Below are 219,673 nucleotides of genomic sequence, written 5' to 3' on the forward strand. Positions count from 1 at the left end.
GATTCACCCGAATCGGAAGAATGCGCCGAATTCGTTTCAGATATCACCGACCGTCGGCTCGAAGTCGAGCTTCTCCCGCACCCCACAGTCGGGGCAGCACCAATCGTCCGGTACCGCCGACCAGGGCGTTCCCGCCGGGAAACCTTCGCGTGGCGCGCCGGCGGCCTCGTCGTAGACGTAGTCGCATACCGGGCAGCGATAGGCGCTCATGCGGCCTCCGCCGGCGTGGCGCCGTACCGGGCCAGAATCCGTTCCCGTTTGGACGGCTGAATATGGACACGGGTGATATCACCGCCGTAGTGCGCGAGCACGCGCTTGTCCATCACCCGCCGCCACAGCGGTGGGAAATAGGCGAGCAGGATCATGCTCGCGTACCCGCTGGGCAGTTCCGGTGCCTGCTCCCAACTGCGCAGGGTCTGGTATCGCCGGGTGGGATAGGCGTGATGGTCGCTGTGTCGCTGGAGGTGGTACAGGAAGATATTGGTGACCAGATGGTCGCTGTTCCAGCTGTGCGTCGGCGCGGGCCGCTCGTAGCGACCGCTCGCGGTGCGCTGCCGGAGCAGACCGTAGTGCTCCAGATAGTTCACCACCTCCAGCAGGCTGAACCCGATCACTGCCTGCAGCAGCAGATACGGCAGAACCTCGAGGCCGAAGATCGCGACCAATCCGGCGAACAGGACCACCGACAACAACCAGGCCGAGAGCACATCGTTGCGCAGTGTCCACGGCCCGGAGTCCAGGCGCCGCAATCGAGTGCGCTCCAGGTTCCACGCCGAGCGCAGCCCACCCCATACGGTCCGAGGCCAGAAGGCCCAGAAACTCTCGCCGAAGCGCGCGCTCGCCGGGTCCTCCGGGGTGGCGACGCGCACATGGTGGCCCCGGTTGTGCTCGATATAGAAGTGGCCGTAGCAGGTCTGGGCCAGCGCGATCCGTGACAGCCGGCGTTCCAATTCCACCTTCTTGTGGCCCAGCTCGTGCGCGGTATTGATACCGATGCCCCCGACGATACCGACGGTGAACGCCAGACCGATCTTGTCGACCGTGGCCAATCCACCGGACACCCCGAGCCACCCCAGATCGTCGGCGGAGATCAGATAACAGGCCAGGAGCAGGGTGGCGTATTGAAACGGCAGATACAGGTAGGTCAGGTAGCGGTAGTACCTGTCGTGTTCGAGGGCCTCCATCACCTCGTCGGGCGGATTGGAGCCATCGGGCCCGAAGGCCAGATCCGCGAGGGGGATGATCAGATACACCAGAATCGGCCCTACCCAGTACGCCACATGCGACAGCTCCGGCAGGCCGATCGCGTTCAGGCCCCAGATGAGCGGTAGCCCGATGGTGAACAATCCGGTCGGCGCGAACAGGCCCCACAGCCACATCCGCCGTTTGGGGTCTCGCCAGGTATGCGGAGTCTCCGGGGGTACCGACTCGGCCTTGGTAGACATCTTCGTCTCCGTTCTCACGCCTACGTCATGTGACGCGCCTAACAATCAACTTGGACAATAGACCTTCTTTCGTCCGTTTTCTAGACAAATCTTCTGATTTGTAAAGCATTCATTCGTAGATATGCATACAACCGGGCGCGCGGCGGCCCATACGCCCCGCTGCATATGCATCCGAAACCGGAACGTATGAGCGTTATGCCCCGGAAGACCTCGCCGAGCGCCACCCCGGCCGAACCATGTCGGCCGGGGCACGGCGAACCGGTCTCACCGGATCAGCACATCGGCGTTCGGGGGCAGCCCACCGACGGGCCACCAGCGCAGGTCGGTCGACTCCGCGCTGCGCACCGGCACCGCACCGGGCGGGGCGGTGATTCGGAACAGCAGGTCCAAGTGCCGCGTGGGGATACCGAGCGAGCAGGTGATCGGATGCGCCTGGGCTCCGTAGAGCTCCGGCTCCAACACCAAACCCGCGATACCGGACTCCTCGGTGGCCTCGCGCAATGCCGCGTCGGCCACCGTCGTATCGCTCTCCTCGCAGTGGCCGCCGAGCTGGATCCACCGCCCGACCCGCGGATGCAGGGTCAGCAACACCTCGCTGCCGTCGTGCGAGAACACCACCGCGGAAGCGGTGATATGACCGGCCGCGTTCTCGCGCAGACAGCCGCGCGGCGCCACACCCAGAAAGGCGAGCAGCGCCTCGCGCAACGAGGCGTCCGCCGAGTCGGCCGGGCGCCAGCGGTGCAACAGCTCGGTGGCCGAGGCATGCAGCGATTCGACGCTCACAGCTCCACCAGTCCCGGACCGTCGGTCCGCGGCGGTCGAGGCGTCAACTCCTCGAGAGGATGACCGACGGCGATGGCCCCCAAGGGATTCCACTCCGGATCCAGCCCCAGGACCTCGCGGGTCACCTCCGGCGCGAAGATCGTCGAACCGATCCAGCAACTGCCCAGCCCCTCGGTGGCCAGCGCGACCAGCAACCCTTGCACCGCGGCGCCGACCGCGACCGTGAACATGGTTCGTTCGGCGGCCTGTCGGCGCTCATCCGGATAGTCGTGGGCGCCGTCGGGAACACAGAACGGGATGATCACCTCGGGAGCGTCGAAGAGAATGCGGCCCCGGGCGATACGGCGTTTCACCCGTTCGGCGTCCAGACCGTCACCGAGGAGGTCGGCCCGCCATTTCTCGGCCATGGCCGTCAACAATCGCTTTCGCAGCGCCCGATCACGCACCCAGACGAACCGCACCGGCCGCGTGTGATGCGGCGCCGGAGCGGTGAGCGCCACCGCCACCGCCCTACGCACCACCTCGGGATCGACCGGGTCGGGAGCGAAGGAGCGAACCGAGCGACGCAGGAGTACGGCCTCGCCACGGCCCCGGGCGATGGCCTCGGCCGTGCCCAACCAGAACAGATCGTCGGGGGCACGGCGGATCAGGGCGGCGGCGGACGAACCGTCGTCGACAAGCCGCAATCCGCGCACCACCGCCACCGGAACACCGCCCAGTTTGCCCTTCACCAACTCGGCGGCCGCGGCCAGTTCGTCGGCAATTGCCACCTGGGTCACCTGCAGTTCGTTGCCCTGCCCGTCCACGGCGCCCGCGTAGTCGTACAGGACCGGCAGCCCCGCCGATCCGATGGCCACATCGGTCTGACCGTTACGCCAGGCACGACCCATGGTGTCGGTGATGACCACCGCCACGTCCACCCCGAGTCGGGCGGCCAATGCCGAACGCAGTCCCTTGGCACTGACATCGGGATCGTTCGGCAGCAGAACCAGTTCTGCCCGTTCGACATTCGAGCCGTCCACCCCTGCGGCGGCCTGCACGAGACCCAACCGGTTCTCGGTGATCAGGGTGCGCCCGCGCCGGGCCACCACCCGCACCGACTCTTGCTCCACCAAGGCCCGGCGAGCGGCATCGCGTTGCTCCGGATCCGTGGGAGCGGAGACGATTCGACCCTCCGCCTTGGAAACGACCTTGCTGGTGACCACCAGGATGTCCCCGTCGGCCAACCAGGGCGCGCAGGCGGCGATATGGTCGGCCAGATCGTCACCCGGACGGAATTCGGGCAGACCGGTGATCGGTAGGACACGCAGCTCTGCGGCGGCGTGATCGGTGGGACTCATGGCTTCACTCCGGCGAGTTCCAGTGCGGCACGTACCATTTCGGCGGTTGTCGGCGGATCGGTCATCAACAGGGGCACACTGCGCACCTCGACGCCGGGCACCTCGGCGGTATCGGTCGTATGGATCAACCAGCCGTCCAGAATGCCGGTGGCCGAACGGGCCCCGTAATGTCGCCCGACCGCCTCGGCCGTGCTCTCGACCCCGATTACCGACAGGCATTCGTCGGCCATACCGCGCAACGGTTTGCCATCGATCATCGGCGACACGCCGATAACCGGCGCCGAAGTGGTGCGCAGCGCGCCCCGAATTCCGGGTACGGCGAGAATCGCACCGATGCTCACCACCGGGTTCGACGGAGCCAACAGCACCACATCCGCGGAGCTTATGATTTCGATCACATCCGGCCCCGGTTTGGCTTCATCCGCCCCAATTGTGGCGAATCCGTGCGTACGAACTCGAGCGCGGTATCGGACCCACCACTCTTGGAAATGGATCGCGCGTCGTTCGCCAGGGTCGTCACCCTCGCTGATAACGACATGCGTTTCGCATCGGTCATCGGTTGCCGGGAGAAGTTTCACGCCCGGCTGCCAGCGTTTACAGAGCGCTTCGGTGACCGCCGAGAGCGGATAGCCGGCACGCAGCATTTCGGTCCGCAGCAGATGGGTGGCGATATCTCGATCACCCAGTCCGAACCAGTCGGGTTGCGCCCGGTATTTCGCCAACTCCTCCTTGGCGTGCCAGGTCTCCCCCACTCGACCCCAACCACGCTCCGGGTCTATTCCCCCACCCAGGGTATACATGCAGGTATCGAGGTCGGGGCAGATTCTGAGACCGTGCATCCACACGTCGTCGCCGACATTGACGATAGCCGTGATGTCGGATTCGGGGAGTAGTTCCCGCACGCCCAGCAGGAACCGCGCGCCCCCGACTCCGCCGACCAGAACGGCGACACGAGGCCCACCGGCGGGAGTGATGTCCGCTTGTTGTGAAGTCACATCCACACAGCCTAAGCGGAGCACGAAATTGTGTGCTTCTCGCTACATTTGCTGTTCATTTGCTATTGGCGATACAAGATCGGTGCGTAAAGCGCCGCCGGATAGTAACGGAATAGTGACGGCGGCTTGACCATCGATACGTGCGGCGTGTCTAATCACTGACATGTCATTCCGGATCGCGCGGAAGTACACGGCGCGTATGGAAGTTCGAACGAGTGTTCGCATCGGAATGACAAGCTCGGGGAAGTCCGCGAGACAACGTCGCGGAGTTGTGCCGTCGGTATGCGGTGTTGGTCCGACGGAAAGAATCATTCTGCGCTAACACACAGTGAGGAGGCGGAGCGATGGTCAATGAGCTGGCCCCGACCGGTATGCCGGGCGGCATATCGCAGACCGATTCCGCAGCAGGCGCAGCACGTGGCGTCCGTGCTGACGGCAGTTGGACCGATCACGAGTTGAGCGAACAGGATTCGACGCCCCGACTCAGCCTGATCGTGACCGACTTCGACGAGATGTTCGAGTCGATCGAAGAACAATGGCAGGAACGCGCGCTGTGCGCGCAAACCGATCCCGAGGCCTTTTTCCCCGAAAAAGGTGGCTCGACCCGCGAGGCCAAACGGATCTGCATGGGTTGTGAAGTTCGTACCGAGTGCCTGGAATATGCGCTCGCCAATGATGAACGCTTCGGTATCTGGGGCGGGCTGTCCGAACGGGAACGGCGTCGCCTGAAGCGGGGTATCGGCTGATGGTCGGGGCCCTCCGAGCGGCAGGGCCCCGACCGGTGTCGCCTTTGGCGACACCGTCCGAACACCGCTAACGTTCGAGTCATGGCACGTTCCCGCAATCGACGCCCACCGACCACCCGGTCGGTGACCCGCCGTGGACGCGGAGTACGCGGCCCCATGCTCCCGCCGACCGTGCCCGCTTGGCGCACCCGCGGTCAGAAGTTCGACCGCTTGGTGCTGGAAGCCTTCGCTCCACTGGACACCCGCTGGCACGACCGGCTCACCAAGCTCGATATCGCGGTCGACGACGTGCCGAAAATTCGTCCGCTGCACCCTGATTCGGTCACCTGGCCGGAAGAGGTGGTGGCCGACGGCCCCGTACCACTGTCCCGACTCATCCCGGCCGGAGTCGACCGACACGGCACCCCCATCCGCGCCCGAGTGGTGCTCTTCCGCAAACCACTGGAACTGCGGGCGGGTGATCCCGACGATCTGGTGGAACTACTGCGCGAGGTCCTGGTCCAGCAGATCGCCACCTATCTCGGCGTCGATCCCGACGTCATCGATCCCGAACCGGAGTAGCGGCCGGACCGCGACCGAACGCGGTCCGGCCGCTATCCGGGTTCCCACCCGAACACACCGCCCGGGGCCGCGCTCGCACCGGCCCGTCGACCCCGTCGTTCCCCGATTCGGAGCCGCCATATCACCGCTCCCGAGCGCCGCGGAAACCCTCCGGAGCACGAATGCGGTCCGAATCACACCGCGACGCGCCGAACATAACGGACTAGTTGTGCGTGTCCGGCACACTCCGGGCGGCCGATGAGGTTACGCTCATCGGCGTGCTTCCCATGCGTCGTTGCTGCCGTCCCGGCTGCAAGAATCCGGCCGTCGCGACGCTCACCTATGTCTACTCGGACTCGACCGCTGTGGTGGGCCCGCTGGCGACGGTGGCCGAACCACACTCCTGGGATCTGTGCGGAACCCACGCCTCCCGGATCACCGCCCCGAAGGGCTGGGACATGGTCCGGCACGAGGGTGGTTTCTCCTCCAATCCCGACGACGACGATCTGACCGCCCTCGCCGAAGCCGTTCGGGAGGCCGGGCTGCGCCGTAGGCCGCCGGAACACGATCAACGCGGCTACCGCGACCACCACTCACCGCCGCCCCCGCGCACCACCCGCACCGGGCGCACCGGGCGCACCGGGCGGCGTGGGCATCTGCGGGTGCTCCCGGACCCACCCGGCTGACGGCAGGGCGCAGTGCGCGGACAATCGGCTTCACCCCACCCGTGGGCGGTGGTGTCTCGACACCACCGCTCGAGCAACCGTACCCATCTCGGACACCCGGACACCGAGGATCGTGCGTGCACGGGCACCCGGCCCGAGGGCCTGTCGGCGCCCACATCCGGGGGCATTAGGGTGTGAACCATGACAGTCGCCCGTTCTGCCGATTTCGTCAACGCGGTGATCAAGGCCTATGACATCCGTGGCGTGGTCGGAGATCAGATCGACACCGAATTCGTCCGCGATGTGGGCGCGTCGTTCGCCCGGGCGATGCGAGCCGAGGACGCGAGCCGAATCGTCATCGGACACGATATGCGCACCTCGTCCCCGGAGCTGGCCGCCGCGTTCGCCGAGGGGGTACTGGCCCAGGGGCTGGACGTGGTGCATATCGGCCTTGCCTCCACCGACCAGCTGTACTTCGCCTCGGGTCGACTGAACTGCCCCGGCGCCATGTTCACCGCCAGCCACAACCCGGCCCGCTACAACGGCATCAAGCTCTGCCGCGCCGAGGCTCGGCCCGTCGGCCAGGAGACCGGCCTGGCCACCATCGCCGCCGAGGTGATCGGGGGTGTGCCGGAATACGACGGCCGACCCGGCACCGTCACCGAGCTCGATCTCCTCGACGAGTATGCAGGCTTCCTGCGTGAACTGGTCGACCTGAGCGAGATGCGACCGTTGACCATCGCGGTGGACGCGGGCAACGGTATGGGCGGCCACACCGTGCCGGCCGTACTCGGCACCCTCCCGCAGGTGAACCTGGTGCCGCTGTACTTCGAGCTGGACGGCAGCTTCCCCAATCACGAGGCCAACCCGCTGGATCCGAAGAACCTGGTGGATCTGCAACACCTGGTTCGCTCCTGTGGCGCCGATATCGGCCTGGCCTTCGACGGCGATGCCGACCGCTGCTTCGTGGTGGACGAACGCGGCGAGCCGGTCTCCCCCTCGGCCATCACCGCCCTGGTCGCCGCCCGGGAACTTGCCAAGGAACCGGGTGCGGTGATCATCCACAACCTGATCACCTCCCGCTCGGTACCGGAACTGGTGACCCAGCTCGGCGGCACCCCGGTGCGCACTCGGGTGGGACATTCGTTCATCAAACAGCAGATGGCCGCCACCGGCGCCATATTCGGCGGGGAGCATTCGGCGCACTACTACTTCCGCGATTTCTGGGGCGCCGACTCCGGTATGTTGGCCGCCCTCCACGTCTTGGCGGCGCTCGGCGAGACCGAGCAGCCGATCTCGGAACTGATGGCCTCCTACTCCGGTTACGCGGCCTCCGGAGAGATCAACTCGACCGTCGCCGACGCCACGGGTCGGACCGCCGCCGTATTGGACGCGTTCGGCGACCGGGCCGTCTCCGTGGACCGGCTGGACGGCGTAACGGTACAGCTGCCCGACCACGCCTGGTTCAATCTGCGCGCATCCAATACCGAACCGCTACTGCGACTCAACGTCGAAGCCCGCTCACCCGAGGAAGTAGACGCACTCGTGACCGAGATCCTGAGCATCGTCCGCGCCTGACTGGAATAGTGGAATCACAGACAGTGAGTTCGCCCGATCCAGGCTCGGTGTGGATACTCCGGGCGGCGGCGGGACGAGACCGAAAACAGCGCGATGAGGGGAGGTGGGACGCCCGATGATCGCTGGGACACCGGTGCTCGATCTGGACGATGCCGCATCGCTGGAGGCCGCGGACAGCGGAGGTGCCCTACGCTCGGCCGCGTCCGGCGGCGCTCAGGTACGGGCCACCGCCGCAACCGTCGCGGAGGAGGCGCTGGACCGCCTGACCGGACTGCGACCACGTAGCCTGCTCATGGTCTCCGGCGCGGGCCGCGCCCGACGTGCCGCGGCCCTGCTGATGGCCGCGCTGGGTGACCGCGCCGGGTTGCCCCTGGTTCCGGTCACCGCCATCCCGCCGTGGGCAGGACCCTTGGATGTGGTCCTGGTGGCGGGCGACGACGCGGGCGATCCACGGCTCATCGACGCCATCGACCGGGCCCAACGTCGCGGCGCCGAGGTCGTGGTGGCGGCGCCGGCGGAGGGACCCCTGCGCGCGGCGGCCGCCGGTCGGGCGGCGCTGCTGGAACCGCGGGTGCCGGTGATGGAGCACAACCGGATGCTGCGTTTCCTCGCCGTGGGAATTGCGGTCCTGCATGCCATCGACCCGAACCGCAGCGGCGCCCTACTGCCCGAACTGGACGCCTTGGCCGATGTCCTGGACGCCGAGGCGTTGCGCGACGGACCTCGATACGAGGTCTTTCACAATCCGGCCAAAACCTTGGCCGCCCGGATGCAGGAGCGGGAACTGGTGTTGGCCGGCGACACCGACGCCACGACCGAACTGGCCACCCATGCCGCCGAGGTATTACTGCAATCGGCGGGACGTATCGCGACCGCGGTGGACCTGACCGTCGCCGTGACCGCATTGCCTCGGTTCCGTTCCGCGGCGGCGAGCACACCCGACTACGACCCGCTCTTCCACGATGAAGAGCTCGATGGGCCGCCCCCGGTGAATCGGATGCGGGTATTCCTGTTCAGCGCCGATACGGACGAGATCACCGCCCGCCGCAAACTCGCTGTCTTCGGCGGCGCCGGGGCCGGTGTGGTGGACGCCGACCTCGTCACCGCCGACCTGGCCGAGGTCGATCCGGCCGGCCTGCCTCCGCAGCTGCCACCGCCGGGAGCTCCGACATCCGAGCGGGACCCCGCGGCGGCCCCGGCGAACGGACGACCCGGGAGCGAGTTGGAGCGACTCGCGGTGCTGGCATTGCGCGTGGAAATGGCGGCCGCCTACCTGCGGCTGATCGGCGGACAGGCGACCACGGGCGAGACGAACGGCTACGACGGGGGACGCTACTAGTGCACGAGCTCGTTGGTGCGCTGCGCTCATATGCCTGGGGCTCGCGCACCGCGCTGGCCGAACTGTGTGGCCGCCCCGTGCCGTCGGCCCATCCCGAAGCGGAACTATGGTTCGGGGCCCACCCGGCCGATCCCGCGCATATTCGCACCGACAACGGCACCCGCTCGCTGCTCGATGTGGTATCGGCCGACCCCGACCGCGAACTCGGCCGGGCCGCAACGGAGTTCGACGGTCGACTACCCTTCCTGCTGAAACTTCTCGCCGCCGAGGAACCGCTGTCGTTGCAGGCGCATCCGAGTCCGGAACAGGCGCGAGCCGGTTTCGAACGGGAGAACCGGGCCGGGGTGCCGCTGGATTCGCCGCTGCGCAACTATCGCGACGAGAACCACAAACCGGAACTGGTGGTGGCACTGGACCGTTTCGAAGCGCTGGCCGGTTTCCGAAACCCGCAACGCACCGTCGAACTACTGCGCGCATTGGCGGTGCCCGAGCTCGCCTCGTATGCGGATCTGTTGGCCGCCCAACCCGATTCGAATGGGCTGCGGACCCTGTTCACAACCTGGATCACCCTGCCGCAGAATGTGTTGTCCACCCTGCTGCCCTGCGTGTTGGACGGATGTGTGCGCTACCTGTCCGGGCCCGATCGCACCTTCGCCGCCGAGGCGCGCACCACACTGGAACTGGCCGAGGTCTATCCGGGGGACGCCGGGGTGTTGGCAGCGCTGCTGCTGAACCGGCTCACCCTGCAACCGGGGCAGGGCCTGTTCCTGGCGGCCGGAAATCTGCACGCCTATCTGCGTGGGCTGGCCGTGGAGATCATGGCCAATTCCGACAATGTGTTGCGCGGCGGACTCACCCCCAAACATGTCGATGTGCCGGAACTGTTGCGGGTACTCGATTTCGAACCGATCGATCTGCCGTTGGTACTGCCCGAACCCGCGGGCGACGGGTCGGTACGTTACCGCACATCCGCACCGGAATTCGCGCTGCGGCGCTTCGATCTGGTCGAGGGTTCGGGCCAGGTGCCGCTCACCGAGGCCGGTCCGGGTATCGTGCTCTGCTCATCCGGAACGGCGCGGCTGCGACACGACGGATCGGAGCTGGTGCTCGAACGGGGAGCCGCAGCCTGGATCTCGGCTGCCGATACCGATATTCGAGCACAATCGGTGGACGGGCCGGCTCAACTCTTCTGCGCCTGCGTAGGAGGCGATGCTTGACCGCACGGCCGGACGGCGGCGTATTCGGCGAGGCTCGAATAGTCTGTCTCGGGGCCGGCCCGGTTCGGCCGGGCACAGGACTTTCCGAGTACCGCGTACAGCGGGAGCACATCGGGTAGAGGAAGGTGGGCCGGATGTCGGCTGGTGGAGGTAAGAAGGCGATCCTCGCCGCATTGTCGGCGAATGCGGGGATCGCCGCGGCGAAGTTCGTGGGCGCGGCGATCACCGGCTCGGCGTCCATGCTGGCCGAGGGCGTGCACTCGGTGGCCGATACCGCCAATCAGGGACTCCTGCTGTTGGGGCAGAACCGCGCCGAGCGGGAGGCCACCGCGCTACACCCGTTCGGATACGGCCGCAGCCGGTATTTCTACTCGTTCGTGGTGGCGCTGGTGCTGTTCACCCTGGGGTCGGTGTACGCGGTGTACGAGGGCATCCACAAGATCCGGCATCCGGAGGATCTGTCCTCGCCGATCGTGGCCGTCGTCATTCTGGTCATCGCCGTCGGCCTGGAAACCTTCAGCTTCGTCACCGCGCTCGGAGAGTCGCGGCCGCTCAAGGGCCGGGCGAGCTGGTGGCGGTTCATTCGCAACTCGCGTAACCCGGAGCTGCCGGTGGTGCTGCTGGAGGACACCGGTGCGCTGATCGGTCTGGTTCTGGCCCTGATCGGGGTGGGGTTGACCACGATCACCGGTAACGCGATCTGGGACGGTATGGGCACCCTGGCCATCGGCATCCTGCTCGGGGTGATCGCCATCGTATTGATCGTCGAGATGCAGAGTCTGCTCATCGGTGAGGGCGCGACTCCCGAGGAGGACGAGACGATCCGCACGAACCTGGTGGACGGTAACCGGATCGACCGCGTCATCCACCTCAAAACCCAGTACCTCGGGCCGGAGGAACTACTCGTCGCGGCCAAGGTCGGGGTGGCGCCCGACCTCGATATCGCAACCATCGCCTCGGCCATCGACGAAGCGGAGAGCCGGATCCGGGCCGCAGTGCCCGCCGCCCGGATCATCTACCTGGAACCGGACCTGTATCGGGAACCCGCGCCTACGAGCTGATCGCGACCGGCACGCGTCGACCCGGCTCGGCCGGCATGTGCTGGTAACCGTGCAGGATGTAGGACCGACGCCGCCGTGGCGGTTCGACCAGTCGCAGCTCGGGGAACCGTTCGAACAGGGCGCGCAGGGCGTGCAGACCTTCCATCCGCGCCAGACTCGCCCCCAGACAGACGTGGATTCCGCTGCCGAAGGCCAGGTGATCCTTCGCATTCTCCCGGCCGATATCGAAGCGGTCGGGGTCGCGAAAAACCGCGGGGTCGCGATTGGCACCCGCCAGCGACAGGACGATCGTCGAGCCCTTGCGCAACCGCACACCGGCGACTTCCACATCGGTCAGGGCGATTCGGCCGGTGGCCTGCACCGGGGGGTCGAACCGAAGTATCTCCTCCACGGCATTCGGCCACCGCTCGGGTTCGGCGCGTAGCCGCTCCAACTGGTCGGGGTGGTTGAGCAGGGCGACAATGCCCTTGCCGATGAGGTTGACGGTCGTTTCGAAACCCGCACCCATCAGGAGGGTGGCACTGGCGAGCAGTTCCTCGGTGGTCAGATTACCGGCGGTGACCAGCCTGCTGAGAATGTCGTCGCCGGGTTCGACGCGCAATCGCTCGATATGGTCGAGCAGATAACCGTTCACCTGTTCCGAGGAACGCATGGCCCGCTGATGGGTGTGCCAGGGGATCCCGAAATCCAGCAGCGGGCTGATGTCGTCGCCCCAGTTCAAAAACATCTGCCGATCCCGGTCGGGGAGCCCGAGCATCTCGGAGATGATGGCAATCGGCACCTGGGCCGCGAAATCCGCGACCAGGTCCGCACGACCGTCCTCGGGCAGCGCGGCGAGCAGTTCGTCGGTGACCGTGACGACCCGATCCCGCAGCCTGCCGATGGCCCGGGGGGTGAAGGCCGAGGCGACCGGTTTGCGCAGCCGGGTGTGCTCGGGTGGATCGATCATCAACATCGAGGGCGGGTCGACCGGGTTCGGCGGAATCGGGAATCGACGGCCGAGCCGCCGCAGCCGCTCCGGAACCCGGAAGGTCGCCGGCATTCCCACCCCGAACCGGTTGTCGCGCAGTATTTCCCGACACAACGCGTGATCGAGGGTCACCCAGGTGGGAGTCATTCGATGTATCCCACCCTCACCGCGCAGCCGCTCGATCAATGGATACGGGTCGGCCACCCCCTCGGAGCCGGCGATGAGGCGGGCGAACGGATCACCTCGGCGGATCCGGGCGTTGAGCAGCACCCGAACGATGCCGTGATAATTGATCCAGCGAAACAGGTACTGCGGCTTCATATCTCACCACTCCGTTGTGTCACACCCGTCACATTCGCACGTCACCACCACGGTACGACCCCGCCCGGTTCGGGAAAACCTGCCCAGGGTGGAGCCACGAACCTACCGTGGTAGGAGAAAACCGTGGCGCCGGTCGCCGCTCATACGGCGGAATCGATCCGGTCGCGATCTTCGGGCCCCACCCGGTCGGCAGCGGGTCGCGGTTCGTGGTCGTCGATCATGGTCCGTTCGTCGAACGGCAGCCTGCGGGCCAGCACCTCGCGGGCCCGATGCCGGTCCAACGTTCCGGTCCAGGTGCCGATGAGCACGGCCGCCACCGCATTGCCCGAGAAATTGGTCAGCGCGCGGGCCTCGGACATGAATCGGTCGATCCCGACGATCAGGCCGACACCGTCGAGCAGTTCCGGCCGATGACTCTGCAAACCGCCGGCCAGGGTCGCCAACCCCGCGCCCGTCACCCCCGCCGCGCCCTTGGACGCCACGACCATGAACAGCAGCAAACCGGCCTGTTCGGCCAGGGAGAGCGGTCGATTCATGGCGTCGGCGATGAAAATCGAGGCCAAGGTCAGGTAGATGGCGGTGCCGTCCAGGTTGAAGGAGTAACCGGTCGGCACGACCACACCGACCGTGGTGCGCTCGACCCCCAGATGCTCCATTTTCGCGATCAACCGCGGCAGTGCCGACTCCGAGGAGGATGTGGCCACGATCAACAGGTACTCCCGCGCCAGGTAACGGCACAGCCTGAAGATCGATACCCGGGCCACCAGGCGCAGTAGCACGCCGAGCACACCGAAGACGAACAACAGGCAGGTCAGATAGAACGCGATCATCAGCGTCGCCAACTGCACCACGGCATCCAGGCCGGTCCGACCGACCACATTGGCGATGGCGCCGAACGCGCCCACCGGGGCCAGCCACAGGATCATCACCAGAATCCGGAAGACCAGTTTCTGCAGCAGCACCACACCGCGCAGGATCGGCTCACCGGCCGACCCCATCCCCTGCACCGCGAAGCCGACCAGCAATGCCACGAACAACGCCTGCAACACACTACCGCCGGTGAGAGCGGACACCAGGGTCGTCGGAATGATGCCGTGGACGACGTCCCAGGCGCCCCCGGCGCTGTGCGCCTCGTCCGCGTACCTGGCGCCCTGTCCCGCCGTATCGGCGATATCCATTCCCGTCCCGGGGTCGAGCAGATTGCCGACCAGCAGACCGATGCCGAGAGCGACCGTCGACATCGTCAGGAAATAGCCGACGGCCAATCCCCCGACCTTGCCCACGGTCGCGGCCGCGCGGACCGAGCCGATACCCGAGACGATCGTGCAGAAGATCACCGGCGCGATCATCATCTTGATCAGATCCACGAATATGGCGCCCAGTGGAGCCAGCGCCCGGCCCGCGGCCGGGGCCAACCAACCGACCAGCACCCCGGCCACGACGGCGACGACAACCGCCGCATACAGCCAGTGGGTGCGATCGCGCCGTGTCCGCGTCGAATCCGTCATGACGGTGCTCTCCTCCGAATCGTGCCGCACTGCCGGACGAGGTGGACCCGGCCACGACGCCCATGGAGAATCATGACCGTCCGCGTGATATCCGCCACGTTTCGGCGCGTTTTCTCCCCGCGGGGGTGGCGGGCCGCGTCTCAGACGTCGGTGGAGAAACGAATTCCGCCGTCGGGAAGCTCGACACCCGGCCAGACCCGGGCGCCGCGCAGCAACTCGCAGCGGGCGCCGACACTGGCCCCGTCACCGATCACGGCGTCTCGAACCAGGGCCCGGGGGCCGATTCGAGCCCCGAACCCGATGATCGAGCGTTCCACGGTGGCTCCGGCCTCCACCCGGGCGCCATCGAAGAGGACCGCCCCGTCCAGCCGTGCGCCGGCGCCGACCTCGGCGCCGCGGCCCACCACCGTGCCGCCGATCAACAGCGCGCCGGGCGCCACACCTGCGCCCTGATGCACCAGCGATTCCCCGCGCTGACCGGGCAGTGCCGGTGAAGGGGCGATACCGCGCACCAGGTCGGCGGAGCCCCGGACGAAATCCTCCGGGGTACCCATATCCCGCCAGTACGAGGTGTCGACATGCCCCTGGACCCGGGCGCCCTCGGTCAACAGGGCGGGGAAGACCTCGCGCTCCACCGAGACCGGCCGGCCGGCCGGGATCTTTTCGATGTACTCGCGTCGGAAGACATAGCATCCGGCGTTGATCTGATCGGTGGGTGGGTCCTGGGTCTTTTCCAGGAAGGCGGTGACCCGTCCCTCCTCGTCGGTGGGCACACAGCCGAATGCCCGCGGATCGCTCACCCGCACCAGATGCAGGGTGACATCGGCCTGGGTGCTCTCGTGAGTGGCCAGCACGGCGCGCAGATCGGTGCCACCGAGAACGTCGCCGTTGAACACCAGCACGGTGTCGGAGCGCAGTTTCGGCAGCACGTTGCGGATCCCGCCGCCGGTGCCCAGCGGCTCGGTCTCGGTGACGTATTCGATCTCCAGCCCCAGGTCGGCGCCGTCACCGAAATACTCCTCGAAGACCTCGGCCTTGTACGACGTACCGAGCACCACATGGGTGATCCCCGCCTCGGCGATCCGCGCCAGCAGATGGGTCAGGAACGGGAGCCCGGCGGTGGGCAGCATCGGCTTGGGGGCCGAAAGGGTGAGCGGCCGCAGCCGCGTCCCCTGGCCGCCGACCAGGATGACGGCGTCGGTGCCTGCTTGTCCTGCCATGGAGCTCCTCGTTCACTACATCGGTTCGGCCACGGGCCGCGTATCGGCTCGGCAGCCGGCTACGCGCGCGACGTCACGCGGCCTGTTCCCGCGCCTGGGCGCGCAGCGCAGATCGAACCGCAATTCGACAGCGCACCGCAAGTCCGAGCCGAAGCGCCCACCGCAGCGGCGCCTGCCACCAGTGCGGATGCCGGTCGGCCTGGAACCGGTAGGCGCTGGCATGATGGGCGGGCAGCATCTTCTCCGGGTTGCGACTCGCCGCGTGCCCCTTGGCGTGGGTGACCTCGGCGCTCGGCACGAAGACGTTGTGCCAGCCGGCCCGACCCATCCGGTCACCGAAGTCCACGTCCTCCATGTACATGAAGTACCGCGAGTCGAAGCCGTCGATCGCATCGAACGCATCCCGCCGCACCAGCAGGCAGGAACCGGACAGCCAGCCCACCGCGCGCTCGGAGATCTCTTCGTTCTCCTGGCGGTAGCGCCGAGTCCACGGGTTCGTCTTCCAGATGGTGCCGAGTATGGCGTGGCCGGCGCCGTCGAGCAGGCCGGGCACCGAGCGCGCGGACGGATACACGCTGCCGTCCGGCTCCCGGACCAGCGGTCCGAGCGCCCCGGCCCGCGGCCAACGCCGGGCGGCGGCGAGGAGTTCATCGATGGAATCGGCGCCCCAGCGGATATCCGGATTGGCGATCACCACGAACTCGAGCTCTGGATCCAATTCGGCGACGGCCCGGTTGATGGCCCCGCCGTAACCGATATTGCCGCCGGTGCGCAGCAGCCGGACATGGGAGTTGGCCTCGGCGATCATTTCCGGGACGCCGTCGACCGACCCGTTGTCGGCCAGAACGACCTGCGGTTTCTCCGTGGTCGCGGTGGCAAGTGTGCTGATGAAGTGCTCCAGGTGTTCACCCGGGGAATAGGTGACCGTGATCACGGCCAGGCTGGGGCGGGTACCGGTTGCGTCCATGGGATCGGTGGAGCTCACAGCCGACCACCATAGTGGACGCGGCGCAACGTCGTACGCCGATGGGCATTGCGCCGGCTACATTCCGGACAGCCGTGCCAATGCCGCCGCGAGCGCATGACGCCACGGGCGCAACGGGGTCAGTCCGCCCTGCTGCCACGATCGGGTGGACAACACCGAATAGGCGGGACGCGGTGCGGGGCGAGGAAACTCCGCGGAGGTGCACGGTCGCACCCGTCGCGGATCGGCGCCGATGCCCTCGAACACCGCCCGGGCCAGGTCGAACCAGCTTGCCTGTCCGCTGTTGGTGGCGTGCAACAACCGGGGCGCGTCCGGCCGGGCGGCCAGTTCGAGCAGACCGGCCGCGAGATCGGCGGCATAGGTGGGGGAACCGATCTGGTCGTCGACCACGGTCACCGTCTCACGTTCCCGCTCCAGACGCAGCATGGTCGCCACGAAATCGGTGCCTAGGCCGCGATACACCCAGGCGGTGCGGACGATCACCGCATCGGGGCACAGTTCGCGCACCGCCTGTTCCCCGGCGAGTTTGGAACGGCCGTAGACGGTGGTCGGACCGGTCGGGTCGGTCGTCTCGTACGGGGTTTCGCCGCTGCCGGGGAATACGTAGTCGGTGGACAGGTGGATCAACCGGGCACCCACCGCGGCACAGGCGGACGCGAGTCGCGCCGGACCGGTCTCGTTACCGGCGAAGGCCGCCTCCGGTTCGGATTCGGCGCGGTCGACGGCGGTGTAGGCGGCGCAGTTGAGCACCACGTCCGCGGGGCGCAGCACCTCCGTGAGAGCCACGGTGTCGGTGATGTCGAGTTCCCGGTGCGAGTAGCCGCGCGCGTTCGGCGCCAGCCGCAACAGCTCGCTACCGACCTGCCCGCCGGCCCCGAGCACGACGAGACGATTACCGATATCTGCTCCGGGTACTACGGCGGCACACACGCGAGTCAGTGTGGCACGCCGTAGAACCGGAAGTTCGGCGTGTTCGACGTTGCCGTTGGTTAGCCTTCGTGGCAAAGCGGATGCGGGACAGGAATGGCCAACTGGTAACCGGATCGGCGCGATCCGGATGCGGGAGAGGATATTCGGGTGGCGCAGCGCGGGGAGCGGACACCGTGGAGTCCGCTGCGAGTCGTCATCGCATCGCTGGCCCTGATCGTGCTCGTGGGTACGGGTTTCGCCTGGCGGGGCATCGATAATCTGGTGGCGGGTATCGAACGGATCCCCGATCTGGGTCTCGGTGGTTCTCGGGATGGCGCGGTGGACATCCTGCTGGTGGGGGTCGATTCTCGCACCGACGCGCACGGTAATCCCCTCACCGAGGCCGAACGCGAGCTACTGCACGCCGGGAACGAGATCGGTACCAATACCGACACCATCGTGCTGATGCGGGTGCCCAACGACGGCCGCTCGGCCACCGCGATCTCGATTCCGCGCGATGCCTATGTGGATATCCCCGGTCTGGGCAAGGGGAAGATCAACTCGGCCTACGGCACAACCAAACAGCGGACCTATCAGCAGCTGCTCGACCGGGGCGCCACGGAAGAGGAGGCGGAGGAGGAATCCACCCAGCGCGGTCGACAGGCGCTGATCAAGGCCATCGCGGGATTGACCGGTATCACCGTCGACCATTACGCCGAGGTCAGCCTGCTCGGGTTCGTCCTGCTCACCGATGCGGTGGGCGGTGTGGACGTATGCCTGCGACAGCCGGTCGACGAACCGCTGTCCGGTGCGGTTTTCCCGGCCGGTCGGCAACGACTGGACGGCCCACGGGCGCTGAGTTTCGTGCGACAACGGCACAATCTGGAACGCGGCGACCTGGACCGCATCGTGCGCCAACAGGTGTTCATGGCCCAGTTGGTGCAACAGGTGCTCAGCGCCCGCACCCTGAGCAACCCGGGCAAACTACAGGAGCTCAGCGACGCCGTCGGGCGCACCGTGGTCCTCGACGAGGACTGGGATGCGCTGTCGTTCCTCCAACAGCTACAGGATCTCAGCGCCGGACAGGTGACCTTCGAAACCATCCCGGTCGCCGACCTCAACGGAACGAGCCCGAACGGTGAATCGGTGGTCCGGGTGGATCCCGACGATGTCCGGGCGTATATCGCCTCGTTGGTGGGCGAGGAGCCGACGTCCGTCCCGAAGACCACGACCAAGGTCGCACCGCGAACGGTGACCGTGGACGTATACAACGCCGGCAGTATCTCCGGGCTGGCCGGTGAGGTCTCGCAGACCCTGGCCGAACAGGGTTACCGGACCGGGGACGTGGGTAATTATCCCGGCGGAGCCGTCCTCGGCAGCCGAGTGCTGGCGGCTTCCGAGGAGGACCCGCGGGCCGAGTCGGTCGCCGAGGCGCTGGGTGGGTTGCCGGTACTCGCCGATTCGTCGGTTCCGTTCGGCACGGTGAGCGTGGTGCTCGCCGACGACTACTCCGGGCCGCGATCGGAGGCACAGACCCTGTTCGACTTCGACGATCCGACAACCTCGGCCACCCCGGTTCCCCCCGCCCCGCCGATCGATGCCGGTCAGGACGGGCCGAAATGCGTGAACTAGGCGGCCCGCCGGCGGCGCCCCACCGGACCCGAGCTGTGGACGGACTCACCTCCGGCCGGGCATATTGGGCCGGACAACCGTGGACCCACCGAATCCGAGAGACGATGCGTGACTTCGACCAGGCACTGACCCTCACCGAGGCCGTGCTCGACCCGATCCTGACCCGCGACCCCACCGGCCCGCGTATCACTTGGTACGACGATGCCACCGGCGCGCGCGTCGAGCTGTCCGGGCTGACCCTGGCCAATTGGGCGGCCAAAACCGCCAATCTGATCCGCGACGAGTTCGGGTTGACCCCGGGTGCCCGGGTCGCGGTTCTGCTGCCCGCCCATTGGCAGACCGCGGCGGTGCTGCTCGGTTGCTGGTGGGCCGGCACCGAGGTGGTGCTGCACCCCGATCCGGACGCCGACCTGGCCCTGGCCACGGTGGACCGTTTGGACGAGACCGCCGACGCCGGCGAGGTGGCGGCTCTGTCGTTGGACGCGCTCGGCGCTCCGGTATCCGACCTACCGGTGGGGGTCACGGATTTCGCGACCGCGGTCCGCGTACACGGCGACCAGTTCCTGCCCGGCGGCGCCGGTGCGGCACTGGACGGGATGTCGGTGCCCGAGGTTTTGACGGCCGCCCGCACCTCGGCCCTCACCCGGGGGTTCGGCGAAGGCGACCGGGTGCTGTCCAGCACCCCGTGGGAGACCCCGACCGAACTGATCGACGGCTATATCGCGGTTTTGGCGGCGGGCGCTTCCCTGGTGCAGGTGGCGAATCCCGACCCCGCGCAACAGAAACGCCGGGTGGAGACCGAACGGGTGACCGTACAGCGAGTCTGAGCCGCCGGCGGCGCGGACGACACCGACCGAATACCCGGACCGGTCAAGCGAATCCGACGATCTGGTCTCCCCACGCGGAGCACAGATCCGCGTCGGGGTCGCACACCACCCGGTCGACGGTATCGATCAGCAGCGTCTCCCGGGTCTCCGGGTGATACGGCGGCCAGTGTTTGGATCCGTCCAGCGCGGCGGGCACACCGTGGGCGGCGAAGGCCAGCCATCGGCGCATCATCCGACCGGACACCTCCGCTGCCTGTTTGCGGCCGCCGAGCCAGAAGGTCGGATCGTGGTTGAAGGTGCCGAAATTACCGAATACATAGGGCAATTCGGTGGCATGCCCGGCGCCCACCCGCGCCGCTCGCAGCATCGGCGTCGCGTGGTCGAACCGGTACATCCAGGTGCGGGTGTGTCGGGCGTGAGCGTCGGCCACCCACCGCGCGGGCATCCGGAACGCCGCGTCCGTGGACATGGCCAGCGCCCCACGCGGTTTGCTCAGATCCGGGTAGGCGGAGGTGATTTCCGCGATCCGCTCCGCCGAGAGCCCGGGGTGGCTCTCCTGGACCGCGGTGAGCATGGCATTCACCGCCTCCGGGGTCACCGGCATGATCGGCGAGCGGAACAGGCGGAACAGCGAGGCCTCATCCTTGTTGGTCCCGATGATCAGCGGCACCCGATGCGACCGGCCCTGCTGGAAACGGTCGGTGGGATAGCCGGGCAGCAGCTCCCCGTCCACCACCGGCGCGGTGGCCAGAGTGCCGGGCGAGGTCAGTGGCACCTCATCGGTCAGCACGGCCACCGCTCGAACGATCCGTTCGAGGGGAAGCTCGAGCAGTTCGTGGACCTGTCGGGGCGGTAGTTCCACCAGTTCCATGAACCGCTCGGCCACCCGCGCGGCGCGCTCCGGTCCGTACACGGTGGTCGCCGGGGGGCTCTGCGCGATGGCGCGGTGGAACAGTCCCGCGGCGCGCGGGGCGGTGAGCAGCGCGGTAACACAGCCGGCGCCGGACGATTCACCGAACAGCGTCACATTGCCCGGATCACCGCCGAACGACGCGATATTGTCGCGCACCCATTCCAGAGCGGCCAGCTGATCGTGCAGGCCGAGGTTGGGTGCGAAGTCGGGCGAGAGCGAGGACAGATCCAGGAAACCGAACGCGCCGACCCGATAGTTCACCGTGACGACCACGACATCGCCGGTTTCGGCCAGGATCCGCCCGTTGTAGATCTCCTGGGCGGCGGTGCCGAGGCAGTAGGCGCCGCCGTGCAGCCACACCATGACCGGACGCGGCGCCTCGGCCGTTCCGGCCGGGGCCCACACATTGAGCCACAGACAGTCCTCGCCCATCCGCAGCGACCGGTCGACGGGCACCGTGTTGTCCATGTTCTGCGGGGCGATCTGCCCGACGGTGTGGCAGTCGCGCACACCGTCCCAGGGCTGCGGGGGCCGCGGCGGCCGGAACCGGTCCCGGCCGGCGGGGGCGGCGGCGTAGGGGATGCCGCGCCAGACGAACACCGATCCGTCCCGGGCGCCGCGCACCCGGCCGTATTCGGTCCATGCCACGGGTTCGAATTCCCCGAGGTCGGACGCCGCCTCGAAGATCTGCGTACTCATCTCGGACCTCCTCGTCCTTGTGATTTCGAGGGTACGACCAGCGCGGCGACCGGCCCGACAGCTCTAGAATCGTGGGCATGCCGAGTTACAGTTTTCGGTGCCGCAGCTGCGGCGACACGTTCGAAGTGAATCGTCCGATGGCGCAGTCGTCCGACCCTGCGATATGCCCCGCCGGCCACGACGACACGGTCAAACTGCTCACCACCTTCGCCACCGTGGGCCGGGCGAGCGGATCGAATCCGGCTCCGATATCGCCACCCGCCGCCGGCGGTGGGTGCTGCGGCGGAGGTTGCTGCGCCTGACCGGCGCGGCGCATACGAGGCGAAGACTATTCCGCAACGGTTCCGCGACGGGATTCGGCGTCCGCGTGGGCCCGGTCGACATGTCCGAGGTCGCGGTTCGGCGCCACCCGGTCACGGACCCGCTGTTTGAGGACGGCGATATCCGGGAAGCCGCCATCGGCCTTGCGTTCCCACACCTGGTCGCTGTCCACGGTTATGCGGAAGATCCCGCCCGTGCCAGGTATCAGCGCGACCTCGTCGAGTTCGGTGGCGAAGGTCTCCAGCAGTTCCTGCGCCATCCAGCTCGCCCGCGGCAGCCACCGGCATCGGGTGCAGTATTCGATCGCGACACGTGGCATGAGCCGACCCTACCGTCCGGAAGCGGGCCTGGGCGGTGCGTCGTCGATCACCCCGTCCAGATAGCGCCACGCGCCGTCCACTCGGACGAATCGACTGGTCTCGTGCAGGGCGCCCCGTCCGCCGGCATCCCGATAGTGGGCGATGAACTCGACGATCCCGCTGTCGTCGAAAGGCCCACCGCGCTCGGTCCGCAGGATCTCCAGGAAGAGCCAGCGCCGGTCGGGGGCGAGATCCAGTTCGCCGGGCCGGGTTCGCGGATGCCACGAACCGAGCAGATACTCCGTATCGCCGACGGCGAAGGCGGAGTAGCGCGAGCGCATCAGGGCTTCGGCGGTGGGAGCAGGGCACCGCCCGGCCAATAGCGGCGCACAGCAGGCGCCGAAGGTATCGCCCCGTCGGCAGGGACACGGATCGGACTCGTCCATCCCTCGATTCTGCGCGGGCCCGGCCGACGCGCTGCACGGGAGGTGGGCGCACGAACCTGTCCGCGGGGATGGATTCTGGCCATCGAAGCCCGGCCTGAGCGCCGATGTCCACCCCTCGCCGTCCCCGTGGACAGTTCGGCGGTGCATCACCCGAACGGGCGGCTCGGCCGGGCCGAACATCACAGAATGCCGGAGAGCCCTCCTTCGACGCAAGATATTCGTGCGCGCGAATGTGCTCGAATACCCCACCCGACCAAGGGTTTCCAGCGGATCGAACGTATCGAGGCGAATGTGTCGGTGGAGTTCGGTAGAAATCACTAGGGACCGACGAACGGGGGATACGATGCACAACCCGACCGGGGCCGCCGGGTGACCGAACGGTGGGCCGAGAACCAGGTGACCGCGCTCGCGCCGGACGCGAACTCGCTCATCGCCGCCCGCGAGCTCGCCGGCCGGTGGTCGAACACCGGATGGCAGGACAGTGCGCTGTGGGGATTGTGCACGGGTAGCGGGTCTCGGCCGTACCGGACGGTCGTCGACCTGACCGGCCCGGCGTATCACTGCTCGTGCCCCAGCCGCAAGCTCCCGTGCAAGCATGCGCTGTCCCTGCTGCTGCACTGGTCGGCCGGTGGGATCGACCCGGCGGCGCACCCGGCCGATTTCGCCGACGAATGGCTTCGGAGACGGGCCGGGAAAAACGCGCGATCCCCCCACCGACCACCCACCACGAACCCGGCGACCGTCGAACAGCGGCGGATGCGGGTCCGGGCGGGCCTGGACGAACTCGAGACCTGGATCACCGACTCGATCCGCACCGGCCTGGCCGATACGGATCGCTCGTACGTCGCGTTCGAGGCCGTGGCCGCACGTATGGTGGACGCCCAGGCGCCCGGTATCGCCGCCGATCTGCGTCGACTGCCCACGGCCGTAGTGGGTCGGACGGACTGGCCCGAGGTGGTGATGAGCCGATTCGCCCGGCTGCATCTGCTCATCACCGCGCATCGCCGACTCGACGAACTGCCCGAACCGCTCGCGGCGAGCGTCCGCGGGCATATCGGTTATCCCGTGCCGGTCGACGCGGTGTTACGGGAACCGGGGACCCCCGACCGCTGGCTGGCGGTGGGGGTTCGCATGAGCGAGGAAGGGGGGCTGCACACCCGCCGGACCTGGTTGTACGGGTGTCATACCGATCGCTGGGGGCTGATCGTCGAACATTCCTACGGCGCGCCCACCTTCTCACCGGAGGTGCCCCCACTCGGCGCCGCCACGGAGGCGAAACTGCATCACTATCCGGGTGCCGCGCCATTGCGGGCGGTGCTCGGCGAACGGTACGGCCCGCCGAAAACGGTTGCCGCGGGGTCCGCGGACCTCACCCGGCACACCGTGGCGGCGGCACTGGACCGATACGCCGCAGCGCTCGGCGCCGACCCCTGGCTGGATTCTTGGCCGGTCCTGCTGCACGAGGTGGTGCCCACACGCGGAGCGGACGGCTGGTATCTCGCCGAATCCGACGGTACGGCCCTACCGGTGGACCCCTCGGCGCAACAGTGGCGGCTGCCCGCGATATCCGGGGGATATCCGATCACTGTCTGCGCCGAGTGGAACGGGCGGTACCTGGCCCCGATCTCCGTCCTGGCCGAAGGCGAGATCCTGGACGCAGGCCCGGTGGTGCGCGCGGAACCACCCGCGGCCACCGCGACCGAACTGGTGTCCGCCGCGCTGCTCGGGACCGCTCGCTGCTCGTCGGCCGACCATGACCTACCCGAACCCGTGGCAACGACCGCCGCGGCATTGGCCGATCGCGAGGCGGCCGTCCGACTGCTCGAGATCACCGCCCTACAGAACGTGTACGCCCGCGCCGGCGCCACGGCCGCGGTTGTCGAGCCGGCCGGTGATATCGCGGCCACGGACCCTCGGCCGATCCTGCCCCGTCCGGCCGGCCGACGTCTGATGCGGCTACTGCGGCACGAACAGGAATATCTGCCGGAGTGGTTCGCCGCGGCGGAACGGCACGGTTACCGCGCACCCGACCGGCTGTGCGGAGACCTGCTCGACCATGCCCACGCCAGCGAGGAATTGCGTGAACCCGCGCTGCGCTTGGCGGGTGCGCGGGGACGGTGGTTGGCCGCGCGATTCCCGGAGTGGAAGGCCCTGGTCCGGCGCGACCCCACCGCCGACCCGATCATCGACGACGGCCGATGGCACGGTCTTCCCATCGAACGCCGCGAATGGCTGAGCGCGGCCCGCCGACGCGATCCCGATTTCGCGCGTTCGGTTCTGGAAGCGTCGTGGCCGCGGGAAGCGGGTCGGGAGAAGGCCGAACTCCTGGCCGTGCTCGGTGATGGGATCTCCCCCGCCGACGAGATCTTCCTCGAACGGGCCCTGGACGACCGCCGGTCGGATGTACGCCGGACGGCCGCGGCGCTGCTCGCCCGGCTCCCCGATTCGGGGTACTCCCGGCGGATGGCCGAGCGTGCCGCGTCCTGGATCGGCCGGGTGGGTGACCGCCCACCGTACGGGCTCGTCGTCGATATTCCGGAAGCACCGGACGAGGCGGCGATCCGCGACGGGATCACCGGTCGCACCGAGGAGTTCGGGTATCGCCGGCACGGAGCGCCGGATCTGCGAGCGGGTCGGCTGCGCCAATTGGTGGCCGCCCTCCCGCTCGATCATTGGATCGATCTGTTCGGCGATCCACGCACCGCCATCACGGCCGCCACCGACGACCGAATCCGGCAACCGCTGTTCGACGGTTGGATGGACGCCACCCTCACCCGGCGCGATCCGGTATGGGCGGCGGCGCTGTTCGACGCCGGTATGCCGTCCGACCTGGCCGTACTGCGGCGGCGGGAACTGTTCGCGCTACTGCCCGCCGAGGAACAGACCCGACGGTTGTTGCGGCTCGACGGTTCCTGGCTCTCCGAACTCGAGTCGTTGCTGCCGGCGGTGGCCCGCCCCTGGCCGCGGCGATTGGCCAACCATTTGTTGCTGCTGTTGTTCGAACGGGCCCGCGCCGCCGAACGTCGACCGGACGCCCGCGGCGTTTCTCCCGGCGCACACCGTTCCCTACTGCACACCGCCACTCTTCATCTGCCGCCCGCCGCCGCGGCCGAGGCCGCCGCATTGGCCCGCCGCTGCCAGGATCCGGCCTGGGAAGCGGTCTTCGACCGGCTCGCCCACGACCTCGAGCTCCGCTCGACCATGCTTCAGGAGTTGCAGTGACCACCACCGAAACCACAACCGAGACCACCTTCCCACGGCTGCTGCGTCCCCATGCCGAGCAGTCGTTCGCCGAGGAACTGCGAACACTGGCCGCCGTCGACGATCGACCTCGTCCCCCGTCCTGGCGGCTGTCGCCGTGGGCGGTGGTGACATATCTGCTCGGAGGCACACTGGCCGACGGCACCGTGATCAGCCCCAAATACGTCGGACCGCGCCGACTGATGGAGGTGGCGGTGGCCACCTTGGCGACCGACCGGGCACTCCTGCTGATCGGGGTGCCCGGTACCGCCAAGACCTGGGTGTCGGAACACCTCGCGGCCGCCATCAGCGGCTCCTCCACCCTGCTGGTACAGGGCACTTCCGGGACCGCAGAGGAAGCGATTCGCTACGGCTGGAACTACGCGCGGCTGTTGGCGGAGGGCCCCAGCGACGCGGCGCTGGTGCCGTCGCCGGTGCTGACCGCCATGCGCACCGGTGCGATCGCCCGGATCGAAGAGCTCACCCGTATCCCCTCCGATGTGCAGGACGCGCTGATCACGGTGCTGTCGGAGAAAACACTGCCCGTCCCCGAACTCGGTACAGAGGTTCAAGCCGCCAAGGGGTTCAATGTGATCGCCACCGCCAACGACCGCGATCGCGGTGTCAACGAGCTGTCCTCCGCGCTGCGACGACGCTTCAATACGGTGGTGCTGCCGTTGCCGGCAAGCGAGGCGGAAGAGGTGGAGATCGTCACCCGCCGTGTGGCACAACTGGGTAGGGCGCTGGAACTGCCCGAGATCCCCGCGGCGGCCGAGGAGGTGCGGCGGGTGGTGCGAATCTTCCGGGAACTACGCGCCGGGATAACCGCCGACGGCCGCACCAAACTCAAATCACCGTCCGGCACCCTCTCCACGGCCGAAGCCATTTCGGTGCTCACCGGCGGACTCGCACTCTCGGCGCATTTCGGCGACGGTGAGCTGCGGGCCGCCGATGTGGCGAGCGCGGTGGTGGGCGCGGTGATCAAGGACCCGGTCGCCGATTCGGTGGTGTGGACCGAATATCTGGAGGCGGTGGTGCGTGAACGCCCCGAATGGTCGGATTTCTATCGGGCCTGCCGAGAGATCGCCGGATGAATCCTGGCACGGACCGACACGACCGGGCATCGACCCGTCCTCGCGCCCTGCGCGGCCGACGCGAGTCCTCGCCCGGACGGCCCGCCGGACGCTCTACCGGCGAGACCCGGGTGTTCGGAATCCGGCATCACGGTCCGGGGTCGGCCCGGTCGCTGCGACTGGCCCTCGCGGAGTTCCGGCCGGACACCATCCTGATCGAAGGTCCCGCCGACGCCGATCCCCTGGTCACCTATGTGGCCACCGACGAGATGACGCCGCCGGTCGCCCTGCTGGCCTACGATCCCGAAACCCCGTCCCGGGCCGCGTTCTGGCCGTATGCGGTGTTCTCCCCGGAATGGCAGGCCCTTCGATACGCCGTCGAACGGGAGGTCCCGGTGCGGTTCTGCGATCTGCCCGCCGGGATCACGCTGGCCCTCGACGACGAACCCGCGCGCCACGATGCCCTGGCCGAGCTGGCCGCGGCCGCCGGTTACGAGGATGCCGAACGCTGGTGGGACGCGGTGGTCGAATCGAGTAGTGATACCGCCACGTTCGAGGCCATCACCAAGGCCATGAGCGCCCTGCGGGAGGCGACCGCCGCGCCCGATACCGCCGGCGGGGAAACCACCGCCCCCGAAGCATCTCCACCGGTCGTGGACGCGCACACACTACGCCGTGAGGCGTATATGCGTCAGGTGCTGCGGAAGGCTCGGAGAGAAGGCGCCGAACGAGTCGCCGTGGTGTGCGGGGCCTGGCATGCGCCCGCCCTGGCGGGCCCGCTCGGCCCGGCGGCGGCCGATGCCCGATTGCTGAAAAGGCTACCGAAGGTCAAGGCCGCCCTGACCTGGGTGCCGTGGACGCATTCCCGCTTGGCGACCGCGTCCGGGTACGGCGCCGGCGTGGCCTCCCCCGGCTGGTACCACCATCTGTTCACCGTGGCCGACCGTCCGATCGAGACCTGGTTGACCAAGGTGGCGGGTGCGCTGCGCGCCCACGATCTGCCGGTCTCCACCGCGCATGTCATCGAGGCGGTTCGCCTCGCCGACGCCCTCGCCACTCTCCGCGGCCGCCCCCTGGCGGGACTGTCGGAGGTCACCGAGGCCACCCGCGCGGTGCTGTGCGAGGGCGATGAGACCGTGCTGCGCCTCATCGGCGAGGAAATGGTGGTCGGCGAAGCATTGGGTACGGTCCCGCCGAACACCCCGACGGTCGCTCTGGAGGCGGATCTGCGCGCCCGGATCCGCACCCTGCGAATGAAGCGGCAGGCGGTGGCGACGACGATGGAACTGGATCTGCGCGCCGAACGAGACCTCGCGAAATCCCATCTACTGCACCGGTTACGCCTGCTCGGTGTCGAATGGGGCATCCGCACCACGAGCGAAACCCGGTCCACCGGCACCTTCCGGGAAACCTGGACGCTCGAATGGCGTCCCGAACTCGCCGTCTCGGTAATCGAGGCCGCTCGTTGGGGTACCACCGTGCAGGGCGCCGCCGAGGCCAAGGTGCTGGATATGGCCGCGCATGCCGACCACGGCGTCGGGGAGCTCATCGATACGTTGGAGCAGGCGCTGCTCGCCGATCTGCGTGGTGCCACCGCGGGCCTGATCGACCGGTTGGGTTCCGCCGCAGCGGTCGATCACGATGCCACCCAGCTGCTGCGCGCCCTGCCCACCGTGATCCGCACCCTGCGCTACGGCGATGTGCGCGGCACCGATACCGCGGCCCTCGCCGGCGTTGCCGACGGCATACTGGTGCGGATCTGTGCCGGGCTACCGGCGGTGGTCACCGGGCTGGGTGCCGAAGCGGCACTGGAGCTGCGGACCCTGCTCGAGACCGCCCACACCGCCATCCACACCTGGGACGACCCGCGAGCGACCGAGCTGTGGCCCGCCACACTCCTTCGGTTGGCCGACCGCGAGGATGTGCCCGGGGTCCTGATCGGCCGGGTGGTTCGGCTCTTGACCGACACCGGACGTATCGGTACCGACGAGGCCGCCCGCCGACTGTCGACGGCGCTGTCCACCGGCACCGGCGCCGCGGAGAAGGCGGGGTGGATAGACGGTTTCGTCGGGGGGCGGGGCCTGGTGTTGGCGCACGATCGGGCCCTGTTGCGGCTCGTCGACGACTGGCTCACGGGTTTGACCGACGAACACTTCCGCGAGGTGATACCGCTGCTACGCCGCACCTTCGGCGCCTTCGAATCGGGCGAACGCCGCGCCATAGGACAGGCGGTCCGCGGCGGGATATCGACTCCGGCATCCGAGACCGCCACCGCTGTCGACCCGCGCCGCGGTGCCCAGGCCATGCGCGTCGTCGCCGAGATAGTGGGGATTCCGATATGAACTTCGGCAACTACGGTGTCCCGGAGTCGTCGTCCAAGGATGCCGATACGCGTGCCCGGCGGTGGCGTCTGGTGTTGGGCGCCGCCGCCGAATCCGCCCTCGGCGGGCTCGCCGACTCCGACGACACCGCAATCGACCGGGCGCTGGCAACCCTCTACGACCGCGACGACCATGAATCGGGTGGAGCGCGCCGAGCCGGCGGCCTGGCGGGATCGGCCCCCAAGGTCGCCCGCTGGCTCGGCGATATCCGCACCTACTTCCCCTCGACCGTGGTGGAGGTGATGCAACGCGACGCCGTGGATCGACTCGGACTGACCCGGCTCCTGCTGGAACCGGAGCTGATGGAGGCGGTGGAGCCGGATGTCCACCTGGTCGGCACCCTGTTGAGCCTGAACCGGGTGATCCCGGAAACCACGAAATCGTCCGCCCGTGCTGTGGTCGCCAAGGTGGTGCGGGAAATCGAGGAACGTATCGCCGCCCGCACGATCGCCGCGGTGAACGGGGTGTTGCACCGTTCGGCCAAAACCTCCCGCCCCCGCGATATCGACTTCGACCGCACCATTCGCCGAAATCTCGCCAACTATCTTCCGGAGCGGCGCACCATTGTCGCCGAGCATCTGATCGGGTCCGGTCGCCGCGGTCGGGCGGTGCAGCGGGATGTGGTCATGGCGATCGATCAGTCCGGGTCGATGGCATCGAGTGTGGTGTACGCGTCGGTGTTCGGCGCGGTATTGGCGTCCATGCGCTCGTTGCGCACCTCGCTGGTAGTTTTCGACACCGAGGTCGTCGACCTGTCCGAATACCTGTCCGACCCGGTGGATGTGCTGTTCGGCACCCAGCTCGGCGGTGGAACCGATATCAATCGCGCCCTCGCCTACTGCCAGTCGCTGGTCACCCGGCCGGACGACACCCTGTTCTTCCTCGTCTCCGATCTGTACGAGGGCGGGATCCGCACGGAAATGCTGCGCCGGGTCAATGCCCTCACCGACTCCGGCGTCCAGGTGGTGGTCCTGCTCGCTCTCTCCGATGACGGCGCCCCCGCCTACGACCACGACAATGCCGCGGCCCTGGCCGCCCTCGGGGTGCCGGCCTTCGCCTGCACCCCGGACCTGTTCCCCGAACTCCTGGCCCGGGCACTGGCCCGCGCGGACCCGCGGTCTCTCCTACCGCCGGTTCAGGACGCGGGGGCGGCGCCCGGGGGTCACAGGTCGGCGATCGCGGCCAGGGGCGGGGTGCGGGCGGCCCGAACCGCCGGCCAGAGGGCAGCGAGGACCCCCACGATCCCCGATCCGATGAGCATGAGGACCAACTGATCCCAGGGCACGGCGATTCGGTCCAGGCCGAGATCACGGAGCGTACGCAGGAAACCGAGACCGAGACCGAGACCGAGCGCCGCGCCCACCAGAGCGCCGAAGATCGCGATGAGCACCGACTCCAGATAGATGGTGCGGCGGATCTGGGCTCGCTGGGTGCCCACCGCCCGCAACATGCCGATCTCGCGTCGCCGTTCCACCACCGAGAGCGCCAAGGTGTTGACGATGCCGAGGATGGCGATCACCACCGCCAATGCCAGCAGGCCGTACAGCACGGCCAGCAAGGTGTTGATCTGGCGGCCCTGCGCGCCCTTGAATTCCTCCCGGTCCTGTACCTGCACCACCACGAACCGCTCGGTCGCCCGTTCCAGTTCCCCCCGCATGGCGGCGAGGTCGGCACCCGGTCGCGCCGTGACCAGCACCACCGCGTCGGTGCGCAGCGAGACCGGCATCACCTGCTCGTAGATCGCCGAAGGCACCACCAGCGGACCGAGCAGCGGCGAGTTGGCGTAGATCCCCGCCACGGTGACCGGTATGTGCTTACCGTCCATACTGGTCAGTACGAGCCGCTCACCGGGCCGCACCCCGAAGTCGTCGGCCTCGTCCTCGCTGAGCAGGATCTCGTTGTCACCGAATCGGGCCGTTCCGCTGGTGATCTCGTAGTTGAGCACACTGTCCAGCGGACCGTCGGGGGAGGTGCCGTACTCGTCGTCACCCCTGATCTTCAGCCGCACTCCGCGCAGCGCGACCACATCCCGGGCGTCGGGCACCGTCTCGCGCACCGAGCGGGCGGCCCCCTGCGGGACACCGAGGAACTGCGGACCGGCGAGCACATAGTCGGCCCGAGCGCCCTTGTCGACCAGGACCGACACACTTTCCTTGGCCGACGCGCCCAGCATGCCGATGGCAGTGACCAGCATGAGTCCCAGAGTCAGCGCGAAGGCCGTCGCGGCGGTGCGCCGCGGATTGCGGACCGCGTTGTTGCGCGCCATCCGCCCGATCGGACCGAATGGGCGGAGCAACCCGCCGAGGGCGCCGATAACCGGACGGGAAAGGGCCGGCGAGGCGAGTAGTACCGCGAATACCAGCGCCAATGCCCCAACACCCACAACCGCGGCAGCCGTACCACCGGTATGGCGGGCGCCGAGCACCACGAGCACCACCCCGAGCCCGGCAAGCAACAGCCCGAACAAGGTCCGCGGCCGCAGCGACTCGGCGGGCGAGGAGAACTCCTCCCGCATGGCCTGCACCGGTGGGATGCGGGCCGCGCGCCGCGCCGGTGCGTAGGCGCTGACCACGGTGACCGACAATCCCACCAGGAAACCGACCAGCACGGTGCGCGGAAGTACCGTCATCTGCCCGATGGGCAGGCCGAAATCGAAGGCGTTCAATACGGCGGCCAACCCGAACGCGAGCCCGATTCCGGCCAGCAATCCCAGGGCGCTTCCGATTGCCCCGATGACCAGGGCCTCGGCCACCACCGAGCCGCCCACCTGCCGGCGACTCGCCCCGACCGCGCGGAGCAGCGCCAACTCCCGTAGCCGTTGGGCCACGATCATGGAGAAGGTGTTGTAGATGATGAAGGTGCCGACGATCAGGGCGATCGCCCCGAAGGCCAGCAGGAAATAGTTCAAGAAGTTGAGCGCTTCGGAGATCTGGGACCTCGCCTCGGCACGTACCTGCTCACCATTGAGAACCTTGTAGTCGGGGTAGATCATGGCGAGGCGGTTGCGCAGCTTGTCCCCCGGTATCCCCTCGGCCGCGATATCGACATAGGCGACATGGGTTCCGTCGCTGAACAGCTGCCGGGCCTGTGACTCCTCGAACAGCACCCCGATGAGACCGCCGGTATCTGTGGCATCGGAGTAGATACCGGTGAGCGTGACGTCGATCGGGTCGCTCTGCGCGGCGACCAGGATCTTCGTCCGATCGCCCACCCGCAGACCGGCTCGTTCGGCCCCATTCGTATTGAGCGCGACCTCCCCCGGCCGACTCGGCGGTGTCCCGGCCACGAACCGCGGTGGGTCGGCAACCGCCCGTTCCGGCGGCAGATAAAGCCGGCCCCAGCTGGGCGCGCCCCCGGTTTGCACGGCCTTCTTCCCCGCGGGATCGAGTAACACCACCGGTCCGTTGAAGCCCGGCGCGACCGCGCGCACCCCGTCCATGGTGGCGATTCGGTCCACTTCCTCCTGGGAGATGCCCAGCGACAGCTGTTCGGCCGGGCTCACCCGCACGTCCACACCCCTGGCCTCGTCGGCGAAAATGCCGTCGAAGGTGCGCTGCAGCGTATCGGTGAACACGAACGAGCCCGCGATGAACGCGGTCCCGAGAACCACCGACAACACCGTCAGGGCCAAGCGCACCCGGTGGGCGGCGAGATTGCGCAATGCCACCTTGCGCATCGGGTTGCCCGCCATCTACCGCACCTCCCCCGCGCAGTCGACGCTCACCGGTTCTCGAGCGCTTTCATCCGGTCCAGCACGGACTCCGCCGTCGGCTCACGCATTTCGTCGACGATCCGGCCGTCGGCGAGGAAGACCACCCGATCGGCATAGGCCGCAGCGTGCGGTTCGTGGGTGACGATCACAACCGTCTGCTCGAATTCGTCGACGGCGGCCCGCAGAATCGACAGCACCTCACCGGAAGAACGCGAATCCAGATTTCCGGTCGGTTCGTCGCCGAAGATGATCTCCGGTCGGCCCGCCAGCGCCCGGGCGCACGCCACCCGCTGCTGCTGGCCACCGGACAATTCGCTGGGCCGGTGGGTCAGCCGGTCGGCCAGCCCGAGTCGCTCGATCACCGTGTCGAGCCATTCCCGGTCGAGTTCGCGGCCGGCGATATCGAGCGGCAGGGTGATGTTCTCCAGTGCGGTGAGAGTCGGCACCAGGTTGAACGCCTGGAATACGAAACCCACCCGGTCGCGGCGCAGCGCGGTCATCTGCTTGTCCGTCAACTCGGTCAGCTCGGTGCCCCCGATGTGCACCGTGCCGGAATCGGCGGAGTCCAACCCCGCCAAACAATGCATGAGGGTGGATTTCCCCGAACCCGACGGGCCCATGATCGCGGTGAACTCACCACACGCGAACTCGATGGATACCGCGTCCAGCGCCACGACCCGGGTGTCCCCGGAGCCGTAGATCTTCGTCAGTTCGACCGCGCCGGCGGCCACGGTCGTGGTCGCCGACGCGGTCCCGGTCCTGTCCGCGCCGGTCGCGTCGAGGTCCTGCCCGTCCTGTAGGCCGGAGATCCCGGTCGCGCCGCTCACGCGACATCCTCGAACGCGGCGGTCTGCGCGCTACGTGTGCTGGTCATGGTGTCCAGTCTGTCGGGAGACGGTCCGCCGCGCCATCGGGGATCCCCCCGATCTACGGTGACCGGCCCCCGCCGGTGTGTCGCTCAGTTCAGCGGCGCCGAACGCCACCAGGTGAGCACCTCGTCGAGGCTTCCGACTATGCCGTCGGTGTACATCAGGAACTGCGCCCGATTCGGGTCCCCGGTGAACACCGTGACCAGCTGGGGGCCGTTCTTGTTGTCGATCCGGTAGTTGGTGTAGGTCTTACCGCCGTTGGTGTCGGTGGACTTCTCCGCCTCGGCGGGCAGGGATTGGATCACCGACTCGACATCGGCGGCCGATTCGTAGACGTAGATCCGATAGAACGGATCGTCGTTGTCGTTCCCGCCGAAGCAGCGCCACTGCCACTTCCACTTGCCGAAATCGGGCTCCCCGTCGTCCGGGTTCGGCGCATAGCTGGGCCCGGTATCCCAACAATCCGCATTGTTGTAGCCGACTTTCTCGGAGGTCGACGCGGGCACCAGGTTCGGGAATTCCTTGCTGATCGAGTCTGCGGTGGCCGGTACCGGAGCCGCGGTGCTCACCCGGCTGGTGCTGCTGCCGGACGCCGTGGAGCCGCCACCGGAGTCATTGCTTGCGACCGTCGCCACGATCCCGACGGCCACCACGAGGAGCACCACCACGGCCACGACGATGCCCACGATGAGACCCGTGTTCGACTTCCGCGGTCCACCCGGTCCCGGGGCCATGGCACCGGACGGCGCATAGCCCTGGTGCGGGTAGGAGCCGGACATCACGCCCGGTGGCTGCTGCGGTACCGCGGACGGACCGGACATCCCCTGATGGGTGTAGCCCTGGGTGCCGCCGGCGAACTGCTGCTGGTGCATATCGGTGCCGTAGGGCGGCGCCGGGGCGGGCTGGGGCTGTAGTCCACTGGCGTACGGTTGGGCCTGGCTCCCGCCGGTGAACGACTGCTGCTGGACACCGCTGCTGTAGCCGGCACCCATACTCGGGTACGGCGCCGCGGTCGTCGGGCCGGCGACGGGCATGGCGGGTGAACTCACCCCGCTGAGCGCCTGCCGGGCGGCGGTGGCGAAATCCGAGCAGGACGGGTAGCGGTCCTCCGGCCGTTTCGACATCGCCTTGGTCAGCACGCCGTCCAGGGCCTGGGGCAGACCGGGCCGGACGGTACTCACCGGTGGTGGCGGTGATTGCAGATGCCCCTGGATGACCGCGGCCGGATTGGCGGCCGCGAACGGACCGTTGCCGGTGAGCAGCCAGAACAGCGTGCACGCCAGCGAGTACTGGTCGGAGCGGCCGTCCAGCTGGGAACCGGTCAGCTGCTCCGGAGAGGCGTAGGCCAACGTGGCGGTGAAGGTACCGGTCTGGGTGAGGTGACCGGTGTCGTCCCGGAGCCGGGCGATACCGAAGTCGGTCAGATAGACCCGCTCCCCTTTACCACCGGTGGATCGGGCCAGCAGGATGTTCGCCGGTTTGACATCCCGATGCAGCACCCCCATACCGTGCGCGTAGTCCAGCGCGGACGCGGTTTCGGCGACGATCTGCACCGCCCGCTCGGGCGGCAGCTGAAGTGGGTCCACGGAAGCGGCATCGATACCGTCGATGTACTGCATCGAGATCCACAGCTGCTCGTCCTCGAGCCCGCGATCGTAGACGGTGACGATATTCGGGTGGTCCAGCTGGGCGACCAGATCGGCCTCCCTCTCGAACCGGGCCCGCACCTCCTTGTCGAAGAACATCTCGCGGTTCAGCAGCTTGAGCGCTGTCATTCGCGGCAGGCGCGGATGCTTCGCGAGATAGACCGAACCCATACCGCCCCGACCCAATTGCCGGTCGATGACGTAGCCGGCGAAAACATCGCCATTGGCCAGCATGTTTGCTCCACTTCCCGTCGTGGACGCCGGGACCCGCCGACGCACAGACGTAGACAAGAGCGCGGCCGGACCTTACCGAGACGACCACGCCAAATCACCGAAACCATAGCAGTACTCGCCGTCCCGCTCGTGCCCATAGCGTCGGCGGCGGTAGCGAGACGTCGCCGTTACGGCGGCTACGGCGGCCGCGGACCGTCCGGCGGCCGGGCCCGATACTCCGGCTGCGCTCCACCCGGCGCCCGACGGAAACCGGGCAGGTCGATCGCGGTCGGGGTGGACGCCGTTGCCCTCGGCGGCGGATACGGCCGTGGTGGCGGCGAATGCGGCGCCACCCGCGCACGACCGGCAGGCGGGTACGGGTGGGCGGGCGCGTAACCGCCCAGGGGTCCGTGGGCCCGCAGCGCGTGCCGGGCGGCCTGGGCGAATTCCGAGCAGCTGGAGTAGCGGTCCTCGCGGTCCTTGGCCAGGGCGCGGGCCAGCACATCGTCCAGTGCGGCCGGCAGCCCCGGACGCAATCGGCTGGGGCGCGGTATCGGGGAGCGCAGATGACCGTTGATGATCTCGACCGGATTCCTCCCCGGATAGGGCGGTCGGCCGGTCAACAGCCAAAACAGCGTGCAGGCCAGGGAATACTGATCGCCCCGGTGGTCCAGCGTGGTGCCGAGCAGTTGCTCCGGAGCGGCATAGGCCAGGGTCGCGGTAATGGTGCCAGGGGCCGCGAGCGTGGTTTCCGCGTCCCGCCGACCGGCAATGCCGAAGTCGGTGAGCAGCACCCGTTCCGGTTGCCCGATCGGGGCCTTGGCCAGCAGGATATTGGCCGGTTTCACATCTCGGTGCAGTACCTGGTTGGCGTGGGCGAAATCCAACGCCTCCGCGGTGTCGGCGATGATCTGCACGGCCCGATTCGGATCGAGCACTTTCACATCGATACTCGCGGCGTCCGCGCCGGCGACATACTGCATCGAGATCCACAACTGTTGGTTCTCGTCACCGCGGTCGTAGACGGTGACGATATTGGGGTGCTCCAACCGGGCGGCCAGTTCGGCCTCGCGGTCGAATCGACGGCGAATCTCGTTGTCGGTGTAGAGCCGTGGGTCGAGTAGTTTCAGGGCCACCAGACGAGGCAGCCGGGGATGACGGGCGAGGAAGACCATGGCCATCCCGCCCACTCCCAGCCGGCGCCGGATGACATAGCCCGCGAAGTTGTCACCACGCTCCAGCATCGGCGGAAACCCCCTAGTCGGGTCGAAAGCAGTGCTACTGGTGTATCTCTCCCCACGGCGTACACGCAAGGCGATCACCGTGGTGCGGACAACGGCCCCCACGATGCGATGGCATCGCGGGGACGCGCCGCCGATCGCGACCCGACACCCGGCCGGGCCGAACGAGAGCCCTTATAGGGTTGGCCCATGCGCATTGGAGCACATGTCCGCCTCGACAGCGACCCGATCGGTTTCGGCGAACGGCTCGGCGCCGATGTCATCCAACTCTTCGTGACCGATCCGCAGAGTTGGGACAAACCGCAACCCCATCCGCGGGCCACCGAGATCCTGGCCGCCCCGATCGATGTGGTGGTGCATTCGTCGTACCAGATCAATGTGGCGAGTGTGAACAACAGATTGCGCATGCCCTCGCGTAATGCGGTGGCACAGCAGGCCGAGGCCGCCGCGGAGATCGGCGCGTTCGGATTGGTCGTCCACGGCGGTCATGTTCGCTCCGACGACGAGATCGAGGCCGGGATCGTCAACTGGCGCAAATTGTTCGAACGACAGGAGGACAAGGGGGGTTTCGCGGTTCCCATTCTGATCGAGAACACCGCGGGGGGAAAACATGCCATGGCCCGGCATTTCGACACCATAGCCCGGCTGTGGGACGCGGTGGGCGACTACGGCGCCGGTTTCTGTCTGGACACCTGTCACGCCTGGGCGGGCGGGGAGGACCTGGTCGGGGTGGTGGAGCGAATTCGCGGCATCACCGGTCGCATCGATCTGGTGCATCTGAACTCCTCGCGTGACGAGTTCAACTCCGGCGCCGATCGGCATGCCAACTTCGCCGAGGGCACCATCGACCCACAGCTGCTGGTCGAGGTGTGCCGCACCGCGGACGCCCCCGTGGTCCTGGAGACCCCCGCCGAGGGGCTCGCCGACGATTTGGCCTACCTGCGCGAACACGTCGGCTGACGGCCGAGTTGGACGGTAGTTCACACTTGTCGACATGAGTATTCGGTCGTGGGACGGTTCAGGCGTCCCGGAGCTGGGCAATGATCCGATCGCACGACGCGCCGATGTGCGGTCGGATCGTCTGCTGTCCGGCCGGGGCGGGGCGAGACGATGAGGCGCCGTCGTATCGCCCGGCGGCCACGGAACCGCGCCGGAACGGAACTGCGCGCACCCGCCCACCGTCGACCTACGGTGCATCCGAACCCCGCCGGGATGAACGAGAAACCGTGCGGAGGTGTGATGTGCGTACGTCCCGCGCCCGGGGAAAGCCGGCCTGCGAATCGGGAGAACGGCTCGTGAACAGGGAGAACAAGGAGCAGCGATGACACCGACTCCGCCCGCGGACGACAGGAGCGAGCCGATTCTGCGTGATGTCACCCTGCGCGACGGCCTGCAGCTGACCGGCAAGATGCTACCGGTGGAGCGTAAGGCGGAGATCGTTCGTCGGCTGCTGGCGCTGGGGGTGCCGGCGCTGGAAATCGGTTCCATGGCGCGGCCGGATCTGGTCCCTCCGATGGCCAACAGTATGGAACTGGTCGAGATGCTCACCCCGGACGAACTCGAGCGGTGCTGGTTGTGGGTGGCCACCCCCCGGCACGTCGAACGAGCGGCGGACGCCGGGGTGCGCAATTTCCAGTACTGCTTCTCGGTGTCGGATGCCCACAACCGCGCCAATATCGGCCGCGACACCGAGGCCAGCCTGGCCGCCATGCCGGACGCGGTGGCGGCGAGCGCCACCGTCGACGGCAGCATCCAACTGTGTCTGGCGACGGCGTTCACCTGTCCGTTCGAGGGCACGATCGACCCCGAGCGGGTATTGGCCATCGCCGCTGATCCGCGTACCGCGGGCGCCGACGACATCGTGCTGGCCGATACTCTGGGTCAGGCGTATCCCGCGCAGGTCGCCGCCCTGGTGGCGGCGGTGCGCGAGGCGAACCCGAGTCGGCGGATCGTCTTCCACGGCCACGACACCTGGGGTATGGGAGTGGCCAATTCGTTGGCCGCGATCGAGGCCGGCGCCGCGGTGGTCGACGGTTCACTGGGTGGTCTGGGCGGTTGCCCTTTCGCGCCCGGCGCGAGCGGAAACACTCCCACCGAGGATCTGCTCTTCGCCACCCGCCCATCCTGGTTCACACCCGAGACCCTGGCGGGCCTGGTGGCGCTCACCGACGGTGTCCTCGACGAACTCGGCGAACCCAATCGCTCGCGCACCACCGAGGGCGCTCGGTCGAAGGCATCGGCGTTCGAATGGGTGGTCGCCGCGTCCTGACCACTAACGCCGGGGTACACCGGGCATACCGGCGAAGAGCAGTTCGAAGACCGTTGGATGGTTCGGGTAGATCTTCGTGGACGGTACGAAGGGGGTGATCTCGGCGGTATCGGTGACGGCGTAGTCGGCGTGGCTGCCGGGTGCGCGGTCGAGGATGCCCTTACAGTTCGGCCCACCGGTCGCATTGACCTTCGGCAGATCCTCCGGGTACGTGTAGGCCTCGGCGCCGTACATGAAACCGGCATTGAACGACGCACCCGGGTTGCGACCGCCGAACAGATCCTCGGCCAGCGGCATGGCTCGGGCCAGTCCCAGAATCACGCAGTTCGGCACCGGTTTGTACTCGTCGAGCAGATCGGCCGTCGGCCGCAGTAACTCCAGGGCGGTGCCCAGCGGTTGTTCGTTCTCCCGCAGCACCGCACCGATGGTGTCGGCCAGGCCGATGACGTTCAGCAGCAGGATGTCCGGATTCCCGGCGTTGTCGGCGATCGTCGTCCCGGTCGCCTGGGCATTTCGCAGGATGCGCAGCAGGTCGGGGGCGGTATCGGCATAGCTGCCCGCGACCGCGGCGGTGGCCTGGATATCGCGGCGCAGGGCGGGCAGGCTCGGGTCGATCTCCCGCAGATAGGCGTCGGCCCGCACCAGCAGGTCTCCCAATGCACGGCCTCTGCCCTGTAGTGCGGTGCCGAAAGCGGTGAGGGTGGCATTGAGCTCGGCCGGTTCGACCATGTCCAATACCTCGGCAAGCCGTTCGAAGAGAGTGTTGAACTCGACGGTTACCGAGTCACCACGCAGCACCGTGCCCGGCCGCAGCCGCCTGGAGGGCATCGCCGGTTCCACGAGGTGGACGTATTTGGCGCCGAACACGGTGGTGGAGCGAATATCGACCAGCACATTGGCCGGAACCAGCCGCATCATGGCCGGATCCAGCTCGAGTTCCAATCGCACCCCGTCCTGGGTCGTTTCGACGGCGCCGACCCGCCCGATGTGGACGCCGCGAAATTTCACCTCGGCGTCGGGGTCCAGCATCAGTCCGCTACGCGGCACCTCCACGGCCACCGGTTCGTGGGGAGTGAAACCACCGCCGAACATGATCAGCGCGACGGCCACGACCAGCGCGGCGACGAGCACCATGGCCAGGCCCGCGACCTTCGGCCGGACCACCGCCCACACCGCCCGCCACGGGGCGAACCTGCCGGCCGGGGTGCGCCGTAACGATCCCACCACTCACCTGCCTAGCAACGATTCGGTACCCCGGTGTACCGATCGACTATGCCGGATTTATGTCCAGACAGATGTCCATAATAGAGGGTGGGTACGCCCCAGGGTCGGTTTTCGCAGAGGTAGCACACCTTCCGCCCATACGCGCCGCAACCACTCCGAACGGCAACGAAAAAGCCCGCTCACCCATGGCGAGCGGGCTCGGAGGGAGTCCGGTCGGCCTCGTAACCGCGATAAACGCGGTCGTCAGGCGGCGCCGTCCACGGCGGACTCGATCGCCGATACCAGCGCGGGCGCATCGGGGGCGGTGGTCGGACGGAAGCGGGCGAGCACCGCGCCGTCCCTGCCGATCAGAAACTTTTCGAAGTTCCACTGCACATCCCCGGCGGCACCTTCGGCGTCGGCGGTTTCCACCAGCTCCCGATACAGCGGATGCCGATTGTCCCCATTGACGTCGGCCTTCTCCAGCAGCGGAAAATCCACTCCATAGGTGGTGGAACAGAACTGCTGGATCTCCTCGGCGCTACCGGGCTCCTGTCCCATGAACTGGTTGCACGGAAAACCGATCACACTGAAACCCCGTGCACCGTATTTCCGGTGCAACTCGACCAGACCCGAATACTGTGGGGTCAAACCACATTTGGATGCGACATTGACCAGCAGGATAACTTTGTCCGCGGCCAGGTCCGCCAGTGTCGACTCCGCACCGGACAGTGTCCGCACCGGGATATCTCGGACGTTCATTCGTATCGCACCTGTCATTCTCGATTTCGTAGATCCGGCCCGAGCGCAACCGTACCGGATCCGAGACCGACCGCACCGCCACTCGCCCCTGTGGTAACCGCCCCGCGAGGGTGATCGTGAGCGCTCTCGGATCACGCCGGGCCGGAGCCGAGGACAGCCCAGTTGCCGCGACGACACTGGCGACGCAGATTGAGGTTCAGTTGCCGCATCGGCTCGGGCACCATGGTCAGTTCGAGTTCCACTCGATACCCACAGTCGCGAAAAACGGCGGCGAAAGCTTCCGCGTGATCGGGCAGTTTCGTCCCGATCTCCAACACGACATCGCTGCCCGCCTCGATCACCGCATCAACCGCCAGCGCCGTCCAGCCGAGCGCGTCGGCCATCACCACCTCGGCGGCCGCCGTGTCCTCCGCCAACACCAGATCCCAACTACGCGGATGGTATACCTGCAACATCTCGGGATCGATGATCGCGGGTTCGGCCCCGGACCACGACTCCACCAAACCATGAACCGCGGTGGTCTTACCGGTCGCGGGCGGGCCTGCGACTATCACCGCGGCCGGGTTGCGGCTGCGGTGTAGTTCCCCGAGTATCTCCGGGCGTATCGAGTACTCGAATATCGCACCGTGCTCGTCCCGGTCGAGTCGGTAACTTTCCGGGTCCGACCGTATCGGCCCTCGATCCTCCGGCTCGGCGATCTTCTGAGCCAGAGCCGTTCCCCATTCTCTGATCTTCGCGGTGACCGTCGAGACCTCCGCCGGCTCGAGCGTCCGCAATTCGGCCAGATAGTCCCTGCGCAGAGCGGCCATATCCATTTCTGCCGTGACATCACCGCCCCGGACGGCTCGCAACTCGACCGCGGTGCATTGCGCCATCAAACCGCTACATATGTCGACAGCGCATTCGTAGTACAGCGCCTCGTCCCATTCGGTTTCCATACCGAATCGACATCTCCCTCTTCCCTCGGCCGCAGTATGCCCGGGAACCGCCACGAGGCGATGTGGGCAATCTTCGCTGCGGGTCAACGGCCGCCCGAAACGACAGCCCGGTCCGAACCCACAACCTACTGCAGAATCGCGTACTGCAGAATCGCGACGTGGGCTCGCCCCGACGCCGGCCTTTCCCCACCGATATGCCGTGTCCCACCCGACGATGAGTACCGTCTGTCGAGAAGCCGGTCATGACAGCTACGTGAAAAACCCATACTGTTGGCGGAAATCCAGGACCTCCTGGGCCACCGGCCCCCATCGTACGCGGTCCTGGAGCTCCGACATCACCGTCTCCACTGTTGCTTCCACGTCCCAGAGCCGACGCTCGATCGTGGCTCTCTCCTCTGTGGTGAGCGGTCGATCCCTTTCCCTGCTCAGCGTCTCCCACCCGTCCGGCGGTTCGCTCCACTGCCCATCATCGCCCCGATGGTTCTCGTAAAGGATTTCGGTCCGGTTGCGAACCCTGATGGTATCGGCCCAGCCCTCGGCCTCCGCGCGCCGGAGGAGCTCCTCTGTGCCTCGATAGGAAACATCATGGTCTTTGGCCGGCACCCTGCGCCCGAATCCATCTTCCAGCCGACCGTATACGAATCGTTCGATCATCGATAGCCGGCTCTGCACGGCGGGCACGGCAACCGCTTGGATTTCTACCTCATAGCCGGCGTCACGAAAACGTTTGATACGGGCCACCGTACTCGAAACATTCGTGGCGGCGGTCTCCAACACCACATTGTATTTCTTCGCAATAAGGTGATCCACCAACATATTGCGCCACTTTTTCGCTGTCGGCCGAATGAGATCATGCGCCGTGAGATCGTCTCGTAGATGCAGCTCCTTATATCTCGGATGGTATCGTTCCAGATCGTCAACCTGAACCAGAGCCGCACCACCTCGATCCTCGAGATCGTGATTTGCCCTGGATATCAGGTGGGTTTTCCCGGCACCGGTCGGACCTACGATCACAATGATCTTGGGCTTTTCCGCCGGTTGTATAGGACCGCTCGGCCCTCTGGCTCGAGAAACGAGGCGGTTGACCACGGATTTGATATCGCGTTCTTCGGGAGATCGGTCAGTGCGTATGCCGAGAACGTCAGGAAGAATTTCCCGTTTGAAGCGCCAGCGGATCTGAAAGGGGTCCAATTCGGCCCCTCGGTCGAATCGCCGGGCGCCGCTTACCACAAGGCCGGCGATTTCACGTGACGGCCGGCTCAGCTCACGCACGGAGTCCCAGGAGAGCGCCTCCAACAGCCGCTGAGCTGCCGCGACCATGGCCCGCTTCGGCCCACCAGGACCCTCGAAACCAGGTCCGTGGAAGGGATCATCAGGACCTGCCATTGCTCCGCGCCGATGTACGTCCTCTTGGACCTCGAACAACCTCTGTAGAGCGCGGCAACCGCCCGCCCACAGGAGAAGCATACGTTATTCCTGGACGAATGAGGCTCTCCAAGAGAGCAAAGCTATGCACACAGCACGGCCACTTTCGAGCAGAGTTGATAGTCGATCGACCACTCCCGGCCGGGCAGATACCCATTACCAACCAGTAATATAGGTTCTGTTGGAACGCTTTTCGGCTCGTCGTTGGTGGAAGTGCGCAGGATTCGCCGCCCGGAAATCCGGCGAGCGAACCGGTCACGAGAAGCTGTTCCGGATCTCCTTTCGCTGTCACCACACGATTGCCTTGCCGTTCCCATCAGGGGGAACCGCAGAAGCCACGGTCGCACCGAAGCCTGATGCACGCCGAACCCTTGCGAAGCACCAGGGTTCAGCGAAATCACTCGTATCGAACCTGCCAACTCTTGATTCCGTTGATCCAGCCCGAGCGCAGCCGCACCGGATCGGTGATCGATCGCAGATCAGGCATGGTGTCGGCGATCGCGTTGAACATAAGGTCGATTTCCAACCTGGCCAGATTGGCTCCGATACAGTAGTGTGCGCCGGTGCCGCCGAAACCGACATGCGGATTGGGATCGCGCAGGATATCGAAGGTAAACGGGTCATCGAACCCGTCCTCGTCGAAATTGGCCGAACCGTAGAACAACCCGAGCCGTTGTCCTCGTCGGATCTCCTGCCCGCCGAGCACGTGGTCGGCGGTGGCCGTGCGCTGGAAAGCGGTGACCGGGGTGGCCCACCGGACGATTTCGTCGGCTGCGGTGCGCGGGCGCTGCTCCTTGAACAGCTCCCACTGTTCGGGGTGGTCCACGAAGGCCTTCATCCCATGAGTGATGGCATTGCGGGTGGTCTCGTTGCCGGCGACGGCCAGCAGAATGACGAAGAAACCGAATTCGTCCGAGCCCAGCGCTTCCCCGTCGACATCGGCGTTCACCAATCGGGTGACGATATCGTCCACCGGACAGGCCCGGCGCCGCTCGGCCATATTCCACGCGTAGCCGAGGATTTCCGCCGAGGCCAGGGCCGGGTCCCCGTATTCGGGATCGTCGTAGTTGAGCATCTGGTTGGACCAGTCGAAAATCTTGCGCCGGTCCTCCTGCGGCACCCCGATCAGCTCGGCGATCGCCTGGAGCGGTAGTTCACAGGCGACCTGGGCGACGAAATCACCGCCACCGGTCTGCTTCGCCTCGTGCACGATCCGTTCGGCCCGTTCGGTGAGCGCGGCCCGCAGCCCCTCCACCGCGCGGGGCGTGAACCCTTTCGAGACGATCCGCCGCACCTTGGAGTGTTTGGGCGGATCCATGTTCACCAGCAGTGCACCGATGGAGTTCATCTGCTCGGGCGTGATATCGCCCGGTAGCCGGATGATGGCGCCTTTCTCCTGCGAGGAGTACAGCTCCGGGTTGCGGGAGATCTCCCGAATATCCTCCAGTTTGCTGACAACCCAGTACCCGCCGTCGTCGAAGCCGCCGGAGTTCTCATCGGACTGGGCGTTCCACCACACCGGCGCGGTACGCCGCAGCAGCGCGAATTCCTCCACCGGCCTGCGTTGTGCCCAGAGCGCCGGATCGGTGAAATCGAAACCCTCGGGTAATGCGGGTGCGGATTCGGCGCCCATTTACGAATCCTTTCCTTCCTCCGGTATCGGACGCAGCGGGGCCTCGGGCTGTACCTCGACCAACACCAGATGTGCGCCGCGCGGGGTGTTGACCATCGCCGATACGGCCGCCGCCAGATCACTGGCGCGCAGCATGTACGGATGTCGGGCGAAACCCCATTTCTGCCAGTCCTCCAGCAGTGGCCCCACCACCTCGGCGGGCGCATTCATGCCCATCCCGGTGACCGTGGGGCCGGGCCGTACCAGCGAGGCACGAATACCGGTGCCCTCCAGCTCCATTCGCAACTGATTCACCATGGCCTCCAACCCGGCCTTGGCCGCGCTGTAGGCGCCATTGCGCGGTCGCGGAACCGGGGCGCAATCGGAACTGATGAGCACCACATCGCCACGCCGGCGTTCCATCATGCCGGGCAGTACCCGATGCACCATGCGATGCGCGCCGACCAGATGGATCTGCACTTGGCTCAGGAACTGTTCGGGGTCCATCTCCTGGATGAGACCGAACTCGATATCCCCGGCGCCGGAGACCAGGATCTCGGTCGGACCGAGCGTCTCCTCGGCGGCCGCGACGAACTCATCGACCGATTGCCGATCGGTGACGTCGAGCCGGTGGGCGAAAGCGGTGCCACCGTCGGCCCGGATCTTGTCGGCCAGTTCCGCGCAGATCTGCACCCGCCGCGCGCCGAGCGCCACCGGATGTCCCTGCCGCGCCAACTCCACCGCGGTGGCCGCGCCGATTCCGGAGGAGGCCCCGGCCACGATTGTGGGCCGATGCTGCGGATGAGGATCGAACCTGGGCATTACCGCACCTCCACGGCGATCGGGAGCTTGGCGAAGCCCCGCACGTTGGTCGAATGCACACGTTCGATTCCCTCGTCGCGCACTCGGTACGAACGCACGCGACGGGCGAATTCCCGCAGGGCGATATTGGCTTCCAGTCGAGCCAGATGCGCGCCCAGACAAAAATGCACCCCGGCGCCGAAACTGGCGAGGTTGCCCTTGTCGGGGCGATCCAGCCGGTAGGAGTCGGCATCGTCGAACACCTCGGAATCGCGGTTGGCCGAGCCGATCAGCAGCAGAACCTTCGACCCGGCCGGGATCACCCGCCCGTGGTATTCCAGGTCGGTGGCCGCGGTGCGCGCAATCATTTGACTGGAGGTGTCGTAACGCAGGGTCTCCTCCACCCAGTCGGAGACGAGGTCGAGGTCGGCGGCAACCCGGGCATACTCTCCGGGATGGCGTCCCGCCCAGTACAGCGCGTTGCCCAGCAGTTTGGTGGTGGTCTCGTTACCGGCGACCACCATGAGGAACATGAAGCCGATGATCTCCTCGTCGGTGAGCACGTCCCCGTCGATTTCCGCGTCCAGTAGCGCGGAGGTCAGGTCCTCGGTGGGGCGGGCGCGCCGCTGCGCGACCATTTCGGAGTAGTAGACCACCAGATTCAGCGAGGCCTCGATGGCCGCGTGGGGAACGTCGAGGACACCGTCCTCCCGATGCACCACCAGGTCGGCCAGACGACGCACCTCGGCACGGTCCGCCGCCGGGACGCCCAGCAGTTCGGAGATCACGTCCATCGGCAGTTTGCCGGCGAACTCCTCGATCCAGTCGAATTCGCTCCTCGCGAGCGCGGATTCCAGGTATTGGAGGGTGATCTCCCGGATGCGGGTCTCCATTTCCGCGACCCGTTTGGGGGTGAAGCCCTTGTACACCAGACGCCGCATACGCATATGCCGTGGATCGTCCATGGCCAGGAAGGACATGGTCTTATGGGCGTGGGGCCCCCAGGCGGCCGGATCCAGCGAGACACCGTTGGCGCTGGACAGCCGGGTGCTGTCGCGGAAGGCCGCGGTGACGTCGGCGTGCCGGGACAGCGCGTAGAAGTCCAGATCCGGATTGTGGTACAGCGGCGCTTCCGCACGCAGTCGCGCATACGTCGGGTAGGGGTCTTCGTGGAATCCGTAGTCGTACGGGTCGAAGACCAATGGTTCCAACGAGGCGGCCGTCATCGGACCCACCTCTGTTTCGATAACGAGTTCTCGCCGGGAACGCCCGACCGACCGCCAGATGGAGACACGTAGCTGGACATGTGTCTGGACGGTACCAGCGGTGCGCCGCGCGGACAATGACAGACGGACAGTTCTCTGCTCGACCGACCAAAGCGAAGTGCCACCCGCGACGACACGACACTTCCTCAATCCACCGAACCAACGACTGGACACCTCGGCTTCGAGCCGAAAATATAGAACCTGTTATCGCGACCATCCTTGCACCCGCCGGAGTGGCCGGACTATATTCCATACACCTGTCCAGACAGTATTGGGGTCTTCCATGAACGGTCTCCTACCCGGCGACAGCTCGCGCCTGTTGATCGACGGCAAGCTCGTCACCGGCGGTAACGGCGTGTTCGACACCGTGAACCCGGCCACCGAGGAAGTTCTAGGCACGGCCGCCGACGCCGACGCCGACGATATGGACGCCGCGATCTCCGCCGCCCGCACCGCCTTCGACAAGACCGACTGGTCCCGCGATCACGCATTCCGCGTGCACTGTCTGGATCAGCTGCGCACCGCACTGCAATCGCAGGTGGAACAATTACGCGAGATCACCGTCGCCGAGGCGGGCTCACCCGTCATGTTCACCAGCGGCCCCCACCTGGAAGGACCGATCGCCGATCTGGAATTCGCCACCCGACTCGCCGAAACCTACGAATGGGAAACCGAACTGGGTGAGGCCGCGCCGATGGGAATCCGCACCCGGCGCGTGGTGCGCCGTGAGGCCATCGGGGTGGTCGGCGCCATCACCCCGTGGAACTTCCCACACCAGATCAACTTCGCCAAGATCGGGCCCGCGCTCGCCGCCGGTAACACCGTGGTGCTCAAACCGGCCCCCGACACCCCGTGGTGCGCGGCAGCGGTCGGCGCCATCATCGCCGAACAGACCGATATCCCACCCGGCGTGATCAATATCGTCACCTCGTCCGATCACTCGCTGGGCGGCCAACTCACCGGTGACCCGCGGGTCGATATGGTCTCCTTCACCGGTTCCACCGCCACCGGCCGGGCCGTAATGGCCAACGCCGCCACCACCGTGAAGAAGACCTTCCTCGAGCTCGGCGGTAAATCGGCCGCCATCGTCCTGGACGATATCGACCTCGGCAAGGCCGTGGGCTTCACCGCCTTCTCCCTCTGTGTGCACGCCGGACAGGGCTGTGCGCTGAGCACCCGACTGTTGGTGCCGCGCGCCTCCTACGAGCAGGCGGTGGAGATCGCGGCCGCCACCATGGGCGGTCTCGCGCCCGGCGACCCCACCGATCCCGGCACGGTCTGCGGACCGCTCATCTCCGGTCGACAGCGCGCCCGGGTGCTGCGCTATATCGATATCGCCCGCTCCGAAGGCGGACGGATCGCGGTCGGCGGCGGCCGGCCCGCCGACCGCGAACGCGGTTTCTTCGTGGAACCCACCGTGATCGCCGACCTCGACAACGGGTCGAAGGCCGCGCAGGAGGAGATCTTCGGCCCGGTGCTCGTGGTCCTGCCCTACGACAGCGACGACGACGCCATCCGAATCGCCAACGACTCTCCCTACGGTCTGTCCGGATCGGTATGGGGCACCGATCCGGCGCGCATCGACTACGTCACCGGCCGGGTGCGCACCGGAACCCTCGGTGTCAACGGCGGTATGTGGTACAGCGCCGACGCCCCGTTCGGCGGATACAAACAGTCCGGTATCGGCCGCGAGATGGGTGTGGCCGGGTTCGAGGAATATCTGGAAACCAAATTGGTCGCCACCGCGCGGTAACCCACCGTCCCAGCAGCTTTCATCGAGAACGAGGAGTGCGATCATGGCCCGTTTCACCGGTCGATCGGCCATTGTCACCGGCGCCGCGCGCGGTATCGGCGAGGTCTACGCGCAGGCGCTGGCCGCCGAGGGCGCGTCCGTCGTCGTGGCCGACCTGAACGCCGAGGGTGGCCGGGCCGTCGCGGAGAAGATCGTCGCCGACGGTGGGACCGCGTCGTTCCACCCGGTGGACGTCTCCGACCCCGATTCGGCCGCGGAGCTGGCCGCTTTCACCATCGAGCGGTACGGCAAGATCGACCACCTGGTCAACAACGCCGCAATCTACGGCGGAATGAAACTCGACCTGCTGCTCACCGTACCGTGGGACTACTACAAGAAGTTCATGTCGGTGAACCTCGACGGCGCGCTGGTGATGACCCGCGCGGTCTGGGAACACATGGCGGCAGGCGGTGGCGGCTCCATCGTCAATCAGTCCTCCACCGCGGCCTGGATGTACTCCGGCTTCTACGGACTGGCCAAGGTCGGTGTCAACGGTCTCACCCAACAGTTGGCGACCGAACTCGGCGGCTCCAATATTCGGGTGAACGCCATCGCGCCGGGCCCCACCGATACCGAGGCCACCAGGTCCACCACCCCGGCGAACATGGTCGAGGACATGGTGAAACGCCTGCCGCTCAAGCGCATGGGCACCCCGCAGGACATGGTCGGTGCCCTGCTCTATCTGCTCTCCGACGACGCGAGCTGGGTCACCGGCCAGATCTTCCGTGTCGACGGCGGCCAGGTGATCAGGTGATGAACGCGGACACGCACACCGCAGGGCGGGTCGGGTTCATCGGCCTGGGGTCCATGGGTGCTCCCATGGCCAAGAAGCTGTTGAAGTGGTCCGGCGGCCTCACCGTCTGCGATACCCGGCCCGAGGCGGTGCAACCGTTCGTCGAGGCGGGCGCCGAAACGGCCACCACCCCCGCCGAACTCGCCGCCACCTGCGCAATCGTCTCGATCGCGGTGGTCGACGATGCCCAGGTCCGCGCGGTGCTGACCGGTGAGAACGGGGTATTGCGCACCGCATCTCCCGGCACTGTGATCGCCGTGCACTCCACCATCGGCGACGGCACCGCCGAAGACCTGGCGCGGTTGTGCGCCGAGCACGAGGTGGAATTCGCGGACGCCCCGGTCTCCGGTGGGGCCGCCGGCGCCGACAGCGGACGGCTGGTGGTGATGATCGGCGGTAGCGATACCGCCGTGGCCGCCCTGCGCGAACCGTTCGGCTGCTTCTCCGACCGCATCGTGCACGCCGGCCCGGTAGGGGCGGGCACCCGTATGAAACTGGCCCGCAACCTCCTGCATTTCGTCTCGTTCACCGCGGCCGGTGAGGCCCAGCGACTGGCCGAGGCGGCCGGACTGGATCTCATCGCGCTCGGCAAGGTGGTGCGGCATTCCGATGCCGTCACCGGTGGGGCGGGATCGATCATGTTGCGGGACAGCACCGCGCCGATCGAAGACGGCGATTTCTGGTTGCCGATCCTCACCCATGTGCGGGATCTCGGCGAAAAGGATCTGAGTCTGGCCCTGGGTCTCGGCGAGCGGCTCGGTGTCGACCTACCGCTGGCCCGGCTCGCCCTCGGCCGGCTCGGTCCGGGACTCGGTGTCGGCATCGGCGCGCTCGGCGCCGCGAACAATAGGGAGGAAACCGAATAATGGCTGTAGCCACTACCCTTCGCCCCCTGTCCGCCGCCGAGGTCACCACCTGGGACCGCACCGCCGATGTGGTGATCGCCGGCTACGGTATCGCCGGCGTCTGCGCCGCCATCGAGGCCGCGCGGGCCGGGGCGCAGGTGCTGATTCTGGAACGCACCGGCGGTTGGGGCGGCGCCGCGGCACTCGCCGGCGGGTTCATCTACCTGGGCGGCGGAACTCCGCTGCAGCGGGCGCTCGGTTTCGAGGACAGCCCGGAGAACATGGAGAAGTTCATGGTCGCCGCGCTCGGACCGGGCGTGGACCGGGAGAAGGTCGCCGACTACTGCCGCGGCAGCGTCGAACACTACGAATGGCTGGTCGCCAACGGGGTACCTTTCAAGGCCGAATTCTGGGGGGAACCCGGTTGGGAACCACCGCACGACGAGGGCCTGATGTACTCCGGCGGGGAGAACGCCGCCCCCTTCAACGCCATCGCCACCCCGGCTCCACGCGGACATGTGCCGCAGATGCAGAACAAACGCACCGGGTCCAAGGGCGGCGGCTACATGTTGATGAAACCGCTGGCCGAAACCGCCGAGAGCCTCGGCGTCACGGCCGAATACGACACCCGTATCCAGCGGTTGATCGTCGATGGCGACCGCGTGGTCGGGGTGGTCGCCAAACAGTACGGGAAAGAACTCGCCGTCCGGGCCCGGCGCGGCGTCATCCTGGCCACCGGCAGTTTCGCCTACCACGACCGGATGATCGAGGGCTACGCCCCACGACTCATCGGCCGACCGGGTGCCGCCATCGAAGAGCACGACGGGATTGCCATCCGGCTCGCCCAGGCCCTCGGTGCCGACCTGGCCCATATGGACGCCACCGAGGTGGCGTTCTTCGGCGACCCGCAGATGATGGCGCGTGGCATCCTGGTGAACGGCCGCGGTCAGCGCTACATCCCCGAGGACACCTACCCGGGTCGTATCGGCCAGGCGACCCTCTTCCATCAGGAGAACCAGGCGTACCTGATCCTCGGCGAAACCGCCTACGAGGAGGCGCTCACCACCGAGACGTCCACCCCGTTCTTCCGGCAACCACCCACCTGGGCCGCCGAGACCATTGCCGAACTCGAATCCGATATGGGGCTACCCGAACTCGCCCTGCAGACGACAGTGGAGCTGTACAACCGCCACGCCGCCGACGGCAAGGACCCGCTGCTCGGTAAGAAACCCGAATGGGTCAAACCCCTCGAGGGCCCGTTTGCCGCTTTCGATATGCGCGGTTTCACGGCGGGCTTCACCCTGGGCGGGCTGCGCACCGACCTGGATTCCCGGGTGTTGCATGTGGACGGACACCCCATCCCCGGCCTGTTCGCCGCCGGACGCTGCACATCCGGAGTGTGTGCGGGTGGCTACGCCAGCGGCACCTCGTTGGGCGACGGTAGCTTCTACGGCCGCCGAGCCGGGATTGCGGCCGCGAAAAGCTGAACCGGTACATTCAGACACATGTCCGAACGTGAACCCGTCGTCGTGGAAGCGACCCGTCGCCGGCTGTCCGCGAAACAGGCCGACACGGTCGACAAGTTGACGAAAGCGGCGGTGGAGGTGCTGGCGCGCGAAGGGTTCGCGGGGATGACCATCCGGATGGTCGCCGCCGCGGCCGGCGTGGGCACCGCCACCGCCTACACCTATTTCTCGTCGAAAGAGCACCTGGTCGCCGAGATCTTCTGGCGGCGGCTGATGGCCGCGCCGTCCCCGGTCAGCGACGACCCGGACCCGGTCGTGCGGGTGGTGGCCGAATTGCGCGCCATCGCCATGCTGGTGGCCGACGAGCAGGCGGTGTCCGGCGCCGTCACCAGCGCCATGCTCGGCCGAGACCCCGATGTGGCGCATCTGCGCGCCCGCATCGGCAGCGAGATCCGCACCCGTATCGTGCGGGCGCTCGGCCCCGACCCCGACCCCGATGTGGTAACTGCACTCGAGCTGCTCTACGCGGGTGCGCTGGTGCGAGCCGGTATGGGTTATGCCTCCTATGCCGATATCGCCGACCTCATCGAGAAATCCGCGCTGATGATCCTGCGCTGACCCTCCCCACAGGAAAGACCGCATGCCGAACAACCGCCCCAAACAACTCGATTCGCCACTGGTGGCCACCGCCATCAAATACATGTCCAGGATCAATACCTGGGCCTATCGCCGCACCGGGGGACGGATCGGGGGAAAGTGGCGGATCGGCGCGGGTTTCCGCAAGCCGGTCCCCACTCTGCTGTTGGAGCATGTGGGCCGTAAATCGGGCAAGCAGTTCGTCGCACCACTGCTGTACCTGCGGGACGGCGAGAACATCGTGATCGTGGCATCGCAGGGCGGCCTGCCGAAGAACCCGCAGTGGTACCACAACCTGCTGGCCCGCCCGGACACCACCGTGCAGATCGGCAAGGAACGCCTACCGGTCCACGCCCGCCCGGCCGACGACGCCGAACGGGAACGGCTGTGGCCGAGGCTGGTCGAACTGTACGCCGATTTCGACACCTACCAGTCCTGGACCGAACGCCGCATTCCCGTCTTCATCCTGGAACCGCGAACTCCCTGACCGGGCCCACCACCGCCACTCGTAACGGCGCACCGCGCGTTTCCTCGCGGCGCGGGAGAATGCCCCCGGCGACCACGCTTCGCGGTGCGCCGAGGGCATTCGAATGTGTCGTCAGGCGGACTTTCCGAGGTTCACCGGGATCGACAGGGGTCCGATGGTGAAGAACGACGGAGTGTGCGGGATATCGTCCGGGTCGATGGTCAGGCTCAGGTCGGGGAAACGCCGGTACAGCGTCTCCAGCGCGAGCCGACCCTCCAGCCGGGCCAGCGGTGCGCCGATGCAGAACCGCGGTCCGTGCCCGAAGCCGAGGGTGCCGGCGTTCGGCCGGCTGATATCGAATTCGTACGCGGTGTCACCGTGCCGTTCGGAGTCGAGTCCGGCCGCCTGGTAGACCACCCCCACCGCGTTCCCCTTGGGAATCGGTACCCCGGCGATGGTCACGTCCTCGAGGGTGAACCGGAAGCTGGTCATCATCACGGAGTGGCGGTAGCGAAGGGTCTCTTCGACAACATCCGCCCAAAGGTCCTCCGCCTTGGCCCGCGCGAGCTGTTCGGGGTGGCGAGCCAACGCGATAATGGCATTTCCGAGCAGGTAGACCGTGGTCTCGTGACCGGCGATGAGCATGAGCCACAGGATGGCGACCAGTTCATCTGTGGTGAGCCGATCGCCTTCGTCACGCGCCCGCACCAGATCGGTGGTGAGGTCGTCGGTGGGCTCGTTCTGTTTGCGCTCGACCAGTTCGTAGAGGTAACCGCGCAGCTCGACCTGGGTCTGGAACGCCTGCTCGGGCGTCGCGGTCTGCGACAGGGAGTCCAGCGTCCACTTCCGGAGCTGAGCACGTTCCGACTCGGGCACGCCGAACAGCTCGCTGATCACGGCCATGGGCAGGGCGTCGCAGAAGGGAGGGACCAGATCGACGCCGTCGCCGGCCGCTTCCACCTTGTCGAGCAGTTCATCGATGAGCTGCTGGATCCGTGGTTCCAGTGCCTGCACACGCGACGGGGTGAAACCTTTGCTCACCAGACCGCGCAGCCGCCGGTGATCTTTTCCGTCCTTGGTGGACAGATGATCGCCCTGCACGATGGCCCGGAAGGGCCAATCCTCGGGGATCGACCCGTCGTACAAGGCGGGCCAGTGCTTGGGATCCCGGGCGAAGGTTTTGTTGTCGCCGGCCAGGATCTCCTGGGTGGCCTGGTGGGTCAACGCGAGATATGCCGGAACGCCACCGGGGAACTCTACTTCCACAACGGGGGCGATCTTCTGCAGCCGCATGCAGGTATCGAGCGGTCGCTCGTCGGCAGCGGGGAAGGAGGGAAGGCTCCTCATGGGGGGGTAACCCTTCGAGACAGTGCGGTCTTTCGGCGCAGAATGTATGAAAAAAGTTGCGCCGGAAATAGTCCCAGATTTTCCCGCTTTGTCGAGGCGAATCGACGAAATCCGCTTGCTGTCCGATAGCCGCCCGGGGGTCATAAGGATTTCCTCTGTCAGCGGCTGCCTCAACGGATTCCGTGCCACAGCTCATCGGCGGCGGCCGATTCGAACGCGGGGCACACGAGCACCCGCCCCGGGGCCGAACAGGACCTCGGAGGTCTATTGCCGGGACGACGACGTTACTCGGCCGAGACGGGAACGTTGGCCCGTTCGACCCCGATCGTGGTGTCGGGCCCGTGACCGGTGTGCACCACGGTGTCGTCGGGCAGCGCGAACAGACGTTTGTTGATGGAGGCGAGGATGGTGGGATAGTCCGAGTAGGAGCGGCCGGTGGCACCGGGCCCGCCCTCGAACAGGGTGTCACCGCTGAACACCGCACCGGAATCCGGCAGATACAGACAGCACGACCCCGGGGAGTGCCCGGGGGTGTGCAGTACCCGCAGTTCGGAACCGCCGACGGTGAAGACCTGACCATCGGCGAGGGGCCGGTAGTCGACACCCGGGTGGGTTTGCCGCCACAGCACATCGTCGTCGGGGTGCAGGTGGATGGGTCCGCCCGTGGCCGCGGACAGGGTGGGCGCGACGGTGATGTGGTCGTTGTGGGCATGGGTGCATACGATCGCGACCACCCGACGCCCCGCCACGGTCTCCAACACCGGTTGCGCGGTATGCGCGGCGTCGACGATCAGCACCTCCGAGTCGTCGCCGATCAACCAGATATTGTTCGCCACATCCCAACAGCCGCCGTCCAGGCAGAACTGTCCCTGGGTGACGACCCGCTCGATCCGCGCGCTCACAGCATCACCACCGACCGCAGCACCGCACCCTCGTGCATGGTGCGAAACGCCTGTTCCACCTCGTCGAGCCCGATCCGCTCGGTCACGAACTTGTCCAGCGGTAACCGACCCTGCCGGTACAGTTCGATCAGCATCGGGAAGTCGCGCTCCGGTAGACAGTCGCCGTACCAGGACGATTTCAACGAGCCGCCGTGGCTGAAGAAGTCGAGCAGCGGCATCTCCAGGGTCATATCCGGGGTCGGCACCCCCACCAGCACCACAGTCCCCGCGAGGTCGCGGGCGTAGAAGGCCTGTTTCCAGGTCTCCGGCCGACCCACGGCATCGATCACCACATCCGCGCCGAAACCGTTCGTCAGCTCCTGGATCGCGACGACGGGATCGGTCGCGAAGGCGTCGACGGTGTGGGTGGCGCCCAATTCCCGGGCCCATTCCAGTTTCCTGGTGTCCCGGTCCACCGCGATGATGGTGGTCGCACCGGCCAGACGGGCACCGGCGATGGCCGCATCCCCGACCCCGCCGCAGCCGATTACCGCCACCGAATCGCCGCGGCCTATATTGCCGGTGTTCATCGCCGCGCCCAGTCCGGCCATCACACCGCAGCCGAGGAGCCCGGCGACGGCGGGGTCGGTATCGGGATCGACCTTGGTACATTGCCCCTCGTGGACGAGGGTCTTGTCCGCGAACGCTCCGATACCGAGCGCGGGGGTGAGTTCGGTGCCGTCCTCCAATGTCATGGGCCGGTCGGCGTTGAAGGTATCGAAGCAGTACCAGGGGCGGCCCCGCTTGCAGGCACGACACTGTCCGCAGACCGCACGCCAGTTCAGCACCACGAAATCACCGACGGCCACGTGGGTGACCGCCTCGCCCACCGATTCCACCACGCCTGCGGCCTCGTGGCCGAGCAGGAAGGGGAATTCGTCGTTGATACCACCCTCGCGGTAGGTCAGATCGGTATGGCACACACCGCACGCCTGTATCCGGACGACCACATCGCGTGGACCGGGATCGGGGATGACGACGGTCACCATCTCCACCGGTGCGCCGGAGCTGCGGGCGATGACCCCTCGGACGTTCTGCGGCACGGCATCTCCTCTCGCGCGGAATCGACGCGGTCGACGATGACGCGTCGATGCGCCCAACGTTATCGCCCCGGACCCGCCCACGGACGCCTTCACACAAAACCGATACCCGGGCGGCCTCGGCCGTTCCGGGTGCTACCGCGAATGGGTCGGGCTCAGCCCGCCGAGGCGGGGTCCGGCCCGCCCGCACGCAGTTTGAGCAGGACCAGGCCGGCGGTACAGGCCAGGATGAGCCCGGCCACGGTGATCTCCACGTGCAGGCCCGCGATACCGAGAACCGCGCCGACCAGACCACCGACGAAGAACAGCCAACCGAATACCCGGGATACGACCCTGCCCGTCCCGTGTGGACCCGATTCGGCGCCCGCGCTCCGCGTCTCGGCGACCTCGGCGACCGCCTCGGAGCTCACGACCCGGGCTTCGAGATCCTCCGACTCCACGTCGGACGCCTCGCACACCTCGGATTCCTCGACCGCGTCGGGTAACCGGGTGGTCGTTTGGTCTCCCATCATCCACTCCTCGATGACGCCGTTCGTAACCCGATCCGCATGCGAACCGTTCGATATACGCTCATCCGGTCGTCCCGGCGTCCCTTGCGCAACTTCGGCCACATACGCTACGGCCACCGTTGGCCGATTGTGACCTGACACGTACCCCAAACACACCGGCGAGATCAATTCGATATCTGAACCAGAGATATTTCATTACCCATCGGTCCTGGTATCGCCGCTTTCGGCCCGATTCGTGACTGGTCGGTACCCACCGGCCTCGATTAAGGTGGGCCCACTGAGATCTCACAGGAGCGTCACCGATGGAGAGCAGCAGAACGAAGGTTGCCGGTCCGCTGGCCGCCGCAGGTGCAGTTTCCCTCGGCCTGGTACTCATCGGGGCATGCGGAATCGGCCAAGAGGACACCTATGTCGCCCCACCACCGATTCGATCGGCCCGGGAGTCGGCACCGGCTCCACGGCCCGCGGATACCACCACCGTGACGGTTGCGAAGGTGAACATCCCGCCATCCCCCACCTGGCAGATCGCTCCCGAGGTCACCGCGCCCCGGCGGACGCTTCCGACGCAGTACCTTCTGTCGACCACGCCGGCCGCCCGGGAAAGCGAGCCCGCCGACGAAACCACCTCCACACCGTCGTCGAGCGAATCCACCTCCGAGGACCGAGGCGATACCACGGAGCCGGATGGCACCGCCGAGACCACACCGACGGATGGCGGCGCACCCACCGAGGAGTGAACACGACCCCGCCCGGAAAACGCGGGGCCGGCGCCCGGCGGTGCGCACCACCCGACGCCGGCCCTCCCGGCAATGGACCCGATGTCCGAACCGCTACAGCTCGGGCAGGTCGTACTCCCCGACATTCCCGGCGAGAATCCGCAGATGCTCCAGGCCACCGCCGAGAGTCCGTTCGATCGCGGTCAACCGGGCCACATAGTGACTCACCGGGTATTCGGCGGTGACACCGATACCACCGTGCATCTGAATGGCCTCCTGCCCGACATGGCGGGCCGCGCGACCGACCTGCAACCGGGCCCGGGACACCTTCACCTGGTCCTCGTCTCCGTCGACCAGCGATGCGGTGAGGTAGTAGCTCATGCTGCGGGCCAATTCCAGCGAAACGTACATATTCGCGGCGCGCTGGGTGAGCGTCTGGAATTTCGACAGGGTGACCCCGAACTGTTTCCGGGTCTTCAGATAGTCGGTGGTCAACCGAAGCGCCTCCTCCATCGCCCCGATGGACTCCGCGCACAGCCCCGCCTGGGCATGGGCGAAAACCGAGTTCACCGCGGCGGAGGCATCGACGGCCGAGCCGAGCACCTCGGCCGGGGCAGAGTCGAACTCGAGTTGCGCACCGCGCTGTCCGTCGACGGTGGAGTACGGCCTACGGGTCACACCGGCGCCGTCGGCGGGCACCAGGAACAACCCGATACCGCCCTCCGGCAGGGCCGCGCTGACCACCAGTTCATCGGCGCAGTCCCCGTGCGGCACCGGATTCTTGACACCGGTGAGCACATATCCGTCGCCCTCGGCCGCCGCGGTGGTGGCGATCTCGTGGTCGGGCCAGCGCGACCCGGGTTCGGCGTGCGCGAAGGCGAGCAACCGAGCGCCGGAGGCCACCTCGGACAGAATCCGCTGCCGCTGCTGCGCGGTGCCCGCCCGGGCGACGAGCCCACCGGGCACCAGCACGGCGTCGAGTAGCGGTTCCGGTGCGAGCCGACGCCCGATCTCCTCGAGCACCAGCATGGTCTCCACCGGACCGGCACCCATACCGCCATCCTCTTCGGCGAAACTCAGCCCGAGCACACCCAGCTCGGCCAATTGACCCCAGACGTCGCGGCTCCAGCCGAGGTCGGTTTCGGTGACCTTCAGGCGGGATTCGGCGTCGTAGTTGCGCGCGAGCAGGTCACGCACGGTGTCGCGGAGTAGGACCTGTTCATCGGTGAGATCGAAATCCATGTCCGGGCCTCACAATCCGAGGATCGTGGAGGCGATGATGGTGCGCTGCACCTCGCTCGAGCCTCCGTAGATGGTTGTCTTGCGGTAGTTGAGGTAGCTCGGGCCGCTACGTTGCGCCCATTCGGGCGAGGCGATATCCGAGGCGCCGACCGGGAGTGCGTCGGGACCGGCGATATCCAGCAGCAGTTCGGTCGCGGCCTGCTGTAGTTCCGAGCCTCGCAGCTTCAGAACCGACGAGGCGGGGTTGGGTTTGCCGTCGGAGGAGTTCGACACCACCCGCAGCTGGGTGAGTTCCAGGGCGAGCAGTTCGTTCTCCAGTTCGGCCACCCGGGCGGCGAACAGCGGATCCTCGAGCAGGGTGCCCGACCCCGATTTGGTGGCCGCCGCGTATTCCTTGGCCAACCCCAGTCGCACCTTGGTACGGCCGACACCGGTGATTCCGGTGCGTTCGTTGCCGAGCAGGAACTTGGCGTAGGTCCAGCCCTTGTTCTCCTCACCGACCAACTGATCGGCAGGTACACGGACATTCTCGAAGAAGACCTCGTTCACCTCGTAGCCGCCGTCGATGAGCTTGATCGGGCGGATGGTGACACCGGGCGATTTCACATCGAACAGCAGGAAGGAGATACCGGCCTGTTTCTTCGGGGCGTTCGGGTCGGTACGGACCAGACAGAAGATCCAGTCGGCGTTCTGGGCCAGGGTGGTCCAGATCTTCTGGCCGTTGACGATATAGGAATCGCCGTCCCGGACCGCGGTGGTGCGCAGCGAGGCCAGGTCGGAACCGGCGTCGGGCTCGGAGAAGCCCTGGCACCACCAGATGTCCAAGGCGGCGGTCGGCGGGAGGAAACGCTTCTTGAGTTCCTCCGAACCGAAGTGCGCGATCACCGGACCGACCATCTGGGCGTTGAACGTCAGCGGCTCGGGCACGCAGGCCAGCTGCATCTCGTCCTGCCAGATATGGCGCTGCATCGGAGTCCAGTCCTTGCCGCCCCACTCCACCGGCCAGTTCGGCACGGCCAGACCATGATCGTTGAGGATCTTGTGCGTGGTGACGATGTCCTCGCGCGACAACTCCAGACCGTATTTGACGCGCTCACGAATCTCGGCGGGAATCTCGGTGCGATAGAACCGTCGCAGTTCGTCCCGGAATGCGACCTCATCGGGGGAAAGAGCTAGTTTCATACGCATCTCCCTGCGTGTCTCGAATATCCCGCCATCAACCTACCCTTCGGTAATCATGCTCTGTCGAGTGGATCACAGTCGAGAGGCGGCGAACCCCGGCGCGTGCCTCGGCCCGGAACGCGCGAATCCGGCCGTGACGGGTGTCGACAGCAGCCACCGCCAACGGCCCCGGCTCGGCTGTGGGCCCGATCGGCCCCGGGCACACTCCGCGTGATGACACCGACCGTCGGTATTCCGAATGTCCCGGCCGGAACTTCGACGCCCGCACCATCCGGCGGCCCGATATCCCCTTCGGCTCTCGGGCCCACCCCGAAAGGAACCGGATCCGCGCGACCGACCGGGCAAACCCGGACCGTCCACCGGACAACCGGCCCGAACACCCGGTCAGCCGTCGGCGTAGACCATGGTGCGGCGACCCGCCGCGACCATGGTGCGCAGGGCAGCGGCAAACCCGTCGGCGGTGACCGGCTCGATATCGACCTGTTTGCCGGTGCGCACCGTATAGCGCCCATCACCGGTCACATCGATCCAGCACAGCACCCCGAACGGCCGGGAGTGACCGCCCTGGTGCACCGACACCACGATCTGCCCCAGGCCATCCCGACGCCGGGCCAGCAGCCTGCGGATACGCGTGGACATGGCCGGCCCCTCCACCGGAACGGTCACCAGATCGCGGCCGTCCTCGACCACCCGGTCGAGCGGCGCGCCCAGCCGCGGACCACCACCCGCCGGCACCGGCGGTAGCGCCCGGATCACACGCGCGGCGAGCGAACCGACACCACCGACGGATATCCGCACCCGCGCTCCCCGGTCGGCGCTCTCCCCCGGTTCCTGGGCCACGACCACCGCGATATTTCCCGCCACGGCGCCGAGTACCCGTATCGGCTCCCCTCCCGAGAGCGCGCGGGCGCGCTCCGCCTCCGCGTCGGGGTGCCCGGGCCCGATCACCGCACCGAGCCGACCGGCCCCGTTCTCGTCATCTGCAAACCGGATGCGGTATCCGGACGCGCCGCGAGAGGGGGCCGTATCACTTCCCCCGCCCGCGCAACCCCCCTGTCCGAATACTTCGACACTTAGATCGGGGCGACCGATTATCCGCAGCGCCGCCTCCAGATCGGCGTCGAGAGCGCGGTCGCACCACGCGTTCAACTCGACCGCCTGCGCAGCGCGTTCGGCGCTGTCGCGGGCCGAGGGTCGAACCGCGAGCGGATAGGGTATCCGGTCCCCGTCGGTACGTGCCCAGACCAGGGCGAACTGGTCCGGGGTGAGCATCCAACTCACTCGGGTTCGGCCCACTCACCCAGAACGGGCGGCGTGGTCGGGTCCATGGCGCCGACGAGTTCCCCGGCCTCTTCGCCCGGCTCCAGGAAGGACAATTCCTCGTCGGGGAAGTGCAACAACTCGTCGTCCTCGTCGGATCGGGTTCGCGCCTGTGATGTGGCGGTGCCGGGCGCCCCCGTATTCGCTCGCACCGTATCGGAAGCGATGGCCCCGCCCATGAGGCCGCCGATCGCCCCCGCACCCATACCCGTGACCGTCTCGCTTCCCGTGTCGTTCCGGGACTCCTCGCGCTTACGCTGCTCCTGGGAGGCCGACGCCGGCGCGGTGACAGGCAGACCGGCCGATACGGTCGCCGGGGCCGTACCGGCGGCCCCCGGCGTTGTCGGAGCGGGCGGCACCGGCGGCACGCTCGGTGCACCGGATGCGGGAAGGGATGCGGCGGCCGCGGTGGTCGTGCCCTGCTCGGCGGCGCCCACGACCTCTGCGCCGGCCGATGCCGCGAGAACGGCGGACGGCCCGCCGTGCACCGCGGTGGCGGTGGCCGGCGCCGTGGCATCGTCGACATCGGATGCCGGGGACGAGATCGAAGCCGGGACGGGCCGGGACGGGGACTGCCCCGTCACTGTTTCCGGAGCCGCGCTCGATTCGGGCCGCACCGGAGCCGAGACCGGTGCGCCCGCGGCTTGCGTCCCTATCTCGGGCAACTCGGGAAAGGCCGGGACCTCGGATCCGGTCGGAATGAATACGCCCGCGTACACCGTCTCCATCACCCGCACCGCGTCCTGGCGGGCATCCTCGGCCCCGCGTTGCACGGCGATATTGTCGAGGGCCGCCGCCGGACTCAGCAGCGCGGCGGCGAGATCCGGTTCGGCGGTAGCGGGTTCGGCGATCCCCGCGCGCAATGTTTCGGCTGCCTCACCGGCCCGACCCAGCCGCTGTCCGACCGCCGCCAGAACATCGGCCAGATCCCGACCGACCTGTTCGAAATCGCGAACCGCCGCGGCGGCCTGGTCGGCCGCCGCGCCACGCCAGCCGTCGGCGACCGCGGCGCGGATTTCCGTATGCGCGGTGGCGACCGCGTCCGACAGACCGGTCGCCGCGTCCTGCCATGCCTGGTGACCGTTCTGCAATACCACCGGGTTCATCAGCGACACCCCGGCATGGATCTGTCGATGGGTGAGATTGTCGAAAACCTCCACCGTCGGCGCGTAGTCGGGATCGAGCCGATGGGCACCGCGATGGGTGGAACGGGGCAGCTCACGCATGGAAACCTCCCGCCGGTACGGCGCCGTCGCCGGATTCGCCCACCCGACCCAGCAGGGCCGCCGTATCGCCGTCGACCTCGTGATAGGCCGTGGCCGCCGCCCGGAAGATCCCGGCGAGCCGGCGTGCGGTGTCGGAATATCGGCGCAATGCGTCGATCGCCCCACCGGCCTTGTCCTCGAAACCTCGCCGGAGGGCCGCCCCGGAATCGAAACCACCGAAACCCGGTAGGGACAGTGCGGCGGTGAGGGTTTCGATCTGCGCGTCCACCTGATCGGCCAGTTGTTCGTAACGCTGGGCACAGCGTTCGTGGGCGCCGTCGGCGACCAACATCCCATCGATCCACAACTGTCCGTCCGCGACGGCCGAGTCGAGCGCGGCGATACTGTTCGACTGCACCCCGTCCCCCTTCCTGATCCGCTGTGCGCGACAGCTATCGGTGGCTGTACCCCGCCGCCACGACCACTTCTCGTATCCACCGCACGATATCGGCACCGACTCGCGCGTGTACCCGCTCGTGCAGCAGATCGTGTCCGGCATCGGAATACTCTCGTAAATCTACCGATTCGTGACGGCTCGTCCAGACCCGCACGGGATCTATCGGCGCGCGACGATCGTCGACCCCATGCACCGCCAATACCGGAAGCCGCTCCGGCAGCGGCGTTCCCGGCGCACCCGGCGCCCCACCGCCCAGCGCCCGCCGAGGAGTACCGCACAACACCAGACCGGCCAATACGTCGACATCCACGGCGGGGACCGACGGATAATTCACGGCGTCCGACGGCTGCTCCGCATCGGCCGGCACCGCCGCGCCCAGTATGGCCAGGACGGTGATCGCTCCGAGCGAATGCCCCATGAGAAACAGCGGTATATCGGGGCGATCCCGGCGCGCCAACTCCAGCAAGAGCACTGCGTCGGCCACGAGTTCGGGCAGCGAACCCGGCCGCTTCGGATCCCCTTCGCTGAGTCCGTGACCGGCCGTATCCAATGCCCACATATGGAATCCGGCGTCGTTCACCTGCCGGGCGAACCGGTGGTAGTGCCCGCTGTGCTGGCCCATTCCCGGCAACAACACCAGACCTGCCGACGCCTCGTCGACCGGCCACATCCGATGGTGCAACCGGCCGCGGGCACCCTCGAAAAAGCCCATGCCCCAGATTGTGGCAAAGAGTCGAAGTTTATCGGAGTTTATTGTCAGACAAGCATTCTCGACGAATTTGTACTAGATCCTGTACTAGGATCCGTCGCCCGATCCGAATGTTGTCGGTCCTCGGGAGCCGAGCAGTTCCGTCACCTCGTCGTCGTCGAGCTGATGAAAATCGAGGTAGGCTCCGCCGACCCCGCCCAGCGCCGCGGGCACCAGCGGACACACCAGCTCGTCGACCTCGGCCTCCACCCGACGCATCGCCTCGGGCGAGGCCACCGGAACCGCCACCACGAGCCGAGCGGGGCGCTGGGCCCGCGCCACCCGACAGGCCACCAACACCGTCGCACCGGTCGCCATCCCGTCGTCGACGATCACGACGGTGCGCCCGGTCAGCGGTATCGGGGCGGCATCCGCGCGCCAGACCGAGCGGCGCCGGCGCAGTTCGGCGCGTTCGACCCGCTCGATCTCGTCCAGTTCGCTCGGTTCGAGTCCGGTCTGGCGCAGAACCTCCCAGTTGATCACCCGAACGTCGCCCTCTCCGATCGCACCCGCCGCCAGTTCCGGTTGCCAGGGCACCCCGAGCTTGCGGACCAGCAGAATGTCCAGAGCGCCGCCGATCACCTCGCGGACCGCGGCGGCAACCGGGACCCCGCCGCGCGGCAGACCGAACACCAGCGGATTCGCCGCGCGCAGGTGTGTCAGATGGTGGCCCAGCACGCGTCCGGCATAGGTGCGATCGGGATAGGTCATCACCTCGAACGCTACTCCGTCGCGATGGTGTAGCGCCGTAGGGCGAAGCTCGGATTGACGGCTCGCACCCGCGCCAGCCGATCGGTGTCGATATGGGCGTAGGCCACTCCCGGTTCGTCGGCCAGCTCGCTCAGCACCATCCCGGTGGGGTCGATGATCATCGACGCGCCCGCCCCCCGAGGCGCGCACTGGTCCGCCGCCGCCACATAGACGGTGTTCTCGATGGCCCGGGCGCGTAGCAGCGTCGTCCACTGGTCGACCTTGCCCGGTCCGGGAATCCACTGGGCGGGTAGCAGCAGCACCTGCGCCCCCGCCGCGGCGAGGCGCCGAAATCCCTCCGGGAAACGCAGGTCGAAGCAGGTCTGTAGCCCGAAGACCACGCCGTCGGCGGTGAAGGTGGCAGGCTCGGCGAGCGGACCGGGCCGCACGATATCGGATTCCCGCTGCCCGAACGCGTCGTAGAGGTGCACCTTGCGGTAGGACGCGACGAGCGTTCCGTCCGGGGCGAGCGTGACCAGCGTGTTGTGGATCCGGCCGTCGCCCGCTTCCGTGGTCTCGACCACGCCGGCGACCAGGTACACCCCGGTCTGCGCGGCCAGTTCGGCGAGGCCGGTGACGAACGGACCGGTGAGTGGTTCGGCCGCATCGAGCACCCGTCGATCCAGCCGGGCGACCGCGAACATCGAATACTCCGGCGCGACCACCACCCGGGCGCCGTGGGCCGCCGCCGCCCGCACCTGTTCGGCGAGCGCCGCGAGATTCGCAGACCGGTCGATATGGGGCGCGAACTGCACCACGGCGATATCGGTCCGGGCGGCTTCCGGCGGCGCGGCGGTGGTCGAGGTATCGGCTTCCATGGCGCTCACCGTATTGGCCCGGTGGCCGGTACTACCAGGACCAGGCGGTAAACTACTGGTCAATGAGCACCAATCAGGACGCCGGCGCAACCGACGATATGGTTCGCGAGACCACCGAACCCGAAGCCGCCGGCCCGTCCTTCGCCGATCTCGGCATCGATGACCGAATCCTCGCGGCCATCGCCGATGTCGGTTACGAATCGCCCTCCCCCATCCAGGCGGCCACGATCCCGCCCCTACTGGACGGCGCCGATGTGGTCGGTCTGGCCCAGACCGGCACCGGTAAGACCGCCGCTTTCGCCATTCCCATCCTGATGGGCCTGCTGCGGCGGCGTCCCACCGGCAAACAACCCACCGCGTTGGTATTGGCCCCCACCCGCGAACTGGCCATCCAGGTCGCCGAGGCGTTCGGCCGCTACGCCACGCATATGCCGGAGGTACATGTCCTGCCCATTTACGGCGGGCAGAGCTACGGGGTGCAGCTGTCCGGTCTACGCCGAGGCGCGCAGGTGGTGGTGGGCACCCCGGGCCGAGTGATCGACCACCTGGAAAAAGGCACCCTGGATCTGACCCGGTTGCAGTACCTGGTGCTCGACGAGGCCGACGAAATGCTGAAGATGGGGTTCCAGGAGGATGTGGAACGCATCCTCGCCGATACCCCCGACGACAAACAGGTCGCGTTGTTCTCCGCGACCATGCCCGCGGCCATCCGCAAGATCGCCGAGAAGTACCTGCACAACCCGGTGGAGATCACGGTCGAGGCCAGGACCACCACCAACACCAATATCACCCAACGCTGGGTGCAGGTCTCCCACCAGCGCAAACTCGACGCGCTCACCCGGATTCTCGAGGTGGAGCCGTTCGAGGCCATGATCATCTTCGTCCGCACCAAACAGGCCACCGAGGAATTGGCCGAGAAACTGCGCGCCCGCGGTTTCTCCGCGGCGGCGATCAACGGCGATATCGTGCAGGCGCAGCGGGAACGCACCATCGGCCAACTCAAGACGGGCGCACTCGACATCTTGGTCGCCACCGATGTCGCCGCTCGTGGTCTGGACGTCGATCGCATCTCGCATGTGGTCAACTACGACATCCCACACGACACCGAGTCGTATGTGCACCGAATCGGTCGGACCGGTCGGGCGGGACGCAGCGGCCAGGCTCTGCTGTTCGTGGCGCCCCGGGAACGGCATCTGCTCAAGTCCATCGAACGGGCCACCCGGCATCCGCTGACCGAGATGCAGCTGCCCAGTGTGGACGATGTGAACGCGCAGCGGGTGGCCAAATTCGGCGACGCCATCACCGAAAGCCTCAACTCCGACAATCTGGCCCTGTTCCGCGGCCTGATCCAGGACTACGAACGCGAGCACGACATCCCGCTGGTCGATATTGCCGCGGCCCTGGCGGTGAGCGCGCAGGACGGCGACAATTTCTTCCTGGAACCCGAGCCGGAACCGGTGGAACGTCCCCGTCGGGAACGACCCCCGCGTGCCTTCGACAGCGAGCGGCGCGCGACCGGTCGCCATCGGGTGACCGGTGCCGAACTGGCCACCTACCGGATCAACGTCGGCAAACGACATCGGGTGGTTCCCGGCGCGATCGTCGGTGCCATCGCCAACGAGGGCGGTCTGCGGCGCAGTGATTTCGGACATATCAGCATTCGCCCCGACCACAGCCTGGTCGAACTGCCCGCCCATCTGCCGAAGGAGACCCTGGAGGCGCTTCGCGGAACCCGGATCAGCGGAGTGTTGATCCAGCTACAACCGGACCCCGGCCCGCCCGGACATCGCGGTGTCGGCCGTGGACCCCGGCGGGACGGCGGCAAACGACCGGATCGCCGCAAACCACGTTCCTGAGTCGCGTCCCGCGCGGCCATCCCTTCCGCCCGGTCTCGTACCGATCCGACCCGTGACCCGACCGACGGCGGCACTGGTTACAGTGTTGCCGGCCGGCGCGCGCCCTGGTTCGCACCGGCCGGTATCCCACCGAACGCGGGAGGGCCACGGTTGTTCATTGCCGGTGATCGGGTCATATGCGGTACCGCGGATCTCGTGCGCGCCGCACGATGCGAATTCGCGGTATTGCGCGCACTCGATGTCGCACTGGGCACCGTCGCCGCCGATCCGGCCCTCCCGGACGATCTCGACACGGTCCGGTATGCGGACGATCCCCTCGTCCCGCCGCCTCAGGACTCCACCGCCGGCCGACCCGGAACCGAACATCCACTCGCCGATGCGCGCCGGCGTCACGGTACGGACTCGACCGAAATCCATCCCCCCGTCCCCGACCTCACCCGGCCGGCCGAGTACCTCGCCGCCCTGTCCGCGGCATATGAACGCACCTTGGCCGTGGTGCGCGGCGGCGTCCCGACCGTCACCGGCGCGCTGTTCCTCGATGGCGATTTCGTCTCCCGCGCCGATACCCTGGTGCGCACCACACCTGGCGGCCGCTATCGCGTACTCGGTGAGGCCGCCGAACCGGACCATATCGTCATCACCGCCATCCGGGCCGCGGCCTGCGCCCATGCTCTGGAATGCGCCGGAGTATCGGTCGATCCGCTGGTGGAGGTTCGGGTCGACGACCGTACTCGCCCCATCGCGCTCACCGACGCCCTCCCGGTATACCGGGCCCGGCGGCGCCGGATGGAACGTATCGTCGCCGAACAGCTCGACGAGCTCCTGCCGGTGCAGTGGAGCGATCCGCGCTATCGGGCCTGCGGTCGCTGCCGCACCTGTACCGCGGCGCTGACCGAGTCCCGGGATCTGCTGCTGGTGGCGGGTATGGATTCGACCATTCGGGCCCGGCTGCGCGAGGCCGGTATCACGACCATCGACCGACTGGCCACCTCCCCCCTCGACCTGCCCTCGGCCGTCCACTCGGTCGTCCCGAACGGAATACCGACCCGCACCCTCGCCCGGCTTCGCCGCCAGGCCGAGATCCAACTCCGGCAGGAAGGTTCCGGTCGCCCGGAGCATATGCTCCTCGATCCGACCACTGTCGCCGCGCTCCCGTCGCCCTCCTCCGGCGATCTGGCCCTGACGGCGCGCCGCGTGGCGCCGCAACGGCTGCGGATCGAACTCGGCGACCGCACCACCACGCTGTTCTCCCACGTTATCGCCGACCCGACGAGTCCGTACCTTTCGCTCGAACGACACCACCGTTCCCACGTCGAGCAGCGGCGAATCCTCACCGAACTCTTCGATATCGTCGCCGACCGGCGCGACCATCATCCGGATCTGCGTATCTACCACTACGGCGCGACGGTACGGTCGGCGCTGCTGTCGGCGAGCGGACGCCTCGATACCGGTGAAGAAGCCCTCGACGAATTGCTCCGCGCGCATATCCTCATCGATCTGTACCCGTTTCTCCGCGGCGCGGTCCTGGTCGGTGTGCGCCGCTACGAACCGGACCGGTTACGCGTCCTCCTACCGGACTCCGGGTCCCCGAACGAACCGGACTCCCGTGTTCTATTGCGGCTGCGGGACTGGCTGAGCGCCCGGATCGCTCCGGCTCCGGCGGAAACCGGTGCGAGCACCGGCCCGTTCCATCCGAACCCCACCGCACCCCCGTCGTATCCGAGTTCGGTCGAGGCCGCGCTCGCCGAATACGCCGAGACCGCACGCACCTCCCCGACTCCCGCCGGACGGGCCTTTGGGGCGGCTCCCCCGCGCCCCGACGCCCCGCTCCCCTCCGATTCGGACCGCGCGTCGTTCGTGCCGGGACCGCCGCTCGACTCTCGACGGGTGGCCGCGCTCACCGCCGCGGCGCTCGGGTACCACCGACGCGAACGGCAAGCCGCTCGGTGGAATCATCTCGACCTGCTGAACCGCCCTTTCGAGGAATGGCCGGGCATATCCGAGGCGATGGTCGTCGAAGGAGGCACGGTCGATACGAAATGGCATCTCGGCCCGCGTGGTGACACCATGCGCCGGTTCTTGACCCTGACCGGCCGAATCGGTACCGGCGGGTTCGCCCCCGGCACCACGGTGTACACCTGCTACGACCGTCCCGCACCCGGTATGCGTACCACCGCCACCGCGCACGGACTCGCGACCGCCACCGTTCTCGGCTGTTCGGTCGACGCCGAATTCGCGGATACCGTACGGCTGGAGGAAGAACTCGCCCCCGGCTGCGCCCCCTATGAGGATCTCCCCGCCGCCATCGCGCCTCGACCGGCGGTCTATATCGACGCAATCGAGGCCGGGGTCGAATATCTCGGGGGGCAGCTGCTCATGGCGCTGCCCACCGTCCCGGAGACCGCGATCTTCGATATCCTCGCGCTCCGCGCGCCCCGCCTGCGCACCCGCGACGCGCTACCACCGGTATCCGGTGATCCCGTGGCTGCGATCACAGCGGCGCTGCATGATCTGGACCGTTCCTATCTGGCCGTCCAGGCCCCCACCGGCACCGGCAAAACCGCGATCGTCGCCACGGTCGTCGCCGAACTCGTCACCCGGCATCATTGGCGGGTCGGGATCGTCGCGCCCGCGCCCGTCGTGGTGGAGAATCTGCTGGACGCCGTGGTTCGCGCCGGGGTGCTACCGGAACTGGTGGCCAAGCAGGACGCGGTGACCGTGGCCCCCGAATGGACGGTCGTTCCGCCCGCCCGCTGGCCACGTTTCGTGGAGAACGCCATCCGAGGAGGTGTGCTCGGCGGGTCGGCCAAAGATTTCGCCGACCCGCGCCAGGTGCCCCTCGAGGCGCTCGACCTGCTGGTGATCGCGGACGCGGGCGTATTCGCCCTGGCGGATGCCGTCGGAGCGGCGGGAAGCGCCCGCAATCTCCTGGTTCTCGGCGATCCGGCCACCGGCCATGGCCGTCGGACGCGTTCGGCCGGAGCACATCCGGAGCCGGTGGACCTGCCCGTTCTCGAATGGCTCACCGAGGGACGCGACGTCCTACCCGCGCATCGGGGCTACTTCCTGGACCGCACACGCCGATTACACCCGAGCGTGAGCGAGCCGATCTCCCACCTCTACTACGACGGCAGGCTCCGGTCCGAGATCGCCGGCACCGCCACCGACGAGCCGGATGTGGCCGAACCCGGTATCAGCACGGTGCCGGTGCCCCATCACGGCAATTCCACCGTGTCCGACGCCGAGGCCCGCGAGGTGGTGCGGCAGGTGCGAATATTGCTCGGCCGCTCGTGGATATCGGGCGCGTCGAGCGAAAGGCTGCGCCCGCACGATATTTTCGTGGTGACGCCCTATCGGGCACAGGCCAACCGGGTTCGCACACTGTTGGCCCAGGCCAGAATCGAGGACGTCCTGGTCGGCACACCCGAGTTGTTCCGTGGGCGGGAGGCCGCGGTGGTGCTGTTATCGATGGCCACCTCCACCCCTGACGACGCCCCGGACGGGATGACCTCCCTGATATCACGCAGGCTGGTTCACGACGCCCTGTGCCGAGCCCGCTGGAAGGCGATCGTCATCCGCTCACCATTACTGACCGAATATCTGCCGGACACACCGGAAGGCCTCACCGAACTCGCCCGTTTCATCCGACTGGCCTGAGTTCATATCCGAACCGATCGCCCGCTCGAAACAGGTCTTACCCACCCGCCGATTAGACCGGTAGCGATACGATCAGCCGAAACACTGCCCCTCACCTCGATATGTCGGCACCGCCGTCCGGTTCCCGTGGCCGTCCACCAGATACAACCGGTCGAACCGTTCGCACAACTCACCCGCCTTCGCGTGCCGGAACCACACCCGGTCGCCGATGGCCGGCCCGGCCGCACCCGCCAACGGTGTCTGCACCTCCCCCGCGCCCTCGGTGCCGAGCAGACGTAATCCCTTGGGCCACACCGGTTTGGGGACCCGAGCAGCCCCGGGCGGACCGGACGCGATATAGCCGCCGGCGAAGACCGTCGTTATCCGAGGGGCCGGTTTGCGCAGTACCGGCAGGGCGAAATAGAGCGCGGGCCGTGCGGTGAAGGAGCGGTAATCATCGAACAGGGTCGGCACGTACAGCCCCGAGCCCGCGGTCACCTCGGTGACCCCTTCGGCGGCGGCAGACAGCTCCACCGACCCGGTGCCACCGCTGTTCACGATCTCCAGCGGCCCGATCACCGACACCACCGCGTCCAGGACCGCCGCGCGCCGCCGACCGATCTCGGCGGCGGAGACCTTCTTCATGAGGCGCACCGGCAACGAACTGTCCGGAAGGCCGGCGATCTGCGCCTCGTAGGTCATCACACCCACCACCTGGAAACCGCGTTCTCGTGCCTGCGTCGCCAACCGTGCCGCCTGGTCGGGGGTGCGAACGGGCGAGCGTCGCACCCCCAGATGTAGCGGACCGATCCGCAGTGAGGCATCCACGTCCAGACAGATCCGGGGACGCAATCGGTCGGAGCCGACGGCGGCACGGATCAGATCGAGTTGGGCGATATCGTCCACCATCAGGGTGATGGCCTCGGACAGCCGCGGATCGCCGGCGAATTCGGCCAACGCCGCCCGGTCGACGGTCGGATAGCCGAGCAGTACGTCACGCGCGCCGTGGCGAACCAGCCAGATGGCCTCGGCCAGGGAGTAGGACATGATGCCGGCGAACCCACCGGCGGCGGTCAGTTCGCTGCCGAGGACCAGTTCCAATACCGCACGACAGCGCACGGATTTGCTCGCCACCCGAATGGGTCGGCCCGCGGCCCGGCGCACCAGGTCGGCGACATTGGCGTTCATGGCGTCCAGATCGAGTACCACGAGCGGCGGGTCCAGCTCGGCGGTGGCCGCGTGCAGGGCGGCAAATGGCGAAGTCTCGCTCATTCCGCCCACTCAACCATTCAACTGGTCAAACGTCCAGTGTCGCGGACAGGCGATATCGCCCCTCCCAAGCGCGAAGGGGGAGAACTTCTACAGACACACTGCACGAGCGGACAGATTGGATACCAGATCGTCGAAGGCCACCAGAACCGCCTCGTCGTCACAATCGGCCAACCAGCGCAGCACCACACCCTGGACCACCGAGATGGCGCATGCGGCGATGGACTCCACCGGTTCCAGCCACTGGCAGCCGGATAGTTCGGCGCAGAGCGCGAGACCGGCGGCCACCTCGCTCTCGCGCCTGCGCACCCGCGCAGCGATCACGGGTTCGGGTGAATACTCGGATCGGTGATCCCAGTGCTCACGCAATTGCCGCACGGTCCGCTCGTAGGCAAGGGCCTGCTGAGCCGGGTCGGCCTTGATCGTCGGCCAGTACGCGCTCAGCCCGGCGTGCAGCAATGTTCGCAGCGCGCGCACCCCAGTGGTATCCAGAGAGGCCGCCACCGTACGGACGGCTTCCGTCACCTCGACCGCTATGCGGGCGCTTCGACGGCTTTCCAACGTTTCTCCACGTGCGCTCAACAACAGCTCCCTCGCAGATGGTTCCGCGCTCCGGGCCACACACGCGGCTCCGAGGCGACCGACTGGATCAGCGGCAGAAGTCGGGATGTTCGATTGATCCAGTCCAACCTTCACCGATATTAGAATGTTTGCAGAGTTCAGGAATGTTTTAGATAACGATTCTGTACTCGAAGATTGTTTTTCACCCCAAAGGGAACCCCACACCCTGTGAGCACCCGCACCTCGATGCGATCCCGGTCCGCACCAGGCCGGTCAGCGGGACTCTCCTCGCCCCTTCCCATCGACAGGCCTTCGACCACTGTACTTCTATCGGGACCCGCACCCGCTACGTGTGCTCCATCACACAGCCGGCTGCCACCGGGGCGCCGCTAGCCTGTGTCGGTGACCAGCTCCACACCCGGCGACCATCTCCACATCCGCGGCACCTTCAATTACCGCGACCTCGGCGGCCTCCGCACCATCGACGGGGCGAAGCTCCGCTCGGGAGTACTACTGCGTTCGGCCCAGCTCAGCCGAGTCGACGAAACCGGACACGCCACGCTGCGCGAGCTCGGCGTCCGCGCCGTCCACGACCTGCGCGGCCATCAAGAGATCGAACGCGCCGGACACGATCGCCTACCCCCGGATATCCGCCTCGTCGTCACCCCCTTCCACGACGATACGGTCGCCACACCGCCCCATGAGCAGACCGGGGAGGCCGCCGCGCTCTCCGCCCGCGACTACATGTTCCACACGTACCGCACCTTCCCGGCGCACCCTCGGGCACATGCGGCCATTGCGGCGATCGCCGAATCCATCCTCGCCACCGACGGCGCCGTTCTGGTGCACTGCGCGGCGGGTAAGGACCGCACCGGCTGGGCCGTCGCCACCCTGCTGCGGGCGGTGGGGGTCACCGAGGAGGACATCTTGGCCGACTACCTGCTCAGCAACCGCGCGGTATCGGAACTGCGCGCGGCCATGCGGGAGGAGTTCGGCGCAGACCGGGAACTGGCCGACGATCTGCTGGGAGTGCGGGAGGAGTACCTGCGGACGGCCTACGACGCGGTACGGGACCTACACGGCGAGTTCGAGACCTACATGGACGCCATCGGCCTGACCCCGGACCTGCGCACCCGTCTGCGCGCCCGCATGGTCGACTGACCGGGGACCCGCGCACGCATCCGGTTCGCGCCCGTCACCGACACCGCTACGCGCTGCGGCGCACCAGACCGTCGGTACCGATGGTGACCTGATGTCCGGTGTGGAACCACGTCCCGGTGAAGCGGGCGGCGGTGCTGCGCGGATCGTTCCAATACCTGCGGGTCACATTCGGCCCCCGGCACAGCAGCTCGCCGTGCCCGTCCGCGGCCCGCGGCCCACACAACGCGAGCTCGGTACCGCCGAAGGGGAGGCCGAGCACCCGACCGTTCTCGTCGTCGGCCGGACCCGCCGCGGGACCGATGGCCAGCCCGATTCCGCTCGTCTCCGTCGCACCCCACAGCGACCACTGCCGGGCGGCGGGAAACACCCGATGGAGCTTCTCGGCCGTCCCGATGGCCGACGACCGGGACGGTTCCGGGAGCTCTGTGGCGTGCCGACCGGCCGTGCTGATCCGCACCACCCGATCGGTGGGCAGCCCCTCCGCGTGCTGCCCGGCCAGGGTGGGCAGCATAGCGTCGAGGATCCCGGCATTCGCCGAGATCATATCGATTCGCTCGGTGACCAGGGCCTTCCGGAGGACTTCCAGCGGCCGATCGACGGTGGGCGCCAGCACCACCGTGCCCCCCACCGCGAAGGTCGGCAGCAGTTGATCGACACAACCGCCGGCATGCGCGAGCGGTAGCAGCACCAGATTGCGCAGCCCCTCCGGCGACAGCTCGAGCGCCACGACCATGGAGCGGATCGCCGAGAGCAGATTCTCGTTGGTGAGCTCGACACCCTTCGGCGGCGATACGGCCGAACCGGCACCACCGGTGTAGCAGAGCAGAGCCAGATCGCTCAGCGCCGCTCCGTCGTCGATGAAGGGCGCTCCGTCGGGTAGATCGGCCTCCCGGTGCGCCTCGGGCCGGGTGGCGCCGCAGCCGCGCTCACGCGAACCCAGCACATAGTCGGCCTCGCTGTCGGCGATCACCCGTTCGGCCACGGACTCGGGCAGTCCGTAATGGACCAGCACCGGCACGGCGCCGCTGAGCAGCGCACCGAGAAATGCCTGCACCCAGCGCACCCCCGGTGGCATGTGCACGGCGATCCGGTCGCCGTAGCCGATACCGTGCTCCTGTAGACCACCCGCCACCCGCGACGCCGAATGCCACAGCTGCCGGTAGGTGAGCCGAGGGCCGCCGATCTCGACCACGGCCTCCCGCTCGGCGAACGCGTGCACCTGCACATCGAGCAGTTCGGTGAGCGCGGGACTGAGATTGCCGTAGCGCAGCACCCCGTCCGCGCCTCGGGACAGGGGCGTATCGGACCGGATTCCCGAGGCGGGGTACTCGACCAGCCGCGACGACGAATCGCTCGCGCTGCTCGGGGGAGACAGTGGTCCGCGGGTTGCCGTAGTGCCGTCGTGCATCGGACCTCCGCGTGCTCGAAAAGTCGGGCACTGCGACTATATGATGCAGATCACACAAAGGGGGCCGAGTCGACGAAAGTAGCCGACTCGTGACCTCCCCGAAACACCACGACCATCGCATCCGGCCGCTCAGCGACCGGTGTAGGTCGCCTTCCCCGGTCCCACCGCCAGGAAGCTGCGCACGGCATTGCGCAGGTCCTCGGTGTCGAACAGTTCGGCCGACACCTGGGGAGTCACCGAGTCGGCGTGCGCCACCCCGCCGGAACGCCAGGCCGTGACGATCCGCTTGGTGGCCGCGTGTGCCCGGGTGGGTCCTTCGGCAAGCCGATGGGTCAGGGCCACGGCCGCAGCGTCGACATCCTCGTGCACCGCGTTCACCACGCCCCAATCGGCCATGGTCGCCGCGTCGTACAGATCACCGGTCATGACCAGTTCCCGGGCCCGCCCCGAACCGGCCCGCTCGGCCAATCGCTGCGGGCCGCCCATCGACGGGGTCAACCCGACCACGGTTTCCACCAGTCCGAATTTCGCCGTCGGCGCCGCCAGGATCAGATCACAGGCCAGGGCGATTTCGAAGGCCGCGGTGAGGGTGAGTCCGTGGGCGGCGAACACCACCGGGCACGGCAATGCCTCCACGGGATGACAGATCCGGGCGAACAGGTCCTGCCACAGCTCGGCGCCCTGTTCGGCGGTGAGCCCCTCGAAGGTGTGCACATCCACCCCGCCGGAGACGACCTTCCCCTCGGCCCGCAGCAGTGCGGCGCGGGGCGGATTCGCCGTCAGCTCCGCGATATCGGTGATCAGGGAATCGAACATGGCCCGGTCGAAGAGGTTCAACGGCGGATGGGCCAGGGTCAGGGTGGCCACTTCGGCTCCGCCATCGGTAACGGTCCGCTCCAGGCGAGTGGGTTTCGTTTCACTCATACCGGTCAGCCTATGGCCCGGATACCGGCACGGGGCCGCCCGAGTCTGCGAGACTGTCCCGTGTGAGCGAGTCGCAAGCCGAACAGGGCAGGTATGTCGAGAAAACCGAGTTCAAACGCGACACCAACTACATAACCACCCGCATCACGGCCGACGGACGCGACGGCTACCCGGTGGAACCGGGGCGCTACCGGCTGGTCGCCGCCCGAGCCTGTCCATGGGCCAACCGCACCCTGATCGTGCGCCGACTCCTGGGCCTGGAACAGGTGATCTCCCTGGGGCTGTGCGGTCCCACCCACGACAAGCTGAGCTGGACCTTCGACCTGGACCCCGGTGGGGTCGATCCGGTGCTCGGCATCCCGCGACTGCGCGACGCGTACCTGGCCCGCTTCCCGGACTACTCGCGCGGTATCACCGTGCCGGCCATCGTGGACATCCCGACCGGGCAAGTGGTCACCAACGACTACGCGCAGATAACCCTGGACTTCTCCACCGAATGGTCCGCCCACCACCGCGACGGAGCACCGGACCTGTATCCCGAACCCCTACGGGCGGAGATCGACGAGGTGAACGACCGGGTTTTCCGGGACGTGAACAACGGGGTCTACCGTTGCGGTTTCGCCGGCGCCCAATACGCCTACGAACAGGCCTACGACCGCCTGTTCGCCGCGCTGGACTGGCTGTCGGACCGACTGGCCGGCCGACGGTACCTCGTCGGCGACACCATCACCGAGGCCGATGTCCGGCTGTTCACCACCCTGGTCCGCTTCGATCCCGTGTACCACGGTCATTTCAAATGCAACCGGAGCAAACTGACCGAGATGCCGGTGTTGTGGGCCTACGCCCGCGATCTGTTCCAGACCCCCGGTTTCGGCGACACCATCGACTTCGCGCAGATCAAGACCCACTACTACGTGGTGCACACCGATATCAACCCCACCCGGGTGGTGCCCAAGGGCCCAGATCTGTCGAACTGGCTCACTCCGCACGGCCGCGAAGAACTCGGCGGACGTCCGTTCGGTGACGGCACCCCGCCGGGGCCCGTTCCCGAGGCCGAACGGGTCCCCGCAGATGCCAACCCACTGCGCTGACGAACCCGGTCCCACATGGAGACGCAGAACACACGACCGAACGACCTGGGGCGGATCGGGTAATCGACACCTACCCCGGGTATTCGGGAACCGGGCCCTCCGCTCGCGACGTTGTCGTCATGACGTACCGACCGGCTCGGTGCCCTACAGTCTCAGCAGAGGGCGAAGAGGAGGATGACGCCGTGTTCCAAGGGGCGTTCGAGAAAACCGTCATCGAACTGCTCGACAGCGGTTCTCGGTTACAGGCGCCCGCGGTGGCCGAATACGTCGCGCGGTTGCGTCGTTCCCACCCCGGTGAAACCCCCGCGCAGATCATCTCCCGGTTGGAGAAGCAGTATCTGCTCGCGGTGACCGGCAGCGGTGGCGCGGTCGGCGCGGTCGCGGCCCTGCCCGGCGTGGGCACCCTCGCCGCACTCGGCGCGGTCGGTGCGGAAACCACCCTTTTCCTGGAGGTATCGGCCCTGTTCACCCTCGCGGTAGCGGCCGTACACGGAGTCCGGCCCGAGGACTCCGAACAGCGGCGCGCACTGGTGCTGGCCGTGGTGCTGGGCGATGCCGGTATGCAGATCGTGCAGAAGGGCATCGGCAGCTCGGCCAAGAACTGGGGCACCGCCTTCGCCAATCGGATTCCCGGAATCGCCGGCATGAACGATTCGCTGCTCAAGCGGTTCGTCGTCCGGTTCCTCACCAAGCGAATGGCGTTGATGGCGGGCAAGGTGGTGCCCGCCGGGATCGGCGCCGTGATCGGCGGTGCGGGTAACCGGGCCCTCGGCAAGGCCACCGTCAACAATGCGCGCAAGGCGTTCGGACCCGCGCCGACCGCGTGGCCGGACGAGATCCGGATCGTGGACGCCGCGCCGCAGGCCGCCCTGGACAAGGCGGCGCCCGCTTCCTCGACCGCCCCGCGACCCCCGGCCGATCCGCAGTGAGCCCGACGCACCCACCGGCCATCACGGCCCAGGGACTGACCAAACGCTACAACGGTTTCCTCACCGCGGTGCAGGACGTGAGTTTCACCGTCCCCACCGGAACCTCCACCGCCCTGGTCGGGCCACCGGGCTCGGGGAAGACGACCGTCCTCCGCATTCTGCTCGGCCTGATGGAGCCCACCGTGGGGTCGGCCACCGTCGCGGGAACAAACCCGGTGCGCGCCGGTCGCAGCGCGACCGCGGGCGCCGCGCCCACCCGGGTGGGCGCGGTGCTCTCCCCGCGCGGACTGCACCCCCGTCGGACCGTTCGCGACCATCTGCGCGTATGCGCGGCGGCCGCGGGTCTACCGGACTCCCGGGTGCGCGCCGTGTTGGAACTGACCGGACTGGCCGAACGGTCCCGCGCCGAGGCGGGTGCCCTGAGTCCGGGCGAGGAAACCCGGGCCGCGCTGGCCACTGCGCTGCTCACCGACCCACCACTTCTGCTGCTCGACGACCCCCTCCCCGAACAGGACACCGACGAGACGACCTGGCTGCAGGAGTTCCTGCGCGCGCATATCCGTCGCGGCGGTACGGCGCTGTTCACCGCCCGGCGGCTGGCCCCGGTCCTACCGGCGGCCGATGGGCTGGTGGTGCTCGGTGAGGGCACGGTGGTGTACCGGGGCAGCCCGGCCCGGCTGCGACGCGGTAACCCCGACCGGCTTGTCGTCGCATCGTCCTCACCGATCGCCCTGGCGACCATGCTCGCCTCCCGGGGACTGACCGATGCCGTCATCCGCCCCGACGGCCGGCTCGCGGTGGCGGGGGCAACCGAAACGGAGATCGTGGCCGCCGCGCACGCCGCCGCCGTTCGCCTGGACGGTATCGTCGCCGACCCGATCCACCCGGATCGAGTGTTGGCGTCCCTGACCAAACCGACAGCGCGTCCCGCTCCGGCACCCGGCTACCGGATGCCGCAACCGTCCACTCCGATGCCGCACGGGGTTCCTCGATGATCGATGTCGTACCGGCGGATCTGCTTCCGCCGCTCCATGCCGAATACCGCAAGGTGGTCACGCTGCGGTATGCCCGGGTGCCGGCCGTACTGATCCCGGTCGTCGCGCTGTTGGCCGCGTCCACCACCGCCATCCTGGCCGGACCGCAGGATCCGCGCGGCGAACCGGCGACCGGCACCGCCACCGTGGGGTTGTATCTGGCGCTGGCGGTCGTGATTCTTGCGGTGGGTGCGTTCGCCGCCGCGAGCGCCGGGTCCGAACACCGCTACGACACGATCGCCGTGACGGCGTTGTTCACCCCCGACCGCGATCGACTGGCCGGAGCGAAGATGCTGGTCGCCGCCGGTGTGGCCTTGGTCGCCGCGCTCACCACGGAAGTGGTGGCGTTGGCGTGCCTGTTGGTGTTCGGCCGCGACAAATTCGAGTTCGGCGCCACGCTGTTCGGAGCGTTGGGCGGTGGACTGCTGACCGCGGTCTGTTGGGCGGTGATCGGGACCGGCCTCGGGCTGTGGCTGCGTTCCCCGCTCACCGCGGTGGGGGTGATGCTGGGCTGGCCGCTGTTCGCCGAACCGCTCGTCTGGGCGGTTACCAGCGGCCTCGGCCTGCCGGGCCTGGCGACCCTGCTGCCCACCTCGTCGACGGTGAGCACAATGGCCGTCGGTTCGTTCTCCGACAGCGATATCCTCGCCCCCACCCCGGCCGCGATGGTGGTTCTGCTCCTGTGGACCCTCGGCATCGGCGGTTTGGGCTGGTGGTCGGTGCGCACCGACGAGCTCTGAGCCCGGGACCGGGGAACAACGACCCGTCGGTGGGCGTCGTTATCGTGGATGGCACGAAACGACAGGGGAACGAGCATGAAGGCGGCCGAAGACGGCAGTCCGTCCGAGATGGGCTGGCTACGCCGGATCCGGTCGGAATGTCTGCGCCATCGCGGCACGGTGGCGGGTATCGCGGTAACACTGGTGGCGGGTGCGGCCGCTGAGATCGTGGCACCGCTGCTCACCAAACGGGCGGTCGACGCGGCCGGGGTCGGCGATACCCATGTGATCGGGATCGTCGCCGGTCTGCTGGTGCTGTCGGCCGCGGGCCGCTTCGTCGCGGCGTTCGGACGGCGGCTGTTGGCCGGCCGGCTCTCCTTGGATGTGCAGCACGCCCTGCGGGTGGCTCTGTTGGGGTCGTTGCAGCGCCTGGACGGCGCCGGACAGGATGCGCTGCGCACCGGACAGGTGGTTTCTCGATCCATCACCGATCTGCAATTGGTGCAGGGCCTGCTGGCCATGGCTCCACTGTCGGGTATGGCGTTGTTGCAGTTCCTGCTCGCCGCCGGGGTGATGCTGTGGCTGTCACCCTTACTGGCCGGGGTGGCGCTGCTGATGGTTCCCGCGGTCGCGGCGGTGGTGTACCGGTTGCGACCGCGGCTGCACGCGGCCACCTGGTCGGCCCAGCAGCGCGCCGCCGAACTCGCCCAGCACGTCGAGGAAACCGTGACGGGGGTGCGGGTGGTCAAGGGCTTCGGTCAGGAAGCCCGGATGGTCGACCGTCTGGAACGACACGGACGCACGCTGTTCGCGGAACGGATGCGGGCCGCCTCGATCAATTCCCGATTCGCGCCCACTCTGGCCGCGATCCCGCAGGCGGGTCTGGTCGCGGTGATCGCCTTCGGGGGAATTCTGGCCTTGCGCGGCGGTATCGGACTCGGCACATTCCTCGCGTTCACCGCCTATGTGACCACCATGACCACCACCGCCCGCGTCATGGCCTCGGTGGTGATCATGGCCCAGCTCACCCGGGCCGCCGCCGAGCGGGTGTACCAGGTGATCGACGCCGCGCCCACGATCGCCGACCCACCCCTGCCGGTCCCGCTGCCGGAGGGCCCGCTCGGCATCGAGATCGAGGGATTGACCTTCGGATTCGATCCCGACCAACCGGTGCTGCGCGATCTGGACCTGACGGTGCGCCCCGGCGAAACGGTGGCGGTCATCGGCCCATCCGGTTCCGGTAAGACCACACTGTCGCTGCTGCTGCCGCGCTTCTACCGTCCCGACTCCGGCCGTATCCGACTGTTCGTGGACCCGACCGAGGACACGACCGGCAACGGTCGGCGGCGGGTGGCCGTCGATATCGCCGATGTCCGCGCCGAGCAACTGCGGGAGGCCATCGGAGTCGTCCTCGACGACCCATTTCTCTTCAGCGACACCATTGCCGCGAATATCGCCCTCGGCCGCCCGGATGCCACCGACGCCGAGATCCGGCACGCGGCGAAGCTGGCCGTGGCCGACGAGTTCATCGAACGATTACCCGACGGCTATGACACCGTGGTCGGCGAACGCGGACTCACCCTGTCCGGCGGACAGCGGCAACGCGTCGCCCTGGCCCGGGCATTACTGGCCCGCCCTCGCATCCTGGTGCTGGACGACGCGACCTCGGCCGTGGACGCGGTGACCGAAGCGGCCATTTTCGGGGCGCTTCCCGACACCGGTACGCGCACCACCCTGATCCTGGCCCACCGGGAATCCACCCTCGCCCACGCCGACCGGGTCATCCGCCTCCCCGCCCCCGTCACAACCCCCACGTCCGGGGTCGATCCGACACCGGACCGGTCACCGACCGCGACGAGCGGCCGGGACCGGACCGCCCGCGTATCCGCCGATCTGGGCGAGACCCCCCAACTGCGTCGCGCCCTCGAGAAACTACCGCCGGCCACCGAGGAGCCCGGCCTCGACGACCGACGCCTGCGCGCACCCGATCCGGAATTCCGGCTGCTCCGGCTGTTGTGGCCGGTGCGCGGGCTGGTGTCGGCCGTTATGGTGTTGCTCGCGCTCGACGCGCTCATCGGCATCGGCTTCCCGCCGATCGTGCGGTACGCCATCGACACCGGCGTCACCGGCGCCGATCCGAACGCGCTGACCCGAGCGGCGCTGCTGGGTGCCTTGCTGGTCGCAGTGGGTTGGGTGGTGGCCGCATCCCTCACCGTCCTCACCGCCCGCACCGGCGAACGCGTCCTCTACGGCCTGCGCGTACGCAGTTACGCCCACCTACAGCGGCTCGGACTGGACTACTACGAACGGGAGATGTCCGGACGGATCATGACCCGGATGACGACCGACGTGGACGCGTTGAGCACCTTCCTGCAGACCGGGGTGTCGACCGCGCTGGTGAGCGCGCTGTCCCTGCTCGGTATCGCGGCCGCGTTGCTGGTGATCGATATCGACCTGGCGGCGGTGGTGCTGCTGGGCGTATTGCCGCCGCTGATCGTGGCCACGGTGATCTTCCGTCGGGTCTCCTCGGTGGCCTACAGCGTCTCCCGCGAGCACGTCGCCACCGTCAATGCCGATTTCCAGGAGAACATCGCCGGGTTACGAGCGGTCCAGGCTTATCGACACGAACGGCCCGCGGCGCAACGCTTCGCCGAATACTCACTGCGTTACCGACACAGCCGAATGCGGGCCCAGCGTGCCATCGCGCTGTATTTCGCCTTCGTGGTGGCGTGGTCGGATCTGGCGCTGGCCCTGGTGGTCTTCCTCGGCGCCCACGCAGTGGCCGCAGGCGGTATCAGCGCGGGTACCCTGGTCGCGTTCGTGCTGTATCTGGAGCTGCTGTTCGGCCCGATCCAACAACTGTCCCAGGTCTTCGACGGCTACCAGCAGGCCCGGGTGGGGTTGCGCCGGATCGGCGCCCTCCTGCGCACCCCGTCCTCGATCGCCGCCGACCGGGACGACGCGGTATCGATTCCCGACCGGTTGCGCGGCGAGGTCACCATGCGGAACCTGCGATTCCACTACCCGGGAAGCGAACGCCCCGCACTCGACGGAATCGATCTGGATATCCCGCCGGGAACGACATTGGCACTGGTCGGGGCCACCGGCGCAGGCAAATCGACCATCGTGAAGCTGTTGGCCCGCCTCTACGACCCCACGCCCACCGATACCGGGCGAATCCGGGTGGACGGAGTCGATATCCGGGACTATCGGCTGTCGGACTACCGCCGCAGGCTCGGCATCGTCCCGCAGGAAGCCCATCTGTTCACCGGCGATATCGCCGGCAATATCGCTTTCGGCAAACCTTCCGCAAGCGATGCCGCGATCGCCGAGGCCGCTCGGGCGGTGGGTGCGGACGAGATGATCGCCACCCTGCCGATGGGGATGCGGCAGCCGGTCGGTGAACGCGGTCGCGGCCTGTCGGCGGGCCAGCGACAGTTGATCGCATTGGCCCGGGCCCAGCTGGTGGATCCGGATCTCCTGCTCCTGGACGAGGCCACGGCCACCCTCGACCCGGAGACCGAGCAGAAGGTATTGGTCGCCACCGGTTCGCTGGCCCGGGATCGCACCACCATCGTGGTCGCGCATCGCTTGGCCACCGCCGCCCGCGCGGATCGGATCGCTGTGGTCGCCCACGGTCGAATCGTCGAAACCGGTACCCATGCCGAACTACTCGCCACCGGCGGTGAGTATGCCCGCCTGTGGGCAGCAGCGGGTAACGAAAAGGGCATATTCTCGATAGAGGACGAAGCACCAACAATGAAGTCGGGGCTGTCGGGTGGTGGGGTTGCGTGACCATCGGGCGCGTGGGCCTATCCTCTGAAAGGGCGCATCGGCATATCTCCGCCGATCCCCGGGCCGGGCACGTCACAAACGTCGCAGCGCGAAGAACGAAATGAGGCGAACACCTGCTGTGAGCAGCTCAACTTCCCAGTTCGGACAGAACCAGTGGCTGGTCGACGAGATGTATCAGAAGTTCCAGCAAGACCCATCGTCGGTCGACGAAAGCTGGCACGAGTTCCTCGCCGATTACAACCCCGAGACAGCCGGTGACGCGGGAGCCGACCAGGTCGCCTCCGCGCCGCAGACCCGACCCGCGCCGTCCACCAACAGCGCGCCCGCCCCGGCTGCCGCGCCGGCCACGAACAGCGCGGCCACCGCCCCGGCGAAATCGGCCGGAGCGGTTGCCGCGACCACCGCCACCACCTCCGCGGCCAAGAGCACCACGCCGCAGCAGGTGCGCAAACCGCAAACCACCCCGGCGCGTAACACCAACGCCGCGCCCACCTCGGGGGCCCCGAAACCGGCCGCGGCCGAAGATCAGTCCAAGGTCTTACGCGGGGCCGCCGCGGCGGTCGCCAAGAACATGTCGGCGTCGCTGTCCATCCCGACCGCGACCAGCGTCCGCGCCATACCGGCCAAGCTGATGATCGACAACCGTCTGGTCATCAACAACCATCTGGCCCGCACTCGCGGTGGCAAGATCTCCTTCACCCACCTACTGGGTTACGCCATCGTGCAGGCGGTCAAGTCCTTCCCGAACATGAACCGGCATTTCGCCGAGATCGACGGTAAGCCACACGCGGTCACCCCCGCGCACACCAACCTGGGCCTGGCCATCGACCTGCCGGGCAAGGACGGCAGCCGGTCGTTGGTCGTCGCCGCCATCAAGGGCGCCGAGGAGATGAGCTTCGGGCAGTTCCACAGCGCCTACGAGGACATCGTCCGCCGGGCACGCGAGGGCAAACTCACCACCGAGGACTTCTCCGGTGTCACCATCTCGCTGACCAACCCGGGCACCATCGGCACCGTGCACTCGGTGCCGCGGCTGATGCCCGGCCAGGGTGCAATCATCGGCGCGGGCGCCATGGAGTACCCGGCCGAGTTCCAGGGTATGAGCGAGGAACGCCTCGCCGAGATCGGTGTGGGCAAGCTGATGACGCTCACCTCCACCTACGACCACCGCATCATTCAGGGTGCGGAGTCGGGCGATTTCCTGCGCACCATCCACAACCTGCTGATCGCCGACGAGTTCTACGACGAGATCTTCCATGGTCTGGGTGTGCCGTACGAGCCGGTGCGCTGGCGCAAGGACGTCCGGGAACGCGGTATCGACAAGAGCACCCGCGTCCAGGAGCTGATCGCCGCCTACCGCAACCGCGGCCACCTGATGGCCGACACCGATCCACTGCGCCTGGTCAAGGACAAGTTCCGCAGCCACCCCGACCTGGACGTCACCCAGCACGGCCTGACCCTGTGGGACCTGGACCGCGAGTTCAACGTGGGCGGTTTCCACGGTCAGGAACGGATGAAGCTGCGCGATGTGCTGTCGGTGCTGCGTGACGCCTACTGTCGACACGTCGGTGTCGAATACACCCACATTCTGGATCCCGAACAGCGGAAATGGATTCAGGACCGGGCCGAGCAGAAGCACGTCAAACCGACCGTCGCCCAACAGAAGTACATTCTGAACCGGCTCAACGCGGCCGAGGCGTTCGAAACCTTCCTACAGACCAAGTACGTCGGGCAGAAGCGGTTCTCGTTGGAGGGCGCCGAATCGGTGATCCCGATGATGGACGCCGTGATCGACCAGTGCGCCGAGCACGCCCTCGACGAGGTCGTCATCGGTATGCCGCACCGCGGTCGGCTCAATGTGTTGGCCAATATCGTCGGCAAGCCGTACTCGAAGATATTCACCGAGTTCGAGGGCAATATGAACCCGGCCGCCACCCACGGCTCGGGCGATGTGAAGTACCACCTCGGCGCCGAGGGCAACTACCTGCAGATGTTCGGCGACAACGAGATCAAGGTCTCGCTCACCGCCAACCCCTCGCATCTGGAGGCGGTCGACCCGGTGCTGGAGGGCCTGGTCCGCGCCAAGCAGGACCTGTTGGACAAGGGCGACGGCCCCGAGGGCTTCTCGGTGGTGCCACTGCTGCTGCATGGTGACGCCGCGTTCGCCGGCCAGGGTGTGGTCGCCGAAACCCTGAACATGTCGGGTCTGCGCGGTTACCGGACCGGTGGCACCATCCACATCGTGGTGAACAACCAGATCGGTTTCACCACCGCGCCGGAGAACAGCCGCTCCACCGAATACTGCACCGATATCGCCAAGTTCATCGGCGCCCCGATCTTCCACGTCAACGGCGACGACCCGGAGGCGTGCGACTGGGTGGCCCGGTTGGCGGTCGATTTCCGGCAGAAGTTCCGCAAGGACGTCGTGATCGATCTGATCTGCTACCGTCGCCGCGGCCACAACGAGGGCGACGACCCGTCGATGACCCAGCCCTACATGTACGACGTCATCGACACCAAGCGCAGCGTCCGCAAGAGCTACACCGAAAGCCTGATCGGCCGTGGCGATATCTCGCTGAAAGAGGCCGAGGACGCCCTGCGCGACTACCAGGGCCAGTTGGAGCGGGTGTTCAACGAGGTCCGTGAGCTGGAGAAATACCCACCGGAGCCGAGCGCGTCCGTCGAGGAGGACCAGACCGTCCCCGGTACGGTGCACACCGCGGTGGACAAATCGGTGCTGCAGCGCATCGGTGACGCCTTCATCAATGTGCCCGAGGGCTTCAATGTCCACCCACGGGTCAAGCCGGTGCTGGAGAAGCGCCGCGAAATGGCCTACGAGGGCAAGATCGACTGGGCCTTCGCCGAGCTGCTGGCCTTCGGCACGCTCATCGACGAGGGCCGGGCGGTGCGCCTGACCGGTCAGGACTCCCGGCGCGGCACCTTCACCCAGCGGCATGCGGTGCTCATCGACCGCAAGACCGCCGAGGAGTACACACCGCTGCACAACCTCGGCAGCGCCAACCCCGGCTGGTTCGCCGTCCACGACTCGGCACTGAGCGAATTCGCCGCCGTCGGCTTCGAATACGGCTATTCGCTGGGCAACCCGGACGCGCTGGTGTTGTGGGAGGCGCAGTTCGGTGACTTCGTCAACGGCGCCCAGTCGATCATCGACGAGTTCATCTCCTCCGGTGAGGCCAAGTGGGGGCAGCTGTCGGAGGTCGTGTTGCTGTTGCCGCACGGTCACGAGGGTCAGGGCCCGGACCACACCTCCGGCCGGATCGAACGTTTCCTCCAGCTGTGCGCGGAGGGCTCGATGACGGTCGCGGTGCCGTCCACCCCGGCCAACTACTTCCACCTGCTGCGCCGGCACGTGCTCGATGGTATCCGCCGGCCGCTGATCGTCTTCACCCCGAAGTCGATGCTGCGCAACAAGGCGGTGGTCAGTGATCTGAAGGACTTCACCGAGAGCAAGTTCCGTTCGGTGTTCGACGAACCCGCCTACGAGCAGGGCGTCGGCGACCGCGAGAAGGTGAAGCGGATTCTGTTGACCAGCGGCAAGCTCTACTACGAGCTGGCGGCGACCAAGGCCAAGCAGAAGCGCGAGGACATCGCGATCGTGCGGATCGAGCAGCTGTACCCGATTCCGCAGTACCGCCTGAACGAGTCGCTGGCCGGTTACCCGAACGCCACCGATATCGCCTGGGTCCAGGAAGAGCCGGCCAACCAGGGCGCCTGGCCGTTCTTCGGTCTGCACCTGCCCGAGATTCTCCCGGATCGGCTGGGCAAACTGCGCCGTATCTCGCGGCGCGCCATGTCGGCCCCGTCCTCGGGTTCGAGCAAGGTACACGCGGTGGAGCAGGCCGAGATCATCGAAGAGGCCTTCGAACCGACCAACTGATCGACAGCATGTGAAGGGCCGAACCCCGGACGGGGTTCGGCCCTTTGCCGTACCGGCTCGACCGGTCCACTCGAACGGGTTGAGCGTTGCCACGCCACAGCGCTCGATATCTCGGACATTTCGCGTCATCAGTGTCCAGACGTACCCGGGTGCGGTCGCCGCGCAGTTCCCTATTCCGAAGGATCGGCCGTGGTCTTCGGTAGCGCGAGCATCACGAAGGCGGAGACCACATAGAGCGCAGCGGAAATGAGCAGGACCGTTGCCAGCGCCCGACCGTAGTCGGCCAGGGCCGGTGCGCCGGCGGCCGAGTCGGTGACAGCGGCGAAGAAGACCGTGCCGAGGGCTGCGATGCCCACGGCCCCGCCGATCTGATTGACGGTGGACAACACCCCACCCGCGGCGCCCGCGTTACGTGCCGAGACACCCGCGAGAACGACGTTGACGAGAATGGGTGCGGCAAGCCCCAGCCCGAGGCCGCCCACGAACAAGGAGAGGGCGAGCGCCCAATACCCGGGATTGGCACCGTCTTTCACAATGCCCCAGAGCAGGAGCTGGGACACCGCGATGATGAGTGACCCGGTGATCAGCAGGACCCGGCCCGCCTTGGCGGCCAGAGCGACACCGACACCGGAGGTGATGATCGAGCCGAGGGCATACGGCAGGATGACCAGCCCCGTTTCCCACGCGGTCCGGCCGGTGCCGTTCTGCAGATAAACCGACATCGTGAGGAAGAACGATCCGATAGCGCCGAAGAACAGCACCGAGGCGGCCAGGCCGACGGCGAAGGCCCTGATACCGAGCAGCGCCGGATCGAAGACGGGTTCGCCTCCTCGTCGAGCGAGGCGACGTTCATGGACGAGGAAGATCGTGAGCACGACGACACCGACGGTGAGCAGGACATAGCTGCCCCACGTCCATCCCCAGGTCTCGGTCTGGATGATCGGCAGCAGCAACAGCAGGATGCCCGCCGCCGCCAACAGCGCACCCATGAGATCCGAGCGCGCGGTCGAGGTCGAGCGGGACTCCGGCAGAATCCGAGCGCCGATGAGCAGCGCCAGGATCGAGACGGGAACATTGATCCAGAAGATGGTGCGCCAGCCCAGACCGAATACATCGGCCTCGACGAGCAATCCGCCCAGCAGCGGACCCGCGACCGAGGCGAGCCCCTGTACCGCCCCATAGGCGCCGAATGCCTTCGCGCGCTCCGCCGGCGCGAAGGAGGCCCGGATTATCCCGAATACCTGCGGAACCATCACTCCGGCGGCCAGCCCCTGCGCGGCCCGCATCCCGATGAGCATTCCCGCATCGATGGCGAGCGCACACAAGGCGGAGGTGGCCATGAACCCGGCCAGGCCGATCAGGAACAGCAGCTTGCGACCGAACTGGTCGCCGAGCCGGCCGCCGGTGATCAGGCCCGCCCCCAGGGTGAGGGTGTAGGCGGCGATCGTCCATTGGATCTGGGCATCGTTCGCCCCGAGGTCGCGGGTTATCGCCGGGGCCGCGACGGTGACGATCGTCGCATCCAGCAAATCCATGAACGAGCCGAACAACACGACGAGCAGTGCCGCGCTCGCGCCCGCGCCGGAAACAACCGCTGCGGGAGTGCCCGTGTGGGGCACGCCCTCCCGGTAATCCTGTGATGTGGTCATGGTCGGCAGGATGGCAGGCATAGTGGCCATCGAATGGCCACCTCATCGAAGAGAATCGGCCTATGGCCACAACCTCCGCCCGGGCCCTGAAACTCTTATCGATCTTCGGGATCGGCACCACCCTGACCGCCGCCGAACTCGCCACCAGACTCGGGGTATCCGTTCGGACCGTGCGCCGGGATATCGACACTCTCAGAGATCTCGGCTACGAGATAACGGCCGTACACGGGGCGGGCGGAGGGTATCGGCTCGGCCGCGCCACCCGCCTACCCCCGATCGTCTTCGACGAGGACCAGGCGACGGCCGCGGCCGTCGCACTGCAAACCGCTCCCGCGGTCCTGTCGGGCCTCCGCGAGAACTCCGCGCGGGCTCTCGCCACGTTGTACCAGGCGATGCCTGCCCGCAGCCGGGCTCGGGCCGAAGTGTTCACCGTTTCCGCGGCTCGCAACTACTGGGAGTTCCCCGCACCCCCGATCGACGCCGAGATCGTGCGCACCCTCGGCACCGCGATCAACCGGCGACACCTCGTCCGCGTGGACTACGGCGACGCCGAGCCGGCCACACTCACTCTGCAACCGCACGAGCTGGTGGTATGGGCGGCCCGGTGGTATCTGGTCGCCTTCGACATCGACGCGCGCCGCTGGCGGGTGATGCGAGTCGATCGCATCACCCCACGCCTGCCCACGCACATCCCTTTTCAGCGCCGCGAAGTCCCGCACGGCGGCCCCGTGGCCATGGTCATGAACACTTACGACCGCGGTGACGCCACGGCCGAATGGCCATGTCGCGGCTCGGCGATCATCGCCCTGCCCGCATCCGTCGTCGCCCGCTTCGCTCCTGGTGGATCGACGGTCGCCTACGACACCGAAACCAGCTGCCGACTCGCCCTCGGCGCCTGGTCATGGGCCGGCCTCGCAGGTCTGCTGCTCACCTTCGACGCCGATATCACCCGGATCGAACCGACAGAACTCCGGCAAGCGCTGCACGCCCTACGGGATCGGATCGACAGAGGACTCGAGCACGAGTGATCATCGAATTCGAATCGACAACGACCGTTTTGCGCAGTAGGTGCGCGGTACGGCACGGTAACGACCATGGTCGGCGAGCTGGATGCCGCGTGGCGGGCTGTGCGTGATGTGCTCGGCGCGGCCGCCAAGGACTACAGCGCCGCGGCCGCCGCGATACCCGCACACACCGCCCGCGACGTCACCGAGGTCGCCGCCCGGGCCGTGGACACCGACGCGTCAAGCGCACCGGCCTTGACGACCGCATCCCCCGATACACCCCGCGACACCACGAACACCGCGACATCCGCCACCTATGTACGCGGCCGCGATCTGATCGACGAGATCGACTACACCGCGCTCCAGCTTGCCAGAAGCAGATCCTCGAGTTCCCACCCGATGTTCGAGGAGATCCAGCGGCTACAGGGATTCGACGGTCCCCCCACCATCACCACCCCACACGAGGTCGACGCGGCGATCGCGGCGGGTGGGCAGGAGCTGTTCCGCGGGTTCGAGAAGGATCGCTACCGCGACGACTTCCTCACCGGCCCGGTGCGACCCGGCGGCGGCCCCACCGGAGCCGGGACGTACGCCACACCGCTGGAAGAGGTCGCCCTCCACTACGCCGATCCCACCCGTACCCAGGATCTCGCCACCCGACGGGCCCGGGTGCTGCGAATGGCACTACACCCCGAGGCCAGGACGATCACTCTGCGTGACCTCGAATCCGAACGCACCCGCACCTTGTCGCAAATCGAGCGAGAACTCGGGACGGTGCGCTATGCGACGAACCCCACGCCCGAGCAAACGGCTCGCCGTATCGAGCTACAGGCCAAACAGTTGGCGGTGGCCGATATCGGCCGATATGGTGCCCTGCGCGGCTGGGACGCCATCGACGGATCCGACACCTTCTCGAACAAGGAATGGGTCGTGCTCAACCCGACCGCCCTGTTGATCCAACGCTGAGCGCCCGCCGCCCATACGGGACTCCTCGCGCCCGTCAGGCGGTGTGCGCAGCGGCGGCTTCCAGATCGTCGATACTGCCCGACATGATCGTTCGCACATGCTCGGTGATATGCGCGAGCGGCCAGTCCCACCAGGCCACCGCCAGTAGCCGGGCGATATCCGCGTCATCGTAGCGAGTGCGGATGAGTCGGGCCGGGTTACCGCCGACGATGCCGTAATCGGGTACGTCCGCGGTGACCACGGAGCCGGTGCCGATGATCGCGCCGTGGCCGATCCGCACGCCGGACAGCACTGTCGTCCCATAACCGAACCAGACATCGTTGCCGACGACGGTGTCGCCTCGATCGGGCAGACCGGTGAGCAGATCGAAGTGTTGCGACCACGAACCGCCCATGGTGGGGAACGGGAAGGTCGAAGGACCATCCATCCGGTGGTTGGCGCCGTTCATGATGAACCGCACGCCGGTGCCCAGAGCACAGAACTTCCCGATGATCAGCTTTTCCGGTCCATAGTGGTACAGCACATTTCGGGTTTCGAACTCGGTCGCGTGGTCCGGATCGTCGTAGTAGGTGAACTCCCCGACCTCGATCAGCGGGGAGGTGATCAGAGGTTTCAACAGCACCACCCGTGGCTGCTCGGGCATGGGGTGCAAGACGGTGGGGTCCGCGGGCACGAGCACAGGTTTGTCGGGCATGACGAAGCTCCTTCGGAGATCAGGGACGCGGCCTGAGCACCGGTCCGACCGTACTCGACCGGCCGACAACCGAACCGCTGGGCGATCACCGCGCGCAGTGAGGCGGACCGGACGCGGTCAGGACGAGATGGCCACCACGGACCGATAGGTGCGCGGATCATCGATGGCGTCGAGGAGATAATCGGCGAGAACGGCCCGGGAGGTGCGGTGGCCCACCTTCGCGTTCGCGCCCGGTGAAATACGCGGCCCGCCGGTGGCGGGAGCATCGGTCAACCCGGTGGGACGGACCGCTGTCCAACACAGTTCACTCTGCGCGAGCAGATATTCCATCCGAGCCATATCGGAATAGGTGTGCCGCATGATTCGGCGTAGAACGACGGCGAGGAGCCTGGTGCCCGGTCCCGCATCCGCCGGAATGTCCAGGCCCGCCGAGGAGATCACCAATAATCGTCCGCCCGGGGGCATGGCGGTGATGATCTCGGCGGTGGCGGCGGAATAGACGCTGGTGGGACCGCGCCCGGTCGCGCCGAGAGCGGAGATCACCGCAGCGTGTCCGTCGAGCAGTCCGGTCAATGCTCCTGGCACGCCCGGATCGGCCGTGACCACGGTCGATCCGGGCACCGCGGCCGCGGTAGAGGTCGGACGGACTATCGCGGTGACCCGATGTCCTCGGGCCGATGCCCGGTCGACCACCAACCGTCCGGTGCGGCCGGTGGCGCCGAGAACGGCAATGTCTGCCATCAGCGCGCGACAGGACGAGCGGCGGGCCGGGACAGGAAGGTGAAGGCCTCCATGAGCGGCTTGCGCTGGGTTTTCTGCACGGCCGCGATACGCCACTGTCCCGCGGTGTCACGGACGACGGTGTAGGTGGCGAGTTTGCCCAGTTTCTTGGGCCGTCGTTTCGAGGTTTCCCCGCGCGTCACGACAATGGCGGTGTCGGCGCCGTAATAGCGGATATCGAGGATCTCGATCGTCAGACGGGTGTCTTTCAGGAAGCTGTCGAACAGGGCCTGATGGGCGCGACCGATTTCCGCGCCGCCGTGGTAGACGGTACCGACATAGGTGACGTCGGTGGCGTCGTCGGTGAAACAGGCGCCGTAGGCGGCGCCGTCACCACGGTCCCACGCCTGCCGGCTGCGGTCGATGAGGTCGTGAATGGCGGTGGTGTCGGTGGTCATTTCGTTTTCCTTCGATCGGACATCGCGGCCAGGGCGGCCCGACGGGGTAGTAGCCGTAAGACGGCGGTGAACAGCCGGTTGACCGGGCCGGTGAATACGACGGGACCTGTTCGGCCGGACAGGGCTTTCCGAGCGTGTTCCACCACCTGTTCGGGGGTCTGGACCAGCCATGGCGGTACATCGGTTGCGGTTTGGGATGCGGTGGCGGTAACACCCGGACACAGGGCGAACACCTGTATGCCGCGTGACCGCTGCTCGTGCCACAGCGTTTCGGAGAACGCCGTGACGAAGGCCTTGGTCGCGCTGTAGACGGCGAGTCCGGGTTTCGGGTTGTGTCCGAGCGTCGAGGACACGTTCACCACAGCGCTGCCGGGCGGGGCCACGCCGAGGAACGCGTAGGCCAGGGTGACCACCGCACGACAGTTCAAATCAATTGTGCCAAGCGATGATTCGAGTTCAACGGTGATGAAGTCGCCGTGCGTTGCGGTGCCGGCATTGTTGATCAGCAGCGTGTAGTTCCCGCTACGGAGTCGTTGTGCGACCACGCGCAGCCCTTCGTCGGAACCGAGATCGGCGGCGAGATAATCGTGTCCCGCACCGAGCTCGGCGATCAGCGACTCGAGACTCTCGGTTCCCCGGGCCACGGCGGTCACCGAACAACCCTGCGATGCAAGCGCTACCGCGAAGGCTCGTCCGATTCCGGCGCCGGCGCCGGTCACCATTGCCCTCATCGTTCGGCCTCCGGCTTCGTCGCCGAATCGAACAGGAACGAGATGCGCTCCATCACCGGTTGCCGCTGGGTGTTGTGGAAACTCGCGATCCGCCACTGTCCGTCGGTTTCCCGCACCAGGGTGTAGGTCTGCGTCTTGGACAGCTTCGCCGGACGTTCACCCTCGTAGCGGTCACCGCGGCTGGTGACGATCGCGACGTCGTGGCCGTGGAAACGCGCCCCGAGGAAGGAGTCGGCGAGTTTGGTGCCCTTCAGGAATCCCGAGAACAGGGCCCGATGCGCCTCGGTCAGATCACGACGGCCCACATAGTGGGTGCCCAGGAAGGTGGTGTAGGTGGCGTTCTCGGTGAAGGTCGCACCGAACGCGTCGGCGTCGTTGCGGCCCCAGGCCGCGGTCATGGTGGCGATGGTCGCGCACACCGCCCGCAGATCGTCGACACTGCCGGCGTCCGGGGTGACCTGCGTGCATTCGGCGACACCGGTATTGCGGACATCGGAGGTGCGATCCAGCCATACGTATCCGCCGGCGGTGACGACGCCGAGTGTCAGCACCGCGGCACCGAGGGCGCGCAGCGCGGTACGGCCGCGTGTCCTGCGCGGTGTGGTGGGTTCGGTCTCGACGGTGGCCGACGTCATGGCGGTAGCCCTTCTCATGCTATTCTCTTCTCGAAAGATTTAACTTCCTAGAAGATTTCTCTTCGTTTGAGAAGAGATTAGGAGAAAGGACTTCGCCGTGTCAACACGTCCACGAGAAGACGATCCCGGCCTGATCTTTCGCCGATACCTGAGTTCGGTGGTGCTCCACGCACAGGCCGGGGCGAAGGCGGTCGGACTCGGTGCGACGGATCTGTACGCGCTGAACATCCTGGAACTGAACGGGGCCATGACCCCCGGCGAACTCGGCGCCCGCGCCGGCCTGACCACGGGCCCCACCACCCGCCTCATCGACCGCCTGGAACAGGCCGGCTACGTGCGCCGCGCCGCCGCGCCGGGTGATCGCCGCAAGGTCATGGTCGAACCCGTCGACCGGCCGGCCGACCTCGATCGGGTCCTGTCGTCCGCCCGTCGCGAGATCGGCGCCATCATCGAGAGCTACCCGCCCGAACAGCGCGAGCTCCTCTTCGACTACTTCGCCCGCGCCGCCGACGCCTATCGGCGGGCCACGGCCGAGATCGCCGAACGGGACCCGTCCGGCGATTGACGTCCTCCTGGCCCGATATCACCGCCGGTCGTTTTCCAACAGCTCGAATAGACCGGAAAAGCCCTGATCACCGTGACCGTCGGCAACTCGTTTCTCCATCAGCCTCCATACCTCACGCATCCGCGTCGTATCCACACCGAGAGACTCCCGGTGCTCGACGAGGTCGCCCATCAGCGCGACCTGTACCGACAGCGGCCCGAGATCCGGCGGGTATGTACGGTCGCGGACGGCTTCCCCGATTGCCGTCAGCAATGGCGGATAGGCGGTAATGGAACCGGCGAGGCGCGCGGCGAACTCCCCGACGTCGACCCCCTCCTTGCGCACCAACCGGAGCGTATGCAGAAAACCGATGAGAATCTCGTACCCCATCGCCACCTGGGCCATGAACTCGACGGACGCCAGGCCGGCGTCGGCACCGTAATACGTGGGGGTGCCCAACTTCCGCAACATCGCCTCGTAGGTCTCGAACGCGGTCCGAGATCCGCTGTAGGAGAACATTACCCGGTCCGAACCCAGGTCCGGCGGATCTCCCATCACCCCGCCGTCCAGATATTCGGCGCCATACTCGGTGACCCACCGCTGGATCGCGCGGGCCCGACCCGGGGAACCGCTGGTGACGTTTACCAATGTCTTGCCCGATATGGCGTCACCGACGGCGGCCAGGACGTCCTCGACCGCATCGTAGTCGAGAACACAGAGCACGACCAGCGGTGCGGCGGCGACCGCTTCCGCGGCCGTCGCCGCCGTCGAGGCACCGGCCTCGACCAGCGGTTCACTCTTGTTTGCCGTGCGATTCCAGACCGTCGTGGGATGGCCGCGATCCAGGAAGACCCGCGCGATCGCGGATCCCATGGCACCGAGGCCGAGCACGGTTACAGGGGTCGATGCGGCGTCGGAGGCCGTCTCGGTACTCATGAAAAGGGACGATAGAACCTCGAGTAAAGTTGAGGTCAACTTACCGAATGCGGACTTCGTTCGCCCACCGGCACACCAGCACCGGAAACACCGCTCGAATCACATGGTCGCGAGCGTCACGCGGCCCTCTCCATTTCGAGACACAGGTCAGAGATTCACCGTTCACGCCGGCAGACGACCGCCGAGATATCCGGAACGAGTGTCGGTCAGGAGGGGGCCTCGTACATGTTGTCCCAACCGGCGTCTTCACGCGGGGGCCTGACCGGTGTCGGTTCGTATGGCTTGAACCCCGGGTTGGGGATAATCCCCTTGTCGGGATCACGCCGATCTATCAGCACTCCCTCGATCTTGTCGACCGGGATACCGCCATCGCCCCGGTCGAGGGCGTACCGCCTGCCGATCTCGTCGGGCTGCGGGCCTCGGTCTACCACCACACGCTGCTCAATTGCTCCTTTCGGATCCGCGTCTCGGTCGTGAGCGTTCAGCACGTCTCGCACCACGAACGTCTCACCGTCCCCCCCGGGGTATTCAGCGGCCACGGCCGGATCTCGTGAGGTGCATACCCAGTCGTCGGCACCGGGTCCGTCTTGATGGGTCCATGTGAACGTCGATCCGCTTATCGTGCTGCGGGGTAGGAAACCTTCGTCGTAGATCTTCTCCCTCGACCGCGAGTCTCCCCGGTAGAGCCTGCCCAGGTAGGGCTCGCGACCTCTGGTCTCGGGCGGAAATTCGAGCTTCCCGCCCAGCTCGCGCGCCTCGCGTTCCATATCGTGCTGCCATTTCCACAGGGCCTCGGCGAACTCCCGCCCCTCCACACCCTCTTGGTGGAGATGGTCACGCTTGACGGCCATCGCTCGCCCCCACGCGCGGTTGATGGCCCAATCCGCTCCCTCCTGCGACAGGGGAGAGATATGCTCGGGCAACTCGTTGCTCTCCACATACCTGTAGAAGTCACGGAACTTGATCCGGCCACTTTCCAGCCCCTCCCGCAACGTGTAGGGCTCGCTGCTTTCGTTCCAAGCGCGATAGCCGGCGAAGAAGTCGGTTTCGGCGGGGATCCCACCCAGCAGGTCCCCGCCTTGCCCCTCCGTGTGGGCCAGGCGGTTCGCCCCGTTCGTCGCATGGGCGCCGAAACCCTTGATATCGCTGTTCAAGCAGTCGCCGACCATCTTGCCCGAGACGGTTATTCGGCGTCCGAGACCGGCGAACATATCGACGATGTCACGAGACCATGCACTCATGACCACCCTCCATGACCTCCCGCCCTCGAAGCGAACACCACACGGCGACAAGCCTTCCGATATACGGTACCGCTCACGCAGGCAAGATCGTGCCCACAACTTCACCCTGGCCGGCAATATCGCCGGCCGGCCAAGGGGCTGTTCAGGAGCGCAATGCGGCGGCGAGGGCGGGGTTGATCGAAATGGTCAGGGACAGCAGCGATTCGACGAGCAGATCCAATAGTTCGGCCCGAGTGATGCTCTCCCCACGCAGCCAGGACAGGGTGATCTCCTCGGTGAAGGCGATCCAGCCGCGCACCGCGAGCGCGAGTCGGGGGTCGGCCTTGTCCTCGTCGGCTATGGGCGCCACATCGAGGATCAGGCGGACGATGGCATTGCGGGTCTCGTCGATCATGCCCGACAGTTCGGGGTTGACACTGGACGGACCGCGCAGCAGAGCGAGGTAGGTGGTGCGGTTCTCGGCTGCATAGTCCACATAGCGACCCACCGAATCGCGCAGCATTTCGAATGCCCCCGATTCGGGGTCGGGAGCTATTCGATGGAGCAGACCGGCGGCGGCCCGGCGCAGTACCGCCAACTGATAGTCCTGCTTGGTCGGGAAGTAGTGGAACAGCAGGCCGCGCGATATCCCGGCCCGGTTCGCTATCTCACTGATCGAGATGTCCTCGATGGCGCGATCGCCCAGCATTTCGAGGCCGAGTTCGATGAGCTGAGCCCGGCGCTCCTCGGGACTCAGACGGATTCGTTTCGCGGTTTCCTCCGGCCTCGTCGTGGTCACACCGTCATCTTACTGAACACGAGTCAATACTATTGACTCCTACTCAATAGGACCTTACGCTAAATATATGAGTCGCAAGGTTACAGACAATGCTGTCGCCAACCGAGCCCGCCACCTGCGGACCATCATCATCGGCAGCGGATTCTCCGGCCTCGGCATGGCCATTCGGCTGTCCCAGCAGGGAAGGCGCGATTTCCTCGTTCTGGAGCGCGGCAGCGATGTCGGCGGCACCTGGCGCGACAACACCTATCCGGGTGCGGCCTGCGATGTCCCCTCGCACCTGTACTCGTATTCGTTCGCCCTCAACCCGAACTGGTCACGCTCGTTCTCCCGCCAGGCCGAGATCCAGGCCTATATCCGCGATGTGGCCCGCCGCTACGACGTCCTGGACAACCACCTGTTCAACTGTGACGTCACCGCCGCACGGTGGGACGCCCCGAACGCGCGGTGGGAGATCAACACCAACCAGGGCCGTTTCACCGCCGATACGGTGGTCTCCGCGGTGGGCGCGCTGTGTGAGCCCAATCTGCCCGATATCAAGGGCATCGGCGAGTTCACCGGCGAGATCTTCCACTCCGCGCGCTGGAACCACGACGCGGACCTGACCGGCAAACGGGTGGCGGTGATCGGCACCGGCGCCTCGGCCATTCAGATCGTGCCCGCCATTGCCGGAAAGGTCGCCCACCTCGACGTCTACCAGCGCACCGCGCCTTGGTTGCTACCCCGATTGGACCGCCCCTACACCCTGCCCGAACGGCTGGCGTTCAAGTACGTCCCCGGTATGCAGCGACTCTCGCGCGCCGCCATCTACGCCGCCCGGGAGACCCAGGTCGTCGGTCTGGCCAAGTTCCCGCCGCTGATGCGCGGTTTCGAGGCCCTGGCCAAGGCCAAGCTGCACTGGGAGATCAGCGATCCCGAACTGCGGAAGAAGGTCACCCCGAACTTCCGGATCGGCTGCAAACGCATGCTGATCTCCAATGATTACTACCCCGCGCTCGACCGGGACAATGTCGACGTGGTGACCGACGGCATCGCCGAGATCCGGGAGAACTCCATCGTCACCGAGGATGGCACCGTCCGCGAGGTGGACGCCATCGTGGTGGCCACCGGATTCCACGTCACCGACTCCCCCACCTACGAAACCATCTACGGTCGCGACGGCCGTAGCCTGGCGGAGGTGTTCGACGAGATCGGGCAGCAGGGCTACAAGGGATCGACCATCGCCAACTTTCCGAATATGTTCTTCCTGCTCGGACCGAATGTCGGCCTCGGACACACCTCGATGGTGTACATGATCGAATCGCAGATCAACTACATCGCCGACGCGCTGGCGACCTTCGAACGCAAGAGGCTGCGCACCCTCGAGGTACGGCGCGAGGTGCAGGACGCCTTCAATGCCGAATTGCAGCGGAAACTCGGTAAAACCGTCTGGAACACCGGCGGTTGCGCCAGCTGGTATCTGGACAAGCACGGTAACAACACCACGCTATGGCCGGATTTCACCTTCGAATTCCGTAGGCTGACAAAGAAATTCGATCTCGAAGCCTATGAGACGACCACGGTCGACGACGACACGTCCGCTCGGCCCGATGTGAAAGTGGTGAACGCACAGTGAGTGACGAGTCCTACTTCCGCGGCAAGGTTTGCGTGATCACCGGAGCCGGTTCCGGTATCGGCCGCGCGCTCGCGGAGAACCTGGCGCGACGCGGCGCAAAACTGGCCCTGTCCGATATCGACACCGATGGCCTGGCCGAAACCGTGCGCCGCTGCGAACGACTGGGCGCGCAGGTGAAATCGGATCGACTCGACGTGGCCGAACGGGAAGCGGTCCTGCACTACGCCGACGCGGTGAAAGAGCATTTCGGCGTGGTGCACCAGGTCTACAACAACGCCGGTATCGCCCATCATGGTGACGTCGTCAAAACCGATTTCAAGAGCATCGAACGGATCATGGACGTCGACTTCTGGGGTGTCGTCAACGGCACCAAGGCGTTCCTGCCGTATCTGATCGAATCCGGCGACGGACATGTGGTGAACGTGTCCAGCCTGTTCGGGCTGATCGCCGTACCGGGGCAAAGTGCCTACAACTCGGCGAAATTCGCGGTCCGCGGCTTCACCGAGGCACTGCGTCAGGAGATGATCGTCGCCCGGCATCCCGTGCGGGTCACCTGCGTCCACCCCGGCGGTATCAAGACCGCGGTCGCGCGTAATGCGACCTACGTCGAGGGTATCGATGCGAAAAGCGCCAGTTCGATGTTCGACAGATACCTGGCCATCCACAGCCCGGAGATGGCCGCGCAGACCATTGTCGACGGAGTCCGCAAGGGTCGCGGTCGGGTGCTGATCGGCTGGGAGGCCAAACTACTCGACCTGTTCGTACGGGTCGCCGCCTCGGGCTACCAGCGCATCGCGGCCACCGTCGAACGGCGTTTTCTGCCCTGATCGGGGCCCGAACCGAAAGATTCCATGTCAGACCTTGCCCTACCGCTGCCCGTCGCACGCGCCGCACTCGGCGCCATGTATCGGGTAGCGCTGCACAACCGTCTCCCCTTTTCACTACAGCGGACCCTGATCGATATCGGATCCCGACTGCAGCCGGTGCCGTCCGACACCACGGTGCGGCGCCTGCGACTGGCCGGCCGCCCTGCCGAACGGCTCGATTCCGCCGGTGCGGACGGCCACCCTGCCGCCGTGCTCTACCTACACGGCGGCGGATACGCGGTGGGCTCGCTCGCCACCCACCGTTCCCTGGCCGCCCGCCTCGCGCGGGATACCGGCAGTCCGGTCTACGCGCTCGACTACCGCCTGGCCCCCGAACATCCCTTTCCGGCGGCCGTCGACGATGCCGTGGCGGCCTTCCGGGAGCTGGTCGGTAGGCACGGTTACCGTCCCGACCGCATCGCCATAGCGGGCGATTCGGCCGGCGGCGGATTGGCGCTGGCCACCGCCCAGCGCCTGATCGCCCACCATGGACACACCCCGGCCGCGCTCGGGTTGATCGCCCCTTGGGTCGACCCGAACCAGACCCCGAAGCGGAGGCGGGATCTGGTGGTCGACAGCTTGTGGTCGCGGGCCTGCGCCGCCGCCTATCTGGGCGACGGCGACCCCACCGACCCCGGCTACGCGCCACTGCACGGCGTCCTCTCCGGCCTGCCGCCGACCTGTATCCAGGTCGACACCGGGGAACTGCTGCATCCACAGTGCGTCGAACTGGCCGAAGCACTGCGGGCGGCCGGGGTGACCGTCCGGTTCACCGAGACCCACGGGCTGTGGCATGTGGCCCACCTCCAGGCCGCCCTGGTCCGGCCCGCCGCAGCAGTTTTGACCGAAATGGCCGAATTTCTCCGCGAAGGTCTGCGACCCGCACCACTGCGCGACCTAGGATGAATTGATCGGGTCGTTTCCTCCGGCCACTGCGTCGACCGGGCCTTTCGCGACGGGGTCGAGCTCACCGGCCCAATGCGGTGGCGTACATTACCGACGAGTTAACTACGTGGAAGGGCCATGATGCGAGAGTTCGAAGCTCCGGCTTCCTACACCATCCCGGAAGACGCCAACTGCTCCGACAGCGTGTTCCGCCATGCCCAGGAATCCCCGAGCGCGGTGCTGTTCACCGTGGCCGCCGATGGCGGCACCTGGCGGGAGGTGACGGCGACGGAGTTCGCCCGCACCGTCACCGATGTTGCCAAGGGCCTCATCGCCTCCGGAATCGACCTGGGCGATCGCGTGGCCATCATGGCTCCGACCCGTTACGAATGGGCCGTCCTCGATTTCGCCATCTGGGCCGCCGGCGCCTGTACCGTGGCCATCTACGACAGCTCGTCCGCCGAGCAGGCCAAGTGGATTCTGCAGGATTCCGGGACCAAACTGCTGGTCGTCGAGAACGACAAACACCGGAAGGTCATCGACGAGATCGCCCCCGACGATCTGCCCGAGCTGAAGGAACGGCTGCAAATCGATCAGGGCGCGGTCGACGACCTCATCGCGCGCGGTAAGGACCTGGACGACGAACAGGTGCATGCCCGCCGCAAGCAGGTCGACGCCGCCTCCCCGGCCACCCTGATCTACACCTCCGGCACCACCGGGCGCCCCAAGGGCGTCATGCTCACCCACGCCAACCTCTACGCCGAATCACGCTCCGACCGGATCGCGCTGGGCAAGTTCGTGGCCCCGGGCAAGAAGACGCTGATGTTCCTGCCTTTGGCGCACGTCTTCGCCCACGCCGTCGCCCTGGCCGCCTTCGACGCCAAGGTCACCGTCGCACACACCTCGGACTGGAGCACCCTGGTGGAACAGTTCGACTACCACAAGCCCCACTTCGTGCTCTCGGTGCCTCGGGTATTCGAAAAGGTGTACAACGCCGCCCGGCAGAAGGCACACGACGGGGGCAAGGGCAAGATCTTCGACGCGGCCGCCGATACCGCGATCGCCTACAGCGAGGCCCTGGAAACCGGTGGGCCGGGTCTGCTCCTGAAGGCCAAGCACGCGCTGTTCGACAAGCTGGTCTACGGCAAACTGCGCGCCGCTCTCGGCGGTAACTGCGAGGCCGCGGTGTCCGGCGGTGGTCCGCTGGGCGCGCGCCTGGGGCATTTCTTCCGCGGTGCCGGTGTGACCATCTACGAGGGTTACGGCCTCACCGAGACCACCGCGGCCATCGCGGTGAACACCCCCGAACACATTCGAGTGGGCAGCGTCGGCCGGCCGATCGAAGGCCAGGCGGTCCGGATCGCCGACGACGGCGAGCTGCTGGTGCGCGGTTCGGTGGTGTTCGACGGTTACTGGGGCAACTCCGAGGCCACCGCGGAGGCGTTCGAGGACGGCTGGTTCAAGACCGGCGACCTGGCAACCCTCGATGACGACGGGTTCATCACCATCACCGGCCGCAAGAAGGAAATCCTGGTCACCGCAGGTGGTAAGAACGTCTCGCCCGCCCTGCTCGAGGATCCGCTGCGGGCGCACCCGCTGATCGGCCAGGTCATGGTGGTGGGCGACGGGAAACCGTTCGTCGCCGCGTTGATCACCCTCGACTCGGAGGCGTTGCCGGGCTGGAAGGAACGCCACGGTGTAGCCGACGATCTGCCGATCGAGCAATTGGTGGAGCACACCGAACTCGTCGCCGAGGTGGAGGCCGCGGTTGCCGAGGCCAACAAGAGTGTCTCCCGTGCCGAGCAGATCAAGAAGATCCGCATCCTCGCCGCCGAATGGACCCAGGAAACCGGCGAGCTCACCCCCAAGATGTCGCTCAAGCGGGCGGTTGTCATGAAGAAATACGGCGACGAGGTCGAGAAGATCTACGGCTGATCGCCTCTCCTCGGTTCTCGATCCGTCCGGCCGGTGACGGTATGTTCCGGCCGGACGGATCGAACCCACCGTCGCGGCGGCTCGGACCCCTACGCGACCTCGACCGATTCCATTTCCTTCGGTTCGACTTCTTCCTTCGGTTCGACGGACGACGCCGAACGGAACAAGGTATTGCGGATGAACAAGGCCGAAGCCACCGTGCCGATCAGCAGAATCAACGCAGGCAGGTAGGTGGCGCCCCCGAGCGCCGAACTGAACGCCTGTTTCACCGGTTCCGGGATCGGACCGGTGCTCATCCCCTCACCGGCCGGAGCCTCGGCGAGCCCGCTCGCACTCATTCGGGCGGCGATCAGCGCGCTGATGCCGGCGCTACCCAGCACCGTCCCCACCTGTCGGGTGGTGTTGTAGATACCCGCGCCGGCACCCGCCTGCTGCAACGGCAGATTATGCGTGGCCGTGGCCGCCAACGGCCCCCAGATGCAGGCGTTCGCCAGACCCGCCAGTACCGAATTGACCAGGAACAGCGCGATCGAAGAATTCGGATCGCTCATCAACAGCGCGAACCACGCCACCGACAGCGCGAACAAGGCGAACCCGGAGGTGGGAGCGACCCGGGGGTGCAGCCGGCCGACGAACCTGCCGATCAGGGGCGCGCTGATCGCGGTGACAATCGCCATGGGAGCCAAGACCAGCGCGGATACGGTGGACGACATCTCTCGCACCGATTGCAGATAGAAGTAGGCGGGCACCATGGAGGCGGAGGTCGCCGCACCCATGGCCGCGATGGCCAGGTTCGCCAGGGCGAAATTACGGTCACGGAACAAGCCGAGCGGTACCAGTGGCTCACCGACGCCACGCGCCTGATAGAACACGAATACCGCGAGTACCAGCAGACCGGCCCCGATCAACAACCAGATGCGGGCGGACCAGTCGTAGCTGTTGCCCTCCTGAATACCGAACACCAGGCCGAACATGCCCAGCGCGCTGAGTACCACCCCGGGGATGTCGAACTTGTGCGCTTGGGTGGGCAGCGCCGGGACCAGCCAGGCGGCCAACGCGAAGGCGACAATGCCCACCGGGACGTTGACGATGAAGATCCACTCCCAGCCCAGACCGTCCACCAGGAAACCACCCAACAGCGGACCGATCAGCGTCGCCAGTCCGGCCACGCCGCCCCATACTCCCATCGCTGCACCGCGACGGTCCGGGGGGAAGGTACGGGTGATAACCGCCATGGTCTGCGGGGTCATGAGCGCTGCGCCCAAACCCTGAACGGCACGGGCGGCGATCAGCATGCCGATGGTGCCGGACAACCCGCACCACAGCGATGCGGCGGTGAAGACGCCCAGGCCGAGTAGATAGATGTTCTTCGGTCCGAAACGGTCACCGAGCCGACCGGTGATCGGCAACGGCACCGCGTAGGCCAGCAGATATGCGCTGGTGACCCAGACGACCTGCGGGATATCGGTGTGCAGACTCGTCATGATGGCGGGATTGGCGACGGCCACGATCGTCATGTCCAGCAAGATCATGAAGAAACCGACGACCAGCGCCACCAACGCCGGCCATGGGTTACGGGTGGGCATATTCGTTCCTATCCGAGCGGCGGCGAAGCGCCGTCTGATTGTCGGGTACGAGCCGGATCACCGTCCGGCATCCGTCCGCTGGTTATCGGCCGCGCTGCCGAAGCGGACACTATCCGTGCCAACCGACACGGGCCCACTCGTTATTTCGCAGCACGAGATATACACGGCCCGGAAGGTAGAGCCCGCCGGCGGAACGCGGCCTCAACGGTCTCCGCCATGGAACCGAGCCCTGTGTGTGGCCAGGTAGGCGGCGCGGTCGTGGTAGGAGGTGGCCAGAGCATCGCCATAAGCGATCAACTCGGAATGCATCGAACACCGGGGCCGGTATCGCTGCCGAACCGACCCCGCCAAATCACCACCGTTGCATGCCTCGGACAGGATCTCCGCCAGCACCGTCGCATCCTCCATGGTGTAACTCATCCCTTGTCCGGTCATCGGGTGTGGTGAGAACACGGCGCTGCCGAGAAGAACCACATTGCCATCATGGTAGGGAGTGCGATGATGGACGGACAGGGGCGCAGAGACGAACCGGCCCGGATCCAACAGCACGAGTGCGTCGTCGCTGTGCGTGACGAAAGTGGCCAACCGCGTGGTCAGGTCGATGTCGTGCTCGCGGAACACCGGTACGTCCAGAGCCTGTGGGAGACCGACGAACACCCTGGCCAGTTCAGCAGTCACCGGATAGAAGTAGGCGAACCAGCCGGACGAATCGAAGTAGAGCCGGTTTCGTGCGAGGATGCTGGGTGTGACCGGAACCGTGGCCATCCGCAGCACATGGTCGTACTCACAGACCATCCGGTTCTCCACGACGAGTTCACTCAATGACGAGGCAGCTCCACCGGCATCGACGTATACCTGTGCTCGTATCACAGCGCCGTTGTCCAGCACTACCTCGGCCACCTCGGCATCCACGGCATGCACATCGGCCGGCCGCCTACCGAATCGGATGTCGACATTCGGCAATTCATCACATGCCTCGAGGATGGTGCCCACTGTCACGTCGTACGGGGCGATCAGGAAATAGCCGAGTTCGGTGTGCTCGGTGAAGTCGTACGAGAACAGCGGGGATCCGTCATGGTGGAAGTCGATGACCTTGCGCCGCAAAGCCCCCCGTAGCATCAGTTCGCCGAGCAGACCGTGTTCGGCGAGGATACGGATGCCGCGCGGCTTGAGAATTTCGGCACCGCGCGAGGGAGTGTCGGGACGGGATTCGACCACCAGCACGCTATGGCCCCTACGACCCAACAGCAACGCCAGCAGCGCACCGCCCATCCCGGCACCGAAGATGACGCAGTCCACACTCTGTGAGCCCTCCACCTCGGTCCACGCGCCGGTCATCGTTCCGCCGCCAGGAATCGGCCCGGCGCGATGATCCCGGCCGGGTCGTAGACACGTTTGAGCGCATGTAGTGGCGTGTCCCGGTAGTCGGCCGCCCGATCGGCCAATTCCCACGGCTCGTGGTCGATATTGGAGCGGTAGGGCGGAAAGCCCGCGCGCAGAAAGGATTTACGCGCCGCCTGGCGCAACTCGTGTGCCCGTTCCATGCCATCGGAGTCCCGTACGAACGGAATCTGCGCCACCATATTGGTGGAGTGCCGGGAAACCACATTGAATTCGAGCATTCCCGCGGTGCCGTATCGTTCGGCCTCGACCTCGAAGAGTTCGACCGCCTTGCGCATGGCGGCCGCGCCGAATGGCACCACGGGTAGGAACATCAGCCAACCGACCGGCGACCGGTCGACCTGTGCGCAGGAATCGACCCCCATGGAACGCTGGATGTTCGCGCATGACGGGATTCCGCGCGCGAACAGCGTGCGAGGGTACAGCGGATCGTCGGGGGGCGTCTGCGAGGTGTCCAGTGCCCGGTAGGAAAGAAGCCCACGGACGCCCGAGAACGTCTCGCGGATGGCACGCTCGGTGAGCTCGACAACCGCGCGGTAACCGAGCAGGGGCACTTGAACCGTGACGGCGTCGAGGTCGGCCGTTGCGGGAACTGCGGCGCGACCGGCCTCGGGAACCACGAAAAGCTCCTTCAACCGCAACATGCCGTCGGTTGCGATCCGTGCCCGACCGACCCGGATCACCGCCTCGATCACCTCGGAGAGGGCGGCCTTGGCGAAAGTCGCGTGTACCAAGGTGATCGTTTCGGGGCGTGGGACGAGCCCGATCACCATCGCGGTGATCACCCCGAGATTGCTCTGTACGAAGACGCGGGTCGGATCCGGCCCGGCCACCGTACCCGGTCGACGACCGTTGCGGTCCAGACCGCCGGTGGTCATGACCTCTCCGGTACCGAGCACGACCTCGAGCCCGAGAAGGTCGTCGAGTCGTGGACGTATCGTGCCGTCTCCGCGCTCGAGTGTGTTCCCGATGAGGCCGGCGTCCGCGCAGCCGGCGGTCACGTTCAGCATCCACGGCGTGTCGGCGAGCATTTCCGCGAGTTGACGCTGGGTCACGCCCGGTTCGACCACGGCGTAGCCGATATCCAGATCCAGTGTTCGCACAGCAGTCATCCGACTCAGGTCGAGAACCTCGCAACCGTCGACCACCGGCAAACGTGAGCCCATTCCCCAGTTTCGGCCGGTACTCAGTGGGTAGATCGGGGTTTCCGCCCGCGCCGCCGAGATCACCTTCTGCCGCACCTCCTCGGTGGAGGTCGGAAAGTACGTCCCGGTGATTTCCCGTACCCGGTGCTCGCCCAGGTCCGCCGACTCGACTTCCCGCGCAGTCCGGTGCGGGACCGGATGCCCAGCGGTCATCGCTGCCCCACCCGGGACGACCCCCGATTTCCGGTCTCCGCGTGGTACCACGGTATCCACCGATTTTCCATGGCAGCGTCGACAACGCCGGGATAGTGATGAAGCATATTTCTGCCTGCGTCCTGATATCCGAATTCGATACTTGCCGAGTCGAGCAGGACACAAGTCTGTCGATCCCATGGACAGAGCAGCAGTAGTGAAAACCCTACTAGACACCGGACTTCGCTTCCGGAACGTCGAGATTCGCGAAAAGCACACGGGCATATGCGGCACGAGGCCAAGACATTGGTTTTCGGCGCCATAACGAGTTCTACGGTCGAACCGTCGACCGAGATCCATTCGACGACCACGCCGGCGCGCCGGCATTCCGCCGCGCCGATCGACACGGCGAGATGATTCCCCTTCTACCGCCGCAGGGCGCTACAACCCGTGCGTGTCCAGCCAACTCCTGGCGAGATCACCGGGATGGGCATTCTCCTCCTGAACCTGCCGCACGAGGGCGAGCAATTCGTCGGTGGTGAGCTCACCGGCCACGTAATTGAGTTTTTCCAGCTCCCGCTCGTCGAGCATGCCCTTGCGAATCAGCGTGAGCACATTCTCCGCGCGCACCGCGGCCGTATCGGAATCGTCCGCGGTGTCCGAGCGATCGGCCAGGACTGCCAACCCGTCGATACCGTCGGAAAGCGCTTCCACCGGCCCCCCGAGCACACCGATCTGGACCAGCCCCTCCGCCAAGGCCCGCCGCAACTCGTCGGCGTCGGCGAAGACACGCGTGGCGGTGAAATCACAGTCCGCAATCTTCGTGGCGGCGGCCGGCAGCCCGAGCAGTCCCGGCACCGGCGCCACCCCCGCCGTCAACAAAGGACACACCGGTCCCAGATCGGCGAGGTCCTCGATATCGTGCTGCCGCGCGATATCGGCGGTGGTCACCACCGCGGGCCGCAGGTCGGTGCCATCGGCGGCGTCGGAGACCACGACCCCCTGGGGTAGCGAACTGCGTAGTGCCTCGTCCACCTTCTTCGGTGTCCACGCCGCCGCATCGGCGTACAACTCGGCCAGCAGGGCACCGTTGTGGTCGGGAAACAGAGTGACCGTCCCGGCATCGAGCGCGGCGAGCAGTTGCGCCCGCCCACCCGGCGTGGGTCGGATCTTCACCCGGGCGCCCGTGCGGGCCAGCGCCTGCCCGTAGACCTCGGCCAGCACCCGCGATTCCGCCGAATCGCCCGCCCCGACGACAACCGGCTCGGGTTCGTCGGAACCGCAGGACACGGCCAGCATCGTCATCGCGACGACCAGAACCCGGCCCAGTATCCGACCGGACGTGGCCAGCACCATACGGCGACACCAACTTCCGTGAACCAGCTCTTGCACCCGGCACCGGGCGATATGACTCTCCAGAATCTACCGGCGAGCACTGAACCCGGTGGCTACGGCCTCACCTCGAGTACCGAAACGACCCCCGAGTACCGAAACGACATGGCACCCGGCCATTGCGACCGGGTGCCATGTCATTGTCTCGGAACATCACTGTCTCGGAACAGCACTGCCTCGAAACATCACTGCCTCGGAGCCCGCTGTGATGGGCGGGCCGACGGTTGGTCAGGCGACGCCTTCGGCGCGGGCCGCGGCGGCGACCGCCTCGGCGACCGCGGGCGCCACCCGCGGATCCAGCGGGCTGGGCACGATCTTGTCGGGCGCCAGCTCGTCACCGACCACGCCGAGGATGGCGTCGGCGGCGGCGATCTTCATCCCCTCGGTGATCCGCCGGGCGCCCGCGTCCAGAGCGCCCTTGAACACGCCGGGGAAGGCGAGCACATTGTTGATCTGGTTCGGGAAATCGCTGCGGCCGGTGGCGACGATCGAGGCGTACTTGGCGGCCACGTCCGGGTGGATCTCCGGATCGGGGTTGGACATGGCGAACACGATCGAATCCGGCGCCATCGAGGCGATGAGCTCCTCGGCGATGGTCCCGGCCGACAGGCCGAGGAACACATCGGCACCGGCCAGCGCGTCCGCGGCGGAACCGGTGAGCCCGCGCGGATTGGTGCGCTGGGCCAGCTCCGTCTTCACCGCATTGAGGTCGGAGCGGTCACGGCTCACGATGCCCTTGGAGTCCAGAACCGTCACATCGGCGACACCGGCGGCCAGCAGGATATTGGTGCACGCGACACCGGCGGCGCCGGCACCGGAGACCACCACCTTCAGATCCGAGATACCGCGCCCCTGGACCTTGGCCGCGCCGTTGAGCGCCGCCAGCACCACAATGGCGGTGCCGTGCTGGTCGTCGTGCATGACGGGGCAGTCCAACGCCTCGACGACCCGCTTCTCGATCTCGAAGCAGCGCGGGGCCGAGATGTCCTCGAGGTTCACCGCGCCGAAGCTCGGACGCAGCCGGACCAGGGTTTCGACGATCTCGTCGACGTCCTTGGTGTCGAGCACGAGCGGAATGGAGTCCAGACCGGCGAACTTCTTGAACAGGGCCGCCTTGCCCTCCATGACCGGCAGTGAGGCACGCGGACCGATATCACCCAGCCCCAGCACCGCCGAACCGTCGCTCACCACGACGACCAGGCGATCGGTCCAGGTGTAGCGCTTGGCCAACGACTCGTCCTCGGCGATCGCCCGGCTCACCTGCGCGACACCCGGCGTGTAGGCGATCGATAGATCGCGCTGGGTCTCCAGTGGGGCGCTGAGCTCTACCGTGAGCTTGCCGCCGAGGTGGCCGGCGAAGATCTCCTCGTGGGTGATCGCCGCCAGGTCCTCGGACCCGTTCTTGCTGGCAGTGGCGTTCGGGGAGTCAGTCACAGATGACACGATTTCACTCCTGCGGGTTGCGGTCGTAACCGAGGAACGGTTACCGCCGGGTATTCGGTGTTAGCTGCGTCATATCGCCATCGGATGCGCCGACCGGTGTATTTCCGGCGAAATATTCTCGACGACCCCGAAAGCAGGGTGCGTTCGACGACGACTCGACGCGACTATGCGGGGCGGGCGCTGATCCGTGCAGCGAAACCGGGCGGGTACGCCCGGCGGAAAATCGGAGGCGATCATCGCGGCCCATGACGGTGCGTCAGGCGACGATAACAGCCGGATATCCCGACCCGGCGGTGGCAACGATCGGGAATTCGCACAATTGTGCCGGCTCCCCGGTCCGATACCAAACCGGGTATCGATATCCGCGCGTCGCGGACGTATCGCTGCCGCCATCGGCTCAGCCTAGGACGCCGACATCACCCGCGAGTAAGAGAAAGCTCCCATAGCCGGCAAGAATTGATGTGATATATCCGACAATCGAGCACGGGCCGCGGCGTAGCGCTCAGCCCCACCACTGCGTGTGCAGCAGAAAACCGGTCGCCACCAATACCCCCGCCGAGGCAACGAACGCGCGAAGGCCGCGGTTTCCATCCGAAAAGGATTGCGCCACAACGACAATAACCGCAACGGCGATATGCCACGCCACCGATTCACCGCCGGGTCCGGGAAAGTCGCGCCACTGTCCGCAGATCGCGGCGCCCACCACCAGTAGCGTGAGCAGGACAACTCCCGCCGCGACCATCCCGCTGAGACCGCGCACCGGTTTCACGAGACCACCGCCACACCGGTAGCGCGATCCACCAGCTTCTCGAACTGCGTTCTCTCGGTGGTGCACGCGCCGAGCGCAATGGTCTTGTTGTCACCGTGATAGTCCGACGAACCGGTCCCGATCAGCGACAATTCCGCGGCCAGCTCCGCCAGCAGCGACCGATCGTCGGCACTGTGATCGGGATGCTCGACCTCGAGCCCGCCGAGCCCGCACTCCGCCAGATCCCGGATCTCCTCCACCGCCAACAACCGGCCCCGTTTCCGGGCCCGGGCATGCGCCACGACACTCACCCCGCCGGCGTTCGCGACCATCTCCACGGCACGCCGCAGCGGCGTATCGGCCTTCTCCACGTAGTAGGGGCCGGTCGGTGCGAGCAGGTCGGTGAACGCGGCGTCCACATCGGGGACCACCCCGGCCTCGACCAACGCCCGGGCCAGATGCGGACGGCCCGCCGCCGGCCCCGCCGACGCCAATACCGCGTCCGGATCGATGGGGAGGCCGTCATCGGCCATCCGTTCGGCCATGGTTCGCACCCGTTCGATCCGCTCGGCGCGCAACCGTCCCCGTTCCTCGGCGAAACCACGATCGGCCGGATCGAAGAGATAGGCCAACAGATGCACCGGCACCGGCCAACCGTCCTCCCCGAGCCCCACACACGACATCTCCATCCCCCGAACCAGCGCGAGCCCGGCCGGACGGGCTGCCACCGCCTCGGCCCACCCGGCGGTGGTGTCGTGATCGGTGATCGCCACCACATCCAGACCGGCGGCCATCGCCTTCCCGACCAATTCCGCAGGACTGTCGGTCCCGTCCGACGCGGTGGAATGAGTATGGAGGTCGATACGCACGCCCTACAGTGTGCCGGGCGCGATCGCGTCGCCCGGCAGCGAGCCGACGACACGGGCTCCGACCGGCTCGCAGCACGGTCGGGGCGGGCTCAGCGGTCGGGGCGGACTCAGAGGGAGGCCGCGCCGCGACGGGGGTCGTATACGTCGATACCGGCCTCGTCCCACGCGTCACGCAGGGCCTGCGCACCGCGCAGGCGCACCCAGGCCGCCTCGGTGGCGGTCACGGGGACGACCTCGAAATACCGCACCGGATCCGCCGGAGCGGGCAGCTCGATCTCCGGAATATCGCTCGCGCCCAGCAGAGCCGCGGTGAACGGCGCGTCCCGCCAGATCGGCTCCCCCAGATCCAGTAGCGCGTCCGCCTGTAATACAACGCCTTCCACGGCGGGTGTGGCGACCAACACTCCCAGCGACCGCACCAGTCCGGAGCTCACGCCCACACCGGAGTTCAGGGTCAACACCAGTTCGGCGCGTGGTCCACGCACCGGATCGGCCTGTAGTCGACCGGGATCGCCCATGGGATGCCGCGACCCGCCCACCGTCGCGTAATGCACCCGTTCGGCACCGGGAATACGCAGGATCTCGATGGGTTCGAGTCCGAGGAACGTCACCGATGCGGCATCCACCGACGCGGCATCGGCCTCGAAATGCCGCAGCACACCGGCACGTACCCGTTCGACGACCTCCACCACTAGATCGCCAGCCGGGCCAGCATGTCCCGGGCCTGCTCGGCGGTCTTCGGATCGCAGAGCACGTCGTAACGTCCCGCGACCAATTGCATGGTCGAGGCGAAATCACGTTGCCCGCGAGTGGCCGCGTACGGGATCGAGGTGGAGATGACCCCGAAGATGATGCCGCCGATCAAACCGACGAGCAGCGGTCCCAATGCGCCGCCGGTGGTGAACAGGCTCAGCAACAAGCCCAGGAACAGACCCAGCCAAGCACCCGACACCACCCCGCCGCCGATCACCTTTCCCCAGTTCAACCGGTAGAGCACTCGCTCCACCTGCATGAGGTCCACCCCCACGATGGTCACGTTCTCCACCGGGAACTGGTTGTCGGCCAGATAGTCCACGGCCCGCTGTGCCTCGGCATAGGTGGGGTACGAACCGACCGGCCATCCCGAAGGAGGCGTCGGCAGCCCCTGCCTGCCGCGATTCGAGTTCCCTATGGGATTCGTCATATATCCATTCTGCTGTATTCGGGACGCCGCTTCCGGTGGGACGGCGGATCGCTACTCCTCGGGTGGGGTGAAGGTGGTGGTGCGGGTCATACCGGCGGCGCGGCCCTTCTCGGCGACCACGGCGGCCATCTTGGCGCTGGCTTCGTCGATCATCTCGTCGCCGAGCATGACGGCGCCGCGGGCTCCACCGGCCTCCGAGGTGTGGTAGGCGTAGGCATCCAGAATCAACTCCGCGCGGTCGTAATCGGTCTGACGCGGGCTGAAGATCTCATTGGCCGCGTCGATCTGGCTCGGGTGCAGTACCCATTTGCCGTCGAAGCCGAGGGCCGCGGTGCGCGCCGCCGAACGCCGAAAGCCGTCGATATCCCTGATCTGCAGGTACGGACCGTCTATGGCCTGCAGGCCGTGAGCTCGGGCGGTGAGCAGGATGGTCATCAGAATGTGGTGGTAGGCGTCACCGGTGTCGTAGCCCTCCGGCTGCTCGCCCACGACCAGGGTCCGCATATTGATACTGGCCATGAAGTCGGCGGGGCCGAAGACCAGCGTCTGCACCCGGGGACTCGCGGTGGCGATCTCGTCGATATTGCGCAGGCCCAGCGCGTTCTCGATCTGCGCTTCGATACCGATTCGGCCGGTCTCGAGCCCGTTGGCCCGTTCCAACTGGCTCAGCAGCAGATCCAGGGCTCGCACCTGACCCGCGTCGGTGACCTTGGGCAACAGGATGGCGTCGAGGGCCAGGCCCGCGCCGTCGACCACGGCGATGACATCGGCGTAGGTCCAGGCGGTGGTCCAATCGTTCACTCGCACCACACGCAACTGGTTGCCCCATCCGGAATCGTTGAGAGCGGCCACGATATTGGCGCGGGCGGCGGCCTTCGCACCGGGGGCGACCGCGTCCTCCAGGTCCAGGAACACCTCGTCGACGGGCAGGCCCTTGGCCTTGGCGATCATCTTCGGGTTGCTGCCCGGCACGGCGAGCACGGAACGGCGTGGCTTCATCACACTCCTGTCGTCGGCCTGTGCGGCCCGGGAACCTCTAGCCTGACCATATGGCAGTGACCAGGGTGTATGTGGCCAGACTGGCCGGTCTGGCGGTATTGGGGCCGGACGGCGAGTCTATCGGCCGCGTTCGGGACGTCGTGGTGGCCGTCCGTTACGACCGGCAGCAGCCGCGGGTGCACGGCCTCGTGGTGGAATTACCGACCCGCCGCCGGATCTTCGTACCCATGCTGCGGGTGACCTCGATCGAACCGGGCACGGTCGCCCTCAACACCGGTACCGTCAGCCTGCGCAGATTTTCCCAACGCCCCGGGGAGATGCTGGCGTTGGCGCAGATCGTGGACTCGACGGTGCGGGTGGACGACCCGGATCTGCCCGACCTGGCCGGGGTGGATGTGCTCGTCACCGACCTCGGCATCGAACAGACCCGGACCCGCGACTGGCGGGTGTGCCGGGTCGCGGTGCGCGGTCATCGTCGACTCGGGCGGCGGCGAACCGTGCACGTGGTGGACTGGACCCACGTGCGTGGTCTGACCCCGTACGAGATCGGGCGGCCGGGACAGGACGTCACCGCCTTACTGGAACAGTTCGAGGGCCTGCGCGCCGCCGATGTCGCACATCTACTGCGCGAACTGCCGGTGAAGCGGCGGCTGGAGGCGGCCGTCGCGCTCGGCGACGAACGGCTCGCCGATGTGATCCAGGAACTGCCCCGGGACAACCAGTTGGAGCTGATCGGCCATCTGGACCTCACCCGCGCCGCCGATGTTCTGGAGGCGATGGACCCCGACGACGTGGCCGATCTGCTGGGCGGATTATCGGAAGGTGAAGCCGAATCGCTGCTGACCCTGATGGATCCGCAGGAATCCGAGCCGGTGCGCCGACTGCTGGAGCATTCCCCGGACACGGCGGGCGGTTTGATGACACCCCAGCCGGTGATCGTCACTCCGGCGACGACGGTCGCCGAAGCGCTGGCGCGGGTGCGCAATCCCGATCTGACCCCGGCACTGGCGTCGGTGGTGTTCGTGGTCCGGCCACCGACCGCCACCCCCACCGGACGCTATCTGGGTTGCGTCCATCTGCAACAACTACTGCGGGAGCCGCCCGCCCATCTGGTGGGCGGAATTCTCGACACCGATCTGGCACCGCTGCGTCCCGATGCCGCGCTCACCGCGGTGACCCGTTATTTCGCCGCCTACAACCTGGTGTGTGGGCCGGTGGTGGACGAACAAAACCATCTACTCGGTGCGGTGAGCGTGGACGATGTGCTCGATCATCTGCTGCCCGCCGACTGGCGGGAGGACGAGGAACTGTACGAAGGAGTGGGCGGTCGTGGCTGATCAGGGCATCACCGAGAAGAACACCGCCGACCGGGCCGCCCGTCAACGATTGGAGACACCGGTCGAATCGCGGTTCCGATTCGCCTGGGATGCCGAGGATTTGGCCCAGGGCAGTGAACGGGTCGCCCGATTCCTCGGCACCGGACGCTATCTCGCATTGCAGACGGTGGTGGTGGCCGTCTGGATCGCGCTCAATGTGTTCGCCGTTTCGCTGCGTTGGGATCCGTATCCGTTCATCCTGCTCAACCTGGCCTTTTCCACCCAGGCCGCCTATGCGGCTCCGCTGATCCTGCTGGCGCAGAACCGACAGGACAACCGCGACCGAATCTCGTTGGAAGAGGACCGACTGCGGGCCGCGCAGACCAAGGCCGATACAGAATTCCTGGCCCGCGAACTGGCCGCGCTGCGACTCGCCGTGGGCGAGGTGGTCACGCGCGACTATCTCCGCCGCGAACTGGACGATATCCACACCGCACTGGCGCGAATCGAGACTGCGGCGTCAGGGAATTCGGTACGTGAACCGGATAGGACGACCAAGACCGGGCGCAAGAAAAGCTCCGGCCGAAAGCCGTCATCCGTCCCGGTTTCACCGCCTCGTTCGGACGGTTGACCGGAAATCCGCAACTTGCTCCTGACCGGTAGGTAACCTGGATCACGTTGTCCTGAGCCGACCCCCGGGCGATGTCCGAGACGGTTGCTCTCCAGCGACGTAGAGGATTGGTGTTGCCGAATGCGGATACCTACCCCTGTTGCGATGTCGGCTCTGGTCATGGCAGGCCTGGTAGCTGGTGGTTCCGCAGCACATCTCGGCGGCCCGTCCACCCCGCCGAAGGCTCCGGGCGCCCGCCATGCCGAGGCGGGTGATTCGGCGCGCGCGGCCGACGGGAAGACCGATGAGGCGAAATTGGCCCAGACACTTGGCATGCTGCCGGTCGAACCGGAACCTCCACGCAAATTGCGCGCCCTGCGTCCCGCTCCAGCCGACGCGATCCCCCCGTTCGCCGGCACCGTTCCGCTGAACACCCTCAACCTCCCGCGAATGGGTGGCGCGCTCGGCATCCCGGAGATCGTGCTGGCCGCCTACCGTAATGCCGAACTGGCCATGCAGTCGACGATGCCCGGCTGCGGTCTGTCCTGGAGTCTGCTCGCCGGCATCGGTCGCATCGAGTCCGGACACGCGAACAACGGTCGCACCGATGCCGCCGGAACGGCCACCCCGCCCATCTTCGGTCCCGCCCTGGACGGCACCCTGCCCGGAAACGAGATCATCCGCGCCCCCGACGGCAGCTATGTGCGCGCCGTCGGACCCATGCAATTCCTGCCCGAGACCTGGGCCCGCTACCAGGCCGACGGCAATGCCGACGGCCACGCCGATCCGCACAATGTCTTCGACGCCGCCCTGGCCGCCGGTAAATATCTGTGCTCGGGCGGTCTGGACCTGCGTGACCCGCAGCAGGAGTTGCGCGCCGTCCTGCGATACAACAACTCGATGTCCTATGCGGCCAACGTATTGAGTTGGTCGATGGCCTACCGCACCGGCGGCGGTCCCTCGACCGTTCCGATCGTCCCCGATCTCGTCCCGCCCGGCAGCTCCCCCACCTATATCGGCCCCGGCACCGATATGACCGCCGTGGACACCCGGACGGCCACCACCAACGAGGCCCCGCCACCGATACCGCCGGTTGTCCCCACCACCCCGCAGGAACCGATGATCCGCATCCCCGGCCTGCCCCCCATCCCCTGCGGTGTCTTCTGTCCGCCGGCGCCCGGAGCGCCGAACGCCGAACCCGACGTGGCGCCCGCCCTCCCCGGCGCTCCCGCCACACCGCCGGGCAATCCCCCCGAACAGGCCGCCCCACCGGCGATCCCGCCGACCCCGGAAGACCCACGGGCCGCCACGCCACCTGCGCCCGCACCGGTTCTCACCCTTCCGTTCGGCATCGTCGTTCCCCTGCCGCAGGCTCCGATCGCGCCGCAGGTGCAGGCCCCGGCCGGTTCCCCGGCCCCGGACGACCCGCAGGCCCCGGCCGGTCCTCCGGCCCCGGACGATCCCCAGGTCACCCCGCCGCCGGCATGAGGACGCCCCCGCCCCACCACATGCCCTACGCCAAAGATCCCGAACCAAACCTATTTTCGATCACAGGGGGGTAACAAATACGTCTCGGATGCGGTAGTCTTCCCCTACCCAGATCACGGAGAGCTAACAAAACGGCTTACCCGTGTTACTGAACGCAAGTGTGTTCGATGGAAGGTCACTGCACGTGGGGCGTCACCGTAAACAAACACCTGCCACCATTTCCCGCAGCTCTGTCCTGGCGCTCACCGGACTGGTCCCCGCGAGTGTCGTAGCGGTCAATGCCACCGCAGCCGTGAACACCGATCCCACCGCGGCCACGGTGCAGATGAACCTGCCCGGCGCGGACACCACCGATCCGAACGCCGCCATAACGGCCTCGGAGCAGCCGGTGGTCGACGAGAACGCCGTGCACGCCATGGCCAAACAGTCGCGCAGTGTCGCCCCGGAGATCAAAACCGTGGCTCGACCCGCGGATCGGCCCCGGGCCGACCTACCGCAGGCCGAGATGGGCATTCCGGGCATAGCCCACGCCGCCTACACCTCCGCCGAACAAATCCTCGCCGAGGAGAATCCCGAGTGCGGAATATCGTGGACGACATTGGCCGGTATCGGCCGGGTCGAATCCACGCATATGTACGACGGTCGGGCCGACGCCGAGGGCAATGCGCTCGAACCGGTCTTCGGGCCGACCCTGGACGGCAGCCTGGCCGGCAACAATGTCATCGCCGACTCCGATGGCGGCGCCCTCGACGGTATCGCCGGCTACGACCGCGCGGTCGGCCCCATGCAGTTCCTCCCCGAGACCTGGGCCCGCTACGGCGCCGACGGCAACGGCGACGGTATCGCCGATCCGCAGAACTACTACGACGCGACACTGACCGCGGGCAAGTACCTGTGCGACGGGGGACTGAACATGCGCGACCCGAGCCAGCAGACCCGCGCCATCCTGCGCTACAACCACTCCATGGCCTACGTCGCCAATGTCATGGCCTGGGCCAATTCCTACAACACCGGCGTCGTCCCCCACCCCTCGGAACTCCCCCGCATCCACTAGCCGGCCCTTCCACCTGCCGCGCCGCCGGACGACGCCGAAGGCATGGCTAGACTCGGCGGTATGCCAGTGGTAACGGAATCGGAGGTGCGGGCCGCTCTCGCAAAGGTTGACGACCCGGAGATCCGTAAACCGATCACCGAACTGGGCATGGTGAAGAGCATCCGGATCGGTGACGACAGCAGTGTGCACATCGAGGTCTACCTGACCACCGCCGGCTGTCCGCTGCGCACCGAGATCACGCAGCGCGTCACCAAGGCGGTCGCCGATGTGCCCGGGGTCGGTCCGATCACGGTCGATCTCGATGTGATGAGCGACGCCCAACGCACCGAGCTGCGCAAGCAGCTGCGCGGTGATTCGGCCGAACCGGTGATCCCGTTCGCCCAGCCCGGTTCGCTGACCCGGGTGTATGCGGTGGCCTCCGGTAAAGGCGGGGTCGGCAAGTCCAGCGTCACCGTCAACCTGGCCGCCGCCATGGCCGCGCGTGGGCTGTCGGTCGGTGTGCTCGACGCCGATATCTACGGTCACTCCATTCCGCGCATGCTCGGCACCGACGCTCGCCCCACCCAGGTGGAGCGGATGATCATGCCGCCGATCGCGCACAACGTGCGGATGATCTCGATCGCCCAGTTCACCAAGGGCAATACCCCCGTGGTGTGGCGCGGCCCGATGCTGCATCGGGCCCTACAGCAGTTCCTCGCCGATGTGTTCTGGGGTGATCTGGACATTCTGCTGCTGGATCTGCCCCCCGGCACCGGCGATGTGGCGATCTCCATCGCCCAGCTGATTCCCAATGCCGAGATCCTGGTCGTCACCACACCGCAGCCGGCGGCCGCCGAGGTCGCCGAGCGCGCCGGGGCCATCGCCCTGCAGACCAGGCAGCGCATCGCCGGCGTGGTGGAGAACATGTCCTGGCTGGATCTGCCGGATGGCACGCGGATGGATCTGTACGGTTCCGGAGGCGGGCAGGCCGTGGCCGACCGGCTCACCCGCGCCGTCGGCGCCGAGGTCCCATTGCTCGGTCAGATCCCGATCGAGCAGGCATTGCGGGTGGCCGGCGACGAGGGCACCCCGATCGTCCTGCGCGATCCGGACAACCCGGCCGCCGTCGCACTCCGCGAGGTCGCCGAGAAACTCGCCGTACGCCGCCGGGGACTGGCCGGTATGTCGCTGGGTATCGACACCACCCGGCATCTGTGAGGCCCGGCGCGGTATCGGGTGGCGACGACGCTTAATATGCTCGGCGCATGCTCACTCTGTTGCTGTACATATTGATCGTCGGGCTGGTCGCCGCGGTGCTGTTTCTCGTGGCCAGTGCCGTGTTCGGGCGCTCGGAGGAGCTCGGTCCGCTACCCGAGGGGACCACGGCGACGGTATTGCCGGTCGAGGGGATCACCGGGGCGGATGTCCGCGCGCTGCGCTTCCAGCAGGTGATCCGCGGGTACAAGGCCGGTGAGGTGGATTGGGCCCTGGCGCGGCTGGCGGCCCGTATCGACGAGCTTCAGGCCCAATTGGCCGAGGCGCGCGCCGCCACGCATACCGTTCCGCCCAATGGGGCCGAGGTGTGATGGACCCCGACGATCGAGTGCGCTGCCCGTGGTCGACGAGTTCCCGGCTCTACCGGGACTATCACGACCAGGAGTGGGGGCGGCCATTGCACGGTGACGACGCGCTGTTCGAGCGGCTGTGCCTGGAAACCTTCCAGGCCGGCCTGTCCTGGATCACGATCCTGCGCAAACGACCCGCGTTCCGGGCGGCCTTCGCCGGGTTCGTCATCGCGCGGGTGGCCGAGTTCGACGATACGGATCGACAGCGGCTGCTGGCCGATACCGGGATCGTGCGCAATCGCGCCAAAATCGATGCGTGTATCGCGAATGCGCGCGTGGCACGGGATCTCGATATCGGACTCGCCGAACTGTTGTGGTCGTTCGCGCCGCCACCGCGCCCACGGCCGCGCACACTTGCCGACATTCCCGCGATAACGCCCGAATCCACCGCATTGGCAAAGGAATTGAAGCGACGCGGATTCAGTTTCGTCGGCCCCACCACGGCCTATGCTCTGATGCAGGCCACCGGAATGGTGGACGATCATCTCGCCACGTGTTGGGTGGACGGTACTACCCGAAGGCATGACCTAGCGATTACATTTCGACGTCAGGTATCCGGTCGATCCGGTGATAAGGAAGAATAGATCAGGTGCGGTTCGCAGATGCCGGCGGGCCGCACGGTTGGTAACAACCGCAAGATCCGAGCAAGTGCGCAGAATACCGCGCAGATCTGGAGGGAGCAGAGGATGGCGGCCATGAAGCCCCGTACCGGGGACGGTCCCCTCGAGGCAACCAAGGAAGGGCGTGGGATCGTCATGCGGGTCCCGCTCGAGGGTGGCGGGCGTCTGGTCGTAGAGCTCACGCCGGATGAAGCCGCGGCTCTCGGTGACGAACTGAAGAGTGTCACCAGCTAGACCCGTCGCCCATTCGGCCCTCGCGGCGGTCGCGGATGCGCTGGCCTGTCCGGAATGCACCGGCGTCCTGCGCCCCCTCGAGAGCCGACTGCGGTGCGAACGCGGGCACGATTTCGATATCGCCCGCCAGGGCTATATCAGTCTGTTCACCGGTAGCGCCACCAAGATGACCGGCGATACCGCCGCCATGTTGGATGCCCGCGCGGCATTTCAGGGCAGCGGCCATTTCGCCCCGATCGCCGACGCCGTGATCGGGGCCCTTGCCGTGCCCGAGATACCGACCGCGGATCCGCTGATCCTGGAAGTCGGCGCGGGCACCGGCTACTACTTGGCCCGGGTGCTCGACGCGCTGCCGCGGGCCCGCGGGATCGCCCTGGACGTATCCAAATTCGCGGGCCGACGGTGTGCGCGCGCCCATCCCCGGGCCGCCGCCGTGGTGGCCGACGTCTGGCACGGACTACCGATTCGCGCCGCAACCCTGGACGCCGTGCTGTCGGTCTTCGCCCCACGTAATCCCGCCGCGGTCGCCGGGTCCCTCGCCCGACATGGCCGCTATGTGGTGGTCACCCCCACCCCCCGTCATCTCGAGGAGCTGATCGGCCCCCTCGATATGGTCGAGGTCGACCCGGACAAGGAACGGCGACTCGCCGAGGGCATGACGGGGTATTTCGAGCTCGAAGACCGCACCACGGTCGAGTATTCGATGAAACTCACCCCGGTCGATATCGCCCGGGTGGTGGCGATGGGGCCGTCCGCTCATCACATGTCGTCCGTGGCCGAGCCAATCGCGACAACATCCGATCCATGGGAAGTGACCGCTTCGGTGACCGTGCGCGTCTACCGCCACCGGTGAGCCGATCCGGGCACTTCGTGACAAACCTCTCCACGTCGGCGAACGGCCGGTGAGATGACGGTAAACCCATTGGTATACAGGGCAATCCGTTTGCCATACGCAACTAACGACCCGGCAACGACCGGATGGTGTCCTTGTTCCATGCGGATGCCGACACTGTTCCAGAAGCGTAAGAACACCAGTATCTTCGACCGGATCGGCGGATACGAGGCCCTAGAAGCCGTTGTCGAGGATTTCTACAAACGGGTACTGGCCGACGATGAATTGTCCGGTTTCTTCACCGGCACGAATATGTCCAGGTTGAAGGGTAAACAAGTCGAATTCTTCGCCGCCGCGCTCGGCGGTCCCGATCCCTATACCGGGGCGTCGATGAAGCAAGTCCATCAGGGGCGGGGAATCACCATGCACCATTTCGGGCTGGTGGCCGGCCATCTGAAGGACTCACTGGCCGCGGCGGGAGTGCCCGCGGAAACCATCGACGAGATCATCTCCGCCGTGGCGCCGCTGGCCGACGATATCGCCTCGACCCCCTCCGCCGGCTCGGCGTAGGGACGGCCGCGTCGCGACCCACCCGGGTCACGGCTTACGGATGTGGTCGTAGATTCGCAGGGTTTGTTCGGCAATATGCGACCAGTCGAACTCGGTGACGGCACGTGCCCGACCGGCGGCGCCGAATTCCGCCGCCCGATCGGGATCGGCGACGAGTTCGTTCACCGCCGCCGCCAGGCCCCGTTCATAACCGATGGGGTCGGCGGCGTCGTAGTGCACGAGTCTGCCGGTGTGGTTGTCGACGACGACCTCCGGGATACCGCCGACATCGGAGGCCACCACCGCCGTACCACAGGCCATGGCCTCCAGGTTGACGATGCCCAACGGTTCGTAGATCGACGGGCAGATGAACACGGTCGCAGCCGCCAGCACCTGCCGGACCTGCTCGGTGGGCAGCATCTGCCGCACCCAGAACACATTGCCCCGGCGTCGGCGCAACTCCGCGACGGCGTCGGCGACCTCGACCGCCAGCTCCTCGGTGTCGGGCAGACCCGCGCACACCACCAACTGAATGTCGGGATCCATCTCGTGGGCCGCGGCCAGTAGATGAGCCACCCCCTTCTGCCGGGTGATCCGCCCCACGAACGCCACGATCGGCCGATCGGGCCGCACCCCGAGGTCGATGAGGAAGGAAGGGCCGTCCGCGGCCGGCGGTCCGGGATGCCATACCGTCGAGTCGATACCGTTGTGCACGACGTGTACCCGGTCCGGGTCGAGCCCCGGGTAGGCGTCCAGCACATCGTGACGCATCCACGCGCTCACCGCGATAACGGCGTCGGCGTGTTCGACAGCGGTGCGTTCCGACCACGACGACAAGCGGTAGCCACCCCCGAGCTGTTCGGCCTTCCACGGTCGCCGCGGCTCCAGCGAATGGGTGGTCACCACATGCGGGATGCCGTAGAGGGTGGCGGCGAGGTGCCCGGCCAGACCGGTGTACCAGGTGTGCGAATGCACCACGTCCACCTCGCCGACGGCGTCGGCCATGCGCAATTCGGTGGACATCATTTGTACGGCCGAATTGGCGGCGTAGAGAGCGGGGTCCGGATCGTGCACCACCGCGTCCGTACGCGACACGCCCATGCAGTGCACCGTCACATCACACAGCCGTCGCAGTCGGCGCACCAGCTCGGTGACGTGCACCCCGGCCCCGCCGTACACTTCCGGCGGATACTCCCGGGTCAGCACGGCCACTCGTAACCGATCCGGGTCGAACGGATCCACCACCGCACGCTCGTCGTCCGTGCCGGAATTCACGAGATTCAACGTAGACGCTGCCGTCGCCACGAGCCACCACCGGCCGGCCGTTGGGTAGTTTGAAAGCGTGAGGAGCCAGCCGCACGTACTCGGAATCGTGCTCGCCGGTGGCGAGGGCAAGCGACTCTTTCCACTCACTGCCGACCGGGCCAAGCCGGCCGTTCCGTTCGGCGGCGCCTACCGCCTCATCGACTTCGTCCTGAGCAATCTCGTCAACGCCGGTTTCATGCGGGTCTGTGTACTCACGCAGTACAAATCGCATTCGCTGGACCGGCATATCTCGCAGACGTGGCGCCTGTCCGGTTTCGCCGGTGAATACATCACCCCGGTGCCCGCCCAGCAGAGGTTGGGTCCGCGCTGGTACACCGGCAGCGCCGATGCGATCATGCAGTCGCTGAACCTCATCTACGACGAGGACCCCGACTACATCGTCGTATTCGGCGCCGATCACGTCTATCGGATGGATCCGGAGCAGATGGTCGCCCACCACATCGATTCCGGCGCCGGGGTCACGGTGGCCGGTATTCGGGTGCCCCGCAGCCAGGCGAGCGCTTTCGGTTGTATCGACTCCGACGAATCCGGTCGCATAATCGGTTTCCTGGAAAAACCGACGCATCCGCCGGGAATCCCCGACGACCCGAATATGACCTTCGCATCCATGGGCAATTACGTGTTCACCACCAAGGTCCTGGTGGACTCGATCAAGGCCGATGCGGAGAATCCCGACTCCGATCACGATATGGGCGGCGACATCATTCCGCAGCTGGTCGCCGAGGGCCGTGCCGCCGTCTATGATTTCGCCGCCAACGAGGTGCCAGGAGCCACCGACCGCGACCGCGGCTACTGGCGCGATGTCGGCACCATCGACGCTTTCTACGAGGCGCATATGGACCTGGTATCGGTGCAGCCGGTGTTCAACCTCTACAACCGGCACTGGCCGATCCGCGGCGCCGCCGAGAACCTGCCGCCGGCGAAATTCGCCAAGGGCGGGCTGGCCCAGGAGTCCATCGTCGGCGCGGGCAGCATCCTGTCGGCGGCGACGGTCCGCAATTCGGTGCTCAGCGCCAATGTGGTGGTCGACGAAGGAGCCACCGTGGAGGGCAGTGTGCTGATGCCGGGGGTACGGATCGGGCGAGGAGCGGTGGTGCGGCGGGCGATCCTGGACAAGAACGTCATGGTGTCGGAGGGCGAGATCATCGGGGTGGACCCGGAGCGCGACCGCAGCCGGTTCGCCATCAGCAATGGCGGTGTGGTCACCGTCGGCAAAGGGACCTGGGTGTAGCGGACCGCGCGTGATCGGCCGGTGCGCGCCCCGGCACCCGCTCGTACGAGACGCAAGCACGTAGGCGCGCGAGGAGCCGGATCAGCGCATATCGCGCCTGCGCACCCCGACCAGTCCCATCGCCATCAGCACGGCCGCCAGGGCGAGGACCACGACCACGGGTGTGGCGGTGAACGCCGCGCCCGGTAACTTCGGCGCGTGCCCGAACGGTTCCAGGGCGCGCAGCCACTGCGGGGCACCGGAGAGCGAGCCGAGCAGGAACACCGCGATCGCGGCGGTGAGCAACCCCCATGCCACCGAGGTCCACCGCGGAGCCAACCCGAACAGGGCGATGGTGATCGCGGCGAACAGCCAGATGGCGGGCAATTGCACCAGCGCGGCGGCCAGCACCCCGGGCAGTTTCCCGGCGATATCGTCGGTGGCGATCCCGCAGACCAGACCGGCCGGCAGCGCGGCGGCCACCATGATGACCACCGGGCCGCCCAGGGCGAACACCAGATGCGAGGCCACCCAGCGGACCCGCCCCACCGCGCCCGCGAGCACGGACTCGGCGCGACCCCCGTTCTCCTCCCCGAACAACCGCAGCGCCGCGGAAACGGCGTAGGCCGCGCCCACGACGCCGAGCATCGTGAAGGCGTAGTTGACGAACGAATCCTCGAGCGAATCGGTACCGCCCATCCTGGTGATCAGCTCGCGCAGGGTTTCATTGCTGCCGAAGCCGTCGCCGATACCGGGCACGACACTGCCGATAACCAGGCCATACAGGCCGAGACCGATGGCCCAGGCCACCAGCGCGCCCTGCTGCAACCGGACCGCCAACCCGAACGGACCGGTCAACGCAGACCCGGCCGCGGCCCGACCCGGCCGCTCGGCGATGAGACCCGAACCGATATCGCGACGCCGCAGCAGCGTATAGGCGGTGACGAGCAGCACCGCGAGCAACGCCACATGCAGCAACAGCACCCACCACCGGTCCCCCGCGTACGGCCGCACCTGCAGCGACCAGCCTTGGGGGGACAGCCAGGTCAGGGGACTCACCGGACCGTCGCCCGACCGCGCGTCGCCCATGGCACGCAGGGTGTAGGTCGTACCCAGCACCGCGAAGGCGAACCCACGCGCCAACCGGGCACCGGAACTCAGCTGTGCCGTCACCGCGGCGATACCGGCGAACACCATGCCGGAGGCCGCCAGCGCGAGGCCGAAGGCCAGTGAACCGCTCACCGGAACATCCGAGGCGATGAGGCTCACCGCACCGAGCAGCCCGGCCGCCAGGGCGCCTCCGAGCGCAAAGACGAGGGCGGCCGTCAGATTGGCGTATCGGCCCACCGCCGTGGAGCCCATGATCTCGCCGCGACCCGTCTCCTCCTCGGCCCTGGTGTGCCGGATCACCGTGAGGATGGTCGCCACCGCGATCAGGGTGTGGAACATTCCCGCTTTCCAGATCCCTACGGCTCCGATAGAGGTGTTGTAGACGGGTCCGTACATCGCCAGCTGCGCCGGGCTCGCCAACACGGTGGCGGCGAACGAGGCACGGTCCGCCTCGGTCGGGTATATCGAGGCGATACCGGAGATGTAGACCCCGCCCAACGGCAGCGACAACAGCAGAATCCACAGCGGTGCCACGATCCGGTCGCGGCGCAGGTACAACCGCAGCAACCGGCTCGTCCCGACAAAGGCCGCGCCGACGGACCTCGTATCGAACGCCCGATGCGGCACGTTCACGACCGCGGTGGTCATTTCGCCACCTCCTGCAATGCGTCGGCGCCCCGACCGGCGGTCGAGTAGTGCCGCATGAACAGTTCTTCCAGGGTCGGCGGCCTGCTGACCAGGCTCCGCACCCCGGTATCGCCGAGCACGCGAATCAATCCGGCCAGATGTTCGCCGTCGACCTGGCAGCTCAGGGTGCGTTCGTCCAGGTGAACATCGGCGACACCGGGCAGGGCCGCGATATCGCCGGGATCACCGGTCAATTCGGCGATGATGGAGGTGCGGCTCAAATGCCGCATCGATGCCAGCGTCCCGCTCTCCACGGTGCGCCCGGCGCGGATGATGGTGACCCGCTCGCACAGCTGCTCCACCTCGGACAGGATGTGGCTGGACAACAACACGGTCGTACCGCGCTCGGCCGCCTCGGCGACGCATTCGCGGAACACCTGCTCCATCAGTGGATCCAGACCCGAGGTCGGCTCGTCCAGCAGCAGCAGTCGGGCGTGGGAGGAGAAGGCGGAAACCAGCGCAACCTTCTGACGGTTGCCCTTGGAGTATGTCCGGGCCTTCTTCCGGGGATCGAGTTCGAAGCGTTCGATCAGCTCGGCCCGCCGGTCGGTGTCGAGGCCGCCGCGCATTTCGGCGAGCAGGTCGATGATCTCACCGCCGCTCAGCGACGGCCACAACGTGACGTCGCCGGGGACGTAGGCGATTTCGCGATGCAATGCCACCGCGTCGACCCATGGGTCCCGTCCCAGCATCCGTACCTCGCCGGAGGTGGGGGACAGCAGGCCGAGCAGGATGCGAATGGTTGTGGATTTGCCCGCGCCGTTGGGCCCGAGGAACCCGTGGATCTCACCCGCGGATACCTCCAGGTCGAGTCCGTCGAGCGCCCGGACCTGCCCGAAGTGTTTGTGCAGATCTCGGATATGGATTGCCGAAACCATCGGATCTCCTGTTGAGGAAAGAAATGAGTGTGTGGACGCCCGTCGCGCACGACGGGCCCGGATCCGGCGGGGGTTCGTCACCCGGGTCGATGCTCGTCGACCTTCGGACGGAGCACAGGCGTCTCGTCGGTGGGCGCGGTGGGCCCGCCCACCGCCGGATCGGTGTCGTGGCCGGATGCGATCGGGTGGTCTCCGGCCAGGGGTGCGTCGGCCTCGGAGGGCTTCGGCTCGGTGTTCGGTGTCGACGGTTCGAAGTCGTAACCCGCGGCCGGCATGTCCAGCACCGACGGATCGGTGAGCAGGCCTTGGGTATAGACCTCGAACGCGGGCGGCATCACGGTGTCGGCGTATTCGCGCAGCGCCTTGCGATAGTCGACGGGATCGGCGCTGTGGGTGTGCAGTTGTAAGAACAGCAGCATGCCGCCACCGTTCACCAGGGCGAGATACCGGGCCATCGCCTTCGGATCCCGGGGCTTGCGTAATGCGCCGTTGGCGACGCCCACCTCCAGGTACCGTTCCACGTCGGCGACCATGCGTTCGAACAGGGAAGCGGCAAGGTCGCCGCCGGCCTGAAAGCTGCGCACCACATAGGCGATGATCGGGGCGAACTTCTCGATCTCCGCCAACTGGTTCAGCAGGTTCTCGCTGGACGGTTGGTTGAAATAGCTCATCTTCGAATCACGAATAACCCCCAGCACGTAGTCGTCGCATTCCCGGCGCAACCCCTCTTTGGAACCGAAATGGTGATTGACCAATCCGGGGGACACACCGGCCGCCGCCGCAATGGCACGGACTCCGATACCGAACCCCTGTTCGCCGAAGAGCGCGACAGCCGTATCGCGAATACGAGCCCGGGTGTTCAGATCATCGGTTGAACGCATGTTCAATATGCTAAACACTCGTTCAATCACACCGCAAGGGGTTATCCGGGAGGTTTCGCAAGAATTTCGAGCGGCGGCCGGCACGACGCGACGCCGCACCGGTGGACCCCGATCAACTCCCCCGGCCCACCACGGCACCGTGGGCGACCCCGCTATCCCTTCGAGGCGCAGAGCAGGCCGTCGCCGACCGGAATGAGAACGCTGGTCAGGGCGGGATCCTCGGCAACGGCCCGGGTGGCCTCCCGGACCGCCTGGGTGGTTGCGTCCCGCTGCGCCGGGTCGGGCACCCGACCACCCAGCAGGGCATTGTGCAGCAGAAGCGCACCGCCCGGTCGGAGCAGCCGAACCGCCTCGGTCAGGTACTGGGCGCATTCGATCGGCGCCGCGTCCACGAACACCAGGTCGTAGGCCTCGTCGGCCAGACGCGGGAGCACATCCAGGGCCTGGCCGTTGATCATTCTGGTGCGGGCGGGCGGGATGGCGGCGGCGCGGAACGCCTTCTTGGCCGCCCGCTGATGTTCCGGTTCGAAGTCGATGGTGGTGAGCGTCCCGTCCTCGCGCATCCCGTCGAGCAGCCACAGACCGCTGATCCCGGCACCGGTCCCCACCTCGACCACCGCTCGTGCGTCGACGAGCTGCGCGTACATGCTCAGCAGCGCCCCGACCGACGGCGCCACCGGCGCGACGCCCAATTCGGCGGCCCGCTCACGGGCGTTGACGAGGACCTCGTCCTCCACGACGGATTCCTCCACGTAGGCGAGATTTCGCTCCAGGTTCGATGCCACGCCCATGAGGCTATGCCACTCGGCGGAAAGCGGGCCGGAACATTCTCAGGTGTCCCTCAGGATCTGCATACCCCAGCCATATCGGGGAACGCGACAGTAGTGACCACGCAAGACCAATCGACCGACCGGCCGGGAACAACAACGAACCACCAGATGGTTGTACCCGTCGACGACGTTTCGAGACCCGAAACGCCGGCCGCGGCTCCAGGCCTCGGTCCCGAACAGGAGGTACCCCCTATCCACATGGTCGATGCGGCGCGTGAGTACACCGGCCTGCCCGAGTTGCCCCGGGCCCGCCGATCGGCCGTCCTCCGTGGAGTCGAACACTCGCTCCACGGTGCGGACAGGGCCCTGACCGAAGAGGATACGACACTGCCCCGGGAGGAGATCACAGTGTCCGAATGGGAGACCGGCATGCCGGACGGTCCGGACAACGCCGGCGGCACAACCATCGACGCGCACCACGACCCGAGCAGCAACGACCGGTTCTCCATGGCCGAGGACACCATGGACACGGCGGACCTGTCCGAACTCGGCGAACTCACCGGAACCGCAGCCTTCGACGCCACCGGCGACCCTTCGGTCATGCCCAGCTGGGACGATCTGGTCCGCGAACACGCCGACCGGGTATACCGGCTGGCGTATCGCCTCTCCGGCGATCCGCAGGACGCCGAAGATCTCACCCAGGAGACCTTCATCCGGGTCTTCCGCTCGCTGTCGAACTACCAACCGGGCACCTTCGAGGGTTGGCTGCACCGCATCACCACCAACCTCTTCCTGGATATGGTCCGACGCCGCAGCCGCATTCGGATGGAAGCGCTGCCGGACGACTACGAGCGGGTGGCCGCCGATGGCCCCGGCCCCGAACAGGTCTTCCACGATGCCCGGCTCGACCCCGATCTCCAATCCGCACTGGATTCGTTGGCGCCGGAATTCCGGGCCGCGGTCGTGCTGTGCGATATCGAAGGTCTGTCCTACGAGGAGATCGCCGCCACGCTCGGCGTGAAATTGGGCACCGTGCGCAGCCGTATCCATCGCGGTCGACAGGCACTGCGTGACTACCTTGCGCATAATGGGTCACAGGAAAGGTTCGCCGCCGAGGCGAACGCCGGGTGACCCGACGCCGGACGTCGGCGCCCGCCGAGCAGCGATGTCGGTTGGGAAGGATGAGCACCGAATGAGTGACGACTCCGGTATGTCGAGTCCTCGTTCACCCCGGTTCCGCTCCACCGAGCATCTGGCGAGCGAGGCCATCGCCGCCTATGTGGACGGCGAGCTGCGTATGAATGCGTATATGCGCGCCGGCCGGCACCTTTCCCTGTGCCCGGAGTGCGCCGCCGAGGTCGAGGCCCAACAGCAGGCCCGGATCGCATTGCGCCGGGCCGGTCAGGTATCGGTGCCCGCCGGGCTGCACGACAGTCTGACCCGTATACCGCTGGCCGAATTCCCCGGCGCCGAAAAGCCCGGCATTCCCACCGAAAATTCTCGTCACGAGGCGGTTTTCGGTTTTCTGAGCGAGTCTTTCACCGCCACCTTCGACAGTAGGCGGTGGACGGCGTGGTGGCGCAAGTAGAGTTTGGCGAGTGACCTCCGAATCGACGCACAATACACCGGCCGAGAACCCGGATTCGGCGGCCAACAATGGCAATCTACGGCCGGCCGGAGCGCCGGTACTGGCCCCGCGACCGGTGTACCGCCCGCACGTGGACACGCATACGGCGCAGGCATTCCGCCGTCCGGCCGGGCAGTCCGGTTCGTTCGCGCCGCGTCCCCCGCGCCCGGAAGCTCCGAACAACACTTCCTCGGTGGTGTCCGGCGCTCCGCCGGAGGCGGTTCTGGCCGAGGCGTTCGGACGTCCCCCGGGCTCCACCGAACTCCTGCAACGCGACCCCGATGCCGTCGGCGATGTCGAACCCACGGCGGGTCCCTCCGACCCGTGGCGCGACCCGGAGAGCGGGGCTCGCCTGGGCGCCCCCGCATTGCCCACCCCCAAGGAAACGATCGAGCCTCCGGCGGAGAAGTTGTCCGCCCGCGAGGTTCTCTTCGGCTCTCGCGTCGCCCCCAAGGCGTTGGCGATCCTGGCCGCGATCGCCTTGGGCATCGGATTGGTCGGCGGTCTGGTCGGGCGATTGACCGCGGAAACCGCCACCGCTCTCACCTCGCGCAAGGTCACCCTCGAACAGAGCGACAGCGACCGACCCCACGGGCAGATCGCTCAGGTCGCGGATGCGGTTCTGCCCTCGGTGGTCTCGATCCGCGTCACCGTCGGAGACAACGGGGCCACCGGATCGGGTGTGGTCATCGACGGTGCCGGCTATATCGTCACGAACAATCACGTCATCTCGATGGCCGCCCAGGACAAGTCCAACCGGGCGACCATCCAGGTCAGTTTCTCCGACGACACCCGGGTACCGGCGAATATCGTGGGCCGGGACCCGAAAACGGACCTGGCGGTACTCAAGGTCGATGTGAAAAATCTCACTGTTGCCCAGCTGGGTAGGTCCGATGATGTACAAGTCGGCGACGCCGTGCTGGCCATCGGATCTCCGCTCGGCCTGACCGAGACGGTGACGTCCGGGATCGTCAGCGCCCTGCACCGCCCGGTCAAGCTGGAGGGCGAGGGCAGCGACACCAAGGCCGTGATCGACGCCGTGCAGACCGACGCCTCGATCAACCCCGGTAACTCCGGTGGCGCACTGGTGAATATGAACGGTCAGGTGATCGGCATCAATACCGCGATCCGTTCGGAGAGCGGTGGTTCCGTCGGCCTCGGCTTCTCCATACCGGTGGACAAGATGACCACCGTGGCCCAGACGCTCATTCGCGACGGCGCCATCCATCACCCCGTGCTCGGGGTCAGCGCCCGACAGAAGGCGGTTGCCAACGAGGTCATGAGCGGCGCCGAAGTGGCGGATGTCATGCCCGGCAGCCCGGCCGCGAATGCGGGCATCGTCGAAGGCGATGTGATCGTCAAGGTGGGTGATCGTCAGGTGAGCGGTCCCGACGAATTGGTCGTGGCGGTGCAGTCGTACTCGATCGGCGAAGAGGTGACCGTGCAGTTGATCCGGGAAGGCCGGCAGGTGGACCTCCCGGTGACCCTGGTCTCCGACTGACGACCGAGCGCGCGCGGCGGGTAGCCTGGAGGACGTGTTCAGCAGTATCGGGTGGAGCGAGATGCTGGTCTTGCTCGTCGCCGCGCTCGTCATTCTCGGCCCGGAGCGGTTACCCGGAGCCGTGCGCTGGACCGTGCGCGCCCTCCGTCAGGTACGCGATTACGCCACCGGTGCAACGGCGCAATTGAGACAAGAACTCGGACCCGAATTCGACGAGTTCCGCAAACCGTTGGCCGATCTTCAGGAATTGCGGGGGATGACACCGCGGGCGGCGGTTACCAAACACCTTCTGAACGGCAATGATTCGCTGTTCAAAGATCTCGAACGGGCGGTTCCCGATACCAAGGACCTACTCGGTGCCGGAGGTGACCTGACAGGTTACCCAATGCCGAAGGTCGAGAAACCCTTGGAGCGCAATGAACGTCCCCCGTTCGATGCCGACGCCACTTGATCCGTCAACCTCACTAGACGCCGAAAGTCGGTCCGCTGTCTAGACTTCGCACATGTCGGCCGATGACGTGGCGCGAATTTTCGCGATCGAAGACAAAGTCGAGCGACTCAAGGCCGCAACCGAAGGGGTCGCCGCGGCGCAGCAGACCATCAACGAGCTCACTCGAATCCGCCGTGCGGTTATCAGGGAATTACATGCCGACGGCTGGACATTCGCCCGGATCGGTGCGGCGGCCGGTCTCTCCCGAGCTCGTATCCACCAGGTGAGCACCCAGGGCCCGGCGCCGGAGGGTTTGTTCTTCGGACACGGCCCGCTCACCATCCTGGTGCCGGACACCCGGGCGGGCAGGCTGATCGGCGCACCCGATCCGGCGGCCGCACCGCGGCTGGCGGAACTCCTACGCGAATTGGGTTTCTCGGTGACCATCGAGCCGTTTCCGCCCGGCCGCCCCATCGATCTGCGCCGAGACGGACTCATCGTGCTCGGTGGACCCGAGCTGTCCCCGAGCCTGCGCCATCTCGTCTCCGCCGACCCCCGTCTCCGGCGCTCCATCGCCCGCGCCGGAGACGGGCGACGCGGTATCGAGGACCGCGCGGCCCGGCGCATCTACCGCCCGGCCGGCCCGGATCCGCACGATATCGCCTACCTGGCGCGTTTGCCGCGCCCCGATGGGTCCGGATCGGTGCTGGTCATCGATGGGCTCCATCCGCCCGGCTCCCTGGGGGCCGTCCGCCTTCTCGCCACCCGACTGGCCACCCTGCACGAACGTGCAGGCACTCGACGGTTCTCCACCTTGATCGGAGTGCGCTACGACCGCACCACGGGCGAACCGGTGGACGCCGATCTGCTCACTCCCGTCTTTCTGCACGATCCGGCGGATCTGCGCGCGCATGCGCTCCGGCAGCGCCGCTGACCCACCGGCACCCATACCTCGAAACAGCTGCACCGGGCCCGCGCCCTTGGGGCCGTGGGCGTGGGCCCGGCCGACACCACCTGCTCGAAGGTTGCCCGTACGGCCCGCATTGTTAGGCCTGATGTGACCCAGGTCACTCATGCCGCGTGTTTCTTTTCATCGCTCCAATGATTGGATAACTATGGAGTAACTATCCCGCGGATGAGCACACCGTGTCGATCTCCATATCCGCCCGGAAAAAGTCGTGGAGGCACAGGTGAATACGTTGGTAATCGTGGGGATTGTGTTGATCGCTATCGGATTGCTGACGTTTGCGATCCTGGTGCGCCGCTACCCCACCCTGGAACGGGAACACATCACCGTCGCCGAACTCCAGGCACGGCTGGCCGGAGAACATCCTGAGGAGCACGAGTCCGATCCCGACGCCTCGTCCTCCGACGAGGGCCGCCACGAACGGAATGCCCCACCCGAATCGGACGAGCGCGACGAGGACACTCCCGAAAGCGCGAACGGCGCACAGGGCGCCGCGGGCCCCGAGTCACCGAGCACGAACGATTCCCCTCGAGGTCCGGGCGATATATCGACCGAGGACAACTCCTCGGACACCGACAACCTCTCCGACACCGACGACCGCTCGGACGCGAGTGACGCGCGACGGACGACACCGCAGGATTCGGTCGACGAGTCCGAAGCACCGGACGGAACGGATGCTTCGCCTTCCGAGCCCGGTGAGGACACGGATTCCACCATCGAGAAGTCCCCACCGAGCGATACGACCTCCACGGCCGATACCGACTCTGCGGTCACACCACCCACCGCGCCCCGGGAAAGCCCCCGACGCGCCGATGAGAATCCCGATCCGAAAATCTCGCCGTCATCGGACGATCCGAAGCAGACCTCCGCCCCCGCGGATCTCGAAGACGGGGACAACGGCGATACGGATGGCAAAAACCCCACGAACACCGATGCGAGCGGTTCTTCCACCACGAAAACCGGGCGCACCCGGCGCTCACGCCGCGCGGCCGGCGCCCCCGATACCGCCGAGCGGTCCTCCACACCACGACGGGATTTCCCACGGCGTTCCTCGGCCTTCACCCACGTGGCCCAGTACCGGCAGACGGATCACTGACCGACCCGACCGTCCTCGCGATATCACGATGCCGGTCCGACCGGCGACAACCGTTTCGGCCGCCGGCGGACCGCATCCGCCTATCGGACCCGACCCCGATCAGGCGGCGACCCGATCCGGCCGAATGGTGTTCATCGGGGGGCGATCGGCCAGCGAGACCTCGGTACACCGGGCGGTGAAGACATCCCCTACCAGAGGGAACTGGGTCAGCGCCGCACCGGAGTCCCGGATACCGCTGCGCCCGAGGACGGTGCCCATGATCTGTCGGCTCATCACCCCCAGATCGGCCAGCGGACGGTTACGGTGAGTGCGCACCCCCAGGTTCACCTGACCGATGGCGTTCAGACCCAGTCGATCGTAGGTATCGAGCAACAAGCCGATCTCCACGCCGTAGCCGGGGGCGAACGGCACCGCGGCGAGAAGTTCCCGGGTCCCCGCGTATTCCCCGCCGAGCGGTTGCAATACCGCCGACAGTTCCGGACGCAGCGCCGCCAACAGCGGACGAGCGACCAGTTCGGTGACCCGGCCGCCGCCGTGCGCATCCACTTCGGAGCCGTGCCGAAGCGGACGGCGATAGTACGCCTTGACCAGGTGCATATCGTCCATGGTCAACAGTGGGCCGAGCAGTTTCGGCACGAAGGCCGGATCCGGATCGATCAGATCGGAGTCGACGAAGGCCACCAGGTCGCCGCTGGTCACCGCCAACGAGCGCCACAACACCTCGCCTTTTCCCGGTACCGGCTCCAGTTCGGGTATTGCCTGTTCCCGGCTCACCACCCGGGCACCGGCGGCGCGGGCGCGTTCGGCCGTGGCATCGGTGGAACCGGAGTCCAACACCACCAATTCGTCGACCAGACCGCCGAGCAGCGGCCGGATACTCGCCACCACGTCGGCGACGGTGTTCTCTTCGTTGAGCGCGGGCAATACCACCGAGACCGTGCGTCCCGCCTTGGCGGCAACCAGCTCGGCCACCGTCCAATCCGGGGCGTCCCATGTATGGGTGGTCGACCATCCGGAGGCCGAATGCTCTGTGTGTAGGAAACTCATACCAAACCTCGCAGAGTTCGTACCGGTGGCCGGATACCTTGGATCGCGGCGATCATGTCCACGACCCGCCGTGTCTCGGCGACCTCGTGCACGCGGAAAACGCGAGCGCCGGCCGCCGCCGACCACGCGGTTGCTGCCAATGTGCCCTCCAGCCTTTCGGAAAGATCGACACCTAATGTCTCTCCGATGAAATCTTTATTGGAAAGCGCCATCAAGACAGGCCATCCGGTTTTTACAAGAACGTCCGCTCCACGCAACAGTTCGAGCCCGTGATAGGTGTTCTTGCCGAAATCGTGCGTCGGATCGATCAGAATCGAGTCCCGGCGCACCCCGGCCGCCGCGGCTGCCTCCGCCGCCCGCACCAGGGTCTCGGTCACCTCGGTCAACACATCGGCGTAACGGACCCGATGCGGACGGGTGCGGGGCACGGCGCCACCGGTGTGGCTGCAGACGATGCCCGCGCCGGTCTCAGCGGCCACCGGCACCAACTCCGGGTCGGCGCCCGCCCAGGTGTCGTTGATCAGATCCGCGCCCTCACCCACGGCCGCCCGCGCCACCTCCGCACGCCAGGTGTCGACGCTGATCAACAGATCGGGGTACTTCTTCCGAATAGCGGCCACGAACGGCACCACCCGCCGGATTTCCTCCGCGGTATCGACCGTGGCACCGGGCCCCGCCTTCACCCCACCGATATCGACCAGATCCGCCCCGGAGTCCACGGCCCGGGCCACGGCGGCCATGGCGGCCGCGTCCTCGAAGGTGGCGCCCCGGTCGTAGAAGGAGTCGGGGGTGCGGTTCACAATGGCCATCACCAACGCGCGATCCGTCGCCACCGGCCGTCCGCACAGTGTCGGCGACGGCCGGACGGGCTCGAACATGGCTTCGACTGTACCGACGTGAGGTTCGCTCCAGGTCATCCGCCCGGTGTATGCATCGCCTCCGCCGCCCGATCCAGGACGGCGAAGGCCTCCGCCGGATCGACGACGACCGTGACCAGATCGAGCGCCTCCCGCGAGACGTAACCCCGATCGTGAAGCTGCTCCACCCAAGCGAACAGACCTTTGTAGTGTCCGTCCGGATCGAGCACCACCATCGGCTTGCGGTGCACGCCCAGATAGCCACCGGTCCAGGTTTCGAAGAACTCCTCCAGGGTGCCGATACCGCCGGGGAGGGTGAGAAACGCGTCGGAACGATCCTCCATCACCTGTTTGCGCTGGCGCATGGTGTCGGTGACGACAAGCTCATCGGCATCCACATCGGCCACCTCACGATGCACCAGATGCTTCGGGATCACCCCGATGGTGGTGGCCCCGCCGGCCCGGGCCGCGGTCGCCACCGCGCCCATCATCGATACATGGCCACCGCCGGACACCAGTCGCCAACCGCGCCGGGCGATCTCCGTACCAACCCGCGCCGCCAAGCGCAGCTGCTCGGGGTCGGTGGTACTCGCCGAACAGTAGACGCACACCGCGAAGGAGGTGTCGACCCCGGCGCTCACCATTCGTCCTCGGTTCCGACCGTTTCCAACGTGTTCCGTTCGACCGCCGCCTGCTCGATGATCCGCACCACGTCCTCCACACTGTCGGTGAGATGGATGAGGTCCATGTCTATCTCGCTGATCTTGCCCGAACTCAACAGGGAATCCCGAATCCAGTCGACCAACCCCGCCCAGTACCGGGTGCCGAACAGGATGATCGGGAAGCGGGTGATCTTCCGGGTCTGCACCAGTGTGAGGGCCTCGAACATCTCGTCCAGGGTGCCGTACCCACCCGGCAGACAGATGAACGCCTGCGAGTACTTCAAGAACATCGTCTTACGGACGAAGAAATAGCGGAAGTTGATCCCCAGATCCACCCACTCGTTCAGGCTGTGCTCGAACGGCAACTCGATGCCCAGCCCGATCGAGAAACCGCCGGCCTCCGACGCGCCCCGATTGGCGGCTTCCATGGCGCCCGGCCCACCACCGGTGATCACCGCGAAACCCGCCTTCGCCAATGCCGCACCGATGGCCCGAGCGGCCTGATATTCGGGATGATCGACCGGGGTACGAGCAGAACCGAACACGCTCACCGCATGCGGCACCTCGGCCAGCGCCCCGAAACCCTCGACGAATTCCGCCTGGATACGCAACACCCGCCACGGATCGGTGTGCACCCAGTCGCTGCCGTCCCGCCGATCCAGCAGATGCTGATCGGCCGTATCTCCCCCCGCGGGCTTACGTGCACGGCGAAGCATGATGGGTCCGCGGAATCTGGCTGACACCCTCGGTTTACCCGAGATCTCTGGATCGGCTGCATCGGTGGACATGCCCGCAACGCTACTGGGTCGGGCCGAACACCCCGCCCCACGGCCGGGGTGTTCGGGCATGGGACAGGCGCACTCGCGAGGTTCGACCCGGTGCCCTCACGACCCCTGCCGGTGGGACCGGACGGCCGCCACCGACGCGGGTCCGACCTACCGCGCCGGAACCGTTCTCACGCTTACCGTTGATAGTGGGCGAATCGAACTCGTTGCAGGAAATCCTCCAGCGGCGCCTCGTTCGGCCTGTCGGGGAGCACGGTGCGCGCGCGGTCGAATTTGTCCTCGTACTCGGCGATCAGCGCTTTCACCGATACGGCCTGGGGATCGTCGCGGACCTGCGCACCGAATGCGAAATACGGTGCGGGGTCCGGAATCCGTACCGGTAGAGAACCGGTGGTGTACAGCTCATAACCCTGATAGAGCAATCGCATGGTGTGGCGGGCATGCTTTTCCCGTCGGGCGTCCGGTGAACCGGCGAATCGACCGCGTTCGACGAGGCGGCGAAACTGGCTCGTCGCATAACCGAAGAACGCATCCCGAACTCGCTTCGCGGACAGGAAATGCCGGCGTAAACCGATCAGTTCTTCACCGAATGGGGTGGTGACGGTGTAGTTCTCGAGCCACAGGACCTCACTGGCGGTCGGGTTACAGGACAGCATGAGAGCCATCGCTTTCCCGATCTCGTGGTAGACGGCATCGGCGTCACCACGCCCCTTCTCGGTGGCGCGCTCACGTGCGGGCGGATGCAGGCCGAGCAGATTCGCGGTGGGCTCCACATGGATGCCGGCATAGTCGATATCGCTGGTGGGGGTGTCGAGGCCGTACGCGACGGAGCCGACCACCCCTTCCAACATCAGGTTCGGCGGTGTATCGCGTCGGTTGATTCCCTCGACGGTGCAGGGTTTTTCGTGATGGCCGCGTGGCGCATCGACTTCGTCGGTGGTCACATCGCCTCCTGCCGATACATTTCCGACGCACCGCCGCCGGCCGGCGGAATGGTTCGCGGATATTCGTTCGGATCGATAACCGCTCGCAGGTGGTTCTCGCGGCGAATGCGATGCCATTACCTGTGATCGAGATGGGGTCCTGCGATGGGGCAGCCGTCATATCCACACGAATTCCGCGTCGGATTCCGACCCTATGCCCCGTGTCAAACCATTTACGCGGTGACGAACCAAGTACGGTCGTGGATTTCACGCTCGGGCGATCGGATCGATTTCGGAATCGGCCACACGTACCACCGGAGACCGAGAGCCGGCGAGCGGCGGGCCGGGCCTCGGCTGTCAGCCGACCCAACGGGCCACTCGGAACCGGCTGCCATCGCGTTTCACCTCGACCGCGCCCGAACCCGCGAAGTGCGCGGGAATCACGATCTCCCCTGTGTCCGCGGCCTGCTCGAGCAACCGGCGGCGCGTGTCCGCGGCCTGCTCACGGTTCTCACAGAAGCAGCTGTTGTACGACGGTTCCAGGATCTGCACCGGACTGTGCAGGATGTCGCCGACGAAAACGGCCGTATCACTACCCGAGCGGACGCGCAGCACGGATGATCCCGGTGTGTGCCCGGGGGCCGATTCGAGGGTGAGGTTGCCGTCCACCCGGTAGGTGTCCTCCCACAGCATGGCCCTGCCGAGCACGGGTGCGATGCTGTCGGCGTAGACGAGAAGGCTCCCTTCCCGGCGACGGCGTTCGAATTCGCTGCGGGGGGCGGGGCGGCGGCCGGCGTTCTCGGGTGCGAAATAGCGCTCGTCCACGGCCGGGATGAGATAGACCGCGTTCGGGAAGGCCGGTTCCCAGCCCCGGTCGCCGCCGAGCGTGTTCCAGCCGACGTGGTCGTAGTGGATGTGGGTGTTGATGACGATGTCCACGTCCTCCGGTCGGACACCGGCCGCGGCCAGCCGGTCCGGGAAGTCGGTGTGCAGATGATCGAACAGCGGAATCTGCGGCCGGTCGCGATCGTTGCCCACTCCGGTGTCCACGAGGATGGTCTTACCCTCGCTGCGCAGCACCCAGGTCTGCACGGCCGCGTGATAGGCGTCCGTATCCGGGTGCCAGTGATCGGGTGCGAGCCAGGCCTCGTTGTCCCGCCACACCCCGGGATCGCTGTCGGGGATGATGACGCGCGCCGGCGCGATCTCGCCGACCCATTCCGGCACCTTCGTCACCTCTACGGCACCCACTGCGAAATCGGTCACGGCTTCAGATTAGGCGTGCTCGGTGGATCGATTAATGATCAATCGGCCCGTTTGTATACGATTTCGTACCATTTTCGGGCGTTAGGATGCGGGCCGTGGACCTCCTCAGCGATGTCATCCGGGTTGTGCGCACCGGCCGACCCTCGGCGAACCGGATACGCGTCGGCTCCCCGTGGTCGTATCGGTTCGCACCCTACGACGGCGCGGGCTTCCACATGGTCCTGCGAGGTACGAGTTGGTTGCACATGGATGGGCACGCCCCCCTGCAACTCGGTCCCGGGGACATCGTGCTGCTGCCCGCCGGTCACGGTCACGTACTGGCCGATTCACGCAATGCGGGCCGGCCGGCACCGTTCGAGTCCGCGGTGGCGGATCGGACGGGAAATGTGGAACTGCTGTGCGGGAAGTACCGGCTGGACCGGCGCAGATCCCATCCGATGCTCACCGCCCTCCCGAACGTGGTGCACCTGCCCGCCCCCGGCGGCGACCACGACGACCTGCGCGCGGCACTCGATCTCCTCGCCGCCGAAACGACCACCCGACGTCCGGGGCGCGACGCGGCACTCGCCGGCCTGCTCGACCTGCTGCTCGTATACATGATCCGCGCCTGGTTCGACGATCACGCAGATCTGGGGTGGCCACGCGCGCTACGGGACCGCGGCATCACCACGGTGCTCGAGGCGATGCACGGCTCCCCGGACCGGCCATGGCGAATCGAAGACCTGGCCGCCGAGGCCGGTCTCTCACGCACCACGCTCACCCGGAAGTTCACGGCTCTGGTCGGCACCGCCCCGATGACCTACCTGACCCACTGGCGCATGACGCTCGCGGCCCACCTACTGCACGACACCGACCTCGGCCTGGCGGCCGTCGCACGGCGCGTCGGCTATTCCTCGCCGTTCGCGTTCTCGCATGCGTTCAAGCGCGAGTTCGGCGTCGCACCCGGTCGCTACCGCGAGATCCGAACCCATCACGCCACAATCTCCGCGATATCGCCTCATACCCGCAGCTCGGTCCGGTGGGCCGGCGGGGCGTAGCCCACCGACCGGTGCGGTCACGCCCGGAGATCAGGACGTGGTGTCGGTCAGGTAGTTGCGGAGCATGGTCGTGACGGCGGTGATCTGGGAGAACGGGACGTGCTCGTCGCGTTTGTGGGCGAGGTTCGGGTCGCCCGGACCGAAATTGACGGCCGGAATACCGCGGGCCGCGAACCGGGAGACATCCGTCCATCCGTATTTGGCGCGGACACCGGCCGAACCGTGGGCGCGCACGGAGGTGACGAGTCGTTGCGCGGCGGGCGCGGTCAGACCAGGGAGGGCGCCGGGGGCGGAGTCGGTGACCTCGAGTTCCACCTCGAGTCCGGCGAAAACCTCACGGACATGGTCGATGGCCTGGTCCACCGACCGATCCGGCGCGAACCGGAAGTTCACCTCCAGCTCGGCGGCATCGGGCACCACATTGCCCACCACACCGCCTTCGACCCGGACCGCGGACAGCCCTTCCCGATACTCACATCCGTCGATATCGACCCGCCGGGCCTCATACTCCGCCAGTCGATTCAAGATCGGGGCCAGGCGGTGGATGGCATTGTCACCCAACCAGGACCGCGCCGAATGCGCCCGCACTCCGGAGGTGCGCAACTCGACCCGCAGGGTGCCCTGGCAGCCGGCCTCGATCCAGCCGCCGGAGGGTTCCCCGAGGATTGCGAGGTCGCCGTCGAGCCAGTGCGGTAGATCACGTTCGATAGCGGTCAGGCCGTTGAGCTCGGCCGCGATCTCCTCGCAGTCGTAGAAGATCAGGGTGAGATCATGTGCCGGTTCGGCAATGGTCGCGGCGAGGTGCAGAAAGACCGCGTCCCCGGATTTCATATCCACCGTGCCGCAACCGTAGAGCACTTCGGCTCCGTTCTCGACGACGCGCCTGCTCGGCACATTGTCCGCGATCGGCACGGTATCCAGATGCCCGGCCAGGACGACCCGCGTCGGCAGCCCACGGTCGGTGCGTGCGAGCACCACATTGCCGTGTCGCAGCACCTCGAAACCGGTGGTCTGCGTACGCAGCGCGGCTTCCACGGCGTCGGTGATCGCGGCCTCGTCCTGGGAAACGCTCGGGATATCCACGAGGGCGGCGGTCAGGGCAATCGGGTCGGCACGTAAGTCGAGGGTCACGAAACACGAGCGTAGGCGGCCACCCGGTGCGGCATCCCTGTCGGGGCACCACCGACCGGATGGCCGCCGCATCGACCGCCACCAACCCGACCGGCAATCGATGTGGGAACGCCCGGTCGGCGCTCGGAGACCCACTCCGAGCGCCGACCGGGCTCATGGATTCGTCATCGTGAGAGCATGGCGCGCAACTCGGTGAGACCGGCTCGGCGCTGGTAGGCGATCCAGGCGAAGATCGCGGCGAGGACCAGCGGGAAGACCGCCATCGCAGGCCTGTCGGCAATAAAGGCCTGCGTACCGGCGGCGAGCACGGTGAGCACGCACAACCCCGCGGCGGCCGGGGCGCACAGCCGAGGCACCATCAGCCCGAGACCGCCGGCGACCTCCGCGAGCCCGATGAAGACGAGCACCCCGAAGGGGACGGTCAGGTTCTCCGAAGTGTTTTCGGCCAAGACATGGGGTATGACGAGTTTCGGCCCGCCGGAGGCGATGACGAAGAACAGGCCGAGCAGGATCTGCAGGCTCCACAGGACGCGGTTGTGGATCTTGCCTGGACGGTCGGCGACATCGTCGGAGAAGTTGACGGTGGGGTTGGCTGTGGTCATTTCCGGTCCTCCTGATCGTTCGCGCCGGGTTGGTAGCGCGTTCAACAGATAGGACGGAGCACTGTCGGAGAACTCATCGCTGTCTGTGAAGAATTTTCCGGAACCGCTGCATACCGGCTCGGCGCTGGATACGCGGCACCGCCGGGCAGGTGAGGCCGACCTATCGGCGTGCAGGCCACTCCCACATAATCCATGGACCAAGGATCAGAGGACCGGACCCGTGCTGCAGTGAAATATCAGGGCCTCTGGCCGGTGGCCCGCGTCAGCGCCTCGCCGAGGCGGTTGCGGACAGCGTTCAGCGCGGCGATCTTCTCGTCCATCTCCGCGAGCCTGCGGGCGATAACCCGCGCGCTCGCGGGACAGAGGCCCGCGGCGGTGATGTCCTGATCCAGGCAGGGCAGGAAGGCGCGGATGTCGTTGGTGGTCAGGCCGAGGGAGAGCAACAGTCTGATATTGCCCACATGGCCGACGGTTGTTTCGTCGTACTCTCGGTAACCGTTCGGGGCGCGCCGAGGACGGAGCAGGCCCTGTTGTTCGTAATAGCGCAACGCGCGAACGGTGATGCCGGCCTCGTCCGCCAGTTCTCCGATCAGCATCGACCCATTATCATGCGGCCGCGCTCAGGCCACCGTCGATGCGGATGACCGCGCCGGTGAGGTAACCGGCCTCGGGACGCGTCGCGTTCACGATCCACCATGCGATCTCGTCGGGTCGAGCGATACGCCCCAGCGGGATTCGGGACCGAAGCTCTTTGCCCGCCGCGGCGATCTGCTCATCGGATAAACCGGCGTGGGCGAGCACCGGTGTCGCCGTGATTCCCGGGGCCACCGACACCACACGAATGCCACGCGGCGCGAGTTCGACAGCCCATGTGTGGGTGAGGAAGTCGAGAGCCACTTTCGTGGATCCGTAGACCGAGTTGTTCGGCCATCCGTTGTGGGGTGGGTTGGATGTGATGTTGACGATGACGCCACCCGCCGGTAGGTGCGGCAGAGCGTGCTGGGTGAGGAAGATCGGTGCCAGAAGATTAGTGGCGAGCTGTTCCTCGGCGACCTTCCGGTCGATCTCCCCGAGTGGCGCGGGTCGGGTGATAGCGGCGTTGTTGACCACGATATCGATGCGGCCGTACGCCTCCAATGCGGCGGTCACGGCGGCGGCGGAAGCGTTCGACTCGGTGAGGTCGGCCACGAATGATCGGATCCGACGGTGTCCTTCCGCCGTCTCCGCCAAGCGTTCGGCGGATCGTCCGACGATAAGGACTTCGGCGCCCATGGCAGCGAATTGATGGGCCGTCGCACGACCGATACCGGTGCCTCCCCCGGTGATGAGCACTGCCCGACCGTCGAGGGTGTTCGTCTCTTCCATGCCCGGAACGCTAAACCTTGACCCTGGCGTCAAGGTCAAGAACAGCAGATGGCACAGCACCTGACCAGGACCGACCTCGCTCGTGTGAACAGGAGTAGGTCGATCGCGAATCCGAGCATCGGACCGGGTGAGCGTGGACCGATGGTCGTCAGCGAAAGCCGTTCGATCCGAGTGCGGAGCCCCACCTGATCGCGGCCTCGGCCAAGCGGCCACGCGATCTCGGCGGTGCAACAGGCGTGTCGTTCGCCGTGGTGGGGGCGTAGACCGCCCGAGCCAGTTCGAGCTTCGTTCGACGTGCGTTCTCGACCACGGAAGCGTCGAAACCGGTGCCGGTCGGTCGCTGCGGCACCTGATCGAGGTCGTCGAGGAGCGTCCAGCCCGACCCGAGTTCGATGAGTGAGCGGTGCTTTGTGCCGTAGAAATCGGAACTGATCGGAATCGCCACCCCGTTCGCGCCCGCCATCGCCGCCACCAGATGCATATGGAAACGTGTCGACAACCAGGTTTGTCCGAGCGAAACCGGCAACCCGTGCTCCCATACCTCGACGAACGGATAGAACCGCGCGCCAGGAAGTTGGTGCTCGATGAGATCGAAAACCCGTCGGTCCTCGCCCGGGATGGCCTCGACCACGCCGACCCGCTCGGGCGAGATCCGCCAGGCGTGCAGAATCCGCAAAACGCTCGCGGCGAGCGCACCGATATCCATATCGAGCAGATCGCTTTGCAGGCACAGCATCACATCGCGCGCGTTCTTCTCATCTCGTCGGATGGGCGGCCGAGCCAGAAAAGCATCGTCGAAACCCGGCTCGATTCCGAACAGCTCCGCGGATGCCCGATCCCGTACCTCGGTGATCGTGAAGTCGGCAGCGGTGGCCCGTACCAACTGTCCTGCTCCTGCCGGTTCCGGGAAGAGCCCGAGACCGGTGGCCGCGCATCGTGCGCCGGACGCGCGGCCGACCGCCCCCGCGCCCGCCAGCAGCCCGATATGCCGAGGCCAGATCCGGTTGATGTACCCGCCGCCGAGGAGATGTATCACATTCGCACGATGCAGCAACGCGATACCACGATCCCACCGTGGAGCCAGACCGGGATCGCCCACGGCGCGACGCACCCAGGCCGCTACCTGCCACGGATCGTCCGACGGTGCCTCCCAACACAGTCGCCACAGCGTATCGGTGAACCTCGCTCGCGGATGCAGGTCGCCGAGCAGAACCTGCGCCGGTCCGGGGGAATGCGTATCGACCCATACCGTCGCTTCCGGCGCGATATCGGCGAGATAAAGCAACCAACCTGCGACGATGAGTTCATCCCCGTAGTTGGGATGGCCCGCCGGGCTGATCAGGTAGTAGAGCGTTGGTGGGGCGGGCACAGTCTTTCCGATCACGCGAGGAGAAGTCCGGTCATGATATCCCGACCGAACGGACGACCCATAGGGTTCTGTTTCCGAGCCCGGGGTGGCCCCGATATGCCCGGCCGGCTCGTCGCACTCATCGGCACATCGGATCGAACCGAGCAAAGCGCGCCGAGGCGCACGACAGACCTGACGGCGGCTCGGTTCGAGCGCCCGGGAGAGCGGCGGTGATGGCCGCGGCTTCGGGATCGGGCAATACGTCGTCCCTGGTGGCTGCCCCAGCGGCCCGCACACCCATCTCCCGAGACGGGTAATACCTATGCGCCACAGTCGGTTTCACTTCCCATATCAGCGGGAACGCCGTGCCTGTTCACACAGTCGAGGCCCTCATCGACATCGCTCACGCGGATATCGCTCACGCGGATATCGCTCACGCGCCAGTGTGCCCGTTTGATCCGTGCTGTCTCGTTCGATGACGAGGGGAGGTTCAATCCCGGTAGACAGTGACATAGGCGTTCGTGACGGCCCCGATACTCATCGGGCTCGCACACGAAGCCGTGCCGCGTCCGGATGGGCCGAAGGAACCACTCCACGAACCCTGGTACGGACCGATGGCCATGAGCGGAAAGGCGTTGGGCACGCCGTGTAGACCGAAACACTCGACGATCAGCGTGTACTCCCGGCCCGCGGGACCGTCGTCGTGGCACGTCGCCGTCGCGCCGACCAAATCCCTTGTTACAGCACAATCCTGCGGCGCGGCGTGGGCGGCCCCGGCACCGAGGACCGTGGCGAAACCCGCCACCACGGCAGCGGCAACGAGCGTCCGTGTGGTGATCATCGTCGTTCTTCTCATCCGAATCCCGTCTCCCACATCGCTTCACTGTTGCTTGACTGTTGCTTGACTGTTGCTTGACTGTTGCTTGACTGTGCTTGTCCATCGATTGCCCACCGCGCGTCGTTACGAACAGAGGGACAACACATCAGCGACACCCATCCATGTTCCGGTTCCCAACCGCCGGCGACCAGGCGCGAACCGGCTCCGCCACAGGCGCCGGCCATCCACGCCACAGCCGGTGCCGGACCTCCGCGAAAACCTGTTGGCGGATCACGGCGAGCACTGCTACCTTCCGGAGGCCGTGCCGGAGAACGAGGAGGTGGTACCCGTGAACGCAGTATCGACATGGGTACTCCCCGCTGGGGTCACGGTCGGGCGATAGGTCGTCCGGGAGCGCCGCTCGAGAGCACTCCCGAAAGGCACGACCATGCACTTCACTTCCGAACAGCGCCTCGACGACATCCTCGAACGCGAATTCACCCTCGGCGAGATCCCCGGCATCCTGTGGACATCCGAATCCGCACCCACTCCGGCGCCGCTGATCCTGGCCGGCCACCCCGGCGGACTGCACATGATGTACCCGCGACTGGCGACCCGGGCCAGACACGCCGCGGCCCAAGGCTTCGCCACGGCCACCATCGAGCTGCCCGGCAGCGGTGACCGGCCTCGTTCCGCCGCCGCCGAACAGGCCCGCGCCGACCTGCGCCGGGCGGTGGCCGCAGGTGGGCCGGTCGACGACGAGATCGTCGACCGGCTCGTCTGTCCGTTGGTCGACAAGGCGGTCCCGGAATGGCGGGCCACCCTGGACGCCCTGCTCGCGCTGCCCGAGATCGGCGGCCCGGTCGGGTACTCGGGTGGGGTTATCGCCCTCGGTATCCGGCCGGCGGTGGTCGAGCCACGCATCTCGGCCGCCCTGTTGTTCGCCGGAAGTTATGTGCCCCGCGCCATGTTCGCCGAGGCCCGGCGGGTCACCATTCCGCTACAGGTCCTGCTGCAGTGGGACGACGAGGGAAACGACCGGCAACTCGCCCTGGACCTGTTCGACGCCTTCGGCTCCACGGAGAAGACGCTGCACGCCAATATGGGTGGGCACACCGGCGTCCCACAATTCGAGGGAGACGACGCGAACCGGTTCTTTGCCCGACACCTGAAGTCACCGGAAGTAGGACCCGAACGCCGGGCCGACGGCAGCCGATAGGAGCCCCTCGGCCGGGATACCGCACCATCACCGGGTGAGAGTCCACCGAGCACCTCCCATTAGGCTTTGAGCCGTGAGCACTCAGGGAGCAACCGCTGTCGGTATCGCCAATATCACCCCGGACGGGACCGTCCTGGATACCTGGTTCCCGAGCCCGGAGCTGGGTGAGTTCACCACGACCGGCACCGAACGCCTGGCCGATGTTCCGGCCGAATTCGCCGAGCTGGTGGGCCCGGATGAGGCGCGTGGTGTGGAGGTGGTCGCGGTGCGCACCACCATCGCGGACCTGTCCGCCGCGCCGGTCGACGCGCACGATGTCTACCTGCGGCTGCATCTGCTCTCGCACCGTTTGGTGCGGCCCCACGAGGTGAGCTTGGAAGGCCAGTTCGGTCTGCTCAGCAATGTGGTGTGGACCAACCACGGCCCGGCGGCGGTGGAAGGGTTCGAGGCGACGCGCGCCCGGTTGCGGGCCCGCGGTCCGGTGACCGTGTACAGCGTGGACAAGTTCCCGCGCATGGTGGACTACGTGGTTCCCGCCGGGGTGCGCATCGGGGACGCCGACCGGGTGCGGCTGGGTGCGCATCTGGCCGCCGGCACCACGGTGATGCACGAGGGTTTCGTGAACTTCAATGCCGGCACCCTCGGCACGTCGATGGTGGAGGGCCGAATCTCGGCCGGGGTGGTGGTCGGTGACGGCTCCGATATCGGCGGCGGCGCGTCCACCATGGGCACGCTGTCGGGCGGCGGAACCACGGTCATCTCCATCGGGGAGCGGTCGCTGCTGGGCGCCAATTCGGGTCTCGGTATCCCGCTCGGTGACGATTGTGTGATCGAGGCGGGTCTGTATCTGACCGCCGGCACCAAGGTCACCACCCCCGACGGCACCGTCGTCAAGGCCGCAGAACTCGCCGGCCGCAACAATCTGCTCTTCCGTCGTAATGCGCAGACCGGCGCTGTGGAGGTGTTGCCCCGCAGCGGCACGGGGATCGAGCTCAACGAGGAACTACACGCCCACAACTGAGCCCGTGACGACTGAGCCCGTGACGGCCACATCGGTTCAGGATGTGGCCGTCACCCGTTCGGCGTCGAGACCGAAGGCGATAACGCGTTCGGGGTGGATGCGGATCAGTTCTCCCTCGCTGTCGCCGATATAGGTCTCGACCCCGGTCAGGGCCTCGGCCCTGCCGCGAATCTCCAGGCAACGCACCCGCCAGGGCTGCACCGAGGCGATATCGTCCACCACGAACGCCACTCGGTCGTTGTGGGCAAGATTGCGGAACTTACGGGATCGACCCATATTCCATCCGGCGATATCGATGGTGCCGAGTTCGGAGTTGTAGCGGAACCCGACCGGGTTGTTCTGCGGGCTGCCGTCCGGGCGCACGGTGGCGAGGCGGCCGAGCCGTTGGCCGGCGAGGTAGTCGATATGCTCCGGGGTGAGCGTTTCGTTCATGACGCCGACGCTAAAACCTCGAGTCCACTTCAGGTCAAGAGCGGGACGGTCCGAGCTGCTTCTTCTGCACCTTGCCCATGGCGTTACGCGGCAACGAGTCCACGAAGCGAATCTCCCGGGGGCGTTTGTGCACCGACAGCCGCGTGGCGACATGGTCGATCAGTTCCTGTTCGGCGGGCGCGTCCGCGCGGGGCACGACGAATGCGACGATGCGCTGTCCGAGATCGTCGTCCGGCAGACCGACCACCGCCACCTCGGCCACCGCCGGATGGCCGAGCAGAGTGGTCTCCACCTCGCCTGCTCCGATGCGATAGCCACCGGATTTGATGAGATCGACGGATTCGCGACCCACGATGCGGTGGAAACCGTCGGGGTCGATGGCGGCGACATCGCCGGTGCGGAACCAGCCGTCCTCGGTCCAGCAGTCCGCGGTGGCCTCCGGACGACCCAGATAGCCGTCGAACAGCATGGGACCGCGCACCTGTAGGCCGCCGATGCTTTCACCGTCGTGCGGGACCGGCGCCCCGGATTCGTCACGCAACCGGGTCTGCACCCCGCGGACCGGGGTCCCCACCCAGCCGGGGCGACGTTCCCCATCGGCGCGGGTGGACAGCGTGATCATGGTCTCGCTCATGCCGTAGCGCTCGATCGGCGCCTGTCCGGTGAGCTCGACCAGTCGTTCGAACACCGGCACCGGCAGGGGCGCGCTACCGGAGATCAGCAGGCGGGCGTCGCGCAGTCGTTTCGCCGACTCGGGGTCCTCGACGATTCGGGTCCACACGGTCGGAACCCCGAAGTACATGGTGCCCCGGGCGGCGGCGTAGTTCTGCGGTGTCGGCCTGCCGGTGTGCACGAGCGGGCTGCCGATACGCAGCGGGCCCAGCAGGCCCAGGATCAGACCGTGCACGTGAAACAGGGGGAGTCCGTGGACCAGTACGTCGTCGGCGGTCCATGCCCAGGCCTCGGCGAGGGCGTCCAGTCCGGCGGCGATGGCGGCCCGGCTCAACACCACCCCTTTGGGTAGGCCGGTGGTGCCGGAGGTGTAGAGCACGAAGGCGGGGGTGGCGGGATCCGGTTCGGGGTAGGTGTGCCAGGAGCGGGCGTGTTTGCGTACCGGGATCACCGGCAGGTTGCTGTCCTCGGGCGCCGGACCCAACCAGGCCTGGGCACCGGAGTCGGCGAGGATGTGGTCGCGTTCGGCCGAACCGGCGTCCGGCGGTACCGGCACGACGGTGACACCCGCGATCAGACAACCGACCACGGCCAACACGGTCGACACGGTCGGTCGGGCCAGGACCGCGAGACGGTCGGCGCGCGCGATTCGCTCCGCTACCGAGGTGGCGGCGCCCAGCAGATCACCGCGGGACAGCGTCTCGCCGTCGATCGTCACGGCGTTGGGGATGTCCACGCCCGCGGCGACGGCGCGTGATTCCAGGGAACTGAGCAGCAGTGCGGAACCGGACGGCATTGGACGAGCTTATTTCTGTCGCCTTCTCGTTCCCGACCCAGGGTTGCCGCCATGTCCGAGTCCCATCGGGGCCCTCACTCCGGTGAATCGGAGTCCAGTGAACCGGGCACCCGAAATGCCGTCACCACATGGTTGCGGGCGTATTCCCGAACCGCCGCGTCGTCGTCGAGCGGGATGACCGTCTGCGGGGTGAGCGCCATGGACAATGCGGTACGGGCGATCATTTCCGCCAGCGGCAGCGGATCGTAGGCGGGCAGTTTGCCCTCTTCTTGCAGCCGGGTGATGAATTCGGCCAGATAATCGCGGCCGAGTTCGATCACCGGCGCTCCGCGCGTGGTGAGATACGGCAGCACGATCTCCGGTTCGGTGGTCAGCAGCCGGTCCAGCAGTTTGTTACCGCGCAGACCTTCGAGGAAGGCCACGAACAATTCGACGATCTGGTCCGCCGCGCCGGCATCGCGATCGATCTGACGTTGTACGGCGGCGTCGACGCCATCGATGAATTCCCGCGTCTGTTGCAGCCCCACCGCCTGAATGAGTTCGGATTTGCCGGAGAATCGCCGATAGAGCGTCGCCAGCGACAGTCCACCGCGCCGCGCCACCTCGGCCATACTCGTACGCTTGATACCGAAATCGAGAAATGCCAGCAATGCCGCCTGCAGCACTGTCTGGTCGTGTTCGCGGCGTCCTGTGCGCACTAGGGGTAGCAATTTGGCCAGACCACCCATCTCGGTACCTCCCGATTCCCGCGAACCGACTCCACGAAATGATGACAGAGTAATCATCTCATAATTTCAGTATCGTTTGACATGACACCGAGGTAATGAGATTTTCATTGCACTACCTTCTCACCAGACATCTCACGTGAAGCGAGGTCACCGATGACCGCTCCCCGGCCCGCACCCATGGGCGGCCCCCCACCGCGCCCGGAGCACGGAGGCCGACGTCCCGAGGTCGCCCCGAACCCCGACTTCAACGTGGAGGACTACATCGACGGCATCGCATCCTTCCTGGGGGGCAATGCGAACGTCATCATGCAGCTGGGCATGCCGCCGGTGGCCTACGGGGTGATGGAGAGCGAGGTCCGCAGCGGCAACATCATGGTGCGTCCGTTCAAGCGGCTGCGCACCACCTTGACCTACCTCGCGGTGGCCATGATGGGCACCGACGAAGAGCGCGCCGCCTACCGTCAGGCGGTCAACGGCTCCCACCGGCACATCCGCACCAAACCCACCAGCCCGGTCAAGTACAACGCCTTCGACCCGAAGCTCCAACTGTGGGTGGCCGCCTGCCTGTATTGGGGCTTCGTCGACATGATCGAGAAGCTGCGTGGGCCGATGGACGAGGCCACCGCCGACGCGTTCTACGCGCACAGCATCCGATTGGGCACCACCCTGCAGGTGCGTCCGGAGATGTGGCCGCCCAACCGCGCCGCATTCCAGGAGTACTGGGATTACAACCTGGCCCGAACCACGATCAACGACGAGACCCGGGCCTACTTCAACCGGCTGGTCGACCTGACCATGCTGTCCTGGCCGCTGCGCTTCCTCTTCGCACGGTTCCACCGGTTCGTGGTAACCGGTGTGCTACCCCGGCATCTGCGCGATCAGATGCACATGGAATGGACCGAGAAGGACCAGCGGCGATTCGACCGGCTGATGCGAAGCATCGGCGCCGTGGTGCGGCGGCTCCCCAAACCGCTGCGCATGTTCCCGATGAACTACTACCTGTGGGATCTGCGCAAGCGGATGCGCAAGGGTAAACCGCTGGTCTGATCAGCGTTTCCCGGCCAGAGAACGCAGGAAGAAGGCCAGGTTGGCCGGCCGTTCGGCCAACCTGCGCATGAGATAGCCGTACCACTGGTCGCCGTAGGGCACATACACCCGGACGAACTGCCCCGCGGCGACCAGTCGGCGCTGTTCGTCCGGGCGGATACCGTAGAGCATCTGATACTCCAGGTCACCCGGCCCGCGTCCGGTCTCGGCGGCCATACGGCCGGCCGCGGCGATCATGATCGGATCGTGTGTGGCCACCAGCGGTTGCCCCGTCCCCCGCGCGAGGATCTCCAGGCAGCGCAGATAGGCGGAATCGACCTCGACCCGTCGTCGGTAGGCCACCGATGAGGGCTCCCGATAGGCCCCCTTGCACAGCCGTACCCGCGCACCCACCGCGGCCAATTCCCGACAGTCGTTCTCACTGCGCCGCAGATACGCCTGGACCACCGTGCCCAACCACGGAAAGTCCGGCCGCACCTGCCCCACCGCAGCCAGGGTCGCATCGGTGGTGGTGTGATCCTCGGCGTCCACGGTGACCCAGACGCCGGCCTGCGCCGCCTTGGTGCACAAGGTGTGCAGGTGCTCGGTGGCCAGGGCGGGACCGTCCCCCGGCAACGCCTGCCCCAGGGCCGACAGTTTCACCGAGATCTCCAATGGAGCGGCGGCGTTCGAGACCGTCGAAACATCCAGTGCCGCCATATCGTTGAGCAGGGCCAGATACTCGGCCACCACACGTTCCGCTCGCGCGCGATCGGTGGTGTACTCGCCGAGGAAATCGACACTCACCGCCCGCCCGTCGGCCAATAACCCCCGCACCACCTCGATCACCCCCGACCGGCTCTCCCCCGCCACGAACCGGCGCACCATTCCCGCGGTCACCGGTGTCCCGGTGAGCATTCGCTTCACCCGCTCCGATCCGGCGGCAGCGAGAAGCACAGGACGAAATGGGTTCATGCCTGCTCCTCCGATCCGAAAGCAGACGCCCACCCGATTGCACCGATCATCGTCATCACCGCCCCATATGCGGATATCGGTGATCCGTCGCCGGCAGGAACGTCTCCTTCACCGTTCGCGGCGCCACCCACCGCAGCAGGTTCAGCGGTGATCCGGCCTTGTCGTCCGTCCCGGATGCCCGTGCACCCCCGAACGGTTGTTGGCCGACCACCGCCCCCGTGGGTTTGTCGTTGATATAGAAATTCCCCGCGGCGTAGCGCAGCGCGTTCGAGGCCTGTTCGATCGCCTGCCGGTCCTGAGCGAACACGGCACCCGTCAGAGCATAGGGCGCCGCCGACTCCGCCTCCGCCAGGATCGCCGCGTAGGCGCCCGGCTGAGAGTCGTCGTAGAGATACACCGACAGGATCGGGCCGAAGTATTCGGTGGTGAACGATTCGTCACGTGGATCGTCGACGAGCAGGACCGTCGGGCGCACGAACCAGCCCTCATCGGCGTCGTAGCTGCCGCCCACCGGGATGGTCACCCCGGCCGCGCGGGCGCGTTCCACCGCGTGCACGCTCTTGTCGTAGGCGCGCCGGTCGATGAGCGCACCACCGAAATTCGTCAGCTCCGAAACGTCCCCGTACTCGAGACTCGCGACCAGTTCCAGGAAATCGTCGCCCATATCGCGCCAGATCGACCGCGGGATATACGCCCGCGACGCCGCCGAACATTTCTGCCCCTGGTATTCGTACGCGCCCCGGACCAATGCCGTGCGCAATGCTGCCGGATCGGCGGAGGTGTGCGCGACGATGAAATCCTTACCACCGGTTTCGCCGACCAGACGCGGATACCCGTGGTATCCACCGATATTCGCCCCCACCTGCCGCCACAAATACTGGAAGGTCGTGGTGGAACCGGTGAAATGGATTCCCGCCAGACGCGGGTCGGCCAGCGCGACCTCCGACAACTCCCTACCGTCACCGGTGACCATATTGATCACCCCGGGCGGCAGCCCGGCGGCTTCCAACAGGCGGATCGTGTAGTAGGCCGCCAAGGTCTGGGTGGGCGATGGCTTCCACACCACGGTATTGCCCATGAGTGCGGGAGCCGTGGGCAGATTGCCGGCGATGGCGGTGAAATTGAACGGGGTGATCGCATAGACGAACCCCTCCAACGGCCGATAGTCGAGCCGATTCCACACACCGGGACTCGACTGCGGCTGCTGCTCCAGAATCCCACGAGCGAAAGCGACATTGAACCGCCAGAAATCGACCAACTCGCAGGGCGCATCGATCTCGGCCTGCGCCACCGATTTCGACTGGCCGAGCATGGTCGCCGCGGCCAAGGTTTCTCGCCACGGCCCGGCCAGCAACTCGGCGGCACGCAACAGCACGGCCGCTCGTTCATCGAATGGCAGGGCCCGCCAATCAGGGGCGGCGGCCACAGCGGCATCGATGGCGGCACTCGCCTCGGCATGGGTGGTGTTGGTGTAGGTCCCGAGCACCTGCCGGTGCCGGTGCGGCGCGACGATATCGTGGCGCTCGCCCATTCCGGGCCGATGTTTACCCCCGATGACCAGCGGGATATCGACCTTGTTGGCGGAAATCTCGGCGAGCTTGCCGAGCAGCCGCTCCCGTTCGGGGCTGCCCGGCGCGTAGCTGTGCACCGGCTCGTTGCCGGGGGTGGGGACAACTGTGACAGCGTCCATACCTCAGGCTAGCCCTGCCACCGGCCCTCGTGTGGGCGCACCACACCCCTATCGACGGGTCGTTACCCGCCCGAAAACTCAGCTTGCCCGCAACCGCTCGGCAGCCGCGGCCACCCGCTCATCGGTAGCCGTGAGCGCAATACGAACGTGTTCGGCGCCGGTGGGACCGTAGAAATCGCCAGGTGCCGCGAGAATACCGCGGTCGGCCAGCCAATCCAGGGTATCCCGGCCGGGCTCGCCCCGGGTGGACCACAGATACAGGCCCGCCTCGGAGTGGTCGATCCGGAAGCCCGCGGCGATCAGCGCAGAGCGCAGAATTTCCCGACGGGCCCGGTAACGCTCCCGCTGGGCGGATTCGTGGGCATCGTCACCGAGCGCGGCGGTCATGGCCGCCTGAACCGGGAACGGCAGCATCATCCCGGAATGTTTGCGCACCTCGAGCAGCTCGGCGACCAACGCCGGATCACCGGTGACGAACCCGGCCCGATAACCGGCCAAATTCGACGTCTTCGACAGCGAATGCACCACCAGCAAACCGGTGTGATCCCCCTCGCACACCCGTGGATCCAGCAGCGATACCGACTCTCCCTCCCAGACGAGCCCCAGATAGCACTCATCGGAGGCCACGATCGCGCCGCGTTCCCGAGCGAAGGCAACCACCTTGCGCAGATGCTCGACACCGAGCACCCGCCCGGTCGGATTCGACGGCGAGTTCACGAAGATGAGCGCCGGGGTGCGCGGCCCCAACCGAGTGAGGCCGTCGGCCCGGACCACCTCCGCTCCCGCCAACAGCGCCCCCACCTCATAGGTCGGGTAGGCGACCTCCGGTATCACCACCAGATCGCCCGAACCGAGCCCGAGCAACCGCGGCAACCCCGCGATCAACTCCTTGGTGCCGATAACCGGCAATACCGCCGCCGGATCCACGCCGACGATCCCATACCGCCGGGCCAATGCGGCGACGGCCGCCGCCCGCAACTCGGGAGTGCCGTGCGTGGTCGGATAGCCCGGCACCTCCGCCACCGAGGCCAACGCCGCGCGGATCAATGGATCCACCGGATCGACGGGAGTACCGACCGACAGATCGACGATACCGCCGGGATGCGCGGCCGCCTTGGCCTTCACCTCGGCGATGGTGTCCCACGGAAAATCGGGCAGCAGCGCACTGACCCGTCGACGCGGCGAAACCTCGGTATTCATACGATGTCGCGCTCAGTCCTCCGCCATGGGCGGCAGTTCCTTGATGAACGGCGGGTCGTAATCGACCTTGCCGACCTTGGTGGCACCACCCGGCGAACCCAACTCGTCGAAGAAATCGACGTTGGCGTTCACATAACCGCTCCACTGATCGGGGGTGTCGTCTTCGTAGAAGATCGCCTCCACCGGGCAGACCGGCTCACACGCACCACAGTCGACGCATTCATCTGGATGGATGTAAAGCATGCGGCCGCCCTCGTAGATGCAGTCCACGGGGCATTCCTCGATGCACGCCTTGTCCTTCACGTCAACGCACGGTTCAGCGATGATGTACGGCACTGCCGCTCTCCTAGTCTTCCTTCTCCTGGGGGTCACTACGCCCGTGCACAAGTATCCCGGCGTCCCACACGTTACCCTCGGTCAGCCTGGCCTAACTATCCGGCTGTGTTGTTCTACGCCGACTCCCCCGAGGCGGGGTTGCGGCCCTGGAGGTCTCGCGTTCACGCGCTCGAGACTCGTGCCTTCGGTGCATGCTCTTCGGGCGTGCAAACCCGGGACGGGCCGCAACCCTTCATAAGCCTCGTAAGGCCCGGCGCACCAAGTGTGTTACGTGGTGCGAGCCGGTTCCGTCCGGGGTGTCGGCCCGACGGGCTCAGGGGTGGTGTTGGGCCCGGGTCTGGTTCGGACCGTTTTCGGGGTGTGGGCCGGGAACTGTCCGCGGATGGGTTGGGCACTCATCCCAGGGACAGTTCCAGGCCGGAGACCGGGCCGCGGTGGCGCGGGGTGCCGTAGGTGGTGGTGCGTTCGCGGATGGGGCGGCCTATTCCTGCGGCGATCTCGGCGAGTTCGGCGACGGTTTTGGCCGAACCGTGCTGGGAGCCCGCCATGCGGGAGATGGTTTCCTCCATGAGGGTGCCGCCGAGATCGTTGGCGCCGCTGCGCAGCATGACCTGGGTGCCCACCGTGCCGAGCTTCACCCAGCTGGTCTGGATGTTATCGATGCGGCCGTGCAACATGATGCGGGCCAAGGCGTGCGCGGCGCGGTTGTCCCGGTTGGTGGGGCCCGGACGGGAAGCGCCCGCCAGGTACAGGGGGGCACTCTGATGCACGAACGGTAGCAGCACGAATTCGGTGAAACCGCCGGTCTCGTCCTGGATATCGCGCAGGATGCGCAGGTGGCCCACCCAGTGGCTCGGATTGTCGACGTGGCCGTACATCATGGTGGAACTGGAGCGCACCCCCACCCGGTGCGCGGTGGTGATCACATCGATCCAGGCCGAGGTGGGCAGTTTGCCTTTGGTGAGCACCCAACGCACCTCGTCGTCGAGGATTTCCGCGGCGGTGCCGGGGATGGTGTCGAGACCGGCCTCGCGCAATGCCACCAGCCAGTCGTGCACGCTTTCCCCGCCGCGGGAGGCGCCGTTGACGATCTCCATCGGACTGAAGGCGTGCACATGCATGGAAGGCACCCGGGTCTTGACCGCGCGCACCAGATCCGCGTAACCGGTGACCGGCAGGTCGGGGTCGATACCGCCCTGCATGCACACCTCGGTCGCGCCTTCCACATACGCCTCCCAGGCGCGGTCGGCGACCTCCTCGGCGCTCAGGGTGAAGGCATCGGCGTCGCCTTTGCGCTGGGCGAACGCGCAGAACCGGCAACCGGTGTAGCAGATATTGGTGAAGTTGATATTGCGGTTGACCACGTAGGTCACATCGTCACCGCACACATCGCGACGTAAGCGGTCGGCCAGGTCGGCGACCGCGTCCAGGTCGGGGCCGTCGGCGGTGGCCAGGGCCAGATACTGGGCATCGGTGAGACCGGCCGGATCTCGTTCCGCGGCGCGCAAGGCGTCCAGCACATCGGCGTCCAGGCGTTGCGGCGCCGAGGCCAGATCGCGGACCTGTTCACGCACGGTTTCCCAGTCGCCGAAGGCGCTGTTGATATCGCTGCGGGTATCGGTGTTGCGGCCGTCGGTGTCGATGGCGGTGTTCAGGTCCACCCGGCCCACCGACTCCCAGGCTTCGTCGGGCTCCTGCCACGGCAGACCCGTGGGGATGACATCGGTTCGGGCCAAACCGGTTTCCGGGTCGGTGAGGGCGGCAACGTGCGCGCCGATCCGCGGATCGGTCCACGGCTGGCCTGCGCGAACGTATTTCGGATGCGCGGAAGTGCGCTCCACCAGTTCGAATCCGGCGGAGGCGGTGATCTCGGCGAGGGTGTCCAGATCGGGCCAGGGGCGTTCCGGGTTGACATGGTCGGGCGTCACCGGCGAAACCCCACCCCAGTCGTCGATCCCGGCAGCGAGCAGGGCGCGACATTCCTGTTCGGACACCAGATTCGGCGGCGCCTGCACCGGCACGTTCGGGCCGAGCAGCAGACGGGTCACCGCGATGGTGGCCAGGAACTCCTGCAGATCGGCGTCGGGCACGTTCCGCATGGCGGTATCACCCTTGGCACGGAAGTTCTGCACGATGACTTCCTGCACATGGCCGAAAGCCTTGTGCTGTTTGCGGATGGCCATTATGGTCTCCGCACGTTCGGCCATGGTCTCACCGATGCCCACCAGGATTCCGGTGGTGAAGGGCACCGACAATCGACCGGCATCGGTGAGGGTGCGCAGCCGCACCGCCGGGTCCTTGTCCGGACTGCCGTAATGGCAGTTGCCCTTCTCGGTGAACAGTCGGTTGGCGGTGGTCTCCAGCATCATCCCCATCGACTGGGCGACCGGCTTGAGGCGGGAGATCTCCTCCCACGACATGACCCCCGGATTCAGATGCGGCAGGAGGCCGGTCTCCTCCAACACCAGAATGGACACCGCGCGCAAATAGTCCAGGGTGGAGTCGTAACCGCGTTCGTCGAGCCACTGGGCCGCCTCCGGCCAGCGTGCCTCCGGCCGGTCACCGAGCGTGAACAGGGCCTCCTTACAGCCCAGTTCGGCGCCGCGCCGGGCGATATCGAGCACTTCGTCCGGTTCCAGGAACATGCCCCGACCCTGCGCGCGCAATTTGCCCGGCACAGTGACGAAAGTGCAGTAGTGACAGGTGTCCCGACACAGATGGGTGAGCGGGATGAAGACATTGCGCGAATAGGTGATGGTGCCGCTGCGACCGGCGGAGGCGAGCCCGGCGTCGCGTACCCGGGCGGCACTGCGGCACAGATCGGCCAGGTCATCGTCGCGGGCGTGCAGAAGCACAGTGGCCTCGTCGACATTGAGCGTCACCCCATCCCGCGCACGCCGTAGCGCCCGGCGCATGGCCGACGGAGTAGGCGGTGGGGTTGGAACGGCCGGCTTCGGTAGGTCGATCACGTCCTCGATCATGCGTCACACATCCGCAACTGTCTTCCTCTGGGTCCGATGGCGCCACCCTGCGGCAGCGCGGGTCGAGGCGCGCGATACCGGGTCCTTCCTCCGGGGCGAGCCTCGACCGGGCTCGTGAGCCATGACAACCTCGTTCCCCGGCGGACTATTCCGCCCTGGTCGACAGGTTGTTATCGCGGGCCGGCGGCGGACCTGGCCCGGTTGGCCGCCACATACAGGTAGATCAAGGGCGGCAGCACCCCGCAGAGGAACAGCAGCAGGGTGGGCAGATCACTGCCCAGCGGTACATCACCGCCCGGACCACCACCGGCGGCGATCAGGAAACACAGCAACCAGACCGCCATCGGCAAGAACATGACCGCCGGGCGCGGTGAGACCACACTCGCGCCGTGTACCAGGGCAATATTCACCGCGCCGGCGCACAGCGCGGCAATCGGGAACGCCATACCACCCATGTAGAGAGGCAGATACAGGACCTCGAGCACGAGGGTGACCGCGGCATCCACCATGAGCACGGCGACGACGAGCAACCCCAGTGCGGCGGCCGTCGAGGACCACCGCCGAGGGCGGGCGGGTGCCGGATCGTCCACGACGGCGGTCACGCGAGTGTCCGGGCCGACAGCGGCGAGCGCCGAGGCCCGCTCACGGGAATCGTGCGGACGGTATGCCGTGGGGCGCGCTGGAGATCCCGGGTGTCCATGCGCCGAGTCTAAGCGGCTCACCCACCCCGGCTCGGCAGCCGGTGAGATCGTCGGTGGGCCGCCGCGATGATGTCGGGTTTCGTCCGCCCGCGAACTACTCCGGTGCGGCGAAGAGATCGTGCTCGCGGCCGTCCGCCCCGCGGGGCCCGAGGCGGCCGCGGACCAGGACGTAGTGTTCCTCGGGCAGCACGGGTTGGGCGATCCGGTTGGACAGCGCGAATTCGCGACCCGACGGCGCCACTGTCACCTGGGTGGCGTGCGCGCGCAAGGCGGCGCGTTTGGCGGCGAGCACGTCGGAGATGTCCACCGTGGTGGTCACGGACACACTGGGCACGCAGGCCAGCTCCCCTTCGGCCGGTAACCGCCATCCCGGGGGCAGGGCGCCCGGGAGCCCGTCGACGGTGCGGCGGGCCAGGGCCTGGGTGTGTAGCCGCAGCATGTCCTCGTCGGTGACCGTCCAATAGAACTTGGGGGTGTCCCATCCGCGGTCGGCGGCCGCGGCCACGGCGGCCGTGGTGACCTCATGGGCCCGAATGTGGTCGGGGTGCCCGTAGCCGCCCTTGGGGTCGTACCCCACCACCACTCGGGGCCGTAGCTCCAACAGCACCTCCGTCAGCGCCTCCACCGCCGCTGCGCCGGAGCGGACGAAGGCCCGGGGATGGTCGGCCGAGGGGGTTCCCGCCATACCGGAGTCGCGCCACCGGCCGGCTCCGCCGAGGAAACGCGGTCTCTCGACACCAAGTTCGGCCAGCGCCCGGGTCAATTCGAGCACGCGATAGCCGCCGAGCTGGTCGGCGCGGTCGGCGGTCAACTCGGCCCATTCCTCCCCGATGACCTCGCCCTCCTCGCCGAGGGTGCAGGTCACCACGGTCACGGGAACACCGCGTCGCCGATACAGCGCGATGGTGCCGCCGGTGGTGATGGACTCGTCGTCGGGGTGGGCGTGTACCAGCAGCAGCCCGCCCATACCGTTCGGCGCGCTCACGGTACCCTCCGCCACATCGCCGAATCACCGAAGATACCGGCCTGGATGGCGCCGCTCAGCGAGGCGCCGTCCACCGACGGGCCCGCCGCGGCGACCACATTGTCCTGCACGATCGGCAGCACCGCCGACATCGCCCACAGCCTGGGTTCGGTCTCGCCCAGCACCCGTCCCACGTCGATACCGCGCAGGGCCCCGTCGATCGCCGCCTGCAGGCCCGGGTCACAGACACCGGACAGATTGCTCGGCGCCCGCCCCGCGGCCTCCACGGCGACGGGCACCTCGGCATCCGGGTCCGCGGGCGGGCGCGGGGGGCAGCCGTATCGCGAGGCGAGAACGGTGGCCGCGTCCCCGCCGGTGGCCTCCCAGCCGACAATGGCGTCGACAGCGTTCTCCACCAGACTCTTGCCGTACAGCTCGTCGGCGGGCAGGGCCAGCACGGTGGCCTCGATTCCCGCACTACGCAGCTGATCGGCCGCGGTATTGGCCACCGCGAGCGCCGTTTCGTCCCCGCTCACCGCGCCGATCCGCAAGGTCAGTGCCTTTCCGTTCTTCGCCAACGACCGGGGTCGCGGCGCGGGCGAGGTCGGCGGTACCGGCGGCGGTTCCGGGGCCCGACCGAAACCGGCCTCGGCCAATAACCCGAACGCCTGTTCCGGGGTCGGCCGCGGCGGCGCCGTTGGCACATAACCGGGATCCGAGGGCGAGAGCACCTGCGCCAAGGCCGGCTCCACCCAGCCGCCGGTCTGCGCGCCGACGGTCGCCAACAGCGCCGGATCCAGCAGGGCGAGCACCGCGGTGCGGACCCGGTGGTCGCTGAGCACCCCGGCGCGGCCGTTGAGTTCGAGCCGCAGCTGCCGTGACTGCGGCATGATCGCGGTCCGCACCGACGGGATCGCCGCCAGCTGCGCCCGGGTGGCGACACCCCCGTGGATCAACGCCATCTGCGCATCACCGGTGCGCAGCGAATGGGCCACCTGCGCGGGGGTCCCACCGCGCCGCAACAGGATCTGATCGGGACGGGCGGGGGTCCCCCAGAAGCGGTCGTTGCGTTCGAGCAGGATCTCGTCACGGCCGGGGTCGGCGGATTCGATGTGGAAATTACCGCCCGACACCGGGATCCGCTCCAGCAGCGTCCGCTGGAAACCACCGGGCGAATCCTTCATCAGATGCGAGGGCAGCAGGTTCGCGAACAACTCCCGCCATGCCGGGTAGGGGGTGGCCATGGTGACCGTGACCGTCTTGCCCCCACCCGAGGACGTAACTCCGGTGATAAGCCGATACCCGGCCGGGTCGATGACTCCCGGCTGGGTGATCATCTGCTGCCACAGGTACCAGAAGTCCTCGGCGGCGATCGGCGCCCCATCGGACCAGTGCGCCTGATCCTGTAGTTCGTAGGTGATGGTGAACGGTTCCTGGGAGGTGACCGTCGCCGACTCGATCAGGTCGGTGTCCGGCACCCACAGCGTCCCGCCCGGCACCGCCGGATCCGGGGTGGGACGGAACGGGCTCGGCAACACCATGGACGCGACAGCGGCGGTGGCCGGGGACTGGTTCGATCGCAGATGCGGGTTGAACCCGAGCCCGATATCGTCGATGGCCACCACCACGGTGTTCTTGGTCGGCCGCGCCGGTTCGGTCTGCGGACTCTCGGTGCTGGCGATGGGCGGCGGCGGATTCGCGGTGCATCCGGCCGCTACCGGTAGCACAACTGTCGTCAAGACCAGTAGGGCGCGCAGCACTGCGCGCCGGTGGAGCCCCGAAATCACCATCGGCACATTACCCTGCCTCGTCCCACCCGATCGGGCGACGAAGGCGGCCCTACAGTGCCGCCGCGCGGTCACGGGCCTTACGGCGGGACAGTTCCCGGGCCCGCTCGGTGGCACTCAGGGTCACCTTGCGCACCCGCACCACTTCCGGGGTCACCTCCACGCATTCGTCGGCGGCGCAGAACTCCATGGCGCTCTCCAGATCCAACTGCAGCGGTTTGGCCAGGGTCTCCATCACATCGGCGGTGGAAGAGCGCATATTGGTGAGCTTCTTCTCCCGGGTGACATTGATATCGAGGTCCTCCGCCCGCGGATTGATCCCCACGACCATGCCCTCGTAGGTCTCCGCACCCGGTTCCACGAAGAACTGGCCGCGATCGGCGAGCTGGATCATGGCGAACGGGGTCACCGTGCCCGCACGGTCGGAGACCAACGATCCGGTGTGCCGGGCCCGGATCTCCCCGGCCCACGGCGCATACCCGTGCGATACGGCGTTGGCGATACCGGTGCCGCGGGTTTCGGTGAGGAAATCGGTGCGGAAGCCGATGAGTCCACGGGAGGGCACGATGAACTCCATCCGCACCCATCCCGCGGCGTGGTTGGTCATCTGCACCATCTTGCCCTTGCGGTTGGCCAGCAGCTGGGTGATCGCGCCCAGGTATTCGTCCGGGCAGTCGATGGTGAGCTCCTCATACGGCTCGTACACCTTGCCGTCCACCTGACGGGTCACCACCTGCGGTTTCCCGACGGTCAGCTCGAACCCTTCGCGCCGCATGGTCTCCACCAGCACGGCCAACGCCAGTTCACCACGGCCCTGCACCTCCCAGGCGTCCGGGCGACCGATGTCGAGCACCCGCAGCGAGACATTGCCGACCAGTTCCTGATCGAGCCGGGCCTTCACCATGCGCGCGGTGAGTTTGTGTCCCGGCACCCGGCCCGCCAGCGGCGAGGTGTTGGTGCCGATGACCACCGAGATGGCGGGCTCGTCCACGGTGATCCGCGGCAGCGCCACCGGGTTGTCCGGGTCGGCGAGGGTATCGCCGATCATGATGTCCGGGATGCCGGCGACCGCGACGATATCGCCCGCCACCGCGACCTCACCCGGTTTCCGCTCCACCCCGACCGTCTGCAGCAGTTCGGTGATCTTGACGTTCTTCACACCGTCGCCGTGCATCCACGCCACGGTCTGTCCCTTGCGCAGCTCACCGTTGTGCACCCGCACCAGCGCCAACCGTCCCAGAAACGCGGAGGCGTCCAGGTTGGTGACATGCGCTTGCAGGGGTGCGGTCGGGTCGCCCTTGGGCGCCGGGATGTGCTCGAGCAGCACATCGAACAGGGCGTCCAGATTCTCCGCGGCAGGGGCGCTGCCGTTTTCCGGGCGCTCCTTGGCGGCCTTGCCCTCGCGACCGGACGCGTACAGCACCGGCAGGTCCAGCGCGAGTTCGGCGGCCTCGGCGGCCTCGTCGTCCAGGTCGGAGGCCAGATCCAACAACAGGTCGTGGCTTTCCTCCACGACCTCCGCGATCCGGGCGTCGGGCCGGTCGGTCTTGTTCACCACCAGGATCACCGGCAAGCAGGCGGCCAGGGCCTTGCGCAGGACGAACCGGGTCTGCGGCAGCGGCCCCTCGGAGGCGTCGACCAACAGCACCACACCGTCGACCATGGACAGTCCCCGCTCCACTTCGCCGCCGAAATCGGCGTGGCCCGGGGTATCGATGACATTGATGACGGTGACGCTGCCGTCCGGGTGGTGCCGGTGGACGGCGGTGTTCTTGGCGAGAATGGTGATGCCCTTCTCGCGTTCCAGATCACCGGAGTCCATCACGCGATCGACCGGCTCGACCCGCTCGGCGAACGCTCCCGACTGCCGCAACATGGCGTCGACCAGCGTCGTCTTTCCGTGGTCTACGTGGGCCACGATGGCGACGTTGCGAAAATCGCGTGCAGACGACACGCCGGTTCCTCCTGCTGTTGGCTTGTGCTGTTCGGCCGGACCCTGCGACAGGGGAGACTCGAACTCACCGGGCATCGCGGCCTGTTACACCCTACCGGGAGCGCCGCACCTACCTTCCGGTGCATGTCGGTTAGGGTAAGCTAACCTTCCATGGGCAAGGTCAAGGCGAAAGAGGTCGCACGTCTCGAGCCGAAGAAGAAATGCTGTCGCAAGAAGACGCGCTGCGTGAAATGCCCTGTCGTCATTATGCGGATGAAACGCCTGGAAGCCGCGGGCGTCACCGGCAAAGAGTTGAAAAAGGGACTGAAGAAAGCGCGCGCGGCCTGAGCGTCCACCGCTTCCGTCCCCGCGCGTCGCGCATATGACGATCGGGCCGTACGGCATCGGGTATGAAGTCCCCATGCCGTGGTATCCCGGCCACTATGACCGCTCAGCTGCTCACCGACGCCGAAATCGCCGAAGCACTCGATTCGCTGCCCGAGTGGACCCGCTCCGGCAATGCCATCACCCGCACCGTGCGGGCGGCCTCGTTCCCCGCGGGGATAGAACTGGTGCGCCGAGTGGCCGAAGCCGCCGAAGCCGCCGATCACCACCCCGATATCGATATCCGCTGGCGCAATATCACCTTCACCCTGTCCACTCACGCCGTAGGCGGACTCACGGAACGGGACGTGGCTCTGGCTCGGCAGATAGATCGGCTGGTCGATCGACCCGATCCGACCGACGGCCCGACCGGATGATCCAGGCGTAGAACGCCAGCACACCGATCACATCGACCGCCCCCAACCAGGACAGAATCCCCGGCCGGGAAATCGTCCAGATCGAGTCCTGGAAGAACGACAGCACCCACGGCGCTCCCACGAGGGCGGTGAGCAGCCAATAACCGGCCAGGATCCGCGCCCCCGGTATCGACCGATACGGCCCGTACACCAGCCACAGCACGGTGGGCAACAGCCAGCCCCAGTGGTGCGACCACGAGATGGGCGAGATCATCAGCCCGAACAACTGCACCACCACCAGGGTGCCCAGCAGATCGTCCCGGCGCAGTGCGCGCCAGGCGAACCAGGCCATCGCCGTGGTCAGCGCGACACCCGCCAACCACCAGGGGCCGGTCTCCACATCGGTGCCGAGCAGGCGGCTCAGCGTCCCGCGCAACGACTGGTTCCACACCGAACCCACGGGTCCGATCCGGTCGGCGTCGCCGAGCAGGGTGCCGAAATACCGTCGGGTCTCCGCGGGCGCGAGCAGAAAGCTGAGCCCCACGGTGGCAGCGAAGACCACCGCCGACCACAGTGCCGTGACCCAGCGCCGCCGGGCCGCGAAGTACAGCCCGCTGATCGCGGGGGTCAGCTTTATCCCGGCCACAACGCCGACCAGCGATCCGGAGAGCCACCATCGACTGCTGCGGACCGCCAGCATGACACCGAGCATCAGGAAGACATTGACCTGTCCGTAGTCGATGGTGGTGCGCACCGGCTCCAGCCACAATCCGACCGCCGTCCAGGCCACGATCGCCGTGCGCCGATGCGGCCGACGCGCCTCCTCGGGCCCCAACAGCAATTCGAACGCGATCCGCACCACCCAGTACAGGGCCGCCGCGATGGCCAGTAGCCACAACACCGCCACCAGGGTGAACGGCAGATAGTGCAGCGGGAAGAACACCACCGCGGCGAATGGCGGATAGGTGAACGGCAGCGGGAAGTCCGGGGTCTTCTCCGCGTAGGTGAAGTCGTAGAGGTGTTCGGTCAGCAGCGCGGCCGAGCCGTCCACGTAGACGTGCAAGTCCACCAGGTTCATCCCGTTGGGCGCCAACAGCATCCACAGCATGCGCACCAGCACGGTCAAACCCAGTGCCGCGACGGCAAAACGGAAGGGTGCGGCGGACGGACGGCTATCGGTCCGGGCGCGGGACTGGTTCACTACACGGGCTTTCGAGTCGGGCCGTCGGCCGGACCCGCATGGGTGGGCGATTCGGCGACAGGTGCTTCCGGCTCGCACTACCTTAGCCGTGGTCGATGACGTCACCTTCGGCGGCGCGGTGCCGTGTCCTCCGAAACCGCTTTCGGCGGTACCGTGCGGAGCCGTCACGACCTGGGGTCTTCCCCCTTTCCACACCACCGCCGCAATCGGGCCGATCTCGACATCAGGGCAGCTCCATCGGAGTCGACTCTCGTTCCCGGGACGAATTTTTGTGATGGGATCGAAGCAGACGGTATCGATCTCTGTGATCGGTATGAAATAACATTTGCATCAATACTCACAGCAATCACACAGGTCACACCCTGGAGTGCTATACCACAGATGGGTAACGGTCGCGAACCCGGCCCCGACGCTGTACAACGCGCAAGGAGGTCCTTAGAGTGACCCCGAAACGACGGTATTTCAGCGTCGCTCCGATGTACCACGAGGTAAGGACGGCTAGACCAGTGCTTCGCACCCGAGGATCGCGGATCGCATTGTCCGCGCTCGTTATCGCCGCGAGCGCCTCCCTCGCGGCGCCGACCACGGCCGTCGCGGCCCCGGCACCCACAGCGTCGGTGAACAGTGTTCCCATGGTGCCCGAAGGCGTCCCCGTGGACGCTCTGGTCTCCCTGGCTCCCGTTATCGCGGATGCGATCGCGGCCCCCGCTCCGGCAGGAGAGATCGCCGCGCCGGGGAGCACCCAGGCGCTGATCCTGGACCAGGCCCGCCGGCTGCTCGCCACGGTGCCGCTGCCGCCGCAGATCAAGTCCACTCTGGAACGTGTCATCACCTTCCTGGACGGAAGCGGTGGCGGCGGCGTGGAGGTCCCGCAGGACGGACCGGCCATTGCCCAGTTCCTCTACCCGACCGTGGGTCAGGACTGCATCGCCCCTTCCGGTGATTCGGTCGGAACCGCGCTCGCCGTCCCGGGTCCCGCGCAGCTCCCGCCGCCCGGCCCGGCCGCGGGGCAGACCGGCTTCGTGTTCACCGCGCTCGGCACCGACCGGCCGACCGCGACCCAGAATCCACCGATGACCGTGCAGTGGCGCAATCTGGACACCGGTGCCTCAGGTGTCCAGCCGCTGACCACCGAGGCCAATATCAACCCCGATGGCCCGGCCACCCTGTCGGCGATCGCCGACACCGGCCGCGGTCGGATCGTGGCCGTTATCGGCGGCTCGCTGACCACTCAGGTCGAGGACGGCTCGGCGCGCACCTGCTCCTTCGTGCCGACCCTCGGGTTCTTCACGGTCGCCTGACAACATTCGGATATCTGGGCCCCGCGAGCGATACGCTCGCGGGGCCCATATCGGTATACGGAGATCTGCCCGGCCCCCTCCCGAGCCTTCCATCACTGTGGTAAACCGGGACCCATGGCCGCTCCCGAGATCCCCACGAAGCCCCGCCCCGGTCCACACCGCGGCCGACATTCCCACCGATCGATTCTTTCCATTCGTTCGGAGGGGTCGATCCTGTCCATCGGCTCGGCGTATTCGATCCTGTCCATCGGCAGTGTCGGCTCGATCCTGTCGATCGGTTCCATCGGATCGTTCGCCTCGGTCATCTCGTCCGGCTCGTTCCTCAGCATCGGCTCGGCCCTGTCCGGGCTGTCCCGGTGGTCGCTGCTGTCCTGGATGGGCAACCACCACTCCCCCGAGAGCCGTCCCTCCCTACGAGTGGTTCCCGAGGACGAGCCCGACCTGCGCGTCGCTTCCACCTGTCACTGCCAGACCTGAGGAACCGCTGCGCCGAGCCCGACCCGGCGGGCTCATCCACCCCGGACGATCATGCGACGGGGTGCGGTCGGCGGATGGTTACCAGGCGCCGTATTCCGGGGTGAGGATCTCGTTCACGTCGACTCCGACACCATCGACGGTGCGGCGGTCGATTTCGACCTGATGCAGATGGGCGGCCGGATGGACGAACCCCGCGGGAGTGCCCCAGTTGTGCTGCCAATACCAGGAACCCACGCCGGCGAGCCGGGCGAGTTCGATGGTCGGCGCGTTGGCATAGACGCCGGTGTTCTCCCGACCCAGGACCGACTGCCAACCCTGTAGATAGGGCAGGATCAACGTGGCGAAATCGATCGGATTCGGGTTGTCATCGATGGAGGCGTAGATCGGCCGTCCCGGCGGACCACCCGCGGCGCGATGCAGTTCCAGACCGCGCTCGGCATGCCGCTTCCCGGCCTCGTGCCCGCCCCGCCAGTCCGCCGTCGGCCCCTTGCCGTACTGATAGCAGGAAACGATCCGCAATCCTGCCGCCCGCAGCGCCTCCACTTCGGCGCTCTGTACCGGTTTGCCCCGCATCCATTCGGCGCCGGGCCGACGATCCGACACATAGCGAATCACCCCGACATGGCCGGCTTCCTTGATGGCCGACGCGGCGGGCACTCCGGCCGAATAGTCGAGCAGGGTGCCGAAGGGACGGGCGGCGGCGGGCGACGAACCGACCGCCGCTCCCGCGGTGCCGACCACCGCACCTATCGCGGCCGCCGTGGTGTATCCGAAAAGAGCACGCCGAGACAGAGCGGATCGCATCGCAGGACTCCTTCGCGCACAACCGAATGGAACGGCAACAGCGTGCCCGGCGCGCCTTCCCCAAAGCGCCGCGCGCCGGGTGCCTCGAACGTGAGCCTATTTCACCATATTCACATAGGTAACTCCAGAACCATCCATTACACGCGCAACACAAAAGTGGATGGGGCCGGGCTCATAGCAGTCGATCGATTCGTTCGGCCACATCGACGGTGCGTCCCGTCGGGTCCGCCAATTCTCGTTCCACGAATCGCACCACCTGACCGATGACCTGTTTCTTGATCTTGGCCACCGCCCCGAGCGCGGCCGCGCGTAATCCGTCCGCCGCGAATTCCATATGGATATCGGCGGGAGCGGGAGGTTCGGCCTCGACCACGATCCACAACGGCGCGGCGGCACGGGCGGTGAGCACCAACGGAATGGCCAACTCGGCGCGATAGTGATTGGCCTTGAGCACATCGACGGTGATGTCCAGCGATACCGGAACCAGCAGATCGAACTGGACCGCGGTGGTATCGACCACATCGGTGGATATCACCGGCACGGATCGTTCGGACAGTTCCGGAGCCCCGATTTCACCGTGCACCTCGACCTGCGCCGACGCCCGAGGCCCGGTGCGGAACGGCCCCACCGCGATACCGCGCCCGGAAAGCCGTCCCACCACTTCGAACACCCGCTCGCGGGTGACGATTCGCGGAAAGAACCGCCGACCGAACTCGGCGTAGTCGATCCAGTCGAATTCGGTGCGGGTGCGATGTTCGGAGCGGACACCCGCGACAATGGCCTCGATATCGTAGATCCGCCGGCGCCGCGTCGACGGGTCGGCGAGCAGGGCGTTCACCCGCTTGGCGATTTCCCGCCGCAGACGTCCCGCGATCGGATCGAGCAGCCATTCGCTCTTCGAATCCTCGGCGCGGGCGCGCAGCACCACGTTCACATCGTCCGGGTGGACCCGAGGGATATCGATGACGATCAGCAGTGGGTCGGCGGTACGGGCATGCAGGGTGAGACCGACGAACACACCCGCCTCCACCCGCAGTTTCTTGCCACCCACCAACACCTTCAAGGTGAGAAACGCCGGAATCCGGGTGTCGAAGACGACCTCCGGGCCGCGGCGAACGACCTCGGGCCTGCCCAACCTGCCCTCGGCGACGAACCCCGCGAGACCGGCCGGGCCCAGCGAGAACGGGCCGATCGTGAGCCCGCGGTCGGTGATACCGGCAATGGCGGCCTCGATCCGCCGCACCGTCACCGCCTGGGCGACGAAACGTTCACCGAACTCGGGGTAGTCGATCCAAATCGGCTCGTCCACAGCGATCGGTTCCAATACGCGCTCCGAGACCCTCACCTCCCACGAACTGCTCGTCACAGTACGCGATAACGATGACGCGGGTCGCGGGCCCGTCCGTGCTCATGGCGCGAATGCGCCTACAGCCGTCCGAAGCCGACAATGGTGGGCACCTCACTCGGAGCGAATCGGTGGATTCGGATGGCATCGTGCTCGTTGCCGCCGATCGTGGTCATCCGGTCGCCGTCGATGCGGAGCACGATATTGGCGTGTTGCCCGAACGGGCTGTTCGGAGCGTAGAGCACCACGTCCCCGGTGCGGGGACGGTAACCCGTTCCGGCCGCCTCGAATCTGCCGGTGCTCTCGTAGTACTCCTGCAGGGTGTAGACACCCGGTATCCGCCACGAGCCGGAGTTCGGGTTCGACAACGGCGCGCCCGCCGATCGCATCACCCAACTGACGAAATCGGCGCACCACGGCTCCACCACGCCCTCGGCGTATTTCACTCCCGCTCCCGGAGCGGCGTATTCGACGGCGGCGATCTCGACGATTCGGGCCTGTAGCGGTTCGAGCGTCGCGGGATCGATGGCGGGAAATTCGAGCAGCCGTTCTCCGACGATCGCCTCGTCGGCACCGCGCTGCCCCCACCAGTGCGCACCGACCACCCCCACAACGACCAGACCGACCACCACTGCGAATGCGATGAGCAGCCGATTCGTCACCGGCGTGGACCGGCGCGACGCCGATGTGCCGGTATCCCGATAAGGAGCCACCGTCTTGGACTTTCCCCACCCCATTCGACCCTCCGAGGTCCTCACCACGCCGAACCGACGGTGTCGACCCGAAAGTCGACCCGTGAATGGCCATGCATATTACATACTCTATGTATAATACATTATTTGAATCCGCCGAAGACAGACGGGATAGTGAGCAGATGTCCGATTCGGGTGTTTCCGCCGCCACGGCCACCGCAAACCCGGGCGACACGGTTTTGTCCCGGCTTTCGCTGGAACTGACCCTGCTGTCCCGGCATTTCCCGGCCACCCGCCGCAACCCGGGCTGCCGACTCGATCGCTCGGCGTTCTTGATCCTGACCCGCCTTCGCCTCGGGGAACCGCTCACCCTGCGCGAACTGGCCGAGACGTTCAAACTCGACATCTCGACGATCAACCGCCAGGTGGGTGCCATGCTCGAACAAGGACTGGTCGACCGGGTTCCCGACCCCGAGGGCGGGATAGCGCGCAAGATCCGTCCCAGCGCCAAAGGATTGGAACTGCTGGCGGGCGATCTCGCCCAGAACCACCGCGGACTCGAGAAGGTCGTCGCCGACTGGCCGGCCGAAGACGTCGAACAGTTGAGCCGGCTGGTCGAGCGATTCAACGAATCCGTCGAACGGCTCGAGCACAATCCGTGGCCCCGCCCCGGCCGGGACCGGTAGCCCGGCGCTTCCACGCCGACCCGGGTTCGCGCACAGCCTGTTTCCGCCGTCCGTCGCCCATTACACTGACCGGGACCGAACCGGGAGGTGAGGGCGCCCTGGACACCCTGTGGAACTTCGTCGTCGACCGGCGCTACCAATTACTCACCGACTCCTACCTCCACGTCTCGGCGGTGGTGCAGTCGGTGGCGGTGGCCACGCTGATCGCGGTGCTGCTGGGTATCGGTGTCCACCGCAGTCCGCTCGGCTCCGCACTGGCCACGGCCACGGCGAGCACCGTGCTCACCATTCCGTCGTTCGCCCTGTTGGGCCTGCTGATTCCCCTACTCGGTCTCGGGGTGGCACCGACCGTCACCGCCATGGTGCTGTACGCCCTGCTGCCGATTCTGCGCAATACCATCGTCGGGCTGACCGCCGTCGATCCCGCGGTCACCGACGCCGCCCGCGGGGTCGGAATGAACCGGTTGCGAATTCTCACCGTCATCGAACTCCCCCTGGCCTGGCCGTCGATCCTCACCGGAATCCGCATCAGCACCCAGATGCTGATGGGCATCCTCGCCATCGCCGCCTATGCCAAAGGCCCAGGTCTGGGCAATCTGATCTTCTCCGGACTCTCCCGACTGGGTACGCCGAACGCGATACCGCAGGCACTGACCGGCACGGTGCTCATCGTCACCTCGGCCCTCCTGCTGGACGGCATCCTGGTGCTGCTGGGCCGAGCGACCACCTCGAGGGGAATCCGTGACTGATTCCGAACCCGTATCCGGTGTCGAGATCGTGCTCGACTCGGTCACCAAACACTATCCGGGACAACCCCGACCGGCGGTGGACACCGTGAGCATGACCATCCCGGCCGGACAGATCGTGGTGTTGGTCGGCCCCTCGGGTTGCGGCAAGACCACCACCATGCGGATGATCAACCGCCTCATCGAACCCACCTCCGGCACCATCGGCATCGGCGGCACCGACATCATGTCCCTCGACGCCGACGAACTACGCCGCGGAATCGGCTATTCCATCCAACAGGCAGGCCTGTTCCCGCATATGACGGTCGGCCGCAATATCGCCACCGTGCCGAAACTGCTCGGCTGGGAACGCGACCGCATCGCGGCACGTGTGGACGAGATGCTGGAGCTGGTCGGCCTGCCCCCGCACGAGTTCCGGGATCGGTACCCCCGGCAGCTTTCCGGCGGCCAACAGCAGCGCGTCGGGGTGGCGCGGGCACTGGCCGCCGACCCGCCGGTGCTGTTGATGGACGAGCCGTTCGGCGCCGTCGACCCGGTCACCCGCGGGCTCCTCCAGGACGAATTGCTGCGCTTGCAGTCGGAGCTGCGCAAAACGATCGTCTTCGTCACCCACGATTTCAACGAGGCGGTCAAACTCGGGGACCGTATCGCGGTGTTGGGCGCACGGTCCCGGATCCGCCAATACGACACGCCCGCCGCGATCCTCGCCGCCCCGGCCGACGAAACGGTCGCCGAGTTCATCGGCACCGATGCCTCCCTCAAACAACTAACCCTCGCCCGAGTGGGTGATATCGAACTCGACCGTTGCCCCACCGTGCTCGAGGGCGAACCGGTCGAGGTCCTGCGTCGCGCACTCGGCAACACCGGCCGATCCCCCGTGCTCGTCCTGGATTCCGAACACCGACCCCGGCGCTGGGTTTCGGCGTCGGAAACGAGTGGCGGTGAATCCGTGCGCACCGCCGGCGACCCGGTGGGCGAGCCGATATCCGTCCGGGACACGCTCCAGGACGCCCTGGAAGCGCTGTTGCGGGAAAGCGCCGCCCGCGCGATCGTCACCGACACCGCCGGCCGATACGTCGGCGTGGTCACCATCGACCTGCTGGTGGGGCATCTGGCCCGGCAGCGGGCCGAACACGCCGCCGACCGGACGCCCGTGGGACGGACGCCATGACCGCGCCCGGCTCGGTCCGGACCGTTCCCCGGGCGGCACAACGCCGCGCGGAACGGTTACGGCTGCTGCTGCAACCGGCGCTGGCCCTCGCCCTGGCGGTGGGGGTGCTGGTGTGGGCTTTCGCCCGCGACCTCACCGCCACTCAACGGGCGAGCCTGCGCCCGGGCACCATCGCGACCGTCACCTGGCAGCATGTGCTGATCACCGTCACGGTGGTGGCCATCGTCCTGGTCGTCGCGGTTCCCCTGGGCACAATGCTGACCCGACCGGGATACCGCCGACTCGCTCCGCTTTTCGTCGGAGTCGCCAATATCGGCGCGGCCGCCCCGGCCATCGGTCTGATCGTGCTGTTCTACCTGGTCACCGAAACCACCGGTTTCTGGATCGGGGTGGCGCCCATCGCCTTCTACTCGCTGCTGCCGGTGCTGCGCAATACGATCCTCGGATATCGGCAGGTGGATCCCGCTCTCATCGATGCCGGTCGTGGGCAGGGCATGTCCTCGGCCATGGTGCTGCGCCGGATCGAGTTCCCGCTCGCCATCCCCTACATCCTGGCCGGGCTGCGCACCTCCCTGGTGCTCGCTGTCGGCACCGCCACCCTGTCGTTCCTGGTGAGCGCGGGCGGGCTGGGCATCCTCATCGACACCGGTTACAAACTGCGCGACACCGTGACGCTGATGGTGGGCGCCGTACTCGCCGTCGCCCTGGCGCTGCTGGTGGACTGGTTGGGGGCCCTGGCCGAAGAATTCCTCGGACCGCGAGGGCTGCGATGAGCGGCCGATCCCGGCGCAGCGCCGCCTTCGGCACGGTAGCCGTCGTCCTCTACGCCCTGGCGACCCTCCTCACCGGCTGCGGCCTCGAATCCGGTGGCGCCGTTCCGCTGCGAGTCGGCCCGGGCAGTATCCGGCCGGTTCCGGAGTTGACGGGCGTCCCGATCACCGTGGGTTCCAAGGATTTCACCGAACAGAACATCCTCGGCTATCTCATCGAGTTCGCCATGGTCGCCGCCGGGGCCGATGTCCGCGACCTCACCGATATCCAGGGCTCCAACAGTCTGCGCGATGCGCAGCTGCACGGTCAGATCGATCTCGCCTACGACTACACCGGCACCGGCTGGATGAACTATCTCGGCAACGAAATCCCCGTGGCCGGCGAGCTCGGTCAGTTCGAAGCCGTCCGCGATGCCGACCTGGCCGCGCACGGCATGGTGTGGACGGCCATGGCCCCCATGAACAACACCTACGCCCTGGTCACCAACCGGACCACCGCCGAAACCACCGGTGTGCGCACCCTCTCCGACTATGCCCACCTGGTGAATTCCGACGCCGAGGCCGCGGCAACCTGCGTCGGCACCGAATTCAATGTCCGGCAGGACGGTTTCCCCGGTATGGCGCGGAAATACGGTATCGACGAGAACACCGTGCGCAAATACATCATCCAGGACGCCCTCGTCTACACCTCCGTGGCCGACGGCCGCCGCTGCCGTTTCGGTTCGGTGGCCGTCACCGACGGACGTATCCCCGCCCTCGACCTGGTCGTACTCGACGACGATCTGGGCCATTTCCCCAAATACAATGCGGCCCTGGTCATGCGTGCCGACTTCGCCGCCGCCCATCCCCGGGTCGCCGAGGTCATGGCGCCCGTCTCCGCACGGCTCACCAACGCGGCCATCACCGAACTCAACCGTCAGGTCGATGTCGAGGGTCGCGAACCGGCGGAGGTGGCGCGCGACTGGATGGTGGCGCAGGGATTCGTCACCGCGCGATGAGTTCCCGTCCCACCGGCCGACCCCCGACCGGTGTTCGACGATGCCCGGTACTGTGAACTCATGATCACGCTCAAGAAAGAAGACGGTGCAGCGGATCTCGCGGGGATTACCAAGCTGAGTGTCGGAGTGAGCTGGGACCCGTCCGCGGGCACCAGCGGCGGAGCGCTCGGCTGGGCACGTCGTAAGCGCGGGGTGGACCTGGATCTGATCGCCATCCTCATGCAGGGCAGCGAGCCGGTGCGCTTCGCCGGACTCGATTCGCTCGACCCCCTGGGCAATGGCGCGGTCCTGCACACCGGTGACGAACAGACCGGCGCCGCGTCCGGCGACGACGAAACCGTGCACGTCACCTTCGCGGACGTTCCGAGCGCCATCGACTCCATCATCTTCGTCGCCGCGGCCTTCAAGAGGGGTTCCTCGTTCGACAAGGCGAACAACATCTCGTTCAAGATCTACGACTCCACCGGTGGCAGCAGCCAGCAGGTCGCCGATATCTGGCCGTCGCTGCTCGGCAACGACAACGCCAATGCCGTCGCTCGCGCCTTCCGCAACGGCAATGTCTGGCAGCTCGAGGTGCTCAACCGCAAGGGCAAGATCAAGCAGGGCGACAAACAGGCCCTGCTGCGCTTCGCGATGGCCTGAGCGGCAACCGGTGCGACCGACACCCGAGCCGTCCGGGCGGCGTCAACCGGCCGACCAGCCCAACCAACGCGTAACCCGGATCGCGAGCACCGGACCCGGCGGCGGCTGGGTCCGGTACACCGGGTAGCGCGCGGTCAGCTGCTCCACGGCCGTGCGCGCCTCATCGGCCTCGACCAATCGCGCCGTACCGTCGGCGCGCACCCACCACAGCCGATCCCAGTCCTCGCTGTAATGGTCGACCAGTACGGCCACATTCGGATTCGCCGCAATGTTCTCCAACCGACGTAACGCGGTTGTCGACTTGGGTTTGGCGTCGACACTCGTATAGACGATGTCGCCGACCGCTGCGAAAACGATGGGCACGAGATGCGGATTCCCGCTCCGGGTGACCGTCGCCAGTCGCGCCACCCGCCCTTGGGCGAAACGCTCTCGCGCCTGTTCTTCGCTCAACCGCACAACGCCGCCCTCCTACCGGGTCGCCCCCACACCATGGTCGCGCATCCCGACAATGTCGGTCCCGCTACCTCGGGCTACATCGTGCCCTTCACCGATGCGTTCAGCCCCGACGAATCGCGGCCCGGAATTCATCGGCATGTGGCCCCTTCACCTGAAAAGCAACCGTCGCAGGCGATAGAGGTCCATGCGCTCACCGCGCCGGTCCGGGAACAATGGACCGGGCCGATTCGCGCAGATCATCGAGGGTGAACGTATTACGTCCGAGCCGTTGCCGGCGAACGGCGAGAGGCGATGGCGGAGAGTCGAGAATCGCGCACAGCAACTCCCCCACCCCCAACCAATTGTGTCCTGTCTCGGCGGCCATGACACCAGCCGCTGGAGCGCTGCATGAGAATCCTGTCACTGTGACAGTTGTTTCGTCGCCGCGATGCGCCCGGTCCACGCAGCGCACCATCGTGGCGATCGAAGCACGTGAACCACCACGTCCGCGCTATCGGTCCGCGACGGCAGGAGGTTCGCCGGCAAGTGTCCCGGTGGTGGAGGTGATGTGCTCGGGAATCTCACCCGCATAGTCGCCCGTGGTGAGTGTGCCGGACGGTTCGAACAGCATCAATGTCGCACCGTCGTCCGAGACCGGGCGGTGTTCGGCGCCCCGGGGGACGACGAAGACGTCGTTTCGTCCGAGTCGGACACAGCGCTCGGGTCGGCCCGTCTCGCGCAGATGGATGTCGAGCGCTCCGTCGAGCACGAGGAACAGCTCGTCGGTATCGCCGTGCGCGTGCCAGACATACTCGCCACGCACTTTGACGAGTCGAATGTCCCAGTCGTTGACCCGGGTGAGGATACGCGGATTCCACAGATCGTCGAAGGAGGCGAGAACTCGGTCGATATTCGAGGTCGAAGACTGCATAGGCTCATGCTGACGTTTGCCCACCCATCTTCGACAGTGCGATAAATAGCATATGTCGAAAGAATCCTCGCACCCCCGGCGCCACCGCATGGTGGCGCTCGTCGACGAGGGTTCGAACCCGTTCGAGCTGGCGTGCATCACCGAGGTGTTCGGTATCGACCGCCCCGAAGCCGGTGGAATGCTGTACGACTTCCGGCTCTGCGCCCGGAAAACGGGTGTGCGGATGCGGCAGAACTTCTTCACCATGACCGGAATAGCGGGCCTGGATGCCCTCGACGAGGCCGATACCGTCATCGTGCCGAACCGCCCCGATACCGCCGTCCCGCACCATCCGGCGGTACTGACCGCGATCGCCCGCGCCCACGACCGCGGCGCGCGTCTCGTCGGCATGTGCAGCGGCGCCTTCACCCTCGCCGAGGCCGGTGTCCTGTCCGGGCGCCGGGCGACACTTCACTGGCAGTGGGCCGACGAATTCCGCCGCCGCTTCCCCGACGTCGTGGTGGACGAAGAAGTCCTGTTCGTCGACGACGGCGATATCCTCACCTCGGCGGGCAGCGCCGCCGCGCTCGACCTCGCCCTGTATATCGTGGGCCGAGACCACGGCGCCGATATCGCGACGACCGTGGCCCGCCGCCTCGTTTTCGCAGCCCACCGGCCCGGCGGTCAACGACAGTTCATCGAACGCCCGGTGCCGCGCGGCGACGGATCATCGCTGGACACGGCCTTGGCCTGGGCCGAACACCACGCGACCGAACCCCTCACCGTGAAGGACATCGCACGGCGGGCCGCGATGAGCCCGGCCACCCTGCATCGTAGGTTCCGCGCGGAACTCGGCCATACCCCATTGGAATGGTTGTCCTCGATACGGCTCGCGCACGCGCGTCGACTCCTGGAAACCACCACCCTGTCGGTCGAGCAGGTCGCGTCGGCCAGCGGCCTGGGCACGCCCGCGAACCTGCGTGCCCGTCTCGCCGCCGAGACCGGACTTTCACCGACCGCATACCGCAGGCAGTTCCGCACCCCCACACGGTCGGCACGTGATGCTCCCGCCGACCATGGTCAAGCGCGCGCCTCTTCCCACAGCCGCCGCACGATCGACGCGGCCGAATCCGGTACCGCGTGACGGAACGTGGTACCGGCCCACAATGCCATATCCTCGGCGTTCCCCTGCTCGGCGGCCGCCGCGCGCAGCGGACTCGTGAGATGGTGCACCTGCGGATACGCCGCGGGCGCCGAACGGTCGTAGGTCTCGATGAAAGTGTTCGCCAATCCTCGGGCGGGTCGCCCGGAGAAGGCCCGCGTCACCACCGTACGGGTGTATCGCGGGTCGCCGAGCGCGTCCTTGTGCGCCCGCTTCGCCCCGGATTCGGGGGTGCGGAGGAATACGGTGCCGAGCTGGACCGCCACCGCCCCGTATGCGAGCGCTTCGACGATCTGTCTTCCGGTGCCGATCCCACCGGCCGCTATCACCGGCACCGGAGACCACGGGACGATCTCGCCGAGCAACTCGGGCAGCGGCGTCGTGCCCGGTTCGTCCTCCACCCGGAATGTGGCGCGATGCCCGCCCGCGTCCGGTCCCTGCACACACAGCGCGTCGACCCGGGCGTCCACCGCGGCATGGGCCTCCTCGGGAGCGGTCACGGTCGCGACCACCGCGCAACCGGCGTCGTGGAGCCTGTGGATCGTCTCCGCCGGTGGCAGACCGAAGGTCAGCGATACCACCGGTACGCGGTGCTCGACCAGCAGCGCTATCTTCTCGGCGAACCAATCGTCATCGCGTTCGCGGATCGGCGGTGGTTCGACCCCGTACCGCTGGGTGGTTTCGCGCAACCGCGACCGGTATTCCTCGACGACGCGCAGATCCCAGGAATTCTCCTGGGGAACGAAGACGTTCACACCGAACGGCCTGTCCGTACGCGTGCCTACCTCGCGGATCTGGGCGTCCAATGCCGCCGGGGTCTTGTATCCGGCGGCCAGGAACCCCAACCCTCCCGCTTCGCAGACGTGCACGACCAGGTCCGGAGTCGAGGGACCCCCCGCCATCGGGGCAGCGATCAGCGGAATCTCGAGTTCGCCGAACTGGAACATAGCGCCTCCCTCTATTCGTACTATCGCCCCGGTCTCCATCGGTCGGTGTTCGAAGCGGACATCCTCGCCCACAACCCGTGAAGTCGGCTCACCAGGGGCCGCGTCCGAAGATGACGTCGAACTTCGTCGAACTCTCGAACACGGGATTGCCGTCCTTATCCCGCATGTCGTACATGGCCTTCGTCAATTCATCGATGGTTGTCTCCTGCACGGCATCCGACACCGCGGCATACGACTGAGTATTCTCGTCCCAGGTCAACGGGTTTTTCGGCACATTCCAGAAGGAATACACCTCAGGGGAGCCATCCTTCCCCGTACGGCCGGTGGCCATTGTGATGTGGTCGGCACTTGCGTTCCATATGACAATATCGCCGCGTTGCGGCCGTGGATCGGACGGTTTCCCGGTGTAATGGTGACGCTCCCCCGGGATCAACCGGTCCGCTATGCGATGGCCCCATGCCTCGGCGTTTTCATCGCTTCTCGTACCGTCCGGGCGCCGCACCGGTTCGAACAGGTCGCATAGTTGATGTTTGTTCAACGCGCCGGCCATGGCCGCCGCATAACCGATCATCTCCCCACAGTTCAGGCCGTAGTACTCGTTCAATGGCGCGAGGGGACCCTCTCGGCCCAGCCATGGCTCGAATTTCCGATAGCCCTGCTGCCAAAGCCTGTGGTCGTAGTTCGTCCACAGAGCCTTCTTTCGGGTATGGAGAAGCGTTTCGAGTACGTCCGCAACCCGCGACGGGACGTCCGCTGTATGCCCTTGCACAGGAGACTCGAACTCTTTCCCGGGGTATTTTCTGGCAATCTCCCAGTAGGGCTCGCGGTAGACGGGAGTCTCGGGGACGCGCATCTGTCGGGCATTGACCAGATCGCCACCCACCAATGTGTTCCATCCCTGGCGCATCTCTCTGGCTATCGCGTCGGTGCTTCGATAATGCATACGACTCACCCCGTCGACAACGGCGTTGACACGCCGTAGAAGCTCAGCAGTAACCGTTCCCCGGCAAAGGTTGGGCACGAGGCCAAGAATAGGAGCGATTCGAACAAACCCACCATGAGGGCAAGCCAATAGCAGCCCTGTGTGACCGATCGACCCGGAAGAAACTCTCCTCGCCACCGAACGGCTTCCAACCGGCCGACCACGATTCGTCGCTGCCCGGTACACCGCTTTGCCGGATCGTCCGGACAACGCCGTCGTCTTCGACCGTGACGGTACCCATGCATAGGATTCCCCGGTGACCGAATTCGACCACCTCGACACCTCGACGCTGCCGCCGCGTCAGCGACGCATCCTGGCCACTATTCAGGATTGGGTGGTCCGCCACGGTTATGCGCCGAGCAACCGGCAGATCGCCGACGCGGTGGGATTGCGTTCGTCCGCCACGGTGTCCAAACATCTGAAAAGCCTGGAGGAGCGCGGATTCCTGCGCCGGGGCCCAGGGGTGTCCCGGCCGATGGATGTGCGACTGTTCCTGCACGCGGCCGAAACCCGGCGACCCGAAACCGATGCGGTCGCGGTCCCGGTGGTGGGTGATATCGCGGCCGGTGCCCCCATCCTCGCCGAGGAACACCTCGACGACGTGCTCACCCTGCCGCGCGATCTCGTCGGCCGTGGCATCCTGTTCGGCCTGCGGGTGCGCGGTGATTCGATGGTCGACGCCGCCATCTGCGACGGCGATATCGTGGTGATCAGACAGCAGCCCGAGGCACATTCGGGTGAGATCGTGGCCGCCATGCTGGACGGGGAGGCCACGGTGAAGGTCTACCGTCGCCGCAACGGTCACGTCTATCTGGAGCCGCGCAACCCCGCCTACGAGGTCATCGATGGTGATCGCGCGGTGGTGCTCGGCAAGGTCGTCTCGGTGATGCGTCGCGTCTGAGCCCGGCCCGATCAGGCCGTGAGCGCGGGTGCGCCGCGTCGGGTCCGGGCGAACAGGAAGGCCGCGATCGCGGCCGGAATGTTCATCAGGAATCCGTACAGACCCGCGGGCACGGCCATCGTCTCGTTGTCGAGCACGGTGGTGGCGATGGTGATCGCCAGCGCCGCATTGTGCACGCCGATCTCCATCCCGGCGGCGATCGCGTCCTCGCGCACCACCCCGAACGCCCGCGGCACCAGATAGCCGACCAGCAGACTGCATACGCACAGTAGTAGGGCGAGCACCCCCAACTCACCGATATGACCGGTGACGGTGTCGAATTCGGAGACCAGCGCCGCCACCACGACCAGCACCAACACCACCGCGGCGGCGATCTTCACCGTCGACTGTCGGCGGGCCGCCCAGTCGGGAAACCGCCATCGCACCGTCATACCCGCCGCCACCGGCACCAGGACGACGGCGAACACCTGCACGACTTTCGCCGGTTGCAGCCCGATCGTGGCGCCGTCGTCGAGGAAGACCGCGCTCGACACACCCACCACCACGGGCAGGGTGAACACCGCGAGCACCGAGTTGACCGCGGTGAGGGTGATGTTCAGCGCCACATTGCCGCCGGCGATATGACTGAACAGATTCGCGGAGGTACCACCGGGAGAGGCGACGAGCAGCATCATCCCGACGGCGAGAACACCGTCGAGCCCGAACAGCCGAACCAACCCGAAACAGATCACCGGCAGAACGAGCAGCTGACACACCAGGGCGAGGAGGGTGAGTTTCGGATACTTCGCCACACGGACGAAATCGGCGACCGTCAGGGTGAGCCCGAGCCCGAACATCACGATGCCGAGTGCGAGCGGTAAGGCGACCGCGAAAAGCGTTGAACCCATACACCATCCTCCCGACGGCCGAGTCTGGTCCGCCGCGGCGGACCCCGTCAAACCGGACGCACCGCCGACCCCGGCGATGACCGGGAACGGTGGCCGGGATCATAGGATGGGCATATCCGCCCCTAGGCCAGAGAGGTGACAGATGGCCATCGATCCCACCGGACAAGACCTGAAGCAGTTACTCGCCGACGATCCCGGCGGGCCGGTCGTCATGCTCAACCTCTTGCGGTTCGCCCCCGACGGGAAGCAGGCATACCGGGAATACACCCGTGCCGCGGCCCCTTTCCTGGAGCGGTACGGCGGCGAGGTGCTCTACTCCGGGGAGGGTTCCACCGCATTGGTGGCCGAGGACGGCCAGGCCTGGGACGCCGTGCTGCTCGTGCGCTATCCGAGCCGGGAGGCGTTCTCCCGTATGGTCGCCGATCCCGGCTATCAGGAGATCACCGAGCTGCGCCGGCAGGCACTCACCGAGGCCGTCCTACAGGCCACCGTCCCGACGTTCCCGAAGTAGCCCGGCCGGGTCAGGGCTTCCGCGCGACGGCCGCGTAGCCGGGGACCTTCGCGTCCATCGACCTCGGCGGCTCGATCGGGGCCCGCCACCGGTGGATGGGCACGACACCGGGTTCGAGCAGGTCCAGTCCGTCGAAGAACCGGGCGATCTCGTCCCTGGGACGGGGTTGGCAGTACAGTCCGCGCTCCCGGTACACGGCCTCCGTCGCCGCGACTCCCTCGGGATCGAAATCGCCGGTCAAATGCGTTATCGCCAGATAGGAACCCGGCGCCAGCGCGTCCAGCAGGGTGGCGGTGACCTCGTATGCTCCCGGAACGAAGTTCAGCAGGGCGATCATCGACAGTGCGACCGGTTCGTCGAAGTCGAGGGTGCGGCGGGCTGCCTCGAGGATTTCCTCCGGTCGGGTCGCGTCGGCCTGGATGTAGTCGGTGCGACCTTCGGGGGTGCCGACCATGAGGGCACGGGCGTGGGCGAGCACGATCGGATCGTTGTCCACATACACGACCCGCGCGTCGGGCACCTGTTCCTGGGCGATTTGGTGCAGGTTGGGCTCGGTGGGGATGCCCGTACCGATATCGAGGAACTGGCGGACACCGGCCTCGCCGGCGAGATACCGCGTCACCCGGTGGATGAATTTCCGATTCTCCTGAGCGGCCACACGCACATCGGGCATCGCCGCCAGCACCTTCTCGGCGGCTTCGGCGTCCACCGGGTAGTGATCCTTGCCCCCGAGGTAGTAGTCGTACATCCGAGCGATGTGCGGTTCATTCGGTCTCAAATCGGAAATACGCTCCACACTGCTCAACATACAAGAACCACAATGGTTTCGAACAGGTTCGAAACCCGGCGGCATCGTGGAGGGCGAGGCCGGCTAGGCGATCAGTCGCTCGCTCTTCAGCCAGTCGTAGGCCACGTCGGCGGGGTCCTGCCCGTCGATGTCGACGCGGGCGTTGAGTTCTCGCATCAGTTCATCGGTGAGGCGCTCGGAAATCGTCGCGAGGAGAGGGCGCAGTCGTGGATAGCGGTCCAGGATCTCGCCGCGCACCACCGCCGTGCCGCTATAGGGCAGGAAGAATTCCCGATCGTCGTCGAGGACGATCAGGTTCAGGTTTTCGATCCGTCCGTCGGTGGTGTAGACCATACCGAAATTGCAGGGGGCCCCTTTCGCCGTCGCCGGGTAGACGACACCGGCGTCCATACGCGTGACATTGCCGGCCGGCACACCGGCGGGGTCGTTGTAGGGGATCCCGTATTCCCGCAGCATCGGCACGAAACCATCGGATCGACTGAAGAATTCGTCGTCCACGCAGAAGGTGCGTTCGCCGACGGGCAGCGCGGCCACATCGGACAGGGATCGCACCTTCAGCCGCTCGGCCGTCGGGGTGGACGCGGCGAACGCGTAGGTGTTGTCGAAATTCGCGGGGGCGAGCCACTCCAGGTTGTGCTCGCTTTTCTCGATATCGTGCACGCGCTGCCAGAGTTCCCGCGGATCCGAGATCGTCTCGGTTCGGTTGTGGTAGTTGACCCACCCGGTTCCGGTGTACTCCCAGAGCACATCGGCGTCACCGTTGAGCTGAGCCTGACGGGACGAGGCCGAACCCGGCGCCCCGGTCAGATCCGTGACGGCGGCGCCGGCCGCGGCCAGATAGGTCGCGGTGATCTTGCCCAGCAGTACGCCCTCGGTGAAGCTTTTCGAGGTGACGACCAGCTTCGCGCCGTCCAGTGGTCGTGTGTCATCGGGCAGCCGCGCATCGTGAAACGTCCCCGACGAACTCACCAGACCGCATCCGACGAGCATCGCCATTGTCGTGACGAATACGGAGAGCGCGGTCACCATCCGCGTCCGGGACGCGCTCATACGGCACCTCGCGGGGTCGCGACCAACTCGACGAGCCGACCGAGCCAATCGATGGTCAACGCCAGCAACCCGACCAGGATCGCGCCGGAGACCAACAGTTTGGGCAGGAAGAGGGTGACACCGGTGGTGATCAACGTGCCGAGGCCGGGTGCGCCGATGAATGTGCTCAATGTCGCGGTGCCCACCAGGATCACCAGGGCGGTGCGCACCCCGTTGAGGATCACCGGCACCGCGAGCGGCAGTTCGACCTGGAACAGCGTCCGGGTGCCGGAGAAGCCGATACCGCGCGCCGCCTCGATCGTGCGCCGGTCCACCTGCCGCAAACCGACAATCGTGTTCTGCAGGATCGGCAGGACCGCGTACACGACCAAACCCACGATCGCCGTGCGGAAACCGGTGCCCAACCAGAAGGTGAACAGGACCAGCAACCCGACCGCCGGCGCGGCCTGACCGATATTGGCGATATTGACGACGAGCGGCTCGAGCCGCCGCAATGCGGGGCGGGTCAGCGCGATCCCCAGGGGAATCGCAATGGCGACCACGATCACCGTGGCCACCACGGTCAGTTCGAGGTGATCGAGGATGGTGGTCCGCAGATTGGCCCAGCCGAGGGCCGCCCGTTCCGTCGGGGTGAAGGTGGTGGACCGGTACCAGAGGATGTAGCCGATACCGATGACGGCGATGACGAGCGGTTCGAACCAGACATCGATCGGGAGGCGACGCAACCGGCTCATGACCGTCGACCCGATTCGCGTTCGTCATCGGCGATGATCGGGGTCGGCGTCGGATCGGTTCCGTCGATATGGGTCGCGTACGAGACCGTGTCCTTTCCGTCGCGCGTCTCGGCGAGTTTGTCCCGGATCATCTCGGTCACCGCGCCGATGCCGAGTGAGCCGATCACCGCGCCGCGGCCGTCGGTGACGAGGGTCGCGCCCTGACTGGTCGCGAGCATGACATCGAGAGCGTCGTTGAGGGTCGACGAGCGTGTGACGACGGGTAACCGCCGGTCGAGGAAATCGGAGATCTCCGGTTTGGTGGCCACCTCCGCGAGGGTGGGCCACGAACGCGGCCGTCCATCCTCGTCGACGACGACCACCCAGGTGTGCCCGGCGGACCGGGCGCGTTCGATCACGGTACGCGCCGGCTCGCCGACCTGGGCGGTGGTCACCGCGTCGCAGGCGATATCGCGCACCCGGGATACGGTCAGATACGCCAGTTTCGCGCCGGAACCCACGAATTCCTCCACGAACGGGGTGGCCGGTGCGGTGAGAATCTCCGCCGGTGGCGCGTATTGCTCGATATGACCCCCTTCGGACAGGATGAGCACCTTGTCGCCGAGTTTGGTGGCCTCCTCGAAATCGTGCGTGACGATCACGATGGTCTTACCCAGTTCCTGCTGGATCGCCAGCAGACTGTCCTGCAGGCGGGCCCGGGTGATCGGGTCGACCGCGCCGAACGGCTCGTCCATGAGCAGGACCGGTGGGTCCGCCGCGAGCGCGCGGGCGACACCGACCCGCTGCTGCTGGCCCCCGGACATGTCCTTGGGCAGCCGATCGGCGAAGGCGTCGGGGTCGAGACCCACCAGATCGAGCAGATATTCGACACGGTCGGCGATTCGCTTCCGATCCCATCCGAGCACGCGCGGAACGGCCCCGATATTCCGGGCGACCGTCCAGTGCGGGAACAACCCACCGGATTGGATGACATACCCGATCGATTGCCGCAACCGGTCGGGGTGTTCCCGGGTGACATCGCGCCCGCCGATGAGGATTCGCCCCTCGGTCGGCTCGATCAGCCGGTTGATCATTTTGAGGGTGGTCGTCTTACCGCAGCCGGACGGTCCGACGAACGCGACGATATCGCCCGCCTCGATTTCCAGGTCGAGTCGTTCGACCGCCGGTCGTTGTTGGCCCTTGTACCGTTTGACGACCGAATCCAGGGTGATGGACGCACCGGTCACCGTGCGTTGTGGTGTCGTCGGCTCGGGGCGACCGGCCACGGTATCGGCCATCACAGTCCCTTCGCGATCGTGAGGCGTCCGAGGAGGACGAGAAGCGCGTCGAACACCAACGCGACGAGGACGATGAGAACGGTGCCCGTCACGGCCATCTCCAGGGCGTTCACCCCGCCGAGCCGGGAAAGACCGTTGAAGATCAACGATCCGAGGCCCGGCCCCAGCACATAGGCGACCACGGCGGCCACACCGACGATCATCTGGGTCGACACCCGGATACCGGTGAGGATCACCGGCCAGGCGATCGGCAGTTCGACGGTCAGCAGAATGCGCCATCGGGAGAAACCGATACCGCGCGCCGATTCGACGACCGAGGCGGGCACCGACCGCAGACCCACGATCGCATTGCCGGTCACCGGCAGCGCCGCGAAGAACGCCAACATGAGAAACGACGGAACCACACCCAGACCGAACGGAACCAACAGCAGTGCCAGCAGCGCCAACGAGGGAATTGTCAACGCGACCCGGCTCGAGGTCAGGGTGAGCGCGGACAACAGCGGTAGCCGATAGACCGCCACCGCGACGAATACGGCGATCACGGTGCCGACCAGGACGGTCTGGAAGGCCAGGGAGGCGTGCTGGTAGGTGAGGAACACCAGAACTTCTCCCCGTCCTCGGACATAACTCCACAGATCCACGGCATTCCCCTCGTCAGCCGACGCCGGCGGGCGCTCGACCGCGCGTGCGCACCGGACGCGCGAGCCGTCGCGAAGTGATCGAAGGCATGGGGCTCGCTCCTTCGGACGGGTCGGCGACCGGGCCGCCCGCCAGGGAAGGCTAGGCCGCCCGAATCGGCGGGTCAACGGTCGAGTAATGCTCGGCGTTGCCCGCGATCACGGTGCTCGGCACCCCGTCGACACCGACGGGAATCTCACCGGCCAAGGTGATGCGGGTCAGTTTGCGGTGTTCCCTGCCGTCGTAGTCGTCCACGGCGTAGTGCTGGGTGGCGCGGTTGTCCCATACTGCGACATCACCCAATGCCCAGTTCCAGCGGGTGGTGTGTTCCAGACGGGTCACTCGATCCTGGAACAACCGCAGCAGCGCCTGCGACTCGCTATGGGGCAGGCCCACGATCTCCTTCACGAAGCCGCCCAACAGCAGGGCGCGTTCACCGGTCTCCGGGTGCACCTCCACCACGGGATGCTCGGTTTCGAAATACGTGGATTCGAATTCGCGCCGGTAGGCCCGAATGGTCTCGTCCACGTGGTCTTCGGCGGTGGCGGCGTAGTCGTACAGGTTGGTGTGCCGCGCGCGCAGCCCCTCGGCCAACCGCTTCAACGGCTCCGGCAGCGAGTTGTACGCCGCCACGGTCGAGGCCCAGGTGGTGGAGCCGCCGTAAGCGGGCAGTGTGACCGCGCGCAGAATGGACGCCTTCGGCACGCGATCGACGAAGGTGACATCGGTATGCCAGCTGTTGGAGCGACCGTGGTGGGAATCGATGGCCAGGCTCTTCGCTCCCGCCGAGGTGACGGTGGGGTGCGGAGCGGTCGGGCGGCCGAGCAGCCGCGCGAACTCGTACTGCCCTTCCTCGGTCAGGTGGTGCTGCCCGCGGAAGAAGATCACCTTGTGCTCGTGGAGTGCCGCGCGGATGGCGGCGACGGTCTCCGGGGCCAGGTCACCGCCCAGCCGGACCCCATTGATCCGAGCGCCGATATGGGTGCCGAGCCTGACCACCTCCACGGCGATCTCGGTGCCGGCGATGTGGTCGACGGGCATATCCGGGGCCTTTCGCTCGAATCCGACAACTGACCGGATGAAACCACCCGGCCCCTGGGTACGGCCGGCATTACGGTCACCCGGATCCGAATGGCTGCCCGCGTGCCCGAGGCGTCGCCCGAACCGATGCCCGTATCGACCCGTGGAGTGACAACCGTCACGGAAGTCCGGTGTCACAGAATGTGGTGAGCCGGTGTCCTATGGGAAATATCCGGATCCGAAGAGACAGGAGCCGCTCATGACCTGCCCGTTCTCCGCCCCGGACGCCTGACCATGAGTGCGGACCACCGCCCGGACCCGGCGACCGAGGCATTCGTCACCCACCGCAATCTGCTGTTCACCGTCGCCTACGAAATGCTCGGCTCGGCCGCCGACGCCGAGGACGTACTGCAGGAGACCTGGTTGCGCTGGGTGGACGTCGACCTCGACACGGTACGGGACCAACGCGCCTACCTCGTCCGTATCGCCACCCGTCAGGCACTCGGTCGCCTGCGCACACTCGGTCGCCGCAAGGAGTCCTATGTCGGCCCCTGGCTCCCCGAACCACTGCTGACCACACCCGATGTGGCCGAGGACGTCGAGCTGGCCGAGAACGTCTCCATGGCGATGCTGCTGGTGTTGGAGACGCTCGCCCCCACCGAACGGGCGGTGTTCGTGCTCCGCGAGGTGTTCGACCTGTCCTACGACGAGATCGCCGAGGCCGTCGACAAAACCCCGGCCGCGGTCCGCCAGATAGCCCATCGGGCCCGCGCCCACGTCGCCGCGCGTCGACCGCGTGGCGTGGTGTCCCGGTCCGTGACCCAGGGCGCGCTCGAGGCGTTCCAGCGGGCGGTCGAGACCGGTGATATGCAAGGCTTGCTGGATATCCTCGCGCCGGATGTCGTCTTCCTGGGCGATGGTGGCGGAATCAAACGGGCGGTGTTGCGCCCCGTCACCGGTATCGATAAGGTGGCCCGTCTTCTGGCCGCAGGCCTCGGCTCGATCGGAACCATGTCGCCGCAGCCGGTCCACATCAACGGCTATCCGGCGCTGATCTTCCGGTCGGGCGACGAGATCGATACGGTGCTGGCACTGCGCGTCGACAACGGTCTCATCACCGGTTTCTACGCGGTGCGCAATCCCGAGAAGCTGTCACATGTGCAGCACGCGACCGCTTTGCAACGCTGAGATCCAGCGTCGCCACCGGGCGTGCCGTAACGTTGCCTCGTAATCACCTTTGGTTCGGGCCCGAGGCTCACGGCTGGCGAGGTGTGGACGGTGGAGCCGGAAGATTTCTCGGGCAAGACCCCGGCTCGGGCAATTGACGAAGTCGTCAAGGCCGCGGTTCGCCTCACGGATGGAGCAGCGCAGGCCGCGGCTCGTCCATTGCGAGAAATGGGCGACACGCTCGACCCGGGAATCGTGCGCACCATCGATACCAGCAGAGACGCTTCCGCTGCGCTCGATACCCCCACGATGAATCTTCGCCGGACGTCGACGGACAGCGACGACGAAGGTGTCGAATATTGGGAGCCCGATACCCAGCACTGGATCGAACCCGAAACCCGACGATTCGACACGATCGAAATGCAAGACGGATATATCGGGGAGGATATCCCCGGACAGGTTTCGGAGAGCGGCGTTCGATACCTGCGCACCGAGGCGGAGCGGCAACCGTTCCGCCTCGAAGCACGCGACGGTCTTCTCCACGATGCGAATGGCAACCTCTTCGATACCAGGGACGCTCGCTATTTCAACCTGCTCGGGAGTCGGCTACGCAGGGCGATATTCGTCATGGATGCCGACGGAAACCTGTACGCCTCGTTGTTCGCGAAGCGACATGTGTTCCAGCATTCCAGTTTCCTCGCAGGAGGACCGGTGGCCGGGGCGGGTGAGATAGAGGTCGTGGACGGCAGAATCACCTTGCTCACCGACAACAGCGGCCACTACATGCCCAAGCGGGACCACACAATGCAAGTGTTGGCCCGTCTTCGGGAGCTCGGGGTGGATATCGATATGGATCGGGTGGCACTGACGGCCTCCGACTGAGCTCGGCCGCGTGGTCTCGCCCGGCCTGCGGAAAGGCACACGTCCGCTACGACGTGCGCGGTCGGCGCGGCCCTTCGGGATCTGTCAGGATGGCCGCATGAGAACCATGGCTCGGTCCGGCATGCTCCCCGCCGGAACTCTGGTTCTGCTGAGTGCGCTCTATTTCGCGCAGGGACTGCCGTACGGGTTCTTCACCCAGGCCCTGCCGGTGGTGCTCCGCGAATCCGGTTTCTCGCTGATCGAGATCAGCGCCACCGGGGTCCTGTTCGCGCCGTGGGCCCTCAAATTCCTGTGGGCACCCTATGTGGACCATTACGGAACCCGACGACAGTGGTTGCTGTCGCTACAACTCACCGCCTCGGCGGTAACGCTCGGTCTTGCCTGCCTGGACCTGGCGTCGTCACTACGCCTGCTGCTGGTGGGGGTGGCCGTGGTCAACGCGGTATCCGCGACGCAGGACATCGCCACCGACGGCCTCGCCGTCCAGCTACTCGGACCGCGACAACGAGGTTTGGGCAACGGTATTCAGGTCGGCGCCTATCGGATCGGCATGATCGTCGGCGGTGGGGCGTTGCTGTGGCTGTTCTCGCTCGCGGGGTGGCGCAGTCTGTTCGTCGCGATGTCGATTCTGCTGTTGCTGACCACCGTCCCGGTGTGGTGGTCACCTCGTACCCCGATCGGCGGCACGTCGAAGGCGTCGACGCCGAATCCGGGTCGGTTGTTGCTCGGATGGTGGCAGCGGTTGCGTCGACCGGGCATGGTCGCGTTCATCCTGCTCATCGGCGGCTTCAAATTCGGTGACTCGATGGGCTCGGCGATGGTCGGCCCGTTCATGTCCGACACCGGGCTCACCCTCGGCCAGATAGCCCTGGTCAAAGGGGTGCTGTCCTCCGGCGGCGCGCTCGTGGGCGCGGCCCTGGGCGGGTGGTTGGGCTATCGGTACGGCCGGCGGCGCGCCCTGCTGATCGGAGGCATCACCCAGACCGTCGCCCTGGCCCTCTACCTGCTCGCCGCATCGGGGATCGGCGGATTCGAGCTGATCGTCACCGCGAGTCTGGCCGAACACATCCTCGGCGGCGCCGCGACCGTCGCGGTGTTCACCCTCATGATGGATGCCGCCGACCTCGACCATGCGGGCAGCGACTACACCTTGCTGGCGTGCGCGATCGTGACGGTGCAGGGGATGGCGGGCTTCGCCGCCGGGACGGTCGGCGAACTCCTCGGATACCCGGCACTGTTCGGGTCGAGCCTGGTGCTGTCGGGAATCGGCTGCGCCGCATTGGTGATCGCGATCGATCGAGGTGTCGGCCCGGCAGGTGTCCACACGGTCTGGCATCCTCCGGCCCGACCGGTCGTCGAGTCCCGGTAACCGGCCGGCCGGAGATGTTCGTGCCATCACCGGCGGCGGGAAATGGAAGGATCCACCGAGCGGACGATGCCGCATGTCGCGATAGCGCTCGGTTCGGATACGGCGACGGTATGGATCGAACAAGACGACGCCGATGCTCTCGCCGAGCTCTACGATGAGGCGGTGGCGGCGGTTCGGGCCGACCATTCCCGCGATGGCCGGCCGATGCACCGCCCGCCATACCGCACGACCGAAAGAGCCGCCAGTTGGAAGCACCGGACAATCGCCTCGATCGACTCCCTCGATCGCTCACCGAACTGAAAGCGATGTTCGGTTCCCTGCCCGCGGGCGACGAACCCGTCGGCGACCATCGGGCCGAATTCATCGGTCCCCGACCGCTCCGGGGCGCCGCACCCCGGGCGATTGCGCTCGGCGGTATGCCCCGGTGGTACGGGAAGCGGTTCGCCGGGGACGGGACCGCGGTCAATCTGCTCCGCGCTTCGGCCGCCGCCGACGCTCCCCTGCTCGAACGACTGCCCATGACCGTCGGTATCGAACCCTCCTGGTGGGACGGACAACCCGCGATCGTCGTCTCCTACGGCTCCGCCGGACCGATCCCGTGGCGATGGGTTCGTGACGAATTCCGGGCCCTCGAGGCGGGGATACTCCTCGGGCTCACCTTCGCCGGTGGCCGCTGGTCGCGCCATGCCGCCGCGCCGTTTCTGCTGATTCGGGAGAGCTGAACCACCCGATTCGGCTCCCGGGGATCGGCGCGGAGTTCCCCAGGGCAGGCATGTGCATGCACTACCGCTGCGTCCCGAGAACAGGATTCGCCGGACGAGGCCACCGCGCCGATAGCGAGGACTCGTGACTATCGCCCGGTGTCCCGGGCGGCCAGGTGTTTTTGCCAGCGTTCCATGGCCTGCCGAAGGGCCTCGCTTATGAAAACGAGGAGTTCGGCGGAGGATTCGAAGCGGGCACCCGCCGGGGTCTCGGGCCCGAGGACCTCGGCCGCGCGCCGCGACGCGGCCATCAGGGCGTCGTTCATCTGCACGGATTCGAGGAGGGAGCGGAGCCAGATCTCGTCATCGATCACATAGCGTTCGCGGCGCTCACCGGGAACGCGCTCCCTCCTCAACATCGCCTGCTGTTCGAGAAACGCGACGGCGTGCGATATCGACGCGGGACTGACTCGAAGCCGTTGCACCAGTTCGGCGGCGGTGAGTGCGCCGGAGTCGGCGAAGTACAGGCAGGCCAGCACCCTGGACTCCATCCGGGGCAGCCCCTGCCGCACGAGGAGCTCGGTGAAGGATTCCGTCATATCCTGAACCGCCCGGGGATCGCGGCCGTATTCGTCGCCCGGAAGCGGCGGCACCGGAGGTCGGTCGCGCTTGCGTCGGCGCGCACGCTCACGGGTGGCCTTGTGCGCTCGGTCCGCCCGGTACTCGTCGGGCCCGCCATTGCGGGTGACCTCCCGCATGATGGTCGAGGCGGGCCGCCCCAACCGCCTACCGATTTCCGCGTATCCGAGCCCCTCGGCCAGCCCGGCGGCGATCTGCCGCCGATCCGCGTCGGTGAGCCTGCCTCCAGGCATCGGTGCCGGCCTCCCATCTGTCGACATACGCGAAGCTCAGCGCCCGCGCACCCGCCGTTCAGTATGCATTCATCCCAATCTCATTGCAAAGAAGAGCCGGGTCCTCATTGCGTTCATAAACATTATGATTGCAATAAACGCCATGAGATCCCGGGTTAACTGGTAATATATCCGACATTGCTTATTGACAGATTTATAAACGCAATCTATCTTCATAGATGTTCAGCGATTACCAAATGCTAAAGGGCGCCGCGGTCGCCACGCCGGGAACCACGGGACGAGATCCCCGGACCCCTACGCGCCACCCACCGAATCCATAAGCGCCATACCGCCACAGGTCTCGCAGTTCACCCACCGCACGCAAGGAGATTCAGAAAATGCCCACTCCGAAGACTGCCGATTCGATCTGGACCGGCATGGTCACCGTGGACGACACCGAACTGGCCGTGACCGATACCGGCGGCTCCGGCCGTCCGGTCATCTACCTCAACGGCGCCTACGCCGACCAATCGCACTGGCGGCGAGTGACCGCCGAACTCGGCCCCGACTTCCGACACATCACCTACGACGAACGGGCCCGCGGCAGATCGAAGCAGTCGGCCGACTATTCCTTCGAGGCATGCCTGCGCGATATCGACGCCGTCCTCGCAGCACGGGAAGTGGATCGGCCGATCCTGGCCGGCTGGTCCTATGGCGCGACACTCGCCGCCCACTGGGCCGAACGGAATCCCGATCGCGCGGTGGGAGTGGTGGCCGTGGACGGCGCCATGCCCTATGGTCTGACCGGCGAGGAAGGCCGCGAGCGTATCCGAAAACTGTTTCGCCGGATGCGGTGGCTTCTGCCCCTGGTCCGCCCTCTGGGCCTGGCCGCACACATGTCCGCCGACGAACACGCCGAGGTCAATATCGAGATCAACGAGCTGGTCGCCGCCATAGCCCCGGTCCTCGACCGCGTGACCTGCCCAGTGCGCTATGTCCTGGCCACGGGCGCCAATCTCGGTGGAGGCGAAGCGGAAATGGAAGCGGTGCGTGCCTCACTCGACCCGGTACTCGCCCGCAACCCGAATATCCAGGTCAGCGCAAAGGTCGCGAGCAACCACTCGCACATCCTGCGCAAGGATTTCCGCGCCGTCGCCGCGGCCGTACGAGAAACGGCAGCGGTTCCCGATCGGCAGGATTCGTCGAACCATTGACGGTCGAGTGCACAACCGACCGGTCGCGGTGAACAATGCCGAATACGAACCGATGAAACCCGGCGCACCACGTGATGGGACGAAATCCCGCATATCGACGCCCTATGGTGGCCATTGAAGGACATGCATCGCGACGGCATGATGTCCATACCACGCCCCCCATGCTGCGTGACACCTGCATCACGGATCCGACCTACTGGATCCTGGTGCGTGAAGCCCTGGAATGATCGCGCGCTGTCCGACACCGGAGGAATGGTTCGACCCAACCGGAATCAGGTTCGCCGACGAGCGGGAACCGACCGAGTACCTGCGGGCCTTCCACGACTATCCGGTCGGTTCCGGTCGGAACCCAACCGGAACCGACCGGATGGTCGCGGAAGGCTCGCATCACACAACTCGACATGCGGTTCGAGTGCAGAACGCCTCGTCATGCCGACCGATACGCCCGGAGAAATGCCCGCACCCCCTCGACGATGAGGGGTCGGACCCGGCTGTCATCCGTCGCGTTCGCCAACCCCAGCCTGTTCAGCGCGACTCCGAAGGTGAGAGCGAGGAAGTGGTCTGCCGCCAGTCTCGGATCGGCGATATCCAACAGGCCCATTCGAGCCAGGGCCGCGAAACGCCGACCGAGTTCTTCTTCCGGCGCATCGGTCAGGGGGTTTCCAGGACGCAACTGTTCGGTGGAGTCACTGCGAACGAGTCGCCGCAGCTCGCTGTATTCCTCCGAATCGAGCATATCGGTCGCGATCCGCATCGAGAACGCGATCAGGGCGTCCTCCAGTTGGTCGGCTCCGGTGAGATCGGTCAGTGTTTCGTCCAGGGTGCGCCGGACCGTGGTGAGCAATGACTCTGCGGTCGCTTCGACAACGGCTCGCCCCAGCGCCTGTTTGTCGCCGAAATAGTCGTAGATCGTCCGCTTCGACACCTGCGCACGGGACGCGACCGCATCGACACTGGTGCGGTCGAAACCCACGCTGAGGAACAGCGCACGGGCCGCCGAAAGGATCGCGGCCCGTTTCGACGCAGACCCCTCCCGCACTGTCTTCGTAGTCGACATGCGCTGATCTTAACTTTCTACACTACACGGTGTAGTGTAGTTACCTGAGGGCGCAACAATGCGCATGCGGCCCCGCACATCGTTCACTTCGCGAGAAGAGGAGTTCGAGATGACCATTACCGCGAAGCGCAGAGTGTTGATCTGCGGTGCGAGCATCGCGGGTCCGGCATCGGCATTCTGGCTGAACCGTTACGGATTCGAGGTCACCGTCGTCGAGCGGGCGAGCACGCCCCGCACGGGCGGATACCCCATCGACGTGCGCGGCACCGCGATAGAGGTCGTTCGACGGATGGGGCTGCTACCGATACTGCGAGAGGCGCATATCTCCACGAAACGGATCACCTTCCTCGATGCCGACGGCGGTACGGTGGCGGAGCTCGACCCACTGATCGTCGTCGGCGGCTCGGACGGAGATCTCGAGCTCGCACGAGGTGATCTCGCCAATACCCTCTACACGGCGGTCCGCGACGAGGTGGAATTCCTGTTCGACGATTCCATCGCCACACTCGCCGAGCACGACCACGGCGTCGACGTCACCTTCGACAGCGGCACCTGCCGCACCTTCGACCTCGTACTCGGCGCGGACGGTATGCATTCACGCATCCGCCGGCTCCGGTTCGGCCCGGAACAACAGTTCCACCACTATCTCGGCTACTGCTTCGCCGGATTCGGTATGCCCAACACCTACGGGCTCACCAACGAAGGCGTGGTATGGAATACACCGGGTCGGGGGGCGGCCCTCTACACCGCGAAGAACAACGGTGAACTACACGCGCTGTTGAACTTCACCCATCCCGAACCGCCATTCGACATCCTCCGGAACCCCGACGCTCAACGCGACCTGGTCGCCGACGTATTCGCCGACGCGGGGTGGGAGATCCCCACCATGATCGACGTCATGCGCGACGCGGATGACCTGTTCTTCGACACGGTTGGCCAGATCCGCATGCCGAAGTGGTCCCGAGGCCGGGTCGCACTCGTCGGTGACGCCGCGTACGCACCGTCGTTCCTGACCGGACAAGGCTCCAGTCTCGCCCTGGTCGGTGCCTACATGCTTGCCTACGCACTGGCCGAATACCCCGATCACACGGCGGCATTCACCGCCTACGAACGCAACCTGCGCGACTTCGTGACCGCGAACCAGGCGCTGGTCGGCACGGGAAGTGCCGCATTGTTCCCCAGCACGGCACGCGATCTCGAACAACGCAACAACAGGCTCCGCGAACTCGGTTCAGCGCCGACGGTCAACGAAAGCCCCGCGCACTCGGCCCTGACTCTGCCCGACCGGTCGTGACCGACGCGTCATCGACGCTGGTGATTGCCATTGATTCCCCCTTACGTTGGTTATACGACCAACGGCAGCGAATGACCGGCCACACACCACGCCTCTGCTCACGGACATACCGCGCTATCGGGCATCGAATCGAAGCGCTCGGTTATACGTTGAACCTGAACTCGACCACGTCGCCATCTGCCATAACGTAGTCCTTGCCCTCCATTCGGACCTTCCCCGCCGCCTTCGCCGCGGCCATTGATCCGGCCTCCACCAGGTCGTCGAACGCCACCACTTCGGCCTTGATGAAGCCGCGTTCGAAGTCGGTGTGGATGACCCCCGCCGCTTTCGGCGCGGTGTCGCCCTGGTGGATGGTCCAGGCACGAGCCTCCTTCGGGCCGGCGGTGAGGTAGGTCTGCAAGCCGAGGGTGTGGAACCCGGCGCGGGCCAGCGCGTGCAGACCGGGTTCGGACTGCCCGATGGATTCCAGCAGCTCGGCCGCCGATTCGGCATCGAGTTCGAGGAGCTCGGCCTCCACCTTGGCGTCGAGGAAGACCGCGTCGGCGGGAGCGACCGAGGCCCGGAGTTCGGCGATCTTCGCCTCGTCGCCGAGGACGGATTCGTCGGCGTTGAACACGTAGAGGAACGGTTTGGTGGTCAGCAGCGAGAGCTCTTTGAGCAGGGTGGTGTCCACCTCACCGGAAGCGGCGAAGAGGGTGCGACCGCTGTTGAGGACCTCCTGAGCCTTCTTGGCGGCCTCGGCGACGGGTTTGCGGTCCTTTTTGACCTTGGCTTCCTTCTCCAGGCGGACCACCGCCTTCTCCAAGGTCTGCAGGTCGGCGAGGATCAGCTCGGTTTCGATGACCTCGATATCGGCGGCCGGGTCGACCCGACCGTCCACGTGCACCACGTCGTCGTCGGAGAAGACGCGGACGACCTGGCAGATGGCGTCGGCCTCGCGGATGTTGGCGAGGAATTTGTTGCCGAGCCCGGCGCCCTCGGAGGCGCCCTTGACGATGCCCGCGATATCGACGAACGAGACCGTGGCGGGCACGGTGCGGGCGGAGCCGAAGATCTCGGCGAGTTTGTCCAGCCGGGGATCAGGCAGCGGGACCACCCCGACGTTCGGCTCGATGGTCGCGAACGGGTAGTTCGCGGCGAGTACGTCGTTGCGGGTCAGCGCGTTGAACAGCGTGGACTTTCCGACGTTGGGCAGGCCGACGATTCCGAGGGTGAGACTCACGAGGATAGGAGTCTACGCGCGCGCCGACTCGGCGCGGCCAGGGCCCGGGCCGCGTCTACCTGCGAGCGTGCGGGGGCCCGCATGGAGTCCGGCAGCGGTGTCGTCCTCCCGCTGTTCGATCGCAGCCCGGGTTTCGCTCGCCACCCTCCTTGGCGACAATATAAAAGTAGACAATATAAGAGTAATTTACTATCTTTCTCTCATACAGGCGTGTGGAGACTTCGGAAGCCGAACCTGTCCGAGGGACGGCGTAACGTGACGCCATGGAGTCGACCTCGCAGGTGGTGACGGCCCGGCCGGCGCCGGTGCTTTCCACCTTCATCGACCGTTACCTCGGCTACCGCATGTCCGGATTCGCACCGGGGCTGCATCGTGGACTCCCCTCCCGGCATATGACCTTCATCGTCGCCATCGGTCCAAATATCGATGTGGTGGCCCAGACCGACAATCGACAGGCTCCGGACAGTTACCGCTGCGTCCTGAGCGGCCTCCAGGACGGGCCGGCCCTGATCTCCCACGGCGGTGTCCAGGAGGGCATCGGAATCGAACTCACCCCGTTGGGCAGTCGAGCGCTGTTCGGAATGCCCGCGAGCGAACTGTGGAACACATCGGTCGAGTTCACCGATGTGGTCGGGCCGCTGGGGCACCGCCTGTGGGAGGAACTGCACGAACACACCACCTGGGCGGATCGGTTCGCGGCCTGCGATCGGGTGCTGACCCGCCTCGTGGTCCCGGAACGGCTGGTCGCTCCCGAACTCGCCTGGGCCTGGCGGACGGTGGTGGGATCCGACGGCGCGGTATCGGTCGGCGCGCTCGCCGAACGCATCGGATGGAGCCGCCAACACCTCACCAAGCGATTCGGCACCGAGTTCGGGGCGAGTCCGAAACTCGCGGCCCGGATCGCCCGGTTCGAACGCGCCAAACGAATGCTGTCGAACGCTCCATCGTTCGTCTCCATCGCCCAGGTCGCGGCGGCATGCGGTTACTACGACCAACCGCACCTGAACCGAGACTTCGCCGAACTCGCCGGTTGCAGCCCGACGGCCTGGTTGGCGGAGGAGCTTCCATCCGTACAAGACCCGGCCGAGGGTGAGCGGCGACGCTGAGTTCATGACCACAACGAACGAAGCAACCACGACAACGACATCCGCCCCGGCCGTCTGGCCCTGCCTGGCCTTCCGCGATGCCCGCGGCACCGCCGACTTCCTGGTCGAGGCATTCGGTTTCGAGCCGACCGCCCTGTACACACGGGAAGACGATCCGACAGTGGTCGAACACGGCGAACTACGTTGGCCGCTCGGCGGGGGGATCATGTTCGGGACGGCCGGTAGGGACACCGGCCTGCCCGATAATCGGCAACCGGGCACCGAATCCGTCTATATCGTCTGCACCGATCCGGATGCCCTCTATGAACGGGCCCTCGCGGCCGGCGCGAAAACGGTGCGCGGTCTCCGCGACGAGGACTACGGATCACGCGAATTCACCGTGGCCGATCCGGAGGGCAACCACTGGAGCTTCGGAACATACCGGGGGAAGTGAGTCGGGTCACCGGACGATCGAGCGGGTCACACCGGCGGCAGGGCGGCGGCGCGGTGGTATCGGGTCGCGAGTCGTCGCAAGTGCCCGCGGAGTTCACCGGGGCTTTCGACGGTGAAGTCGAGGTCGAGCATGCCGATATAGGCGGCAATGGTCTGTAGGGTGTCGGCGCCGGTCACCAGCACGCTGGTGTGGTCGTCGACGGCCTCGACGATTCCGACTGCCGGGTTGATGCGATTCAGAACCTCCACGGCCGGTGCGTCGATACGCAACCGGGCGTGGACGTTCCACCCGGAGGCCGCTATCCGTCGCATGGCGAACGTGGTGAAATCCCCGCCGGGGACGGGAATGGGACGGAAGAGGCGGCCGGTGCGCATACGCGGCCGGAGCCGGTCGGCCCGGTAGACGTCCCAGGTTCCCGTTCGCGGATCGCGGGCCACCAGATACCAGCGGCGCTGCCAGGCGAGGAGCCGGTACGGCTCGACCAGTCGCGGCTCGCCGTCGTACTCGAACCGGAACCACTCACCGGCCCGGACGGCGGTGGCGATGGCGTGCAGGACCTTTGCGTCGACTTCCGGGTCGGGGGCATCGGTGCCGGTGTTCTCCGGGGCGTGGTCGATCGCGCGGGACAGCGCGTCGACGGTCGGGCGCAGCCGGGATGGCAGGACCTGCTCGAGCTTGGTCAATGCCCGACCACCGGCGGCCTCGATTCCGGGTACGGCCGATAGTGAGCGCAAGCCGATCGCGACCGCGACGGCCTCGTCGTCGTCGAGCAACAGGGGTGGCAGGCGACCACCGGCACCGAGCCGGTAGCCCCCGTCCCGACCGCGGGTCGCCTCGATCGGATAGTCCAACGAACGCAGGCGTTCGATGTCGTTCCGAATGGTTCGCGCGGACACCCCCAAACGTTCGGCGAGTTCTGTTCCGGGCCATACCGGCCTGCTCTGTAGGAGGCCGAGCAGGATGAGCAGACGTGCCGCGGGATCCGCCAAAATTCCTCCGATATCAGGAAAAGATCCTGCCTATTATGCGGATAGCGTCAGCGATATGAACAGCACGACGCCGAACGACATCCACCCCTTCCACATCGAGATCCCGCAGGAAGCCCTCGACGACCTCGACCGGCGGCTCGCCCACACCCGCCTGCCGCAACCCGCCCCCGCAGACGACTGGACCACCGGCACCCCGAACCACTACCTGCGTCATGCGGTCGAACAGTGGCGGCGTTTCGACTGGCGCGCCTTCGAGAAACAACTCAACGAGCTGCCGCACCACATCACCGAAATCGACGACCAGCCGATCCATTTCATCCACGTCACCTCACCCCACTCCCAGGCGACACCGCTCCTGCTGGCCCATACCTACCCCGGCTCGTCGGCGGACTACCTCGACCTGATCGATCGGCTCGTCGACCCAGAAGCGCACGGCGGACGAGCCGAGGACGCGTTCCACGTCGTCATCCCCGACTCCCCCGGATTCGGCTTCTCCCAACCGGTCCGCCACACCGGTTGGAACACCGCCCGCACCGCCCGCGCCTACGACACCCTGATGCGCCGACTCGGTTACGACAGCTACGGTGTCCACGGCTCCGACCAAGGCGCCATGATCGCCCGCGAACTCGGGCTGCTCGAACCGGCCGGATTCCTCGGACTCCATGTCCTGCAGCTGTTCTCGTTTCCCTCCGGCGACCCCGCGGAGTTCGAAGAACTCGAACCCGCCGACTACGCCGGTCTCGAGCACATGCAGTGGTTCCAGAAGGTCGGCGGCTACAACGCCATGAACGCCGCCCGCCCGCAAACCATCGCCGCGGCCCTCAGCGACTCCCCCGTCGGCCTGCTCGCCTACAGCGAACTGTTCGAATCGTTCGGCAACGGCACCTCCCGCGTCCCGCTCGACTCGATCCTCGCCGCGGTCGGTATCACCTGGTTCACCAATGCGGCAGCCGGTATGAGCCGCGCCTACTGGGAGAACGCGCAGGTCACCGCCGAACCGCGCATCAACCACGCACCCACCGGCGTGGCCGTGCTCGCCGACGATTTCCAAACCATCCGGGTCTTCGCCGAACGCGACAACGACAATATCGTCCACTGGAGCCGCTTCCCCGAAGGCGGACACTTCGCCGCCATGGAAGTGCCCGATGTCCTGGCCGGCGATATCCGCGCGTTCTTCGCCGGTCTCCGCTGACCGAGAACCGGCCTCTTCCCATCGCTGCCGCGTCCAACCCGGTACGCCATACTTCAGGGTCGGACGCGAAAGGATCACTTTTCATGGCCTTCGATATCTCGGCCCCACACGCCCGCCGACACCGCCTGCGCAACCAGTTGCTCGCCGGCTCGGACCTCGCACCCGCGGACGTGATGGAACGGGCCGTGGCCCTACAAGGGCAGGACCTGTCCGCCGTGGTGCGCGCCATCGCGCTCCGTTCCCGCCCCGACACCACCGTCGCCGACGTTGTTCGTGCCTTCGACGAAGGACGACTCGTCCGGTCGTGGCCGATGCGCGGAACGCTCTTCGCGACCACTCCCGGACATCTGGCGACCCTGCTGTACTTCACCGCCGAACGCATCCACCGCATGACAGCCGGACGCCGCGAACAACTCGGACTCGACACCCACCTCATCGCCCACGCCCGAGACGTCCTGCACGAGGCGTTGACCGAACGCCCCCGCACCCGCGCGGAAGCTCTGGCGCTGTGGGAGGCAGCGGGTATCGATACCACGGCCGGACGTGGCTACCATCTGTTCATGCACCTGGCCGTGGACGGTTTCGTCCACTGGGGACGATTCACGGCCACCCGCGATGAGCAGATGCTCGAGCTGTCGACAACGCCGCCACCGGACGACCCCGAAAGCGCGCTCACCGGAATCGTGCGCTCCTATATCGAAGCCCGAGGCCCCGCCACCCTCGCCGACCTCGCCTGGTGGACCAAACTGCCCAAGACCATGCTGCGGCGCGCGGCGGCATCGATCGACGATCTGGTCGAGGTCACGGTGAACGGAACACCGGCGTGGGTCATCGGTGCGCCACCGGGTGGCGACGGCGGGGAGGCCCCGGACCACGTGTGTCTCGTGCCCGGATTCGACGAGTGGATTCTCGGCTATACCGACCGGTCCCTCGTCGCGAGCCCGGCCGCGTTGAAGGCGCTGGTCCCGGGAGGGAACGGCGTATTCCGTCCAGCGATCCTCGTCGACGGAATCGTCGTCGGGACGTGGAAGGCGTCGCGTCGTTCCGGTTCCCGCGACACCACGGTCACCCACCTCGTCGAGAGCCTTTCGACCGATACGAAGAAGGCCGTGGACGATGCCATCGCCGCTTGGCCGTACCGCTGAGCTCGAACTCGATCGATGCAGCTCATGGCATCGAAGGGCCGGTGAGCTCTGCGCTCTCCACATCGCTCCCGGCCCTGGTCTGCTGCTTCCGCTCGAGGATGTCTCCGACTTTCCTCCGGGCGTTTTCACCGGGCGAGACGCCCTCCATGGTGGACACCATGACACACCGAACCACCGCACACGAGTCGAATCCCGTTGCTCCACAGCCGAGCACGTATCGCCGACGGATCCTCGACGCGGCAGCGGCGTCGGTGAACGCCGCCGCCTTCACCGACCAGGGGGATATGGCCGCCGGAGCTCGGACCGGCCGATGATCGACGGGATGACACAACGCACCGCTGCGAATAGCGGTCGGTAGGCCCCCGGGGACTCGAACCCCGAACCCACGGATTAAAAGTCCGCTGCTCTACCCATTGAGCTAGAGGCCCGTACTTTCACGTTATCGCCGTCGGCAACCCATTTTCCCGGACCGACCACCCGGGTTCCGGCACGTGATCGGTCTGTCGCTTCGACTTGACCTTCATGTTGCTCGAACCCCGATCATGGGCGGGTGTCCGGTTCTGAGCTGATAACCATCGGTGCCTTCGCCCGTTCGAGCGGTCTGACCTCGAGCGCGCTGCGGTTCTACGCGGATTCGGGCCTGCTGCCGCCCGCCGATATCGACGAGGTCACCGGGTACCGCTACTACAGCGTCGCCCAGGTCGACCACGCGGTGATCATCCGGCGGCTCCGAGAGATCGGTATGCCGCTGGACACGATCGCCCGGGTCCTCGACTCCGATGCCGCCGGCGCGGCCGATCTGATCGACGGTCATGTGGCAGAACTCGCGGGGCATGCCCACCGGGCGCGGCGGACCGCCGATATCGTCAAGGCGTCCCTCGGGGAGTCGTCGAGGTGGTCGGTGGCGACGGTCAACGGACCGGTTTTCGCTGCGGCGGTCGAGCAGATTCTCGCCGCCACCGTGCACGAGCCGAACCTTCCCGTACTGGGCGGGGTGCACCTCGAGGTGTCGCCCGAGTCGCTGACGCTCACCGCCACCGACCGTTACCGGCTGTCCACCCGCACGCTGGTCCCCGAGGTGCCGGGCCCCACCGAATGGGCTGCCACGGTCGACGGCGACGATCTGCGGTTCGCACTCCCGGAAATCCGACGCGAGCACCGCGTGCACCTGGAGGCGGGCCCCAACGATGTCCGATTCCGGGCGGGGGACGACACCGCGTCCACCTGTCGGGTCCTGTCCGAACCCTTCCCCGACCATCAGGCCCTCCTGGTATCCCTGCCCACGGCCCGTACACGTGTGGTGACCTCGAAAAGCACCCTGATCCATGCTCTGGAGAACCAGCGCGAACCCTATCTGCGGCTATGCGTCTCGGACGGGTCGATCATCGTCTCGGCGCGGCGCACCGGCGAGCGCACCCGGGTCCCGGCCGTGATCACCGGCCCGAATGTGGAGCTGGCCTTCGGTTTCACCACCCTCCACCCAGCAGTGAGCACCGCTCTCGGGCCCGACGTGATGATCGATATCGGCGACACCACCGACCCGATCGTCATCCGATCCGCCGACAACGGCGATCTCACCACCCTGGCCATGCCGGTCGACCCCGCCACCATCGATGCGGAGAACGGAGCACACGAATGACTGCCGACGCGCAGGTCACCCCCGACCCCACCATGAACGCCATCACCGCCGCCGTCATGCTCGGGCGCAAGGGCGACACCGCTGCCGCCCGGATACGGCTGCTCGCCTTATGGGAGGAGATCGGTGTGCTGGGCGACCCGCTGCATCGTTGCACTCTCGCGCACTACCTGGCCGACCTCTACGACGATCCGGCCCAGGCCCTCGGATGGGATATCCGCGCCCTCGACGCTGCCGACGCCATCACCGATGATCGAGTGCAACGCCACCATGCGGGCCTGCACATCGCCGGCTTCTACCCTTCGCTGCATCTGAACCTGGCCGACAACTACCGGCGACTCGGTTCATGGGAGGCCGCGGAAGAACAGATCACCGCCGCCCGACAGCGCATCCACGCTCTCTCGGACGACGAATATGGAGCCATGATCCGCCGCGCTGTCGCAGAGGTCGCCGACGCCATCGCGGAACGCTCCACCGCGCGTCGAGCGAGCGCACCCGGAGCGGGACGGAACCCGGCTTCATAGCGGCCCAGGACATCCCCCGTGCCCGCAATTCCGGCCCCTCACTCGTGGGTCTCCCTTGCGCACCCTGACGACGGTTTCCGGCGAGGCCCTCGGCGCCCGAGGCAAAGCGGCTACGGCCGGCAACGATCGGCCACCAATACGCTCGGTGATTCATGGTCCGGGGCCACCCGGCGCGGCACTTCCTCCTGGTATGGACCGGTTCAGTGCGGTCCGGCCGAACCGGTGACGAAACCTTCGTCGGTGTCATCGGCCGCAATCAGGTTCTCGCCCACACCCTCACCAGGGCGAACCAGTTTCCCAGCGCTGTCGAAAACGATGCCCAGCACCGTGGTCACACCCCGATCGGCGCAACCGTCCAGCCACTCTCGGATCTCGTCCTCATCGACCCATACGTATTCCACGTCGTCGACCATCTCGAATACCACGGCATGTCCGGATTCGTCGGTCGTCACCGCGAACGCGTGATCACCGGAGGAACCGAAGCGCATCACCCCCGCGACCGCTCCTCCGTGGCGGTGCACATGGGCCACGGTCTGCTCCAACGAACCGAGTACCACCGCATCGCGCCGCCAGTGCGCGCCCAGCTCCGTCGCGAATCGGCCTCTGTCCAGCCCGCGTGCCCGCACCAACGCGTTATCGGTCACGCCGGCCGGTTCCCGACCGGTTACCCGCCGAACGAAATCGCCGACGACCCGAATCACACCGGGGGCGCAGTTCTGTGGCCAACGGTCGCGGGCGCGAGCCATATCCGACAGACCGTTGTCGTTTTCATCGGCGTCCAGGTTCGCCCTCGTCACCGTCTCCGCGAGGTCGGTGTCGAATTCGTGCCCGAGACGCTGCAATTCGAATTCGCGCCGCAGGAGGGTGTCGTGGTAGTCGAGTAGGGACAGCAGTTGTTGGTAGCGCTCCGCCGGCCGTGCTTTTTCCATCGCCCACAGTCGGGGTGACATCTCGTCGGGATCGGTCACCCACACCGGTAGTTCGACATTCGGTGCCAGTTGCTCCAACTGCCGAGCACTCAGCGATTCCGGGTCGATCCCGAACCATTGGACCAGCCGTTCGCGCGTATCCCTCAGGAGGTCACGCAAACGCTCCGGGACGGTCGGGTCCTGGAGTAGCTCGAGCGCGGTCAGCCCGTAATCGGCCCAGTCGACCAGCTTGTCCCGCACGGGTTCCGGCAGCGGCATGCTTCGCCGGCGCGCCACGAGTTCACCCGCCGCCGCGTTCAGGCGATCCGCGTCGGCCGCGAAATGCGCGAATTCCTCGGTCGCACCCGGAAGTTGCTGTTGCGCCCGCTGATACGACGCGAGCAACGCCGGCTCCAGGGAGTCGATCCGTTGCAGGCGCGTATCGGCGAGTTCGAAGGCCTCGATGGCGGCCATGGTGTCGTAGGCGCGCGAGAACCGTTGCGTTGCCTCGGCCAACCAGGGGGACTCTTCCGATTCGGCGAGTACTTGCCGCACCCGGACGTTCACGGTCAGCTCGTCGGCGGAGATACCGAGCCGGCCGGCCAGAATCGCCCGTTCCCGAGCGAGTTCGCCCGCCCATTGCGCCCGCAACGCAGATCCCGGTCGCACGATATCCGCCGCCGTGCGCGGACCGAACATCACATCCAGGCGTCTGCGGGCACTACGACGTTCGTCACGAACGATATCGCGCAGTTCCACCAGCCGATCTCCCGGCAGACCGGGCACGGTCTCGCTCGGGGAACCGGGTGGGTCCGCTTCCGACGAAACGGTGGAGTGATCGGGGGCGCCGCGCGGTTCGTCCGGGTCGCTCGCCTCGAGGAATTCCGCCGCGGCGGGTTCGAGTTCCGGAACCGAGTCCTCGGTTTCCGGAGCGGATGGCACGAAACGGTCGAAATAGGACAGCAATCGGGCGTCGAGCAGCGCCGCAGGGACCAATATCTCCCCGATACCGTGTCCCACCAGGTGGATTCCCGGCATCTCGATACCGGTTGTCTCCGCGTAATACATCCGGTATCGGATCAGGTCGACCAGATCCGATACCGGCCCGTCGACCTCCCGCCCCTGCCATACCAGGGCCGCGGTCAACCTTTCGGGATCGGACACGGACAGCTCCTGATGGTGGTCCACCGCTCGCTGTAGGCCCGCTTCCAGTGTTTCCGGGGTGGACCGACCGCCCCACACGTGCACGACCAGACGCTGCGCGAACGCTATCGAACCGATCCCCACACAGTGGGTCGCACCGTCGGTGCCGGCCATCGCCAACACCCGTAGCAGCTCCTGCCCCGGCAACCGATGCGCCCAACGGGAGGCGAGATTCAACACCCGCACCATCTCTTCCCGATATCGCATGGCCCGGTACGCCGCGGCATCGCCCTCGGTGATCGCCGCGGCCCGCGCCTCGGCCAGTTCCCGGCCGAACAGGATCATCTGCGCCTGGTGGCGGGTGTCGAACGGGATACCCGCGAGATCCGCGATGCGCTCCGGCGCCAATACCAGCAGCGCCTGCTTCGCCGGTCCCGCCTCGTCCCACACCGAGGCGACCGCCCTCGGGTCGTCACCGGTCTGTTCCAGGTCCAGCAGCGCGAATCCCGCGAGCACATCGGCCTCTGACGGGAGAGCCACCTGTAGGACATCCCAGCCCGGTTCCGGCTCGACCGAATCGAATTCGCCGGCGAAGTCCGGCTCGGCCGTGGCGGCGAGCACCACATCACCGCCCTCGCCCCGTCCCACGAGGTGGACTGCGGGTCGATCCGGACGGTTCGCGGCGGATTTTCTTATGTCGTTGCACTCGGTGGCCAGCCGGATCAGCTCGGCGCTGTCGTGCCGGACGCGGTATTCGAGGATCCGGGCCCAACTCTCGGTGGGGGCGGTGGTCAGGTCGAAGGTGAACAGCCCGACCATCGCCACCGAACCGCGCGCATCGCGTTGTTGCCCGAAATACTCGACGGCGGAAGCGACGTCGTCGTAGAGATCATCCTGGTCTGCGACCGTTTCGGGGACATAACAGATCAGGGTTTCGGCGGCACGGATATCACCGAGCTCGACCGGGACCAACAACCGTCCCCGAATCGGCGACGATTGCGCCTCGGCGGTGTCGGGTAGGTGCCGCGCCGACCGCACTCGTACTCGCACATCCACGGAGTCCAGGTATTCGGTCAGCGCGGCCCGAATCGTTTCGACGATTTCCGTGACGGTCGTCTCCCTGACCCGGAAATCGGGAGCCGGGCCGTTCGGTTCGCCACCCGGAAGATCCAGCGCATGACCGTGTCGGTCGAAGGCCGCGGCCCAGATACCGTCCGAACCATCGGTATCGGTGTCCGCGAAGTCCTCGAATCTTCCGAACAGACCCTTGCCCGGGTCCTGGATCTCGATCCAACCGTCACTCCCGGACTCGTCGTACCGGTACGCGTGGCCGCTCGCGCCTCGTCCCGCGACCTCAGGACCCTTTGACCACCACCAGCACCGATACCCCGTCGCGTGCCGCGGCGGGCAGGTCGGCCACCAATTCCCGTATCGCGGCTTCGAGCCCGCTATGGGCCCGCTGGGGATCGACCGGGAAATACGACAGCGAACCACCGGCATCGGCGGCGAAATCGGTGGCCCACATACCTTGCAGCCCGACCCGGCGGGTCGTCACCACGGCCTGGTTGCCGGCTCCCCGTCGATATCACCGCCGCTGTCGTTTCGGGGTGTACCGGCCGGGTCCGGGCCGACCAACGGTTCGGTGGGGTCCGGCTCCGGACCGGTATCGGCGCGACTTCCACCCGGTGGGTCGTCTTCCTCGCCGAAATGCAACGCCAGGTCGCCCTGGTCGCTGCCGATGGCGACATTGTCGATGGTGACATGGATTTCTCGGGTGCCTCGCGTTCCGGAAAGCACCATGGTGACCACGCCATCGGCCCCGATCAATCGGGGAGCACGGCCCGAATCCGTACCGGAGGTCCGTTCGACGACGGTGTCGATCGCATGAGCAACCTGCCGTTCGGGCCAACCGGTCATCAGTGCGGGTAGCAGCAACTGCGCCAATTGCGCTCGTTCCGGCCGGTCGCGGTGGAGCCGGGTGCGCACCGTCACCGCGGCATCCGCCACCTCGATATCCAGCAGCGGGCCACCGTTCATGTCGCGAACTCGAATACGGTGGCTCGTGCCGAGCCGCTCCAACGGCCACAGCCGGACTTCCTTGTGTGCCAACACCCGGTCGAGTACCGCGGTGAGCGCGGTGCGGCCGTCGGCGTCGAGATCCGGTATCCGGCCGAGGGTATCTCCGATCCGTGTGGCCGGATCCAAAGGTGCGGTGGGGTGGGCCTGTGCGTCGAGCTGCCGGGCGTGAGCCTCCCGTTCCGCCAGGAGCTCTGTCGCTCGGACAACGGGGTCGACGGCCAGGAAGCGTTCACACATGGTGATCACTCGGTTGTCGCTCGGGGATTCACCGCCCCTGACCGGCGGCTGCCACCGCGCCTTCTCCACCAGGTCGTGGGCTCGCTCCACGGTGATCTGCGCCGGTTCGATCTTCAGGAGTTTCGCCAGTTCGTCCCGTATCTCGTCGCGTTCCCGCGTCAACGTGTTCAACAGCGGCGTTCCCGGCCGCACCTGGGTGGGGTCGAGGGAATACTCGACGGCGAGCCGATCGCATTCGTCCCGCTGGAGATCGGCCTGCTCGTAGGCGTCGATCACCTCGTCGAGCAGCCTCACCCGGGCATCCCAGCGATGGTGGGTCTCGAGGAGTGCGACGCGGTGCCGGCTCGGGGGGTCGTAGGCGCGGTGCAGCAGTTCCAGCTCCACGGAACCGGGCTCGGGTAGCTCCGGTCCCATATCGGCCAGGGCGGTGTGGTTCTGCGCCCGGCGCGCCCGCGCCTCCTCCTGTTCCCGGACCAGCGCGGTCAGCCGCCCCTGGATATCGAGCTCGGCCTGCGAATCGACAACCGCCCCCGATGCTTGCACGGCGGTGTCCACCCCCTCGACAGAGGCGGGGGCGCGATCGCGCCCGTGCGCGTCATCCCAGGCCCAACCGTAGAAGTCGGCGTAGGTACCACCGGCCAGTCGCGGGCCGATGTGCTCCAGCAGCGGGCGCACGGCCGCGATCCCGACATTCCAGGCAACCGTGACCTCGTCCGGGGACGGCGGACCGTCGGGAGCGACGACATCGAGAGACCGCAAATAGGCAGCGGTGTAGGCGAGCTCCACCGCATCGGGTGGGTCGGTGTCGTGGCCGGCTTCCCGCAGCTGCCGCATCGCCTCCGCACGCCCGGCCAGCGCCTCCGCCTCCTGGTCGAGACGCCGCCGCACATAGTCCGCGCGGGTGGACATCATCAGCTCCCGCGCGGCCGTGCCGTCGGTGCGCGTTCGCTCCTGGTGGACGTGGAAGGCGCCCGCGACCATGGCGGCGGCCAGTTCGGCGTCGGAACCGCCGATATCGAGCACCAAGGCCTTCCTGGCCGGGTACAGCCGGTCGTCGGTGTTCACCTCCAAGAGCACCTGAATATCGTTGTCACGCAGAACACCGTCGGCCCAGCGACCGGTCACCGTCTCCCGCAGTATGTGCCGGACCCGGCGTAGACGCCGCTCCGCGGCCTGTTCGGCCAGATTCAGCCAGGGGACCTCGGGCAGGTCCGGTACGGGGCGCGGCTCCGGCGTTCCGACATAGCTCAGCCATACACCGCCGTTCCAGTCGACGGAAGCGGACAGATACACGCATCCACGCGTCGCGAGGTCGGCCGATTCGGGGTGAGCGGCGATCGCGGCGTCGCGCAACTCGGCATGTCCACTGCCATCGGCCACGACGAACAGGCGCGGATCGTCACCGTCGATCGCCGCGACGTGATCGGTCAATATCCGACCAGGCTCCTGACTCAGCACATCGTCGAGCACATCGCGGGCCGCCAACGCCTCGGCCTCCGCGCTCCGTGCGGCCACGTCCCGCGCCGCGGTCGCACGCCAGGAGACCAGGTCACGCAGGATCAGTGTGGCGTGCTCGCGACGTCGGGCGTCGGCGGCCGAAACCGGTTCGGGCGTAGCGACACGCTGCCGTTCCAGCTCCCGTTCGAGGGCGCGATCCAGCCGAGCGAGGTCTCGGTGGGCGGCGGATCGAGCCATGGCGGCCCATCGGATCTCCTGCCTTCGTTCATCCGTGGTCGGTGTGTGCAGCTTCGCAGAGTCGGCGAATTCACGAGCGAAATCCCACCTGTCTTCTGCCTGCCGCACGTAGTACTCCCACTCTCCGGTCGAGTGGAGATATTCGAGCAGGGCCTCGACACCGGCCTCGTATCCGATGGCCTCCTGCTGCGCCACGGCGAGATCCGGCCGCAGCTCCGCGGCGTCCTCGACAGCCTCGAGATAGGCCATTCGGAAGATATCCAACTGGGTTCGGTACCCGTCCGCGAGCACGACGTCATAACCGAGCTCTTCCAACGCCAGAGCCACCAGGGCCTCACTGGCGTATGCTCGGGCCTCTTCCCGCAACCTCGCCTCGATGTACTCGTCACGAGACATCGTGTACGGGCTCGCCAGGGAATTCTGGTGGAAGTCGAGAGCGTGCCGATTCTCATGGATCAGAGTTATCGCCTGGCCGAGCAGACCCATGCCATGCTTCTGGATGAGGCTCGTCATCTCGGGACCGTCGAAGTAACCGGTCAATCCACCGGTAATCCGACCTACATGTCGAATCTTGACGAACGACAGCAGTTGAGCCACCCATTCCGACCCGGCCTCGTCCAAGAGCGCCCGCACCAGATCGGCGACGGTATCCGCCGAAAGACCCACCGCGAAATCGAGTTCGCCCGCCTCGACCGGACGACCACCGGACAGATCGATCGAATTGCCGTCCGGATCGAAGGCAACCGCCCATACACCCCGCAGCTCCGCGGGTCCGGCCGAGTCCTCGAACACCCCGGACACCCCCCTGCCCGGATCTTCGATCCGTATCGCGCCGTCCCGATACACCAGCCGGAACACATGCCCGAGGTCATGGTGTTCGTCGATCTCACCGGCACCGATGAACACCAGCGCCGAAGCTCCCTCCCGCCGGGATTCCGGCAATGACCGCAGCGCATCCGCAACGCCCCGATACGGATGTGCCGAACCGGCCTCGAACCGTCGCACCGACGCGGGATCCCCATTCGCGATATGCAAGATGTCCATCACCGCCAGGCCGCGAAGGGCGATTTCCTCCGCCGTGGGCAGCGCATCCCGATTCACCCACGGCAATAGCTCCAATACCAATCGCCCACACTGGTTGGCGATGTTCTGCGCCTGGCGGGCGCCGGTCGAATCGGACGGTGCGGTGCGGGCGGCGCCACCGTCGCCGACGGCCGGTGCGGGCTCGGTGGAACCATCGCGGCCCTCGGCGGGGGATGCGATGCTCCTCAGCGCATCCTTCGGGGTGGGGACCGATGGCGGCGGAGGCGATACCACCGGTGGAGCCTGCGACGGCGCATTGAGAGCCGCGTGGTCCGCTCCGACGGTGTGCAGCCCATCGACGAGACCGGTTTCCCGGTACGGAGTCGCTTTCCTACCACGCTTGCGCTCGACCGCGGCCGGGCGCGCATTCGGACGGTGCGGCTCGGGCGGCACCGACGTCGCCGATCCCCACTTCGACCGGAGGTTTTCGGCCAGATCCGCGCGATCCGACGAGATCCACCGGTACTGCTCCGGTTCGGGCGTGGCCCAACGGTCCAGTCCCAGCGGTTGCCATATCTGCTCGATCTCCGCCCGGATGGAACGCAGCTCGGCGAGGTCGCGACCCAGACGATGCATCGGAGCCACACGCTCCAGATCCGTGATCAGCGCCGTCAACCGCTCCGGCCGGAGGATATCGAGAACCGCCCGAAATCCGTCTCCGGATATCTGTTTCCACGATGGGAAACCGGCTCGGTCGAGACGCTCGCCGGTGGCATCGAGATTTTCCGCCCTCGACATCCGCTCCGCCACATGGGGTATGTCCCGTTTCGCTATCTGCGCCAACAGCCCATATACCGCTCCGGCCGGGTTTTCCCTCGACAATGTGTGCAGGGCAAGGGACACCCACAGCACCGCGAAATCCACCTGCTCGGAAGCGAGCACCAATCGCCTCCGGGTGTCGAGCAGCTGTTCATCGCCCTCGCCGAAGTAGATGAGGCCCTCCCGTACCTTCTCATCCGCGAACAGCGACCAGTCGGATTCCATCGACCAGTCCCGGTACCGACCACTTGCCTCGAAGAAGTCCAGACGAGTCCCCTCGTAGTCTCCCTCCACCATCAGGGTCGCTTCCCGAGCTTTGGGTACGCCGGTCACCGTCATCGTTACGGTCGAGTCGGCGCGTAGGGCGAGAGTCGATACGGCGAACCCTATCCGCAGGCGCGCCCGCTCGATATGGTCTCGAACCTTCCATCCGCCCATCACCGACTTGACCAGCCATTCGACCAGTTCCGGCGTCTCCTGCCCGCTGCCCTTCTTCAGATGCAGTTCGGCCTGCAACCGCGGCACCGGCCCGTCGGTCGCCGTCATCCGCAACAGCAGCCTCTCGGTGGCGGAATCGAATATCTCGACCATGTGGTCGCCCGCGGCGTTCACCGACTCCCGTCGCTCGATACCTCCGTCGGCTACGGCACTGGCCGGCAACACCGCGACCATCGACAGTCGAGAACGTGGATTCCATTGGGAATTGCCGCGATTACCGGACGGTTCACCTCCGTACGGAGGCTTCCACCGGCGGCGCGACGCGGCTTGGCCGACCAGGAAGTCGCTGTCGCGCAAACGCACACCGTCCCCCGCATCGGGCATCACCGCCGGACCCACCTGCTCGCCCCGGTGATCCAGGAACAGCGCCGCGATACCCTGATCCGCCGGGATGGTGTGTGGGACGAATTCGGGCCGGAACACCCCCGCGCCCGGGTCCCGCAGTTCCACCCGCACGGTCCCATCCCGCTCCACTCGGCGCACCAACCAGAAGGCATGGCCGAGAGCGCCGTGCTCATCGGTCCCCGGCACCGCCGGAACGAACACCACCACGGCGATGTTCTCGCCGCTACCGTCCCCGCGCCGATCCAGTTCCTCCCCCCATGCCCGCAACCGGGCATCCGCCTCGGCGATATCGCTCAGGATCCGCGCCCGCTGCCCACCCAGTACCGACTCGATATCGCCGACCCAGGTCCCGGCAAGATCTCCGCGCTGCGGCACCCGGCCGAACGTACGCCCGTATTCGGTCTCGATATCGGCGACCACCAGCGGGCCACACCGATCGGGTTGCCGGGTCGGTGACGATTCCGACCGTCGATACGGCGCCAATTCCCCCGGCACCTCCTCCGGAGCCGACCTACCCGTCACGACATCGGCACCACGCCGCGTCGAAGAACCGGGAAGGTCGAGGGCCGACGCCGACCGCCCGATCGCGGGAGGCCCACCCACGTTCGATTCACCGGTTCCGTCGACGACGGCGGCCTCGAGCAGTTTCCGGGCCAGCTTCTGGGCCATGCGGGACCGCAACGAGCCGGTGGATTCGGGACTCTTACCCAGGCGGACCGCCAACTCACCGCGATCGGTGATCCCCTCCCCGAACCACAGCTCACCCAAACGGCGTTCGCTCTGCGAATTCAGCCCTTTCGCGAGTTCCATCAACAACGCGCGCGGCGCCCGATCGACCAACTCCCGCGCCCGCCCGGTCGAGAGACCGGAGCCGGCACCGAGCTCCCGCAGCTCGGCGAGGAAAGCCCGAACCTCCGGCGTATCGGGCACCGCCGAAGGTCCTCGCACCGAGCCGGACGCATCCCCCGGAAACGAGCGATCGCCATAAAAATCGGCGAGTTCGGGCTTGAAGCGCAACATGGCCGAACGCATGGTCTCCGATGGAATGTCGAATGCGTCGCGCACCCTATCCAGGTGCGCTCTTCCGACCCGCTTGTTTCTCTCGGTGAAACCGACAAAAACATCGCTGACGCCGAGGCGTTCGGCGAATTTCAGCCGAGTCAGTCCGAAAGCCTTCCGGACCGCCACCAACCAGTCCCCCAACGACTCGAATCGGTCGTCCATCGGATCCGGAAGCGACTCGACAAAATAACCGGCGAGATCAGGGGCGAAACGCTCGGCTGCCGCCCGCAGGGTAGCGACCGGAAGATCGAGGACCGCACCGAACGATCGCAGATATTCGACGGTAACCGAACGCGAACCGGTTTCGACGGATTGGACAGCACGCCCGGACCACCCCATCGACTTGGCGAGTTGCTGCTGGTTGAGTCCATGATATGTCCGGACCGCACGCATCCAGTCGATCAGCGACTCGTGGTCAGGATGACGCGGATCGGTGATCGATGGATTCGAAGGATCCGCAACAGGTCGCGAATCCCGCAACGCCGCCGCCAATTCACCGACGGCCCGACGCACTTCCACATCCGATTCCCCGGCCCGTATCCCCAACCCGAACCGCCGCCACAACAACTGGCCGTCCTCCGCCGATACTGCGCCCATTGCTCGCTCGATATCGGCATCCTCGGCCGCGACAACCAACCACCGCGCCTCGACCAACCCGGTATCCCCTGCCGTTACCTCCGCAACGGCCGCCCGTATCCGTTGCATCAGATCCGTATCGAGGCGCATCGGACCGGTGGCCAGACCCTCGACCACCGCATCCGCGGCGCCACGTAACCTATCCCGAACAGTCCACGTGCTGCGCCCCACCTGCGCGGCTATCTCCGGTACCGTCCGTCCCTGACCGAGCAGTTCGATGACTTCCCGATGCTCCGGACGAATCAGTTGGGCCGCTGCCTCTCGCGCCAACAACGGATTTCCACGCAAACCGGCTTGAACGACGGAGATCGGATCGATGCGACCGGCGGCGGCAGCAGCGGCGGCAATTCGGACAGGTATGGGTGGCAGTATGGTGGCCAATTCGAGTACGGCCTGCTGTTCCAGCCTGATCATCCGTTTGTAATGGATCCCTACCTCGGCTGCCGTCTGCTTCAGCGTCAGACCTTCCAAAAAGTGCAAGGCAGCGCCGTCTCTCTGCTCCTCGGGCAGCGTCTTGATCGCCTCCACCAACGCGGACCTGTCCACCACACTCGCGATGCGCACATAGACTCGCGCAACTTCCGAAGGCAACTCCACGCCGCCATCGATGACCCCATCCACACCACTGTGAGTGATCTGGTCGACGGCGAAATCGTCACGATCGGCAGAAGAATCGAAGAAAGCACCGACGAGACCAGGGGCAAAATGCTCGACTGCTTCCCACAGAGTAACGACCGGAATACCAAGGGCCGCACCGAACGACCGCAGATATTCGACGGTAACAGACCGTTGACCGGCCTCGAAGCGCATGATGGATCTCTCGGACCGCCCCACCAACTCACCGAGCTGTCGTTGGGTGAGCCCATGATTCCTCCGGATCACACCCATCCAACCGCCCAGCGACTCGTGGTCGGGGTGGTGTGGATCGGTGATCGGCAGATCCGCAAGCTCCATACCGGATCGCGAATCCCGTAACGCCGCCGCCAACCCATCGACGGCCCGCCGCACCTCCACATCCGATTCCCCGGCCCGTATCCCCAACCCGAACCGCCGCCACAACAACTGGCCGTCCTCCGCCGACACCACCCCCAACGCCCGCACGATATCGGCATCCTCGGCCGCAGCGATCAATTCACGCACCTCGACCAACCCGGCCTCGTCCGTCCCCGCCAACACCGCTGAAGCGGCCGACCGTACCCGCTGCACCATATCCGGATCGAGGTTCACCGGACCGATGGCCAGGTCCTCGACCACTGCCTCCGCGGCACGCCGCAACCACTTCAAAGGGGGTGGCTCGGAGCGTCCTGTCTGCGCGATTATCTCCGGTACCATCCGCTCTCGAATGAGCAATTCGACGGCTCCCCGGTATCGCGGATCATTCTCCCGAGCAACGGCCTGCCGCACCGTCGCCGGGTCCACATGAAGACCGAGTCGAACCACGGATACCGGATCGACGCGGCCGGCGACGGCAGCAGCGGCGGCGACTCGCAAGGGGATGGGCGGCAAGATCCCGGCCAACTCGACCGCGGCCTGCTGCTGCAGCCGGAGCATTCGAGGCAGTTCGATCCCCGTCTCGGCCGCCGCCCGCGCCGACGACAGGCCCTTTACGAAGCACACGTCGGCGACGGGCCGCAGTTCCTCGGGCAGTGCATTGATCGCCTCCACCAACGCGGACCTGTCCACCACACTCGCGATACGCACATAGACTCGCGCAACTTCCGAAGGCAGCCCCTCACCACCCTCGGCCACCTGGTCGACGGCGAAATCGTCGCGATCGGCAGAAGAATCGAAGAAAGCACCGACGAGACCAGGGGCAAAATGCTCGACTGCTTCCCGCAGAGTAACGACCGGAATACCAAGGGCCGCACCGAACGACCGCAGATATTCGACGGTAACAGACTGATGGCCGGTCTCGAAGCGCATGATGGACCTCTTGGACCGCCCCACCAACTCACCGAGCTGTTGTTGGGTGAGCCCATGATTCCTCCGGATCACACCCATCCAGCCGCCCAGCGACTCGTGGTCGGGGTGGTGTGGATCGGTGATCGGCAGATCCGCAAGCTCCATACCGGATCGCGAATCCCGTAACGCCGCCGCCAACCCATCGACGGCCCGCCGCACCTCCACATCCGATTCCCCGGCCCGTATCCCCAACCCGAACCGCCGCCACAACAACTGGCCATTCGCCGCCGACACCGCACCCAACGCCCGCGCGATATCGGCATCCCCGGCCGCGGCAACCAACCCACGCGCCTCGACGACCCCGGCATCATCCTCCCCCGCCAACACCGCCACGACGGCCGACCGCATCCGCTGCACCACCCCCGGATCGAGATCCACCGGGCCGGCGGCCAGATCTTTGACCAATGCATTCGCGGCACGACGCAACCACCCCTGAACGGTTTTCTTGGTGCTCCCCACCTGCACAGCTATCTCACCCGTTGTCAGCCCTTGAACGAACAGTTCGAGGATTTCCCGATACCGCGGATCGTCCTCCCGAACAACGGCCTGCCGCACCATCTCCGGGTCCATATGAAGACCGAGCCGAATCACGGATACCGGATCGACGTGACCGGCGACTGCAGTAGCGGCGACGACTCGCAAGGGGATGGGCGGCAAGACCCCGGCCAACGCGACCGCGGCCTGCTGCACTCGGTCCACCTGACGCCGGCTGAGCCCCCTCTCTGCCACTATCTGCGTCAGCATCAGCCCTTCCACAAAGTGCAAGGTGGCGCCGGGCTTCTGTTCCTCGGGCAGCGCATCGATCGCCTCCACCAACGCGAACCTGTCCACCACACTCGCGATACGCACATAGACTCGCGCAACTTCCGAAGGCAACTCCACGCCACTGTAAACAGCCTCATCGTCGGCGAGATCGAGCGAGAACCCCCGAGCGATACGA

The 219,673-nt window shown here is 66.8% G+C and carries 197 protein-coding genes and 1 tRNA gene; 86 read left to right on the forward strand and 112 right to left on the reverse strand.

All coding sequences use genetic code 11. The annotated features are described in order from the left end of the window. Positions 1–36: 36 nt before the first annotated feature. The 5 genes from ON32_RS16300 to cofD form a co-directional block, all read right to left on the reverse strand. Positions 37–210: a rubredoxin gene (locus ON32_RS16300; protein ID WP_040791778.1), complete on the reverse strand. Its 174-nt coding sequence runs from the start codon at positions 208–210 to the stop codon at positions 37–39. Then, positions 207–1,445, reverse strand: a complete 1,239-nt coding sequence (locus tag ON32_RS16305; protein WP_040791779.1) for an alkane 1-monooxygenase — start codon at positions 1,443–1,445, stop codon at positions 207–209. Before ON32_RS16305 ends, ON32_RS16300 begins: the two co-directional genes overlap by 4 nt. 264 nt (positions 1,446–1,709) lie before the next feature. After that, positions 1,710–2,228 (reverse strand): NUDIX hydrolase, encoded by a 519-nt coding sequence (locus ON32_RS16310; protein WP_040791780.1) that lies wholly within the window; start codon positions 2,226–2,228, stop codon positions 1,710–1,712. After that, the gene (locus ON32_RS16315; protein WP_040791781.1) at positions 2,225–3,568 is read right to left on the reverse strand and encodes a coenzyme F420-0:L-glutamate ligase; all 1,344 of its coding nucleotides are present in this window, start codon (positions 3,566–3,568) and stop codon (positions 2,225–2,227) included. The genes ON32_RS16310 and ON32_RS16315 overlap by 4 nt, the downstream gene beginning before the upstream one ends. Beyond that, positions 3,565–4,563 (reverse strand): 2-phospho-L-lactate transferase, encoded by a 999-nt coding sequence (gene cofD / locus ON32_RS16320; RefSeq protein WP_083874593.1) that lies wholly within the window; start codon positions 4,561–4,563, stop codon positions 3,565–3,567. The genes ON32_RS16315 and cofD overlap by 4 nt, the downstream gene beginning before the upstream one ends. A gap of 512 nt (positions 4,564–5,075) precedes the next feature. Between cofD and ON32_RS28520 the strand changes: the two genes are divergently transcribed. The 7 genes from ON32_RS28520 to ON32_RS16355 all read left to right on the forward strand — a co-directional run bounded on the left by ON32_RS28520 (position 5,076) and on the right by ON32_RS16355 (position 11,709). Beyond that, entirely contained in the window at positions 5,076–5,309 is a 234-nt protein-coding gene (locus ON32_RS28520; RefSeq protein WP_085995219.1) for a WhiB family transcriptional regulator, read from the forward strand. 81 nt (positions 5,310–5,390) lie between these two features. Next, positions 5,391–5,870: a metallopeptidase family protein gene (locus ON32_RS16330; protein ID WP_169331631.1), complete on the forward strand. Its 480-nt coding sequence runs from the start codon at positions 5,391–5,393 to the stop codon at positions 5,868–5,870. A gap of 266 nt (positions 5,871–6,136) precedes the next feature. Continuing rightward, positions 6,137–6,535, forward strand: a complete 399-nt coding sequence (locus tag ON32_RS16335; RefSeq protein WP_040791950.1) for a DUF3499 domain-containing protein — start codon at positions 6,137–6,139, stop codon at positions 6,533–6,535. Positions 6,536–6,715: 180 nt separating this feature from the next. Further along, a complete protein-coding gene (locus ON32_RS16340; RefSeq protein ID WP_040791784.1) occupies positions 6,716–8,092 on the forward strand; it encodes a phosphomannomutase/phosphoglucomutase in 1,377 nt (458 codons plus the stop codon). 115 nt (positions 8,093–8,207) lie between these two features. Then, positions 8,208–9,431, forward strand: a complete 1,224-nt coding sequence (locus ON32_RS16345) for a hypothetical protein (RefSeq protein ID WP_040791785.1) — start codon at positions 8,208–8,210, stop codon at positions 9,429–9,431. Then, positions 9,431–10,648, forward strand: a complete 1,218-nt coding sequence (manA, locus tag ON32_RS16350; RefSeq protein WP_040791786.1) for a mannose-6-phosphate isomerase, class I — start codon at positions 9,431–9,433, stop codon at positions 10,646–10,648. Before ON32_RS16345 ends, manA begins: the two co-directional genes overlap by 1 nt. Positions 10,649–10,782: 134 nt before the next feature. Then, positions 10,783–11,709 carry a cation diffusion facilitator family transporter gene (locus ON32_RS16355; RefSeq protein WP_040791787.1) on the forward strand — a complete coding sequence of 309 codons (927 nt, stop codon included), beginning with the start codon at positions 10,783–10,785 and terminating at the stop codon, positions 11,707–11,709. Here the strand turns inward: ON32_RS16355 and ON32_RS16360 are convergent. The 5 genes from ON32_RS16360 to rfbD all read right to left on the reverse strand — a co-directional run bounded on the left by ON32_RS16360 (position 11,699) and on the right by rfbD (position 17,643). Then, positions 11,699–13,000 carry a cytochrome P450 gene (locus ON32_RS16360; protein ID WP_040791788.1) on the reverse strand — a complete coding sequence of 434 codons (1,302 nt, stop codon included), beginning with the start codon at positions 12,998–13,000 and terminating at the stop codon, positions 11,699–11,701. The genes ON32_RS16355 and ON32_RS16360 overlap by 11 nt on opposite strands. 140 nt (positions 13,001–13,140) lie before the next feature. Further along, complete coding sequence (locus tag ON32_RS16365; protein WP_040791951.1) at positions 13,141–14,508, reverse strand: cation:dicarboxylate symporter family transporter; 1,368 nt, start codon at positions 14,506–14,508, stop codon at positions 13,141–13,143. Positions 14,509–14,648: 140 nt separating this feature from the next. Further along, entirely contained in the window at positions 14,649–15,728 is a 1,080-nt protein-coding gene (gene manB, locus ON32_RS16370) for a mannose-1-phosphate guanylyltransferase (RefSeq protein ID WP_040791789.1), read from the reverse strand. Positions 15,729–15,801: 73 nt separating this feature from the next. Further along, positions 15,802–16,695 (reverse strand): glycosyltransferase family 2 protein, encoded by an 894-nt coding sequence (locus ON32_RS16375; protein WP_040791790.1) that lies wholly within the window; start codon positions 16,693–16,695, stop codon positions 15,802–15,804. Between the two features lie 75 nt (positions 16,696–16,770). After that, positions 16,771–17,643 carry a dTDP-4-dehydrorhamnose reductase gene (gene rfbD, locus ON32_RS16380; RefSeq protein WP_245551090.1) on the reverse strand — a complete coding sequence of 291 codons (873 nt, stop codon included), beginning with the start codon at positions 17,641–17,643 and terminating at the stop codon, positions 16,771–16,773. Positions 17,644–17,790: 147 nt separating this feature from the next. Between rfbD and ON32_RS16385 the strand changes: the two genes are divergently transcribed. Together ON32_RS16385 and ON32_RS16390 are read left to right on the forward strand one after the other, a co-directional pair. Then, positions 17,791–19,254, forward strand: a complete 1,464-nt coding sequence (locus ON32_RS16385; protein WP_245551092.1) for an LCP family protein — start codon at positions 17,791–17,793, stop codon at positions 19,252–19,254. Positions 19,255–19,358: 104 nt separating this feature from the next. Further along, positions 19,359–20,081 carry a TIGR03089 family protein gene (locus ON32_RS16390; protein WP_040791954.1) on the forward strand — a complete coding sequence of 241 codons (723 nt, stop codon included), beginning with the start codon at positions 19,359–19,361 and terminating at the stop codon, positions 20,079–20,081. Between the two features lie 43 nt (positions 20,082–20,124). On the opposite strand, the gene ON32_RS16395 is transcribed toward ON32_RS16390, so the two are convergent. Beyond that, on the reverse strand, positions 20,125–21,693 hold the full coding sequence (locus ON32_RS16395; protein ID WP_083874575.1) for a carboxylesterase/lipase family protein: 1,569 nt from the start codon (positions 21,691–21,693) through the stop codon (positions 20,125–20,127). A 77-nt stretch (positions 21,694–21,770) separates the two neighbouring features. On the opposite strand from ON32_RS16395, the gene ON32_RS27835 reads away from it, so the two are divergent. After that, entirely contained in the window at positions 21,771–21,995 is a 225-nt protein-coding gene (locus ON32_RS27835; protein ID WP_040791791.1) for an FmdB family zinc ribbon protein, read from the forward strand. Positions 21,996–22,021: 26 nt separating this feature from the next. Here the strand turns inward: ON32_RS27835 and ON32_RS16405 are convergent, their stop codons facing one another. After that, positions 22,022–22,333: an Rdx family protein gene (locus ON32_RS16405; RefSeq protein WP_040791792.1), complete on the reverse strand. Its 312-nt coding sequence runs from the start codon at positions 22,331–22,333 to the stop codon at positions 22,022–22,024. A gap of 9 nt (positions 22,334–22,342) precedes the next feature. Next, complete coding sequence (locus tag ON32_RS16410) at positions 22,343–22,759, reverse strand: YchJ family protein (protein WP_040791793.1); 417 nt, start codon at positions 22,757–22,759, stop codon at positions 22,343–22,345. A 369-nt stretch (positions 22,760–23,128) separates the two neighbouring features. On the opposite strand from ON32_RS16410, the gene ON32_RS16420 reads away from it, so the two are divergent. The 4 genes from ON32_RS16420 to ON32_RS16435 are packed head-to-tail and all read left to right on the forward strand — an operon-like array spanning position 23,129 to position 30,727. Continuing rightward, a complete protein-coding gene (locus ON32_RS16420; RefSeq protein ID WP_040791795.1) occupies positions 23,129–25,981 on the forward strand; it encodes an SWIM zinc finger family protein in 2,853 nt (950 codons plus the stop codon). Then, positions 25,978–27,093 (forward strand): ATP-binding protein, encoded by a 1,116-nt coding sequence (locus ON32_RS16425; protein ID WP_040791796.1) that lies wholly within the window; start codon positions 25,978–25,980, stop codon positions 27,091–27,093. Before ON32_RS16420 ends, ON32_RS16425 begins: the two co-directional genes overlap by 4 nt. Then, entirely contained in the window at positions 27,090–29,414 is a 2,325-nt protein-coding gene (locus ON32_RS16430) for a DUF5682 family protein (RefSeq protein ID WP_245551094.1), read from the forward strand. Before ON32_RS16425 ends, ON32_RS16430 begins: the two co-directional genes overlap by 4 nt. After that, entirely contained in the window at positions 29,411–30,727 is a 1,317-nt protein-coding gene (locus ON32_RS16435; protein ID WP_051133327.1) for a VWA domain-containing protein, read from the forward strand. The genes ON32_RS16430 and ON32_RS16435 overlap by 4 nt, the downstream gene beginning before the upstream one ends. On the opposite strand, the gene ON32_RS16440 is transcribed toward ON32_RS16435, so the two are convergent. The 4 genes from ON32_RS16440 to ON32_RS16455 form a co-directional block, all read right to left on the reverse strand. After that, entirely contained in the window at positions 30,616–33,144 is a 2,529-nt protein-coding gene (locus ON32_RS16440) for an ABC transporter permease (protein ID WP_040791799.1), read from the reverse strand. The genes ON32_RS16435 and ON32_RS16440 overlap by 112 nt on opposite strands. 29 nt (positions 33,145–33,173) lie before the next feature. After that, positions 33,174–33,896 (reverse strand): ABC transporter ATP-binding protein, encoded by a 723-nt coding sequence (locus tag ON32_RS16445; RefSeq protein WP_040791956.1) that lies wholly within the window; start codon positions 33,894–33,896, stop codon positions 33,174–33,176. A 227-nt stretch (positions 33,897–34,123) separates the two neighbouring features. Then, the gene (locus ON32_RS16450; protein ID WP_040791800.1) at positions 34,124–35,914 is read right to left on the reverse strand and encodes a serine/threonine-protein kinase; all 1,791 of its coding nucleotides are present in this window, start codon (positions 35,912–35,914) and stop codon (positions 34,124–34,126) included. A 176-nt stretch (positions 35,915–36,090) separates the two neighbouring features. Continuing rightward, positions 36,091–37,137 (reverse strand): serine/threonine-protein kinase, encoded by a 1,047-nt coding sequence (locus ON32_RS16455; protein WP_083874576.1) that lies wholly within the window; start codon positions 37,135–37,137, stop codon positions 36,091–36,093. Between the two features lie 186 nt (positions 37,138–37,323). On the opposite strand from ON32_RS16455, the gene ON32_RS16460 reads away from it, so the two are divergent. Together ON32_RS16460 and ON32_RS28525 are read left to right on the forward strand one after the other, a co-directional pair. After that, entirely contained in the window at positions 37,324–38,094 is a 771-nt protein-coding gene (locus ON32_RS16460; protein WP_040791801.1) for a deoxyribonuclease IV, read from the forward strand. A 361-nt stretch (positions 38,095–38,455) separates the two neighbouring features. Continuing rightward, on the forward strand, positions 38,456–39,403 hold the full coding sequence (locus tag ON32_RS28525) for a hydroxymethylglutaryl-CoA lyase-like TIM-barrel protein (RefSeq protein ID WP_051133328.1): 948 nt from the start codon (positions 38,456–38,458) through the stop codon (positions 39,401–39,403). Positions 39,404–39,406: 3 nt separating this feature from the next. On the opposite strand, the gene ON32_RS16470 is transcribed toward ON32_RS28525, so the two are convergent. The 7 genes from ON32_RS16470 to ON32_RS16505 all read right to left on the reverse strand — a co-directional run bounded on the left by ON32_RS16470 (position 39,407) and on the right by ON32_RS16505 (position 47,370). Further along, the gene (locus tag ON32_RS16470) at positions 39,407–40,537 is read right to left on the reverse strand and encodes an MCE family protein (RefSeq protein ID WP_051133362.1); all 1,131 of its coding nucleotides are present in this window, start codon (positions 40,535–40,537) and stop codon (positions 39,407–39,409) included. 333 nt (positions 40,538–40,870) lie between these two features. Then, the gene (locus tag ON32_RS16475) at positions 40,871–41,368 is read right to left on the reverse strand and encodes a glutathione peroxidase (protein WP_040791802.1); all 498 of its coding nucleotides are present in this window, start codon (positions 41,366–41,368) and stop codon (positions 40,871–40,873) included. Between the two features lie 131 nt (positions 41,369–41,499). Then, positions 41,500–42,306, reverse strand: coding sequence for a zeta toxin family protein (locus ON32_RS16480; RefSeq protein WP_040791803.1), 807 nt, complete (start codon positions 42,304–42,306; stop codon positions 41,500–41,502). 249 nt (positions 42,307–42,555) lie between these two features. Beyond that, positions 42,556–43,626: a zeta toxin family protein gene (locus tag ON32_RS27840; RefSeq protein ID WP_157224211.1), complete on the reverse strand. Its 1,071-nt coding sequence runs from the start codon at positions 43,624–43,626 to the stop codon at positions 42,556–42,558. 502 nt (positions 43,627–44,128) lie between these two features. Continuing rightward, positions 44,129–45,364, reverse strand: coding sequence for a cytochrome P450 (locus ON32_RS16495; RefSeq protein WP_040791806.1), 1,236 nt, complete (start codon positions 45,362–45,364; stop codon positions 44,129–44,131). Continuing rightward, positions 45,365–46,165, reverse strand: coding sequence for an SDR family oxidoreductase (locus tag ON32_RS16500; RefSeq protein WP_040791807.1), 801 nt, complete (start codon positions 46,163–46,165; stop codon positions 45,365–45,367). It abuts the gene before it with no gap. Next, positions 46,165–47,370, reverse strand: coding sequence for a cytochrome P450 (locus ON32_RS16505; protein WP_040791808.1), 1,206 nt, complete (start codon positions 47,368–47,370; stop codon positions 46,165–46,167). The genes ON32_RS16500 and ON32_RS16505 overlap by 1 nt, the downstream gene beginning before the upstream one ends. A gap of 322 nt (positions 47,371–47,692) precedes the next feature. On the opposite strand from ON32_RS16505, the gene ON32_RS16510 reads away from it, so the two are divergent. Genes ON32_RS16510 through ON32_RS16535 form a run of 6 tightly spaced genes read left to right on the forward strand, consistent with a single transcriptional unit; the run spans position 47,693 to position 53,428 of the window. Beyond that, positions 47,693–49,162, forward strand: a complete 1,470-nt coding sequence (locus ON32_RS16510) for an aldehyde dehydrogenase (protein WP_040791809.1) — start codon at positions 47,693–47,695, stop codon at positions 49,160–49,162. Positions 49,163–49,205: 43 nt separating this feature from the next. Then, entirely contained in the window at positions 49,206–49,955 is a 750-nt protein-coding gene (locus tag ON32_RS16515) for an SDR family oxidoreductase (RefSeq protein ID WP_040791810.1), read from the forward strand. Continuing rightward, positions 49,955–50,860 (forward strand): NAD(P)-dependent oxidoreductase, encoded by a 906-nt coding sequence (locus ON32_RS16520; protein WP_040791811.1) that lies wholly within the window; start codon positions 49,955–49,957, stop codon positions 50,858–50,860. Before ON32_RS16515 ends, ON32_RS16520 begins: the two co-directional genes overlap by 1 nt. After that, positions 50,860–52,326, forward strand: a complete 1,467-nt coding sequence (locus ON32_RS16525; protein WP_040791812.1) for an FAD-dependent oxidoreductase — start codon at positions 50,860–50,862, stop codon at positions 52,324–52,326. Before ON32_RS16520 ends, ON32_RS16525 begins: the two co-directional genes overlap by 1 nt. 18 nt (positions 52,327–52,344) lie before the next feature. Beyond that, positions 52,345–52,923, forward strand: coding sequence for a TetR/AcrR family transcriptional regulator (locus ON32_RS16530; RefSeq protein ID WP_040791813.1), 579 nt, complete (start codon positions 52,345–52,347; stop codon positions 52,921–52,923). Positions 52,924–52,945: 22 nt separating this feature from the next. Beyond that, positions 52,946–53,428 (forward strand): nitroreductase family deazaflavin-dependent oxidoreductase, encoded by a 483-nt coding sequence (locus ON32_RS16535; RefSeq protein ID WP_040791814.1) that lies wholly within the window; start codon positions 52,946–52,948, stop codon positions 53,426–53,428. 111 nt (positions 53,429–53,539) lie between these two features. Here the strand turns inward: ON32_RS16535 and ON32_RS16540 are convergent, their stop codons facing one another. The 4 genes from ON32_RS16540 to ON32_RS16555 form a co-directional block, all read right to left on the reverse strand. Beyond that, positions 53,540–54,754 carry a cytochrome P450 family protein gene (locus tag ON32_RS16540; RefSeq protein ID WP_157224212.1) on the reverse strand — a complete coding sequence of 405 codons (1,215 nt, stop codon included), beginning with the start codon at positions 54,752–54,754 and terminating at the stop codon, positions 53,540–53,542. Between the two features lie 284 nt (positions 54,755–55,038). Next, positions 55,039–55,656 carry an MBL fold metallo-hydrolase gene (locus tag ON32_RS16545; protein ID WP_040791815.1) on the reverse strand — a complete coding sequence of 206 codons (618 nt, stop codon included), beginning with the start codon at positions 55,654–55,656 and terminating at the stop codon, positions 55,039–55,041. Beyond that, on the reverse strand, positions 55,653–56,738 hold the full coding sequence (locus ON32_RS16550) for an S-(hydroxymethyl)mycothiol dehydrogenase (protein ID WP_040791816.1): 1,086 nt from the start codon (positions 56,736–56,738) through the stop codon (positions 55,653–55,655). The genes ON32_RS16545 and ON32_RS16550 overlap by 4 nt, the downstream gene beginning before the upstream one ends. Positions 56,739–56,890: 152 nt before the next feature. Next, positions 56,891–57,244 carry a hypothetical protein gene (locus ON32_RS16555; RefSeq protein ID WP_157224213.1) on the reverse strand — a complete coding sequence of 118 codons (354 nt, stop codon included), beginning with the start codon at positions 57,242–57,244 and terminating at the stop codon, positions 56,891–56,893. Positions 57,245–57,546: 302 nt separating this feature from the next. On the opposite strand from ON32_RS16555, the gene ON32_RS16560 reads away from it, so the two are divergent. Then, complete coding sequence (locus ON32_RS16560; RefSeq protein ID WP_051133330.1) at positions 57,547–57,981, forward strand: hypothetical protein; 435 nt, start codon at positions 57,547–57,549, stop codon at positions 57,979–57,981. Between the two features lie 93 nt (positions 57,982–58,074). On the opposite strand, the gene ON32_RS16565 is transcribed toward ON32_RS16560, so the two are convergent. From ON32_RS16565 to ON32_RS16600, 8 genes are all read right to left on the reverse strand, one after another. Beyond that, positions 58,075–59,202 (reverse strand): acyl-CoA dehydrogenase family protein, encoded by a 1,128-nt coding sequence (locus ON32_RS16565; RefSeq protein WP_040791817.1) that lies wholly within the window; start codon positions 59,200–59,202, stop codon positions 58,075–58,077. A gap of 9 nt (positions 59,203–59,211) precedes the next feature. Continuing rightward, positions 59,212–60,384, reverse strand: coding sequence for an acyl-CoA dehydrogenase family protein (locus ON32_RS16570; protein WP_040791963.1), 1,173 nt, complete (start codon positions 60,382–60,384; stop codon positions 59,212–59,214). Positions 60,385–60,768: 384 nt separating this feature from the next. Then, entirely contained in the window at positions 60,769–61,656 is an 888-nt protein-coding gene (locus tag ON32_RS16575; protein WP_040791818.1) for an ESX secretion-associated protein EspG, read from the reverse strand. A 5-nt stretch (positions 61,657–61,661) separates the two neighbouring features. Further along, positions 61,662–62,930 (reverse strand): PPE domain-containing protein, encoded by a 1,269-nt coding sequence (locus ON32_RS28900; protein ID WP_040791819.1) that lies wholly within the window; start codon positions 62,928–62,930, stop codon positions 61,662–61,664. Further along, positions 62,923–63,327 carry a hypothetical protein gene (locus ON32_RS16585; protein WP_040791820.1) on the reverse strand — a complete coding sequence of 135 codons (405 nt, stop codon included), beginning with the start codon at positions 63,325–63,327 and terminating at the stop codon, positions 62,923–62,925. Before ON32_RS16585 ends, ON32_RS28900 begins: the two co-directional genes overlap by 8 nt. Positions 63,328–63,361: 34 nt before the next feature. Further along, positions 63,362–64,078: an alpha/beta hydrolase gene (locus ON32_RS16590; protein WP_040791821.1), complete on the reverse strand. Its 717-nt coding sequence runs from the start codon at positions 64,076–64,078 to the stop codon at positions 63,362–63,364. 84 nt (positions 64,079–64,162) lie between these two features. After that, positions 64,163–64,825, reverse strand: coding sequence for a phosphoribosyltransferase (locus tag ON32_RS16595; RefSeq protein WP_051133332.1), 663 nt, complete (start codon positions 64,823–64,825; stop codon positions 64,163–64,165). Between the two features lie 11 nt (positions 64,826–64,836). Next, positions 64,837–65,682 (reverse strand): carbon-nitrogen hydrolase family protein, encoded by an 846-nt coding sequence (locus ON32_RS16600; RefSeq protein WP_051133333.1) that lies wholly within the window; start codon positions 65,680–65,682, stop codon positions 64,837–64,839. Between the two features lie 62 nt (positions 65,683–65,744). Here ON32_RS16600 and ON32_RS16605 point away from each other — a divergent pair, with 62 nt between their 5' ends. Beyond that, positions 65,745–67,538 carry a DEAD/DEAH box helicase gene (locus tag ON32_RS16605; RefSeq protein WP_040791822.1) on the forward strand — a complete coding sequence of 598 codons (1,794 nt, stop codon included), beginning with the start codon at positions 65,745–65,747 and terminating at the stop codon, positions 67,536–67,538. A 195-nt stretch (positions 67,539–67,733) separates the two neighbouring features. After that, positions 67,734–71,195 (forward strand): AAA domain-containing protein, encoded by a 3,462-nt coding sequence (locus ON32_RS16610; RefSeq protein ID WP_245551098.1) that lies wholly within the window; start codon positions 67,734–67,736, stop codon positions 71,193–71,195. Between the two features lie 72 nt (positions 71,196–71,267). Here ON32_RS16610 and ON32_RS16615 read toward each other — a convergent pair whose 3' ends face one another. Both ON32_RS16615 and ON32_RS16620 read right to left on the reverse strand, forming a co-directional pair. Next, on the reverse strand, positions 71,268–72,446 hold the full coding sequence (locus tag ON32_RS16615) for an amino acid deaminase/aldolase (protein ID WP_040791824.1): 1,179 nt from the start codon (positions 72,444–72,446) through the stop codon (positions 71,268–71,270). A gap of 87 nt (positions 72,447–72,533) precedes the next feature. Continuing rightward, a complete protein-coding gene (locus ON32_RS16620) occupies positions 72,534–73,025 on the reverse strand; it encodes a TetR family transcriptional regulator (protein ID WP_245551100.1) in 492 nt (163 codons plus the stop codon). 381 nt (positions 73,026–73,406) lie between these two features. Here ON32_RS16620 and ON32_RS16625 point away from each other — a divergent pair, with 381 nt between their 5' ends. After that, a complete protein-coding gene (locus ON32_RS16625; protein ID WP_040791967.1) occupies positions 73,407–74,165 on the forward strand; it encodes a tyrosine-protein phosphatase in 759 nt (252 codons plus the stop codon). A gap of 46 nt (positions 74,166–74,211) precedes the next feature. Here ON32_RS16625 and ON32_RS16630 read toward each other — a convergent pair whose 3' ends face one another. Together ON32_RS16630 and ON32_RS16635 are read right to left on the reverse strand one after the other, a co-directional pair. Then, positions 74,212–75,573, reverse strand: coding sequence for a class I adenylate-forming enzyme family protein (locus ON32_RS16630; RefSeq protein ID WP_083874580.1), 1,362 nt, complete (start codon positions 75,571–75,573; stop codon positions 74,212–74,214). A 129-nt stretch (positions 75,574–75,702) separates the two neighbouring features. Beyond that, the gene (locus ON32_RS16635; RefSeq protein WP_040791825.1) at positions 75,703–76,497 is read right to left on the reverse strand and encodes an enoyl-CoA hydratase/isomerase family protein; all 795 of its coding nucleotides are present in this window, start codon (positions 76,495–76,497) and stop codon (positions 75,703–75,705) included. A 62-nt stretch (positions 76,498–76,559) separates the two neighbouring features. On the opposite strand from ON32_RS16635, the gene ON32_RS16640 reads away from it, so the two are divergent. From ON32_RS16640 to ON32_RS16665, 6 genes are all read left to right on the forward strand, one after another. Further along, a complete protein-coding gene (locus ON32_RS16640; RefSeq protein WP_040791826.1) occupies positions 76,560–77,588 on the forward strand; it encodes a glutathione S-transferase family protein in 1,029 nt (342 codons plus the stop codon). Positions 77,589–77,770: 182 nt separating this feature from the next. Then, positions 77,771–78,517: a hypothetical protein gene (locus tag ON32_RS16645; RefSeq protein ID WP_040791827.1), complete on the forward strand. Its 747-nt coding sequence runs from the start codon at positions 77,771–77,773 to the stop codon at positions 78,515–78,517. After that, the gene (locus ON32_RS16650) at positions 78,514–79,512 is read left to right on the forward strand and encodes an ATP-binding cassette domain-containing protein (RefSeq protein ID WP_040791828.1); all 999 of its coding nucleotides are present in this window, start codon (positions 78,514–78,516) and stop codon (positions 79,510–79,512) included. Before ON32_RS16645 ends, ON32_RS16650 begins: the two co-directional genes overlap by 4 nt. Then, positions 79,509–80,291, forward strand: coding sequence for an ABC transporter permease (locus ON32_RS16655; RefSeq protein ID WP_040791829.1), 783 nt, complete (start codon positions 79,509–79,511; stop codon positions 80,289–80,291). The genes ON32_RS16650 and ON32_RS16655 overlap by 4 nt, the downstream gene beginning before the upstream one ends. A 75-nt stretch (positions 80,292–80,366) precedes the next feature. Further along, complete coding sequence (locus ON32_RS16660) at positions 80,367–84,065, forward strand: ABC transporter ATP-binding protein (RefSeq protein ID WP_040791830.1); 3,699 nt, start codon at positions 80,367–80,369, stop codon at positions 84,063–84,065. A gap of 169 nt (positions 84,066–84,234) precedes the next feature. Then, on the forward strand, positions 84,235–87,963 hold the full coding sequence (locus ON32_RS16665; RefSeq protein WP_040791969.1) for a multifunctional oxoglutarate decarboxylase/oxoglutarate dehydrogenase thiamine pyrophosphate-binding subunit/dihydrolipoyllysine-residue succinyltransferase subunit: 3,729 nt from the start codon (positions 84,235–84,237) through the stop codon (positions 87,961–87,963). Between the two features lie 170 nt (positions 87,964–88,133). Here the strand turns inward: ON32_RS16665 and ON32_RS16670 are convergent, their stop codons facing one another. Beyond that, complete coding sequence (locus ON32_RS16670; protein WP_217998066.1) at positions 88,134–89,642, reverse strand: MFS transporter; 1,509 nt, start codon at positions 89,640–89,642, stop codon at positions 88,134–88,136. A 32-nt stretch (positions 89,643–89,674) separates the two neighbouring features. Between ON32_RS16670 and ON32_RS16675 the strand changes: the two genes are divergently transcribed. Both ON32_RS16675 and ON32_RS16680 read left to right on the forward strand, forming a co-directional pair. Then, positions 89,675–90,640: a helix-turn-helix transcriptional regulator gene (locus ON32_RS16675; RefSeq protein ID WP_040791831.1), complete on the forward strand. Its 966-nt coding sequence runs from the start codon at positions 89,675–89,677 to the stop codon at positions 90,638–90,640. A 66-nt stretch (positions 90,641–90,706) separates the two neighbouring features. Further along, positions 90,707–91,582, forward strand: a complete 876-nt coding sequence (locus tag ON32_RS16680) for a hypothetical protein (protein ID WP_040791832.1) — start codon at positions 90,707–90,709, stop codon at positions 91,580–91,582. 34 nt (positions 91,583–91,616) lie between these two features. Here the strand turns inward: ON32_RS16680 and ON32_RS16685 are convergent, their stop codons facing one another. From ON32_RS16685 to ON32_RS27845, 5 genes are all read right to left on the reverse strand, one after another. Then, positions 91,617–92,276, reverse strand: a complete 660-nt coding sequence (locus ON32_RS16685; RefSeq protein ID WP_217998067.1) for a CatB-related O-acetyltransferase — start codon at positions 92,274–92,276, stop codon at positions 91,617–91,619. A 117-nt stretch (positions 92,277–92,393) separates the two neighbouring features. Then, positions 92,394–93,017, reverse strand: a complete 624-nt coding sequence (locus ON32_RS16690; protein ID WP_040791833.1) for an NAD(P)-dependent oxidoreductase — start codon at positions 93,015–93,017, stop codon at positions 92,394–92,396. Beyond that, entirely contained in the window at positions 93,017–93,454 is a 438-nt protein-coding gene (locus tag ON32_RS16695; RefSeq protein WP_040791834.1) for an SgcJ/EcaC family oxidoreductase, read from the reverse strand. The genes ON32_RS16690 and ON32_RS16695 overlap by 1 nt, the downstream gene beginning before the upstream one ends. Next, positions 93,451–94,185: an SDR family NAD(P)-dependent oxidoreductase gene (locus ON32_RS16700; RefSeq protein WP_040791835.1), complete on the reverse strand. Its 735-nt coding sequence runs from the start codon at positions 94,183–94,185 to the stop codon at positions 93,451–93,453. Before ON32_RS16700 ends, ON32_RS16695 begins: the two co-directional genes overlap by 4 nt. Further along, positions 94,182–94,838, reverse strand: coding sequence for an SgcJ/EcaC family oxidoreductase (locus ON32_RS27845; protein ID WP_083874582.1), 657 nt, complete (start codon positions 94,836–94,838; stop codon positions 94,182–94,184). Before ON32_RS27845 ends, ON32_RS16700 begins: the two co-directional genes overlap by 4 nt. 79 nt (positions 94,839–94,917) lie before the next feature. Between ON32_RS27845 and ON32_RS16710 the strand changes: the two genes are divergently transcribed. Further along, a complete protein-coding gene (locus ON32_RS16710) occupies positions 94,918–95,385 on the forward strand; it encodes a MarR family winged helix-turn-helix transcriptional regulator (RefSeq protein ID WP_217998069.1) in 468 nt (155 codons plus the stop codon). 18 nt (positions 95,386–95,403) lie between these two features. Here ON32_RS16710 and ON32_RS16715 read toward each other — a convergent pair whose 3' ends face one another. The 3 genes from ON32_RS16715 to ON32_RS16725 form a co-directional block, all read right to left on the reverse strand. Then, entirely contained in the window at positions 95,404–96,300 is an 897-nt protein-coding gene (locus ON32_RS16715) for an NAD(P)-dependent oxidoreductase (protein WP_040791836.1), read from the reverse strand. A gap of 206 nt (positions 96,301–96,506) precedes the next feature. After that, positions 96,507–97,541, reverse strand: a complete 1,035-nt coding sequence (locus ON32_RS16720) for a hypothetical protein (protein ID WP_040791837.1) — start codon at positions 97,539–97,541, stop codon at positions 96,507–96,509. A 142-nt stretch (positions 97,542–97,683) separates the two neighbouring features. Then, positions 97,684–98,319 (reverse strand): TetR/AcrR family transcriptional regulator, encoded by a 636-nt coding sequence (locus tag ON32_RS16725; RefSeq protein ID WP_040791838.1) that lies wholly within the window; start codon positions 98,317–98,319, stop codon positions 97,684–97,686. Between the two features lie 67 nt (positions 98,320–98,386). Here ON32_RS16725 and ON32_RS16730 point away from each other — a divergent pair, with 67 nt between their 5' ends. From ON32_RS16730 to ON32_RS16745, 4 genes are all read left to right on the forward strand, one after another. Beyond that, entirely contained in the window at positions 98,387–99,934 is a 1,548-nt protein-coding gene (locus ON32_RS16730; RefSeq protein WP_040791839.1) for a flavin-containing monooxygenase, read from the forward strand. Then, positions 99,931–100,761, forward strand: a complete 831-nt coding sequence (locus tag ON32_RS16735) for an SDR family NAD(P)-dependent oxidoreductase (RefSeq protein WP_040791840.1) — start codon at positions 99,931–99,933, stop codon at positions 100,759–100,761. Before ON32_RS16730 ends, ON32_RS16735 begins: the two co-directional genes overlap by 4 nt. A 24-nt stretch (positions 100,762–100,785) precedes the next feature. Then, positions 100,786–101,706: an alpha/beta hydrolase gene (locus ON32_RS16740; protein WP_040791841.1), complete on the forward strand. Its 921-nt coding sequence runs from the start codon at positions 100,786–100,788 to the stop codon at positions 101,704–101,706. A gap of 120 nt (positions 101,707–101,826) precedes the next feature. Then, the gene (locus ON32_RS16745; RefSeq protein WP_040791974.1) at positions 101,827–103,620 is read left to right on the forward strand and encodes an AMP-dependent synthetase/ligase; all 1,794 of its coding nucleotides are present in this window, start codon (positions 101,827–101,829) and stop codon (positions 103,618–103,620) included. 89 nt (positions 103,621–103,709) lie between these two features. Here ON32_RS16745 and ON32_RS16750 read toward each other — a convergent pair whose 3' ends face one another. The 10 genes from ON32_RS16750 to ON32_RS16795 form a co-directional block, all read right to left on the reverse strand. Continuing rightward, positions 103,710–105,206, reverse strand: a complete 1,497-nt coding sequence (locus ON32_RS16750) for a DHA2 family efflux MFS transporter permease subunit (RefSeq protein ID WP_051133335.1) — start codon at positions 105,204–105,206, stop codon at positions 103,710–103,712. A gap of 201 nt (positions 105,207–105,407) precedes the next feature. Next, positions 105,408–106,544 carry an FAD-dependent monooxygenase gene (locus ON32_RS16755; RefSeq protein ID WP_040791842.1) on the reverse strand — a complete coding sequence of 379 codons (1,137 nt, stop codon included), beginning with the start codon at positions 106,542–106,544 and terminating at the stop codon, positions 105,408–105,410. Beyond that, on the reverse strand, positions 106,541–107,965 hold the full coding sequence (locus tag ON32_RS27160) for an FAD-binding oxidoreductase (protein ID WP_051133336.1): 1,425 nt from the start codon (positions 107,963–107,965) through the stop codon (positions 106,541–106,543). Before ON32_RS27160 ends, ON32_RS16755 begins: the two co-directional genes overlap by 4 nt. Before the next feature lie 420 nt (positions 107,966–108,385). Further along, positions 108,386–109,300, reverse strand: a complete 915-nt coding sequence (locus ON32_RS16765; RefSeq protein ID WP_040791843.1) for a glycine betaine ABC transporter substrate-binding protein — start codon at positions 109,298–109,300, stop codon at positions 108,386–108,388. A gap of 264 nt (positions 109,301–109,564) precedes the next feature. Then, complete coding sequence (locus ON32_RS16770) at positions 109,565–110,770, reverse strand: NAD(P)-dependent malic enzyme (RefSeq protein WP_051133337.1); 1,206 nt, start codon at positions 110,768–110,770, stop codon at positions 109,565–109,567. Positions 110,771–111,281: 511 nt separating this feature from the next. Then, positions 111,282–111,539, reverse strand: coding sequence for a hypothetical protein (locus ON32_RS16775; RefSeq protein WP_306307657.1), 258 nt, complete (start codon positions 111,537–111,539; stop codon positions 111,282–111,284). 5 nt (positions 111,540–111,544) lie between these two features. Continuing rightward, positions 111,545–112,396, reverse strand: coding sequence for a PHP domain-containing protein (locus ON32_RS16780; protein ID WP_040791845.1), 852 nt, complete (start codon positions 112,394–112,396; stop codon positions 111,545–111,547). Positions 112,397–112,503: 107 nt separating this feature from the next. After that, positions 112,504–113,085 (reverse strand): suppressor of fused domain protein, encoded by a 582-nt coding sequence (locus ON32_RS16785; RefSeq protein WP_040791978.1) that lies wholly within the window; start codon positions 113,083–113,085, stop codon positions 112,504–112,506. A 2-nt stretch (positions 113,086–113,087) separates the two neighbouring features. Then, the gene (locus ON32_RS16790; protein WP_040791846.1) at positions 113,088–113,579 is read right to left on the reverse strand and encodes a YflT domain-containing protein; all 492 of its coding nucleotides are present in this window, start codon (positions 113,577–113,579) and stop codon (positions 113,088–113,090) included. A gap of 51 nt (positions 113,580–113,630) precedes the next feature. Further along, positions 113,631–114,578, reverse strand: coding sequence for an HpcH/HpaI aldolase/citrate lyase family protein (locus ON32_RS16795; RefSeq protein ID WP_040791847.1), 948 nt, complete (start codon positions 114,576–114,578; stop codon positions 113,631–113,633). 50 nt (positions 114,579–114,628) lie between these two features. Between ON32_RS16795 and ON32_RS16800 the strand changes: the two genes are divergently transcribed. The 10 genes from ON32_RS16800 to ON32_RS16845 all read left to right on the forward strand — a co-directional run bounded on the left by ON32_RS16800 (position 114,629) and on the right by ON32_RS16845 (position 122,906). Then, a complete protein-coding gene (locus tag ON32_RS16800) occupies positions 114,629–115,915 on the forward strand; it encodes a magnesium transporter MgtE N-terminal domain-containing protein (protein WP_040791848.1) in 1,287 nt (428 codons plus the stop codon). Further along, a complete protein-coding gene (locus ON32_RS16805; RefSeq protein ID WP_245551102.1) occupies positions 115,908–116,525 on the forward strand; it encodes a DUF1003 domain-containing protein in 618 nt (205 codons plus the stop codon). Before ON32_RS16800 ends, ON32_RS16805 begins: the two co-directional genes overlap by 8 nt. A 144-nt stretch (positions 116,526–116,669) precedes the next feature. Continuing rightward, complete coding sequence (locus ON32_RS16810) at positions 116,670–117,992, forward strand: lytic transglycosylase domain-containing protein (protein WP_245551104.1); 1,323 nt, start codon at positions 116,670–116,672, stop codon at positions 117,990–117,992. A gap of 184 nt (positions 117,993–118,176) precedes the next feature. Then, positions 118,177–119,046, forward strand: a complete 870-nt coding sequence (locus ON32_RS16815) for a lytic transglycosylase domain-containing protein (RefSeq protein WP_040791849.1) — start codon at positions 118,177–118,179, stop codon at positions 119,044–119,046. 60 nt (positions 119,047–119,106) lie between these two features. Continuing rightward, on the forward strand, positions 119,107–120,243 hold the full coding sequence (locus ON32_RS16820; protein WP_040791850.1) for an Mrp/NBP35 family ATP-binding protein: 1,137 nt from the start codon (positions 119,107–119,109) through the stop codon (positions 120,241–120,243). Positions 120,244–120,290: 47 nt separating this feature from the next. Beyond that, entirely contained in the window at positions 120,291–120,611 is a 321-nt protein-coding gene (locus ON32_RS16825) for a DivIVA domain-containing protein (RefSeq protein ID WP_040791851.1), read from the forward strand. Further along, a complete protein-coding gene (locus ON32_RS16830) occupies positions 120,611–121,234 on the forward strand; it encodes a DNA-3-methyladenine glycosylase I (protein ID WP_040791852.1) in 624 nt (207 codons plus the stop codon). The genes ON32_RS16825 and ON32_RS16830 overlap by 1 nt, the downstream gene beginning before the upstream one ends. 102 nt (positions 121,235–121,336) lie before the next feature. Then, the gene (locus tag ON32_RS16835) at positions 121,337–121,504 is read left to right on the forward strand and encodes a DUF3117 domain-containing protein (protein WP_011211259.1); all 168 of its coding nucleotides are present in this window, start codon (positions 121,337–121,339) and stop codon (positions 121,502–121,504) included. Continuing rightward, positions 121,491–122,357, forward strand: coding sequence for a putative RNA methyltransferase (locus tag ON32_RS16840; protein WP_040791854.1), 867 nt, complete (start codon positions 121,491–121,493; stop codon positions 122,355–122,357). Before ON32_RS16835 ends, ON32_RS16840 begins: the two co-directional genes overlap by 14 nt. 141 nt (positions 122,358–122,498) lie before the next feature. Beyond that, a complete protein-coding gene (locus ON32_RS16845; protein WP_040791855.1) occupies positions 122,499–122,906 on the forward strand; it encodes a group I truncated hemoglobin in 408 nt (135 codons plus the stop codon). 27 nt (positions 122,907–122,933) lie between these two features. On the opposite strand, the gene glgA is transcribed toward ON32_RS16845, so the two are convergent. After that, a complete protein-coding gene (gene glgA, locus ON32_RS16850) occupies positions 122,934–124,160 on the reverse strand; it encodes a glycogen synthase (RefSeq protein ID WP_083874596.1) in 1,227 nt (408 codons plus the stop codon). Positions 124,161–124,227: 67 nt separating this feature from the next. On the opposite strand from glgA, the gene glgC reads away from it, so the two are divergent. Next, the gene (glgC, locus tag ON32_RS16855; protein ID WP_040791856.1) at positions 124,228–125,442 is read left to right on the forward strand and encodes a glucose-1-phosphate adenylyltransferase; all 1,215 of its coding nucleotides are present in this window, start codon (positions 124,228–124,230) and stop codon (positions 125,440–125,442) included. Between the two features lie 81 nt (positions 125,443–125,523). On the opposite strand, the gene ON32_RS16860 is transcribed toward glgC, so the two are convergent. From ON32_RS16860 to ON32_RS16875, 4 genes are all read right to left on the reverse strand, one after another. Then, complete coding sequence (locus ON32_RS16860) at positions 125,524–127,179, reverse strand: ABC transporter permease (RefSeq protein ID WP_040791857.1); 1,656 nt, start codon at positions 127,177–127,179, stop codon at positions 125,524–125,526. Next, positions 127,176–128,096: an ABC transporter ATP-binding protein gene (locus tag ON32_RS16865; RefSeq protein ID WP_040791858.1), complete on the reverse strand. Its 921-nt coding sequence runs from the start codon at positions 128,094–128,096 to the stop codon at positions 127,176–127,178. Before ON32_RS16865 ends, ON32_RS16860 begins: the two co-directional genes overlap by 4 nt. Before the next feature lie 77 nt (positions 128,097–128,173). Further along, on the reverse strand, positions 128,174–128,977 hold the full coding sequence (locus tag ON32_RS16870) for a TetR/AcrR family transcriptional regulator (RefSeq protein WP_083874586.1): 804 nt from the start codon (positions 128,975–128,977) through the stop codon (positions 128,174–128,176). A 152-nt stretch (positions 128,978–129,129) separates the two neighbouring features. Beyond that, the gene (locus ON32_RS16875) at positions 129,130–129,768 is read right to left on the reverse strand and encodes an O-methyltransferase (protein WP_040791859.1); all 639 of its coding nucleotides are present in this window, start codon (positions 129,766–129,768) and stop codon (positions 129,130–129,132) included. Positions 129,769–130,254: 486 nt separating this feature from the next. Here ON32_RS16875 and sigE point away from each other — a divergent pair, with 486 nt between their 5' ends. From sigE to ON32_RS16905, 6 genes are all read left to right on the forward strand, one after another. Next, complete coding sequence (gene sigE / locus ON32_RS16880) at positions 130,255–130,878, forward strand: RNA polymerase sigma factor SigE (protein ID WP_051133366.1); 624 nt, start codon at positions 130,255–130,257, stop codon at positions 130,876–130,878. Between the two features lie 61 nt (positions 130,879–130,939). Next, positions 130,940–131,335, forward strand: a complete 396-nt coding sequence (locus tag ON32_RS16885) for a hypothetical protein (protein ID WP_040791860.1) — start codon at positions 130,940–130,942, stop codon at positions 131,333–131,335. A 10-nt stretch (positions 131,336–131,345) separates the two neighbouring features. Then, a complete protein-coding gene (locus ON32_RS16890; RefSeq protein ID WP_040791861.1) occupies positions 131,346–132,875 on the forward strand; it encodes a S1C family serine protease in 1,530 nt (509 codons plus the stop codon). A 34-nt stretch (positions 132,876–132,909) separates the two neighbouring features. Further along, a complete protein-coding gene (tatB, locus tag ON32_RS16895) occupies positions 132,910–133,326 on the forward strand; it encodes a Sec-independent protein translocase protein TatB (RefSeq protein WP_040791862.1) in 417 nt (138 codons plus the stop codon). Between the two features lie 52 nt (positions 133,327–133,378). Further along, entirely contained in the window at positions 133,379–134,239 is an 861-nt protein-coding gene (locus ON32_RS16900; protein ID WP_040791863.1) for a hypothetical protein, read from the forward strand. 256 nt (positions 134,240–134,495) lie between these two features. Beyond that, positions 134,496–135,368, forward strand: coding sequence for a hypothetical protein (locus tag ON32_RS16905; RefSeq protein WP_157224214.1), 873 nt, complete (start codon positions 134,496–134,498; stop codon positions 135,366–135,368). 99 nt (positions 135,369–135,467) lie between these two features. Here the strand turns inward: ON32_RS16905 and ON32_RS16910 are convergent, their stop codons facing one another. The 6 genes from ON32_RS16910 to ON32_RS16935 form a co-directional block, all read right to left on the reverse strand. Then, complete coding sequence (locus ON32_RS16910; protein ID WP_040791865.1) at positions 135,468–136,415, reverse strand: glucosyl-3-phosphoglycerate synthase; 948 nt, start codon at positions 136,413–136,415, stop codon at positions 135,468–135,470. Beyond that, entirely contained in the window at positions 136,412–137,293 is an 882-nt protein-coding gene (folP, locus tag ON32_RS16915; protein WP_040791984.1) for a dihydropteroate synthase, read from the reverse strand. Before folP ends, ON32_RS16910 begins: the two co-directional genes overlap by 4 nt. A gap of 35 nt (positions 137,294–137,328) precedes the next feature. Continuing rightward, the gene (locus tag ON32_RS16920) at positions 137,329–137,913 is read right to left on the reverse strand and encodes an LOG family protein (RefSeq protein ID WP_373284316.1); all 585 of its coding nucleotides are present in this window, start codon (positions 137,911–137,913) and stop codon (positions 137,329–137,331) included. After that, positions 137,910–138,722: an LOG family protein gene (locus tag ON32_RS16925; RefSeq protein ID WP_051133338.1), complete on the reverse strand. Its 813-nt coding sequence runs from the start codon at positions 138,720–138,722 to the stop codon at positions 137,910–137,912. The genes ON32_RS16920 and ON32_RS16925 overlap by 4 nt, the downstream gene beginning before the upstream one ends. 173 nt (positions 138,723–138,895) lie before the next feature. Next, positions 138,896–139,663 (reverse strand): nucleotidyltransferase domain-containing protein, encoded by a 768-nt coding sequence (locus ON32_RS16930; RefSeq protein ID WP_217998070.1) that lies wholly within the window; start codon positions 139,661–139,663, stop codon positions 138,896–138,898. Positions 139,664–139,999: 336 nt separating this feature from the next. Then, the gene (locus ON32_RS16935; protein ID WP_040791867.1) at positions 140,000–140,908 is read right to left on the reverse strand and encodes an MBL fold metallo-hydrolase; all 909 of its coding nucleotides are present in this window, start codon (positions 140,906–140,908) and stop codon (positions 140,000–140,002) included. A gap of 95 nt (positions 140,909–141,003) precedes the next feature. Here ON32_RS16935 and ON32_RS16940 point away from each other — a divergent pair, with 95 nt between their 5' ends. Beyond that, positions 141,004–141,945, forward strand: a complete 942-nt coding sequence (locus ON32_RS16940; RefSeq protein ID WP_051133367.1) for an AraC family transcriptional regulator — start codon at positions 141,004–141,006, stop codon at positions 141,943–141,945. A gap of 30 nt (positions 141,946–141,975) precedes the next feature. Here the strand turns inward: ON32_RS16940 and dapE are convergent, their stop codons facing one another. The 6 genes from dapE to ON32_RS16970 all read right to left on the reverse strand — a co-directional run bounded on the left by dapE (position 141,976) and on the right by ON32_RS16970 (position 147,232). After that, positions 141,976–143,076: a succinyl-diaminopimelate desuccinylase gene (dapE, locus tag ON32_RS16945; protein WP_040791868.1), complete on the reverse strand. Its 1,101-nt coding sequence runs from the start codon at positions 143,074–143,076 to the stop codon at positions 141,976–141,978. Positions 143,077–143,240: 164 nt separating this feature from the next. Further along, entirely contained in the window at positions 143,241–143,678 is a 438-nt protein-coding gene (locus ON32_RS16950; RefSeq protein ID WP_040791869.1) for a DoxX family protein, read from the reverse strand. A 236-nt stretch (positions 143,679–143,914) separates the two neighbouring features. Further along, positions 143,915–144,274 carry a MerR family transcriptional regulator gene (locus tag ON32_RS16955; protein WP_040791870.1) on the reverse strand — a complete coding sequence of 120 codons (360 nt, stop codon included), beginning with the start codon at positions 144,272–144,274 and terminating at the stop codon, positions 143,915–143,917. A 10-nt stretch (positions 144,275–144,284) separates the two neighbouring features. Beyond that, positions 144,285–145,043: an SDR family NAD(P)-dependent oxidoreductase gene (locus ON32_RS16960; RefSeq protein WP_217998071.1), complete on the reverse strand. Its 759-nt coding sequence runs from the start codon at positions 145,041–145,043 to the stop codon at positions 144,285–144,287. A 148-nt stretch (positions 145,044–145,191) separates the two neighbouring features. Then, positions 145,192–146,412, reverse strand: a complete 1,221-nt coding sequence (locus ON32_RS16965; protein WP_083874597.1) for a polysaccharide pyruvyl transferase family protein — start codon at positions 146,410–146,412, stop codon at positions 145,192–145,194. A gap of 469 nt (positions 146,413–146,881) precedes the next feature. Beyond that, positions 146,882–147,232 (reverse strand): hypothetical protein, encoded by a 351-nt coding sequence (locus ON32_RS16970; protein WP_085995209.1) that lies wholly within the window; start codon positions 147,230–147,232, stop codon positions 146,882–146,884. A gap of 424 nt (positions 147,233–147,656) precedes the next feature. Between ON32_RS16970 and ON32_RS16975 the strand changes: the two genes are divergently transcribed. Next, complete coding sequence (locus ON32_RS16975; RefSeq protein ID WP_051133339.1) at positions 147,657–148,427, forward strand: alpha/beta hydrolase; 771 nt, start codon at positions 147,657–147,659, stop codon at positions 148,425–148,427. 73 nt (positions 148,428–148,500) lie between these two features. Beyond that, a complete protein-coding gene (gene dapD / locus ON32_RS16980; protein WP_040791872.1) occupies positions 148,501–149,448 on the forward strand; it encodes a 2,3,4,5-tetrahydropyridine-2,6-dicarboxylate N-succinyltransferase in 948 nt (315 codons plus the stop codon). A gap of 36 nt (positions 149,449–149,484) precedes the next feature. On the opposite strand, the gene ON32_RS16985 is transcribed toward dapD, so the two are convergent. The 3 genes from ON32_RS16985 to ON32_RS16995 form a co-directional block, all read right to left on the reverse strand. Beyond that, the gene (locus tag ON32_RS16985; RefSeq protein WP_040791873.1) at positions 149,485–149,880 is read right to left on the reverse strand and encodes a PPOX class F420-dependent oxidoreductase; all 396 of its coding nucleotides are present in this window, start codon (positions 149,878–149,880) and stop codon (positions 149,485–149,487) included. 34 nt (positions 149,881–149,914) lie between these two features. Further along, positions 149,915–151,348, reverse strand: a complete 1,434-nt coding sequence (locus ON32_RS16990) for an acyl-CoA synthetase (protein WP_040791874.1) — start codon at positions 151,346–151,348, stop codon at positions 149,915–149,917. A gap of 74 nt (positions 151,349–151,422) precedes the next feature. Beyond that, positions 151,423–152,076 carry a TetR/AcrR family transcriptional regulator gene (locus ON32_RS16995; RefSeq protein WP_040791875.1) on the reverse strand — a complete coding sequence of 218 codons (654 nt, stop codon included), beginning with the start codon at positions 152,074–152,076 and terminating at the stop codon, positions 151,423–151,425. 153 nt (positions 152,077–152,229) lie between these two features. Here ON32_RS16995 and ON32_RS17000 point away from each other — a divergent pair, with 153 nt between their 5' ends. After that, on the forward strand, positions 152,230–153,123 hold the full coding sequence (locus ON32_RS17000; protein WP_040791876.1) for an oxygenase MpaB family protein: 894 nt from the start codon (positions 152,230–152,232) through the stop codon (positions 153,121–153,123). On the opposite strand, the gene ON32_RS17005 is transcribed toward ON32_RS17000, so the two are convergent. The 9 genes from ON32_RS17005 to typA form a co-directional block, all read right to left on the reverse strand. Further along, a complete protein-coding gene (locus tag ON32_RS17005; RefSeq protein WP_040791877.1) occupies positions 153,124–154,077 on the reverse strand; it encodes a proline dehydrogenase family protein in 954 nt (317 codons plus the stop codon). It abuts the gene before it with no gap. 55 nt (positions 154,078–154,132) lie between these two features. Next, positions 154,133–155,767 carry an L-glutamate gamma-semialdehyde dehydrogenase gene (gene pruA / locus ON32_RS17010; protein WP_040791878.1) on the reverse strand — a complete coding sequence of 545 codons (1,635 nt, stop codon included), beginning with the start codon at positions 155,765–155,767 and terminating at the stop codon, positions 154,133–154,135. Between the two features lie 78 nt (positions 155,768–155,845). After that, positions 155,846–156,967 (reverse strand): succinyldiaminopimelate transaminase, encoded by a 1,122-nt coding sequence (dapC, locus tag ON32_RS17015; RefSeq protein WP_040791879.1) that lies wholly within the window; start codon positions 156,965–156,967, stop codon positions 155,846–155,848. A gap of 12 nt (positions 156,968–156,979) precedes the next feature. Further along, the gene (gene fdxA, locus ON32_RS17020; protein ID WP_040791880.1) at positions 156,980–157,303 is read right to left on the reverse strand and encodes a ferredoxin; all 324 of its coding nucleotides are present in this window, start codon (positions 157,301–157,303) and stop codon (positions 156,980–156,982) included. A 395-nt stretch (positions 157,304–157,698) separates the two neighbouring features. Then, a complete protein-coding gene (locus tag ON32_RS17025; protein ID WP_040791881.1) occupies positions 157,699–160,284 on the reverse strand; it encodes a bifunctional FO biosynthesis protein CofGH in 2,586 nt (861 codons plus the stop codon). A gap of 170 nt (positions 160,285–160,454) precedes the next feature. Next, positions 160,455–160,886: a hypothetical protein gene (locus ON32_RS17030; RefSeq protein ID WP_040791882.1), complete on the reverse strand. Its 432-nt coding sequence runs from the start codon at positions 160,884–160,886 to the stop codon at positions 160,455–160,457. A 193-nt stretch (positions 160,887–161,079) separates the two neighbouring features. Further along, positions 161,080–161,952, reverse strand: coding sequence for an N-acetyl-1-D-myo-inositol-2-amino-2-deoxy-alpha-D-glucopyranoside deacetylase (mshB, locus tag ON32_RS17035; RefSeq protein ID WP_040791991.1), 873 nt, complete (start codon positions 161,950–161,952; stop codon positions 161,080–161,082). A gap of 14 nt (positions 161,953–161,966) precedes the next feature. Next, positions 161,967–163,739 carry an ABC transporter family substrate-binding protein gene (locus tag ON32_RS17040; RefSeq protein ID WP_040791883.1) on the reverse strand — a complete coding sequence of 591 codons (1,773 nt, stop codon included), beginning with the start codon at positions 163,737–163,739 and terminating at the stop codon, positions 161,967–161,969. 49 nt (positions 163,740–163,788) lie between these two features. Beyond that, positions 163,789–165,690, reverse strand: coding sequence for a translational GTPase TypA (gene typA, locus ON32_RS17045; RefSeq protein WP_040791884.1), 1,902 nt, complete (start codon positions 165,688–165,690; stop codon positions 163,789–163,791). Between the two features lie 150 nt (positions 165,691–165,840). On the opposite strand from typA, the gene ON32_RS29345 reads away from it, so the two are divergent. Together ON32_RS29345 and ON32_RS17055 are read left to right on the forward strand one after the other, a co-directional pair. Then, on the forward strand, positions 165,841–166,017 hold the full coding sequence (locus ON32_RS29345; RefSeq protein ID WP_085995210.1) for a hypothetical protein: 177 nt from the start codon (positions 165,841–165,843) through the stop codon (positions 166,015–166,017). Between the two features lie 95 nt (positions 166,018–166,112). Further along, on the forward strand, positions 166,113–166,430 hold the full coding sequence (locus ON32_RS17055) for a 4a-hydroxytetrahydrobiopterin dehydratase (RefSeq protein ID WP_040791886.1): 318 nt from the start codon (positions 166,113–166,115) through the stop codon (positions 166,428–166,430). Here the strand turns inward: ON32_RS17055 and ON32_RS17060 are convergent. Continuing rightward, positions 166,348–167,610 (reverse strand): mannosyltransferase, encoded by a 1,263-nt coding sequence (locus tag ON32_RS17060; RefSeq protein WP_051133340.1) that lies wholly within the window; start codon positions 167,608–167,610, stop codon positions 166,348–166,350. The genes ON32_RS17055 and ON32_RS17060 overlap by 83 nt on opposite strands. A 506-nt stretch (positions 167,611–168,116) precedes the next feature. Here ON32_RS17060 and ON32_RS17065 point away from each other — a divergent pair. Both ON32_RS17065 and ON32_RS17070 read left to right on the forward strand, forming a co-directional pair. Continuing rightward, complete coding sequence (locus ON32_RS17065) at positions 168,117–168,911, forward strand: Rv1157c family protein (protein ID WP_040791887.1); 795 nt, start codon at positions 168,117–168,119, stop codon at positions 168,909–168,911. A gap of 114 nt (positions 168,912–169,025) precedes the next feature. Continuing rightward, on the forward strand, positions 169,026–169,388 hold the full coding sequence (locus ON32_RS17070) for a hypothetical protein (protein ID WP_051133341.1): 363 nt from the start codon (positions 169,026–169,028) through the stop codon (positions 169,386–169,388). A gap of 78 nt (positions 169,389–169,466) precedes the next feature. On the opposite strand, the gene ON32_RS17075 is transcribed toward ON32_RS17070, so the two are convergent. The 3 genes from ON32_RS17075 to ON32_RS17085 form a co-directional block, all read right to left on the reverse strand. Then, entirely contained in the window at positions 169,467–170,192 is a 726-nt protein-coding gene (locus ON32_RS17075) for a DUF1906 domain-containing protein (RefSeq protein ID WP_040791888.1), read from the reverse strand. Positions 170,193–170,364: 172 nt separating this feature from the next. Next, positions 170,365–171,501 carry a hypothetical protein gene (locus ON32_RS17080; RefSeq protein ID WP_245551108.1) on the reverse strand — a complete coding sequence of 379 codons (1,137 nt, stop codon included), beginning with the start codon at positions 171,499–171,501 and terminating at the stop codon, positions 170,365–170,367. Between the two features lie 116 nt (positions 171,502–171,617). Further along, entirely contained in the window at positions 171,618–172,199 is a 582-nt protein-coding gene (locus ON32_RS17085) for a CHAP domain-containing protein (RefSeq protein ID WP_040791995.1), read from the reverse strand. Positions 172,200–172,411: 212 nt separating this feature from the next. Between ON32_RS17085 and ON32_RS17090 the strand changes: the two genes are divergently transcribed. The 6 genes from ON32_RS17090 (at position 172,412) to ON32_RS17115 (ending at position 177,242) form a co-directional block, all read left to right on the forward strand. Next, on the forward strand, positions 172,412–172,915 hold the full coding sequence (locus ON32_RS17090) for a MarR family winged helix-turn-helix transcriptional regulator (protein ID WP_083874589.1): 504 nt from the start codon (positions 172,412–172,414) through the stop codon (positions 172,913–172,915). A 98-nt stretch (positions 172,916–173,013) separates the two neighbouring features. Then, positions 173,014–173,664 (forward strand): ABC transporter permease, encoded by a 651-nt coding sequence (locus ON32_RS17095; protein ID WP_040791997.1) that lies wholly within the window; start codon positions 173,014–173,016, stop codon positions 173,662–173,664. Beyond that, the gene (locus ON32_RS17100) at positions 173,657–174,832 is read left to right on the forward strand and encodes an ATP-binding cassette domain-containing protein (protein WP_040791889.1); all 1,176 of its coding nucleotides are present in this window, start codon (positions 173,657–173,659) and stop codon (positions 174,830–174,832) included. Before ON32_RS17095 ends, ON32_RS17100 begins: the two co-directional genes overlap by 8 nt. Then, positions 174,829–175,605 (forward strand): ABC transporter permease, encoded by a 777-nt coding sequence (locus ON32_RS17105; protein ID WP_040791890.1) that lies wholly within the window; start codon positions 174,829–174,831, stop codon positions 175,603–175,605. The genes ON32_RS17100 and ON32_RS17105 overlap by 4 nt, the downstream gene beginning before the upstream one ends. After that, positions 175,602–176,600 carry a glycine betaine ABC transporter substrate-binding protein gene (locus ON32_RS17110; protein ID WP_040791891.1) on the forward strand — a complete coding sequence of 333 codons (999 nt, stop codon included), beginning with the start codon at positions 175,602–175,604 and terminating at the stop codon, positions 176,598–176,600. Before ON32_RS17105 ends, ON32_RS17110 begins: the two co-directional genes overlap by 4 nt. A gap of 60 nt (positions 176,601–176,660) precedes the next feature. Further along, positions 176,661–177,242 carry a TerD family protein gene (locus tag ON32_RS17115; protein ID WP_040791998.1) on the forward strand — a complete coding sequence of 194 codons (582 nt, stop codon included), beginning with the start codon at positions 176,661–176,663 and terminating at the stop codon, positions 177,240–177,242. A 42-nt stretch (positions 177,243–177,284) separates the two neighbouring features. Here ON32_RS17115 and ON32_RS17120 read toward each other — a convergent pair whose 3' ends face one another. From ON32_RS17120 to ON32_RS17125, 3 genes are all read right to left on the reverse strand, one after another. Then, the gene (locus ON32_RS17120; protein ID WP_040791999.1) at positions 177,285–177,692 is read right to left on the reverse strand and encodes a TIGR03668 family PPOX class F420-dependent oxidoreductase; all 408 of its coding nucleotides are present in this window, start codon (positions 177,690–177,692) and stop codon (positions 177,285–177,287) included. Between the two features lie 196 nt (positions 177,693–177,888). Further along, on the reverse strand, positions 177,889–178,062 hold the full coding sequence (locus ON32_RS28905; RefSeq protein WP_157224215.1) for a hypothetical protein: 174 nt from the start codon (positions 178,060–178,062) through the stop codon (positions 177,889–177,891). Positions 178,063–178,188: 126 nt separating this feature from the next. Continuing rightward, the gene (locus ON32_RS17125) at positions 178,189–178,608 is read right to left on the reverse strand and encodes a cupin domain-containing protein (RefSeq protein WP_040791892.1); all 420 of its coding nucleotides are present in this window, start codon (positions 178,606–178,608) and stop codon (positions 178,189–178,191) included. Between the two features lie 52 nt (positions 178,609–178,660). On the opposite strand from ON32_RS17125, the gene ON32_RS17130 reads away from it, so the two are divergent. Continuing rightward, the gene (locus ON32_RS17130; protein WP_085995211.1) at positions 178,661–179,731 is read left to right on the forward strand and encodes a GlxA family transcriptional regulator; all 1,071 of its coding nucleotides are present in this window, start codon (positions 178,661–178,663) and stop codon (positions 179,729–179,731) included. On the opposite strand, the gene ON32_RS17135 is transcribed toward ON32_RS17130, so the two are convergent. Then, complete coding sequence (locus ON32_RS17135) at positions 179,668–180,696, reverse strand: NAD(P)H-dependent flavin oxidoreductase (protein ID WP_040791893.1); 1,029 nt, start codon at positions 180,694–180,696, stop codon at positions 179,668–179,670. The two genes, ON32_RS17130 and ON32_RS17135, sit on opposite strands and share 64 nt — an antisense overlap. A gap of 88 nt (positions 180,697–180,784) precedes the next feature. Then, complete coding sequence (locus ON32_RS17140; protein ID WP_157224216.1) at positions 180,785–181,579, reverse strand: hypothetical protein; 795 nt, start codon at positions 181,577–181,579, stop codon at positions 180,785–180,787. Between the two features lie 355 nt (positions 181,580–181,934). On the opposite strand from ON32_RS17140, the gene lexA reads away from it, so the two are divergent. Beyond that, positions 181,935–182,579: a transcriptional repressor LexA gene (lexA, locus tag ON32_RS17145; protein WP_040791895.1), complete on the forward strand. Its 645-nt coding sequence runs from the start codon at positions 181,935–181,937 to the stop codon at positions 182,577–182,579. An 11-nt stretch (positions 182,580–182,590) separates the two neighbouring features. Here the strand turns inward: lexA and ON32_RS17150 are convergent, their stop codons facing one another. Beyond that, positions 182,591–183,466, reverse strand: coding sequence for a bile acid:sodium symporter family protein (locus ON32_RS17150; protein ID WP_040791896.1), 876 nt, complete (start codon positions 183,464–183,466; stop codon positions 182,591–182,593). Positions 183,467–183,608: 142 nt separating this feature from the next. Between ON32_RS17150 and ON32_RS17155 the strand changes: the two genes are divergently transcribed. Beyond that, entirely contained in the window at positions 183,609–183,977 is a 369-nt protein-coding gene (locus ON32_RS17155; RefSeq protein WP_040791897.1) for a DUF1330 domain-containing protein, read from the forward strand. Between the two features lie 10 nt (positions 183,978–183,987). Here the strand turns inward: ON32_RS17155 and ON32_RS17160 are convergent, their stop codons facing one another. The 6 genes from ON32_RS17160 to ON32_RS17185 form a co-directional block, all read right to left on the reverse strand. Further along, positions 183,988–184,755, reverse strand: coding sequence for an SAM-dependent methyltransferase (locus ON32_RS17160; protein WP_245551110.1), 768 nt, complete (start codon positions 184,753–184,755; stop codon positions 183,988–183,990). 93 nt (positions 184,756–184,848) lie between these two features. Continuing rightward, entirely contained in the window at positions 184,849–185,835 is a 987-nt protein-coding gene (locus ON32_RS17165) for a glycine betaine ABC transporter substrate-binding protein (RefSeq protein ID WP_040791898.1), read from the reverse strand. Beyond that, positions 185,832–186,569 (reverse strand): ABC transporter permease, encoded by a 738-nt coding sequence (locus ON32_RS17170; RefSeq protein ID WP_040791899.1) that lies wholly within the window; start codon positions 186,567–186,569, stop codon positions 185,832–185,834. The genes ON32_RS17165 and ON32_RS17170 overlap by 4 nt, the downstream gene beginning before the upstream one ends. Further along, on the reverse strand, positions 186,566–187,846 hold the full coding sequence (locus tag ON32_RS17175) for an ABC transporter ATP-binding protein (protein ID WP_051133344.1): 1,281 nt from the start codon (positions 187,844–187,846) through the stop codon (positions 186,566–186,568). The genes ON32_RS17170 and ON32_RS17175 overlap by 4 nt, the downstream gene beginning before the upstream one ends. After that, complete coding sequence (locus ON32_RS17180) at positions 187,846–188,487, reverse strand: ABC transporter permease (RefSeq protein ID WP_040791900.1); 642 nt, start codon at positions 188,485–188,487, stop codon at positions 187,846–187,848. The genes ON32_RS17175 and ON32_RS17180 overlap by 1 nt, the downstream gene beginning before the upstream one ends. Positions 188,488–188,626: 139 nt before the next feature. Further along, positions 188,627–189,565 carry a TauD/TfdA dioxygenase family protein gene (locus tag ON32_RS17185; RefSeq protein ID WP_040791901.1) on the reverse strand — a complete coding sequence of 313 codons (939 nt, stop codon included), beginning with the start codon at positions 189,563–189,565 and terminating at the stop codon, positions 188,627–188,629. Between the two features lie 273 nt (positions 189,566–189,838). Between ON32_RS17185 and ON32_RS17190 the strand changes: the two genes are divergently transcribed. The 4 genes from ON32_RS17190 (at position 189,839) to ON32_RS17210 (ending at position 193,684) form a co-directional block, all read left to right on the forward strand. Then, positions 189,839–190,732: an RNA polymerase sigma-70 factor gene (locus tag ON32_RS17190; protein WP_051133345.1), complete on the forward strand. Its 894-nt coding sequence runs from the start codon at positions 189,839–189,841 to the stop codon at positions 190,730–190,732. A 90-nt stretch (positions 190,733–190,822) separates the two neighbouring features. After that, on the forward strand, positions 190,823–191,593 hold the full coding sequence (locus tag ON32_RS17195) for an IQM protein middle domain-containing protein (protein WP_157224217.1): 771 nt from the start codon (positions 190,823–190,825) through the stop codon (positions 191,591–191,593). Positions 191,594–191,690: 97 nt separating this feature from the next. After that, positions 191,691–192,962, forward strand: coding sequence for an MFS transporter (locus ON32_RS17200; RefSeq protein ID WP_051133346.1), 1,272 nt, complete (start codon positions 191,691–191,693; stop codon positions 192,960–192,962). A gap of 245 nt (positions 192,963–193,207) precedes the next feature. Continuing rightward, positions 193,208–193,684, forward strand: a complete 477-nt coding sequence (locus ON32_RS17210; RefSeq protein WP_040791905.1) for a hypothetical protein — start codon at positions 193,208–193,210, stop codon at positions 193,682–193,684. A 128-nt stretch (positions 193,685–193,812) separates the two neighbouring features. Here the strand turns inward: ON32_RS17210 and ON32_RS17215 are convergent, their stop codons facing one another. After that, positions 193,813–194,535 (reverse strand): GbsR/MarR family transcriptional regulator, encoded by a 723-nt coding sequence (locus ON32_RS17215; RefSeq protein ID WP_040791906.1) that lies wholly within the window; start codon positions 194,533–194,535, stop codon positions 193,813–193,815. Positions 194,536–194,912: 377 nt separating this feature from the next. Between ON32_RS17215 and ON32_RS17220 the strand changes: the two genes are divergently transcribed. Further along, complete coding sequence (locus ON32_RS17220; protein ID WP_040791907.1) at positions 194,913–195,728, forward strand: alpha/beta fold hydrolase; 816 nt, start codon at positions 194,913–194,915, stop codon at positions 195,726–195,728. Positions 195,729–196,155: 427 nt separating this feature from the next. Here ON32_RS17220 and ON32_RS17225 read toward each other — a convergent pair whose 3' ends face one another. After that, a complete protein-coding gene (locus ON32_RS17225; protein WP_040791908.1) occupies positions 196,156–196,785 on the reverse strand; it encodes a TetR/AcrR family transcriptional regulator in 630 nt (209 codons plus the stop codon). A gap of 109 nt (positions 196,786–196,894) precedes the next feature. Between ON32_RS17225 and ON32_RS17230 the strand changes: the two genes are divergently transcribed. Beyond that, a complete protein-coding gene (locus ON32_RS17230; RefSeq protein WP_040791909.1) occupies positions 196,895–198,079 on the forward strand; it encodes an FAD-dependent monooxygenase in 1,185 nt (394 codons plus the stop codon). A gap of 142 nt (positions 198,080–198,221) precedes the next feature. Here the strand turns inward: ON32_RS17230 and ychF are convergent, their stop codons facing one another. Next, positions 198,222–199,301, reverse strand: a complete 1,080-nt coding sequence (gene ychF / locus ON32_RS17235; RefSeq protein WP_040791910.1) for a redox-regulated ATPase YchF — start codon at positions 199,299–199,301, stop codon at positions 198,222–198,224. Positions 199,302–199,564: 263 nt separating this feature from the next. Here ychF and ON32_RS17240 point away from each other — a divergent pair, with 263 nt between their 5' ends. Both ON32_RS17240 and ON32_RS17245 read left to right on the forward strand, forming a co-directional pair. Further along, complete coding sequence (locus ON32_RS17240; protein ID WP_040791911.1) at positions 199,565–200,407, forward strand: helix-turn-helix domain-containing protein; 843 nt, start codon at positions 199,565–199,567, stop codon at positions 200,405–200,407. Between the two features lie 4 nt (positions 200,408–200,411). Beyond that, positions 200,412–200,840 carry a VOC family protein gene (locus tag ON32_RS17245; protein ID WP_040792004.1) on the forward strand — a complete coding sequence of 143 codons (429 nt, stop codon included), beginning with the start codon at positions 200,412–200,414 and terminating at the stop codon, positions 200,838–200,840. 26 nt (positions 200,841–200,866) lie between these two features. Here the strand turns inward: ON32_RS17245 and ON32_RS17250 are convergent, their stop codons facing one another. Then, positions 200,867–201,829: a helix-turn-helix transcriptional regulator gene (locus ON32_RS17250; RefSeq protein ID WP_040791912.1), complete on the reverse strand. Its 963-nt coding sequence runs from the start codon at positions 201,827–201,829 to the stop codon at positions 200,867–200,869. A gap of 55 nt (positions 201,830–201,884) precedes the next feature. Here ON32_RS17250 and ON32_RS17255 point away from each other — a divergent pair, with 55 nt between their 5' ends. The 3 genes from ON32_RS17255 to ON32_RS28910 all read left to right on the forward strand — a co-directional run bounded on the left by ON32_RS17255 (position 201,885) and on the right by ON32_RS28910 (position 204,480). Next, the gene (locus tag ON32_RS17255; RefSeq protein ID WP_040791913.1) at positions 201,885–203,021 is read left to right on the forward strand and encodes an epoxide hydrolase family protein; all 1,137 of its coding nucleotides are present in this window, start codon (positions 201,885–201,887) and stop codon (positions 203,019–203,021) included. An 83-nt stretch (positions 203,022–203,104) separates the two neighbouring features. Beyond that, complete coding sequence (locus ON32_RS17260) at positions 203,105–204,166, forward strand: winged helix DNA-binding domain-containing protein (RefSeq protein WP_051133348.1); 1,062 nt, start codon at positions 203,105–203,107, stop codon at positions 204,164–204,166. A gap of 158 nt (positions 204,167–204,324) precedes the next feature. Beyond that, complete coding sequence (locus tag ON32_RS28910) at positions 204,325–204,480, forward strand: hypothetical protein (protein ID WP_157224218.1); 156 nt, start codon at positions 204,325–204,327, stop codon at positions 204,478–204,480. A 41-nt stretch (positions 204,481–204,521) separates the two neighbouring features. Here the strand turns inward: ON32_RS28910 and ON32_RS17265 are convergent. Further along, positions 204,522–204,594: transfer RNA gene (locus ON32_RS17265), tRNA-Lys, on the reverse strand. 122 nt (positions 204,595–204,716) lie between these two features. Between ON32_RS17265 and ON32_RS17270 the strand changes: the two genes are divergently transcribed. Together ON32_RS17270 and ON32_RS17275 are read left to right on the forward strand one after the other, a co-directional pair. After that, positions 204,717–205,805, forward strand: a complete 1,089-nt coding sequence (locus ON32_RS17270) for a DNA polymerase III subunit beta family protein (protein ID WP_051133349.1) — start codon at positions 204,717–204,719, stop codon at positions 205,803–205,805. Next, a complete protein-coding gene (locus ON32_RS17275; protein ID WP_040791914.1) occupies positions 205,802–206,326 on the forward strand; it encodes a hypothetical protein in 525 nt (174 codons plus the stop codon). Before ON32_RS17270 ends, ON32_RS17275 begins: the two co-directional genes overlap by 4 nt. A gap of 200 nt (positions 206,327–206,526) precedes the next feature. Here the strand turns inward: ON32_RS17275 and ON32_RS17280 are convergent, their stop codons facing one another. The 3 genes from ON32_RS17280 to ON32_RS17295 all read right to left on the reverse strand — a co-directional run bounded on the left by ON32_RS17280 (position 206,527) and on the right by ON32_RS17295 (position 219,609). After that, the gene (locus ON32_RS17280; protein ID WP_157224219.1) at positions 206,527–209,433 is read right to left on the reverse strand and encodes a hypothetical protein; all 2,907 of its coding nucleotides are present in this window, start codon (positions 209,431–209,433) and stop codon (positions 206,527–206,529) included. 298 nt (positions 209,434–209,731) lie between these two features. Then, entirely contained in the window at positions 209,732–209,935 is a 204-nt protein-coding gene (locus ON32_RS17290) for a hypothetical protein (RefSeq protein WP_040791917.1), read from the reverse strand. Next, complete coding sequence (locus ON32_RS17295; protein ID WP_157224220.1) at positions 209,929–219,609, reverse strand: helix-turn-helix domain-containing protein; 9,681 nt, start codon at positions 219,607–219,609, stop codon at positions 209,929–209,931. The genes ON32_RS17290 and ON32_RS17295 overlap by 7 nt, the downstream gene beginning before the upstream one ends. Positions 219,610–219,673: the final 64 nt, after the last annotated feature.

The organism is Nocardia paucivorans NBRC 100373, assembly GCF_000308675.1.
GTDB lineage: Bacteria > Actinomycetota > Actinomycetes > Mycobacteriales > Mycobacteriaceae > Nocardia > Nocardia paucivorans.

What these genes read in the sequence shown, in the direction of transcription:
- ON32_RS16925 (WP_051133338.1), bottom strand. Translation starts at nt 138,722, where the DNA reads ATGTCCACCGATGCAGCCGATCCAGAGATCTCGGGTAAACCGAGGGTG.
- ON32_RS28905 (WP_157224215.1), bottom strand. Translation starts at nt 178,062, where the DNA reads ATGGCCGCCGAGACAGGACACAATTGGTTGGGGGTGGGGGAGTTGCTG.
- ON32_RS16950 (WP_040791869.1), bottom strand. Translation starts at nt 143,678, where the DNA reads ATGACCACAGCCAACCCCACCGTCAACTTCTCCGACGATGTCGCCGAC.
- ON32_RS17215 (WP_040791906.1), bottom strand. Translation starts at nt 194,535, where the DNA reads ATGCCTGGAGGCAGGCTCACCGACGCGGATCGGCGGCAGATCGCCGCC.
- ON32_RS16405 (WP_040791792.1), bottom strand. Translation starts at nt 22,333, where the DNA reads ATGCCACGTGTCGCGATCGAATACTGCACCCGATGCCGGTGGCTGCCG.
- ON32_RS16440 (WP_040791799.1), bottom strand. Translation starts at nt 33,144, where the DNA reads ATGGCGGGCAACCCGATGCGCAAGGTGGCATTGCGCAATCTCGCCGCC.
- ON32_RS16330 (WP_169331631.1), top strand. Translation starts at nt 5,391, where the DNA reads ATGGCACGTTCCCGCAATCGACGCCCACCGACCACCCGGTCGGTGACC.
- ON32_RS16985 (WP_040791873.1), bottom strand. Translation starts at nt 149,880, where the DNA reads ATGAACGAAACGCTCACCCCGGAGCATATCGACTACCTCGCCGGCCAA.
- ON32_RS17170 (WP_040791899.1), bottom strand. Translation starts at nt 186,569, where the DNA reads ATGAGCCGGTTGCGTCGCCTCCCGATCGATGTCTGGTTCGAACCGCTC.
- ON32_RS17260 (WP_051133348.1), top strand. Translation starts at nt 203,105, where the DNA reads ATGGCCTTCGATATCTCGGCCCCACACGCCCGCCGACACCGCCTGCGC.
- ON32_RS16635 (WP_040791825.1), bottom strand. Translation starts at nt 76,497, where the DNA reads ATGAGTGAAACGAAACCCACTCGCCTGGAGCGGACCGTTACCGATGGC.
- ON32_RS16955 (WP_040791870.1), bottom strand. Translation starts at nt 144,274, where the DNA reads ATGCTGATCGGAGAACTGGCGGACGAGGCCGGCATCACCGTTCGCGCG.
- ON32_RS16395 (WP_083874575.1), bottom strand. Translation starts at nt 21,693, where the DNA reads ATGAGTACGCAGATCTTCGAGGCGGCGTCCGACCTCGGGGAATTCGAA.
- ON32_RS17130 (WP_085995211.1), top strand. Translation starts at nt 178,661, where the DNA reads ATGTCGAAAGAATCCTCGCACCCCCGGCGCCACCGCATGGTGGCGCTC.
- ON32_RS16740 (WP_040791841.1), top strand. Translation starts at nt 100,786, where the DNA reads ATGTCAGACCTTGCCCTACCGCTGCCCGTCGCACGCGCCGCACTCGGC.
- ON32_RS17000 (WP_040791876.1), top strand. Translation starts at nt 152,230, where the DNA reads ATGACCGCTCCCCGGCCCGCACCCATGGGCGGCCCCCCACCGCGCCCG.
- ON32_RS16455 (WP_083874576.1), bottom strand. Translation starts at nt 37,137, where the DNA reads ATGCTGGAGCGTGGTGACAACTTCGCGGGCTATGTCATCCGGCGCCGG.
- ON32_RS16755 (WP_040791842.1), bottom strand. Translation starts at nt 106,544, where the DNA reads ATGACCGGCGCGTGGACCGAGGTGGAGGGCTCACAGAGTGTGGACTGC.
- ON32_RS16720 (WP_040791837.1), bottom strand. Translation starts at nt 97,541, where the DNA reads ATGAGTGCATGGTCTCGTGACATCGTCGATATGTTCGCCGGTCTCGGA.
- ON32_RS17075 (WP_040791888.1), bottom strand. Translation starts at nt 170,192, where the DNA reads ATGCGATCCGCTCTGTCTCGGCGTGCTCTTTTCGGATACACCACGGCG.
- ON32_RS27840 (WP_157224211.1), bottom strand. Translation starts at nt 43,626, where the DNA reads ATGGTCGCGGCAGCTCAGCGGCTGTTGGAGGCGCTCTCCTGGGACTCC.
- ON32_RS16480 (WP_040791803.1), bottom strand. Translation starts at nt 42,306, where the DNA reads ATGGAAACCGAATGGGACGAGGCGCTGTACTACGAATGCGCTGTCGAC.
- ON32_RS28910 (WP_157224218.1), top strand. Translation starts at nt 204,325, where the DNA reads ATGACACACCGAACCACCGCACACGAGTCGAATCCCGTTGCTCCACAG.
- ON32_RS16655 (WP_040791829.1), top strand. Translation starts at nt 79,509, where the DNA reads ATGATCGATGTCGTACCGGCGGATCTGCTTCCGCCGCTCCATGCCGAA.
- ON32_RS17275 (WP_040791914.1), top strand. Translation starts at nt 205,802, where the DNA reads ATGACTGCCGACGCGCAGGTCACCCCCGACCCCACCATGAACGCCATC.
- ON32_RS16605 (WP_040791822.1), top strand. Translation starts at nt 65,745, where the DNA reads ATGAGCACCAATCAGGACGCCGGCGCAACCGACGATATGGTTCGCGAG.
- ON32_RS16430 (WP_245551094.1), top strand. Translation starts at nt 27,090, where the DNA reads ATGAATCCTGGCACGGACCGACACGACCGGGCATCGACCCGTCCTCGC.
- ON32_RS17185 (WP_040791901.1), bottom strand. Translation starts at nt 189,565, where the DNA reads ATGCCCGTCGACCACATCGCCGGCACCGAGATCGCCGTGGAGGTGGTC.
- ON32_RS16375 (WP_040791790.1), bottom strand. Translation starts at nt 16,695, where the DNA reads ATGGACGCAACCGGTACCCGCCCCAGCCTGGCCGTGATCACGGTCACC.
- ON32_RS16335 (WP_040791950.1), top strand. Translation starts at nt 6,137, where the DNA reads ATGCGTCGTTGCTGCCGTCCCGGCTGCAAGAATCCGGCCGTCGCGACG.
- ON32_RS16560 (WP_051133330.1), top strand. Translation starts at nt 57,547, where the DNA reads ATGGAGAGCAGCAGAACGAAGGTTGCCGGTCCGCTGGCCGCCGCAGGT.
- ON32_RS17150 (WP_040791896.1), bottom strand. Translation starts at nt 183,466, where the DNA reads ATGGGTTCAACGCTTTTCGCGGTCGCCTTACCGCTCGCACTCGGCATC.
- pruA (WP_040791878.1), bottom strand. Translation starts at nt 155,767, where the DNA reads ATGGACGCTGTCACAGTTGTCCCCACCCCCGGCAACGAGCCGGTGCAC.
- ON32_RS16975 (WP_051133339.1), top strand. Translation starts at nt 147,657, where the DNA reads ATGCACTTCACTTCCGAACAGCGCCTCGACGACATCCTCGAACGCGAA.
- folP (WP_040791984.1), bottom strand. Translation starts at nt 137,293, where the DNA reads ATGTTCGAGCCCGTCCGGCCGTCGCCGACACTGTGCGGACGGCCGGTG.
- ON32_RS16960 (WP_217998071.1), bottom strand. Translation starts at nt 145,043, where the DNA reads ATGGAAGAGACGAACACCCTCGACGGTCGGGCAGTGCTCATCACCGGG.
- ON32_RS16690 (WP_040791833.1), bottom strand. Translation starts at nt 93,017, where the DNA reads ATGGCAGACATTGCCGTTCTCGGCGCCACCGGCCGCACCGGACGGTTG.
- ON32_RS16685 (WP_217998067.1), bottom strand. Translation starts at nt 92,276, where the DNA reads ATGCCCGACAAACCTGTGCTCGTGCCCGCGGACCCCACCGTCTTGCAC.
- ON32_RS16630 (WP_083874580.1), bottom strand. Translation starts at nt 75,573, where the DNA reads ATGCACGACGGCACTACGGCAACCCGCGGACCACTGTCTCCCCCGAGC.
- ON32_RS16790 (WP_040791846.1), bottom strand. Translation starts at nt 113,579, where the DNA reads ATGACGAATCCCATAGGGAACTCGAATCGCGGCAGGCAGGGGCTGCCG.
- ON32_RS16665 (WP_040791969.1), top strand. Translation starts at nt 84,235, where the DNA reads ATGTATCAGAAGTTCCAGCAAGACCCATCGTCGGTCGACGAAAGCTGG.
- ON32_RS16765 (WP_040791843.1), bottom strand. Translation starts at nt 109,300, where the DNA reads ATGGTGCTGGCCACGTCCGGTCGGATACTGGGCCGGGTTCTGGTCGTC.
- ON32_RS17055 (WP_040791886.1), top strand. Translation starts at nt 166,113, where the DNA reads ATGACCGCTCAGCTGCTCACCGACGCCGAAATCGCCGAAGCACTCGAT.
- ON32_RS17070 (WP_051133341.1), top strand. Translation starts at nt 169,026, where the DNA reads ATGGCCGCTCCCGAGATCCCCACGAAGCCCCGCCCCGGTCCACACCGC.
- ON32_RS17225 (WP_040791908.1), bottom strand. Translation starts at nt 196,785, where the DNA reads ATGTCGACTACGAAGACAGTGCGGGAGGGGTCTGCGTCGAAACGGGCC.
- ON32_RS16510 (WP_040791809.1), top strand. Translation starts at nt 47,693, where the DNA reads ATGAACGGTCTCCTACCCGGCGACAGCTCGCGCCTGTTGATCGACGGC.
- mshB (WP_040791991.1), bottom strand. Translation starts at nt 161,952, where the DNA reads ATGGGCGGGCTGCTGCTGGTACACGCCCACCCCGACGACGAGTCCATC.
- ON32_RS16595 (WP_051133332.1), bottom strand. Translation starts at nt 64,825, where the DNA reads ATGACCTATCCCGATCGCACCTATGCCGGACGCGTGCTGGGCCACCAT.
- ON32_RS16695 (WP_040791834.1), bottom strand. Translation starts at nt 93,454, where the DNA reads ATGACCACCGACACCACCGCCATTCACGACCTCATCGACCGCAGCCGG.
- ON32_RS16800 (WP_040791848.1), top strand. Translation starts at nt 114,629, where the DNA reads ATGGCAGTGACCAGGGTGTATGTGGCCAGACTGGCCGGTCTGGCGGTA.
- ON32_RS16680 (WP_040791832.1), top strand. Translation starts at nt 90,707, where the DNA reads ATGGTCGGCGAGCTGGATGCCGCGTGGCGGGCTGTGCGTGATGTGCTC.
- ON32_RS16900 (WP_040791863.1), top strand. Translation starts at nt 133,379, where the DNA reads ATGTCGGCCGATGACGTGGCGCGAATTTTCGCGATCGAAGACAAAGTC.
- ON32_RS16660 (WP_040791830.1), top strand. Translation starts at nt 80,367, where the DNA reads ATGAAGGCGGCCGAAGACGGCAGTCCGTCCGAGATGGGCTGGCTACGC.
- ON32_RS17245 (WP_040792004.1), top strand. Translation starts at nt 200,412, where the DNA reads ATGACCACAACGAACGAAGCAACCACGACAACGACATCCGCCCCGGCC.
- ON32_RS16520 (WP_040791811.1), top strand. Translation starts at nt 49,955, where the DNA reads ATGAACGCGGACACGCACACCGCAGGGCGGGTCGGGTTCATCGGCCTG.
- ON32_RS17135 (WP_040791893.1), bottom strand. Translation starts at nt 180,696, where the DNA reads ATGTTCCAGTTCGGCGAACTCGAGATTCCGCTGATCGCTGCCCCGATG.
- ON32_RS16795 (WP_040791847.1), bottom strand. Translation starts at nt 114,578, where the DNA reads ATGAAGCCACGCCGTTCCGTGCTCGCCGTGCCGGGCAGCAACCCGAAG.
- ON32_RS16820 (WP_040791850.1), top strand. Translation starts at nt 119,107, where the DNA reads ATGCCAGTGGTAACGGAATCGGAGGTGCGGGCCGCTCTCGCAAAGGTT.
- ON32_RS29345 (WP_085995210.1), top strand. Translation starts at nt 165,841, where the DNA reads ATGGGCAAGGTCAAGGCGAAAGAGGTCGCACGTCTCGAGCCGAAGAAG.
- ON32_RS16530 (WP_040791813.1), top strand. Translation starts at nt 52,345, where the DNA reads ATGTCCGAACGTGAACCCGTCGTCGTGGAAGCGACCCGTCGCCGGCTG.
- ON32_RS16575 (WP_040791818.1), bottom strand. Translation starts at nt 61,656, where the DNA reads ATGCTCACCCCGGACCAGTTCGCCCTGGTCTGGGCACGTACCGACGGG.
- ON32_RS16345 (WP_040791785.1), top strand. Translation starts at nt 8,208, where the DNA reads ATGATCGCTGGGACACCGGTGCTCGATCTGGACGATGCCGCATCGCTG.
- ON32_RS17175 (WP_051133344.1), bottom strand. Translation starts at nt 187,846, where the DNA reads ATGGCCGATACCGTGGCCGGTCGCCCCGAGCCGACGACACCACAACGC.
- ON32_RS16730 (WP_040791839.1), top strand. Translation starts at nt 98,387, where the DNA reads ATGAGTCGCAAGGTTACAGACAATGCTGTCGCCAACCGAGCCCGCCAC.
- ON32_RS16505 (WP_040791808.1), bottom strand. Translation starts at nt 47,370, where the DNA reads ATGACGGCCGCCTCGTTGGAACCATTGGTCTTCGACCCGTACGACTAC.
- manB (WP_040791789.1), bottom strand. Translation starts at nt 15,728, where the DNA reads ATGGCAGGACAAGCAGGCACCGACGCCGTCATCCTGGTCGGCGGCCAG.
- ON32_RS16670 (WP_217998066.1), bottom strand. Translation starts at nt 89,642, where the DNA reads ATGGCCACTATGCCTGCCATCCTGCCGACCATGACCACATCACAGGAT.
- ON32_RS16495 (WP_040791806.1), bottom strand. Translation starts at nt 45,364, where the DNA reads ATGGGCGCCGAATCCGCACCCGCATTACCCGAGGGTTTCGATTTCACC.
- ON32_RS17005 (WP_040791877.1), bottom strand. Translation starts at nt 154,077, where the DNA reads ATGAACCCATTTCGTCCTGTGCTTCTCGCTGCCGCCGGATCGGAGCGG.
- ON32_RS16865 (WP_040791858.1), bottom strand. Translation starts at nt 128,096, where the DNA reads ATGGTTTCGGCAATCCATATCCGAGATCTGCACAAACACTTCGGGCAG.
- ON32_RS27835 (WP_040791791.1), top strand. Translation starts at nt 21,771, where the DNA reads ATGCCGAGTTACAGTTTTCGGTGCCGCAGCTGCGGCGACACGTTCGAA.
- ON32_RS16570 (WP_040791963.1), bottom strand. Translation starts at nt 60,384, where the DNA reads ATGAAACTAGCTCTTTCCCCCGATGAGGTCGCATTCCGGGACGAACTG.
- ON32_RS16315 (WP_040791781.1), bottom strand. Translation starts at nt 3,568, where the DNA reads ATGAGTCCCACCGATCACGCCGCCGCAGAGCTGCGTGTCCTACCGATC.
- ON32_RS16410 (WP_040791793.1), bottom strand. Translation starts at nt 22,759, where the DNA reads ATGGACGAGTCCGATCCGTGTCCCTGCCGACGGGGCGATACCTTCGGC.
- ON32_RS16525 (WP_040791812.1), top strand. Translation starts at nt 50,860, where the DNA reads ATGGCTGTAGCCACTACCCTTCGCCCCCTGTCCGCCGCCGAGGTCACC.
- ON32_RS16830 (WP_040791852.1), top strand. Translation starts at nt 120,611, where the DNA reads ATGGACCCCGACGATCGAGTGCGCTGCCCGTGGTCGACGAGTTCCCGG.
- ON32_RS16470 (WP_051133362.1), bottom strand. Translation starts at nt 40,537, where the DNA reads ATGGTGCTCGTCGCCGCGCTGGTCGTGGCCGTCGCGCTGATCATGTTC.
- ON32_RS16340 (WP_040791784.1), top strand. Translation starts at nt 6,716, where the DNA reads ATGACAGTCGCCCGTTCTGCCGATTTCGTCAACGCGGTGATCAAGGCC.
- ON32_RS16360 (WP_040791788.1), bottom strand. Translation starts at nt 13,000, where the DNA reads ATGAAGCCGCAGTACCTGTTTCGCTGGATCAATTATCACGGCATCGTT.
- ON32_RS17255 (WP_040791913.1), top strand. Translation starts at nt 201,885, where the DNA reads ATGAACAGCACGACGCCGAACGACATCCACCCCTTCCACATCGAGATC.
- ON32_RS16870 (WP_083874586.1), bottom strand. Translation starts at nt 128,977, where the DNA reads ATGCGTTCAACCGATGATCTGAACACCCGGGCTCGTATTCGCGATACG.
- ON32_RS28525 (WP_051133328.1), top strand. Translation starts at nt 38,456, where the DNA reads ATGACACCGACTCCGCCCGCGGACGACAGGAGCGAGCCGATTCTGCGT.
- ON32_RS16715 (WP_040791836.1), bottom strand. Translation starts at nt 96,300, where the DNA reads ATGAGTACCGAGACGGCCTCCGACGCCGCATCGACCCCTGTAACCGTG.
- ON32_RS16825 (WP_040791851.1), top strand. Translation starts at nt 120,291, where the DNA reads ATGCTCACTCTGTTGCTGTACATATTGATCGTCGGGCTGGTCGCCGCG.
- ON32_RS16995 (WP_040791875.1), bottom strand. Translation starts at nt 152,076, where the DNA reads ATGGGTGGTCTGGCCAAATTGCTACCCCTAGTGCGCACAGGACGCCGC.
- ON32_RS16300 (WP_040791778.1), bottom strand. Translation starts at nt 210, where the DNA reads ATGAGCGCCTATCGCTGCCCGGTATGCGACTACGTCTACGACGAGGCC.
- ON32_RS16835 (WP_011211259.1), top strand. Translation starts at nt 121,337, where the DNA reads ATGGCGGCCATGAAGCCCCGTACCGGGGACGGTCCCCTCGAGGCAACC.
- ON32_RS16745 (WP_040791974.1), top strand. Translation starts at nt 101,827, where the DNA reads ATGCGAGAGTTCGAAGCTCCGGCTTCCTACACCATCCCGGAAGACGCC.
- ON32_RS17105 (WP_040791890.1), top strand. Translation starts at nt 174,829, where the DNA reads ATGACCGCGCCCGGCTCGGTCCGGACCGTTCCCCGGGCGGCACAACGC.
- ON32_RS17110 (WP_040791891.1), top strand. Translation starts at nt 175,602, where the DNA reads ATGAGCGGCCGATCCCGGCGCAGCGCCGCCTTCGGCACGGTAGCCGTC.
- ON32_RS17165 (WP_040791898.1), bottom strand. Translation starts at nt 185,835, where the DNA reads ATGAGCGCGTCCCGGACGCGGATGGTGACCGCGCTCTCCGTATTCGTC.
- ON32_RS16810 (WP_245551104.1), top strand. Translation starts at nt 116,670, where the DNA reads ATGTCGGCTCTGGTCATGGCAGGCCTGGTAGCTGGTGGTTCCGCAGCA.
- ON32_RS16885 (WP_040791860.1), top strand. Translation starts at nt 130,940, where the DNA reads ATGAGTGACGACTCCGGTATGTCGAGTCCTCGTTCACCCCGGTTCCGC.
- ON32_RS16450 (WP_040791800.1), bottom strand. Translation starts at nt 35,914, where the DNA reads ATGCTGGCCAATGGCGATGTTTTCGCCGGCTACGTCATCGACCGGCAA.
- ON32_RS16500 (WP_040791807.1), bottom strand. Translation starts at nt 46,165, where the DNA reads ATGCCCAGGTTCGATCCTCATCCGCAGCATCGGCCCACAATCGTGGCC.
- ON32_RS16565 (WP_040791817.1), bottom strand. Translation starts at nt 59,202, where the DNA reads ATGGATTTCGATCTCACCGATGAACAGGTCCTACTCCGCGACACCGTG.
- ON32_RS16600 (WP_051133333.1), bottom strand. Translation starts at nt 65,682, where the DNA reads ATGGAAGCCGATACCTCGACCACCGCCGCGCCGCCGGAAGCCGCCCGG.
- ON32_RS16990 (WP_040791874.1), bottom strand. Translation starts at nt 151,348, where the DNA reads ATGCCGTCCGGTTCCGCACTGCTGCTCAGTTCCCTGGAATCACGCGCC.
- ON32_RS16535 (WP_040791814.1), top strand. Translation starts at nt 52,946, where the DNA reads ATGCCGAACAACCGCCCCAAACAACTCGATTCGCCACTGGTGGCCACC.
- ON32_RS28520 (WP_085995219.1), top strand. Translation starts at nt 5,076, where the DNA reads ATGTTCGAGTCGATCGAAGAACAATGGCAGGAACGCGCGCTGTGCGCG.
- ON32_RS16590 (WP_040791821.1), bottom strand. Translation starts at nt 64,078, where the DNA reads ATGGGCTTTTTCGAGGGTGCCCGCGGCCGGTTGCACCATCGGATGTGG.
- ON32_RS28900 (WP_040791819.1), bottom strand. Translation starts at nt 62,930, where the DNA reads ATGCGTGAGCTGCCCCGTTCCACCCATCGCGGTGCCCATCGGCTCGAT.
- ON32_RS16390 (WP_040791954.1), top strand. Translation starts at nt 19,359, where the DNA reads ATGCGTGACTTCGACCAGGCACTGACCCTCACCGAGGCCGTGCTCGAC.
- ON32_RS17025 (WP_040791881.1), bottom strand. Translation starts at nt 160,284, where the DNA reads ATGATCGAGGACGTGATCGACCTACCGAAGCCGGCCGTTCCAACCCCA.
- ON32_RS16460 (WP_040791801.1), top strand. Translation starts at nt 37,324, where the DNA reads ATGCGCATTGGAGCACATGTCCGCCTCGACAGCGACCCGATCGGTTTC.
- ON32_RS16875 (WP_040791859.1), bottom strand. Translation starts at nt 129,768, where the DNA reads ATGGGCGTGGCATCGAACCTGGAGCGAAATCTCGCCTACGTGGAGGAA.
- ON32_RS16515 (WP_040791810.1), top strand. Translation starts at nt 49,206, where the DNA reads ATGGCCCGTTTCACCGGTCGATCGGCCATTGTCACCGGCGCCGCGCGC.
- ON32_RS16860 (WP_040791857.1), bottom strand. Translation starts at nt 127,179, where the DNA reads ATGACCACCGCGGTCGTGAACGTGCCGCATCGGGCGTTCGATACGAGG.
- ON32_RS16555 (WP_157224213.1), bottom strand. Translation starts at nt 57,244, where the DNA reads ATGGGAGACCAAACGACCACCCGGTTACCCGACGCGGTCGAGGAATCC.
- ON32_RS16305 (WP_040791779.1), bottom strand. Translation starts at nt 1,445, where the DNA reads ATGTCTACCAAGGCCGAGTCGGTACCCCCGGAGACTCCGCATACCTGG.
- ON32_RS17125 (WP_040791892.1), bottom strand. Translation starts at nt 178,608, where the DNA reads ATGCAGTCTTCGACCTCGAATATCGACCGAGTTCTCGCCTCCTTCGAC.
- ON32_RS16845 (WP_040791855.1), top strand. Translation starts at nt 122,499, where the DNA reads ATGCGGATGCCGACACTGTTCCAGAAGCGTAAGAACACCAGTATCTTC.
- ON32_RS16615 (WP_040791824.1), bottom strand. Translation starts at nt 72,446, where the DNA reads ATGAGCGAGACTTCGCCATTTGCCGCCCTGCACGCGGCCACCGCCGAG.
- ON32_RS16700 (WP_040791835.1), bottom strand. Translation starts at nt 94,185, where the DNA reads ATGAGGGCAATGGTGACCGGCGCCGGCGCCGGAATCGGACGAGCCTTC.
- dapC (WP_040791879.1), bottom strand. Translation starts at nt 156,967, where the DNA reads ATGAATACCGAGGTTTCGCCGCGTCGACGGGTCAGTGCGCTGCTGCCC.
- ON32_RS16435 (WP_051133327.1), top strand. Translation starts at nt 29,411, where the DNA reads ATGAACTTCGGCAACTACGGTGTCCCGGAGTCGTCGTCCAAGGATGCC.
- ON32_RS16970 (WP_085995209.1), bottom strand. Translation starts at nt 147,232, where the DNA reads ATGATCACCACACGGACGCTCGTTGCCGCTGCCGTGGTGGCGGGTTTC.
- ON32_RS27845 (WP_083874582.1), bottom strand. Translation starts at nt 94,838, where the DNA reads ATGAGAAGGGCTACCGCCATGACGTCGGCCACCGTCGAGACCGAACCC.
- ON32_RS27160 (WP_051133336.1), bottom strand. Translation starts at nt 107,965, where the DNA reads ATGACCGCTGGGCATCCGGTCCCGCACCGGACTGCGCGGGAAGTCGAG.
- ON32_RS17090 (WP_083874589.1), top strand. Translation starts at nt 172,412, where the DNA reads ATGTCCGATTCGGGTGTTTCCGCCGCCACGGCCACCGCAAACCCGGGC.
- ON32_RS16910 (WP_040791865.1), bottom strand. Translation starts at nt 136,415, where the DNA reads ATGAGTTTCCTACACACAGAGCATTCGGCCTCCGGATGGTCGACCACC.
- ON32_RS17115 (WP_040791998.1), top strand. Translation starts at nt 176,661, where the DNA reads ATGATCACGCTCAAGAAAGAAGACGGTGCAGCGGATCTCGCGGGGATT.
- ON32_RS17200 (WP_051133346.1), top strand. Translation starts at nt 191,691, where the DNA reads ATGAGAACCATGGCTCGGTCCGGCATGCTCCCCGCCGGAACTCTGGTT.
- ON32_RS16475 (WP_040791802.1), bottom strand. Translation starts at nt 41,368, where the DNA reads ATGAACGTCCGAGATATCCCGGTGCGGACACTGTCCGGTGCGGAGTCG.
- ON32_RS16675 (WP_040791831.1), top strand. Translation starts at nt 89,675, where the DNA reads ATGGCCACAACCTCCGCCCGGGCCCTGAAACTCTTATCGATCTTCGGG.
- ON32_RS17230 (WP_040791909.1), top strand. Translation starts at nt 196,895, where the DNA reads ATGACCATTACCGCGAAGCGCAGAGTGTTGATCTGCGGTGCGAGCATC.
- ON32_RS16355 (WP_040791787.1), top strand. Translation starts at nt 10,783, where the DNA reads ATGTCGGCTGGTGGAGGTAAGAAGGCGATCCTCGCCGCATTGTCGGCG.
- ON32_RS16540 (WP_157224212.1), bottom strand. Translation starts at nt 54,754, where the DNA reads ATGAGGAGCCTTCCCTCCTTCCCCGCTGCCGACGAGCGACCGCTCGAT.
- sigE (WP_051133366.1), top strand. Translation starts at nt 130,255, where the DNA reads ATGGCCGAGGACACCATGGACACGGCGGACCTGTCCGAACTCGGCGAA.
- ON32_RS17040 (WP_040791883.1), bottom strand. Translation starts at nt 163,739, where the DNA reads ATGGTGATTTCGGGGCTCCACCGGCGCGCAGTGCTGCGCGCCCTACTG.
- ON32_RS17240 (WP_040791911.1), top strand. Translation starts at nt 199,565, where the DNA reads ATGGAGTCGACCTCGCAGGTGGTGACGGCCCGGCCGGCGCCGGTGCTT.
- ON32_RS17220 (WP_040791907.1), top strand. Translation starts at nt 194,913, where the DNA reads ATGCCCACTCCGAAGACTGCCGATTCGATCTGGACCGGCATGGTCACC.
- ON32_RS16365 (WP_040791951.1), bottom strand. Translation starts at nt 14,508, where the DNA reads ATGACGGATTCGACGCGGACACGGCGCGATCGCACCCACTGGCTGTAT.
- ON32_RS17155 (WP_040791897.1), top strand. Translation starts at nt 183,609, where the DNA reads ATGGCCATCGATCCCACCGGACAAGACCTGAAGCAGTTACTCGCCGAC.
- ON32_RS16750 (WP_051133335.1), bottom strand. Translation starts at nt 105,206, where the DNA reads ATGCCCACCCGTAACCCATGGCCGGCGTTGGTGGCGCTGGTCGTCGGT.
- ON32_RS17190 (WP_051133345.1), top strand. Translation starts at nt 189,839, where the DNA reads ATGAGTGCGGACCACCGCCCGGACCCGGCGACCGAGGCATTCGTCACC.